The organism is Companilactobacillus alimentarius DSM 20249 (assembly GCF_002849895.1).
Classification (GTDB): Bacteria; Bacillota; Bacilli; order Lactobacillales; family Lactobacillaceae; genus Companilactobacillus; species Companilactobacillus alimentarius.
Map to the genome: position 1 here is coordinate 1,960,833 of NZ_CP018867.1, position 230,686 is coordinate 2,191,518.

Sequence of the window (230,686 nt, forward strand, 5' to 3'; positions counted from 1 at the left end):
GGTATTCTTCTCAGTAATGGACCTGGAGATCCACTTGATCACACTGATATTTTGCCAAATATTGTTGAACTGGAGAAAAAGTATCCCGTCTTTGGTATTTGTATGGGACACCAATTGCTCTGCTTAGCTAACGGCGCTAAAACTTTCAAAATGAAATTCGGTCATCGTGGTTTCAACCATCCGGTTAAGAACCTGGAAACAGGAAAGATTTATTTCACTTCTCAAAATCATGGATATGCAGTTGATCCAGAATCCATCGCCCAGACTGAATTGAAAGTAACTCAAGTTGAATTGAATGATCAAACGGTTGAAGGGGTTGAACATACTAGATATGACGCTTTCTCAGTTCAATTCCATCCTGATGCAATGCCTGGTCCACACGATGCAGATTTTATCTTTGATAAATTTTTGGAAAGATTAAATAAATAGCTGGAGGAGAAATTAATTATGCCAAAGAGAACAGACTTAAAAAAGATTATGATCATTGGTTCTGGCCCAATTATTATTGGACAAGCCGCCGAATTTGATTATTCAGGTACTCAAGCTTGTCTAGCCTTGAAAGAAGAGGGCTATGAAGTTGTTTTGATCAATTCAAATCCAGCCACGATTATGACCGACAAGCACATTGCCGATAAAGTTTATATCGAACCAATCACTTTAGAATTTGTGGAAAAGGTTCTCGTAAAAGAACATCCGGATGCTATTTTACCAACCTTGGGTGGACAAACTGGTTTGAACATGGCGGTTCAACTCCAAGAATCAGGAATTTTGGATCAATTAGATATTGAAATCATTGGAACTAAGTTAGATACGATCAATGAAGCGGAAGATCGTGAAGAGTTCAAGGAATTAATGCAAAAATTACACGAGCCAATTCCAGCTTCACAGACAGCTTATACGTATCAAGATGCCAAGAAATTCACCGATAAAATCGGTTTTCCAGTTATTATAAGACCAGCGTTTACCATGGGTGGAACCGGTGGTGGTGTTGCTCATGATGATGTTGAATTAAAAGAAATCGTTGAACGAGGATTAAAAGTTTCGCCGTCTACAGAATGCTTGATTGAACAAAGCATTGCTGGATTCAAAGAAATTGAGTTTGAAGTAATGCGTGACAGTGATGATAATGCATTAGCCGTTTGCCATATGGAAAATGTTGATCCCGTTGGGATTCATACCGGAGATTCTATTGTCGTATCACCAATTCAAACTTTATCTGACACGGAAGTACAAAAATTACGAGACGTTTCTCTAAAGATTATCCGAGCTCTAAAAATTGAAGGTGGTTGTAACGTTCAACTTGCCATTGATACCAAAACAAGTAATTACTACATTATCGAAGTTAATCCGCGAGTTAGCCGTTCCTCTGCTCTAGCTTCAAAGGCTACGGGTTATTCAATTGCTAAAATTGCCGCCAAAATTGCTGTAGGATTGACATTAGATGAAATTACTAATCCTATTACTGGTAAAACTTTTGCTCAATTTGAACCAGCACTTGATTATGTTGTCTGCAAGATTCCTCGTTGGCCGTTTGATAAATTTTCCAAAGCTGATCGTACAATTGGAACACAGATGAAAGCAACTGGTGAAGTGATGGCGTTAGGTCGTAACTTTGAAGAAGCTTTACAAAAGGCGGTTCGTTCGCTGGATATTGATCAACATGACTTGATTATGGATTCTCTCAAGAATAAGGCAACTGAGGATCTGGAGAAGTATGTTTCTATTCCTAAAGATGATCGACTTTTCTACTTGGCTGAATTGTTACGTCGAGATGTTTCATATGAGAAAATTAACCAATTAACGGCAATCAATCCCTTTTTCTTGGCTAAAATGAAACGAATTATTGATTTTGAAAAAGTTTTAACTAGTGGAACTTTGACTAAAGAGGTTGTTATTGAAGCTAAACGTTTAGGTTACTCCGATAGAACTATTGGTCGATTGAATGACGTACCAGAAGATATTATTCGAACCTTTAGAATTCAAAGTGGAATTTTACCAACTTACAAGACAGTTGATACTTGTGCTGGTGAATTTGAAGCTGAAACACCATACTTCTATAGTACTTATGAAGCTGAAAATGAATCACAAAAAATGTCTGATAAATCTGTTCTAATCCTTGGCTCAGGTCCGATTAGAATTGGTCAGGGAATTGAGTTTGATTATTCAACGGTTCACTGTGTCAATGCTGTGCAACAGATGGGATACAAGGCAATCGTCATTAATAATAATCCGGAAACTGTCTCAACTGATTATTCGATTGCGGATAAGCTCTATTTTGAACCTTTGACATTGGAAGATGTATTGAATGTTTGTGATTTGGAAAAGCCGATTGGAGCAATTGTTCAATTTGGTGGTCAGACTTCAGTGAATTTAGCGGAACCCTTAAAAGAGAATGGTATCAAGATTCTAGGAACTTCAGTTGACGACATTAATCGAGCTGAAGATCGTGATTTGTTTGATCAAATCATTAAAAAATTAGAAATTCCCCAACCAATTGGTGGAACAGCTACATCTGCTAAAGGAGCTTTACAAGTAGCTCAAAAAATTGGCTATCCAGTTTTGATTCGCCCAAGCTATGTCTTAGGTGGGCGTGCGATGGAGATTATCAAATCAGATGAAGAATTGAATAAGTATATGCAAGAAGCTGTTCATGTTTCTAACAATCATCCAGTTTTAATTGATAGTTATTTAACAGGGCGTGAATGTGAAATTGATGCTTTAAGTGACGGGAAGAATGTCTTATTGCCAGGAATTATTGAACACATTGAACGTTCGGGTGTCCATTCTGGAGATTCGATGGCGGTTTATCCTCCTCAAAATATTCCTGATACTGTTCAAGATCAAATTGTCGAATACGCTAAACGTTTGGCAAAAGAGTTGCACTGTATAGGAATTATGAATATTCAATTCGTGATTCATGACAATCAAGCTTACGTGATTGAAGTAAATCCCCGGGCTAGCCGGACAGTGCCTTTCTTAAGCAAAGTTACTGGTATTCAAATGGCTCGAATTGCGACAAAATTAATTTTAGGAGCTGATTTTAACAGTTTAGGATTGGAACCTGGATTGGCACCAGAATCACGATTGATTCACGTTAAAGCACCAACTTTCTCCTTTAACAAATTAAATGATGTTGACAGTGCCTTGGGACCAGAGATGAAATCAACTGGCGAGGTAATGGGCTCAGGAGTTGATTATACAGAAGCTTTGTATAAAGCTTTTGAAGCTACGAATCAACATATTAAAGATGCCGGAAATGTTTTGATTACGGTCAATGATTCTGATAAGAAAGAAGCTTCTGGATTAGCTAAGCGCTTTGAAGAAGTCGGCTTCCAAGTTTTAGCCACTAAAGGGACTGCAGAATACTTCAACAAGCTGGGTATCAGAGCTAAGGTGGTACCAAAAGTTGGTGAGACGGATAAGGATATTATCTACGACATCACTCACAATAAAGTTCAATTGCTGATCAACACGATTGGTGATAAACGTACCCATACGTCTGATGGTTATATCATTAGACAAAATGCCGTCTTAAATTCAGTACCGTTATATACATCATTGGATACGGCGGATGCAATCTTGAGAGTGCTTGAGAAACGTTTTATTGGCGTAAATCCTTTGTAAATCTTATTAGAATAATTGGGCTTTGTGTCCGTATAGAAAGTAACCTAATCCTTTGGAGAAGGTTGCTTTTTTATTTATCGACAAGAACAATTTTACTTTTACCATCGCCTAGTTTTTTGACAAGCAATTGTTGACCAATGCTTTGTTTCATGGATTCAATATGACTGATAACCCCGACCATTCGATTTTGGCCAATATCTTCTAGAGCAGCCATGGCTTCTCCTAAAGTCTCATCATCTAAAGAGCCAAATCCTTCATCTACAAAGAGAGCATCAATCTGGACACCATTGGCGGATGATTGAACAACTTCACTTAATGACAAAGCGATAGATAAAGCAGCAATGAAGGTTTCACCACCGGAAAGAGTATCCGAAGAACGTGTGGAATTAGTTTCTCGATCATAGATGTTAATATCAAGGCCATGATCACGCTGTTTATTAGTGCTCTGAGTTGATAATTCAAAGGAATAGCGATTGTGAGATAGACGATTTAAGAATTTGTTATTGGCATAATCCAAAATTTTTAAGAGATAATTTTGAACGACGTAGGTTTCCAGTTTAAGTTTGTTGTCATTACCATCTTTCCCGTTAACAACATTGTAAAGACTTGTAATAGCAGCTAATTTTTGGGCAAAGTCTCCTTGGTGTTTAATGATTTCTTGAAGTTTCTCCAAATAAGTTTGAGCTTCAGTGAAATCACGATTGGTAGAAGTAGTATTTTCGATAGCTAGAGTACGTTTGGTTTCAGCATCCGATAGAATTTGCTTTAAGTTTTCTAAATCTGGTTGTTGGGTATCTTTTAATTGTTCTTTTATTTTGTTGATATTTATCGTTAAGATTTCTTTTTCTTTTTCGTAGCTAGAAATAGCGTTCTTTAAGTCAACGAGTTTATTTTGAGATAGCTCATTGATCCAATTTTTTAAGATATCTAAGTTGTTGGTTTGTGCAGATTTAGCCTGAATAGCAGTTGTCAATTCAGAATTAAAATTATTTATATCTTTAGAAATTTTATCTAATTGAGATTGAATATCAGTTAGTTTAGTCTGATTGTTATTAAAGCTTAATTCATTTTTATGCAATGTTTCTTGTGAAACTTTTAAGTCATTTTGATAAGCTTCAATAGCTTTATTTAATTCATCTTTTTGAGAGATTAATTCCTGACTAGTAGCGTTAGGGTTACTAATATCTTTGGATTTAGTCTGTAAATCAGTCGAACGTGTCTTAATTTCGGCAGTTAATTGATCTAATTTTGATTGGGCAAGGTTCAAATCAGCTTGTTTTTGAGATTGTTGCTTTTGAAGATCCTTGATCTCACTAGTTAGTTTTTGTGAAACTTGAATTTGATGATCTAACTGATCAACTTGAGTTTGAAAAGCCAGTTTGGCATTTTTAAAATTGAATTCTTGTGGCAAATCAATCATTGAAGTGGTAATAAATTTGCTATATTGCATTGATAAATCGACTTGTGCAGAGACAGCAAGTTGTTGTTTCTGTTCAAAATCATCAGAATTTTCATTAATATTACTTTGTAAATTCTTCAAATCGGTTTCGGCGCTAGCAAAAGCCTTTTGGGAAGCATCCACGGCATCCATTGCTTGGCGCAGTTTCGTCTCGTCAGCTGTAGCCTTATTCTGAGCGTAGGGATGTTTCGTGGAGCCACAAACGGGGCAAGGTTCACCAATGGATAATTCTTGGCGTAATTGAGCAATCATTAGTGATTGACGTGTCTTGATTTTTTCTTGATAATCAGCTTTTTTGGCAGCTAGATCTTGAGTCTTTTCTTTCAAAGCAGAATTAAGCTTATCAAGTTTGGATTGAATTTCAGCGACATCGTTAGCAGAATTATTCCGATTACTTTCTAATTTTGAAAAAGTATCACTAAAATTAGTTTGAGCTTTAATTAGTTGATCCTTTTGAGTGGAGAGATCTTGGTACTTGGACAACTCAGTATTTTTAGAATCAATAGAATTTTTTATAGCTTTTAAATCATTAGCTTTGTCATGAACAGCTTCTGTGGCTACTTTTAATTTTGGTTCTAATTGTGTCAGTGATGTTTTAATACTTTCAATATCTTGAACTTTGGTTATGAGAATACTTAAATTTTGAGCTCGTTTCTTTTTATCTTCAAAATCATCTGCTTGGTCGTTTAGGGTAGCAATTTCTTTTTTGGCCACTGTTAGTTGATCTTTGGATTGTTGTAATTCCTTATCGAGTTCTTGTTTATTTTTCAAATCAAATTGTTGTTCTTGTTGAAGACGATTTAAATCATGAACGGTTTCTTGTAGCGGTTGAGCCCATTCGAGTTGGATTACATGCTTTTTCTTTGTTTCCATATCAGTAGAATGTTCAATGATATGTTTTTGATAATCTTTTTTAGAAGAAGCTAATTGTTCAAATTTGTTTTGGAGCTCCTTGGCAGCTTGATAGTTGTTATCAGCCTTTTTCCAAGCTGTATCAGCATTTTTTTGATTATTTTGAGCCACGGTTAATTTTTCCTGCCGAGCTGCAACATAGCTATTAATAGTTGGTATCAATTGGTCATTTGGAATTTTCTTAAGTTGATCTTGTTCAGTCTCATTCCAAATTGAAGCTTGAATTTGTGCCTTAATATCGTTGTTGAAGTCATCAGCTTTACTTTTAGCTTGGTCATAATGGTCCTTCAATTTAGCAGTAAAGTCGGTAAATAGCTGTGTTCCAAAGATCTTCTTGAGAATCTTTTCTTTATCGTTAGTATTCGACTTGAGAAATTCGGAAAAATCATTTTGCGGTAAGAGAATAATTTTCTTGAATTGCTCAGCGTTTAAATTGAGAATGTCATCAATTGCATAGCCGACATCAACCGGTTTAGTAGCAATGCTATCAATCTCTGATTTATGAACATCTTCAACGACAGATAGATTGGCAGTTGGATTCTTTTTAGTTAAACCCTTTCCACTTTTCTTGGTTAAAAATTGTTCAGGAGTACGTTCAACTTTAAAAATTTTTCCGTTTTGTTCGAAGTAGAAAATTACTTTCGTTGGTTCATCGCCAGTAGCAAATTGACTCCGCATCTCTCTAGCATCACGATCACTCGTGGTTTTGTTAAAGAGAGCGTAGGTCATGGCATCAAAAATAGTGGATTTACCGGCACCTGTGTCACCACCAATTAAGAAAATAGGAGATTCATCTAACTTACGAAAATCAATAATTGAGTGTTGATGTGGTCCAAAACAGTTCATTTCTAGATATAATGGTTTCATTATTTTTTTTGCCTCTCTACTTCGTTAAAGATTGTTTCAACCAATTTTTGTTGGGGAAGAGATAATTTTTTGCCAGTGATGGTATCAAAAAACTGATCAACTGTTTCCTCAGGACTGAGTTGGTTGATATTAGTATTAATATTTTGGTGCAACTGTTCGGCATGATTGATTTGGTAGTCAAGTTCAACAATAGTTCCATAACGTTTTTGCAATTCAGCACGAACGTTAGTCTGAACGTGTTCACTGGGTTCGAAGTCTTTAATCGTAATGGCAAACCAGTCGTGATTGACGGGTTGTTGTTTATAAAAATCAGGATCACAAAGAGTTGACCAATTTTCTTCAAGCACAACAAGGTCAGTCTTTGGGACTAAAGGTTTAAATTCTCGTTTGATACCTTGGTCGTCAAGTGTAACAATATCGACGCCTTTACCTTTATTTTTGATACGAGCTTCTTTGATATTGAATTTAACAGGACTACCAGAATAGCGGATGGTATCATTTGGAGAAGCAAAACGGGTATGAATATGTCCTAACATGACGTAGTCAAAGTCTTCGAACTGATCAGAAGTTAATGTGGCTAAACCACCGACTTTTGAAGTCGTTTCACTGGTTAATTCCAATTCAGATTCTTGATTTGGTGTAACTGCAAAATGAGAAACTAGAAGGTGTCTCTTATTCGGATTGAAACGTTTTTTTATATCGGAAATGACTAATTGCATGGCGGTACCAATTGAGGTGATTTCTTTAATCTTGTCTATATCCATGCCTTGATGTTTGTAGTAAACTCGGGCGTCGAGGGGATCGAAAAAGGGTAATAGGAAAATTTGTGTCGTAGCTGTTTCGACTGGGGTAAAGGCTTCTTTTAACAAAGTGTTCAAATGGAAATTAGTATGTTCCATCCAAGCTCGCCCATAATTTAAACGTTTAGCACTATCGTGATTTCCAGAAATTGCATAAATTGGGATTTTATTATCCAGATTGATTTCTTGAAGCATTTTATCTAAAGCAGTGACAGCCTCAGGATTAGGGACGGCACGGTCATAAATATCGCCAGCAATAACAATGCCGGCAACTTTTTCAGCTTTAGCTATCTGTAAGATTTGCTTAAAAGCATTTTTTTGTTCATCTAAAAGTGAATAGCCGTTTAAAGTTCGACCAATATGCCAGTCGGCCGTGTGTAAAAGTTTCATGTGATGCCTCCGATTGATTTGTTGTAATAAAAGAATAAGTTAAGTATATCATCTAGAACTGATGTTCGTATTGAGCTTTTATAATATTTTTTAAAAAATTGAAATAAAATTATTTTATCCTTAAATCCTTCAGAAAACGCGGAATAAAGCCAATTATTCTATCTAAAAAACCGATATGATAACCATTTTGTTGGCTAACGATATCGGTTTTCTTTAGTGGATATTAAATATTTGTTGTTAAAATTAATCGTTCAAATTGTAACGTAATTTCATATGTTCAGAACCCATTGTGACCATGTCGCCAAGAAGTTTAGTTTGCTTATCAAAAGCAATATCAGCTAATTTTTTATTGGCGGTTTCGAGATATTTTTCAACATCTTTGTGATCAGAAATCTTGCTATCAGTTTCATTTTGGATTTTACGGTAAACGCTCATAGCATCGAGTTCATAATCATTTCTCATATCAACGTATAGATCGTAGTCAGTGTCTCCGAGTAAGGCAGTTGTACAACTTAACCAGTACATATTATTCATATCAAATTTACCAGTGGCATTTTTGTATTGATCAGGAGTGTCGTTGACATTGGCATAAAATGGTACGACCGTATTGAAAGTATTAGCGCCATAAGCTAACCAGTGAATACCAGCAATTTCTGCAGGAACATTGTTTCTAATTTGAAGAATGTGAACATCATGGTTTCGGTTGATACCAATTGGTCTAAAGAGTCTCTTTTCAGCTTCAGTACCGTTGCCATAAACGTCATATTTAGTATTCTCAAAATGAGAACTCAAGACAAACTTGACATCCTCAATAGAAATCTTGCGATTGGCATGACAGATGAATGGTAAATCTTGATTCATAGGATCATCAGTTGTGTCATCAGGACTAAAGAATTTTTGTCCATACCAAGCACGAGGATTATTGTAAACTGTATCTTTAATAGAAGAACTACCAAGAATATGTCTTAGATTATAGTTGTCGAAATCAGGATTGAGATTATTTTGATCAATCAAGGCTTTCAAATCATCTGAACAAAGAGTGTCATCGGAATCAAAATCGAAATTGTCGATATTCATACGGTTTGGTGCAACGACATAGGCATCATCGGGAATACGAACGGCTGCCCAGTGGTGACCTCCAATAGTTTCTAACCACCAAACCTCTTCATTGTCAGAAAAGGCAATCCCATTTGGTTCGTATGTTCCATATTCTTCAAGCAATGCTCCCATACGTTTAACACCGTCACGGGCGCTCTTAATATAAGGGAGGACGACTGTAACAAGATCTTCTTCACCAAGGCCGTTTTCAACGAATGGGTCAAGACCTAAGACACGTGAATTAGTAGTAATAGTTTCAGTTGCTGACATAGCAACATTCTTACTATTAATACCAGCTGCTGGCCAGATTCCGTTTGTTAGAATTGAATTAGGAATTGATGTGTAACGCAATGGCTTTTCAGGTAAGTCAACTTTAACTTTGCTGATAACTGATTGATAAGTCTTAGGTTGATCTTCTGGATTTACAACGACGAAACGTTGTGGGTCCAAGGCTTCGTGACCATCGTCATTTCGGGAAATAATTGTTGAACCATCAATTGAAGCTTTTTTACCAACTAAAATTGATGTACATGAACCTTTAATACGCTTTTCCATAATAATAGCTCCTTATATGAATTATGATAATTCAATTATAACTGCTTTAATGATTTAAACCAATGGTCGTAGAATCATTAGATTTATTGGATTAAATAAAAATAGTCATACTAATCTGCTAGTTTCGATTATTATGACTATTGACAGGTTTACTTAGGCAAATTAATTCCAGAAGCTTTAATTTCGGATAAATATTTTTCTAGGAGAACGTTTTTAACATGAAATTGAGCTCCTGGTTTAGTATAAGTGGCGACTTGGATTACCAAGGTTCCATCAGGTTGATTTGAAAAGCCTACTATATAAGGCTTTTTCGTGATTTGGAGTTTCACTAGGTCTAAATTTTGATTAATATTGTTGATGATTTTCGTGATTTCTTCAAAGGGAGCGTCGCTAGATACTGGAATTTCCATTAACGCCTGCATATTATTACGTGATTTATTGCTGACGATGGTGATGTTGCGATTGGGGATGTAATTAAGGGTTCCGTCGACACTTTGAATCTGAGTGGTTCGGATACCAACATATGTTACCTGTCCTTCGACACTATTGACTTGGATAGTATCCCCAACACTGATCTGTTGTTCCAAAAGAATAAAAAAGCCATTGACCATGTCAGAAACGAATCCTTGCGCACCAAGACCGATTGCCAAACTGAAAATTCCGGCACCTGCAATCAAGGTACCAACGGGAATACCAATAGCTGAGAGAATGGCGTAGATCCAGAAAAACATCAGGACGTATTTAAAAATGTTTAGTACTAAGGTATAAATGGTGTCTAATTTTTTCGGAGAGATACCACGCTTATATTTTCTCAGACCGGTTTTAAAGAGACGACGAATAATTTTTTTACCAATCCAATTGATCAATAATAAAACTATTGTTAACAAAACTAATTGCAAGACGACCGAAGCTATATGTTGTAAAACTGCTTCCCAATCGACTTTTAAAACCATTTTCTTGATTAAATTATTAAAGTTAAACGACGTATTCAAATCATTTGATCCTTTCAATAGATATTGATGAAACTATGATATCACAAAAATGAAGAGCATCTTTTGAGAGGGCAAACAATTGGAATATGAATTAAGTATGGTAAAGTAAGTTTACTTAGTTATTAATAGAGAGGAAATAAAAATGGCATACCCACAATTAGATTTAGAAAATGCAACAGGTAGTGTAGCTACAATAAAAACCAATCATGGTGAGATCAAAGTTCAACTTTTTGATGAGTTGGTCCCTAAGACGGTTAAGAACTTTATCGAATTAGCACAAAAGGGTTACTACAATGGAATTATTTTCCATCGAGTAATTCCTGATTTCATGATTCAAGGTGGAGATCCTACAGGAACGGGTGCTGGTGGTGAAAGTATCTATGGTAAGAATTTCGAAGATGAATTTAGTAACCAACTCTTCAATCTTACTGGAGCCTTGTCAATGGCTAACGCTGGCCCTAATACTAATGGAAGTCAATTTTTCATAGTTTCCAATGAGAACATGCCTAAAAGGATGATTAAGGAAATGTCTAGTGCAGGTTATCCTGAGGAAATCATTGCTGCTTATAAGAATGGTGGAACTCCTTGGCTAGATCATCGTCATACTGTTTTCGGTCAAGTTATCGAGGGCATGGATGTTGTTCAAGAAATTAGTCGTGCTAAACGTGATGGCAATGACAAACCTAAAGACGATATCGTCATGGAAACAGTTGAAATCAGTAAGTAGGAAGTGAATATGGCTGTAGTAATCAAAATTTGTGGTTACTATGGCTATTTTTTTATCTTATATTAAGAAATTAATGAGCCATTTCTTTGTTTATCAAAATCGCTTTCGTTAGACTTAAAACGACTAGTTATAGAAGGGAATAGGGAAATGACAGTAAAAGATTTTTTTGATTTAACAAAGATTTATTCTGCGGTGACCTCGGTTATGCCAACACTGTTGGGGTTTATGTTTGTGGGGGTTTATTATAGGGACTTCAATTTGGGCTTAAGTATCTTGCTATTCATTGCGGTAGTTTTGTTTCATTTGGCAGTTAATGTGCACAATCAGTATGTTGATTACTATAAATATCAAAAGCAACCAGATGTTTTCAAGAATAGTGTTAATAATACTTTGAATCGTCGGCAGATATCGCCACAATTGGCATTTAAAACAATGTCAGCTTTAGCAATTATTTCAGCAATTATTGGCTTATATTTAGTATTTCAAACAGGATTCTTTATTCTGGTTGTAGGATTGATTAGTTTTGCTATAGGGTATCTTTATTCAGGTGGACGTAAATCAATAGCATACAGTCCCTTTGGTGAAGTGGTTTCTGGATTAACAATGGGCTACAACATTACTTTATTAGCTGTCTATGTTAATTTTTATAATGATTTGAATTTTGAATGGAGTTTTATTTGGAAAACGGCATTAGTATCGTTGGTTGCTGTATTTGCAATTAGCAATATAATGCTGGCAAATAACATTTCGGATGCAAGTGAAGACTTAAAAGTCGGTCGAAAGACGTTAGTAGCTTATTTAGGACAAGAGAAATCTAAATTAGTATGGGTCGTTAGTTATTTCGTCGGTTACTTAGCAGTTTTAAGTTCTGTTGTTTTGGGATATCTGCCGTGGTATTGTTTGGCATTTTTAGTGGTGACTTCACCATTGGTAGTTATTAATAGCATCAAGTTTATCAAGAAGCCTAGTAAAGCTTTGACGTTTGTTAATTCAGTTAAGAATGCACAGATTTTATTAGTATCAGTTTTAGTAGGTGGTTTAATTAGTTTTCTATAGTTAATATGAGCATTTCTCAGATAAAATGAGGGATGCTTCTTTTTTATACATAGTGTAAAAGCAATCTATACGTTAAAGTAGAGGTGTTATAATACTAACTGTAAAAGATTATTTAGAAGATTTAATTTGTTAAATAATAGGAAGAAACAGAACTATAGATAATAAATTAGTAAAAAATCAAAAAAAGTAATAAAAAAGACTTGCAACGTCGTAACTGAACGGGTAATATATATCTTGTTGTTGCGACAGTTCAACGGAGTCAACGGTTTGATGATTTATTCATCTCCATTGCTTCTAAATTTTCTTGAGAAAATGCTTGACTTGGTCTTTCATCTTCGATATGATTATTAAGTTGTCTGTTGAGATAACGCCTAACAATTCCTTGATTCATTTCATTGAATTGTTAGTAAAATTATTTTAAAAAGTCCTTGACATCAACTTGTCGGCTTGATAAAATAATTAAGTCGCTGATGAGCGTAAGCGCTTAATCAGCTGGTAGACCTTTGAAAACTGAACAAAGTTTTAACACTAAAATTGTGTAGGTCAACATTTTTGTTGATATACAACGAAGTCAATTCGCTAGTAATATTTTTTATGAGTCACAAACTTTTAATATGAGAGTTTGATCCTGGCTCAGGACGAACGCTGGCGGCATGCCTAATACATGCAAGTCGAACGAACTTTCCTTTTGATTGATGCTTGCATCATGATTTAGATCTAAGTGAGTGGCGGACGGGTGAGTAACACGTGGGTAACCTGCCCAGAAGTGGGGGATAACATTTGGAAACAAGTGCTAATACCGCATAACAACATTAAACACATGTTTTTTGTTTAAAAGATGGTTTTGCTATCTCTTCTGGATGGACCCGCGGCGTATTAGCTAGTTGGTGAGGTAATAGCTCACCAAGGCGATGATACGTAGCCGACCTGAGAGGGTAATCGGCCACATTGGGACTGAGACACGGCCCAAACTCCTACGGGAGGCAGCAGTAGGGAATCTTCCACAATGGACGAAAGTCTGATGGAGCAATGCCACGTGAGTGAAGAAGGTTTTCGGATCGTAAAACTCTGTTGTTGAAGAAGAACATATGTGAGAGTAACTGTTCACGTACTGACGGTATTCAACCAGAAAGCCACGGCTAACTACGTGCCAGCAGCCGCGGTAATACGTAGGTGGCAAGCGTTGTCCGGATTTATTGGGCGTAAAGAGAATGTAGGCGGTTCATTAAGTTTGAAGTGAAAGCCCTCGGCTCAACCGAGGAAGTGCTTCGAAAACTGGTGAACTTGAGTGCAGAAGAGGAAAGTGGAACTCCATGTGTAGCGGTGGAATGCGTAGATATATGGAAGAACACCAGTGGCGAAGGCGGCTTTCTGGTCTGTAACTGACGCTGAGATTCGAAAGCATGGGTAGCAAACAGGATTAGATACCCTGGTAGTCCATGCCGTAAACGATGAGTGCTAAGTGTTGGAGGGTTTCCGCCCTTCAGTGCTGCAGCTAACGCATTAAGCACTCCGCCTGGGGAGTACGATCGCAAGATTGAAACTCAAAGGAATTGACGGGGGCCCGCACAAGCGGTGGAGCATGTGGTTTAATTCGAAGCAACGCGAAGAACCTTACCAGGTCTTGACATACCATGAAAAGCTAAGAGATTAGTCTTTCCCTTCGGGGACATGGATACAGGTGGTGCATGGTTGTCGTCAGCTCGTGTCGTGAGATGTTGGGTTAAGTCCCGCAACGAGCGCAACCCTTATTATCAGTTGCCAGCATTCAGTTGGGCACTCTGGTGAGACTGCCGGTGATAAACCGGAGGAAGGTGGGGACGACGTCAAATCATCATGCCCCTTATGACCTGGGCTACACACGTGCTACAATGGTCGGTACAACGTGTTGCGAACTCGCGAGGGCAAGCAAATCACTTAAAACCGATCTCAGTTCGGATTGCAGGCTGCAACTCGCCTGCATGAAGCTGGAATCGCTAGTAATCGCGGATCAGCATGCCGCGGTGAATACGTTCCCGGGCCTTGTACACACCGCCCGTCACACCATGAGAGTTTGTAACACCCAAAGTCGGTGGGGTAACCCTTCGGGGAACTAGCCGCCTAAGGTGGGACAAATGATTAGGGTGAAGTCGTAACAAGGTAGCCGTAGGAGAACCTGCGGCTGGATCACCTCCTTTCTAAGGATATGGTACTTTGGTACCAACGGAATACACAATCGTTAAAACTTTGTTTAGTTTTGAGAGGTCTACCTGGCGCTTTCGGGCCTATAGCTCAGCTGGTTTAGAGCGCACGCCTGATAAGCGTGAGGTCGATGGTTCAAGTCCATTTAGGCCCATTCTCTGCAAAACTTAATAGTAACATGGGGGTTTAGCTCAGCTGGGAGAGCACCTGCTTTGCAAGCAGGAGGTCATCGGTTCGATCCCGTTAACCTCCATTGACAGAGATGTCATACTCGTACCTTGAAAACTGGATATTAAGAATTAATGAATTAAAGAAACACCGAAAACTGCGCGGCAACTTTTTAGTTGCCAGCTGTAACTTATGTTATGGCAAATGATTTAAATTGCTTTTGTAATTTATTAGGTTAAGTTATAAAGGGCGCACGGTGGATGCCTAGGCACTAGGAGCCGATGAAGGACGTAACTAACGACGATACGCCTCGGGGAGCTGTAAGTAAGCTTTGATCCGGGGATTTCCGAATGGGGGAACCCAAATATCGTAATGGATATTTACTTGTCTGTGAATACATAGCAGTCAAGAGGAATACGCAATGAACTGAAACATCTAAGTAGTTGCAGGAATAGAAAGAAATTCGATTCCCTGAGTAGCGGCGAGCGAAACGGGAATAGCCCAAACTAAAGAGCTTGCTCTTTAGGGTTGTAGGACTGATGTTGTGAGTACAAATAGTTGAGATAGCTGAACAGCTTGGAAAAGCTGGCCAAAGAGAGTGAAAGCCTCGTAAGTGAAATCAATACTTCTCCATTCAGTATCCTGAGTACGGCGGAACACGAGAAACTCCGTCGGAATCCGGGAGGACCATCTCCCAAGGCTAAATACTCCCTAGTGACCGATAGTGAACCAGTACCGTGAGGGAAAGGTGAAAAGAACCCCGGAAGGGGAGTGAAATAGATCCTGAAACCGTGTGCCTACAAGTAGTCAGAGTCCGTTTATGGATGATGGCGTGCCTTTTGTAGAATGAACCGGCGAGTTACGTTAACATGCAAGGTTAAGATGAAAAGTCGGAGCCGGAGCGAAAGCGAGTCTGAATAGGGCGATCTAGTATGTTGATGTAGACCCGAAACCAAGTGACCTATCCATGTCCAGGTTGAAGATGCGGTAAAACGCATTGGAGGACCGAACCCGTGTATGTTGAAAAATGCTGGGATGAGATGTGGATAGCGGTGAAATTCCAAACGAACTTGGAGATAGCTGGTTCTCTCCGAAATAGCTTTAGGGTTAGCCTCGGGGATTAGGATCGTGGAGGTAGAGCACTGTTTGGACTAGGGGCCCGTCTTGGGTTACTGAATTCAGATAAACTCCGAATGCCATTGATCTTTACCCGGGAGTCAGACGATGAGTGATAAGATCCACCGTCGAAAGGGAAACAGCCCAGATCACCAGTTAAGGTCCCAAAATTCATGCTAAGTGGAAAAGGATGTGGAAACGCATAGACAACTAGGATGTTGGCTTAGAAGCAGCCATTCATTCAAAGAGTGCGTAATAGCTCACTAGTCGAGTGATTCTGCGCCGAAAATGTACCGGGGCTAAGCATGATACCGAAACTGTGGATGTATCGTAAGATACGTGGTAGGAGAGCGTTGTAAGAGCATTGAAGCTATACCGTGAGGAGTAGTGGAGTTCTTAGAAGTGAGAATGCCGGTATGAGTAACGAAAGACCAGTGAGAATCTGGTCGGCCGAAAGACTAAGGTTTCCTGGGGAAGGCTCGTCCTCCCAGGGTTAGTCGGGGCCTAAGATGAGACCGAAAGGTGTAATCGATGGATAACAGGTTGATATTCCTGTACTAGTTTATTTTGTTTGAACGATGGAAGGACGCAGGAGGATGATGTGTGCACGCTGATGGATATGCGTGTCCAAGCAGTGAGTCTTGAGTTGAGTCAAATGCTTAACTCTTTAAGGACAAGCTGTGATGGGGAGTGAAATTTTAGTAGCGAAGCACAGTAACTCACACTGCCGAGAAAAGTTCCTAGTTAGAAATAAACTACCCGTACCGCAAACCGACACAGGTAGTCGAGGAGAGTATCCTAAGGTCAGCGAGTGAACTCTCGTTAAGGAACTCGGCAAAATGACCCCGTAACTTCGGGAGAAGGGGTGCTGGTGTAACAGCCAGCCGCAGTGAATAGGCCCAAACAACTGTTTATCAAAAACACAGGTCTATGCTAAATCGTAAGATGACGTATATGGGCTGACGCCTGCCCGGTGCTGGAAGGTTAAGAGGATCAGTTAGCTTTTGCGAAGCTGAGAATTGAAGCCCCAGTAAACGGCGGCCGTAACTATAACGGTCCTAAGGTAGCGAAATTCCTTGTCGGGTAAGTTCCGACCCGCACGAAAGGCGTAATGATTTGGGCACTGTCTCAACGAGAGACTCGGTGAAATTATAATACCCGTGAAGATGCGGGTTACCCGCGACAGGACGGAAAGACCCCATGGAGCTTTACTGTAGCTTGATATTGAGTTTTTGTGTGACATGTACAGGATAGGTAGGAGCCGTTGATATCGGAACGCTAGTTTCGATGGAGGCATTGGTGGGATACTACCCTTGTTATATGAAAACTCTAACCTACGTCGTTTATCGCGACGAGGGACAGTGTCTGGTGGGCAGTTTGACTGGGGCGGTCGCCTCCTAAAATGTAACGGAGGCGCTCAAAGGTTCGCTCAGAATGGTTGGAAATCATTCGTAGAATGTAAAGGCATAAGCGAGCTTGACTGCGAGACTGACAAGTCGAGCAGGGACGAAAGTCGGACTTAGTGATCCGGTGGTACCATATGGAAGGGCCATCGCTCAACGGATAAAAGCTACCCTGGGGATAACAGGCTTATCTCCCCCAAGAGTTCACATCGACGGGGAGGTTTGGCACCTCGATGTCGGCTCATCGCATCCTGGGGCTGTAGTCGGTCCCAAGGGTTGGGCTGTTCGCCCATTAAAGCGGTACGCGAGCTGGGTTCAGAACGTCGTGAGACAGTTCGGTCCCTATCCGTCGCGGGCGTAGGAAATTTGAGAGGAGCTGTCCTTAGTACGAGAGGACCGGGATGGACATACCTCTGGTGTACCAGTTGTGCCGCCAGGCGCATCGCTGGGTAGCTACGTATGGACGGGATAAACGCTGAAAGCATCTAAGTGTGAAGCCCCCCTCGAGATGAGATTTCCCATTCCGTTAAGGAAGTAAGATCCGTTAAAGAATATGACGTAGATAGGCTGCGGGTGGAAGTGTAGCGATACATGGAGCTGAGCAGTACTAATAGATCGAGGACTTAACCGAGAAGAGTTCACAGTTTGAAGTGTTTCATTATTTAATTCATAGTCTTAATATCTAGTTTTGAAGGTACGAGCAAATATAGTGTGGTGGCGATAGCGAGAAGGATACACCTGTTCCCATACCGAACACAGAAGTTAAGCTTCTCCACGCCGAAAGTAGTTGGTGGGAAACTACCCGCGAGGATAGGTAGCTGCCACGCTAATGATAAGAGGTCAACTTAGGTTGATCTCTTTTTTTGTGCTCTCTTTTATTTAAAATTAGACTATATTAGTCTACAAATATAGTCTAATTGATAACATACGAAAAAATTAGTTATATAATAATCAATGTTAAATGAATAAGGGGGAAACATTATGGTAAAGTTTTTACGTAATAATAAAGTTGCTTCAATTATATTAGCTATTATTAGAATTTATCTCGGTATCGAATGGACCCTGACTGGTTGGGAAAAGGTTACTGGCGGTGCTAGTGGTGCTGTTAAGGGATTGCTTAGCAATGCAATTAAAAATCCTGTTAAGGGACCCACCGGTAAAGTCTTGTATCCTTGGTTCAATAGCATGCTCAGTGCTATTTTGCCACATTACAGAGGTATGAGTTACTTAGTTTCTTGGGGTGAATTGCTTGTCGGACTTGGTTTGATTTTTGGCTGTTTAACTACCGCAGCTGTATTCTTTGGACTGATGATGAACTTCTCATACATGTTAGCTGGAGCCATTTCAGTTAATCCTGAATACATTTTCTTGGAATACTTCATTATTATTGCTGGATTTAATGCTAGTAAGATTGGTTTGGATTACTGGGTCATTCCTTGGATCAGAACTCACATTTTTAAACAACATAGCAGTAGAAATTCAATTTGGGATTAATAAACTAACGCCTTTGACTATTAATTTAGTTGGAGGCGTTTTTTGATTAATAGGACTGTAAAAATAACGTATTTTGTGCTTAAATATTCTACTATGAAATAATGTAATGAGAAGGTAGATTAAATGGCAAAGATTAGATGTGTCACCGAAGATGATGCTCAGGCACTATTAGATATTTATGCTCCATATATCACAGAGACCACAATAACTTTTGAAAATGTCATACCATCAGTTGAAAATTTCAAACAGCGTATTCGTGATATTTCAAAAAAATTTCCTTATTTAGTAGCGACTGACGATAATGGCAAAGTTTTGGGATATGCGTATGCCCATTTGTATGGTCCAAGAGCCGCGTTTGCATGGACCGTTGAAGCCAGTATTTATATTGACAAGAATTATGAAGGACACGGGTTAGGCAGCCAGTTATACCACAAGCTGGAAGCCATTTTAACAAAGCAAGGTGTCGTAAATTTGATGGCTTGTGTCACCGAAGAGAATCTCAATAGTATCAGATTTCATGAAAAATTTGGCTATCAAAAAGTTGGGGTTCTGCATAAAACTGGATTTAAATTTAATCGTTGGCTAGACGTTACTTGGATGGAGAAAACTTTAAATAAACGCGAAAAAGAAATGGCACCAATAATTCCTTGGAAAGAATTGGACTAAATATTTGACCTAAAGTTAGCTATAGGTAGTATTATGAATATGCTTACACGGAAGGAGAGTTTTTATGACAAAGTTAACAGATACATTTGATATTTATAATGGTGTGAAAATTCCTAAAGTTGCTTTTGGGACATGGCAGATTCCCGCTTCGGATGCAAAACAGGCTGTTCATGATGCAATTGATATTGGCTATAGACACATTGATACGGCTTTAGCTTATGCTAACGAAAAAGAAGTTGGTGAAGCTGTTAGGGATTCTGGTGTTAAACGTGAGGACTTATTTGTAACATCAAAATTGCCAGGGCAAACTAAGAATTATGATGATACATTGAGAGACTTTGATACAACAATGAAGAATTTGGATATAGATTATTTGGATCTCTATTTAGTTCATGCTCCATGGCCATGGAGTGAAATTGGTTCAAATTATGACAAGCAGAATCAAGATGTTTGGCGTGCTATGGAGAAAATTTACAATTCTGGTCGTGTTAAAGCTATTGGTGTTTCTAACTTTAATGTTCACGATTTGGAAAATGTTTTGAAGACTGCCACAATCAAACCAATGGTTGATCAAATTCAATATTACATTGGATATACGGAGCCTAAGATCACTAAATTTGCTCAAGATCATGACATTTTAGTTGAAGCTTATTCACCTTTAGCTACCGGTGGCTTAGTAAATAATCAAGATATTTTAAAGATTGCTCAAAAGTATAATGTCAGTGTTCCTCAATTGGCTATTCAATTTGTAGTACAAAATGGTGTTTTGCCTTTACCAAAGGCTGTCCATAAGGCACATATTGAAGATAATGCCAAATTAGATTTTGAGATCAGTGCTGAAGATATGAAGACATTGAATGTCATGCCTGATACGGCACCAACTCATTCTCATAATTCTACTCAAGGATAAAAATAGAGTAGATTGCAATATGGTAGGTATTGAACTAAATAGGGCAAGATAATCATAATTTGATTACCTTGCCCTATTTTTTATTAAATAAGTGAAAACAATAACTGTAGATTCAAAATGGTAATTGCTGAGGCTAAAATAATTCCCACGGTAGTTGTCAATTTGCTATTAACGTGATTTCCCATTATTTTTTTATCGTTAGTTAGAAATATCATAGGAAAAAGTGTAAATGGCAATGCAATACTTAAAATTATTTGAGCGTAAACGATAAGATTCTCAAAATCTTGTTCATTGAAGTGGACGATGAAGCCAATAATGAGAATTGGAATTAAAGTAACAAAACGTGTCAGCAATCTTCTTTGCCAAAGCGGTAAGCGGATATTCAAGTAGCCCTCCATGACTATTTGTCCAGATAAAGTACTGGTGATGGAAGAAATCATACCAGTAATTAAAAGTGCAAAAGCGAAGAGCCAACTCATCAAAGGACTAGCCAGTGTTCCAACAATTGCATGGCTTTTAAGGCCGGTGAAGACATCTTGCAAGCTAGCTAATTGATTAGTCATGTGATAAAAAAGAGTTCCTCCTAGGACCAATAAGAGTGCATTGATGATGAATGCAGCAATCAGATGTACATTGGAGTCCCATTTAGCAAACCTTAAAGCCTCATTTACTTGAAGAGGGTCATTATGATCGTAACGTCGACTTTGAGCTAATGATGAGTGTAGGTAAATATTGTGCGGCATGATTGTAGCTCCAACGATACCTAAACTGAGAACTAATTTTCTGTGATTGGTAAATAAATCAGTAGAGGGAATTACTCCAGAGATAATCGAAAATAATTTAGGTTGAGCTCTGAAGACTTCGATTCCAAAAATAATTCCTACGGTTAGAATAGCTGCTAGAACAATGAATTCAATTCTTCTAATGCCAAATCTTAAAAAAATCAGCACAATCAAAACGTCAAAAACAGTTAAAAGAATTCCAAAGACTAAGGGTAAATTAAATAATAATTTCAAAGCGATGGCTGTACCAATCACGCCGGTCAAATCCGTGGCCATCATTGCAATTTCATTTAAAATCCAAAGAAAATAACGAATTGGTTTAGAGACTTTAGTAGCGATGGCTTGGGCTAAATCTAATCTCGCCACAACCCCTAATTTAATTGAAAGTGTCTGCATGAACATTGCAACTAAGATAGAGATGAGTAGAACCGATAATAAATCGTAGCGATATTGACTACCTCCTGACAAAGAAGTTAACCAATTCCCCGGATCCATATAGCCAACAGCTACCAGAGCACCGGGACCACTATAGGCTAAAAACTTTTGTAAGAACGAAGTGTCATATACGCTGGGGACTTTGACGCTTTCGTTGATCTCATCTAAGCTTTTTTTATTTGGCATCTTGAGCCTCTTTTTTCAAAGCCAAGTCCGCTAAAAATTTGCTAAAGTCTAAATTATCATTCATTGGCGGTACTAATTGAAATTTGTCTCCACCGCAAGCTTTGAAAGTTTGATAATTTTGCACATAATCTTCTTCTATAGTTTCAAGACAGTCAGCAACAAATGAAGGAGTGGCGATTAAGATATTTCTGTGACCAATTTCTACGGCCTGCATTAAGGCATTTTTCAAATAGGGCTTTAACCAGGGCAAGGGACCAAATTTAGATTGATAAACGGTTTTAATTTTTTTGGAAGGAATCTTTAAAAGTTTTGAGACCTGTTCAGTAGTGGCGGTGCACTCTTTTTGATAGGGATCACCGTGCTTGACCATTGTCGTAGGAATACTGTGATAGCTGAAAAATAATTCGTCGTAGCTATCTTTGTCCCACATAGCTTGTATTTGCTTAGCCAAAATCTTTTGATAGGTTGTATGATTATAAAAACGGTCAATAACAAGCAAGGGTACTTGTGAACTTTTAGCTTGATCAAGAATCGATTTAGTACTGCTTTGCGTATACTGAGGGAATAACGGAAGCAAAATCACTTTTTGACAACCTGATTTTTGCATTTCTTTTAAAGTTTGAGAAATATCTGGTTGTCCATAGGTCATGGCCATCTTTACATTCCAATTGGGTAAGAGTTCTTGAACTTGATTAGTAATTTTTTGAGTATTAACAATCAATGGAGAACCTTGTGGAGTCCAAGAGTCCTGATAAAATGTCGCTGATCGCCAAGATCTCAATGGTAAAATAATGCCACGTAAAATTGGTTGCCAAAGTGCTTTAGGCATCCCGATAACGTTTTGATCACTTAAAAATTCCAAAAGATAACTTTTGACGTCGGCTGTCTTAGGGGATTTAGGTGAGCCAAGATTAACTTAGTAGTAAACCTTTTTCCATAATAATCGCCTCGATAATATCTATAGTTTAATATTATTCTATTTATGATTAAAAAAATAGACATAAGTTTCTACACCATGATAATATTAAAACACGCTAATGATTCTCATAAGAATTTAAATGAAGAGGTGGAATTATGAATATTAAAGACGACAAATTATTAAAACTATTATCTTCAAAGGTGGAACCAAAGATAAGTATTATTTTGCCGATACATCCAGAAACTCCTCAGATTGAAGAAAATATCCTTACGTACAAGAATCTATTAAAAGATGTTAAAAAAGATTTGGAATTAAATTATCCAAGAAGACAGTGGGAAAACACAGTTGAACAATTAGATAGTTTATTATTAGATCGTCAACTTTTCAGTACATCTAAGCGTGCTCTAATAGTTTTTGCTAATAATGAAACTATGGAAATCTGTGAGATGAATCATAAAGTTTCACCCAAAGCACATGTGGGAACGACATTTTTAGTTCAAGATTTGTTATTGCCGGTTGAGAATATTGATAAACCAGACTACATTGTGAATATTAGTCGTGATCGTATCAATGTATTTGATATTGATAGTTTAAAAGAGATTAAACTTCATCAGATTCATCACAAATTCTCAGATTACTATTCTGATTTTGACGCAGAATCAAATGTGAACTCAGGATCATATGGTGGTAAGAATATCGCCCAATATCATGGACACCGATCAAAACCGGAAGAACAAGAACGGGACCAAGAGATTTATTATCGTTACTTAGATAAGGCCTTCAGTTCATATTATCGAGAGAATGGTGAGACATATCTTTTAACAGGTTTACCAGAGGTGTTAGATGTCTACTTAAATTCTTATGGAAACAGTCCATATATCGGAGGAGTTATTCATAGTTCGATTTTGAATCTCTCACATCAGGAATTAAACGAAAAGATTAATGAATATAAATATTTTGAAGACATTGCAATGATGGAAAAGACTAAACATGAGCTTCACAAAGCTTTGAATCAGGAAAAATTAATTCAAGATTTGAATACGATCGGTTTTGCCTTAGATAATCATGATGTTCGTACATTAGTCTCGGTTAACGATGGAAAATCTTATTCGATTGATCATAATAAAATATTAGTTCAATCAATCTTGAATCAGACTAATTGCCAAGTGATTTATGACGAAGAGGAAAGTGCTCCTAGTATCAATGCAATCGTCTATTGAAAAGACAAAGTAAAAGACTCAGCCTGACGACTATTGATAGTTGTCTGACTGAGCCTTTTTTGTATAAAATTAATCTTTTTTGACAGGTTCATTTTTTCTTAGGATACGAGCAGGATTGCCGACAACAATAACGTTGTCAGGGAAAGAGTGGGTAACAACTGATCCAGCACCAACGATGACGTTGTTTCCGAGAGTTACTCCTGGTAAGATGACAGCACTCCCACCGACCCAGACATCATTTCCAATCGTAATTGGAGCTGTTGTTTCAGCTTCTGTTCGGCGAACAGCTGGGTCCATGGGATGTTTTGGAGTATATAAACCTACTTTAGGTCCAAATTTAACATCGTTACCAATGGTGATCTTACCTTCGTCACAAAGCATTACATCGTGATTGGCGTAGAAGTGATTACCAATTGATAAATTAACACCATAGCTGAAATAAATAGTTGGTTCAACAAAAAATCTGTCGCCAGCATGTTTCAGGAGGCTCTTAATTTTCTTGTTTCTCTCAGTGCTATCAGTAATTAGATTGTATTGCATCAATTTTGTTCTTACATCATTACGTAAGTCAGCTAGTGGTTTTGATTCTAGGTAAAGTTCTCCATTTATCATCTGCTGATACGCAGGGTCTTGTTCAATTTCCATCTTTCAAATCTCTCCTCATAAATCAAATGTATGTTAAGCATAGCATAATTGTCGGAAACACTGAAATAAGAGTGAAAATAGATATATGATTGTAAGTTTTTGAAAATTTCGAATCGAGTCCTTCGTTAAATAAATTTAAATGAGTTAGGATAGACTTGTAATAAAAAAATCGGAGGTAGATGGCATGACAAATGTTCTAATAATAGGTGCAAGTGGCGTTATTGGTCAGAGGGTAACTAAAAAACTTTTGGAAAATACTGATGATTCATTGACGTTAATGGCACGTAACACAAGTTCCGTATCTATTGATGAAAAGCGTGGACGGATTGTTCAAGGTGATGTGATTGATGATAAGCCGTTGAACGCAGCAATGGAGGGCAATAGTATCGTTTTGGTAGCAGCTGATAGCAATTTAGCTTTTTCAGTTCAAAGGATTATTGATGCGATGAAGATAAAAAGTATTAACCGGTTGATCTTCATTACATCAATGGGCCTTTACAACGAAATTCCTGTAACTGACGGGGCTTCGGGCAATTTAACACAAAACGCTTTGTTGCAACCATATCGTGCAGCGGTTGAAATGATTGAGAATTCAGGTTTGAATTATACGATTTTGCGTCCAGTTCAATTCGATGAAGGTCGAGATGTTAGTTATGAGATTAGTTCAAAAGGAGAGACACCTAAGAATAAAGATGTTTCTTATGACAGTACCGTTGACTACATCGTTAAGTTGGTAAATGATGATATGTTGGATTCTAAAGAGAATCTAGCTATTTGCCGTAAGTAGTTTAATGAAATATCCTTAATTTCAAAAATTAGGGATATTTTATTTTTATACTTGCATTAAAGTTGGCTTTAGGATGTAGAATAAAGCTAAAAGGGGTGTAATTATGGCAAAACTAATAATTTATTTTTCACTTTCCAACAATACTAAGAAAGCCGCACAAAAGATTCAAGAATTAACTGGATCTGATATAGTGAGACTGGAACCTGAAACAAAATATCCAGAGAATTATAGTGATTATGCAGCAGTTGCTCAAAAGGAATTTGACGAACAACTACATCCACAAATTAAGACTGAGATCAAAGACTTTGATAAATACGAAACAATTTATCTAGGCTACCCAACTTGGAATGGATTGATTCCGATGATCTTTTCTACATTAGCTGACAAATATGATTTTGCTAATAAGACCATCATTCCATTCACTACTAGTGGAAGTTCCAGTGTTGAAGTCTCCATGCCTTCAGTAAAGAAACTATTTGCTAAGAGTACAGTAACTGATGGTTTCAGATATGACAATAATGATAAACAATTGAAGGAATTCATTGAAAAATTTAATTAAGATTTTGTAATTTTAAAACAATTAAAAAGCCTCTCAAAACTATTTAATAGTTTTGAGAGGCTTTTTGTCGGGATTCTTCAACCGCATAACTGATTATGTGTGTGTAATGTGGGAGAACAGTTAATTGGTTGAGTTGCATTGACTACTTCAATTTAGAGGAAGTCAATGTTAGATTGCTAAAGAACTCATTGTTAGCAGGGCTAAGATCAAAGCCTTTAACACGGTTGTTAACTGGTTGCCATGCGTAGTTGAATTGTTCACCTACAACACCAGCTTGTTCGTTCATATATTCTTGCCATTCTTTGAATGTCTTAGTACGTGTCTTATCATTCCAAGCAGTTGAATCGTTCATCTTATTGATCAATTCAGTATTCTTCTTAGTTACGAAGTGACCCATATTGAATGGAGCAGTATCACCATAAAGTTGTGATTGTGATGGTTCGGATGATAATGACCAAGCACCTAACCAGAAATCAATTGAATTTTGATTTGGTTTTTGTAATGTATCATAGAAACTATTAGGCTCGATTGGTTTACCTGTAGCGTATTTAACATTTAAGCCAACTTTATGCCATTGTTGCAAGTAGTTTTGGTAAGTTGCTTCGGTTGTAGAACTACTGCTCATAGCACCGAAGTGAATAACAAGTTTCTTACCATTTGGATCTGAACGCCATTTGCTACCATTACGTTTCTTGTATCCAGCTTCATTAAGTAACTTATTGGCTTTCTTGATATTTAGTGAGTAACCCTTTGCAGATTTATCATAGTATTTAGTAAATACTGGAGGAATTAGTGTGTTAGCACGCCATTTGATACCATTACCAAACTTCTTAGAAACTTGATCAACATTAACTGCATACATCATAGCTTGACGTAATTTCTTATTAGCCATCTTCTTATTAGAATCGGCGACATTCTTGCCTGTCTTAGTGTCATAATGACCTAAATTAAAGGCAAAGTAGCTGTAACCAAGTGCAGCTTGACCAACATTTGTATAGCCCTTAAGGTTCTTCAAGTTCTTGTAGTTAGTACCACCAAGAGCACCTGCAGTTTCTGGAACAACAGTATCATATTTCTTAGATTGGATAGCTTTATCAATGTTATTCATGGAAACGACGTTGATAGTAATGTGACCAATTTGAGCTTTCTTGCCGTAGTAGTATTTGTTTGGTGACCAACTTGTTGATTCACCTTCAACAACCTTATCCAACTTGTAAGGACCAGTGAAAATAGGATTCTTACGAACTTGTTCTGATGAGGCAAGCTTTGCAATAGGAACATCTTTAATATATTCATATGGCTCTACAGAACCCCAGATATATGAATTTCCAGAGAACTTCATACTTGGTGACATTTGTTTAAAGTGAATAACGACTTTTTTACCATTGTTGCCATCAGGCATTTCGATACCAGAAATAGTATCAGAAGTTCCCTTATGGTATGCAGCCATACCCTCGATATTTTCAAAATCGGAGGAGTATTGGCTACTAGTTGATTTTTTATTACCAAGAACTTCATAAGCATACTCAACATCCTTAGCAATTACAGGAGAGCCATTAGACCATTTGGCATTGTTACGAATAGTGATAGTAGCAGTTTTAGCTTTACGATCTAGTTTTTGATTGGCAAGACCACCATCAATAATTTTGTAGTTTTTATCAACGTTGAATAGTGAACCTGAACCACCTGGAGCAAAGGCTTCAGAATCAGTAGCGTTAGAAGCTAGAATTGGATCAGTAATACCTTGGAATGGTGAATTACTTGACATTGCCAATTTTAATGTACCATTCTTGGTAGCCTTTTTATCAGTTGCAGCTTTGTTCTTATAAGCAGTAGGCAAATTAACGGCACCACTACTTGAATTTGAAGAAGAGCTCTTATTGCTAGAACAACCAGCAAGTGTGACAGCAGCTAAAAATGTGACTGCTGCAGAAAGAATAACTTTATTCTTAGTTTTAACCATATGTATTTCCCCCTTGAAAATAAACCCTATGTTGTTTTCCGATATATCATCGGTAAGTGTAATGAAAGAATGACAAAGTGCTTAATATTTGGTAGGCACCATCCCCTTAAATTTCGTAATTTAATTGGTAAATATAATTTCTAAAATAATCAGTTAAGCTTCGGAACCTTGACGTTGAGAAGCATCGGCAGAACGACGAATTACTTGACCAATATAACTGATTGATAGACAGAGAATGATAATCAATAGAGCTGCTGGTAACCATGTCCACCAGTACTGTGTAATGTTATTAGGATCATTAGCATTAGCAATCAAAGTACCAAGCGAAGGTGTCTGAATAGGAAGACCAAATCCCAAGTAGGAAAGTCCAGTTTCAACACCAATGTTTTCAGCAAATGATAAGGTTGTATCAACGATAATCAATGATGAAATATTAGGCATGATTTCTTTGAAAATAATTTTAAAACTGCCTGTACCAGAGGTCTTTGAAGCAGCGACATAATCTTTTTCAGATTCGGAAAGGGTCCGAGATCGAATCAAACGTGAAGTACCTTCCCAATAAAAGATTGAAAAAATCAATGTCAAAGTAACGGCGTTATAACTTCTGATAATAGTAACCAAAACAATGATCATCATAGTCATTGGCAACATCATCATAAAGTCGTAAACACGTTGCATACCCCAATCAATATATCCGTTGAAGTAACCAGAAATTAATCCCCAGCAGATACCAAAAATTGAAGAAATAATTGTTAAGCCAATGGCAATCCCAATTGAGTTTCTAGCTCCAACAATTAATTGCTGAGCAATAGAGCGTCCACCAGAATCAGCTCCTAATAGGAAACCACTGGTACCAGGACTAGCGTTGTAATTCATAATATCTGTTTGCATTATTTTTGAAGTGTTAATAAATAATGAAGCAATCATAACGAATAAGATGAATGCAACGACAATAAATAGAGCAATCATAGCTGGCTTATCAGCTTTGAATTCATTCCAAACAATCTTTGCTGATGAAGGAGTAGCTTCTTGGTTTGCCTCTTTATTCAGACGTTCAAGGTCAGCCGCTGAAATGTTTGAATGTTTGTTTAAATTTTCTTCCATGATCTAACGGCCCCCTTATTCAATTCTGATTCTAGGATCGACAATACTTAAGATAATATCTGAAAGTAATGTTCCTAGTAGATTTAAAATTCCGTAGATTAGAACTAAAGCAGTGATTACAGTGTAGTCACGGTAACTAATAGAATTGATGAATAGTAATCCCATACCTGGATAGGAGAAAACTGTTTCGGTAAATAGGGAACCATTTAACAATCCAGTGATTGAGTAACCAGCAAATGCGGCAATTGGTAATAATGAATTTCTAAAAATATGATGTTTATAAATATCCTTTTCAGGAACACCTTTTGAACGAGCTGTTCTAACATAATCAGAACGTTTGGCATCGATGACCTCTGAACGTAGATATTGAACGATATTGACAGTTCCAAATAAAGCACCCAGAACACCCGGTAAAAGGATATGGTATAAACGGGATCCTATAGAACCAATACCTGGATTAGCGGTTGAAGAAATGGAACCAGTTGTAGGGAACCAACCTAATACATAACCAAAAATCCAAATACCGATAACTAAGATAACGAAGAAAGGAATACAGTAAGTGACGTATGTGTAAACTCTGATAACACTGTCAGGTAATTTTCCTTCATGTTTAGCAGCGTACATGCCCATTGGTAAAGCAAAACAATAAGTAAGAATAGTTGTAAATAATGCTAACCAGAGGGTATTAACAGCACGACTACCAATTAAACGGGTAACTGGTTCTTGATATTGGTAACTGTTACCTAGATTACCTTGGAATAAATGGACAACCCAGTTCCAATATTGTTGATACCAAGGATCATACAAGCCGTTCATTTCCATCAAATGATGAAGTTGAGCAGGATCAGCTTTAGGATTAATGGAACCAGTAAATGGATCACCGGGCATGGCTTTGGCTAGTAAGAAAACCAAAAGACTTAGAATAATGACTTCAGGAACCATAATTAAGATACGACGGAGAATTGTTTTCCACATTATGCCTTCACCTCTCCTTCTTGTTTGATGATCTGTTTAGCAACATCTTCTGGTAAAGCGACTGAATGTGTGGGACTGATTGGTACTAATGGGAAAGCCTGACCATCTTTGTCGTAATACTTGTCTTGTTGTTCACGATAAATTTCTTCAACGGCTAGTCGATCAGCTCGATGTTGTTTTCTATCGTTAACATTTGTTTCAGGAATTGCGGCTAATAAACGTTTGGTATAAATATGAATGGGATGATTATAAATATCTTCCCGTGTTCCAATTTCAACTAAACGGCCACGGTTCATGATGGCGATGTTGTTACACATATGTCTGACGACACCTAAATCATGAGAGATAAATAGGTAGGAAATGCCGAATTCACGTTGAATTTTTTTCATGAAGTTTAAAACTTGAGCTTGAACTGATAGATCCAAAGCAGAAACGGGTTCGTCAGCAATAATCAATTTAGGATTAGTGGCAACGGCTCTAGCAACTCCGATACGTTGTCTTTGACCACCGGAAAATTGATGGGGATACTTGTACAAAGCGTCGGCATCCAAACCAACAATGTCTAGTAATTGTAAAACTCGAAGCTTTTCTTCACTCTTACTTAAATTTTCAAAATTTCTTAGTGGTTCTGCAATGATATCTTCAATTCTTTTCCGAGGATTCAAACTTGATAATGAATCTTGAAAAATCATTTGAACATCGTGATTGTAATCGAGTTCTTTGCGATTCTTTTTCTTGGTAATATCTTTACCTTGATACATAATAGAACCACTGGTGACCTTTTCTAATCCAACAACGGATTTGCCGGTAGTTGATTTACCTGAACCAGATTCACCAACTAATCCATAAGTTTCACCAGCCTCAATATTGAAACTAATTCCATCGACTGCTTTAACAGAATCGGTGATACGGTTCCAAAATCCAGTACGAATAGGGTAGTGAACTTTTAAATTTTTAATTTCAATTAAACTCATACTTTCACACTCCCCATTTTGTCTGGAAATTCAAAATCCTTGTAACAAGTACAACGAACATCGTGTCCCGGCTCTACTTCGTGCATTTCAGGATTAGCTTCGTGTACGGAAGAATCAACCCAAGGAATTCTAGGTGCAAATCTGTCACCAGTTTGTGGCATCTTTTGTAATGAAGGAACATTTCCTTGAATGACGTATAAATCGTCATTTTGATTATCACGTTGAGGCATTGATCTTAATAGTGAACGTGTATAGGGATGTTTAGGCGTGTTGAAAATCTGTTCAGCACTGCCTTCTTCAACGATTTGACCAGCATACATAACAGCAACTCGGTCAGCTGTTTCAGCAACAACCCCTAAATCGTGGGTGATCAAAATGATACCGGCATGATTTTCTTTTTGGATTTTTCTTAAAACATCCAAGATTTGAGCTTGAATTGTAACATCAAGAGCTGTAGTTGGTTCATCAGCAATAATCAAGTCTGGTTTGCAGGCAATCGCAATTGCGATGATGACACGTTGTCTCATACCACCTGATAATTCATGTGGAAATTGATGAGCAGTTCTTTTAGGATTTTCAATTCCTACTTCGTTAAGCAACTCAATGACGCGATCATGTTTTTGCTTTGCAGTGAAATTAGTATGATAAGTCATTACTTCACTGATTTGGTCTTCAATCCGTTTCAATGGATTCAATGCAGATAATGGATCTTGGAAAATCATTCCGATTTTGGCGCCTCGGAATTTGTTATATCCGGCTTCATTAAGTTTTAATAGGTTAGTACCCTCAAAATCAATTTCACCTGAGATTTTTGTCTCCGATGGATCGTGCAATCCCATAATGGTCGTGGCTAAAGTACTTTTACCACATCCTGACTCGCCGACAATGGCAAGAATCTCATCATGATGAACTTTGAGATTAATGTGAGAAATCGCATCGTAATATTTTCCGTTAATTTTAAAAGCGGTATTAACATCTTTAATATCTAGAAAGTCTGATGTAGATTCCAAATGATCCCCTCCCGATTCTAATAATTCTCTTATTTAAACCCTAAGACGCATTGCGACAGGTGCACCAATGCTGCAAAGAACTTTTTTAATAATTGAGTACGATTATAGTTAATAAAATTCTAATTTACAACCCTATTTATTAAAAAAATATTAAAAAACTTTATAAAACGTTCAGAGAGCCCATTTAAATAATGTCTTAGATTTATGACAAAACTATACAGCCAAATTAGAAAGATTAGAAAAAAGTTAACTTGAAATTGACGATATGTATATTTATGAAAATAAAACTGATTGTTATTATAATAGGGCTTGAAGTTATTAACTTCAGCTCTGAGATTAACGTTATAACGTTGGAAAAATGCTGATCATTCATTTTTAGAGTCTTTTTTTAAATTAGATTAGTATTTGATTTATTTAGCCTAATAAAAAATGGCATCTAATTAGATGCCATTTGTGGAAATGCTTTTATGAAAATGTAACTGTATGTGACAAAACAGGTTAATCAGAATACTTTATAAAAAAATGGTGCTAAGATGATTCCGTAAAAGAAAGGTGATTAAAATGCGTCATCGTAAGAAAAGTAAGAAACCTTTAATTTTAACAATTATATGTGCAATTGTAGTTTTATTGATTTTGTGTGTGGTATTTATTTTCCCATTGAATAACATGTTACGCAGTGTCACGGGAAATGATACTCCAGGAGATAAGGCTGTTAAGTCTGAATTGGTTAAAAGGGTAAAGTCAAAGAAAACAGGTGATTCCACAAAGGATAAAAAAATTGATCGTGCTGCCAGCATTTTGGGTAAGAAAAAAATGTCAGAAATCATGGCGGCAGCTAAGAGTCAAAAAAAGACCGCTAGTCTAATCGAAGATTCTTCATCTTTGACTAGAGCACAGTCTCAAAAGGCAGCACAAGAAATTTTTTCTAATGATGAATATTCAGGCTTAAGAAAAGCGATTAACGACGGAAATTGGTATCAAGCATACCAACAATATCAAAAACTTTCTAATAATGGAGAATTGAATCAGTTGCAACAAGACCTAAATCAGTAAATTCTAGGTATTAAAAGACAATAATGACGATAATCGAATACGGTTATCGTCATTATTGCTCTTAAAAACAGAAGAATTTAATTTGTTTTATTAATATTGAAATACCAAAATAAGGATAATTGTATCCTAAATTTTTATTAAAATTAGGAATTTTCAGTAAATATTGGATTATTATCTTTTTTTCCGTTATCGTCATAAAAAAAAGCCTCTAACGGAATATTATACTTATGATGAATAAGCAAAATTTCCTTTTGTGTGAAACCTAGATCATCGTTTTTTCTACGAATGGTTGAGGTAGATTTGCCAAGCAAATTGGCAATATCGTTTTGACGAATGTTTTTTAATGTGAAATATGCTTTTAAATATTGATTGTTATACATAACAAATTCCTTTTTTTAAGCTTTTTCCTTAATCAAGGACAACATCATAGTAAACTAGAACCTTTATTTTTTCAATAACTTTTTTTGAAAAATTCATATTTTAGGTTAAAATACTCATATATGAAAGGTATAGGTTGTATTTGACATATGATAACAATTGGAAAGTACTTACGTACAAAGAGACTCTTAAATAATTTAACTTTGCAACAAGTTGTTGATCAAGCCCGGTCTAAATATAATTGTTCAACGTCAACTTCAGTATTGAGCGCAGTTGAAACTGAAAAAAATAAGATAATTGATGGTAAACTTCTATTTGTATTATCAGATCTTTACGGGATTGATTTAACCGATCTGCAACAAGTTATTTTCAAAAATCTTTTAAAAAATAATTAAAAAATAATGATTTAAAGTAATTGCCTTAGTTTAATTTCTTATATAAAAAAAATAAATCGTTAATAATAACTATATTAAATAAAAATAATAACGTTATAAATAATGGACTAGAATAAAATATTGATTAAAATCATCCACAAACCGGATGATTTTTTTTTAGAAAATAAGCAATAAGTGAAGCGTTTCACATCTATCGAAAAAAATCCTACAATGTAGAAGAGGATATAATTAAATAAATATTATACAGACATTGAGGGAAAATTATTTTTCGTGAATGGATGGTGAAATATGAAATATTGTGTAGATACTAAGGAAAACGACAATTGGTATATTGGAACTGAAAAGTTCAATCCGCAGGCTATAGATAAATCAGAAACGGTTATGTTTCAAGGAAATGGTTATTTAGGTATTCGGGCGGCACCAGAGGAAAAATCCTTATGTGAAAAGCGTGATATGTTTGTTGCTGGTACTTTTGATGCTTTTAAAGATGAAGTGACCGAATTACCAAATTTGCCTGATATTTTAAATATTCGTGTGAAGATAAATCAACAATTATTCTCTTTGAGTGCTGGAACTATTCAAAACTATCAAAAATATCTTAATTTAAAAGATGGTGAATTAATTCACAAATTCGATTGGCTAATAGCTGATCAAAAAATTAGTTTTAAATTTTCAAGATTTATTTCGATGAGTGATAAGCATCTATTTGTTTCTAAAGTGGAAATAATCTCTAAACAAAACGATGTGAATGTTCAAATAGTCTCAGGAATTGATGGACAAGTTTCTAATAGTGGTACGCAACACTTGGTTGAAGGCGACAAACGTCTCTTCGACGATAAAATTATGCAATTTAAAGAACAAACTCAGCAATCAGGAATTAAATTCATTTTTAATGTTGAACATAAGTCTTATATTGATGAAGTCCTATTAAATAATAAATCCAATATTAAAATGAATCGGAGACAGATTTTTGATAATTATGATGTGGATTTAATGAAGAATCAAAAATTTACTTTTGTTAAGTATGCCAATGTTTACACGAGTATTGATGGAGACACCGAGGAGGACGATATTTCGGATGTGTCGATTCAAGATATGAAGAAGAACTGTCTTTTTAATTATGCGGAATTGCTGAATAAATCAATTCGGGCTTGGAATACTGAGATTTGGCAAAGAAGTTTAGTTGAAATTAAAGCTGACGATAATAAGCCCCAAGTTGCTGTCAACTTTGCTCGCTACCAATTAGCCGCCAATACGCCTCCAGATTCCAGAATGAATATAGGTTCAAAAGGTCTGACTGGTGAAGGATATAAGGGTCATACTTTTTGGGATACTGAAATTTTTATGATGCCATATTTTATTTTTACAATGCCAGAAGTGGCAAGAAATCTCTTAAGGTATAGATATTTAGGATTAGATGGTGCTAGAAAGAAAGCTAAATCTAATGGTTATCAGGGTGCCCAATTTCCATGGGAGTCCGCTTGGCCAACTGATGGGGAAATGACGCCACCATGGGGTTCAGTGGATATCGTTACTGGAAAACCGATGAAGGTCTTATCAGGCTTTTTGGAACAACATGTTACTAGTGACGTTGTGATTGCGGTAATGGAGTATTTGTACGCAACCGAGGATAAGAAGTTTGCAGAAGAAATGGGCTATGAAATCATTTTGGATGCTGCTAAGTTTTGGAATAGTCGCCTGGAATGGAATGATGAGCAGAAATATTTTGAAATCAAGAATGTCATTGGTCCAGATGAATATAAGGAACATGTTAATAACAATGCCTTTACGAATTTTACTGCCTATTGGTGCATTCAAAAGGCAATTTCAATTGTGGGATTGTTGAAAAATAGTGAACCTGAAATTTATGATGAATTGAATTATAAATTAAATCTTGATGATATTTATCAGGATTGGTTAGCTAAGGTTGATTTGATTTACTTGCCAAAGGCTAATGACAATAATGTTATTCCAGAAGATGATACTTATTTACAAAAGCCAGTCATTGCGGTTGATAAATATCAATCTACTGGTGGACATGCCAAAATATTTAAGGATTATGATTTAAAAGAGGTTGATAAGCTACAGGTCACGAAACAAGCTGATGTCTTATTATTAATATATTTGTTTGAAGACATGTTTAATAAAAAGATTGAAAAGGCTAATTGGGATTATTATGAGCCAAAGACGACACATGATTCGTCTCTATCATTAGCTACCCACGCAATCTTGGCGAGTGATTTGCATTTAGAAAAAATCGCATATAAATATTTTGAAAGAGCCTGTGAAGTTGATTTAGGAACTCACTTGGGTAAAGTGACTCAAGGATTGCATATGGGCGCCACTGGTGGAATCTGGAATATGGTTGTTGAAGGATTCGGTGGTCTTAGAGTTTTGGATAGTAAATTGAGAATTGAGCCTAATCTTCCTAAATCTTGGAATAGTTTGCAATATCAGATTAACTGGCACAATAGTTTGGTTAGGGTCTTAATTGATAAGAACAAACTTAAAATCTCGGTTATGGGTGAAGGCATTAAATTTATCAATCATGATAAAATCTATCAGGTTCAGGCTAATTCAAAATTGGAATTGCCTATATCTGATGAGGTCACTGTGGAAAAAGAAAATGATAACAATTAATTATTAAAGAATGCTTCATAATTATTAGATAGAGTCTATTAATTGTGAGGCATTTTTATGTTTAGTTATAAAAATATCACTATCCAAGGAACTTCTATAATAGAATGGTGTTAATAAGGTAGGAGGATAAGTTATGGTAAGAGTAGCGATAATAACAGGAATTTCTTCAGGAATGGGTCGTGCGGCAGCACTATATTTTCAGAAACAAGGCTTTGAAGTTTACGGTGGAGCTCGGCGTGTGGAACGTTTGGTAGATTTAAAGGAGCAGGGAATTCACACTCAGGTTTTGGATGTGACGGATAAAATTTCGGTACGTGCCTTAGTTGATCGTACTATCAGTGAACAAAATCGGATTGATGTTTTGATCAATAATGCTGGTTATGGAGAATTTGGTCCAATTGAAGAGGTACCAGTTGAGAATGCTCAAAAACAATTCAATGTTAACCTGTTTGGAGCTGATCGGATTACACAATTTGTTTTGCCTAAGATGAGACAACAGGGGTTTGGCAGAATCGTTAATATTTCATCAGTAGGTTCCAATATTTATAGTCCACTAGGTGGTTGGTATTACACTACTAAGGCTAGTTTGAATATGTGGAGCGATGTTTTGGATCAAGAGGTTAAACAATTTGGAATTCGTTCGGTAATCGTGCAACCGGGGATGACTAAATCAGAGTGGAGTAAGATTGCTTTTAAAAATGCTAAAAAGAATTTGGAGGATAATTCTCCTTATACTGGTCTGTTAAATAAGACAGAGGATCTATTCTCAAAAATCAATGGTAGTGAAGCTACGTCAGAGGACTTAGCTAAAGTATTTTATCAAGCTGCAACTGATATAAAGCCAAAACGCCGTTATTACCATTCAATCGTGGATCACGGTATAGTTATGGTAGCTCGAACGATGCCTAATACTTATCGTGCTATCTTGTCTAAAGTGATGAAATAGAGGTGGAACAATGGCCTTTTTTGGATTTAAGGATATTGATAAATTGTCTGAAGTGGATATGGCAATTTATCGTTATATTGTAGATCATGATGAGCAGGTACCTTTGATGAGAGTACGCGATATGGCTAAGGGAGCGCATGTATCTAATTCCTCAGTTATGCGATTTATTCATAAAATTGGTTATAATAGCTTTCCTGAATTTAAGGTTTCATTTAAAAATGAAAATCAGGACTTGATGCGTTCACAGCAAAATATTTTGAATATTTTCACACGGGATGCATTCCCACATGATATTGAGAAAACTATTAAACTAGTAGCTCATTTGATGCTGGATGCTGACAACATTGTTTTCTTTGGTATGGGTGGTTCAGGTGCAATTGCAGAATATGGTGCCAGACAAGCGGCTTCATTAGGATTTAATTCATTTGCAGTAAAAGATCCATTCTATCCTCTGATAGCACAGTTACAAAATACTTCTAATAATGTCATCATTACGTTATCAGTTTCGGGGAAGACTAGTGAAATCGTGGAGACATTAAATAATTTCGTTAATAGTCCAGATACTATTTTAATTAGTGTGACTGGCAATATAGAAAGTCCGGTTGCTCGAATAGGAAGATATGCTTTAACATACAATGTTCCAGAAACACGGATTCATAAATATTATGATTTAACCAGTCAAGTCCCTTGCGTATATATTGTTGATGGCTTATTAATGGAGCTACATAATCAGGATATTGAACGACAAAAATAATAAAATTTAGGAACACTATGTATCAAGTATGAAATATCTGTCAAAGGATAGGTACAGCAAGTCAGAACGCTTACAAAGTATTCACATTTTGTAAGCGCTTTTTTATACTGTATACGTAATCAAATAAAGGGGGATTCAATATTATGATGAACAGTTTTAATGCGTTCATGGAAAAACATATTATTCCGTTTGCTACTAAGCTGAATGAACAAAGACACATAGCGGCAATTCGTGATGCTTTCATGTACACATTTCCAATTACAATGGCAGCTTCATTAGTCATTTTGATTAATAATCTTATTTTTTCAAAACAAGGTTTCATTGCCCAAATTTTATTCTTACCGAAATTTTTCCCACATTTAGAAGAGGCTCAAAAGCTTCTTACTTCTGTAACTAATGGAACAATGAATATTCTTTCCATTTTTATTGCTTATCTAGTTGCTAGAAATCTAGCTAAGTATTTTAAAGCCGATGATATGTTGGTCGGGATGACCGGAATTGCTGTCTTTATGATTATGTATTCACCTTCAATTGTAAAAGGCGGTATTACATACTTGCCAACAACTTATCTAGGTGCTCAAGGCTTATTCGTTGCCATGCTTTGTGGTGGTTTAGTTGGTGAATTTCTACCGAGATTAACTAAAATCAAGAAATTACAAATTAAAATGCCAGATATGGTACCACCTGCCGTTGCTCGTTCGTTCAACGGCTTGATTCCAATCGTTTTCGTTATTATGGTTGCCTCAATTTTGAATTACTTTGTTTCACTGATAGCACCAGGCGGAATCAATGATGTTATTTATAAGTCAATTCAAACACCATTAACACATATTGGGGTTAATTTATATGGCGTTATCATTATTGCTATTGTTCAAAATCTATTGTGGCTCGTGGGTATTCACGGTCCAAATACTTTGAATGCTTTGAGATCAATGATTTTTACTGAAGCTGATATGAGTAATCAAACATATATTAACCTTCATGGTGTTGTAGGGGTTCCACATCGTGTTACTTGGGGTATTTTAAATGATGTTTTCGCTAATATGGGTGGTTCTGGTATGACATTAGGTCTTATCATTGCGATTTTCTTAGTATCGAGAAGAAAAGATTACCGTGCCATTGCAAAGCTTGCTTTTGTTCCAGGACTGTTTAATATTAATGAACCATTAATGTTTGGTTTACCAATCGTTTTAAATCCAATCATGGCTATTCCGTTTGTATTAACGCCAGTTGTCAATATTCTAGTTGGATACTTTGTAACTGTAGTATTTAATTGGATACCATCGCCAGCTATAGGGATGACTTGGACGACGCCAGGACCGTTGATGCCGTTCTTAGGTACTGGTGGTAATTTATTAGGATTAGTAATTGGTTTTGTCTGTTTAGGAATCTCGGTAGCAATGTATTTCCCATTTGTTTTAGCTGCTAATAAAATGGCTATTCCTGATGATGAAGATACTAAAAAAGAAGAAAAAGAAAAAATCGAAAAAGGTGCCAATGATGAAGATATCAACGGTACAGTTGAAGCTTAATTATAACGGCTATATAACGAAGGCGTAACGCAATTGAGGAGGATATTTTATGAATTTAAAAGGAAAATCATTTCCAGAGGGATTTTTATGGGGTGGTGCAGTAGCGGCTCATCAATTAGAAGGTGGATATGATCAAGATGGAAAAGGTATCAGTACTGCTGATGTGATGACAATTGGTGCTAATGGTGTTGCCAGAAAGATTACCGATGGAATCGATCCTAATGAATTTTATCCTAATCATGAAGCAATTGATTTCTACCATCGTTATCCAGAAGATATTAAACTGTTTGCAGAAATGGGATTTAAGTGTTTCAGGACGTCTATTGCTTGGACAAGGATTTTTCCCAATGGTGATGAGGATCAACCTAACGAAGCAGGTTTAAAATTTTATGATGATATGTTTGATGAATGCTTAAAATATGGAATACAACCAGTTATAACTTTATCGCATTTCGAGATGCCATATCATTTGGTTAAAGAATATGGCGGTTGGCGCAGTCGTAAGGTAATTGATTTCTTTGTTAAATTTGCAACAGTTGTCTTCAAGTGTTATAAGAATAAAGTTAAATATTGGATGACTTTTAACGAGATTAATAATCAAACTGATTACGAATCAACTCACGCTTTATTCACTGATTCGGGAATTGTTCCTAAGTCAGATGAAAATAATGAAAAATTAATGTATCAAGCGGCTCATTATGAACTAGTAGCTAGCGCTAAAGCAGTAGAGGTTGGACATGAAATCAATCCTGATTTTCAAATTGGCTGTATGATCGCTATGACACCGATTTATCCACTCACATCTAAACCGGAGGATATATTATTTGCTCAGCGGGCAATGCAAACAAGATTTTGGTTTGCTGACGTCCATGTTAATGGCTTTTATCCACAATGGCTGCTGAATCATTTTGAAGAACGTCAATTTGACTTAGATATGACTGAAAATGATTTAAAGGTCTTGAAAAAGGGAACGGTTGATTATATAGGATTCAGTTATTATATGTCATTTGCAGTTAAGGATACTGGTAAATTGGAATATAATGAGAGTCATGATCGCGTGATTAATCCGTATGTAAAAGATAGTGAATGGGGATGGCAAGTTGACCCTGTTGGGTTAAGATATGCCTTAAATTGGTTCAATGATCGTTATCATTTGCCACTCTTTATCGTTGAAAATGGACTTGGTGCTATAGATAAGAAAACAAGTGATAATAAAATTCATGATGATTATCGAATTGATTATATGACTGATCATATCCGTGAAATGAAAAAAGCCGTTTTAAATGATGGCGTAAATTTGATGGGATATACACCTTGGGGTTGTATTGATTTAGTTGCTGCAAGTACGGGACAAATGTCTAAGCGTTATGGAATGATTTACGTTGATAAGAATGACGATGGCACAGGTTCCTTGAATCGTTACAAAAAGGACTCATTCGCTTGGTTTAAAAACGTGATTAAAACCAATGGTGCGGAGATAAATTAGAATGAAAAAATATGTAGGTTTAGATATCGGTGGTACTTCTGTTAAATATGGACTAGTTGATGAAAATGGGGTTGTCTCTAATAAAGATCACTTTGAAACTAATAGTGATGATCAAAAAGCTTTGTTAAATGATTTAACAGCTGCGGTGAAAAAAATTCAAGCAATCGACCAAGATGTTCTAGGAATTGGTGTCAGTATGCCGGGAGTGGTGCAAGCGGATGGTTTCTTGACTACTTCGGGAGCTGTAAAATGTTTTACCGGAATCAATTTAGCACAACTATTGAAAGAAAGAACTGGTCTACCGGCAAAAATAGAAAATGATGCTAACGCTGCGGCGATTGCTGAAAAGTGGATTGGTTCTGCTCAGGGAATTCATAATTATATCGGTTTAGTGTTGGGAACCGGCGTCGGTGGTGCTTTGATTATCAATGATCAGATTTATCGTGGTGCGCATGCTCGTTCTGGTGAGTTTGGTTGGATGATTGTTGAAGATGATGATATTGATGTTGAAATGGGTAGCTTGAACTTTCGTGGTGCGACTGTTATTGGCTTAATCAGGCGTTATAATCAATTCAGTAGACAAAGAGTTGATGACGCAAGAATTATTTTTCAACGTGCTGATGATGGAGAAACTTTGGCTAAAAATGTTTTGAAAAGTTATTATCATAGTTTAGCGAAGGGAATCATCAATTTAGAAGTCTCCTTTGATCCTGAACTTGTTATCATTGGTGGTGGAATCAGTAATAATACTGAATTTTTGAATAATCTCAATAAAACGATTGAGAAAGTAAAAGCTACTCATAATAGTATTAAAGATTTAGATTTACCATTAGTTAAAGCGGCTAAGTTGAAAAATGATGCCGGGATGATTGGTGCCGTCTACCAATTTATTAATGCTTAATTATTTATAATAGAAACTCATTAGTGGAAATTTCCTATAAACTGATGAGTTTTTTTGTTTCGATTCGAAAAATTGCTAGTAAACTGAAGTTGTACAAAAATTTTTGACTAAATGAGGGAAACTTATGGAAAATAATTCGTTATTGTATCCGTATGAGAATCGTTATCGAAATAATACTTTATTGAATGGTTTATGGAAGTTCCAATTTGATCCGAAGAGTGTGGGTGAAAGTGATGATTGGACTACAGGATTGCCAGATCCAATCGAAATGCCAGTACCGGGAAGTTTTGCTGATTTATTTACTGACAATGAAAGCCGCAATTACACAGGTGATTTTTGGTATGAAAAAGAATTCTATATTCCTAATGGTTGGGATGATCAACAACTTCAGTTACGTTTTGGAAGCTTGACACAGAGGGGGATTGTCTACGTTAATGGTCAAAAATTGGCAGAGCATGAAGGTGGATTCTTACCAGTAGTAGTCAATATTGATCAGGCTATCAAGCACGACGGTCTAAATAAACTGGTTGTGAAGCTGAATAATGAACTTAGCGAAACTTCAATACCTTGTGGTACGACGAAAGTTTTAGACAATGGAAAGAAACTGGCAAAACCATACTTTGATTTCTTCAATTATTCAGGAATTCAAAGAAATGTTTGGTTGTTAGGATTACCTCAGGAAACAATTGAGGACTATTCGGTCAAGATTAAAAAATCTGGTTCGAATGCCACAGTTGATTATCAAGTCGAAACTAATGGTTCTAAAAATATCAGAGTACAGTTGTATGACAAGTCCGATGAATTAGTCAGCGAAGCCGTTGGTCCAACTGGTCAATTAGTCGTAAAGAATCCGACTTGGTGGGGTGTTAGGAAACCTTATTTGTACACTATTAAAATTGATTTAATAGATAATAACGAAATAATTGATGAATATAATGAAAAAATTGGTATTAGAACAGTCGAAATTTCTGGAGACCAGATTTTAATAAATGATGAACCCGTCTATCTCAAGGGATTTGGTAAACATGAGGACTTTGATCTCTTAGGCAAAACTTTTAATTGGAGTGTTGCCAAGAGAGATTTCGAATTGATGAAATGGACTAATGCTAATTGTTTTAGAACGAGTCATTATCCATATGCAGAAGAATGGTATCAATTTGCGGACAGAGAAGGATTTTTGATCATTGATGAGGTACCAGCTGTGGGGATGCTACGGTCGATCCAGAATTTCTTAGCCGCTGGAATGGGAGCACAAACTAGCTTCTTTGACAGCCCTACAGTCAATCTTTTGAAGAAGAATCATCTTAAGCAAATTAAAGAGATGATGAAACGAGATAAGAATCACCCGTCGGTATTTGCTTGGAGCTTGTTTAATGAGCCTGAAACTACCAGTGACAGTGCCAAAGAGTATTTTACTGATATTTTCACACAAGCTAGAAAACTAGACCCTCAAAAGCGCCCTCTAACAGGTGCTTTGGAGAAAGATAGTCAACCAGATACTTGCAAGTGTTATCCATTATTAGATTTTATCTGCCTCAATCGTTATTACGGTTGTATATTAGTGGCGGAACCGATATTGACGAGGCCCAGCAATCATTTGAAAAAGAAATGAATGAGTGGTCAAAATTAAACTTGAATGTTCCTATTGTCTTTACAGAATTTGGCGCCGATACATTGCCATCAGAACACAAATTGCCAGCAGCAATGTGGAGCCAGGAATATCAGGAAAAATATTTGCAGATGAATACATCTATCTTTGATAAATTTAGCTTTGTAAGAGGAGAACTAGTTTGGTGTTTCGCCGATTTCCAAACATCCGAAGGTATTATGAGAGTGGATGGCAACAGAAAAGGTGTCTTTACACGTGAACGTGAACCAAAAGATAGTGCATATTTCCTAAAGAAACGTTGGTCAAAAATTTAAATTAATCAAAAAACTCCGAATGGAAGGTAAATGCCTTTCATTCGGAGTTTTCTAATTACAAAATTATATTTTTAGCCCAATGCTTGTTCAGCTTGTTTGGCTTGTACACGTTCACTTATCTTCATAAATGGTAAGTAGAAGGATATTAGCATAGTCATAATTAAACTTGCTAAAGATATAATGGCAGCTGAGATTGGATTGGTATAACCTTTATTCTTAGCGAGACAGAATCCGATAGCGGAAGGGAATATTAAACTGACAATATTCAAGGTGCCATTAGAAATTAAATTTTCCCAAACTTGTAAATTTGTTAAAGCAGTTCTACTAGCTATTTGTAGTATACAGAAGCAATTGTAAAGTCTAAAGCTATTTTAAGAAAATATATTAAAAAATATTCAATCTATTTTAATTTGGGAACTTAACAAATATTGATAAATCCCTGAATGACTTATTACATACAATTTGCTGTTTTAAAGTGGCCTCATGTTGAAAGCCAAGTGCTTTGGCAATCGCTATACTCTTAAAATTAGATGCATCCGCTTGTAAAATTAATTTATGGGTTTCCAAAGTATTGAAAGCAAAACTGGCCATCTTTTTTACAGATTCAGTGATTATGCCATTACCCTGAACGTCACTAGATAACCAATATCCAAATTCGGCAGTACGATTTATTGAATCAATATTATGAATATCAACCATACCTTTCGCATGGTTATTTACAAGAATTGTGAGTTCAAGCAATTTATATTCAGCAATTCTCATTCTAGCATAATTTATGAACTTGATTTCGTCGTCTACTGAATTTGTCAAATGTACCCATGGCATCCATTTAGATAATTCCGTCCTATCATGTTCAATAGCGTTATATAAGTCTTCTGCTTGATTTTCATGTGGTAGAACTAATTGAACGTTCAAATTTTTTAAAGTAAATTCTTCGAATGTATACAAATTTGGTCACCTCATTAAGAATTATGACTAATGAATAATTGCTTTAATCTTAACACATAAGATGTATGCGTTAATTATGAAAGAGGAAATTTTATTTTTTGAGAGATTGTCTATCTAAGAGAATCTTATTTTAACCTTAATTAATCATCAAGACCCCACCACTATCGCAATGCTATAACTTAACTATGCTTTTAAACAGCAAGTAAATAGTGCAATAGAGGTGAACTCTTGGCAACGAAGAAGAAAAAGAAATACTTATATGAAGTCGATTTAATGCGAGTCCTTTTTATCGGTGGTGTGTTATTGAACCATACGACGACCGCATTTAAGAATAATGTTGGCTCGGGTTCGGGTAGTCAGTTATTCATTGAAGCAACTCACTTGATGCTTCATTTTACTAGAATGGGATTCATGTTCATGACGGGTCTTGTTTTGGTACTTAATTATTATAATCGTGATAATCATTGGTTAGGATTTTGGAAGAAAAGATACATCAGTGTTGGGATTCCCTATATTGGTTGGAATGCAATCTTAATGTGGTTTGCTACTATAACGGCTGGTGTAGCCATCAATTGGCCTAGTTACTATAAGAATCTAATAGATGCCATTATTCATGGTAATAAATATTATATGTACTACATTTTGGTAACTTTCCAGTTATATCTAATTTTCCCATTATTGGTATACATGTTTAAGAAATTACCTAATCACCACATTGCCATCTTGGTAACTAGTGCCATTGTCCAATTGCTCTTAGTAATTGGAATCAAATATTGGTTACCAGGTGTTGACCGTGACAGTTGGTGGTACCTATTTAGAGCATATGGTCTAAATGTGTTAGTTTATCAATTTTACTTTATTGCAGGGGCCTTTGTGGCTATTCACTATGATCAAGTTGATAAATTCATTGAAAAAAATCATCGTGTCATTGGCTGGTCAACGTTGGCACTTTCCATTGGGACAGTTCTTTTGTTCTTTGGTAATCAATATATCTTGAAACTAAGTATGAGTGCTACGGAATCAATTCATCAACCACTAATTTTCATTTATGATACTTTCATGATTGCCTTTGTTTTCTGGATAGGGCGACAATATGCGCACGCAAGAAATCATGGCTTGCCAAATTGGATGGATCGAATAGTCAGAAATATGGCCAAAGTTTCCTTTGGAATTTATCTAGTTCAAACGATTCCCATTACATTATTGTATGGAATCCTTAGTACGATGCATTTACCATCAATCGTGATGTTACTACTGTTGCCAGTAGGATATGTCTTTGTTCTAGGCGGAGCCTTCTTGATTTCATGGTTCTGCTACAAGATACCACCATTTGGGGTATTGATTGGACGTCCACAATGGCATCTAACAAAAGGAGTAAAAAAATATGTCAGAAATAACGAATCAGTTAAAAATACAGTTAAAGAATAATAAAAATAAAAAAGTCATTAAAGATGAATCCTTAAATCGTTGGTTTAACGGAGCGGAATTGGGTGATGATGTTCAAGTGTTGAAAAATACACTAATAGACCTCCATATCGGATTGGGTGACGTCGTGTTGGTATGTTTGCCCAATTCAGCCGTTTATCCTATTTTGACACAGGCGTTATGGGAAATTGGAGCGGTAATGCATCCAATCTCAGCCACGACTCCTGAAAAAGAGTTACAACAAGAACTAGTCGAACATGATTATGTGGCTTCAATTGTTGGAGAAAATCTAGTTAATGCGGTATTGGATGATCGAATGGCCATAGTAACGGCGTTACATTTACAGACGTATTCGATTTTACATATTATTCGAGATCGAAATTTGATGGGACACGATGCAGCGGTTCCTGATGAAGACGATTTAGCCTTGATTTTAAATACTTCGGGTACAACTGGCAAACCTAAACGAGTTGGTTTGACGCATAAAATTTTGAAGAACGCCGTAGAACATGATATTGAAAGTCATAAGATGACCTCAAATGATACGACAATGATTGTTATGCCGATGTTTCATATCAATGCACAAGCAATTTCTATTTTGTCGACACGTCTTTCCGGTGGAAAAATTGTTGTCACTGAGAAGTTCAGCGCTTCAAAATTTTGGAACCAGGTACGTGATAATGGAGTAACTTGGGTTTCAGTAGTACCGACAATTGTTAATATATTATTGATTAATCAAAAGTCGTTAGCGGCGTATAGCGATGATATTAAATTACGCTTTGTCAGATGTTCATCGTTTGCATTACCATTAGAAAAATTGACTGAATTTCAAACTAAATTCCATACTCAAATCCTTGAAGGTTATGGATTGACCGAAACGGCTAGTCAGTGTACTATTAATCCTTTTGATAAGCCTAAAGTTGGCTCCGCTGGTAAAGCTTTCAAGACTGATGTTGAAATTATGAACGATGGTAAGATAATCCATCAAGCTAATCAAATTGGAGAGATTGTGGTTCGAGGCGATCATGTTATTAGTAGCTATCTTGATCCACATCCAGACTCATTTAAGGATGGCTGGTTCTTAACAGGTGATCTGGGTTATCTTGATGAAGATAATTATTTATTTGTTAAAGGACGTAAGAAAGATATTATCAATCGCGGTGGTGAGAAAGTTGCACCAGCTCAAGTTGAAAATGTTATTAGTCAACTAAACTTTGTCAAAGAGGTTTCAGTCATTGCTACTCCAGATTCACTTTATGGTGAGGCTGTAACGGCAGTTGTGATAACTCGTGGAGAACGGTCTGAGGAACTTATTCGTCAAAAAATTATGGCACATGCCAAAGCAACTTTGGCTAAATATGAACAACCGACAAGAATCTTCTTTGTCCAAGATTACCCACGGAATGCAACTGGCAAAGTAATTCGAGTAAAATTACGTGAACAAGTTATGTCTTCTTTGGTAGGTAAGCGTGCATGAGTAAAAAGACGAGAAATTTAAAAAAACTTTTAATCAGTATTGTACTAATGCTTTGGGCTGTTGTAGCGTTATATGGATTTAAGCAAACAGATGCTGGTAGCAGTAACTCCAGCGAACAGACCGTTACAATTGGTTATCAAAAGGGTGATCCTTTTGATATAGCTAAGCAACGTGGAGAATTTGTTAAAAAGATGAAAGCAAAAGGATACAAAGTAGTCTTTAAAGAATTCCAAGATGGAAGTTCTCTAATGCAAGCTTTAAAGGCGGGTAGTGTCGATTATGCAAGAACTGGTGATACGCCACCCGTATCAGCTCTTTCAACTGGTACTAAATTAACCTTTGTAGCCGCAGGTTCATCTAAAGCTAAAGGTTCTGGTCTGTTGGTTAAGAAATCTTCAAGTATTTCTTCAATCAAGGATTTGAAAGGTAAGAAAGTTGCTTACACTAAAGGAACTAGTTCGCAATACATGCTCTTAGCTGCTTTAAAGAAAGCGGGAATGAGCGCTGATGATATAACTTGGGTCAATATGGATCAATCAAGTGCCAGCGTAGCCTTTTCAAAAGGAAAGGTAGATGGATGGGCAACTTGGGACCCTTACACAGCTCAAGCAGAAGTTAATCAGAATGCTAAGGTATTAGTTAGTGGTGTTGGAATTACCAATAATCGTGATTATGTACTTTCCACACAAAGCTATGCCAAATCAAATACCAAGGTATCGAAGTACTTGATCAAGTATCTTGAAGAAGATATGAAGTGGGCTAATAATAATCACAGTGAATTGATAGATATGATGAGTAAATCATTGAAAGTATCAAAGAGTGTTGTTAAGAAGATGGTAGAACGTCGAAGTTACGGTATTTATACGATGAACTCTACCTATGCAAAAGAAGAACAAAAGATTGCTGATTTATTCTATGATGAAGGTTTGATAGAAAATAAAGTTACAGTCAGCGATTCAGGTGATTATAAGTAATAAAAGTCATTTTGAATATTAAAAAAAGCAGTGTAGTAGCTAATAAAAATAGCCGCTACACTGCTTTTTTGTCAGTAGATATAGTTAGAATAAATTAATTGAGCAAGAATGACTTTATAATGCTTTCTAGTCATCAGAATCGGAGAAATCAAGCATGGGTAAGGTCATAGCTGGAAAACCACTGGCAGCTGTCATCATAGAAACCATCGGTCTGAGATACGACAAGAGAATGGTAGCAGCGTCAGTCTGAAGTATTTGTAGAGTTTCTGTTTCTGATATATCGTTAGAAACGGTAAACATAGAGGTTATCCGAGCATCAATCTCATATGGTGCTTTTTCATCGTCAGGATTGATAAAAATGTTTAAGTAGACGGGTACCGGTTCATTGAAGTTTATTTCCAATTCAGGTGGCATTTCAACGATAGTTTTGATATCTAATTCTTCAAAATTATCATCTAAATCAAACTCTTCATTTACATTTATCGTAAAAGAAGTAATCGTTGGATCATCAAATTGTAAATACTTATTAATTGTATTCATAATTTTCCCCCGGCATTTTTACCAAGTCTATCATGCTCAGATAAAAAAGACACGAATAAAGAGTAAAGTGCTTCATAATTATTAGACAAGAAATCTAATGATTGTGAAGCATTTTTTTGCATGGTTGAATATGGTTTTTGAAGATAAAAGTAGTTAGCGAAGAAATTAAATATGAAATTATTTATTTTGTTTATATTTTTAACCGCCATATACAACGATAATATAACGATGAGACTTGCTTTATTAACCAAAAGCAACCACCAACTTCTAGTTAAATTAGCTTCGTCAGGATAAAATATTAAGTAATCAAGGGGGATTTTTCGATGAAAATTGGTTTGAAACTACAACAACAGCGAATACTTCACAATATGTCACAAAATGATCTAGCTGAAAAATTACATATTTCCCGACAATCAATTTCTAAATGGGAGAATGGTGGCAGTTTGCCTAGTTTTAGCAATGTGGTGGCAATCAGTGATCTGTTTGAAATTTCTTTAGATGAATTGATTCGAGGAGATGAAGAATTGATGGATAAATTTAAGGATGACGGAAAAATAAGATTAACTCACGTCGAAACTATTATTTTTGGAGGAATTGGTTTAGGAATAGTTTTATTGATTATACTTAAATTATTTAAGATACCCAATGATATTATTGAAGCTGGGGTTCTCTTTGTTGCCTTTGCGGGTGAATTAGGAATACTTATGAATCTTGAGTGGAGGTACGTTAATCGCAGTTTGACAAAAAAAGCCGTGTTTTTTGGAGTTATAGTGATGGCTATGACTGTGATTAATTTGTTACTTAGTATGTGGATAGGTTTTACAGGTTAATATTAGATGCTGTAGTTTAGTCACCTCAACCTATTTTATAAAGGTCGTCAATTGAGAGGACTTGGATGAGCTCCATTATATTTTGTAACTTCATATCTAGTTAGGCGTTATCGTTATCAAATTTTGTGATATGAGCACATCAGAACTTACGTTTTTGAAACAACAAAAAATATCAAAAAAAAGATTCTGAAATATCTATTTTTGATTGATAGATAATTTCAGAATCTTTTTATTAAGCAGTTTGTTTTTGAATTTCTTTTTCTTCGAGGATCTCTCCTAAAACTCGGTCAGCGACAATACCGATTTGACCGGCGTTACGGTTCTTAGGACATGTCTCTTCATAGTAATTAGTTGAATGTTTCATAACGATGATTCGATCGGCCATTCGAGCGGCTTCTTCAACATCATGGGTGACCAAAATAGTGGTTAGGTTCTGTTTTTCACAGACATTAAGAATCAAATCTTGCATTTTTCTTCTAGTTAAAGCATCAAGGGCACCTAAGGGTTCATCTAGTAAGAGGACTTGAGGATCGGTCATTAAAGCTCTAGCTAAGGCTACTCTTTGTTTTTGACCACCAGATAGTTGATTGGGGTAGTGATCTGCATAATCTCCTAATTCAACTAAATCCAATAATTCTTGAGCATGCGCTTTAGTATTTTTATCTTTCGAACCGAATGATAAATTGTCTAAAACGTTCATCCAGGGAAGCAAACGATCTTCTTGGAACATCATTCGCATAATTGAGCGAGAATTGTTGTCCTGCCCAACAGTAATTGAGCCTGCTGTCGGCTTTTCCAGTCCTGCAATCAAACGCAGTAAAGTACTCTTGCCACCACCACTCATTCCGACTAAAGCGATGAATTCACCTTGTTTAATATTGAGCGTTACATCATGTAAAGCGGTTAGATCCTGATACATTTTATTAACATCTTTAATTTCAATCATTGATTTATTATCCATTAAGCGTTGCTCCTTCCAGTATTTTGCCAATCTAGTAGTAAACTTTCAAAACTCTTGGCAACAAGGTCAGAAATTTTACCTAAGATAGCGTAAATAACGATACATAAGACGACAGTTTCCATATCCATGAAATCCTCAGCATTATTAGCCATATATCCGATACCTGAATCAGCAGAGATGGTTTCGGCAACAATCAATGTAGTCCACATAACGCCTAAGGCGTAACGGATACCAACTAAGATTTGTGGTAGTGCTGCTGGGAAAATAATTTTGAAAAACATTTGTTTTTTCGATAATTCATAGGATTTACCCATTTCAATCAAATCAGGATCGACGGAACTTATTCCGTGGAAAGTATTGATATAAACGGGGAACATAGTTCCAATAGCGACTAGAGAAATCTTAGCGGATTCATTAATACCAAGCCAAAGAATAATCAGAGGAATTAGAGCTAAATGGGGAATATTTCGAAACATTTGAATTGATGAATCAAACAATAAGCGGGAAGTTTTTGACATACCGTTGATAAATCCCAAGATAAAGCCAATTCCACCACCTATCAGAAGACCGACGGTTGCTCGATAGAGACTGATACTCAGATTCTTAGGCAATTCACCTGACTGAGTTAGTTTGATACCATCTTGGAACACAGCCCAAGGCGATGGTAAAACAGAACTCGATAACCAACCTAAGGTACTGCTGACTTGCCAAAATAGAATTAAAATAATTGGCAGTAAAAACGGTAAAATCTTCGTTACAGGGAGATGTAACGCCCGTTTCTTTTTACTTAAAGTAAGAGAATTTTGCATCAATTAAGCCTCCTTTAATTGTTGAGTCACTTCTTGAGCTAGAAGTGTACGTTGAATTTTTCCAGTAGCATTTTTTGGTAATTGATTACTAAAAATATATTTAGTTGGACGTTCAACGGGTAATAATTGCTCATTTGCTAATTCATTCAACAATGCTAATTGATGTCGATGATCTTGACTCATTTCGTTAGGAACAATGACGGCGGTAACAGTCTCACCGTAAATTAGATCGGGTGTGCCAATTACAGCCACTTCACGGACAAATTTTAAATTGTGTAAACAATCTTCAACAGCCAGTGGATTAACATTTTCACCACCACGAATTATCATCTCTTTACTACGTCCGGCAATATGCAAGTAATCATTGTCATCTAGTGAGCCAAGATCGCCTGTTAATAACCAACCGTCATGAAAGGCTTCTGGTTGAGGGTCTAAATAATGAGTAATAACGCTGTCTCCTTTGAGGGCAATTTGACCAATTTGATTTTTGGAAACGTCATTAAACTTATTATCAAAAATTTTAATTTTAGTACCTACTACTTTTCCGACAGTTTTTTGAATAGGTTTATCGAGTGGATTCTGAGCAATTTGACTAGCGGCCTCGGTCATTCCATAACTTTCAATCAGTGGAATATCGAAGCGTTGTTTAAATCGAGCATGGATGCTGGGGAGGAGAGGGGCTGAAGCAGTCCGGAGAAATCGCAAGTTAGTGTGAGTTGGTTGTTCATCACGTTGCAATAAAATGGCGATGATGGCTGGTGTCAATGAGACCCAAGTTACCTGTTCACTACTAACTTCCTTCCAGAAAAGGTGGGCACTAAATTTAGGTCGGAATAATATTTGTCCGTGAGATAAACGTGTAGCCAAGTTAGAAATAACCATAGCATTGATATGGAACATTGGCATTAAGATGAAAGTACTATCTTGATCAGTCAATTTTTCGCTATCAACTACATTGAATGCTCCAGCCAAAAGTTGTTTGTGAGTTAAACCAACACGCTTAGGCTTGCCCGTAGTACCAGAAGTATGCATAATTAAAGCAATCTGATCATCTTCTGGTGTTTCTGCTAGATGAGCAATGTGTTTGTTACGAACGAAGATTTGAACTTCGGATTCATGTAACGTCGTCAAACGAGGTTGACTAGTAAAAATATCATTTAAAAATTTCAATTCTTTAATATCAGAATCAAAAATAATAGCTGAATAATGATATTGATCTTCAAGTTCATTGATTTGAATTTCAGTGGCAGCGGGATTCAAGGTTTGAACAATACTACCAATTTCCCAAAGACTTTGAATAACTAAAGAGTAAGTAACTGAATTTGTTAAGCTAACTAAAACGATATCGTTGTGACCGATACCTTTATTTTTCCAATAATTTTTCCAAACATTTTTTTCTAAATTAAGCTCGCTACCGGTGTACCAATGTTGATTTGCGTCTTGCATTAAAGGACGAGTAGCGCCAGCAATTAATTGTTGTTGTAATCTTTCAGTAAGTTCTGACATAAGTAAATCACCATGTCCTTTCGATTGAATAAACATAGTTTACAATCATTGGAGTAAGGTAACTACTGAGGTTTGGTAAGGGTTTAATAAGAATTTCTTAGAAAGTATATTGTTGGAAGTTATACAAATAAAACCCCGAAAGAATTCAACAAGATGAATAAAGTGCAACACAAAAGTTAGACAAAATTGAATATTGTTAAGCTGATAAGGCATGTTCCCTGTATTCGCGGGGAGTCATGCCTTTTGTTTTTCTTGAGATGCGTCGATTGTTAAACCAATCGACGTACTCCTTAGAAAGTTTCCTAAATTCTTTCATATCTTTACAAGGTGGAAATCCATTGAGACATTCTGTTTTGAATAGATGAAAGAAACTTTCGATTGGCGCATTGTCGAGACAATTTCCTTTGCGAGACATGCTCTGTATAAATCCATCTTCAGAAAGCCTATCAGTATAATAATTTAGTTGATAATGCCAGCCTTGATCTGAATGTATCACTGGGTTGCTTCCTTTAGGTATAACTGTCGTTAATTCATTTAATGTATCCATAATTAATTTACTATTGGGACTATTACTTACTTGGAACGCTAGAACTTCTTTGCTTGCCTCGTCGGTAATTGCGGAAACATAAGCCCATTCGTTATCCCTTAAACGAACTTGTGTGACATCTGTATGCAGGACTTTAAAGGGCTCAGTTTCATTAAACTGTTGATGTAAAATGTTGTGTGCGACCTTTCCAACAGTTCCTTTATATGAGGAATACTTTCCATTTTTATGACGATTATAAAGATTTACTTGAACATTTAACTCATTCATCAAGCGACGAGCTACGGCATCTGCTATGTGAATATCTAGTTTAATTAATCCTTCTTGTACGCGACGATAACCGTAGGTTAGGCGTCCACGACATTTTCCACTTTCAGTAATTTTTAATATTTCAGTTTTTATATCTTTGTACTTATCTACATGATTTTTGATATGTTTACGCTCATCATGGTAAGTGGCCTTTTTAAGTCCAATGGCCTTAAGAATATCGCCTATCTTATACCGTTCTGCTTTTGGAAGAGACTCTTGTTCTACCCTGATCTGATCAACTATTTGTGTTTTTTTGCGTCCTTTGAAGTTCCGAACAGGGTCATTGATTTTTTTAAAATATCATTCTCCAACTTTGTGTCATATAATTCTTGATTCTTCTTTGCGAGTTCCTCGCGAAGTTGATCTAATTCATTCTTGTTTATTAAATGACGTAATTTCTTTTTATCATTTTTCACTTTGGATTTTCTGCCTTTCGGATGAGACTTCAAGGCTTCTATGCCATGTTTATTGAATGCCGTTCTCCAGGAACTAATCTGACACTTGTTAACATCAAATCTGGCGGATACTTCAGCTAAAGTTTCATCATGAGTTTGATAGTAGTTTATCACATCAATTTTAAATTCAGCTGAAAAGCTTCGTTTAGTTTTTTTTCGCTTAAGCGAGTCTACGCCGCTTAAGCGATATTTTTGAATCCAGAAACTGACTTGCCGTTTAGGTAAATTATGTTTCTCTGAGAGACTTTGCATGCTGGTTCCACCTTGGAGGTATTCACCAACAACTTCTGCCTTTAATTTTGAACTGTATTTAACCATATAAAAAGCGCTCCATAACTGTTAGATTTCTTGTCTAACAATTATGAAGCACTTTAGAATTCCATCGGGGTCTTACTATTATAATCGGACTATCAATTAGTTTTATCGAATTCGACCTTAAAAATAGAACCTTGTGGTTGATTGTCTAGGACCTTGATTTCAGCGTTATTCAATTTAACCAATTGTGAAACAATCGATAATCCTAAACCACTACCTTTGATTTCAGTTGAGTGGGAGGTATCGACGCGATAAAATCTTTGGAAAATAAGTTGTTTTTGATCGTCGGGAATACCGATACCTTGGTCAGCGACCGATAAATCTATTTTTGAACCATTTTGTTCGAGTGACAGTTTAATTGGGGTGTTGTCTGGTGAATACTTATTTGCATTATCTAACAAAGCTACTATAACTTGTTTTAAAGCTTCGACGTTACCTGAAATATGGAGATCAGGTTGAATGTCTAGGGTCAACTCTTGAGCAATTGTTTTCTTATATTGTTGACCAATGCTGTTGGCAATTTCTGACAAATTGATTTTATCTAAAACTAAATCAGCTCGATCGGCTCGAGATAGGTGAAGTAAGTTTTCAATCAAATGTTGCATTCTTAAAGATTCTTCATCAATATAGCCTAGTGATTCGGGAATAACTTCGGGATGTTTATCGCCGTGACGTTTGATCAAGTTTAAATTGCCACGGACAGCAGCGATTGGAGTTCTTAATTCGTGGGATGCATTTGAAACAAAATCTCTTTCGCGCTGGAGTCGTTTATTTTGGGTATCAAGCAATTCGTTGAAAGCATTACCTAGTTCCTTAATTTCCTGAGGACTGTCAGGAACTGTTAGTTTTGGTTGATCAAAGTCAGGGTCCTTAGTTGTATTACGGGTTTCATTAACTAGAGCAATCGTAGGAGAACTTAATTTGGTAGCTAGTCGTTGGGCCCACCAAGTTCCAAATCCTAAAGTAATAAAAACAATAATACTGATAAGAATTAATAGAAGAATTAAACTATTGATCAAACGAGACAAACTAGTCCAAAGTTGATAGGTCGTGTCATTATCTTTCTTTTGATAAAACAGGAAGAAACCAAATTTTTGAACGTAAACGATATGTTGACCGGGGAAAATACTGATCTTATGTTGATTGATAAATTTCTTAGATGCAGAGGTCGTCATAATTTGCTGCCCACCGCGATCGGATGCAGCCGTAATTGACGACTTTTTAGTTTTGACACGGATGACGGTATTTTGCTTAGTATGACGATTGTTTTGATTGCTCCACTGAATAAACCCTGGAACATCATCAATATTGGAAAAATACAAACTCGTCATTTGACCACGTGCTTCGTGAACCGTTTGTGAATACTGAAAAGCACCTACCACTACCAAGGTCAAAGCACTGATAGCAAGTGTAATAATAATCACTAATTTACGAATCGCATTGTTAATCAAAACTTGATAATTTAAGGATTTTTTTGTTGTCATTCCGTTACGTCCTCAAGTGAATAACCAACGCCTCGAATTGTTTGAATCAGAGGCTTATTTTTTTTGCCATCAATTTTACTACGCAAATAGCCTACGTAGACATCAACTACATTTTGTTGCCCAAGGAAATCTTCACCCCAGACGTTGTCTAGTAACTCATCACGCGTGAAGACTTGGCCGATATGCTGCAAAAAGAATAGCAATAAATCATATTCACGTCTAGTTAATTGAATGTTTTCATCATTTCGAAAAACTTGATGAGATTTAGTGTTGAGTGTTAAATCGGCAATTTGATAAGTTTGTTCAGGTTCAGTCAAGTGCTCTGTCCGTCTTTGGATCACTCTGACTCGAGCTAGTAATTCTTCAATTTCAAAAGGTTTAGTAATGTAGTCGTCAGCACCATTATCTAATCCGGCCACTTTATCTCCCACGTAGTCACGAGCCGTCATGACGATAACTGGAACTTGATCGTGTTTTCTAATTCGACGTAGGACTTCCATGCCATCCAATTTGGGTAACATCCAATCTAAAAGGATTAACAACAGTTCATTTTGATGTTTTTCATAAAGATCTAATGCTTCAACGCCATCGTTAGCAATGATGACATTGAAATCCTCAAATTGAAGTTCTTTCCCTACGTAACTTGAAAGGCTACGTTCATCTTCAACAATTAAAATTGTGTTTTTCATTATTAACAAATCTCCCAAAGATCATTTTCTATAATTATAATAGTATATTCAGCTTAATTCTAACTAAAAACTTTCTAATGCGTAATAATTACTAATTATGTTAAACTACTGATGGATAAGTTAAAAAAGGTGACTCAAATGGAAAAAGCAATTGAAATTCTCAAAGAAAATAACTATAAAGTAACGAAGCAAAGAACTGATTTAATTAATTATTTAAAAAATTTCACAATTTATTATGTTTCTATCAATGATATTGTTGATTATATGCGCTCACTATACCCAGGGATGAGCAACAATACGATTTATCGTAATTTAAAGGAATTCTCCGATATTGGGTTGGTTGAGTATCAGGAAAAAGATAGGACTCTGGTCAAATATCAGTGTGATTTCAAGCACAGACATCACCACCATTTTGTTTGTAAAAATTGCGGGCGTGTCACAGAATTGAAAGCCTGTCCGATTGAATTCTTCACGGATCAATTGCCAGGCTATACAGTTGAGGGACATGCAATAGAGGTCTATGGATTGTGCGCTGACTGTACTAAAAAATTGAAAGAACAAGAATAGAATAGTACCAGAAAAAAATTGATGAAAATTAAAAATCCCACAATAATAAAGTGCAACACAAAAGTTAGACAAAATTGAATATTGTTAAGCTGATAAGGCATGTTCCCTGTATTCGCGGGGAGTCATGCCTTTTGTTTTTCTTGAGATGCGTCGATTGTTAAACCAATCGACGTACTCCTTAGAAAGTTTCCTAAATTCTTTCATATCTTTACAAGGTGGAAATCCATTGAGACATTCTGTTTTGAATAGATGAAAGAAACTTTCGATTGGCGCATTGTCGAGACAATTTCCTTTGCGAGACATGCTCTGTATAAATCCATCTTCAGAAAGCCTATCAGTATAATAATTTAGTTGATAATGCCAGCCTTGATCTGAATGTATCACTGGGTTGCTTCCTTTAGGTATAACTGTCGTTAATTCATTTAATGTATCCATAATTAATTTACTATTGGGACTATTACTTACTTGGAACGCTAGAACTTCTTTGCTTGCCTCGTCGGTAATTGCGGAAACATAAGCCCATTCGTTATCCCTTAAACGAACTTGTGTGACATCTGTATGCAGGACTTTAAAGGGCTCAGTTTCATTAAACTGTTGATGTAAAATGTTGTGTGCGACCTTTCCAACAGTTCCTTTATATGAGGAATACTTTCCATTTTTATGACGATTATAAAGATTTACTTGAACATTTAACTCATTCATCAAGCGACGAGCTACGGCATCTGCTATGTGAATATCTAGTTTAATTAATCCTTCTTGTACGCGACGATAACCGTAGGTTAGGCGTCCACGACATTTTCCACTTTCAGTAATTTTTAATATTTCAGTTTTTATATCTTTGTACTTATCTACATGATTTTTGATACGTTTACGCTCATCATGGTAAGTGGCCTTTTTAAGTCCAATGGCCTTAAGAATATCGCCTATCTTATACCGTTCTGCTTTTGGAAGAGACTCTTGTTCTACCCTGATCTGATCAACTATTTGTGTTTTTTTGCGTCCTTTGAAGTTCCGAACAGGGTCATTGATTTTTTTAAAATATCATTCTCCAACTTTGTGTCATATAATTCTTGATTCTTCTTTGCGAGTTCCTCGCGAAGTTGATCTAATTCATTCTTGTTTATTAAATGACGTAATTTCTTTTTATCATTTTTCACTTTGGATTTTCTGCCTTTCGGATGAGACTTCAAGGCTTCTATGCCATGTTTATTGAATGCCGTTCTCCAGGAACTAATCTGACACTTGTTAACATCAAATCTGGCGGATACTTCAGCTAAAGTTTCATCATGAGTTTGATAGTAGTTTATCACATCAATTTTAAATTCAGCTGAAAAGCTTCGTTTAGTTTTTTTTCGCTTAAGCGAGTCTACGCCGCTTAAGCGATATTTTTGAATCCAGAAACTGACTTGCCGTTTAGGTAAATTATGTTTCTCTGAGAGACTTTGCATGCTGGTTCCACCTTGGAGGTATTCACCAACAACTTCTGCCTTTAATTTTGAACTGTATTTAACCATATAAAAAGCGCTCCATAACTGTTAGATTTCTTGTCTAACAATTATGAAGCACTTTATAACTTGATATTAAGTTATTGTGGGATTTTTGTCTAATTAAGTAATGTTTTTAATGAGTTAATTTCCAATTCTTATATCCTAAACCTAAGAAGTAAGCAATTACTTCAAAAGTAGAGATGAAGAAGGTAACGGGCCAATTAGTTACGAAGGCGAGATACAATCCTAACCAGACCCCAATTAATGATAAGCCGACGGAAACGGCAATCATTTTAGGAACTGAATGAACTAAATATTTAGCGGTAGCTGCTGGAAGAGTTAAGAGTACGAAGACTAACAGTGAACCGACAATTTGTGCACCGATACTGACGCTTAAAGCTAAAGTTACCAGGAAGGTGATTGACAACAAACGAGTTTTTAACCCAGCTGCTTGCGCCCCAATGTGGTCAAAAGAGTCAAATGACAGTGGTTTATAGAAGATTATGAAAATTAAAATAACAAATATTGCTAAAATCATTAATTGGTTGACTTCTTTGGCACTGATCCCGACGATACTACCAAAAAGAATGTTGGTAGCGTAACTACTTGATTCTGATGAGAGGGACAAAAAGAGAATCCCAAGTCCAATAAATAGTGAAGAGATGGCGCTGATTGATGCTTCACGCCGAGATGATTCGCCACTCAAGCTACCAACAGCTATTGAACTGATCAAGGTAAAAAGAATCATACCTGCCAAAGGCGAGATGCCTATTAGGACACCAAATGAGGCTCCGGCGAAACCAATTTCTGATAGCGTGTGAGACAAGAATGACATATTTCTAGAAACGACGAAGACGCCGACTAAGCCAGCGGTTATTGCGATGAAGGTGCTGGTAATAAAGGCTTCACGCATAAATTCATATCCAAACATAAAAATTATCCTTCCATTCCAAACATATCTTTAGAAATATCTTTCACAGCCAGTGGTTCAATTGTTTTATTTTTGAATAAAAGAGCCCGTTTGGTATATTTTTTAGTTAAATCATAATCATGAGTGATAAAAATAACTGTTAAACGATATTTTTGATTGAGTTCTTGAACCAGATCCATCAACTGCATTTTGACTTCAACGTCTAAACTAGCTGTAGATTCATCTAGGATTAAGATTTTAGGTTCATTTAATAGTGCTTGAGCAAGATAAGCTTTTTGTTTCTCACCACCGGAAGCCAATCCTAAAGGACGATCCTTTAAATTAGTTAGACCGGTTTTTTGAAGAATATCTTGAATCAATTCGTTATTGTCTTGACGCTTTTGAGGACTAAAAGTCACTTTCAGGTTCAAGCGAATAAATTGTTCGATACTTAAAGGATAGTCTAAGTCGATGTTTCTAAATTGAGGAACATAGCCAATTGTTTGATGAGCTAACTTGATAGAGCCATGTGTGGGTTTTTCTAGACCCATAATAATTTTGACTAAGGTCGTTTTACCAGATCCGTTGGGACCAACTAGACTGATGAACTCACCGTCGTTGATTTTAAAATTGACGTCTTTGAAAACTAATTGATTTCCAAAACTTTTGGATAAATTGTTTGCTTCAATCATTTTTAATTCTCACTTTGTAAAATTGTATTTAATTCTTTATATTGAGATAACATCCATTGTTTATAAGTCGTATCTTTTGGTAAGGTCTCAGTTACATGTAAAATAGGAATTTTATTTTGCTTAGCCTTAGTGACGAGATTATTAATAACTTTACTGTCAGTTTGCGTGTTCAGTACAAAGAAGGCAACTTTTTTAGCTTTGATACCTTGTTCCATTTGTTGAATGACCTTGGGACTAGGATCAGTGCCATTTTCAATTGCAGCTTCGAACTTTTTATTGCCTACTTTGAAACCAGTGGCTTTTAAAGAGTAGTCAAAGACAGGTTCACTGACATAGACATCTTTGTTTTTCAATTTCTTTGATGTTTCTTTTAGTTTAGTTAATTCCTTTTGGACTGGTTTTAATGAATCAATGTACTTTTGAGCATTCTTTTCAAAATAAGCCTTGTTTTTAGGCTGTTTTTTTCCTAATTCCTTAGCTAAATACTTGGCATATTTTGGCATTGTTTGCGGTTCATACCAAATATGAGGATTGTCGCCGATTTTTTTGTCCATGACATTTTCACCAATTTTGATGAAAGTACTATCATCATCTTGATTTAGTTTATTCATCCATGAGTCATAGCCTAAACCATTAGCAACCGTAATATCGGCACGACTGACTTTTTTTGCGATATCAGTTGTTGGTTCATAGTCATGGGGATCGACATTGGGATTGTCAATAATTGAAGAAACGGTTCCTTTGTTGCCAACGACGGCTTTAGCCACTTCACCATAGAAATCAGTTGTCGTTACGACTTCAAGTTTTGATGAAGACTTAGTTGTTTTTTGAGAACAACCAGATATTATGAAAGTTAATAGTAGTAAACCAAATAGAGCTAGAATGTTTTTCTTGGATAACATAAATTAATCTCCTTAATGATAAATATTACCATTAAATGGTAAAGCAAGTCATCTAAAATGTAAATGATAAATATTACTATTTGGAAAAATAATTTTTTCAGGCCAAACAAATACTCCTAAATAATCAAAAATCGATTATCTAGGAGTATTTACATTAGTGTTATTTGTTTATGATATCAGCTAATTCAATGATTCTACTCTTAATATCATCACGGATATCACGATACTGATTCATAGCTTTATCGTCGCTACCACTAATAAGTTTAGGATCGTTTATTGGCCAGTGTAACCAACGACTGGATTTTGGAATGATGCATTTGTCACGAGCTTCACCACAAAGTGTGATAACAACATTGGCATTTTCCATGAAATCATCGTCAATTACTTTTGAAAATTGATTGGAGATGTCAACATTGTCTTCAGCCATAATTTTGACCGCACGAGAATCCAAACCCTCAGCTCGTACACCGGCACTTTGAATCTTCCAATTTGGTAAATATTTTTTAGCGTAACCTTCGGCTATTTGACTCCTAAAGGAGTTTCCGGAACACAGAAAATAAATACTATTCATTGTCATTATTTTTTATTCCTAATTTAATTTGGCATTCAGGGCACAATCCATAAACTTCCATATGATTACCAGAGATCATGTAACCGGAGATCTCGGCGGTTTTCTTTTCTAAGTTTTTTTCTGTGTCGCTGAAGCCAGGATACGTAACGTCTACAATTCGTCCACAATTAGTACAGATGGCGTGATAGTGGGGTGAACCAAAATAATCATAGTGAGCACTGCCATCGCCATTTTGTAATTCTACTACTAGATGATGGTCAACAAAGGTATTAAGCGTATTATAAATCGTTGAAGCTCCCATATTAGGTAATTCTTTCCCTAAAGCATCACGGATTATTTCCACAGTGGGATGATTATGATGGCTAACTAAATAGGCCAAAATAATATGACGCTGTGGGGTAACTCGTAACTTATGGTCTTTTAAGATTTGTAGTGTTTCTTCCATTACAGCATTACTAGCCATGAGCAATCTTCCTTTCTACATAGGAATCATTACAAAGTAATTATATTACTAAAACTCTCTCATTTACAAGAAAATAAGCCAAAGAGATTGTAACCGTTTTAATATTTGATTTTTATTTACTTTTCAGAAAATCGGGGTTACGATATATTCGTTAACAGATGAGAACCATTCCAATGTATTATACAAATTAAGGAGTGAGCACGATGTCTAAATCAAAAAAGAAACAAAGTTTAGCAGAGAAAATCAACGTTATGCGTGCTAGTGTTATGGGTGCCAATGATGGAATCATTTCGATTGCAGGAATTGTTATTGGTGTTGCTAGTGCTCAAAGTAATAATCATGCTATATTTTTAGCTGGTATCGCTGGTATGTTGGCCGGTACCGTTTCAATGGCTATGGGCGAGTGGGTTTCTGTAAGTACTCAACGTGATAGTGAAAAACGAGCAATTGAGAAAGAGTCAGCCAAGCTTGATGGTCATTACGATGATGAGTTCAGCTTTATTCGGGACAAATATCAAGCTACTGGAATTTCAAAGGAATTAGCTACTCAAGCTACGACAGAAATGTTGGGCGACAATCCTCTGGATGTTGCAGTTCGTGAAAGATACGGCTTCAATCCTAAGGAACAAACAAGTGCAATCGCGGCGGCATTGGCTTCAATGATTTCGTTCCCAACTGGATCAATTTTGCCACTAGTTTCAATTACTTTATTCCCCCAAAACGTTAAAATGCTTGCAACTGTAATTGCGGTTATTATTGCTTTAACTATTACAGGTTACGCAGCTGCTACTTTGGGTGGAGCTAAGCGTGGTAAGGCAGTTATTAGAAATATTGTTTCCGGATTATTAACAATGTTTGTAACGTATATTATCGGATCATTATTTGCACATTAGTAGGGAGGAATAATTATGAAAACTATGACAGTGAAACCTAAAAAACAAAAGAAAACAATGGCTGAACGTTCGAATACTCTCCGTGCTGGTGTGTTGGGTTCAAACGATGGTATTTTAACCGTTGTTGGTGTCTTGTTTTCCGTTGCCGTTGCGACAACTAATACATTTACAATTTTTATTGCTGGTTTGTCAGATTTACTAGCTTGTGCCTTTTCAATGGCATCTGGTGAATATGCTTCAGTTAGTTCTCAAAAAGATACTGAAAGAGCTGCAATTGAAAAAGAACGTGAATTAATTAAAACAAATTTCCAAGATGAATTGGACGTAGTTGCTGCATACTATGTTGATCGTGGAGTTAAACAAGCTACTGCTGATAATATTGCTAAGGAATTGATGTCAAAAGATGCCTTAGGGACAGTGGTTCGTGTTAAATATGATTTACAATTAGGCCATTATATGAGTCCTTGGGATGCAGCATTTTCATCATTAGTTTCCGCAGCTTCAGGTGGAATTTTCCCATTGGTGGCTATGACGTTACTGCCTGCATCAATTAAATGGCCAGGAACGATTTTGGCTGTTACCTTGTCAGTCGCTTTAACCGGGTTCTTAAGTGCTAAGTTAGGCGATGGTTTAGTTAAAACGGCTATTGTTAGAAATGTAATTGTTGGTTTGATAACTATGGCAATTCACTATTCCGTTGGTTTAATGTTATAAAATAAAGTACCCTAATTGAAAATAGCGTCTATTCAGAATTCACAGTGTTGTGAATTTCAAATAGACGCTATTTTATTTTGTCTTCAACATGAGATCTAATGATTTTTGTAATTCAGCTAACTGTTTCTCGCTAGTGCAATTAGAATTACGGCGAATATTTTGTGCCATAACTAATTTCATAGCTTTATCGACGCTAGATTTGACGGCAGAAAGCTGCATTAGGACTTCGTTACAAGGCTTTCCTTCGTCCATCATTCTAAGAACGGCATCGAGTTGACCACGGGAACGTTTTAAACGACTAGTGATTTTTTTACTAGCATCGTCTTCGGGCGTTGTTTGTACCATAATATACCTCCCAAATTAAATTCTTTTGATAATTATACCCATGCGGGTAACGGGTGGCAAATATTTCTTCTTATGGGTGCTGTAATAGTGATAAAACAAAATGGTTGATTATTTTTACCCCTGGGGGTATATTGATTTATATAGAAATAGGGAAGGAGATTGAATGATGGCTAATATTACAGAATTATCGGATAAAACATTCAATGACGAGACTAGTAAGGGACTAGTTATCACAGATTTTAATGCAGACTGGTGTCCCCCATGTAAGATGATGAATCCAATTCTCGAGAAATTATCTTCAACTGATGAATTAGGCGACAAAATCAAGTTTACATCAATGAATGTTGATCATAATCCTGATACACCAAATAACTTTGGTATCCAAGGAATTCCTACGTTTATCGTCAAAAAAGATGGTAACGTTGTTGGACGCATGGTCGGTTATCAACCAGAAGAGAAATTCCGGATGGAATTAGAGAAGTTTATGTAAGAATTGCTTTAATTTAACGGTTCCTTCTAGAATGTTAAACCAATATTCAAGATCCATTTAAAAAATAAGAAAATACTAAAATAACAAACGAATATAAGAAACAATTTGTGGGTAAACCAATAGGCGGGTTTACCTATTTTTTGTGCCAAAAGTCGCTTTAAAATAATATAAAAAATATATTGGCAATAGGTTGATGAATCGGTGGTATATTGGTCTTGGATAGTGATGATAGAGGTGAATATTATGATCAAATTTGGGAAAAAGGTTAACTTGAGACCGGTATTACTTAGTGTACTAGTTGGATTTATTCCAGGGTGTTTTTTCTGGGTATTCTTCAATGGTTGGCTAGGATTTTTCGTCGGATTTTGTTTCTTTGCAGCTATAATTGCTTATTACTATCTCAATTTGTCAAAGGTATTCAATTACTGGCAATTCGATGGTGAAAACATTGAATATAATGATATGACTAATCCTACTAAGAAGTTAATGCTGATCTTGTTCCCTTACTTTGTTAAGATGGATGTTATTAAAGGGGAAGATATAAAAAGTATTAAGTTACTAGGCGATATGAAAAATCAAAAGACACTTCCACCAATGGTTCCTTTCTCCAATACATATAGTATTTTCTATGCTCGGATTTCAATGATGAAAAATCCAATTGGAGTTGAGATTACCATGAAAGATGGCAAACAAAAATATTTAGATATTTCGCGTGATTACACTTATGATAAAGAGAAATCAACGAAGCGGATTAATGATCTTCTTAGCGATTTTACAAATCTGAATAAAGTCCAACATCAGTAATTTTTTCATTTGTCTATTAAAGTTATCGGATTGATCGTTATCCTAACTAAAAACGTGGTATATTGCCATGTGGTAAACGATTTCATAACTTGTTAAAAGGGATGACGGATAATGGATGATGTACCAAGGCAAGTAACACAAATTAGTTGGTTTGAGGGCGAAATTATAACGATTGACTTTGGTCGCTCAGTTGATTTTGACCCCAAACAGTATGAACAGTTGACTAGATTAGGACGATGGATAGATGCGGATGATTTATCTAAATTCTATTTAGTAAAGCGTGTTGATGCTACTTTTCCGGATGATGTAATCAATCAAGTTTTGAGTAGTTTGGATTTGAATGGTTATGAATTAATACATAATAATATCAGTTATGCTTAGAAATTAGAAAAGAGTCAATGCAACAATCATCAGTGGGTGATGGCTACATTGGCTCTTTTTGAAACCTTGTTTTTTATTGAAATGTCAAAAAACGTTCACTCCAAATATTTTCAAAGAATGAGATTGTATCCTCGGCTATCATATAATTGTTGTCAAAGGTAGTCGTCATATCGTGTTCCATGATTAATTTATAACCAAGTCCGTGTGCCATAACAATAGTAGCGTTACAGCAGTATTCAGTCTGAGCTCCACAGATTTCTAATGTATTGACGTGATTTTCTTTTAGAATTTTTTCGAAATCGGTTTTATAGAAAGCGTTAGGATGAGTCTTTTCAACCACAAGGTCATCAGGCTTTCGGTCAAGCCTTTTGGATAATTCCCAGAGATCACTATCACGCACGAGTTGGGAGTCGTTATGCTGAATAAAAATAATGGGTAAATTTGATTGACGATATTTAGCGATCCGTTGATTGATTCGATTAATAAGATCGTTGAAATTATAACTATATTGAAGAGCTTTTTGCATATCGATAACAATTAAAGCTTCGGCTAATTTTGGCATTTTGATCACATCCTCTAAAATAAGTTCAATTTTAAATTAACATTATTATAATTGAGATGAAAGCGATATTATGCCAATATGTCTCTTTTTGAGATTTGTCTTAATAAGTTGATTCGTTTTATAATAAGAAATATTAAAATTTAAGGTAAATAAATGAAAAAATTAAAAGTGTTTTCTATCATAATAGGTATAATTTTTGTAATAGTTTTAATTATTGGGGGAGTCTTTGTTTATCGTACGCAAGAAGCATTGAATTCTTTAAATACTAATAAGACGAGTGTTTCAAAGAAAATAAGCAATGACAAACCTTTTTCCATATTACTATTAGGTGCTGACACGGGTGCTGACGGTCGAGTTGATCGTGGTAATTCTGATACGATGATGTTATTGACTTTGAATCCTCAAAAAAAGAGTACTGTGGCATATTCAATCCCACGTGATTCATTAGCTGAAATGGTCGGTGATAAGGAAAAGAATGTTCAAAAGATCAATGCAGCTTATAATATTGGACTTTCGAAAATGGCTAAGAGCACTGTTGGCAGCCTTTTAGGTGTTCCGGTTAATTATCATGTGGCTATTAATATGGATGCACTGAAGAAAACAGTGGATTTTGTTGGCGGAGTCACGGTAACTAGTGATTTGAAAGTTTCCTTTGATGGTATAACGATTCCTAAAGGGACACATCACTTGAATGGTAAGCAGGCTTTGACATATGCTCGAATGCGGTATCAAGATCCTCGTGGTGACTATGGGCGACAAATTCGTCAGCAACAAGTTTTAAAGGCTGTTGTTAGAAAATTAGAAACTCCTAAATACCTCTCCAAAGTTCCTGAACTAATTAAAACTTTGAATAAGGATATTAGTACAGACCTAACTTCAAAAGAAATTGACGAAATTGTATTGAAGTATCATGGTTCTTCAAAGAATATGGATTTTAATCAGATTCAAGGGAAGACAGCTTGGATCAATCAGAGCTCTTATCAGGTTTTACCTACAAAAACTATGCAAAAGGCCTCAAATAATTTGCGTGATAATTTAGGCTTGAAGCAGAAGACTTTGAATAATACAGAAACGAAATTAAATGCTAAAAATCAAAAGTTTTTTGGCGATGAAGATAATATTAATTTTAATACTTATGGATTAGATAAGACTCACTATACAGATTCAACTTATTGATTCTTTGCGGTGTCTAATAAATTTGAGAATGTAATAGGCCGATACAATAATCATTTAGTGATTATTGTATCGGCCCTTTTGTCGCATTGATTTTACGAGCTATAACGTTATATCGGCAGTAATTGAGCTAGTTTTATAAGGAAAACGTGATTCTGAAATTTCAAATGGTTGACCATCAGCTAGATAGCTCAATTGATTGATCACTAAAACAGGCTCGCCAACTTTTTCAGCAATACCAGTTTCAATATCCTCTTGTGACGCTGCATCTGCACTAACTCTTCGATGTGATCCTTCAATACTTAGATTATCTTTTAAGAGATGACCATAGATAGAGCCCTCAAGAACTTTTTTCGTTAAAGTCGTAATTGAAGTTGGCATGATTGTATGTTCATAAGCAAAAATCACATCATTGACGTAACGTACACGACGAATTACATAGACCGGTTCAGTCGCAGGAATTATCAATTGTTCGGATTCCCTTTTGGTTGGAATTCGTGCTGATAATTCTAATACTTTACTGGTTACTTTTTTACCTTGATTAGTTAGAGTGGCACCTAAAGGTTTATCAATTGGTGAAACTTCGCCAGATTTGCCGTTTTTATCGTCAGAAATATAATCTTTACGAACGTAAGTACCAGAACCACGTTTAGAATAAACCATTCCTTCAACGATCAATAGTTGTAGAGCTTTGTGAACAGTGATACGAGTTGTATTATAGTTTTTTGCAATTTGGTTTTGGTCAGGCATCAATTCTCCAGGTACGTATTTACCCGATTTAATGTCGGCACGGATACCATCAGCAACTTCTTTATATTTGTATGCCATAGTATTAATTCCCCCATAAATCATTCAAGTTAAGTTTATCATTAATAAATAGGTTTTTCCTTATATTTAAAAAAGTATATACTTTTTATATGAAAGTGTTTACAAACTTGTTTTTTATTGTATACTGTAACCGTATTCAAAAATAAATGTGAGGTGGATAAAGCATGACAGATAAATTGCCGAAGAATTTCTTTTGGGGTAATTCAACCTCCAGTATGCAAACCGAAGGTGCTTGGAATATTGGTGGTAAAGGTAAATCCGTTTATGATATAAGACCAGCTACAAAGGATGCTTCAGATTGGCATGATGCGATTGATGAATATCATTGTTATGACGAAGATTTCGACTTGATGGCTAAGCAAGGAATGAATTGCTATAGATTTCAGATTTCTTGGAGTCGAGTAAATCCTTTAGGCGATGGCGAATTCAATGAAGAGGGTATTGAATTCTATAACAAATTAATTGATGCATTATTAGCTAGAAACATCACGCCGATGATTTGCTTATACCATTTCGACATGCCGCTACATTTGGCAGAAGAGTATAACGGATTCTTGTCACGTCATGTTGTGGATGCCTTCGTCCGTTATGGTACAGAAATGGTCAAACGTTTTGGTGATCGCGTTAAGTATTGGGTCACTTTCAATGAACAGAATCTCTATCATATGAGTGAAGCTTTCCGAATTGCTGGTTATTTAAAGGGTGATAAAACAGATGACGAATTGTATCAAATTAGCCATCACGTTATGTTAGCTCACGCTGGCGTTGCTAATTACGTTCATGAGGAAACTGATTGTAAAATTGGGGGGATGTTGGCTTACAGTGAAGTTTATCCAGCCTCACCGAATCCAAAAGATATTTTATATGCGCGTCAAATCAATGAGTTCTTGAATCGTGATTTATTAGATGTTTTCGTCTATGGTCGTTATTCCAATGAAGTTATGACCTATGTTAAGAATCATCATATTGATATGGATTATCAAGCAGATGATGATAAAACTTTGATTAAGGTAACTTCAGATTTCATTGCCTTCAGTTATTATCGTAGCGACACTATTAGTGCAGAACAAGTTCCAGAGGGGACCATTCCTAACTACTACTTGGACCAAGGAGTTAAGAAAAATCCATATTTGGAAATTTCAGAATTTGGTTGGCAAATTGACCCACTAGGCTCTAGAGATATCTTAACGAAAGTCTATAACGAGTATAACGTACCAATGTTTCCTATTGAAAATGGTATTGGTGTTCGTGAGGACTTTGATGGCAGTGAAATTCAAGATGATTACCGTATCAAGTATCACCGTGACCATATTCAAGCAATGAAAGATGCCATTTTTGAAGATGGCGTTGAGGTCTTAGGTTACTTAGGTTGGGGGTTGATCGATATTCCTAGTTCAAGCGGCAATATGGATAAGCGTTACGGAACAGTCTATGTTAACCGAACAAATCATGATTTAAAGGATATGAAACGGATTCCTAAAAAAAGTTATTGGTGGTTGAAACATGTCATCGAAACTAATGGAGGTGATTTGTCAGATTTGAAATAGTTTGAATTGTAAAAACTTTTTTCGGGGGCGAAAGTATGTCATTACAGAATTCAAAAGTAGCTGATAAGTTTGCTACGTTTGCAGCTAAAATGGGTGCCCAAATTCATCTACGTTCTCTACGTGATGCGTTTGCCACTATCATGCCGCTTTATATCCTAGCTGGATTAGCGGTTTTGTTAAATAACACCGTCTTTACTTGGATTTTTAAAGGAAAGACTTTGTTGCAGGTTCAATATTGGGGAACATTATTGAGTAATGCGACATTAAATATTTCAGGTATTCTGATTGCCGCTATGATTGGATATTGTCTAGCTAAAAATAGACGCTTTGATAATCCTATCTCTGCTGCATTAGTATCAATGTCCGCATTGATCACAATGATGCCAAATACAGTTAAATTGATTCCAGATGGAGCTAAGAAAGCAGTTGATATTTCTGCTGTTCTACCATATACAAACTTAGGTACAGGAGCAATGTTTGCCGGTGTTATCGTTGGTTTGCTTGCTACTGAAGCTTTTGTTAGAATTTCTAGAATTAAAAAATTACAAGTTCACTTAGGTGAAAATGTTCCACCAGCTGTTGGTAAATCATTCGATGTTTTGATTCCAACGATCATCGTTTTGTCATGTTCAGCTATTATTTCAGCACTACTTTATAATTTATCAGGAATGAACTTGATCAACCTGATCACAACCTTTATTCAGGAACCATTGCGCCATATCGGTACAGGTATCTGGGGAGTTATCATTCTTTACTCACTAGGTAACTTACTATGGTTGTTCGGTATTCACCAATCAGTTATTTACAGTTCAATCCTAGAACCATTGTTGATTATTAATATTACTCAAAACATTGCCGCATATAATGCTGGTAAAGCTATTCCTAATATTATCAACGTTTCCCAAGTTCAAACATACGGTTTAATGGGTGGTTCAGGATCAACACTTTGTTTACTAGTTGCAACATTCTTAGTCGGACATAGCGCCGTTACAAAGAACGTTTCAAAATTGTCAATTGCTCCTGGTATTTTCAATATCAATGAGCCCGTTATTTTCGGATATCCAATTGTTTATAACGTCGCTTTAGCTATTCCATTTGTACTTGTACCAGTTATGGGATTAGTAATCAGTTACGTTACAACAACATTAGGTTGGATGAATCCTTGTGTTATTCAAGTTCCATGGACGACACCAATTGGATTCAGTGCATTTCTAGCTACCGCCGGTGATTGGCGTGCAGTTGTCATTCAATTGATCACATTTGTCTTGGGCGTTTTGGTTTATATTCCATTCGTCATGATTAATGATAAAGTTCTTAAGAAGGAAAATGATAACGCCGCTGTTGCAGGTGATGTTCAAGAGGCATAGGTTAGAAAAATAATCCTCTCCATTAATTTGGAGGGGATTATTTTGATTAGGGATTTTTTAGTCAAAGAACGTGTATCATATTAGGTAAAAGATGATTATGGAGGAATTAATATGACAGACCGAATTGAATTATCAGCTTGCACTTCCATCATGGTTGGTAAGAAAGCTTCTATGGATGGTGCCACATATATTTCTAGAAATGAGGATCGTCTCAATGCAATTTATCCTAAACGTGTGATTGTACAACCTGCAGTTTCAAATCGCCATGAGACTTATGTTTCAGCTTATAACAAGATGACAATGCCTTATCCAGAAAGTGGTTATCGTTATACGTCGACACCAAGTGTCGATCAAACTACTGGTCCTAATGAAGAAGACGGCTTCAATGAGAAAAATGTTGGAATGAGCGCTACTGAAAGTGTTTATGCTAATGAAAAAGTTTTGGCTTGCGATCCTTATGTGAAAAATGGTCTAGCTGAGGATTCATTGGCAACGTTGGTTTTGCCATATATTGATTCTGCCCGCGAGGGTGTGAAGTATTTGGGTAAACTAGTTGCTGAGTATGGATCAACAGAAGGAAATGGTCTTCAATTCAACGATAAAGATGAAGTTTGGTATATGGAAGTTGTTACCGGACATCAATGGGTTGCGGTTCGTATTCCTGATGATAGTTATGCAGTAGCTGCCAATCAAGTTGCAATCCAAGATATTGATTTTGAAGACTCAGACAATTATATGTGGGCTGATGGAATTCAGAATTTTGTTGAAAAAAATAATTTGAATCCTGATTTTGATCGTTGGGATTTCAGACATATTTTTGGAACAGACACTGAAAAAGATCACCATTACAATACGCCTAGAGTTTGGTTTGCCCAGAGTTTTCTTAATCCCTCCATTGAACAAGATCCAGAATCAGCTGAAATTCCTTTCATTAGAAAACCCGAAAGAAAAATTACAGTAGAGGATATTCAATATATTTTGAAGTCACACTATAATGAAACTAAATATGATCCACTGGGCAGTGGCAATGAACATGACAAAAAGACTTATCGAGCAATTTCATTATCAAGAACAGCCAATTCACATATTTTACAAATGCGAGATTCTGATAAAAATGGAGCTGCTGGAGTAGAGTGGACTGGCTTTGGTATTCCTAGCTTCTGTCCGCAAGTGCCATTCTTTACTAATGCTAAAGAAATTGACGAGTCATACAGTTATACACCTGAGAAGCTGGATTTGAAGAGTGCTTATTGGTTGTACACGACTTTAGCAATGGTAGTAGAAAGCCATTATGCAGAATTTGTGGAACAAAATTTGGATTATCAAAAATCGTTGTCACAATGGGCCAGAGAAAAGATTGCTGAAGTAGATAAAAAAGCCGAGTCCATGACGGGATCAGCTTTGACTGACTATTTAACAGAACAAAACAAACAGATTGCTAAGCATTATAATGATGCGGCAAGAACACACTTAGCAGACTTAGTGACACAAGGTGCTGAGTTAAGTAAATTAACATTTAAAATGGACCCTAATCTTTAAATAAGAGGAAAAACAATGAAAAGACATACCCATTCGGCCTGTACTTCAATCATGGTAGGAAGAAAAGCCTCTATTGACGGATCGAGTTATATTGCTCGAAATGAGGATAACTTTTTTGCCATCTGGCCAAAGAAATTTTATATTCAAAAAGCAATGATTAACGATGGAAAAGTTTATACTTCAGCAAATAATAATTTTTCGTTACCCTTACCAAAGAAAGCCTATCGATACAGTACTTCACCTGATGCCAATCCCGTTGAAGGACTGTATGAAGAGGATGGTATCAATGAGAAAAACGTCGGGATGAGTGCAACTGAAAGCGTCACGGCTAATGAAAAAGTTTTGGCCTATGATCCTTTAGTTGAGGATGGAATTGCTGAAGACTCAATCACAACTGTTGTCTTGCCTTATATTGACTCTGCTCGTGAAGGAGTTGAGCGTTTAGGTGAAATAATTTCCAAATATGGTTCTGCGGAAAGTAACGGGATAGAATTCTTTGATGAAAAAGAAATTTGGTATATGGAAGTGGCTACGGGACATCAATGGGTAGCAATTAGAATTCCTGATGACTGTTATGTTGTAGCTGCCAATCAAATTGGAATTGAAGATATAGACTTTACAGATACCAATAATTATTTATGGTCAGATGGAATTGATGAATTTGTAGAAAAGTATCAGTTGAATCCTGATTTTAATCGTTGGGATTTTAGGCATATCTTTGGAACTAATACGAAAAAAGATCGTCATTACAACACGCCGCGTGTTTGGTATGGTCAAAAAACTTTGAATCCTAGTATTGAACAGGATCCAGAATCTTCTGAGTTACCATTTTTAAGAAAAGCTGAAAAGAAAATTTCAGTGGAGGATATCCAATCAATTTTGTCCTCACATTATAATGAAACACAATTTGATCCATTGGGTAGCGGAAGTGAAGAAGATAAGAAGAGATATCGAGCTATTTCACTTTCGAGAACTGAAAATTCACATATTCTACAATTACGCCATAATAATTCAAAGAATCAGGCAATCGAATGGAAAGCACTGGGAGTTCCTAGCTTTAGCCCATATGTTCCATTCTTTACCAATGCGAATACGATTGATGAATCATATGGCTATGCACCTGAGAAATTAGATTTGAAGAGTGCTTACTGGTTGTATGAAACTTTGAATATGGTTGTCGAGAGTCATTATTCTGATTTTGTGGAGCTCAACCTCGATTATCAAAAAGAACTATCGTCATGGGCTAGAAGACGTATTTTTGAAGTCGATGAGCAAGCTCAAAAATTATCCGGTTCAAAACTAACTGATTATTTAACAGAACAGAATAGACAAATTGCTGAGCATTTTAATAAAGAAACTAAGGTACATTTAGATGATTTAATAACTAAAGGTGCAGAATTATCAAAATTGACTTTTAAGATGGATCCAAATTTGTAGATAAATTTAGGCATAAAATAATAGTACCCTGATAGAATTCCTAAACGAGTTTTATCAGGGTATTATTATTTTATGCTAATTAAACATAGAAAAGAAATCAGATTTATACTACAAAATTAATCTATTTTTTTGCATAACTTATTAATATAACACAATTAAAACGCTTTCTCACTATTTTTTTGCTATATCATGAGCTTTTTTTCCCAAAAGTGACAATTTATGCCCTATAATAGACATTGGGATGTTTTCGTTTAAGGAATCAAATCAATGAAAGGTAGCGAAGGTATGCAGGTATATAAAAATTCTGAAGAATTGATAGACCAAATCAAAGAGAGTTATCATAAATTCATTGATGAATATGAGGGTATAACAGATGATGTTGCCGATGAAAGAATTGAGCAAGTGGATAAAACTCCACGTGAAATGCTCTCATATCAAGTCGGATGGATTAATATGATTTTATCATGGGAAAAAGCTGAGGCCGGTGGTGAAAATATCACAACCCCAACTCCCGGATATAAGTGGGATCAAATGCGTCAGTTATACCATGATTTCAATATTAAATATGGTTCAAATGGTTTAGGCAATGAAGAAGAGGAATTAAGTAGTACTGTTGATGAATTAATTTCTTGGATAGAAAATATGACACATGATGAACTGTTCAAACCAGGTGAGCGTAAGTGGGCTACAACGAAAGCCATGTGGCCAGTCGCAAAGTGGATCAGAATTAACGCTGTGTCACCATTCAATAACTATAGTAGACAAGTTAGAAAATGGAAGAACTTTAATTTAAGAGATAAGAAAACTGTTAATTCATAATTGAATTGATAAACAATTAAGTGTTTTGTAATTATTAGATAATTGTCTGATAGTTATAGAACACTTTTTTTGATGTAAACAAAAAAGTAGATCCAATAACTTTAAATTATTGAATCTACCGTTTTTAATCTGAAACTAAATATACTTTGTCTCATTCTTTACAAACCGAAATCTATTAGGAAATAACCAATTGTTCCAATTATAATTAACATTGTAAAGTTTATAATTGTGAAATACATGAGATATTTTCCTGGATTTTTCTTAAAGAAAAATCGATATTGTTTAAATGCCAACAAGTTAGCTAAAGAACCAACGACCGTTCCTAATCCACCAATATTCGTACCTAAAAAAATGGCGTGAACATATTTTGAGAATTTGGAAACCAAAATTGTTGTTGGAACATTACTAATGAATTGACTAGTGATTATTGAAGTTAAGTAAGTGCTAGTTCTTGTTTGAATAAATTGTTGCAAATTGTTAACAATTGCTGGTTCACGATTGATATTACCAACGGCAATGAAAAAGCACATAAAAATAAGTACGATTGAATAGTCAACTGATTGTAAAATATGTGGATTAATAAAAATTACCAATAATAAAGCAGCAATCAATGAGCCCCACATTGGAATCACAGAAAAAATTCCTAGGAAAATAACAATTGTGACAGCCACAGTTAATGATAAACTAGGTATGTTTAATTCAACAGCAGGTAATTCAGTTAGCTCGATTGGATCCTCTGGAAAAAAACGAGTTGCTAGAAAAACCGCCAAAAATGTAACAATCGTTATCGGAGTAGACATAATAAAGAATTGTTTAATACCTAGGTTAAAGTGTGTCAATAGGAATAAATTGTGGGTATTTCCAAATGGAGTAAACATACTTCCAAGATTAGCAGCCATCGCAATTATAATGACTGGAAAGATTGGATTTACCTTAATATGTTTGGAAAGTTGGTAAAACAGTGGAACTAAGGTTAAAATTGTAACATCATTAGTTAAGAACATAGCTCCAAAAAAAGCTAGTGAGGCTAACATAAATATCATTTGTCGTGTAGTTTTCGCTTTATGCGTCATATACGCGGCGTAATACTTTAGAAAGTCCAAATAGTCATAGATTTGGATTATAATCATCATAGATAACAGTGAAGCAAGTGTCTTCCAATTAATGTCCATCAATTGAGGTGGACTAATGAAGATTGAGGTGAGAATCGCCGCTGCCCCAGCGATCCAAAGCACCCTATCTGAAAATACACGTTTTAATACAGCCATTTACGTTTTCCCCTACAAAAAAGAAGTACCTTATATAGTATAAAGATAAAAGTAACGTTAAAAAAGATAATTATGCAAAAAATGACGAATTATTTTTGAAAAGTTAATTTCTAAAAGATTTAATTTCATAAAAAGCACAATACATCTTAACCTAAGTATACTAAATGTCAATTATGAGGAGTGGTAATATATGCAAATAATTTTATCAATTTTACTATTTATTGTAGGAATTGCTGTCATGGCAATTTCTTTCAAGGCAAAAAGGGAACTAATCTATTACTTACTCTTAATTATTGGTTTAATTTTATTTTTCGTAGGTATACATGTAATCTTTCCTAAGTAATTAGTGCCAAGTAGATTACGGACTGATATAATTTAGTCGTATCAAATAGGGGAGGTAATTTCCATGATTTTAAGGAAAACATCCCTGTTAGTATTAGTTTCAATTATTTTAAGCGTGATTGAAATGACCGTGGATCCAGCCTTTATCCTGGGCCGAGTTTCACTGATATTATCAGGAATATTGATGTTTTTATTGTCATTGCTATTTGTGAGACGTTTGTGGAGATACGCAAACTAAAAATAAACTATGATCAAAAAAGGAATCATATCCAATTATTTGGAAATGATTCCTTTTTTGAAGTGTAATTAAATTAATTAATAATCCCCATCAGCAATCTTCTCAAGAGTAGTTTTTGATGGAATAAAGAACAAATTACCAGTAATAGGGGTACTAAAATCAAGTAAGCGATCACTCTTAGTGAACATATTAGTCAACATACGATTAGTAATAGCAAAATCCTTTGAGTAGCCGATAAAGTAGGTCCCTGTAATATCCTTAGCCGGATCGGAGAATGGGACATTCATTCTGACAATTTTGTGTTCAACTCCACCTTCCTCATCTTTTGAGGCAACATTGTGAGCATTGGGAAGTTTTTCTTCATCAGGTAATTCACGATCGGAAAATTTATGACGACCGATAGCTTTTTCCTGATCTTCAGTCTTTAATTTTTTCCAAGCTTCCATATTATGAATGTATTTTTGAGCAAATGCATAGGAACCATTTTCAAATTCAGGATCTTCTTTGTTATCAATCAAGGTATAGTCCATAGAATCAATTCCGGCCGGGTTCTCGGTTCCGTCGATGAAACCAATAATGGCACGACCTTCAATGTATCTGAAACCGTGAGTTTCATCTTCAACAGTAGTGATTGGTCGTAGAATACCCATGAATTGATCCATTAATTCGTAGCAAACTGCCATTTTCTTAGAACGAACATGGATAAAAATATCACCTGGTGTTGAAACAGCAGTGTATTTAGGTCCCTTGATCTCTTTGAAATTTTCTAATTCTTTTGGTTTTGGAGCGTCGGGAAAGAGATGATCCCAAGCATCTGATCCAAATCCCCACGCAATATGTGCTTGAGCCTCAGGATCACGGATTCTCATACTATTGATAATTGAGTTAGACATGTCAGAAAATTCAGCGATTGCATCTTTTTCCGTCTTTAAATCTTGGCGTTTCAACATTAAAGTAGTAAAGATGACACTTTCGCCGGCATCTTTATAAACGTCTTGAGCTTTTTTAATATCGATTGTCATGAAATTTTCCTCCAGAATTTATAATTACACAGTTAGCTTATCATATTGAAAATGAAAGGGTTATTATTAAAATCCATAAAATAAAATTCTTGATAATGTTAAAAAATTAGAGAATAATAACTTGCGTAAGATCGTTGAAAGGAAGAACAAATATATGTGTACGAGTCTTAGTCTAGAAGCCTTAGATGGTTCAAAATTTTTAGCCAGAACAATGGATTTCGCCTTTGAATTGAATGGTCGTCCAACATTTTTGCCAGAACAATATCAATGGATTTCTTCATATGATAAGAAAGCCTATGTTGCTGATTATGCTATCGTGGGAACTGGTGCCAAGTATGGCAATAACTATATGGTCGCTGATGGATTCAATGAATACGGATTGTCAGCCGCTGAATTGTACTTTGCCAATGCCGCAAAGTATGAGAAAAAGCCAGTTGAAGGGGAAATTAATTTAGTTGCTGAAGAATTTATCCTCTGGGCCTTAGGAAATAATAAATCTATTGAAGATTTGAAAGAGAATCTCAAAAAAGTACATCTGATCGAATCAGATCGTGGTGTAATGCAAGCCAATCAACCATTGCATTGGATTTTCAGTGATGCAACAGGAGCTACCTATATTCTTGAACCAGAAGGTAATGGATTGACCTTACAAGAAGATAAAGTGGGCGTTTTGACTAATACTCCTGATTACAATTGGCATAAGACTAATTTGGCTAATTATTTGGGTGCTCAGACAACCAATTTTGGTGCGAAAAAATTTGGTAATCAAGAAGTTATTCCATTAGGCCAAAATGGAACCTTTAGACTCCCAGGTGGATACACAGCAGTTGATCGCTTCGTCAGAACAGCCTTCATACGTGAAGTGACCGAGACCCCTAAAGATAATCAACAAGCCGTTAACACAATTTTGCATATGCTTGATAGTGTAACCATCCCCAAGGGTGTCAACATCAAAGGCAACGGAGAAGCCAGTTACACACAATATCAGACCGTGCTTGATTTGACTAATCTCGTAATGTATTTTGTGCCATATGACAATAGAACAGTTTATTCAGTCAAAATGACAAATGATTTAATCAAGAATCAAAAAGAACCTAAAGAATTTCCAGTTAAAATGGAACAAGATTTTCAGACCTTGAACTAATTAATAGAAATCACGCAATTTAGAATCCAGTGTAGCAACTATCAAAGTTTGCTTACACTGGATTTTTTAGTTGTTTGATGAGAAAAGATAGTTTATTCTATTTTGGTATGTAATTAATTAAATTAATAAGATATAATCAAATTAAGAGATAGATACCATATTTTTAAATGGTACGACCCAATTAAGAAATGAGGCAAAAAATGGCTGATTTAGTTTATCAAAAAATAGTGACATCTTTAAAAAAAGCAATTAATGCAGGAGAATTTTCAGACATGCGTTTACCCGATGAAAGGTCGCTTGCGGAAAGCTACAGTGTCAGTCGAAGCTCTGTTAAGCGTGCTTTAGGATTGATGGCAGACCAGGGCATAATTTTTAAAAAAAGAGGTTCAGGAACATTCGTCAATCCTTTGTATTTAAAACAGGATTCTTATTTTAATTACAGTGGTAAGAATTTGGGAATTACTGATAGTTTTCAAGCTAATGGACAAAGACCGGGAATCAAAGTCTTGAAATTCGATGTCGTACATCCCAACAAAGATCTTCAGGACAATTTATTTTTGAAACCAACCGAATTTGTTTATTCATTCAAGCGTCTGCGTTTATTGGACGATGTTCCTTTTATGATTGAGACAGGTTATATTCCGATAAAATTGGCTCCAGAATTGTCTGAGCAAATTGCTTCCGAATCTATCTTTAATTATGTAGAGTCTGAGTTAGGAAAAGAAGTCAATAAAACTTATCTGACAATTTCCGCTGAACCATCTGACGAAGAGGGCAAAAACTTGCTGCATCTTAAGCCAATCGAACCGGTTGGTATCATGGAAGGTATTTTCTTCTTGGACGATGGAACTCCGTTTGAGTTCTCAACCATGAAGCTTCACTATAAGTATTTCAAATATAATTCATTTGTGGATGCTAATAAGTAAGTGTTTTCAATAATTGGTGCGACCCAATTATAAAAGTGGTTGACTTTTATTTGAATTTTGGTTATGATTAGAATGTAAAAACGTAAGGAGTGTGCTGGTAATGACTGATTACTCATCAAAAGAATATTTAGACTTAATTGATAAATATTGGCGTGCAGCCAATTATGTTTCTGTTGGACAATTGTATTTAAAAGATAATCCTTTATTAAAACGTGAATTAAAAGCTTCCGATGTTAAGGTTCACCCAATCGGACATTGGGGAACTATCGCTGGTCAAAACTTCATTTATGCACATTTGAATCGTGCTATTAATAAGTATGGTTTGAAGATGTTCTATATCGAAGGCCCAGGACATGGTGGGCAAGTTATGGTTTCAAACTCATACCTAGATGGTAGTTATACTGAGATTTATCCAGAAATTACTCAAGATACAAAGGGTATGCAAAAATTATTTAAACAATTCTCATTCCCAGGTGGTGTTGCATCTCATGCCGCTCCTGAGACACCAGGATCAATGCATGAAGGTGGAGAATTAGGTTATTCTCTATCACATGGTGTTGGTGCAATTCTTGATAATCCTGATGAAATTGCTGCTGTAGTTATTGGTGATGGTGAATCAGAAACTGGTCCTTTGGCTGCTTCATGGTTCTCTAACACATTCATTAACCCAGTTAATGATGGTGCTGTTTTGCCAATTCTTAACCTTAATGGATTCAAGATTTCTAACCCAACAATCTTGTCACGTAAGAGTGATGAAGATCTAACTAAGTACTTTGAAGGTATGGGTTGGGATCCAATGTTCGTTGAAGGTACAGATCCACAAAAGATGCATCCAGAAATGGCTAAGACTATGGATGAAGCTATTGAAAAGATCAAGTCAATTCAAGAAGAGGCTAGAAAACATCCAGCTTCTGAAGCTAAGATGCCTAAGTGGCCTGTTATCATCTTCCGTGCACCTAAGGGCTGGACTGGTCCTAAGACTTGGGATGGCGAACCTATTGAAGGTTCATTCAGAGCTCACCAAATTCCAATTCCTGTTGACCAAAATGACATGGAACACGCTGATAAATTAGTTGAATGGTTGAAGTCATACAAACCTGATGAACTATTTGATGAAAATGGTAAGTTGAGAAGCGACATTGCTGCAATTACACCTAAGGGTCAAAACAGAATGGCCATGAACCCAATCGTTAACGGTGGGGTTGATCCTAAACCATTAGATCTTCCAGATTACAAGAACTATGCTTTGAAGTTTGACAAACCAGGTACAAAGACAGCTCAAGATATGATCGAACTAGGTAAGTACTTAGGCGATGTTATCAAGAAGAACGAAAAGACATTCAGATTATTTGGACCTGATGAAACAATGTCAAACCGTCTTTATGGCGCATTTGATGCTAGTCCTCGTCAATGGATGGAACCAGTTAAAGAACCTAATGATCAATATGAAGCACCAGTTGGTCGTATCATTGATTCACAACTTTCAGAACATCAAGCTGAAGGATTCAACGAAGGTTATACTTTGACAGGTCGTCATGGTATGTTTGCTAGTTACGAAGCTTTCTTGAGAGTTGTCGATTCAATGTTGACACAACACTTCAAGTGGTTGAGAAAAGCTAATGAATTGAAGTGGAGAAACAAGTACCCATCACTCAATGTCATTGCTACATCAACAGCTTTCCAACAAGATCACAATGGTTATACTCACCAAGATCCAGGTATCATTACACACTTGGCTGAAAAGAAACCCGAATATATTCGTGAATACTTCCCAGCTGACACAAACTCATTGCTTGCTGTAATGCCTAAGATCTTAGACGACCAAGAAAAGATCAATTTGTTGGTAACTTCAAAACAACCAAGATTACAATTCTTCTCAATTGAAGAAGGACAAGAATTAGCTGATAAGGGACTTAAGGTAATTGACTGGGCATCAAATGACAATGGCGATCCAGATATCGTGATTGCTTCAGCTGGTACTGAACCAAACCTTGAATCACTTGCTGCTATCAGTATCTTGAGAAAAGAAAAACCAGACATCAAGATCAGATATGTCAACGTCGTTGACCTCTTGAAGTTGAGATCACCAAAGGTAGACCCACGTGGTTTAACTGATGAACAATTCAACGAAATCTTCACAGTTGATAGACCAGTCTTGTTCGCCTTCCATGGCTTTGAAGACATTATCAAGGATATCTTCTTTGATCGTGCAAACCATAATCTATACGTTCATGGTTACCGTGAAAACGGTGATATCACAACACCATTCGATATGCGTGTAGTCAATGAAATGGATAGATTCCACTTGGCTGAAGAAGCTGCCGTTGCTGTTCAAGGTGATGCTGCTAGTGACTTCGCCGATAAGATGGAAAAAGAAGTTGAAAAACATAACAAGTACATCCGTGAGTATGGTGATGATTTGCCAGAAGTAAAGGATTGGACTTGGAGCGACTAGATAATAAAATTCATTTAAGAATAAAACCGTTTGTTAAGACAAGAGAGCAGACTATAAAGTAGTCAGCTTTCGAGCATAAAAATAAGGCAAGGTAATCGTATTTTGATTACCTTGCCTTATTTACTTTAAGTGGAAAATTATGTTTCGTATTTACATAAATAAATATTTTTACCAGATTTTGATTTTGAAGATTTCTTTGATTCCCGATAAGACAAATGTTGGTAAAGCTGGGATGAAGATAACCATTAAATAAACGATAATAGGCAATTGAGCTGTTCCCATAACCGTATTGAAGAATGGAATAGTCGTCACCAGAATTGATGAGACCCCAGCGAATAAAACAGCTGCTAGTAAATGTTTATTTTCGAAAGGATTTCTTCTAAAAATTGTTTTGGAACTTCTAGCATCAAAAACGTGCCACAGTTGTCCAAAGACTAAAGTCAAGAAAGCCACAGTCTGAGCTTGATTGCTCGTAGCGCCCATTCTTGCAGCCCAGATAAACGCCAGATAAACCATCATTCCCATGACAGTTCCCCGAATCAAGACTCTTGACCAAGTATTATTGGCTAAGATTGATTCATTCACATCACGCGGTTTTTCTTTCATAATATCTGATTCAGCGACATCATAACCTAAGGCAAACGATGGAATCGAGTCACTGATCATATTGACCCATAAGACCATCAAGGCACTAAGCGTTGCGGTTTCACCCGGGACTTGCCCAATAGTTTGAGTCAAGAATAAACCGAATAACAGTGATGAAACTTCAGCCACATTAGTAGTCAATTCATGACGCATGAAATTTTTGATATTAGCGTAAATCATTCGACCATTACGAACAGATTTTTCAATAGTCGTAAATTTGTCATCTAGTAAAATTAAATCGGCTGAATCTTTTGTAACCTCAGTACCAGTGATTCCCATAGCAATACCGATGTCGGCCGCTTTTAGAGCAGGAGCATCGTTAACACCATCACCAGTCATAGCTACGATTTGTTTGTGTTTTTGTAATTGACGAATAATTCTTTGCTTGTGCTCTGGAGTAACTCGAGCGTAAATATTAGTTCCAATGACAACATTGAAAAGTTGGTCATCAGTCATCTCTTCAATCTCACTACCCTCAATTACACGAGCATTTTTATCTTTAACGATTCCTAAATCGTAGGCAATCGCTCTAGCTGTTTGCGCATGATCACCAGTAATCATCACGACCTCAATTTTAGCTTCGTTTAATGTTTTGACTGAAGCTTTAACCTCTGGCCTGGGAGGATCAATTATACCGGCTACACCAACAGTGGTTAAATTTTGTTCTAATTCTTCAACACTGCTAGTTTGCGCTTGGTGTTTAGTAATATCACGGTATGCGACAGCAATTGTTCTTAAGGCTTGCTTAGCGTAATCGTCAATGATTTTTTCAAAGTTTTGACTGCGAGAACTTTCAACTAATTTACCATCTAGAAGTAACTGTTGACTATTCTGTAAAAGAACATCAGGAGCGCCTTTAGTATAGAGACGATAACCTTTGTCAGTTTCGACAACGACACTCATCATTTTTCGGTCACTGGTAAATGGGAGCGTTCGTATGATTTTATTTTTCAATAAAAGCGATTCTTTAGTGACACCAGCCTTTTGTCCCAAGACATTTAAGGCGATTTCAGTAGGATTACCAAAGGGCTTGAAGACTCCATCCTCTTCTTTGACACTTGCTTCATTGACTAAGACAGCCCCAATTAGGAAAGCTGAATCAAGATTAACTACTGATGAACTGTCACTGATAATATCCCCTTCTGGCGTATAACCACGACCCTTTACATCATAGGAATTTGTTCCATCGTAAAAGTTAGTTACAGTCATCTGGTTTTGAGTCAGAGTACCAGTTTTATCGGAAGAAATATAAGAGGTACTACCAAGAGTTTCAACACTATTCAGTGATTTGACCAGACCGTTGTTCAGGGCCGTCTTAGTAGCGCCAATAGTCAAGACGATTGATAAAACAATCGGCATGGCGTCGGGAATTGAGGCAACTGCTAAGGAAATCGAGGTTGACAAAACAGAGCTTATTGAAGCAACACTGAGTTCTCCAGCTTTGATAATGCCAACGATAATAGTTAATAAGACAATTCCAGCAGAAACTTTCATTAAACTACTGGTTAGTTTTTTGATAGTAGTTTGGAGTGGGGAGGCTTTTTTGTCAGTGTTTTGTAACATGGAGGCAATATTACCTAATTCGGTGTTGTCACCGATTCCCACGACAATTCCCACACCCTGACCGTTAGAGACAGTTGATCCGGAATAACCCATATTGGAACGGTCAGCTAATTGAGTATCCTTAGAAATAGCAGCCGTATCTTTTGAAATGGCATCTGCTTCACCAGTCAAATGGGATTCAATCACTTGAAGCTCGGAACTTTTGATCCACCGCACATCGGCTTCAACGAAATCTCCCATTTTTACTTTGATAAGATCACCAACGACAATATCTTTGGTCGGGATTGTTTGCCATTCTTCGTTTCTTAAGACAACGGTAGTTCGATCATCCATTTCTTTTAAAGCATCAAGACTTTTCTTGGTGCTCATTTCTTGAAAGAAGACGATTGAGGCATTGATGATTACTAAAATTAAGATGGCAATTGCCTCATAGAGTGCTTCTTTTCCATGCTTTACGTTGTTTTGAAAATTGAAAGCATAGAATGAACTTAAGAGTGACAGAAGGATTGCACCTAAAAGTACAATAACGATTGGCTCCTGAAATCCTTTGAGAAAAATTTTCCAAGCGGGAGTATCCTTTTTCTCATTTAGTTCATTGGTACCGTATAATTTGCGATTTTCTTGGACTTGTTCGTTCGTAAGGCCAACATTTGAATCGACTAATAGCTTATCTAAAACATCGTCAGTTGTTAGTTGATAGAATTTGGTCAGAAAATCAGTCCTTTCTTAATATTTGATAATATCGCCTATATACAATTTATCATAGGATATATATACCATGTCAATTCAGGCGCCTATTGGATTAGATGGAATCTTGTAGATTTCTAATCAAAAATGAAAGTATTGTTGTTCACATATACGTAACAACTGTACAGAAATGCCGACACGGAGGCGTTTGTAATACAAATAAATTTAAAAATAATTGAATAAGTTTCATTCTAATTTAATTTCATTTTCGTTTAAGCAATCTGTCGATATTTTCTAAAGCCTTAGTCGCAGTTGGATTTGATTTTTAATTCTTTCTAAGAAAATGTTGTCAATTATTAGAGCTATTTTTTACGATAGGAAAATGGCTGAAAGTAGCGATCTAACGGCTTGTAAATCACTTTTGACCATGGTATTCTCATCTGTGGACAAAAGGAAATAAACTAAAAAACACTTAAGGGGTGGATGTTATGACAACAAGAAATGTAAAATTTATGAAGGTAGCACTGATGGCGGTAGTAGTCATGTTGTTAATGGTTTTGGTCGCTTTACAAAGCCGATACATCATTCCCGTTGCTGCTTTTGTAGCAATTGTTTTGGCAGTTTATTCAGAAGACAATCTTGCTAAGAAACATACATTTAAATATATAGACTAATTCAAAAGAGTATAGCGCGGGATGCAGTTAAACATTGCTTCTTTCGTTGAAATTGGTAGCGGCAGTGATCGAATTATGATTGCTGTCGCTATTTGTGTTGTGAAATAGTCGTTTTTTGAGAAAAAACTCTAAATTCTTATATTGGTGCTATAATTATTCTAATTAATTAAGGGGGCCGTTTTAATTGAAAATGGGGCAAAAAAATTGGGGTAAATTGATTATTGCTTTAGGCTTGTCACTTTCTATTTTGGGAACTAGTACCACAGTTCATGCTCAAACTAGTGCAGCTTCCTTAGGTGATGAGATGGAATCTTCTACCTCGGAAGTGAAGTATTCAGGAATTGACGGAACTTGTCAGTGGTATATTTCAGATGATGACACGCTTCATATCGAAAGTGGAACGTTACAAGCAGGTTCATTGGGGAAGTCCTTAACTTCAAACGAAAATGAATATCCTAATGTTAAATTCGACAGTATTAAACAAGATATTAAAAAAATTTCGATTGATGGGAACGTTATTTTACCAGCTAATTCTTCTTGGCTATTTACTGGTATAGGTAATAATACTAACGGTATCTCCGGTATAACAGAAATTAAAAATGGCGAAAGATTGAATACTAGTAACGTAACTAATATGAGTCATATGTTTGATGGTTTGGGTAATTTGACTGTTTTAGATGTTTCGACTTGGGATATTTCCCATGTGTCCAATATGAGTTATATGTTTAGTGATACTGGATTGTCGTTGATTGATGTTTCAACTTGGGATACTGGCAATGTTTTAAATATGCGCCATATGTTCAGTGCCGATAATACGACTTCTAATTTACAGCAACTGGATGTTTCCAACTGGAATGTAAGTAATGTTTCTGATATGTCAGCTATGTTTATGAAAGATCAACAATTGAAGGTATTAGATATTTCCAATTGGGACGTTCACAAAGTAATTAAGATGAATGATATGTTCAGTGGAGCCAGTGGACTGAGAAAACTTGATTTCAGTAAATGGCAAAGCAATGCAAAAACAACCGGTTTTTTGACAGGGACTAATCTGAATAGGATAAGATTGTCAGCAAATTTTCATCTTAAGAATTCTGGCTTAGGTCAGGATACAAGTGGGAATACAAACCATAAAGAATGGCTAGTGACGAAGAAAGGCAATAAATCAATCATTAGTAGCAAAAAGTTACTCAAAGGTAAATATTTGAGTTGGGCCATTAATGCAAAGGGCATTGAAATTTTTGATGTGAATATTCCTAATAATTTAAATAAGACTATCTTGAATAAGAACGTTAAAGGTAGCGTAAAAAATGGTATTGCCACTTTAACAATCAAGGTTCCTGAAAGAAATGGTTATAAAGCTAATAAATCACTTTTAACTTTCACAGTTAATGTTGATAAATTACAAGCAAGCAAAGGTAAGTATGTTATTACTTCACCAGAGAAAGTGACATATAAAAAAGTTGCTGCAACTAAGAAAGTTAATCAATTAGTGGCAACAAGACCTCAGAGAAAAGTCACGACGCTCTTTGACAACGATACGAAAGCTTTGAGTAACTCGCTAACTTCTGCTACTAATTGGTTTAGCGATAGGCAAATGAAGTTAAAAGGGGTAACTTATTATCGAGTTGCTACCGATAGATGGGTTAAATCGGGCGATGTCTATACCTATGAACCACAGAGTGCAACCATTAAAACAGGCGATTTGGATCAGGTTGTTATGAATTCTCAAGGTCAGGTTATTAATAATCGTAAATTGGATTCTGAAACTACTTGGAAAACGGATCGTTTGGCTAATATTAATGGGAAAACTTATTATCGAGTCGCCACAAATGAGTTCGTACCAACCAATGATGTAACAATCGTTTGAAATTAGTTTTCATTATTTTGGATTGGATGATGGTTATATTGTTCATTTATTTACAAATTATAAAAAATAACCTCTATTTATTAAGTTTCACCGATTTTAAGAATCGTTTTGAACTTTAAATAGAGGCTATTTTTGTTTTTGAGTTACTTGAAATAATTTAATGCTAGTCAGCATATGGTAATGCGTCGTTATCAACGTCTTGTCGATTTAATAGTAAAATGTTTTCACCTTGTGCTTTGCGACGGTCGATATCCTTTTCTCCCCAAAGACAGAGTTCTTCGAGAATTTTGTTGAGTGATTGGCCGTAATCAGTTAATGAATATTCCACTTTAGGCGGAATTTGATTGTATACTTTACGATTAACGATGCCGTCATCTTCTAATTCACGTAGCTGTTGTGTTAACATTTTTTGCGTAATATTAGGGATAGCGCGTCGTAATTGGCCGGTACGCATGATGCCTAATTTGAGATGGCAGAGGATAATTGGTTTCCATTTTCCACCAATAATTCTCATGGTATTTTCAACGCCAATATTATAAATTGTTTGCCTCATTATGACCTCCATAGTGGTTGTATAGTACCACCATAATTTAGTCGTAGCAATTTTCTAGGTCTAAAGTTGGTGCAGTTCTTTTTTCAAGACGCATTAGAAAACCAATTAAGATGATTCCAACGATTAGCATACCAATTCCTAACCAAGGTGTGTTAACTAATTGATTATGGGCCACTGCTTGTCCATCAAGGGCTGATCCTAAAGTGATTCCGACATTGAATGCTGAAATGTTCAAAGCGGAAGCTAATGGAACTTCGTCAGGGGTATATTTTTCAGCCAATTGAACTATATACAATTGAAGTCCGGGTACGTTCATGAGTGCAAAGAGTCCAAGTAATAAGACAGCCAATAAACCTAAGAAATGCAAATTAATAGTTAGGCGCATTACGATTAAAGCAATTCCTAATCCGATAAACATTTTCAAAAGGGCAAAGAGAGGTTTCTTGTTCGCCCATTTGCCACCAATAGTGTTACCAATAGCTACGGCTATTCCGTAGAAAATTAGGATAATAACAATGGCGCTTTGAGACCAGCCCATATTCTTATTCAAAATTGTCGTCAAATAAGTATAAACTGGGAAAGTTGCCCCATATCCTAAGGCGGTCACTAATAAGATTAAGAGCAATTGAGGTTGTTTCAAGATTTTCCAGATACCCTTGACACTAGTTGGATTTGGCAAAGGCAATTTATTAGGTACTAAGAGCATGTTACTGATCAAACCAATTAATCCTAAAACGATTAGGAAAATAAATGACATCCGCCAATTGAAAGTTTGTCCAATAAAAGTTCCAATTGGAACGCCAGCGATAGTAGCGACCGTTAAGCCAGTAAACATGATGGCAATAGCTGAACCACGTTTATTTGGAGTTACTACATTAGCAGCAATTAATGAAGCGATGGTCATAAAAATTCCATGTGACAGAGCGGTGATGATTCGGCCTGCCAAAAGGATTGTAAAGTTGGGCGCGAAGGTCGCCAATAAATTACCGATGATGAAGCTAATCATAATACCAATCAGTAATTTTTTGCGGTCAAAACGGTTGGTTACTAATGCTAGAATCGGAGCTCCAAAAATGATACCTGTGGCATAAATTGAAACTGTCAGTCCACCTTGTGTCAAAGAGATACCAAAGGTTTTGGTTAAAAGTGGGATGATTCCGACGCTGATAAATTCAGTTGATCCAATGGCAAAGGCACTGATTGCCAATGACAAGAGAATCCAAGTTGATGAGACTTTTTTGTTCATAATTTTTCCTCCTTGATTAATGCATGAGTATCATTATATTGCGTTAGGAGAATTAAACAATTACGTACTTTAAAGTGCAGTAGGGACTAAAAAGTACCTATAAGGATTCTGTAAATAAATTAAAATAGTCTAATAAAATTATTGACAGACTAATTATTGAATGTTTTACTAGAGAATGTAAATTGCAAACGAGGAGAACTTTATTATGAAAATTAATAAACGGTTGTCACAGTTAAATAATCAATTTGCCTTTAGCTTTTTCTTTAGATAGCGTTTGTATTCAGTTGCTGGATACGAACGCGGACGTGTTCGTATCTATTGATTGGCTAAAGCTTTTAAATGTGTCGTTAAAGCCAGCGTAGATACAGGGTTAAATCTAGCTGGAGAAAATATTTGGGCCCAAGTATAAAACCAGTTAGATTCGATCTGAATCTAGTTGGCTTTTTTTATATTCTGGGAGGAAATATTTATGAGAAAAATTCTAATTTCAATCACCGCCATAATGGCAATTTTAGTTTTAACAAGTTGTTCCACCAATTCATCAGTGGACAAGAAAACATTAAATGTAGGAATCCTACAAATTGTGCCCCATGGTTCCTTAGATGCCGCTAGAAAGGGATTCAAAGAGGAATTGAATAAAGAGGTTAAGGAACATGATAAGTCGCTTAAAATCAATTACAACTATCAAAATGCTCAAGGCGATCAAGCAAATCTGAGTTCCATGTCACAACAATTAGTTCAAAAAAAAGACGATTTAATTCTAGGAATAGCCACTCCCGCAGCACAGGCGTTAGCTAAAAAAACTAATTCGACCCCAATTGTTGTGACAGCTGTAACCAACTTGCAGAGCGCAGGATTAGTCAAAGATGATAAAAAGCCACAGACCAATGTCACAGGTACAAAGGATCTAGGTCCAGTCGACAAGCAAATAAAACTGTTGACTACTATGACAAAGAGCCAAAAACCTATTGGAGTTTTATATAATTCATCGGAAGAAAATTCCGTATTACAAGTCAAAATGGTTAAGAAGTATGCGAAGAATCATCATTTGAAATTGAATATCGTTAGTGTAACTAGTACCAATGATGTGGCTAGCGCTGTCTCAGGGATGGCTAAGAAAGTCTCAGGAATCTACTTGCCAACGGATAATTTGATGGCTAGTTCGATGAAGACCATTGGTAAAAAAGCGCGTGAAGCTAAGTTACCAGTCGTAACAGGTTCAATTGAAATGGCGGAAGATGGTGGAACGGCTACATATGGGATCAATTATCACGATTTAGGCAAGCAAACCGCTAAAATGGCTTATCAGATTTTGATTGAAAAAAAGAAGCCTCAAGATATGCCAGTTGAAACTTCACATACTTTAAGACTTTATATCAATAAAACTAATGCTAAAGCTATCGGAATCAACCCCGATAAAATTATGAAACCATAGGAGGAAAATATGCTGATATCTAGTTTAGGACAAGGATTATTATGGGCACCGTTAGCTATTGGTGTTTTTATTACATTTAGAATTTTGGATATTCCTGATTTGACCACTGAAGGAAGTTTTCCCTTTGGCGCTGCTGTGACGGTTAGTTTGATGATCAAAGGCCAATCAGCTATCATAGCCACTTTGGCGGGATTTTTTGCAGGGTGTATTGCCGGATTAGTAACGGGAATATTGGATACGAAATTAAGAATTCCGTCACTTCTAGCAGGAATTTTGACAATGACGGGTCTATATTCCATTAACATCCACATTATGGGCAAATCAAATGTTCCGTTATTGAGTCAAAAAATCTTAACAGAATATTTGCCAGCAGGTTTAGATGTCGACTTACAGACGATTGTTTTAGGGCTGATCGTAATTTTTATCGTCATAACACTACTCTTCGGACTCTTTAAAACCCGTTTAGGATTATCTTTAATGGCTACAGGCAATAACAAGAATATGTCGGCTGCCAACGGAATTAATACCGATGGGATGATTATTTTCGGCTACGTTATCTCCAATGGCTTTATCGCTTTGTCAGGGGCTCTGATAGCGCAGAGTAATGGTTATGCCGATATTGGTATGGGTATTGGCACAATCGTTATTGGACTAGCCTCTGTCTTAGTCGGCGAAATTTTCCTACGTAGTCACAACATTTTGACTAGATTATTAGCCATGATCCTAGGAGCAATTATTTACCGATTATTATTAACTTTTGCGATGGGATTAGGTTTCCCGGCTGATGATCTCAAGATTTTATCGGCAATCATTTTAGTGATCGTAATCTGTGTTCCGATTATTCAGAATCGAATCAGAACTAAACGAGAATTGAAAAAATATTTAATACAAGTGGAGGATCAAACTGATGGAAGTCTTACAACTAAAACATCTACAAAAAGTATTCTTTCCCGGGACTAACAATGAGCGTCACGTTTTAAAAAATATTAATCTCAAAATCAACGATGGTGACTTTATTTCAGTTATCGGCAACAATGGGGCGGGTAAGTCTACATTATTGAATACAATTGCTGGTAATTTGCATGTTGACGCTGGTGAAATTGATTTAGTTGATCATGATGTCACAAAAAAATCAATTGCTTACCGTGCACGTTGGATGTCACGAGTCTTTCAAGATCCTAAAACGGGAACGGCAGGAGATTTAACTGTTTTGCAGAACCTGGTACTTGCCCAGAGTCATACCCAAACAATCAGTTTACATTGGTATCAAAAAAAGACTGATCGAAAATCTTTCAGTCAATTATTAAAAGCTTTAAATATGGGCTTAGAAAATTTTTTAGACACACAAGTAAAATATTTATCCGGAGGTCAACGACAAGCACTGTCACTTTTAATGGCTACTTTGAGTAAACCTAAATTGTTATTATTAGATGAACATACAGCGGCGCTTGATCCGAAAACTAGTCAAGAAGTAATGACAATTACTGAAAAAATCGTTCAGGAACAACATTTGACTACGATGATGATCACACACAAAATGTCTGATGCTTTAAAGTATGGCAATCGCTTAATAATGGTTCAGGACGGTCAGATTAAGCTGGATATTAGTGGGAAGCAAAAGGCAACTTTAAAGAAGGAAGACTTGTTAAAAGCGTTTAAATAATTAAAAATAACCAAGCTAATAAACTTATAACAAAAATTAATTGGAAAGCTGGTACGTCGTAATTAATTTGAATCTTTAATTTATTAAAGTCTGTCGGCGCCACGAACCTAACTGTGCCACGTTTACTAGGTAAAAGGTCTTCGACTGAACCGTTTAAGCGAATCTTGGTAAAACGGTATCTGACATAAGGTAGATCGACTACATCTCCTTTTTTAATATTCGCGAGTTCAAAGTAATTCGTCGAGTTTCTAATACCAGGAATTTGTAGGAATTTTTTACCATTGATGTATCCTAAGTGCTGTTTGATTTCGGGCAAATATTTTTGGACCTTTTTGGGAATATATTGGTCGAGGTAGTTTTCAGGGATATTGTGTCTATTGACCATTTTTTCGGTAATTACCAAATTATCTTGGCTAATAAAAGAATTCACTAACGATTTGTTAAAAGATGAATACCATAAACTACCACTTATTAGTGTCACGGATATGACGGCGATTGTGATGCTGAAATGATTATTTTTAATTAAGATTGATAAGGATTTTGCAGCGATAATTGAACTGAATAAAGTTGCAAAGATTAAATTTCTAAAAGGAAATTGAATTACCCCAATAGGAGTATTCTGTAGGAATTTCCAAGGAAAGAAGCTGCTTGACATAATAAAAGTCAAAATTGCTAAGGTAAAGATGGCTTTAGTCGTGAAATCGAATTTCTTAAAAATAATTATTCCTAATAACAAAGCTAATATCAAAATTAGACCAATATTATATATGTGCCCTTCAAATGAACGACCACTTGTGTTGAGAAAACTAGATGTTATTAATGATAAAAGAGACTTGCCCTTTAATGCTTGTTGACCAGGAATGCCGTAATCTTGTGAAAATTCTTCGATGATGAAAGGAACGGTAAAAATTAGCGTTGCAAGAATCGTAGTCCCAACCGCTTTGCCGAAATCAAGTAGGCGGTTTTTGCTTAATTTTACTTTAGGAGAAAAGATTATCAGAATAAGAACGAATATTAAAAGACACATAAAAGTGGTTAAGATATGTGAAAAAATGATTAGAGACATTCCGATAGCCAAAATTTTCCAGTTTTTATTGTCACCGAAAAATAATTCGTAGAATCCTAGAAAACATAGTGGCAAAAAGATAGTGGCTAAATATTCTCCTATTGCGGCTCGAGAGAAGAAGTCAATTAAACGATAAGTGCTGAAATTATAAACGACTGCAAAAATAACAGCCTGAAAAGTGCTGTTAGAGAATTTCTTCATGACGTAGTGACTTATTAAGAAGGAAACGAAGAAATAAAACATTAATCCTAGATAGTAAGCTTGAATCCAACTGGCAGTCAATAATTTAAAAAAGGAAAAGGGAATTAAGGTAATCCATGGATAAAAAATATATTGACCATAACCTATTTTTCCAAAAAAGGATGTCGAAACTCCGGATTGTAGTAGACCGTGTTTGAAATTGTCTGATAATCCGATGATTCTTAAAAAATGATAATAGGTATCGTCACCATACCAAACAAAGTCTGCTCTAATGGTCCAGTACATTAGAAGGGCTAATATAGCGTATGATATTAAAATATAAAGAGGTTCATATTTCAAGAGCTTCTTTTTCATAAAACATACCTGCTCCAATACGATTGTTTATAATTATATTATATTTAGAAGCAGAAAAAATAACCATTTACTGAGGGGAATCAGTGACTGGTTATTTACGCGTTTAGGTAATCCAAATTTCAGGGAGGAGATATGGATTACTCAGCTTTATATATATTATGAGATTTATCTATTCAATTTTCTATATCTATGAAGATAATTTTTAAGGGGGGATGTAAGTTAGAGATTTTCTATATCCTTTAACCTACAAATTATATGATAGACAGAAAATGTGAAGAAAGTGTGATAACAATATTCTAAAAAAAAGAAGTTTAGAATCAGTTCAAATAAATTTTCTTCAAATCTCTTATCTCCGCAGGAGTTACCTGTAATTCATCTTTGATATAATTATCAATATTACCAGACAATTTGGCGATTTCTTTTTCAGCTGTGGCAAGATATTCGCTGTGTACAGTCATTAGATCACGAACGGAGCTGAGCACATTTTTATCGGTATAACCTTTTTTTTGCAAGTTGGTAATTAAGTCGTCAACAAAATTTTTATTAGCTTTATTAGTCAATAAATAGTCCTGTTTAATTACATCCATTGGTACACCCAGAGCACTCAGTAAGTAAACAGCTCCCATTCCCGTACGATCTTTACCGGCACTACAATGGAATAGTAGGACATCGTCGTCTTGTTCATTAGTTAATAATTCGTCAAAAAATGTTCGATAAGCGTCTTTAGCTTGGTCGCCTGTGATAATATCACGGTAAACATCTTTCATATGGTCAAACCCGTTAGTGGGATCGCCGTCAATTTCTGGAATAAAATTCTTATTTTGAACTTTTGAAGCTTCAGTCTCGTCTTGTTCAAAAACGGGAGCAGCAATATATTCAGCATTAGTAGGTAAGCGGTCGGGCTTTTGAGAAATCTCTTCGTGTGAACGAAAATCAATATCATACTTCAAGCCGTAATTGTTCAAAAAATTTAAATCATTTGTAGTTAAATCGCTTAGTCCAGCTGATCTAAGTACTTTGTGGAATTTAATGGTTTGGCCATCAACAGTTTGATAACCACCAAGTTCACGAAAGTTTACACCTTTTTCAAGGTCTAAAACGCGTTTATTATCATTAGTCATACAGCTACCTCTACATATTTTTTCTATTCATTATTATATCAAAAAGGAAGAGTCATTCTATCATGAAGTTTATTATTGCACCTGGAAAATATAGTAATAATATTAGTTCGACAAAAATCGGACAAGCGATTTATAGCGGAATCTCACGGGCTATGCCAGACGCACAAATAATTACCATGCCTGTCACCGACAGTAAAGATGGAATGCCGGCATTGGTGGAACATACTATTGGTGGACGTTGGAAGAAAGTTTCCTATTTTGATGCTTTTTGGTCTAATCGAATCGGACATTATTTAATAACTAAGGTCGGTAGTCAAGATACCGCTATTATGGATTCAGAGCAAGTCGTAGGAATCGATTTGGCAAAAGAAAAGACCCGCAATGATCTTTTTCATGCGACTAGTTACGGTTTAGGCGAATTTATTATTGATGCAGTAACGGATGGAATTAAAAACATTGTACTCTGTTTAGGAAAGACGGCAGTGGCAGATGGTGGTTTAGGGGCTTTGCAGGCTCTAGGAGCGAAGATCTATGATGAAAATGGAGTATTGGTCCCGGAAGGTGAAAATCCACTTATCAATGCTTTTAGAGTTGATTTGGACGATGTTTATCAATTACTAGGCAGTCGTACCAAAATTACGGTTTTATTAAACTATACGACTTCCAATCGGCTTTCACAGACATTGGATTATTTAAATGAAGCTCAAGAAAGCTTTTTAGAGGATAATTTAGTTTTCGTTACAGAAAAATTAAATCAGAAGTATAATTTAGACATACACCCAATGCCACATTCTGGATCAATTAAGACACTGGCAGGGGCATTTGCAATGATTAATGCAAGTATTTCCAGATCATCTTTTGAATGGGTTGCTAAAGTTACAGGCATGGATGAAACTATCAAGTCTTGTAATATCTTAGTGACTGCAACGGACAGGATCTCTCGTGAGGCTATGCAAGATGATATGTTAAATCATTTGAGTCGAATAGCAGGGTCGCAGAGGATTCCCACATTTGCTTTATGTAATAATTTTGTTGATGATTTTCAAAGCTATGAACAACTTTTTACAGGTATTTTTTCGACTCAGATGACGGAGTATGATGATGAAATGACAATGTTTGAGAATTATGAATCGGTTGCTAATCAGTTGGTAAGGACTCTATTAACTTTCAAATAATTGTGTAAAATATTGTATAATATATATGAATGCATTAATCTTACATTAAGAAGATATTTAATAACTGCATTGGAGGATTGAATTATGGAACAAGATTATAAGAAGATTTTGGTTCCTGTAGATGGATCAAAAGAAGCAGAAATGGCTTTTAAGAAGGCCGTTAAAGTTGCACAAATGAACGGTGGACATCTAGATGTCTTAACAGTCCTAGATACAAAGCAATTTATTGGTTTGCACGGTGGCATGTTGAATGGCGATGTTATTTATCAACTTTCCGAAGATGCTCAAAAGTATCTCAACGAATTGAAAGATAGTGCGATCAAGGATGGTCTCAAAGAAGAGGACATCAATATTCACGTTCGTTTCGGGGAACCTAAGACTGTAATTTCACAAGAATTCGTTAAAGAATATGAAAATGATTTGATTATGATTGGATCAACCGGTATGAATGCTGTTACAAGATTGTTGGTTGGTTCTGTTTCTGAATATGTAACGGGAAATGCTAGAACAGATGTAATCATTGTTAGAACTAATACTGACAATGAAGAATTGGCTAAATAATTAATTTTTAATTGTTACTTTTCATAAGAATCCGATTGGCTAAAACGTAGTGGGTACGTTACTGGGTCAACGGATTTTTTTATTTCGAATTATAATTGGAGGAAATGTATGAGATGTTCATGGGCAGATAGTTCACCAGAAATGCAGGCGTATCACGATAACGAATGGGGCAAACCTAGTCACGATGAACGATATTTTTTTGAGATGTTAACTTTGGAGGGTGCTCAGGCAGGACTTTCCTGGGCGACAATTATTAAACGTCGTAACAGTTATGAAAAAATTTATGATAATTTTGACGTAGACAAAGTGGCAAATTTTGATACAAATAAACGTAATTTGATGTTAGAGGATAAGGGAATTATTCGTAACCGTTTGAAGGTTGATTCCTCGATTGACAACGCTAAAATAATTTCAGAAATGCATCAAAATAATAAACTTTTTTCCGATTATATTTGGAATTTTGTTGATAATAAGCCAATAATTAATCATTATAGTGATATGAGTGAAGTGCCAGCACAAACAAAACTGTCGCAAGATATTAGTAAAGATCTTAAAAAACGTGGTTTTAGGTTTGTTGGACCCACAATCATATATTCGTTTTTACAAGCGGTAGGTGTGATCAATGACCACCTTGATTCCTGTAATTACAAGTAAAAATTAGTATAATGGTATTAAAGACGGAGGATAATTATGAATTCTGAAACTATTAGCAAACTAGCCGAAGGGCTCTATGAAGATAGAAAGAAATTTGAAGATAAGTCACAAAAATTTGATGCACAAAAAGTCTACGATATTTTGGATTCACTAGAAGTTTTGAGAAAGCCAATCAAAGAATACTTTGACATGACCGAAGATAGCTATTACCAAAATGAATCAGATCACAGACTAACTTTACAAAATCCTGATCAAAAATTGAGCCAGTTGCATGACCGTGTTCAAGTTAATCATGTTGATGGTTCTTTAGCTGGACACAATATTAACTTTACTTATAACCACGAGGATCCTTATGCTGGCGGAGAATACAAAGTTAAGACCGATATCAATTTAGTAAGTTTTGCATTTACCGTTATTGGAGCTGTTTACGATAATACCATTGTCGCCGATGTTAGAAATTCTGTATCTAAAGATGCAATCCTTTCAATTGGATTAGCAGCAAGAGCCATTGAGGAATGGCAGAAATAATGAAATTATTATCAGTCAATGATTTATCATTGCAAAATGAGGGCTACTTTGCATTTAAGCATGTAGCTTTTTCTTTATCTCAAAATGAGATAGTCGGCATAAATGGCGATAATGGTAGCGGAAAAACCCAGCTTTTAGAGGCAATCGCGGATAACAAAAGCGTCGATAGCGGAAAAATACAGTATACTCCCGGCGTTAGAATCGGTTATCTGCCTCAAAATGATCCGCAGGTAATTGAACAGACAGTGAGAAAATATCTGGAAGAAGTTAGACGCTTGTCAAAGAAGTTAGCCGTGCGGTCTGATCAGTTAGAAAGTATGGTAACTTATTTGAAATTAGCACCATATTTAGATAGAAGTATCAGTCAACTTTCATTAGGATTACAGCGTAGAGTCGGATTTATAGCAGCCGTGGCAGGACATCCCAACGTCTTGTTGTTAGATGAACCTTTTATTTTTCAACCAAATGAGATAGTTCAAGGCATGGCAAGCATGCTGCAAGACTTAAAGGACAATGGTTCAGGCATAATTATTTCTCAGACAGAATTCTCAAGCGAGATGCAGTTGTTGTTAGATCAAGGCTATCAATTAAAAAATGGAGCTTTGATTAAGTCCGTTCTGCCTAAAAAGACTGATTATTTACTAGTATTTCATATCAATCCTAATTCGATTGCAATTACACATGAAATTACGCCGTATATCGTGAAGAATGCAAATAATCTTTTGGAAATGCGAGTACCAGTGAATTTAAAAGATATCATGGTAGGAAAAATGATTGCCCTCAATTATCAATTTGAGGAGGCTGAAGAGATTGAAAGTTAAAATTCTACTGAAAAGTTATTTACAATTTGTTTTCCAGGATTTCTTATACTTAACAATGCTATTTTCAATAATTATTTTTGGATTAACAGCCGATCAGTTGTTAAGTATTGATTATCATGAGAAATATAGCCTATTATTACTAGGGATGTTTTTTTTATCACTATTTTCAACTATGAACTTGTATCATAATGATAAAAAATATAATCATTATTTAAAACAAAAAGTCGACAGCTATTGGGCAGAAGTTTTAAGCCAATTTTTAACGATCTTAATCTTTAATATAATTGCGGGAATATTGATATTTATTTTTAGCTTGATTCTTGATGGAAATATTTTAATGGACCTATCGGGAATAATTGCTTTGATTTCCGTGGGTATTTTAGGTAGCGCAATTGCAACCCTTTTTAAAACACAATGGTATAGCCACTTCAGCTTAGGCCAGATTGGGACATTGGTGATGGTGTATTTAGCCTTATCCGGAAGCGTGATAGAGATTTTTCATCCATTTGAGATAATCTTTCCACCGCTTTCTAAAATGATTATTTCACTACACAGCAATATAGCCATCACGCAATTATTACCTCTAAGTGGACAGACAATTATTTATTCGTTGATATTGTTTATTGCTAGTTGCTTTATTTATAAAAGGAATAAGAGAAATTAAAAAAACTATTGCAATGTGGTATTATTTTTTGTTTTAATATCTTGATGAAGTAAGGAGTGATTACTTATGAGCAATATTTATTTACGTCAAGCCACACTTGACGATTTGCCAAGAATTATTGATATCATCGATGGCGCTAAGAAAACCTTACGGGACCGTGGCGTTGACCAATGGCAAGTAGGATATCCTGATCAAAATATATTAAAACAGGATATTCAAGAGGATATAAGTTATGTTTTAATACTAGATGGTGAGGTAGTCGGAGTAGCTGCTTTGCAACAAGGTTATGATAAGAATTATCAAGATATGACTTCAGGGTCATGGTCAAAGAATTCTGATGTGACTTACTCGATTATTCACCGAATAGCTGTTGAACCAGGACATCAAGGACAGCATTTATCTGCCTCCTTAATACAGCAGCTGTTGACCATATCGCATTATTTAGGTTATCAGGATGTACGTATTGACACGCATCCAGATAATTTAGTAATGCAGCATGTTATTACAAGTAATGGATTCGTTGAAAAGGGTACCATTACGATGGACGAAGATCATGGTGTTAGAAAAGCTTATCAGATTCTGTTAAAGTAAGCGTCGAAGGATTATTTTTTCTATCTTTGATATATAATTGAGCCATAACAAGACCATCGTGGAGATGGTTTTTTTACTATAATGTTTCTATAAGTATTGGATATTGGAGATCATAAAATTGAAAATCAAAAATATTGCAAGAAAGATGTTGACACCAAAGCCTTCAGAATTTGTATCGGCACAAACTGATATATTTTTAAAACGACTGAAGCCGCGACCCTTTGTTACTGATTACATAAGGGGCGTTTATGACAATAATGTAAAACCTAATGTCACAGATGATACAGTTACTCTGTCAGTCCTGACCGATACGCACGCTAAAGCATTAGCTAGTGCCTCGTATTATGGCATAAATGGTGCTCGTCACATTATTGAAGCTAACAATGTAAGCGACGCTGTTCATCTGGATTTGAATGTTCATCTTGGAGACTTGATCGACGGGAGCGACAAACCAGAGATCAGTCGTGGACTATTGCAATTTGCGGTGGAAAACTATCAAAGAAGTAAAGCACCATACTATATTCTTGAAGGAAATCACGACGAGAATGACAAGTATGATGAACATAGATTCTTTGGCTCCGCCTCATTCCATCGTGATGATTATGACTCTTTAGTAACTAAATATAATTTTGAGCAGCCAGAGATTCATCGTTTGAATCCCGTTTCTAAAGTGGGCTGGTATGATAAAAAAGATATTCGAATTATATTCATTGATACAAGTGACATTCCTTATATACTCAGTAACGGTTCGAAAAAATACGACTTTAAAAAAGTTCGTGGAGTAAGAGAACAACAGTTAGAAGATTTGACCGCTATTTTAGAGAAGACGATCGACAAACATGTGGTCATGATGGGGCATGCTAATATTATTAGTCCCAGTGGTCGCAGTGCGTTGAACTTTAATGGCGATCTTGTTCAAAGATTGTTGGTAGCCTTTAATAATAAAGATTCTGGTCAATTGAAGAATGAATTGACTGGAGATTTTGGCGTGAATTTACGCTATGACTTTTCGTCCACCGGCATTTCTAAAGTAACAACGTACATATGTGGTCATATGCATTATGAAAAAAACTACAAAGTTTCTGAAATTAATCATATAATATTAAATTGTTCGGCTTTGATGGGCAAGAAACATGGATTAACAACAGATTACAATAAAAAATGGGATAGACGTTATAATGAAATCTCGGAGTTAGCAGGTTATTTCATTAATATCGACCCGAACAAATTGCGCTTACAAATTTTCGGTTACGGAGCCGCTACAAGATATGTAAGTTTTGAAATATAAGGGAGAATTTTTATGTGTGGAATTGTCGGATTCGTAGATAAAAATATTACAGACAAGAAACCTGTAATTGAAGCTATGATGGATACGATCAAGCATCGTGGTCCAAATAGTTCTGGTGAACTAGAGGACGGCGATACTGCCCTAGGTTTTCGCCGCTTAAGTATTATTGATATTAGTAGTGGTATGCAACCTATTTATAATGAAGATAGATCAAAAGCTGTTATTTTTAACGGTGAGATTTATAACTATAAAGATGTTAGAAAAGAATTAAAGAAAGCAGGACACATTTTCAGTACAGATACCGATACCGAAGTTCTTCTACATGGTTTTGAAGAATGGGGTATTGAAGGTCTTTTGAAAAAGATTCGTGGAATGTTTGCCTTCGTAATTTATGATTTAAAAACCGGCGATATCACTGGCGCTAGAGATTTCTTCGGTATCAAACCCTTGTACTACTACAACCGTGAAGGTACCTTCATCTTTGGTTCAGAAATTAAGTCGTTCTTGAAGGAACCTAATTTTAAAAAGGAATTAAATAAGTCCGCTTTAAAACCATATTTAACTTTCCAATATTCAGCTTTACACGAGACATTTTTCAAGAATGTCTTCCGTATTCCTGAAGGTCATTACTTTACTTTTAAGAATGGTAAGTTGAGTATCAAGAAGTATTGGGATATGTCCTTTAAGGAAAATAATCTTTCCTTTGAAGAAACTGTTAAACGGATTGATAAATCAATTCGTGATTCAGTCAATGAACATTCAATTAGTGATGTACCAGTTGGCTCATTGTTATCAAGTGGTGTCGATTCAAGCTATGTAACGGCTATTTTAAAGCCACAGCACACGTATTCAATTGATTTTGATACAAGTACCTATGAAGAAGGAACAGCTGCTAAGATGTTGGCTGACAAATTAGGACTTGAAAACACTCGTGGTATCGTTACAAAGGAAGAGGCCGTTAAGTCAATTCCTTTGATCCAATATTACATGGATGAGCCCGACTCTAATCCTTCTTGTATTCCACTTTATTTCCTAACTAAATTAGCAAGTAAAGATGTTACAGTTATTCTTTCCGGTGAAGGAGCCGATGAATTGTTTGCTGGCTATGCCAACTATGGTTTCCATTCACATTCGAAAGTTATTCGTGTAGTAGCTGAAGATTTGAAACATTTGCCAAAGGGCGTTAAGTACAAGTTGGCTCATGGTTTGAAGAAAATGCCTAACTTCCCAGGTCGTTTGCATTTGTATGAATCAACGGCTAAGGCTGAAGAGTTCTTTATTGGACAAGCTAAGATTTTCACCGAAAAAGAAGCCGCTGATCTGGTTAAACCAGAATTTGAGAAGTCTCGTTCTGTCAAAGATATCGTTATGAGAAGCTATCGTAAAGTTAGTGGCTATAGCGATGAGGTTAAGAAGATGCAATATCTTGATCTTCACCAATTCATGTCAAATGATATCTTGTTAAAGGCCGATCGAATGAGTATGGCTAACTCAATGGAATTACGTGTACCATTCCTTGATAAAGAAGTTGCCAAAGTAGCTGCGGGCATTCCTACAAAATATCTTTTGAATAGTAAAGATAGTAAGTATGCTTTGCGTGTCGCTGCTGAGCGTGCTTTGCCTGATGAATGGGCTAAGCGTGAAAAACTTGGCTTCCCAGTGCCAATTCGTGATTGGATTAAGACTAAGGAAGTTTACGATAAGTTCCGTGCACTATTTAGTGCTGACTTTGCTGGTGAATTCTTTGATCAGGATGCCATTTTAAAGATGCTTGATGGCTGTTATAAGGGTGAAAATGATGATCGTCGTAAAGTTTGGACAATCTATACCTTCTTAGTTTGGTATAAAGTCTTCTTTATTGATGACGGTAAGAAACCTGACGTAGATCCTCAAGTAGTTGTTGATTAATAATTAAGTAAATACATACACAAAGACCGCAAATTCATCTTTATGGGTTTGCGGTCTTTACGTTGAATAGGCCATAAAATTAATATTATAATTTAAGAAAATAATAAGCCTGTTTAATTTAATACAAATGACGGACTCGTTGTGCTAAATTGAGTATGGTATAATTTTGTGTGAAATGTGTGTAATTTTAAAAATAGAATTAATATAGTAAGAGGTTGATCCCTATCGAAACTGAATCAGGAAAAAAATTCACACCCATACTTTTGGGTAGTGATATGAATGTTTACGGAATGGCACGTGCTTTCCATGAACTTTATGGGGGCACTGTTAAGGCCTATGCCGAAATACAATTGGCACCGACAAGATATACAAAAATCTTAAACTTAACTCTTCACCCAGGCTTTTCTGAAGACCCTGTTTTTATTGAAAAAATGCGTGAAATTGCTAAAGTTTACCAAGACCATAAAGAACCAGTTATTTTAATTGGTTGTGGGGATGGTTATGCCGAACTAATTAGCAAACATAAAGAAGAGTTATCTAAGACATTCGTATGTCCATACGTCGATTATGATTTATTGAAATCATTAAATAATAAAGAAAGCTTTTATCACGTTGCTGATAAGCATAATCTGCCACATCCATTGACGAAAATCATTACTAAAGATATGTATGAAAATAAGACTGACATGGATGTTCCATTTGAATTCCCAGTGGCTTTGAAGCCAGCTAACAGTGTGGAGTGGTTGGATATTCATTTTGAAGGACGTAAAAAAGCTTTCACAATTCATTCACAAGATGAATATATGACTATCGTTGGTAAGATTTATGATAATGGTTATAAGTCAGATTTGATCCTTCAAGACTTTATTCCAGGTGACGATTCTAATATGCGTGTGCTCAATGCTTATGTTGACCAAGAGCATCACGTCAAAATGATGTGTTTAGGACATCCTATTTTGGAAGACCCAACGCCACAATCAATCGGGAATTATGTGGCTATCATTCCCGAATTTAACCAAGATGTTTATGATCAAGTACAAAAATTCCTTGAAGATATTGAATTCACTGGTTACGCTAATTTTGATATGAAATATGATTCACGTGACAAGACATTTAAGTTCTTCGAAATTAACTTACGTCAAGGAAGAAGTAGTTTCTTTGTGACGCTCAATGGTTATAATCTTGCCAAATATGTGGTGGAAGATTATATTGAGGGTAGCTTAGAAAATGAACCAACTGTTTACGCTAACAAGAACAAAGCACAACACAAGCTTTGGCTAGGTGTGCCGGTCAAAGTCTTTACTAAGTACGCTGCTGATAATGAAGCTACTAAGTATGCTGACGAGTTGATCAAGCAAGATCGAGTTGGTACAACTGTTTTCTATAGCAAAGATAATTCCTTTAGACGTTGGTTGTTATTGACATATATGTTCCACAACTATGTGAAGAGATTCGATCAATACTTCCAAGAGAATAAAGGACGCGACTTCAAATAACTTGAGGGGGTTTTTAGATGGACGAATTAAAGGAATACAAAGTAAGAAAAATTGAGTATTCTAAGATTTTGATCTGTGTAGATTCAGATGATTTTGAGTCATCAAAAAATGCATTTAACTATGCTTGCTCTTTGGCAAAGCATTATGGTGCTGAATTAGGTATCGTTTCGGTACTTGAGACAGGTGACTTAAATATTTTTCAATCGCTAGACCCAGATGTACTAGCACAACGTCGAGAAGAGATTAAGGAACTTCTTGAAGTTTATGGTAAAAAAGCAAAAGACTACGGTGTAGAAAATGTTCACTTGATGGTTACAGAAGGTGGACCTGGCGCAGTCATTGCGGATAAAGTTATTCCTAAGTTTGGACCCGATTTGGTTATTGTGGGTGTGGAAAAGAAGAACCGCAACCGTAATACTATTGGTTCACAAGCTTCTAAGATCGTTAATGGTTCTGATGTTTCAGTCAGTGTCATTAGATAAAAAAAGTATATTTATTTCAATTAATTAAAAGATGTTGATGAAAAATCAGCGTCTTTTTTTGATTCTAAATATGAGATAAAAATGAAAATTATTCTAATAAAAGGTAATTAGTGATATAGTATTCTTTAAAAATATTAGGCGGTGAAGAATTTGTTAATGAATAAAGTTATCGGTGGTGCAGGGGATTTAATCAATGCTAAGCCTGCCGATTATAAGGATAATTTGTATTTAGCTGTCAACGGGGCTTGGCAACAAAAGGCTACTATTCCAGCTGACAAATCTCGGACTGGTGGCTTCACAGACCTTGATGAGGGTGTTGAAAAGACACTTATGAAAGATTTCCACGAGTTTGCTAACGATGAGGACAAAGTGGAAGATGCTAGACTTTTACAAGCAGTGAAATTATATCGCCTAGCCAATAATGTGGAACATTTAAGCAAGTTTCATCAACAACCAATTCTTAAGGATATGCAACGGATTACTGATTTGAAGAGCATTGATGATTTAGGCAAGAATTTAGCCCAATTATCAAAAAATGGTTTTCCATTGCCAATTGATATCAGTATTGAAGCCGATATGAAAGATACATCTAAAAATGTCGTTTATGTTAACGGTGCAGGTTTGATCTTGCCAGACAAGACATATTATGATGAAAAAAATGAATCAGGTAAGCAATTACTTGCTAAATATGCAGATGTTTCAGGACGCTTGTTATCTATGATTGGTTACCAATTGGATGAGGCTAAGGAAATCGTTGAAAAAGCTTTGAAATTTGATAAATCCTTAGTTCCAATCGTAAAGAGTTCCGAAGAATGGGCTGATTATACTAAATCTTATAACCCAATGAAATTTGATGAATTTGTAAATAAATCAAATATTTTAGATTTAAAGAATTTAGTAGTTGATCTAGTCAATGATACGCCAGAAAAAGTTATTATCACCGAACCAAGATATTTAGATAACTTAAACAAATTAGTTAATGCTGATACATTCGAGAATATTAAAGCATGGATGATGGTTAAGTTCTTAACTGGCAATGCCTCAATCCTTGATGAAGAATTCCGTCAAGTTATCGGCGAGTATAATTTAGCTTTAAGCGGTGCTAAAGAATTAAAGAACCGTACGAAGTATGCATATAATTTTGCTGCCGGAATTTTCAGTGAAGTCGTTGGCTTTTATTATGGTCAAAAATACTTTGGTCAAAAAGCCAAAGAAGACGTTCGTAGCATGGTTAAGAAAATGATTTCCATTTACGAACAAAGACTTTCTGAAAATACTTGGTTGAGTGAAGATACTAAGAAGAAAGCCATCGTTAAATTGGATAAGATTGTTATTAAAGTTGGCTATCCAGATAAGATTGATGAAGTTTATAGCAAATTTGAGATCAATGAAAATGATTCCTTGTATGATAACGTATCACGTATTAAAAAGATCATGACCCAAGATCAATTAGATCAATACAAGAAACCAGTTGATAGAACTAAGTGGTTAATGCCAGGACACATGGTCAACGCTTGCTATGATCCATCAAGAAACGATATCACCTTCCCAGCAGCCATTTTGCAAGCACCATTCTATAGCTTGGAACAAACAAGTACCCAAAACTTCGGTGGAATCGGAGCCGTTATCGCCCATGAAATTTCTCATGCCTTCGATAACAACGGTGCTCAGTTTGACGAATATGGAAATATGAACAACTGGTGGACTAAAGAAGATTACGCTAAGTTCAAGAAGTTAACACAAAAGATGATTGACGAATTCGAAGGCATCCCTTATGCCGGACATAAAGTTAACGGAAAATTAGTAGTCAGCGAAAATGTAGCCGACGTCGGTGGATTGAGATGTGCCTTAGAAGCAGCTAAGTCAGAATCAGATTTTGATGACAAAGCATTCTTCATCAATTGGGCTAGAGTTTGGAGAAACAAGTCAACACAACAATTGACAGAAATGTTCCTATCAATCGACGTCCACGCTCCAGCACCATTAAGAGCCAACGTCCAAGCACAAAACATGGACGAATTCTATGACGCCTTTAACGTTACAGAAAAAGACGGCATGTGGTTAGATAAAGATAAGAGAGTTAATATCTGGTAAAGAGGGCGTAGCAGGGGCGATTAACCCACGAGGATTTGCCTAAGGATTGAAATTGCACGCGTTTCTTGCGTGTGATTCCAATCCTGTAGCAAAGCACAGGAAGGTGTTGTCAAAAACGCTTATGTCGCATACTTGGAAAGAAGCGGGCAGAAAAGCCCCAGGCACTAAAAAACTTCTATGCGTATAATATTCTGTAACAAGGCTCTATATGACTTACAAAAATAATCTAAAAAAAAGGAACAGGGAAAATCCCCGTTCCTTTTTTATACATTAAAGCTATTTTAATTATATTAGAGCAAGTGTTATAGTATTCATTAATTTAAATTATGGGGTGAATGAGATTGTTTACAAAGAAGATAATAGGTGGAGCTGGAGATTTAACTAACGGTGCACCAACAGATTACAAAGATAATTTATATTTAGCCGTAAATGGGGCTTGGCAAGAGAAGGCTGAAATACCAGCAGATAAGTCTAGTGCTGGAGCTTCAATGGATTTGGATATGTTAATTGAAAAAGAATTAATGAAAGATTTTAAAAATTTGGCAGCGGATGATCAACAAATCAAAAGCAGTGAGTTTTTACAAGCTATCAAGTTGTACCGTTTAGCTAAAAATGTTGGTTTTCTCAAGGAGTTTCACGAAAAAACAATTCTAAAAGATTTGAAACGACTCGAAGATTTGAAGAATCTAGAAGATTTTAATCAAAATATTGCACAATTAGCCGAGGATAATTTTATTCTACCGACAAATATTTGGATTAGTGCTGACATGAAGAATACCTCTAAAAATGCTGCATATGTTGATGGTGCCGATTTGATTTTGCCCGATAATAATTATTATGCACCAGATAATGAATCAGGTAAGAAATTGCTTGCCAAATATGCAGAAGTTGCTCAAAAACTTTTGACGATGGTTGGCTATAGTTTAGAAAACGCTGAATCAACTGTTGAAAAGGCTTTGAAATTTGATAAAACACTCGTCCCTATCGTTAAGACATCAGAGGAGTGGGCAGAATATTCCAAAATTTATAACCCGATGGATTTCTCAGAATTTGTAACAAAGTCAAAGAATCTAGATTTAAAGAAATTAGTTGTTGATCAAATAAAAACAACGCCCGATAAAGTAATCATAGTTCAACCTAGATTTTTGGAGAATACTGATAAATTAGTAAATGATGATACTTTTGAAAATATGAAAGCTTGGATGATTGTCAGATATTTGGTTTCCAATAGTAAAAATTTGGATGAAACTTTCCGTCAAACTGTGGGTGAATATGATTTAGCTTTCAGCGGCGCTAAAGAGTTACCAACTAGAACTAAATTTGCTTATCATTTGTCTGAAGATACCTATGATGAGGTTATCGGAGTTTACTATGGCAAGAAATATTTTGGTGAAAAAGCTAAAGCTGACGTGCGCCAAATGGTAGTTCGAATGATTGAAATTTATAAACAACGTTTGACTGACAATACATGGTTAAGTCAAGATACAAAGGATAAGGCTATTTTGAAATTGAATAAGATGGTGATTAAAGTAGGCTATCCAGACAAAATTCGAGATATTTCCCAAAAATTAAATGTCGATGAGACTGAGTCCTTATATGATAATTCCGTAAAATTATTGAAAGTTATTCGTCAGGATAATTTAGATAGCTTCAAAAAGCCAGTGGATCGGACTGTTTGGCTAATGCCAGGAGAAGAAGTCAACGCCTGCTATGATCCATCAAGAAATGACATCACATTCCCAGCAGGAATTTTACAAGCGCCATTCTATAGTTTGCAACAAACAAGCAGTGAAAACTTTGGTGGAATCGGCGCAACCTTTGCCCATGAAATTTCCCATGCCTTTGATAATGATGGAGCCAAATTTGATGAGTATGGAAACATGAAGAATTGGTGGACTAAAGAAGATTACGCAAAATTTGAAAAATTGACCCAAAGGATGATAGATCAATTTGACGGCATTCCGTTTTCCGGAGGCAAAGTTAATGGCAAATTAGTTGTCGGAGAAAATATTGCTGACGTTGGTGGACTAAGATGTGCCATAGAAGCAGCCAAAATGGATAAAGATTATAACCCCAAGGAGTTCTTCATCACATGGGCCAAAACATGGTGCTTCAAAGCAACACCAGAATATAATGAAAGATTATTAGCGGTTGATGTTCATGCACCCCAACCATTAAGAGCTAACGTTATGGCACAGGATATAGACGAATTTTACGACGCCTTTAACGTTACACAAAAAGATGGCATGTGGTTAGATGAAGATAAGAGAGTTAATATCTGGTAAAGAGGGCGTAGCGGGGGCGGTTAACCCAGGCGAATTTGCCTAAGGATTGAAATTGCACGCGTTTTTTGCGTGTGATTCCAATCCTGTAGCAAACCGGAATGGGTTGCCCCTACGGAGCCCGTTTAAAGAGCGTGGAAGACAACGGGAGCTTTCGAGCTTGCCTGAGAGCCACAATTATTCGCCGAATTTGCGAATAGTTGCGGTTCTGTAGCAAAGCACAGGAAGGTGTTGTCTGGAACGCGTTTATGCCGCATACTTCGAAAGAAGCAGGCAGGAAAGCCAAAGGCACCAAAGGGCTTCTATGTGTATAGTATTCTGTAGCAAAGCACAGGAAGGTGTTGTCAAAAACTTATGTTGCATACTTTGAAAAAAGTGGAAAAACACCATGCTTCCCATTAGAATACATTGATGATTACAAATTAATACCTTGAATGGCATTTTCATAAGTCCACTCCAGTATTTCATTTACATTTCCTGTTTTATAGAATTCACTAATTAGTTCATTCCATTTTGACCATAAATCTAGTGGTACATTGATAAGTCCTGCGCCATTGTCAATCATGTATTTATTTGCAATCAGGGTAGCAGTACGTTTATTACCATCCCAAAATAGTTGGTTACGCATATTGTGATACATTAATCGCAATGAGATTTCTGTAGCTGATTTTCCACTAGTTAGCAGTGAATCTAAAAACTTTGTTTCTTCATCAACGTCAACATCGTCTGGTCTAAAGAGTTCGTTTGAACCGATATTTACTCCGCCTTGTCCTGTCCTGAATTCTCCAGGGGCGAGTGAGTCATTCTTCGCTACAATAGCATTGATTTGCTTTTCTAGATCGAGGGATATTTCAGAATCATTATTGGTAATGAATTCCCACCCTCTTTTAATTTGAACAATTGTATTGATATCATCAATTGAGACGCCATCTACACCTAAACCATCCATGATTGTTTGCGTTTGAGGAAGGGTGGTGTTGATACCTTCAAAGCGAGCATTTGTGTGAACTAAGTTAGTAAAGTTCATTTTTGCAAAACGCCGATTTTGATCTTTAATTAGATGAAACTTATCTTTTAAAATCATTTTTATCCTCTTTTATCTGAGTTATTATTCTTTATTTTAGATATTAGATTATTGTGAATCAAGATGAAGAGATTGATTCACACTAATCTTTTTTTGTACAAAAAATTAAACGTAATTTCAATAAGAGAAATAAATTCTATAAAAATATTTTCTGCTTTTTACCTTTAAAGCCGTATCCGTTTTCCACTATAATAGAAATATTAAGAAAGGTGAGGGACGTAATGGCATATATCGAAGTGAAGGACGAATCGAAAAAGTATCAAATGGGCGAAACAACGATCATCGCCAATGATAAGTTAACTTTTGATGTTGATAAAGGAAAGTTGACGGTTATTTTAGGACCTAGTGGAGCGGGAAAATCAACCGTTCTAAATATTTTAGGTGGTATGGATACGCCAACTGATGGTCAAATCATTGTTGATGGGACTGATATTGGTAAATTTTCCGAACGAGAATTGACTACTTACCGTCGTAATGACGTTGGATTTATTTTCCAATTTTATAATCTAATTCCTAATTTAACGACTAAAGAAAATGTTGAACTGGCTTCAGCTATCGTTAAGGACGCCTTGGATGCGACTGACACATTAAAAGCTGTTGGTTTGGGGAATCGAATTGACAATTTTCCGTCCCAATTATCCGGTGGTGAACAGCAACGTGTAGCGATTGCTCGTGCCTTAGCTAAGAATCCTAAACTTTTGTTGTGTGACGAACCAACCGGAGCATTGGATTATGAAACTGGTAAGCAAGTTTTGACGTTACTTCAAAATGCCAGTCATAAAGATAACAAAACAGTTATCGTGATTACCCACAATTCTGCCTTAGCTAAGATGGCTGACCGCGTGATTCGGATTCATGATGCCAAGGTTCAATCAATTGAAGATAATCCTAAACCTACACCAGTAAAGGATATTGAGTGGTAATATGAAACCTTTAACAAAAAATATGTTGCGTAGTATCAACCAAGCCAAGGGACGTTTCATTGCGATTATTCTGATCATCATGCTAGGAGTATTAATCTTTGTCGGTGTCAAAGCTACTGGTCCTAGTTTGAATAATTCTTTGAATAAAACGGTTGCGGATAAAAATCTTTCAGACGTGCAAGTTGTTTCAACGACGGGATTTGATAAAAAAGATATTAAATTAGCTGAGAAGGTCAAGGGCGCCAAAGCTGAAACGACGAAGTTCAAGTATGTCATGGGTGGCAAGTCGAAGGTTGCCATTGCTTTGTACGGTTATGACAAGGATTCTAAGCAGAATCAGTTGATTGTGAGAAATGGACGTCTGCCTAAGAATAGTCATGAAATCGTCTTGGATAAAAATGCTCGAAATAAATATGATTATAAGTTGGGCGATACTTTTAAATTTTCCAAGAGTGCTGATTTGAAGCGGCAATCATATAAAATTGTAGGATTTGTCGACTCACCACAATACATTGATAATCAATCTCGTGGGGTGACGAATATTGCTGATGGTCAGGTCAGTCTGTTTGCTTATATACCTAAAAAGCAAATGAATTTGGCAACTGACACTATGTTGAATGTGCGCTTTAATTCTTTGAAGAGCAAAAATACTTTTAGTAAGGATTATAAAAACGCTGTTAATGCGAAAGTTAAAAAGCTCAAAAAAGAGTTCAAAGGTCGAGCAAAGCAGCGGACGAATGAGGTAGCAAGTACTTACTTATCTACTTTGAATCAACAACAAAAACAACTCGATCAATTAAAAGCTGTTAATCCAACTGCGGTCGCCATTCAACAGCAGAAGTTGGATACTGCTAAAGAGAAAATCTTGAAGCAAGCTAAAACTACTTACACTTGGCAAACTAGACAGGATCTGACTGGATTTTCAGCCTACGGCGAAAGTTCTGATCGAATTGCTGCTATTGCTAATGTTTTCCCAGTTTTCTTCTTCCTGATTGCCGCTTTGATAACATTTACGACGATTACACGAATGGTCGAAGAGGCTCGTGGGGAAATTGGAACTTTTAAAGCATTTGGTTATACCAAGTGGGAAATTGCTAAGAATTATTTCTACTATGCATTATCGGCAGGTTTGATTGGAGCAGTTTTGGGTGCAGTCATTGGAACTGAGACTTTGCCACGGATTGTTTTGTCGATGTATAAACAATACATTGCTTTGGATTGGGTAATTAGTTCGACTTGGCAGACGTTATTGATTGCTGTTATTTTCTCTCTTTTGGCGACGGTCGGTGCAGCACTTTTAGTTGTCAGAAGAGAACTAGGGGAAGGCCCAGCTGCTTTGATGCGTCCCAAAGCTCCCAAGTCAGCTAAGAAGATTCTTTTGGAAAGAATCAAACCTCTATGGAATCATTTAAGCTTTAATAGTAAGGTCAGCTATCGAAATCTTTTTCGCTTCAAATCGAGAATGTTTATGACTATTATTGGAATTGCCGGCGGAACTGCTTTGATTTTGACTGGCTTTGGAATTCAAAATTCAATTACTGCCAGTGGTAATCAACAGTATAAAGATATTTTTAGCTATCAAGCGGTTGTAAAGTTAAACGAAAATGCTAATCTTTCAAAAGTTGATAGAATTTTAAATAAGGATAAAAACTATCGTAGTAATACTCGAATTAATTCAACGACAGCCAAATTAAATTACGATAAGAAGCAGGTCAATGATGTTAATGTCTATACGCCAACTTCTGCTAAAGATTTTAAAAAATATGTCCATTTGACAACTAATTTGGATAAAAATAAGGTAGCTTTGACTAAGAAGACAGCTCAATTATTGAATGTGAAGACTGGCGATAAAGTTAAAGTAACATTGACTAGTGGTAAGAAAGTAAATCTCAAAGTTGGAGCAATAACTGAAAATTATGTAGGACATTATTTGTACTTGAGTCCTAAAACTTATCGTCAAAAATTTGGTAAGTTAAAAACTAACACATTATTATTGAGCTTGAAGAATCAAACTAGTGCTCAGCGAAAGCATTTAGCCAATAAGTTATTGGATTCTAAACAAGTTATGGGTACTAGTTACACCTATGATGTCTCTGATACTGTGTCAAAGATGTCAACGCTCTTGCGACCTATCATTTTGATTTTAATTTTGTTATCAGGGATATTGTCATTTGTAGTACTTTATAATTTGACGAATATTAATGTTTCTGAAAGAATTAGAGAACTCTCAACGATCAAAGTCTTAGGTTTCTATAATAATGAAGTAACTATGTATGTTGTGAGAGAAAATATAATTTTAACAATAGTTGGTATTATTCTTGGATATGGAGTCGGTAATTTATTAACGGCCTATATCTTGAATCAAGCCGCGACAGAACAGGTTATCTTCCCATTAACGATTCATTGGATCGGCTATGTTGTAGCAACATTGTTGATGATAATTTTTACAGCAATTGTTATGCTAGTTACACACAGAAAATTGAAACACATCGACATGATCGGTGCATTAAAATCTAATGAATGATTGAGGGTAAAAGTTATGTCTTTAGAAAATGATAAAGTCCTAGTGATTGGTGGAACTTCTGGATTTGGTAAAGAAGTTGCCATCATGGCACAGCACAAGGATGCTGATGTTTATGTCATTGGACGTGATCAAGAACGAGTGAATCAATTACGTTATGAAGAAAATATTCAGGGAAGTTCATTAGACGCACAAGATTCTAATCAATTGAAGCATTTCTTTGAAAAATATGGATCATTTGATCACGTTGTTTCGATGTTAGGCGGAGCAATGAGCGGTGGCTTCCTAGATAGTTCACTAGAAACAATCAGAAAAGCAATTGATGATAAGTTCTTTGCTAATTTGCAGTTAGCTCAAATTGCTAATAAGTATTTGAAGAAAAATGGTTCTATTATATTTACTTCTGGATCTGGCGGTCATCCTTACGATGCTTCCGGTGCTATTGTTGGGAATCAAGCAATCAACACGATGGTAGCTGGTTTAGCGGTTGAAATGGCCCCTGATTTCCGTATTAATGCAGTATCGCCGACTTGGACTCCGACAGGATTATGGCGAGATCTGAATTCAAAACAATTGTCGAAACAAAAGCATAATTTTGCTGAAAATGTGCCATTAGGAAGAGTCGCAACTATTGAAGAGGTAGCTTCCGCCTACATTTATTTGATGGAGAACGATTTTATCACCGGACAAGTTTTAAGAGTTGATGGTGGAGTAGATTTATAGAAGGTGTTATACTTGAAGCCGACTTTAAGTAGAGGTGGAATTATGGCAACAAAACCAATTGCAGAAACTAGGTATCGTATCGGAGACTTTGCTGAAATAGTAGGCTTGAATAGTCCAACTTTGAGATATTATGAAAAAGAAGGATTAATTAACCCACATCGAACGGAAAACGGTATTCGTTACTATACACAACAAGACGTAACATGGGTCAATTTCCTTTTACATTTAAAGAGCACAGGGATGACGATTGAACAATTAAAGCGATATGTTAAACTGCGTGCACAAGGCGATTCAACCATCAATCAACGAATCGAATTGTTAGAAGAAGTACGAAAGAATTTTGAATTGGAATATCAAAGATTGCAAGAAGGTTGGACAATCTTGAATGATAAGTTGGACTGGTACAAAGGAAAAGAAGGCGGTCATATTGAAGACAGCGAGAGTTTTTCCGAGTACCTCCAAAGTTTAAACCATGAATATTTAGAGAGAACGGAACATGAACGGTCAGCTTCTGAGGATTAAGACCATTTTCGGGCAACTAAAATAGTTGGTTGAAAAATTGACTTAACCGGAAGAAGTTGTTCATGAGGAGTTCGTTTGATAAAAGCATGAACGGTCAGCTTCTGAGGATTAAAAAAGTGAGCCTAATAACTTAATTTTTGAGTTATTAAGCTCATTTTTTTATTCTTTTCTCTTGACTTAAAGTTAACTTCAAGTTGTTTAATGTAGTTATCAACTTGAATCGAGGAGGAATTGATTATGGCAAAGAAACAAACTGCTGGTCGTGATATGTTGGGAGATTTTGCTCCACAATTCGCAGCACTAAATGATGACGTATTGTTTGGAGAAGTTTGGAGCAAGGAAAACGAACTTTCTGCTCATGATCGTTCATTGATTACAATTGCAAGTATTATATCTGCTGGAAATCTTGAACAATTGGATGCCCATTTAAAGATTGGTAAGAAAAATGGTATCACTAAAGATGAAATTGTCGCTGAAATTACTCATCTATCATTTTATGCAGGCTGGCCTAAGGCTTGGAGTGCTTTCAATCGTGCAAAAGAAATCTGGAAGGAAGATTAATTAATATGGCAAAAAATGAAGATTTAAAAACAAACGGCGTTTTCCCCGTTGGAGATAAAAATGACGCTTATGCACAATATTTTATTGGTCAAAGTTATTTAAATAGTTTGGTAAGTCCTGAGGATAATATTGATTTTGGTGTTGGTAATGTAACTTTTGAACCTGGTTGTCGTAATGATTGGCACATTCATCACGATGGTTTCCAAATTCTTTTGGTAACTGGTGGCGAAGGCTGGTATCAAGAATGGGGCAAACCTGCTCAATTGTTGAAACAAGGTGACGTAGTCGTTATCAAAGAAGGCGTTAAACATTGGCATGGTGCAACTAAGGACAGCTGGTTCAGCCATGTTGCCATCACTAAAGGAACTTCTGAATGGCTTGAAAAAGTTACTGATGAAGAATATGACAAGTTATAATACAAAACTTAATAACTTTACGATAGTAATGTAAAGAAATAATGAAAAAGAGACTGAAAAGGTCTCTTTTTTTTACACATTTTTTACATTAAATAGATTATATATATACATAAATCTCCCATACTGTAACTAATGAATTATATGGAGGGGTTAGAAATGACTACACTATTAACAAATGTTTGTAAGCAATATGATGATCAGGGGAAGACGGTATTAAAAAATGTTACCGCTAAAATTGAAACGGGAGAATTCTTCGTTATTGTGGGACCATCTGGTTGCGGTAAGAGTACCTTACTAAGAATGATTGCAGGTTTAACACAAATTAGTAATGGTGAAATCAGTATCGACGGACAGATAGTTAATAATTTACCACCAAAAGATCGTAATTTAACGATGGTTTTCCAAAGCTATGCTTTATTTCCGTTCTTGAGTGTTTGGGACAATGTTGCCTTTGGATTAAGGGCTCGAAAGCATGAACAAAGTGAAATTGAAGAACGGGTCAATAATGCCTTGAAAATGGTTAATTTGGAAGATCTAAAAGAAAGAAAGCCACGTGAATTATCTGGTGGACAAAGACAACGTGTAGCTTTAGCTCGAGCAGTTGCTAGTGATGCCAAAATTTGTTTAATGGACGAACCACTATCTAATTTGGACGCTCAATTGAGAATTAAAATGCGTCAAGAAATCTATGCATTGCAAAGAAAATTAGGAATTATTCTGATTTATGTTACCCATGATCAAGTAGAGGCTATGACTATGGCTGATCATATCATGGTTTTACATGATTCTATGGTTCAACAAATTGGTACACCAGCTGAAATTTATAAGGCTCCCGCTAACGAATTTGTGGCCGGTTTCTTTGGAGTTCCACCAATCAATATTCTCTTTGCGACAAAAGTGGGTGATCATTCAATTAAAGTTAATAATAATTTTCAAGTTGAAGTTGAACAAATTGTTACTGAGAAAGAAATGAAGGTAGGAATTAGACCAAACGAGTTAATTGTGGAAAAAGCTGACGAGTTATCTGCTAATGCTACGGTACAAAATATTGAATTTTTAGGTGATGAGAAAATCATTCACGCGACGTTTAATAATGGCGGGAATGTTTCAGCAATTGTACCAGGAATTGCTAAATTCGATATCTTTGAAATGGTTAAAATAACTTCATCTAATAATGTTTTATTATTCAATCAGAATGGTATTAATATTACTGAAAATAAGGGGGATTTGATCAATGCTTAAGACTTCTGCGCCTGATATTATCCCTGCAAAAAAGATTAAAGAGAAGACGAAGACTAAATTCAAATTAACTACTAACGATAAATATTATGATTCAATTTTTGTAGGTCCTTCTTTATTTCTTTTAGGACTGTTCGTATTCTACCCCATGATTAGAACTCTTTATATCAGTCTCTTTTTAACTAATACCTTTGGTAATACGACTCTTTTTGTGGGATTAGAGAATTACGTTAAACTAATTAGTTCACCTGATTTTGTTTCCAGTATGTGGGTCACTTTGGTTTATGTGGTCGGGGTTACTTTCTTCACTATTGCACTTGGACTTTTATTAGCTCGTTTAGCTAGTCAAAAATTACCAGGTATTGCTATTTTTAGAACTCTCTATTCAGTGACAATGGGAGTCTCAGTTTCTGTCGCCGCTATTTTCTGGTTATTTATATTTAATCCGTCCGCAGGATTTTTCACTCTTTTAACTAAATTATTGAATCTTCCTACTATCAATTGGTTAGCTGATCCGACTAATGCAATGTGGGCCATTATTATTACAACCGTTTGGATGCATTTAGGATTTGTCTTCTTAGTTTTCCTTGGTGCTATTGAATCAGTACCAACAACACTTTATGAGGCTGCCGATGTTGAAGGAGTTTCGAAGCATTATCAATTTTTCCATATTACCTTACCAATGATTTCTCCAACATTATTTTTTATCTCTACGATTACGATTATTAGTTCATTTAAGAGTTTTGGTTTAATTGATTTGATAACTAAAGGTGGCCCTACTAACGCTACTAATATGCTAGTTTACCGTATTTATAATGATGCATTCTTTGGTGGCAACTATGCTAAATCAAGTGCGGAGGCAATCATTTTAACGATTATTATTGCTTTCTTTACTTACTTACAATTTAAATTTTTAGAAAAGAAGGTAAATTATTAATGGCTGAAATTGATGAGCAAAAGGTGCTTAAAAATCTTTTTAGTTATTTTCTTTTAATCTTATTAGCAGTAGTCATTTTGACACCATTTTTCATTGGAATTTGGACTAGCTTTTTGCCAACAGCTGATATTCTTAAAGGAAACTATTTTAATACTAATATTTCACTGACAAATTACTTTGATGCGTTTACTAAAACACCAATTTTACGCTATCTAGGCAACACCATTGTAGTAGCGACAATTACCATGTTTGCCCACTTACTATTCTGCTCGATGAGTGCCTATGCCTTTGTCTTTCTAGATTTTAAATATAAGAAGTTTTTCTTTGCACTTTTTATGATTACGATGATGTTACCATCTGAAGCAGCCATTATACCGAATTTTCAAACCGTAAAGGCACTGGGATTGCTGGATCATTATTCGGCAATGATCGTACCATCTTTGACCTCGGCTTTTGGAACTTTCATGTTACGTCAAGCGTTTCTACAAACTCCGAAAGAATTAAAAGAAGCTGCTGATATTGAAGGCTTGAACCACTTGCAGATTTTTTGGAAAGTGGTTTTGCCATACAATCGAATTAGTTTAATCACTTTAGGTGCGTATAGTTTTCTTGGCGCTTGGAATTCATATCTTTGGCCAATTCTAGTTACTTTCAGTAATAATTCCCGTGTAATTCAGAATGGTTTGAAACAGCTGCAATCAGAAGAAACTTTTAATAATTGGGGGATGATTCAAGCCAGTGCCGCCATCATCGTTATTCCAACTATCATTGTTTTATTTATTGGTCAACACTATTTCAAATCAGGGTTAAATGAAGGGGCGGTTAAATAATGTCAAAATATAAAAAGCTTTTCCTGCCTTTAATTTTAGTATTAGGAATTCTTTTCATTATTTTCTTTGGCAGGACAGTTTCAACTAAATCTGCTGCTGTAAAAGATAATCGTACTGAGGTTGTCTTTTGGCACGAAATGGGTGGACCAGCAGAAAAATCATTGATGAAAATTGTTGATGGATTTAATAAATCACAAACTAAATATCGAGTGGTCCCTAAGTATCAAGGATCATACGATGCAGCAATTCAAAAGATTTTACAAACGCATGGGACAAGTACTTCACCTGCAGTATTTCAGGCATTTGATATTTCAGCAGCTCAAATGATGCACAGTAAATTCACTGTACCAGTACAGCATTTTATTGACGAAGATAACTTTGACATCAGTAAGATTTCACCAGTTGCACGCTCATTTTATTCAAACAATAATCAACAACAAGCAATGCCATTTAATACTTCACAGCCGGTTCTATATTATAATGCTAGTTTATTAGAGAAGTATGGCATCAACCCACCACCAACATCGCCTTCATATAGTGATATTACCCGAGTTGCTAAAGAGATCTATGAAAAATCTCATCATCAAGTTAAAGGAATGACAGTACAAATCTATGGTTGGTTATTAGAGCAGGCTATGGCTAATTCTGGCGTAGGTTTAACTAACAATAACGATGGACACACAGGGATTCCAACTAAAGCGACTATTAATAATCCAGCCTCAAAAGAGTTCTTTGAGTGGGTTCGTGAAAATCAAAAAAGTGGCGACTTTATGAATTATGGCTCTGGTGCAATGGCAGGAACTAATCAAACAACCGGTTTCTTGAATGGAAAAATTGGAATGTTCATTCAGTCATCGGCAAGCATAAGTCAATTGAATAAAAAGAATAAGAATAAATTAGGAATTACATACTTCCCACATCCTGATGGTAGGAAAGCTAACGGAGTTGCCATCGGTGGGGCTGCGCTTTGGATCTCTAACGATAAGTCTAAAGATGTTCAAAGAGGTGCTTTTGAATTTATTAAATATACCCTTAAACCAGAAATTCAAGCACAATGGCAAAAGGATACTGGTTACCTTGCTTTGAATAAAGATTCTCAAGAGACCAAGACTCTTAAAGAACTTTATAAGAAGAATCCTGAATCTAAAGTATCAAGTAAGCAATTACAGGAAGCCATTCCCAATAATTTCAATTCTGGTATCTTGATGGAAGGAATGCAAAAGACTCGTCAAATTGAGCAATTTGCCATGGAAAGTATTTATAACGGCGGAGATATTACTCGTGCTTTAAAAGATGCAGATCAGAAGATTGATGATAATTTAACAACGACTAATCGAGCTAATGGTTATCACTAGATACTCAGCATAAGGGATGGTATTTCATGTCTAAGTATAAAAAGTTAATAGTAGCTTTAACCGTTATTATCAGCATCATTTTGGTAGGGATATTTGGAAAAACAATTATTGCACAATCAATTTCAAAGGATAACCGAATCCAAATTGTTTTTTGGCATGAAATGGGTGGTCCTGCTGAAAAGACGCTGATAAAAATGGTCAATGATTTTAATAGTTCACAAGATAAATATCAGGTTGTACCCAAATATCAAGGATCATATGATACAGCCATTCAAAAAATCTTTCAGACACATGGAACCAGCACTTCTCCAGCAGTATTCCAATCTTCAAACATATCAACAGCTCAAGTTTTAAAAAGTGGCTATACAACCCCAGTTCAAAAGTTCGTGAATCGAGATCATTTTGATTTGAATAAAATATCTCCAGTAGCTAGGGCTTTTCATGCTCAGGGTGGCGAGCAGCAAGCAATGCCATTCAATACGTCTCAACCAGTTCTTTATTACAATGCGACACTATTGGAGAAGTATGGTATTACACCACCATCAACGTCGCCTTCCTATAGTGAGATTACTAAAATTTCTGAAGAACTCTATGAAAAATCTCATCATCAAGTTAAAGGAATGACAGTGCAAATTTATGGTTGGCTATTAGAAGAAGCAATTGCCAATAATGGTGGAATGTTCACTAATCAAAATGATGGGCATACGGGTAATCCTACTAAGGTAAGTATTAATAGCCCTGAGGCAATCGCATTCTTTAAGTGGATTCGTAAAAACATCAAAAATGGTGATTTTATGGATTATGGATCCGGTACAATGGCAAGTACTAACCAGACCTCTGGATTCTTGACTAATAAAGTTGGAATGTATATTCAATCATCTGCAAGTATGAGTCAGTTGAACAAGAAGAATAAGAACAAACTTGGAGTTACTTACTTCCCACATGCTGATGGAAAAGCAGCCAACGGAGTTTCCATTGGTGGCGCTGCGCTTTGGATTTCAAACGATAAGCCACAAGAAATTCAACAAGGTGCTTATGAGTTTATTAAGTATACTGTTAAACCAGAGGTACAAGCTCAATGGCAAAAATCAACAGGCTATATGGCTTTAAATAAGAATTCTAAAGATACTAAAATTTTAAAACAATTTTACGCTAAACATTCAGAGGGAAAAATTCCTAGTCAACAATTACAGAATACTATTCCTAATTATGGTAATTCAGGTATTCTACTGGAGGGAATGCAAGGCATTCGAAAGTTAGAAGAAAATGCAATGGAGAAAATTTATCGTGGAGGAGATATTGAAAAAGTACTCCAACAAAATGAAGACGCAATTAACGAAATTATCTATAATCAGAATCGAGCTAACGGATACAAATAATAAAGAATTCTGATGTAGTGATAAAATTCAATTATTAAAATTCAACTTCTTTTGAATAGATATTATACATTGTGATGTATTTAACATGGAATATAAAGGTATTATTATTTTTGATAAATAGAAAATGAATTTTATAAGCAAGGAGACAAATGATGAGATTAATGAGAAATAAAATATTTTCAATTAATTTAATTTTGTTAACTTGTTTAGTATTCTTAAGTGGATGCTCCAATAAAATATTTGTAACGTCAAAAAGTGATACAGGTCAAGCAACTGAGAAAAAGGTTAAATAAATTGACACCGGGAAAGGTTTTTTCGGATGACGCTATTGTTATTCAAGGAACAGTAATTAATCTGGCAGAAATGAAAGATAAACAATTTAGTCCGAGAATTAAAGCTACACTACTAGTGAATAAAGTTGTACTTGGGGATACGTCGCTCAAAGGTAAAAGAATTAAAACTGAATTTGGGGGAGGTATTGCTAAAACAAAGGAAATTTATACGGATATTGAGGGTAATTACTTAAGAAAAGATTACGGATATACTAATCCGCAAACAAGGGTGTTTGTATCTTATTCTAGTTTTCCGATTCCTCAAATTTTCTATTGTCACAAAAATCAAAAAATATTCCGAGAAGAATAAATATCAGGCAAAAATGTACAAACAAAACTATGGGTTAACAACTAGGAACTTTTATATAATTAGAGATCCATATATTTTATTTTGGGTTAAAAAGAAAGGTGAATATTATCCTAATAATCCACAATTAAGGAAAAGTGGAAATAGTCGCATGACTGACTTGAATAAATTTGTAAATAAAAAGACTAATAATAAGTAAAAATATAGACATGAATATCTCTTGTTGTACTTGGTTTTATCACCGTACTGTGTTGAGAAAATTCATGCCTATTATTTTTAATCCTTATTTTTATATCGAAATTTTAAATGAAATAAATTAGGTGGCAAAGCCTGTAAAAATGTGATTCCTAAAATCAACAATGCACCAATTAATTCAGCACCACTGATTTTAGTATTCAAGATGGTTACAGCTAAAATTGTTGCAGTCAAAGGCTCAAAAGCACTCAACATTCCGGTTGTAGATGGGGATAAGTAATTGAGACTTTGCAGATAAAATAGATAAGAAAACATTGTTCCACCTGTAACAATGAAAATAATTGAAATCCATGCTGTCGAAGTCATAGCAGGAACATTTGTCAGATCCGCAAAGGGAGCAAAGACAATCCCACCTAAAAGCATTGACCAGCCGGTGACGATTCGTGCGTCAAATCTTTTTAATAAGCCACGAGGCAGCAATGTGTATGAAGCCTGACTCAATCCCGAGCCGACACCCCAAAAGATTGCTGCTGGTGATAACATTAATTGTCCTAAATGTCCGTGTGTCACTAGAAGAAAAGTTCCTAAAAGAGCTAAAACAATAGAGATTAAGTCAATTCTTCTAGGCAATTCTAATTTGCGTAGTGAAAGGTAAATGATAATGAACAGCGGTCCTAGAAATTGTAAAACAGTGGCAGTAGGAGCATTGCCGTATTTGATAGCCATAAAGTAAGTGTATTGTGCGGGCAACATTCCTAGTAATCCAAACGCTAATAATTGAATGATATATCGCGGCTTTTTTAGGATGGCGAAGAGTTCTTTGGAATCTGAAAAATAGCACCAAATAACTAACATTAATCCTGCAAAGATTAAACGAATCCCTACGATCCAGTGGGTAGGAATGCTTTCTTCTGTAAATAAATATTGCGCGATACTCCCCGAGAATCCCCAAAGAACTGGACCCATAATGGCATAGAAAAACCCCTTTTGCTTATCAGTCATAGATAAATCTCCCCTAAACTAATATTAAGTAATACTCTAACACAAGTTATTTCATAAAAAAGTAGTCGACTTAGTAAAAGAACAAGGTTATTCCTGTATAATTCAAATTAATAGGGAGGGAATCGATGCTAAAAATAGATAATATCAGCAAAAAATTCGATAAGCTACAAGCATTAGACCAAGTATCGTTTAATGTTGAAGATGGTCAAATATTGGGATTGATTGGTCAAAATGGTGCCGGTAAATCAACAACATTTCACAGTATTTTAAACTTTTTACATTATCAGGGAACGATTACTTGGAATGATGAAACAATTAATGAGAAATCCTTTGATGAAATTGGATACCTGCCAGAAGAGCGGAGCTTGATGCCTAAATTGACGATTGAGCAACAAATTATTTACTTGGCTCGTTTAAAAGATAAGTCAGCTAAAGAGATTCGTCCACAAATTGATGATTGGCTGAAGAAGTTTGCCGTTAAAGGGGATAAAAAAGATAAAATTAAGGATTTATCTAAAGGTAACCAACAAAAGGTTCAATTAATCTGTACTCTGATTCATAATCCTAAATTGATTATATTAGATGAACCGTTCAGTGGATTAGATCCAGTTAATTCCGATTTGCTTAAGCAAGCTATTATTACGGCAAAAGAAAATGGAGCAGCTATTATTTTCTCTAGTCATGATATGGAAAACGTAGAAGAAATATGTGATAAATTAGTAATGCTTCGCAATGGAAAAGTCGTTTTGAATGGAACAGTGGAAGAAGTCAGACAAGCTTTTGGTAAAACTAGAGTTTATGTTACGACCGATAAGAAAATTGAAGAATTAGCACAATTGCCACACGTTGTGGCTGCCAAACCATTGGAGAATCGGCGTTTTATTTTATATTTGGACGAAGAGGATTCTGGAAAGATTCTTTTCGATGAATTGACTCATGGAAAATATATTGAAGAGTTCAGTCAACAGCCACCGACTTTAAATGAGATCTTTAGAAGAAAGGCGGGGGAAAAAGATGAATAAATTGTGGATCGTAACTTTCGAAACCTTTTTGAGACAAGTCAAATCGTGGAGTTTTGTAATGCTGGTCTTAGGACCATTCTTGATGTTTGCTCTTACAATAGGAGCCGGCTATGTGGGGGCTTCTGGTGCAGATAATAGTGATAGTATTGCAGTTATTAGTTCGAATAAGCAACTGAAAGATAGTTTTGTTAAGGCTAATAAAGATGACGTTAAAGCCAATATTTCTGATAAGAAAACAGCTATTAAGAAAATGAATAAAGGAAATTTAGCTGGTTATTTAGTTTTAAAAACTGATGCTAAAAAAGTAACAGCCAAGTATTATGGGACGAATTCTTTAGACTCTTCTTTGAAGTCAAAAATTAATAGTTTTTTGTTAACGTCACAACAACAGTTGAATTTTGCTAATGCTAAACTGTCTAAGACGCAGTCGCAGTCACTTCAACAACAACCAAAATTAACAGAAAAAATTCAAAAGAAGACGGGAACAGCTAATTTAGCTAAGATTATTTCATTTTGGATTACAGTCATCATGGTCTATATGATTTTGATTACTTATACAAGTATTACATCACAAGAAATTGCCTCGGAAAAAGGTACTAAAATCATGGAAATTATCTTTTCTAGTACAACGGCAGTTAAGTATTTCCTGGGTAAAATATTTGGAGTTTTGTTAGTCATTTTGACGCAAATCTTGGTCTACTTAGTAGGTGGCTGGGGTGCGTACGTCTTTGCGGAACATTCTTCACTAACGAAGTCGTTTATTAATGATTATCAATCGTTGATTACTTCAGTTTTACATAATTTGTTAAGTGTCAATTTAGTTTATCTATTGTTGGGAGTGGTTATTTATACGATTCTAGCAGCGTTTTGCGGTGCATTAGTTGCTAAAGTCGAGGATGCTTCTAAGGCAGCGCAGCCAGTCATTATGCTGAATTTAGTAGCGTTTTTCATCACATTCCCATTCCAAAACAATGTTGATTCTATTTTTGCCAAAATCTTATCCTATGTACCATTTTTCTCATCATATTTCATGCCTTTACGTTTGATCAATAACAATGCTAGTGGATTAGAAGTAACGATTTCTTTATTGATTCTTCTAGTAAGTATTGTTTTATTGGCGATGTATATTGGGAAAATTTATCAAGGATTGATGTTACAGACAGATGATTCCAGTTTTTGGAAGAGATTCAAACGAGGAATATCATATAGTAAATAAAGTGTAAGATATCAAAATAAAAACGTCAGGTAATCATATTGATTACCTGACGTTTTACTTTTTACTTTAAACAAAAATAATTTTAGAAGAAAGCTCCGTATAATTTAACGGCACAAATTGCACCAAGAATTGGAGCTAGAACTGGCACCCAACTGTATTTCCATTGGGATGAACCTTTTGGATCTAAAGGCAATATTGCATGCAATAGACGTGGACCCAAGTCACGAGCAGGGTTCAAGGCTGGTCCAGTTGGTCCACCAAAGGATACAACCAAACACATAACCAAGAATCCTAATCCGATAAAGTCAGCACGAGGATCGATGTGATCTGATGTCAAAGCAACGGCACCAAAAACCAGAATAAATGTTCCAATAAATTCATTGATAAAACCATTGATACGACTGTTCTCAGCATCGATTGTTGAGAATGTTCCTAAAATACTTTCAACGTTTTCTGTCTTGTTGTAATAAGGTTTGTAGGCCGCTACGATCATCAATTGACCAAAGATAGCTCCTAAAAATTGAGCAATGATATATGGACCAACTTCAGCCCATGGGAATTCACCATTAAAAGCTAAAGCCAAAGTCATCGCTGGATTGATTTGACCACCTGAAATGGGACCAAACATCATGGCTGGTACCATAACACCGATACCATAACCAAATCCAATTAAGATCCACCCACCGTGGAAACCTTTTGTTCCTTTTAATTCAACGTTGGCAACAGAACCATTACCAAGGGCAACCATGATGGCTGTTCCGATAAATTCAGCAACGCAACGTACTAACAACGTATAGTGCATAATAAATACTACCCCTAAATGTAATTAAATTTTCTCACTATGTCTAAGTTACTATCAGCAAAACACGAATATTAAAAATCACTCAAAAATGGGTCAGCTATTCAAGATTCGTTCTAATTTGTCTTTAATGAGTGAATATTTTCCAAATTTCACATTAAAAAATTGCCCCATCAATAAAGGGCAATTTTCACTAACATAAATAGTAAAATAAATCAAATAATGAGCAACGTTTAATATTGTATCATACATTCCGAATATTTTTTGGCAATCCAGTAAAAATTGAGAAGTATTTGCTATATAGTAATAATATAACCTAAATTTAAAAATGAGGTAGAAAGATGAAAGTTCTTAGTTTAGTTAATTTAACCAAAAAGCAAAAAGAGAAAGTTGAATCAATCAGTAATGTTGATCTAAAAATTATTTCTCCAAAGCAAGTTACACCAAAAGATTTAGATGGTGTTGAGGTACTTTATGATTGGTCCAATACATTAAAGGATGCAGTTCTAAAAAGTGATACGTTGAATTGGATCCAAGTAGTTCGTGCAGGAGTTGATGCTTTGCCATTACCCGAATTGAATGATAAAGGGGTTATTTTAACTAATGGTTCAGGTGCTAATGCGATTAATATTGCCGAACAGACCTTGACTTATATGTTGATGTTTGAACGTCGAATGAATTTGACTGCTCGTCATCAAGATGAAAAACTTTGGAAACATGACGAAGGTTATGATGAGGTTTATAACAAGACCGTCATGATTGTTGGAGTTGGCCATATTGGAAGTCTGATTGCCAAATATGCTAAAGCTTTGGGTATGAAAACTATCGGAGTTCGTCACAGCGATAAGCCTGTTGAATACATTGATGAAATGATTCCAATGTCAGAACTTTCGCAAAGAATTAACGAAGTGCATTTTGTGGTTAATTCTTTGCCTGATACTGAAGAGACGATTGGCATGTTTAATCAAGATCTCTTTAATTCTATGTCTAAGAAGGCTTATTACATCAATATTGGTCGTGGTAAAACAACTAATATGGATGATTTAGTTACTGCTTTAGATAATGATGAAATTGCTGGAGCTGGATTGGATGTTACAACACCTGAGCCACTACCAACTAGCAGTCCACTTTGGGATATGTCCAATGTAATCATTACTCCACATGATGCAGGCATGAGCGTACACTATGAGGAACGTGCTTTTGATATTTTCAAACGTAATTTGAAGTCATATGTTGAAAATGGCGAAGTCGTCGAGAATGTCGTTAATTATTCAATGGGGTATTAATAAAAATCTGACTTGAGAAATAAACACGATGTAGATAGAATTAGACTAGATTGACGAAAGGAAAAACGATGTTATCTAGTGACTATTTTATAGGCTTCATGTTAGTTTTCTTGTTTTGGCTACTTTTACTACTTTTGGAAATAATTTTGAACATGAGAAACACGATAATAGAATTATCTTTCTTTTCTGATGAAAAATTGAGTACTTTAGATAAGAAACTCGATCAGCGATTTGGTGCCCACTTTCAGGGTCTGTTTGAAATATTAGAGTTCATAATTATCGGATATATCGTTTACTCGATATTGACAGACTTGAGATTTCAAGGAGTCCAATTGGATCAACATTCGTTGGGTCAGATTATCTTCTTGTCGGTGATTGTTGTCGCAGTCATTGTAGGAGATGTGATTCTGATCACTAAGGATTTACATATTTATAAATTTATCAAACATTCCGTTGCTTTGTCGCAAAAGAATGCCAATTGATTGAAATATTTGCAAGTATCAAAACAGGGAAGCTGGTAATCATAATTGATTACTCGGCTCCCCTGTTTTTTAATAAAAATTTTAGATTAATTCTTCACGTTTTTGTTCGCGTTTACGAAGCCATGGCATTACAAAACCAAGCCCGAATAGAACGATTACCGTGATAAAGTTCAAAAGTAGCTGATGGTTGAAAGCACCAGTACCAAATTTAGCTTCCTGAGGGATGAATCCTAAGGTAGCACAGATAAAGGTAAAGGCTAAACACCAGCCACCAACAATTAAGGCACCAGTTTTATTCTTGATGAAAGTATAATCTGAATGGAATTTATCTTGGTGCAATCTCATAGCGACGAAGGCAAAGAAGACCCAACAAGTTTTATATGGCGAAATAATTCCATTAATGTTTAATAGCCAATTATAAATAGTATTGATATTTGGCAATGTTCCTGTCAGTAACAGTAAGAATAAACTTAAACCGGTTGTCATAGTGTAACTGTGAATAGGACGACCATTTTTATTTTTCTTAGTTAACCATTTAGGCATAAATTTATCCGCCACATCTCCGGCAAAGACTCGACTAGAAGCATCCAATAGAACAGCCAGTTGTGCCATCATAAAGATTGCTTGAACGACGGCGAAGATGTACATCAATAATTTACCGACGCCCAAACTATTTCCTAGAAGTTGGAAGGCGTAGTAAGGACCATTCATCTTGAAGTCATGAGGAATGTTGTGGGCGTTGAAGAACATTGCTAAGGCTAATGTTCCAAAGATTGTTAAGAAACCAGTCATGATAGCTAATAGCCACATAGCTTTAGGAAATTCATGTTTTGGATCACGCATCTGTACAACGTATGGAGCAGCCAATTCAGCACCAGACATGGCAAAAATCAATAGTCCCGTCGTTGAGAAATATTTCAGACTGAAACTAGGTTTAAAAGCACCCCAGTTGAACGGCTGCGTAGCGATATGATGTCCGTGCATAACGGCGTAAGCGGCCAGCATAACGAACAGAAACGACATAATGAACATTGCGCCACCACCGATGAGTGACAGTAATTCTAGTGAATTCTTGATAACATTTTCTAATAAGATGAAAACTAAAATAATAATAAAAGTTAAAATACCAAACCAAAACGTCGACATTCTCTTGTCTAATGTGTTGTTGCCTAAAAACATCCAGCTGAACGAAACGATAACTGAGTTGGAAACGTCAACGATATAAGGGACGCTTTGTACCCAATACATCCATGATGTCCAATAACCTAAGGTATCATTGCTACTGTGCCGTACCCATGACGCAAGTCCTCCGGCTTGGTTATTGAAGGTAAGACTCATTTGACTAGAAATTAAAGCATAAGGAATAACGTAAGAGAAGAGTAGGAAAATCCATGATATGACCACGGAGAGTCCTTGATTTTGAAAAGGATAAAAGATGTTTTCAAAACTAATAATGGTTACGAAGTCGATCAAGGCGATGACCGGCCAACTTAAAAAGTGTTTCTTATTTGGTTCTAATGATTCCAATTTTATTTTCCCCCGAATTGTTTAGAAGTCTTGTTATACTAGGCTTTTTTACGTTAGGGGGCTTTAGTGTAAGTAAAGAACTATTGATTTTCACTTGTTTATAACCTCAATATGTAGATATAATCAATGCCGTAATAATTTTTCGTAAAATGAAAAAAACATACTCAGAAAATTATAGATATTTATACATTATTTGCAATACCTTTTTGTGATTTTCTGAAATAATAGGGGGATACTATGGACTTTCTAAAAATTGCCATCGGTGAAAATGTTAAGCTGAGTCACGCGATTGAATGGCCAGTTGTGCCATTTTCTAAGCAATCTAATCCATCAGAATTGGGCGTTATTGTTTTAAACGACCATGATTTAGCTGATCTAAAACTTGCTAGAAATCTACAAGAAACATCAGGTCTGGGTATCCCTATTATTCAGACTAATTCGGTTGATGATGTGACCGATAAAGTAATAAATGCAATTAAAGCGTACCAAAATAAAATGGTTCCAGGTTTTTTAAATGATTTGATTCAATTTGCTGAGGATAAGCCAATTAGTTTTACAACTCCAGGACATCATAACGGTCAATACTACGAAAAACATCCCGCAGGAGTAGTCTTCAATCGCTTCTTTGGTAAAAACTTAATGTTTGCCGATACGAGCGATACGGTTGATGAATTGGGCGATACGATGACCCATGGTGGAACGCCGCTAACAGCTGAACAGAAGGCAGCACAGACGTATAACGCTGATAAGGTCTACTTTTGTACGAATGGAACGACCAGCTCTAATTCAATCTGTGCGAGTGCTTTATTGTCGAAAGATGATTTAGTTTTGTTCGATCGAAATAATCACAAATCCTTATATAACAGTGCTTTATTAATGAGCGGTGCCAAACCAGTTTATGTTCCAACGGATAGAAATCCCTTAGGGTTGATTGGGGAAATGGATCCTGAGGCTTTAAACGAGGAAAATATTAGACGCGAGATTTCTAAGGTTGATCCTCAAAAGGCTCATGCCAAAAGACCGTTTAGATTAGCTATTTTACAGTTAGAGACTTATGATGGAGTCTTTTATGACGCTAAATGGATTATCGAAAAAATTGGAAAACTCTGCGATTATATTTTATTTGATTGTGCTTGGGGCGGCTTTGAGCAATTTGTTCCTATTATGAAACACCTTTCACCGTTGGAATTGGACTATGGTCCACAAGATCCAGGAATCCTAGTGACCCAATCGCTGCACAAACAACAAGCAGGCTTGGCCCAAACGTCACAGATTTTGAAAAAGGATGCTCACATCAAAGGTCAGAGTCGTTACGTTGATCATAAGCATTTTAATAATGCTTACTTAAAATTTGTGACTTCAAGTTATTCTTATCCAATATATGCATCGCTAACGGTTAATGCTTATTTGACGGCTGGTAAAGGAAACAAGCTTTGGTGGGATAAAATATTACGTTTGGGTATAGAGTGGCGTAAGGAATTATTACAAAAGTCGCAATTATTCCGTCCCTTAGTTCCAGATAACTTTGCCAAATTCAGTACTGATTATTTAGCGACACACAGTGAATGTTGGAATTTAACTAGGAATGATAATTGGCATGGATTTCAAAAGATAGCTGACGGGCAAGCAATGCTTGATCCTTTAAAAATTACCGTTATAACGCCGGGAATTGATATTAAAAAAGCTGAATATCAAAAAGATGGAATACCTGGTCCGGTGGTGGCAGAATTCTTAATGGAAAAACGGATTATTCGTGCTAAAGATGATTTGAATTCACTCTTATTTTTATTAACGCCCGGCGATACGAAAGCAGAATTAGATATTTTATTGCAAGCGTTTTTGGAATTTGAAAAGTTGTATTTGGCGGATGCACCGTTGAATGAAGTGCTGCCTAAGTTAGTAAAACAGTATCCGAAGCGTTATCGAAACTATACATTAAAGCAATTGTGCCAAGAGATGCACCAGTATTATCAAAAGAATCAGACTTTTACTCTACAAAGAGAATTATTTGCTAAAACCGATATGCAAGATTATACGATGGCGCCATCACAGGCAGATCAATTGTTTATGAAGAACCAAAGTGAATTGGTCGATTTAAAGGATGTTGAAGGTCGAATTGCAGCAGAGGGCGCGTTGCCATATCCTCCCGGCGTCTTCATCGTAGCTCCTGGTGAAAAGTGGCAGAAAGTTGATTTGAAATATTTTGAGGACCTAGTAGGAGCGATTGAACGCTTTCCTGGTTTTGTGCCAGAGATTCAAGGTGTATATTGGGATAAGAATGCCGATGGAACCATTTTTGTTCAAGCTGAAGTTTTGAAAAAGTAATTATTGAGGAGTTTATTATGTCATTATTATGGACAGACGATTTACCAGAGGATTTAAAAAATAAAGTGGACAAAGTTGAGAAGTTGATTCAACCGCGGCTAAAAGAGATTGATCAACAAGTTTTATATAACCAACAGCGAGTATTGAATTTATTCAGAAAACATCGTGTTGGCGAAGAGGATTTAGTGCCATCAACTGGGTATGGCTACGATGATATTGGTCGTGATAAAATTGAGGCGATTTATGCTGATTACTTCAAGGCTGATGATGCCTTGGTTCGTCCACAATTTGCATCAGGGACGCATGCTATTTCTATAGCTTTATTTAGTATGTTGCGTCCAGGCAATACGCTTTATTATTTAACGGGAACTCCTTACGATACGATTCAAGAGGTTATTGGACTAGCTGGAAACAAGCGAGGCAATATGAAGGAGTATGGTATTAACTTTAAAACAACGGAATTGTTAGATAATGGTGCTGTTAACTATGATCAAGCTCAAAAGGATTTACAAGACGATTCTATCAAAGTCGTAGCAATTCAACGCTCGCGTGGTTATGCGGTTCGTGATAGCTTTACGGTTGAAAAGATTAGTAAAATGATTGAATTTGTTAAATCAATTAGACCAGATGTTAATATTTTTATTGATAATTGCTATGGCGAGTTCTCTGAAAAAGAGGAACCAACTTTTTATGGGGCTGATCTTATGGCAGGGTCGCTCTATAAGAATGCTGGAGCTGGTCTAGTTAAAAGTGGGGCTTACGTTGTTGGCCGAGAAGACTTAGTTGATGGAGCTGGTTCACGACTGACTGTTCCCGGTGCTGGTAAGGGCGAAGGAGCTACTTGGGGTTATTTGCGTGACTTCTATCAAGGCTTCTTCATGGCCGCACATACGACAGGTGAAGCTTTAAAAGGGATGATATTCACCTCAGCCTTATGCGAGGAAATGGGAATGAATGTTTCTCCAAAATGGGATGCCCCTAGAACGGATATCGTGCAGACGGTATCTTTTGGTAAGCCTGATCCAATGGTAAAATTCTGTGCTGCTATTCAACATTATTCGCCAATGAATTCATTCGTTGATCCAATCCCTAGTCATCAAGATGGTTATGAAGATGATGTGGTTATGGCTTCGGGAAGTTTTGTCGAAGGTTCAACAATCGAATTGTCGTCAGATGGACCAATTAGACCACCATATTCACTTTATATTCAAGGTGGATTATCGTACGCACATGTACAAATTGCGATTACACAAGCAGTTAATGAAACCTTTTATAAGTAAAACAAAAATACCAGAACAACAACTTTTTACGATTGTTGTACTGGTATTTTTTGATTAATCGAGATTTTTTCTTAATCGGATCATGTCCTTTAAAACTAATTTGTTTTCAATAATAGGCTCGTCATAGTTATCAACAAAGAAGTTGGTATCAATGTTAACAACTCGAAAGCCGCATTTTTGATACAAATAGAGCTGTGCAAAACTAGTACTGCCGGTTCCAATTTCAACTGTATGATATTGGTGTTTTTTAGCCCAAGTTAATCCAAAATTAACTAATCGTTCACCGTAGCCTTGGTTTTGGAATCTTTCGTCCACGGCTAAATTAACAATTTCCACTGTTTTTGGTCGCGTGTCGATTAACAAAATGACACCTAACAAATCTTTTCCACAGACTAGTTCGTATTTGTAAGCACGATCTAGATAACTTGCAATAATTTTCTTAGATGGATCGGCTTCTAAAAATAATTGATAGTGTTTTTCTGTGATTTGGGAAATCTTTTTTATTTTACTTTCTAATTTGTCCATCGCCTTGCACCAGATATTTCGTTGTGGTCAATTCGTTGGCACCCATAGGGCCTCGAGCGTGTAATTTTTGTGTACTGATTCCAATTTCAGCACCGAAGCCGAATTGTTGGCCATCGGTAAATCTTGTTGAGGCGTTTGTATAAACTACGGCAGCATCAATTTGTTTCATAAACTTGCGACTGGCTGAATAGTTCTCCGTTATAATGGCTTCACTGTGTTTAGTATTGTATTTGTTGATGTGCTTGATGGCGTCATCCAGTGAATCGACTATCTTAATAGCAATGATGTAGTCGTCATATTCAGTATTCCAATCGTCTTTTGTGGCAGGGACAATATCAGGCACGATAGCACGACAGAGAATATCCCCACGAACCTCGACGCTATTGGCACGCAAAGCGTCATATAGATCGGGTAAAAACTGATTAGCAATATCCTTGTGCAAAACTACTTTTTCAGCGGCATTGCAGACAGAAGGGCGTTGGACTTTTGCATTGATAATAATTTTTAAAGCCTTGTCCAAATCAGCATCCTTGTCAACGAAGATGTGGCAATTACCCGCTCCAGTTTCGATGATTGGCACCTTACTTTTATCGACAACCATCTTGATAAATTTGCCACTGCCACGTGGAATCAAGACGTCAATGTAGTCAGTCAATTCCATCATTTTTTGGGCAGTTTCGTGGCTGACGTCGTCAATCAATTGAACAGCGTTAGAGTTGATACCAACTTCTTTTAAGGCCTGACGAAGGGTCTCTGATAAGGCAATATTAGAGTTGATAGCCTCCTTTCCACCACGTAGGATTACGGCATTGCCAGCTTTGAAACAGAGCCCAGCTGCATCAACTGTAACGTTAGGGCGTGCTTCATAGATCATCCCGATAACACCTAAAGGGACTCGCTCTTGTGTAATATCTAAGCCGGAAACTGTTTCCCAACCGCGATCAATTTTTCCAATGGGATCAGGCAAGTCGACAACTTGACGCAAACTATCAGCCATGTCATTGATACGATCGGGCGTCAATAATAGTCGATCGAGCATAGCTTTTTTCATGCCGTTTTTTTGTGCATTTTCATAATCTTCTTTATTTGCTTCAATAATTTGTTTGGTATTTAAAACTAAACTATTAGCCATTTGTAAAAGGGCAGCATTCTTTACTTTGGAACCTAATTGGCCTAATTCAAAGGCAGCATCTTGGGCTTTTTGACCCATATTATTTAAATCAGTCATTCTATCACTCCTGAAACGCTTTCTATTTTCTAAGTATAGCAGTATTGATCAAAATTAAGACAAAAAAATAACAGATTGGCTATATCTGTTATTTTTCCGTCTAAGTAAAATTAAATTTTTAGTGTCGTTGAATTTGTGTTGCTGTCAACGTATTAATCATTGTATCGCAAATTATGTGGTTGTCAACATAGTTTGCTCTAATTATTAATATTTTTAATAATGTGAGCCATCATTTCCAAGAAGAGGCGTTTCTCTTCGGTACTTAGACCTGCAGTAGCCTTATTTTCCATTTCTAAGCAAATAGCTTGGATCTCAGAGGCTAATTGGCGACCCTTTGGAGTCAAACTTACCAAAGTGATACGTTTATCTTCTTTTGACTTATGCGTTTCGATTAAACCCGATTTGCTCATCCGATTAACTGATTTAGCAATTGTCGAGTGATCAACACATAAAGTTGTCACTAGTTGATTTTGTGAAATATTATTATTCTTTGATAATTCTAACAGAATCATATCCTGACCCGGGTATAATCCTAATGAACGCAATTTCTTAGTAGCGGAATTCTTATAGCTAGCAATAAGTGTAATGATAGCTTTAGCAATCGGGTAGTCGTTCATCTTGAGCCCTCCAATTAAATATTTTTTGAAAAAAGTGTCCCGATAGGGTCGCCAGCTAAAAGATTAAAAATGATTTCCGGATCTTTACCATTCGTTAAAATCATTTGCTGATTGTGTTTTAAAATCAATTCGGCCGCTTTTAATTTCGTAGTCATTCCGCCGGTTCCATATTTTGTACCGTGGCCACCTGCAGCTGCGATAATTTCTGGGTCGATTTGTTTGATAGTGTCAATTAATGTTGCGTCTGAAACCTTTAGCGGATTGGCGGAATAGAAACCATCAATATCTGACAACATAATCAATAAATCAGCGTCGACTAAATTGGTAACAATTGCGGAAAGTTGATCGTTATCGCCAAATTTAGTGTGATGATCTAATTCTGAAACTGTGACAGTATCATTTTCATTCACGATAGGAATTGTATTGTCCATAGAAAGTAATTCTTGAAAACTATTCATAACGTTAGTGTGACTTTCGGGATAATCGATTATATCACGTGTGATCAGAATTTGGGCAACTGACATACCGTATTCGTGGAAGGCTTCGTTATAGATTTGCATCAATTCAGCTTGTCCCACAGCAGCAACGGCTTGTTGTTTGGATATTTTGATGGGACGTTGGTCAATATTAAGAACGCCCATGCCGACGCCAATAGCACCAGATGAGACTAGGACAACGTCTTTGCCATTTTTCTTTAAAGTGCTTAAAACATAAGCCAGCTTTTTAATAACGGGTAAATTGATTTGACTATTTTGGCGAATCAAGGTACTGGTACCGACTTTAATGACGATTCGGTCGGCTGATATTTGTCGCTTATTTTGCATTATTCTTTTCCTCTGAAAATTAATTGGTGAAGTTTGTTGACTAATTAACACTAATATTATTATGCTAAAGCAAGAAGTGAAATAAGAAAAGGGTGTATTTAAATTGTATAAAGTATTAATCGTGCTCCATGAAGGTGACGACTATATTAGAATGAACAAAGTCTACATTGAAAGTATGCCTGTTGCCGGACAATATATCATTCATTCCGACGGATTAGCCTATTATGTTGAAGAAGTAACAACTTTTGTAGGCTATGTCAGCAGTAAGGGAGCTATTGCTATCGTGGTTGTCCATCCCGCTCCTAAGGATTCAGAAGTTAACAGACTCTATGGGATGGATATTGAAAAGGATCTAGATGATCCGGAATATAATAAGAAATAAACGACTCCATTAATTACCAAGTCATTGTGACAATAATCTTCTAGATTCCTTGAGAATTGGAAGATTATTTTTTTTGTATTAGTAAATGAATGTCCAAATTGTATAAAACAAGCTGGATTGGACATTAATAATTAAAAAATGAACCTACATTTTCTTGTATTTTGCGATAAAAATATATTTTTTGTCTATATTTGTAAACTTTTTTTACCAGAATTGGTCTTTACCAACTGTAGCAAGGGATTGAGAGCAAAAAAATAAAGGCCTACCACTAGCCTTTATTTTGCGAGAAATTAAATCAGAGCCTACCACTAACCCTGATTCCTAAGCAGTTGAGAAGGAGTACTACTCTAAAAGGATAACAATGAAATATTGTCAGGTTAATACATCTCGCTTATATAACCAAATTAATTATAAAACGTATATAAAAGTTTTTCTACAATCCAGAAAAAATAATTTGATTAAAAAAACAAAATATTAAAAAGATTCATAAATTAAATACACTATCTTGTCGTATTTGGAAATAGGCATGACAGATTTTTCTAAAAATGTCATAATTTAATATATAGAGAATGCTGATAGTATATAAATGGTTCAGAAAAGTATAATCATTTTATATAAAACTGAAAGCATCTCGGCACTTTTATGTTCCATAATAAGTGACGATAAGAGAGATTATTGCATGTTGAGGATATTTTGTAGAGAAGGGTGGTATGACTTTGAAAGAAGTAAGAGTTTCCAATGTAGAACGAGATAATTTTATTCGTTCGATGGAAGAGTCTGTCGGTTCCTTCAATTTGGGTTGCGAAGGATCATTAATAAACCTAGTATTTAAACATCTTAAGTTGCTTGAATATGATGATAGTTTAGAAGATGAGCTAGGCAAGTTTAGACACGACTTGATTAAGTATGATATTGATACTGGTCATCGTCATAATCGTGATGTCGAAGAGTTACTTTTTAAAATTAAAAATCGTAATTTACCATATATATAAGAATATTAATAATTATTAAAAGAAAAATGGTACCTACAAAGAGTGTGTTTCAAGCTCTTTGTAGGTACTATTTTTGAATGGAGTAGAAGTCTGCAATTTTAGATTGTCTGAGATATGATTTTCATGAGGTGCAAAAAATGTTAAAAATATATTCACGAATTATTCAAGACGTTCCTACGCTAGAAGTAGTTAAGGAAGAATTAACTGATCAAGCTTTACCATTAGTCATTTTTTACCACGGCTGGCGTTCAGCTAAAGAACAAGTTTTGACACAAGCAAGAAAGCTCGCTCGAAAAAATATTCGTGTGCTTTTGCCAGACGCGATCAATCACGGACAAAGGCATGCGGATGTTTCGTCTATCCCATCGTTTACCTTTTGGAATAGTATTCAGGGAAACATTTCCGAATTTTCATTATTGAGGGAATATTACCAAAGAAGAGATCTAATTAAGGACCAAAAAATCGGTGTCGGTGGCTATTCCATGGGTGGGATGACGACTTCGGCACTTTTAACAAGACATCCGGAAATCACCGCTGCCGCAGTCATTATGGGAACCCCTAATCTCAACGCTTATGCCCGCTTAGTTCGTGAAGATGCAGCCAAGAGAAAAATGTATTACCCTAAGGATTTAGAATTATTAACTAGTTGGATTAAATACTATGATCTTAACAGTCAACCAGAAAAGATTGCTCACCGACCAGTCTTATTTTGGCATGGAACCAGTGATCCAAGAATTCCTTACCGTCAATCAAAGGATTTCTTTGATCGAATCCAAGGAGAAGACTACGCTCAACAAGTTGCCTTCATTACTGGATATAAAGCTGGACACTTGGTGGAGCCTCGTTTGATGGATAAAATTGCTAATTTCTTTGAGTACTATTTAGAATGATTGGTTCTTGGAACAGCAAAGAAGAGAATAATAAAATTGATCAATCCTAAAACTACTAGCAAGATAAAAGCATGTTGAGAACCAATAGCGGTAGAAACCTTTGTGGACAATTGTGCGTTATTTTGACTTTGAGCAATAATGGTAGAAACAATGGAGGTACCAGTTGCTCCAGCAAATTGCTGCAAAGTATTGAAGAAGGCATTACCGTCAGCTTGATCTTGGTCAGTTAAGTATTTGAGTCCATCGGTCATGATGTTTCCAAATGACATCCCCATTCCGAACATATAGATAATATAGATCCAAATAATCATCGTATTGGTCAGATTTAGGCTTAAAAAGGTAAAGGCAAGCAGTGAAATGTCAGCTAAAGCGACCCCACTGAGAATAGGAATTCGAGCTCCAACTTCATCCAAAATTTTACCGCCTAGAGGAGCCAGGATTGCGCCCACAACACCGGCAGGAAGAACCGCTAAGCCAGCAATTGTAGCGTTGTCGTTGTTAACTAGTTGAATATAGTTAGGCAAAATGAAAGCGAAGCCTAATGATAAGATTTGGAAAAGAAAGAAGCTTAGTAGATGACCGCTGAAAATTTTATTTTTCAAAACATTGAGGTTCAATAACGGCTCAGAAATTTTTTGTGAACGGATAATGAAGCCTACTAAACCAATGATACCTAGAACAAAGGCTGTTATAACTAGAGGACTCATTTGGCTCATATTACTGAATCCAAAGATTAAACCAGTAAATGTCAAAATTAAAGCTAATAAACCGATAACGTCAAATTTGGATTTTCGAATTTGACTTTTTTGTTGAATATTTTTAATACCAAGGAAAAATGAAATAATCAGAATTGGTAATAGGATAACGAAAATATAACGCCAGCCCCAAGCACTAACGACTAATCCACCAAAGGTAGGACCAATAGCGGGAGCTACAGCAGTGATCAGAGTTCCTAATCCCATCATCAGACCAGTTTTACTTTCGGGAACACTTTCTAAAATGATATTAAACATTAATGGCAAAGCAATTCCAGTTCCTAATCCTTGAATGACTCGACCAAGTAATAATAGTGAAAATATTGGTGCGACAGCGTCGATCAAGACTCCAAAAATGAAGAAGAGATTGGCGTAAATAAAGAGAGTCTTTGTCTTAAAATTATGTTTAAAAAACGAAGATAATGGCACAATGATGGCGACTACTAGTAAATAAATTGTTGTCATCCATTGGACTGTAGAAGTTGTAACATTGAATTCTTTCATCAATGTAGGGAAGGAAATGTTCATTGATGTTTCGACGATTACCCCGCAAAAGGACATTAATCCTGTGGCAATAACCGCCAATAAAACTCGTAATGGTATTTTTTCTTGTTTTTCCATTATTCGACCTCCTTAAAATCTTTTTGAAATTGTAAAAATTTTTTAATGGTTTTGAGTTCGTCTGAACTGAAATTATTTTCGAGAATTTCTTGTTGATGAATCATGTAAGCCTTGATTTCTTTTTCTAATAAACGTGCCTTATCAGTGAGAAAAACTGATTTCTGCCGAGCATCTTTTTTGGCAGGTTGGCGATAAATCAGTTGCTTTTTCTCCATACGTTGTAGCGCGATTGTAGCTGTGGAGCGTTGAATAAAAAATTCATTTTCAATGTCACGTTGATAAAGTTCTTCATCTTGATGATGGCTTAAGAAATCAATGATCGACATCTGAACCCAAGTTGTATCGTATTTTTTGGCGAAAGCGTCGAAACGACGAGAAATTTGATTTGAAGCAATTTTAAGTAAAGTGTTAATATTTGTCCTTGTCATATTTGCCCCCTGTTTAATTAACGTTAGATGGCTAACAATTAATTATGCTACTACGAAAAAAAATAAAAAGCAATAGTAAGTCGTACAGTATAAATTTCTGTATATTAAAACAAATGGACAAGGTAATTATGCTTTGATTACCTTGTCCATTTGTTTTAATGCTCGAAAGTGGGCTATATTATGTCCTACTTTCGTATTAACATTTAAATAATTTTATAATTCAACTGTAAAAGCTTAGTATGAAGAATTTTGCCACTGGTTGTCTTAGGCATTTTGTCGATCAGTCGAAATTCTACTGGAATCTGATAGTCTATCAAATTGTGACGACCAAATTCTTTGAGAGTAGCACTAGATAAGTAAGCATTTTTTTGTAACTCTAAATAGGCGACAGGTACTTGATCATCGCCACCGTTTGGGGAACCGACAATACAAATATCGTTAATTCCATTGATACTGCGATAAGTGTTTTCCACTTCTTTGGGATAAATAATTTTATTGCCACGATAAATCAATTCTTCTTTACGACCCTTGAGATAAAGAAAATTGTCCTCATCCAAATAACCCATATCACCAGTTTTGAAGAAACCATCTTTAGTAAATCGAGAACGGTATAATTGTTGTTTATTCAAGTAACCGATAGCAATTGTAGGTGATTTCACTTCAATAGAGCCAATATTATCTTGATTGATTTCAGCAATCCTGATTTGTTCGGTGAAGAATGGTTGACCACAGGAACCAGCTTTATTTTCGGCGTCGTTAAAACTTAAAGCAGCAATATTGGAAGTGGTTTCGGTCATACCATAGGATTGCAAGACCGGTATTCCTAACATATTGCAACGTAACAGTGTCCAGTTGTCGACTAGACCATAACCTAAAAAGACGCATCTAAATTTAGAATTATAGTTTTGTCCCTGAGGCAGCGCATTGAGTAGTTCGCGTAACATTGAAGGTGTTAACGAAATAATCGTAGCACGTTCGTTGATCAAAGCCTTGTTCAACTGTTCGACATTGAAACCATCAATAAGATAGACGGCAATGCCGTAGATTAGAGAGCGCATGATAATAGAGAATCCGGGTGTATTAAAAATAGGAACGGTCAAGATCCAGATATCTTCCTGATTGACTCCTAGATTCAAAGAGGTTCCCATAGCTGAGAAAAAATAATTGCCATAAGTCAGCATAACGCCAATATCATTGTTATCATTATGATTAGGGGTGTAAAGAATTGAGGCCACCTGATTGTTATCAAATTCCGTGATTGGATGATAGTCTGAACTTTTGTTGAGACTTAAAATATCGGAAATCATGGTTTGATTCCAAGCAACTTTTTTTATTTCGGCAGTTGGGGCAGAATCGCTGATAAGAATCGTCTTAGGCTTGCAGTCATTTATTTGATAATCTAAGGAATCAAAGGATAGTTCAGTATCGAGCATGATTATCCGAGCTCCTAGCTGTTGAAGTGCTAGAATGGCAACGTAGCCATTAAAACAATTATCGGAAAATAAGGCGATGGGATCATTTTTACGAATGCCGCTAGTGAACAATTTGCTGGCAAATAGTTGGACGCATGAATTGAGTTCTTGAAAGGTAAAATCGGCATGCTCTAAGATTAAAGCCACTTTGTTAGGATCTAATTTTGCACGTTTGATTAACCAATTTTCCAAAATATGGCCTCTTTTCCTTTAGTAATTTGATATTATTAAAATTGCTATGACTTGATTGTAGAACACTTGCATAATAAAATTCTAAGTAATTATGAAAAAAATTGAGGTACAAAATGAGTTTGCTAAAAGATATGGGTATCGAAGTAGTTGAACAGGGAAAACATAAAGTGGTTTTACAGATGGAAATCAGTGAAGATCATTTAGAGATGGAATCAAAAAAAGCCGGTAGTATTGCCGCAATGTTATCAGAAACAGCCGCCAGTATTGGAGGTAACTTAAATATTGAGGGCGATGGGACTGCAGCCATTTTGAGTGTGTCCTTGCATAACTTAAATTCGTTGAAATTAGGTCGAATTGTTGTCGAAGCCATCTCAATTAGAAATGGTAGCAATATTCAAACTTGGCAAGCCACTATCCATTATGATAACAGTGCGATCACTAACAGCTTAAGTACAATAACGTTAAAAAAAATCCAGATCTAATGACGATAGATTCTGGAATTTATGATTTCAAAGAAAGCTAGTGCAATTAAGCTTAATCCGAATAATTGATAAATAAAAATAATTGTTTTAGAAGGGTTCAAAATAAATACAATTCCTGCCAGCATTAACAAAGCTGAATAGAGATAATCTAGGTAGGGTTTTATTTGAACTCTTTTTGTCATCTCATGGGAATCCCGAAACTGGTTGATGCCGTTAACCAATAAAATAATACCTAAGACAGGTGGAACCAAACTTACAAAGAATTTTGCGAATAGAAGCACTCCTAAGGCTAAAAAGAGTGCACCAATTCCTAAACCGATAGCGATATTATTTTCGCCAGTACTTTTACGAATACTCAAACCATCAATTATGGATAGAATCCCATAAATAGCGATATAACTTGAAACAATATAAATAATAATATTGAAACTTTTTATAGGAGCAATGACGATTAGTATTCCTGCCGCTAATAAAAAGAAAAAGCGTAACCAGCGATAAAGCTGGAACTGTTTGACCATATTTATAAATCCCCCTGCAAACATCTAAGTACATAATAACAGAAAATCACGAAAATAGAATTAGTCATAATATATTATTCACAAACTTGTTTATCGAAATATAAGCGAGCCGATATGGCAACTGTGAGCAAATCACTTTTATTGTGAAAACGATGTGGTACGGTATAAGTAAATAGATACAAGGGGGAACCATCATGAGTGTTCGTGCATCTGATAAAATGATTGAAGTATTAGAAAAATGGGGCGTCAATAATATTTATGGACTGCCCGGGGATTCCGTTGATACGACAATCGATGCTCTTTACCGTGCTCAAGATAAAATAAAATTTACACATGTCTTGCATGAAGAGGTAGCCGCTTTAGCAGCTTCAGCTCATGCTAAATTAACTGGGAAATTAGGCGTTTGTTTGTCGATTGGTGGTCCTGGCGCAATTCATCTACTTAATGGATTGTACGATGCCAAAATGGATCACGCACCAGTTTTGGCAATTTTAGGACAAGTCCAATCCAAACTTTTGAATACTGATTTCTTCCAAGAAGTTGACACGCATGTGTTGTTCGATGATGTTGCCGTCTACAATAAAATCATTATGGACCCACAATCTTTGCCAAGAATCGCTGATGAAGCTATCAGAACCGCTATTGCCAAGAAAGGTGTAGCTGTTTTAACGATTCCTGATGATATACCAGCCCATATGATCAAAGATAATTTCACACCGAGCGTTGATAAATTTAAGTTAGATGATTACAAGGTTGACGATGACAAAATCAAAGCGGCTTTGGAAATGATGAAGATTCACTCCAACCCAATTGTTTTGGCTGGCGTCGGAATCAAAAATGCTAAAGCTGAAACAAAAGAATTCATTGAAAAATACAAGTTGCCGATTATTTTAACCATGCCAGCTAAGGGCTTGGTTGATGATGATCATCCATATAATTTGGGACAATTAGGTAAATTAGGAACTAAACCCGCTTTTGAAATGATGCAAAAAGCTGATTTGGTAATAATGCTTGGAACTGATTATCCTTACGCACCATATCTGAATAAAAAAGTTGACGCCATTCAAGTAGATATCAACGCCGATAGAATAGGCAAGCGTCGCCATATTAATTTAGCTATTCAAGGCGATACTAAAGAGGTTTTGAGTCGCTTGAATGCCTTGGGAGAACCCGTCAAAGAACGTCATTTCTTAGATTTAGCCGTTTCTAAGATGGGACAATGGCGTAGTTGGATGCATGATGTTTATACCAAAAAACACGAGGGCGTCTTGCCTTCATTGATGTTCCATAACATTAGTAAGAGTGCTCCAAGTGATACTGTTTGGTCAATTGATGTTGGAACTTCAACAGCCTTTGGTGCTAGATTTTTGACTGCTAAATCATCCCAGATGTATACAATTTCAGCTTGGCTAGGAACAATGGGTTGTGCTTTGCCAGGAGCAATTGCCGCAAAAATGGATATGCCCGATCGGCCAGTGTATGCTATTGCTGGAGATGGTGCTTTTTCCATGGTTATGCAGGATTTTGCCACAGCGGTAAGATACAATCTTCCAATGTTGTTTGTAGTTTTGAATAATAAACTATTAGCCTTTATTGAGTACGAACAACAGTCAGCAGGTCAACAAAATTATGGTATCAGTTTACCAAGTATTGATTTCGCTAAATTTGCTGAAGCTTGTGGTGGTATTGGCGAGAGAATAACCACTGATAAGGAATTCAGTGAAGCAATTGAGAAGTATCGTAATCCTGAAAAACCAGTTTTGTTGGATGTAGCCGTTAACGATGAAGCCCCACTTCCAGGAAAGATTATGATGGACGAAGCTCATGGCTATGCTAAATTTGGCTTAGGTCACGTTATTGACAAGAAGAGTCTTCCAGAATTACCACCAATGAAAGAGATCTTACGTTCATTCTTATAAAAGTTAAATGTGAAAATACCTGTGTTAGTTGATAAATTTCAATTAATACGGGTATTTTATTATCTTCAAGGTGAATCATAAAGTTTTATCTTAAACAAATTTTAATAATTGGATTGATTCAATAAAATGGTTAATCACGCGATAATATCGGGATTGCTTATGCTTATACCAGTTTTAAAAATTATAAAAATCTTGCAAGTAAATTAAAAAACTATTAAAATAGTTAATATTTCAATTTCGAAATAGAGTTGTAATTAATTAGAGTATCAATCCCGACAGAAATATTGATATTTTCTAATTATTGAGGAGTATGTGTATGAGTAACTTTTTTAAGCGATTGACTTTAAAGGAAGATCCAAGTATTTATGAGGATAAAGACTCACATTTAGCTAGAGTCTTAACAGTAAAAGACTTTTTAGCCCTGGGTGTTGGGACAATTGTCTCGACTTCAATTTTTACTTTGCCAGGGGTAGTTGCGGCACAACACACTGGTCCATCAGTGGTGTTCTCGTTTATTATTGCTGCAATCGTAGCCGGCTTAGTGGCATTCGCCTATGCGGAAATGGCGGCAGCAATGCCTTTTGCAGGTTCAGCGTATTCGTGGATCAATGTGATGTTTGGTGAGTTCTTCGGCTGGGTAGCTGGTTGGGCCTTGTTGGCCGAATACTTTATTGCCTTGGCGTTTGTCGGTTCAGGATTATCGGCTAATTTTCGAGGCTTAATGGCACCTTTAGGGGTTCATTTTCCCAATGCTATTGCTAATACTTTGGGAAGTAATGGTGGAGTTTTAGATCTAGTAGCTGTAGTTGTGATTGCAGCGGTAGCTTGGTTGCTTTCTCACGGTGTCAGTGGTGCTGCTAAGGTAGAAAATGTTTTAGTTGTCTTAAAAGTTTTGGCAATTTTAGCTTTTATTGTAGTTGGCTTGACAGCTATTCACGTAAAGAATTATTTCCCATTTGTTCCTAAATATCATCTTAATAGTGATGGAACAGCCTTTGGTGGTTGGCAAGGGATTTATGCTGGTGTTTCAATGATCTTTTTGTCATATATTGGTTTTGATTCAATTGCAGCCAATTCAGCTGAAGCTAAGAATCCCGGTAAAACAATGCCACGGGGAATCCTAGGTTCACTGTTGATTGCTGTGACTTTGTTTATTGCCGTAGCTTTAGTTTTAGTAGGAATGTTTAATTATTCTTCCTATACGAATAATGCGGAACCAGTTGGCTGGGCACTTCGTCAAGCAGGACATCCAGTTGTTGCAAGTGTGATTCAGGCAATTGCGGTTATCGGGATGTTCACAGCTTTGATTGGAATGATGTTGGCAGGTTCTAGATTGATTTATTCATTTGGACGTGACGGAATGCTGCCTAAGTGGCTCGGTAAATTAAATGATAAGAATTTGCCTAATAATGCACTTTTAGTTCTTTCCATCGTGGGAATCATTTTAGGAGCAGTTTGTCCCTTTTCCTTTTTAGCTCAATTGATTTCAGCAGGAACCTTGATTGCCTTTATGTTTGTTTCTTTAGGAATTTATCCGTTAAGAAAACGTGAAGGAAAGGACATCCAAGATCCTGATTTCAAGGTGCCATTTTATCCAGTTTTACCAGCGTTAGGATTTTTAGGATCATTGGTAGTTTTCTGGGGCTTGGATATTCAAGCTAAACTGTATGCTGGCGGTTGGTTCGCCATTGGATTAATCATTTATTTTGCTTATGGAATTAGACATTCAACCCTCGGAAAGAAGTCCAAAAAGAAAAAATAATGCCAATTGCAACAATAATAAAAAATAATGATCATTTATTGTGTCACTTTTCCAGAATAGAACTATAATGAACTCGTAACTAAGGAGGTTGTTGAATTATGGCAGAAGTAGATCCATCAAAGATGGCTGATGCAGCCATTGCAAAAGAACCAGAAGTATTAAACCTAAAGATGAGCGAGGCTTTCGACTGGAGTGACGATAAGACAGTTGTCCGTGATGCTATTTGGGATTATTTCATGGAAAACAACAATCACGACACAGTTAAAACCGAAGAAGCTGAAAAGCCATTCTTGGACATGAAGGATGCCGACGTTCGTGACTGGGCCGAAAAGAACCTTAAGAAGTAGAACTGATCTTTAAATTTAACTTGTTTCAACATTCCTTTAGAGTACGAGAAGCGTTCTCTAAAGGATTTTTTTGTGCAAAAAAAGGGTGAATCTAGAAGACAATTGTCTTTTAGATTCACCCTTTGAAAATTATTTAAGAATACGTTGATACCCGAAGACATGATCCTTCCAGTAAGGAGCGTTTTGTTGATTCATTAGGTCATTGAACCAGACCAATTTAACAAATGGCACATGCTGAGTTAATTCCACTTTACCATTGTAATAGTCAGGATTGCTGACACGCTCTAGGTTTGCATGATAGTTGGTATACATCATTGATAGATAGATGGTCCCACAAACAATGATAGTTATCAGCATAACAATATCTATTACTGGTTTAGGAATCATCAATTTATCTAAGGCTGTTAGAACAAATCTCATACTAATGAGATACATAAGGACATACGATAAGAAATAACCACGACTATTTACTGGTGAGGAGACGAATAATAATTGTCCGGCAATTACACCACTCAATAAGTAGTAGAGCCAGAGTTTATAATCCTGCTTGAAGAAGATGAAGATACAGTAACCGATAAAGATTATAAATCCGATACTGACTAAACTTTCGGGTACGGCAATATTTGCAGCAACCGTTTTATATCCGTACATTGGGTTCAAATGAAAATTTTTATGGAAGAAATTAGTTATTAAAATGTAGTAGATTAAAAAGATTATTGAAAGGATAGAAATTATTAGTTTATTTTCCATTCTAACGTTACTTCTTAAAGCCAGTACAAAGATAGCTAATAGGATTGCGACTATCAAAATTAGGTTAAACGTAATCAGCCAGAAATGAGTAACCTTGGAATACGTGTCCCAAATTGTATTTAAATCGTATGAAGTATGACGATACGTGCTAATATCACGATAGCCTTTGTGGATGAACATAGTAAACGCTGAGACAATACTTCCAACTAAATAGGCTATGTGATAGCCCTTTAAATCTTTTTTGAAGTAGAAATAAATAATGACTGCTAAACCAAGAAATACTTGGGAAATGGTCCAAACTTCACTAAACCAGCCAGCAGCTAGAGCTAAAATGAATACTGGTATTATCATAAATTTGTTTAGTTTCTTTGAAGTTCCATGATCAACGATAACGATGTAAATCAAGCTGAGAACGATTGGCGGAACGTAATTTACAAAGCCTGCATTCCAAGTTAAGACGTTATTGATAAAAGCATCTTGTAAGGTAAAGATAAACAAAAAGGATAAAAGCAAACTAGAAATAGTTTTGCGAGATAGGTACCAAAGACACCATAGTAACAACGTCCAAAAAACTGTGTAGACAATCATTGCCACCGATAATTTGTGCATCGTTATTATTTCAAGAAGATTGCCTAGGTAACGTCCGTTACTGCTACCTCCGTAAATATTTTGTGGTCCGTAAAAGAAATGATGCAGTAAGTAATTACCATTTTCTCCGTACCAGAAATAATCATCTCCTGAAGGAATCATTAGAAAACGAAAACAGGCAAAGTATACAAATGAAGCTAGGAACATTAGCTTTATAAAAATATTTCTCATTATTTTAGGATTAAGCATTTTTATTTCCAATCATTTTAGTTGTCCATCAGGAATTTAGAAAAATCGGAATAATATTTCTTGATGGTAAATTTTTGATATTCTTTTAAGTCTCGGTATTTGAGCTTCAATACCATTGAATTAGTAATAATGTATTTATCTGAAAGAATGTGTGGTTTGATGCGATAGATTAGAGCATACTCGTGATTTCCCTTCATTCGGTAGACATCAATGGAAACAGTTTGATAGTTACCCCAATCAAAAGGGCCATCGCGCTTATCTACGGCACTTTGAGCCATCTTAATGAATTGCTTTTTTTGGTACTTATTAAGCCGATGTGTGTCATTGTTTTCCAAGGTTATCTGATTACCTGAAAAGTAAAAAAGTGGTGCAGAATAGTAACTACGATGTACTTGCGGAACAATAAAAGCCGCTAAAAGCAATATAAGGCAGACGAGTAGAATCAGCTTATCAAAAAACTGATTTTTTTTGACTTAACTATGTTTTTTCCCCTCCCTATATAGAGTTTAGTACATTAAATGTACAAATGACTGAGCTTACTTTAGAAATCGTTCTTCAATTTGATTTTCCTCAGACAATAAATTTTTTATTCTGAGACGTGTTTCTACTAGTTCGTCATTTAATTTATCGCGGTAGTACTGTTGGACTAATTGTTTCATAGAATCTATTTGATAATTTGTACCATCCCAATTGAGTGAACCGTCTTTTATGAATTTTTTGGCCACTTCATCAAAATCCTTTTGAGGCCATTTAGTATTTTTAGAATAAGTCGAACGATTTTCAAGTTCGTGCAAGACGTCCATGGCTTGACCTTCAAAAGATAAAACTTGTTCAACGTAGATTTTTTGAAAGTAGGGATTAGTAATTCGATCTATTTCTTCAAGATTAGTTTCATAATCTACCCCCTTAGAAGTGAAGATTTGAAATAGTCCTGGATAGGTTTCCTTGAAAATACGATCCTCAACACTGGTCTCATCGTCTCTTAAAACATGATCTTTTAATTTAGTGATATGGCGGACAATAACATCATCAGGATGGAAGTTCCCATTGGTTACACCAATCAATTTGTTAAAAGTAACATTTGATTTGTAACCATAATTATTGATGACCTTAAGAACTTTATTTTCCAGTACATCTTTAAGGTCGCCATAGTAGAGATAGTTGTCACTAGTATTCAGTACAGTTGAAATACGATCCATAGTTGCCTTTTTAGGTAAGCCACGGCCTTTTTCCCACTCATTGATAGTCTGACACCAATAATGTCAGCTAATTCCTGCATACTTAGACGTTTGCTCTTGCGCAATTTCATTAAGCGGATGCCAAAATCGGTTTTCGAAATGTTCATTTGAATTATACATCACCCATCATTTTGATTTTGGTTATAATTGAGGTACAACTAATGTACAAAAAGCTAATAAAGTGTTATATAATATAATATACAATTAGTTGGGTATTCAATATGTCAATTTTAGTTGGTTTGATTAAGAAAAAACATTTCATAGTCAGATAGGACCATGAAATGTTTCTTCCGTTACTTATTTTAATAAGGACTAATTGATATTAGTTGCAAAATTTGGTTCGTAAGTTGCGGAATAGGCGAATCCATTATATGAATTGTTACTATCTGAGTAATCGACGAATGTTCCTCGTTCTAGTCGAATCCATTCATTAGATGAAACTCGAACGAAGAATTGACCGTTAATGTTTTGAACGGATCTATCAACTTTCCAAGAGGATCCTTTAGTTAATGTTCTTGTCATGGAATTGGATGAAGTGTCATATAGTTGGACATCTTTATTCAATGTGACATTGGCTGGACCATTGAAAAATATATCTGTGCTACCATAGTAGCCACCGTCTGTAACCCACTCGTTAGTAGCAACACGATAGTATACGTAATTGTGCATTGTCTTAGTTCGATCAGCACGCCATGAAGAGCCAGCTGGAAGAATTCTACCAGTGTCATTGCCATTATCGTCTAAGATAGTTGAGGCATTATAAAGTTTTATAACGGTGTTGACTGGATGAGCTGTTCCAGTGGTTCCAGGATTACTTGGCTTATCAACTGCATGAGTTCCGTTGACATGTACACTAGAAACTGGGATGTATTCGTTGGTTCCGACTAAGTAATAGTAAGTATCGCCGATCATAACTGATGGTCCCAACTGCCATGAAGATCCAACAGGAAGTGTTAAGCCAAATGAGCTACCTGCTGAATTAATAACATGAGCAGTGGATATTACGGTACCAACTTTTTTAGTTGTTGAATTTGTTGTACTTTGATTTGTTGTAGCTGAATTAATTGGATTCAGTCTAATTGAATCGGCAGGTACATATTCATATGTGGAAACCTTATAATAAGTATTTCCGTTAATGAAGTACAGGTTGTTTAGTTTCCAAGAAGAGCCGGCAGAAAGAATTCTTCCACTTGGTTCGCCGTATTGATTAATTACCTTTACAGCATATTTAAGAGTACCAGTTTGTGAAGCTGCAGTGTCTTTGATAAGAAATGGAAGAGCTTTTGGAACGCCATCGGTAACGGTGATGTTTTGCAAACTTACGTACTCATTTGAACCGATTTCGTAATACTTTTGATTGTTGATCGTGATTTCTTTGCCTAGTTTCCAAGATGATTTTCCTGAAAGAAATAGGCTAGTTTTATTTCCATTACCGTCAAAGGCATAAGTGCCACCGTAATCAACTGTACCAACAGGGTTGTTGATGGTGTCGCCGCTCATAACAATTGGGTCGGCTTGGACAGTTGTTTGACCGGAAATAGTTCCTAGAACTGTTGGTGCAAGTAATACTGCTAAAGTTGAAGCTAGAGCGATTCTTTTCTTATTCATTTTTAAATCTCCTATGATTTTAATAAATGTATTATTCATCAGTCACTTAGGAATAACTTAAAATTTGATATTTATATAAAAAGGCTACGGATTAACGTAGCCAGGTACGCAATTACCATTAAGTTGATGTCATAATATTAACGTTTAGTTATTTGAGGGAATAACTGACTTAATAAACTACCGCATTTATTAAGAGTTGTATATCAATGACTATTACATAATTCATGGATAAAACCTAAAAATTACATTATCTGATTCCACCCGAAAACAATATTTTAAGAATGTAATTTGGTTTTTGAAATGAGGACAACTATGTATAAAATCAGACTTAAAAAAGTAATCACGTACCTTTTAATATTAATCCTAATATAGAATATTGGCAATATCTTTATGATTATTATCAAGTTTTAGCCATCTAAGAAATTTTAGAATAGTTTAGATTAAGAGGTGATGTCTATGGCTAAACGCTTTGAATTTATTCGTAGTAAACGTAACGATATGGGATTAACCATAGAACAATTGGCGCAAAAAGCACATGTGTCTCCAGATTTGATATCGCGCTTGGAACGAGGGAATAGAAACGATATTTCTCTTTCACGTTTAGAAAGTATTTTAAAAGTATTGGATTTGAAACTAGGCGATATCTTTGATCAAACAGAGCTTGATACATATGGCAATCAGTTCAGAAGGGCTTTTTATTTATTAAGTAGTAAAAAGAAAGAACGATATGCAAAAGTTTTTTTGGAGATCATGGAATTAGAAAATTAATTAAGTTTGTTTTAGAACTTGAAACTGTGTAGATGGGACTAGCCGCGTGCTAGGCCTTTTTTAGTACGATGGATACCATTGAGAATTATCCCCACCATCAGGAGCTGAGACCGTACTATATTTTGCGAGAAGCTTACCATTGACATCATAGAAATCACCATTTGGTTTAACAACCGTGACTATGGGATTGTCTAAATGATCTAAGTAAACGTGGTAGCCATCAGCCTTAGCTTCAACAATAAATGACCCAGGGGCAGCGCCACCGTTAGCATGTGCTACTAAACTTTGTGCTTGTTGAGCGGTTTTAATAATTACTGAATCGTTAGTGTTCGTAGCTTGTTGTTGAGTGTTGTTTGCTGTGTTTTGATTCTGAGCTTGATTAGTACCCTGATTTTGAGATTGACTAGCCGTTTGATTTGATTGACTATCATTGCTGTCGCTTGACTGAGTGGCTTGGTTATCAGTCGAAGTATTAGCTTGTTGAGTCTGTTGAGAATTATCACTTTGAGAGTCAGTAGAGGAAGTTACTTTTTTTGTTGAGTGGTTATTCTTTTTAGAACTCTTTTTCTTGGAGTCGCTTTTTTTAGCTTTTTTGCTCGACTCCGTTTTGACGGCTGTATCCTTAGAACCTTTGGAATCTTGACTACTATTGGAACAGGCACTGAGTGTTAAGACTGATGTTGCCAACAAAATGCTACTCAGCAGTTTAATAGTATTGTGTTTCATTTGTATTAAATCTCCCTAATGTTGAAATTTGTAAAGCAAATATTTAAAAACAGTTTCATGAATCACCACCTTAGCCCACATAACTATATATTTTAAAGCTGACACAGAGCATTAGCAATAAATGAATTAAAATTGCAGAATTTTTGCCGTTATGTAAATCTAATAAAAAGTCCCTTGGCTTTGTTAAGCCTTATTCAGAGACCAGATGGGATTATATTATGTTTTGGGCTGTAAAGATGGATGGAAAAAATTATTTAACATTACTTCTTCTCCTTATATTACAAATATTACATCTCTGTAACATTTCTGTAACATCATTGTATCATTAAAGAAATATTTGGCAATACTATTTTTGAGAAAACGGAATCAAAGATTGAAAAAGCCTTTGATTTCGCTGATTTGGAGACAAAAAAAGACCTCCATTTTTTTGGAGGTCATCTATATCAGGGAGGTAATTATATTAGTTTGTTTATTTATTATGTCTCAATCTGGTAAATCATAATTCTTGTCTACCAATTACAATATTAACCGATAAATGTGAAGAAAATATGAAATATTCAAATATTAATACAATTATCCTCGCTATTGTGTAACGGATGTTGCAAATTCGGGTTCATTTGTCACATTGTTTTCGGCATCATTTTGATTTAAATGAATATTAGAACTTTGTGCCCATTCGTTAGTTGAAACTTGATAGAAGGTATGACCGTATTTATTTTGAACCATTTGACCAATCTTCCAGTTAGTGCCATTTTGCAACTGACGATCTGAGAAAGAATCCATTGAAGTATCATACAAATCGGCAGGACCATCAACGACAGTACCAACTAGTGGCTGTTGTTGAGTTTGCGTATCAGTTGTCGCTGTATTATTCGTTGTAGTTGCAGATGTACTTTGAGTAGCATTTACTGGCTCAGTAACTTGAATATTCAAGTCGTTAGCAGCGACCCACTCGTTAGTAGCAACTTGCAAATAAACGTTGCCATTAATATTAATTGAAGCACCTAATTTCCAAGAAGTACCAGCTGGTAATGTGACACCAGTAATTGCCTGACCTTGACTGTTAACCACAGCAGAAGCCCACTTTGTCGTTCCAATCTTTGTTGCATTGACATCAATTTGGTTGCTTGTATCAGAACTAAGATTAGTTACTTGATGGTTGGCATTGCTGATATCAATACTGTCAGCAGCAATCCATTCATTAGTAGCAACTTGATAATAAGTGATGCCATTAATTTGAGTTGAAGGACCAAGTTTCCAAGAGCTGAAGTTGGGAAGGTAAGTACTTGTAATAGTCTGACCTTGGTTATTCACTAGAATACCGCTGCCACGACGAACAGTACCAACTAACCCGCTTTGTTGTGTAGTTTCTGCCGCACTTACGTCTTGAGGCGACAAATTAGACAGAACAGTTGGGGCAATCAATAGAGCAAGTGCTGAGCCGATTAAAGCTTTATTCCTTTTCATCATTAAACCTCCTCGTCTTACTTTGCGGTTCACATTAAACCTATAACTCAAAGAGATTTTAATCAATAAGTCTTAAGAACAGTTAACAGAAACGTTACAAATTCTTTAGAATTTCAGCAAATAAGTAAGATTATTTTACAAATAAATGAATTTATGAACTAAAAAAACCTTCGCTAACCAAATTTGATTAGTGGAGGTTTTTACTTTTTTAGTTATTGAATTTTACCGTCAGATTGACGAACAGTGGAACGACCATCTTTAGCGGCGTTTTTGATAGCACGAACAATATCATTGTCACTCCAAGCGTCAACGTTCTTGACACCGTCGCTAGTTAATTGTTGTCTAGCTTTAGCAATGTCATCGTCAGTGATCGTCTTGCCATCGACTTCTTTCTTTTCGACGTCGAAGTCACCATTGGCGGCAGGATTATTGCTTTGATCACTTGAAGAAGAGTCAGAATTATTATTACTATCAGTTGTTGCTGAACTGTCACTACTATTGGTATCAGTTGTACTGTTATCAGTACTATTAGACTCATTATTATCAGTAGTAGAAGAACTATCCGTATCACTAGGCAATGAATCTAACAATGATTTAGCTTGAGTATAAAGGTCAGAATAGTATTTTCCCTTAATACCCTTGAAGTTGGTTACCTGTTCTAATAATACCTTGGCTTGACCATTAGCATTATTTTTGCTTAATTGTTTGGCATTTTTAATATCAGCCTTGAAATTACTGCGATTGAGCTGAATATCCTTAATTTGTGCTAAAAGCGTTTTGGCACGTGAGACCATCTTTTTATTACCGTTGTCTTGTTTCTTAACAGTCTTCAAAGCTGATTTAGCAGCATTGAATTCTCGATGGTTCATCAATTTCTTAGCCTTGATTAAGTTTTGAGCCTGAATCTTAGAATCATGAGCTTTGTCAGTCTTTTTAGCTTTGCTTGCAGAAGTGAAGTGATCAACAGCCTTTGAATACTTCTTGTCAGTTACGGCATCATTCCCCTTAGTCATTTCCGTCTTATAAGTAGCATTACTGTTGTCAGTACTTGTAGACTTTGACGAAGAGCTGTTGTTACTGCAGCCAGCTAGCAATAGAGCCACCCCAGTCGTTGCTAGTAATAAAGCTTTTTTCATGTTTAAAATCCTCCATATAAGTGCTGGTAGCATTATAACATGTTCAAAAAATTTACGAGAAATATTTCCGTTTTGGATACTTTCAAACGTTACTATTTGTGTAAGTTACTTGAAGCCGGCTGATAAGTTCTTACAAAATAAAATTAAGAGGTAATCATAATGTGGAAGAAAACATCTATTATCGTAACAATGGCTAATGATAATTATCCAAATGGCAAGCGAGCAAAAACTTTTAATAATATAGTAGAAAAACCAACTGAAGAACAAATTGCACTGTTCACTCAAGGACTTCTAATGCTATCTGACGGCGATTTACTTTATGGAACAGAAGTAATCAAACACAACACACTAGACGTTAAATAAAAGGGGATAAATTATGAAAAGATTACAATTGAAATTTAAGACAGCAGATGGTCATAATAAGAACTTAGTTTTGGACTATGTTAAAACGGACTTAGATCCAGCAACCGTAAAAAGCGCCATGGAAAAAATCAGTGCCAGTAAATTATTTGAAAAAAGTACTGTGCAACTTTATCAAGAAGTATCTAGTGCCAAATATGTTGAACGGATTGAAAGCCAAGTATTCGAAGCCCTTTCAACTACTGATAAAAATTATTAAAATATTTAAGGTATAAACCTTGAGCCTGCGTCTTATTTAGAATAGAATAAGAGTAGGCTCTTTTGGGTTATTGAAATTTGTGATGTCAATACTTAAAACATTAAATGCATAATATTTAGTCATTTTCTCTTGAAAAATGTTGAATTGAGTGCTTTTCTGCAATAAATGTTACAAAACTGTGATATTTAATACAGAAGTGTTACAAAAGTAGGGACTTTTTAAATTTCAGTTGATTCACAAGCCGTTGTTTCATATAATGGTTGTCAGTGGGATAGCCCCACGACAATTAAAATAATAAATTCTTGTAGTCCAGGGGAGGATTAACATTGAAAAAATCTATTAAATACGCAGGAATCGCTGCTGCTACACTTCTAGCTGTTGCACCAGTTGCTGCTCCTGTTGTTTCAAGTGCTTCAGAAACTACTGTACAAGCTGCAGATGCAAGTTATACAAATAACACAGATGCAAATGCTTGGTTAGGCCAATTTGCTGATAAAACATTTGCTACTGGTGCTGATATTCCAACAACTAGCTTAACAACTGGTAATAACCTATCATTGTCAGCCGCAACATTTGCTGGTGATCCATTGATTGCTAGTTCAAAGGTAAGTAATCCAGTAGAAAGCAACTCATTTGCTGGTGCAACTGATACAAAGATTACTTCAGTACAAGCATATGCTATTGATGAAAACGGTAATGTTGCAAGTAATGCAATGTCAACTTCAGATATCAATACAAGATTGTCAAACCAATTAGGTGGCGGTGTTCAAATTCAGTTTGGATACTCATACAAGACATCATCTGATGCAGCTGCTGTAACAGGTACAAAGACAATCAACTTTAAGTATGCTAAGGCTGCCGCTACAACATCAGTTACAAAAGCTGCTGCTACATACACAACACCAATCAGTGTTGAAGCTGGTTCAAAGGCTGCCAATACACAATTACAAAGTTCATTAAATCTTTCATTGAAAGACCAAAATGCTAAGGAATTAGTTGGTAATACTGATGAAGTTGCATCAGTAACACCAACTGCTAACTACTTTAAAACACTTAAGGGTGCTGAAAATTCAACAAACACAACTGGCGATGCTGTATTAACAGATGGTTTATTTAAAGCTAATACTACATATTACCAACGTGTTACTCTTACATCAACAAAGAGTAGTGCTTTAGATAATTACTTGACAGCACAAGAATCAAACGCTGATGGTTCATATACTATTAATGGTGTTTCATATGCAAACACAAATAATGGTTATATTGCTGCAGGTGACACAAACAATGGTGCTTCAGTGACATTTGTTCGTGAAATCAATGTTGGCTCTACAGAAGCCGCAGGTTGGACAACTTCAGATATTGATGGAGTAGTTACAACAAAGAGTGACAACTCATTCTATACTTTGAAGAATGATGATAATGTTACTGTTTCAAACCGTGGTTTGGGCGCAAACACAGCATGGTTGACAGACAAGGTTCGTACAAATGCTAACGGTGACAAACAATACCGTGTTGCTACTGGCGAATGGATCGACGCTAACAACGTAACATATGCTAAGAAGGGTGAAAACACAGGTCTTCAAAACATTAAGACTGTTTCTGGCGTTGCTACTTTGACAAAATCAAAGGGCTATGTTATGACATTGTTCGGTGACAATGGCGAAGCTCGTAACTTGAGTCTTGCTTCACCATCAGCATGGAGAGTTGACAGAACAGCTACTGATGCTAATGGAAATACATACTACCGTGTTGCTACTAACCAATGGTTACAAGCCGGTGAAGGTGTTTCATACAAGTAATTTCTAATTACTGAAATCAAAGGACTCGCGTAAGCGAGTCTTTTTTTTTGCTTTTTTTAGAATATGAAATTTAAAAATCAAAAAAGAGACCATTAACTTCATGGTCTCTACCGCTTTGATATATTTAAATTATGAATTTTTGTTTTAAAAATTTAATCTTTAAAAATCTTATTAATTCCACCCTACAAAACATTTAATGATTTGATTTTCAAAACAATCTTCTATTTAAACATAAAATATTATTAATATTATAGAAAACTTTCAATTCTTATGGAGGTGATTAAGAAAAATAACCATGTAAGGGAGCATGACCATATTATTCTTGCGAAAAGATAATCATTTTCTATAGATTTATCTTAGTATATAAGATTATATTTTAGTGTGGTTTGTCATAAAGTATGCGATTCTTATCATAATCAAATATTTAATAAGTGTTTTTTAGATGAAAATAATTTAGTCTAGATTATACTCTTTCAAATAATATCCATTGGTAATGATTCTATAGAATAAATAATTCTAAAGTTTCTCTCAATTAACCTTGATAAGGTAGAAAAGACAACTCCCTTTACGTTATTATGAAAAGTGAATAATAACGTAAAGGGAGTTTTTATATTGAAGATCTTAAAGAAAATAAGTATCTTTTTAGCAGTTTGTCTCTTAGTTCTTAGTTCATTTTCATTTATTGGAATTAAGAAGGTCTCGGCTGCCGATACTGACAGTAATAGTCAAGTGCAGTATACGATTGGAACAACTAAGAATGTTCCCTCTGCAATTGCTGCTATGGGTAAGAATTTAAATAGTTATAGTAAGAGTAATTTAAGTGCCGATGTGAAAGCCTATGACTCAACTAAGGATTTGAATAATGCGATTGAATCTGGAACTGTCAATGCAGCTGTAACTGATTTGGTTAATTATGCTGCTTTGTCAAAGAAACACTCCAATTGGAAGATTGCAGGAACAATGCCTGGTTATTATGGACTTGTTGCTAATAAGAAATATAAGAGCGTTAAGAAATTAAAACATAAAACAATTGCTGTAGATAAGAGCAATTATTCAAGATTTTATTTGAAGAAAGCTCTAAAGAAAAATAAATTGAAGTTATCCAATGTAAAATTAAAACAAATTGATTCTGAGGCCGATCGTGTCAGTGCCTTAAAGGATGGCAGTGTAGATGCTGCTGTTTTACAAGATCCATCTATCAGTGAAGCTAAGGCTAATGGTGACAAGGTTGTCAACAAAGATAAGATTAAAGCTGATAACGGTAATGTTTTAATTATTAATAATGATTATGCCAAAAAGAATGCATCAAATACTAATATTCTTTGTACCGTTATTAATGAACAGATTAGAACTATTAACAAGAGTGATTCATATATGTTAACTAATAATTCATTCTCAGAATACGATGTCAGTGGTAAGGCTGTACAAAAGTTGAACGCTATGACTGTTAGTTTTAAGAAAATGCATCGAGTAAAGAAATCTGATTTTAAGAAAGCCTTTAAGTATGCTAAGCAACAAAAGCTCTACAAGGGCAAGATTAGCTATAATAAATCAACGATTTCAGTTAAAGGTATTAAGTAATTCAAAAAAAGTTCATCAAAAGGCGATGGACTTTTTTTGTACCCAAAATTAATGGTAAAATATTCCTATTATCAATTGATTTGAGGAAAGACTATTGAAGAACAAGAGATTAATATATGTGGATACGATTAGAGTTTTTGCCATGTTATTAGTGGTCTTAGCGCATTCCTGTGCTGACGACTTAATAAATCGACAAGCAACTTTAAAATGGGGTATGGTCAATTCCTTGGTGACAATCACTGAGGTTGCTGTGCCACTATTCTTTATGATTAGTGGTGCAATGATTTTGAATAGTTCTAAGACATATAATTTAAAATATTTATTTGCGCATCGCTTAGTGAGAGTGGTTGTCCCATTTCTGGCATGGTCTGTGATTTCGGCTTATCTAGCTCGAGTTATGACTGGTCCAGTTGACATGAGAGACTTCACTAATACCCTGTTGATGATGTATCATAAACCAGTTTTGATAGCTTATTGGTTCATGTATCCTTTGATTGCTCTGTATCTTTTATCCCCATTTTTAAAAGCAATTGCGGACAAAATTGATGATAAAATGCTAATCTATCTATTAATTCTTTGGGTTGTAATTGACATTGCTTTACCAACTTTAACAACTAATACTCCCAAGAATATCGGTGTCTATTTCAATTCTTTTGGCTTAGGTCGAGTTGTTGTATCAAAAGATGTAGGTTACTTCTTTATTGGATATCGAATATCTAAAATTGATAGACATAATTTGAAACTAAGTATGAATATTTGGGCGATGGTCTTGTTAATGGCAGTCAATATTTTAATTAGTTTTGTCAGTTTGAATAAGAATTTTCAATTCTTAAATGTTATTTCGAGCATTAACGTTCCAATTATTGCGGCATTGATCTATATGTTGTTTAAGCGTTATGAGCCCAAATATACCAAAGGTTTTTCCCGAGTAATCGAAGTAATAGCGCCGTTAACGTATGGTGTTTATCTAGTGCACGGATTGGCGATTCAATTGGTTAACAAATATTACATCAATGCAAATTTCCTATACGTATGGGTATTAGCAACTTTATTATCGATCGTAATAATTTTGATTCTAAGCAAGATACCAATAGTGAATAGAATTTTGACATGAGGATACCAAAAAAAGTTAAATTGACCCGTATTGCGGGTCTTTTTTTTATCTGATAATGTATAATATAACTAACATGAAGTTAAAAGGTGGTATTACAATGCTTGAAAAAGTAAATGGAATTGTTAAAGTAACGCAAGATGATCGTTACGTAGTCTTCTTGTTTGATAATTTTGAGGTCAATCGCAAGATGCTTCAAGATAAATATGTCAAAGGTCAAACCGCTTGGTATACTGATGCCAAAGGAACTGGCGACGATGGCAAGTCTTTTTATCGCATTGCAGAAGATGGTGAATGGATCGAAGCCGAATACGTCGATTTCATTCCAACCGAAGACTAATGTTACCAGAGATTTAAATAGTAAAAAAAGTTTAAAAATATCCAAATTTCTTAAGGTTTTATTGTTTGTCTTCCGATTAAATAGTAGTCTAGGCGTAAATAGACAGGAATTTGGGAGGAGACAAATTATGAATAAAAAATGGGTTGCTTCGACTGCTCTGGCTAGTTTCTTAGCAGCTGTCGGTGTGTCTTCAAATGCTTCTCCAGTGAAGGCTGCAGTCTCTGATGATGAGGATCATCAAGCTGATAATCAGGATGAGAAAACATCTGATACTAAGGATACGACGGTAGCCAGTGTAATGGATCAAAATGGGGCTCCCTTAGATGATAAGGTAGCCGATGCAATTGAGAGTAACGCTCAGACTGAGAATCGGAGTATTCTACCAGCCAATGCTGTGAAAGCTATTACTGAGGCTGCAACGACTAGTGGTGTAACGAAGGCTCAACAACAAGCCTTTTTGAACAAGGTTGCCCCAATGGCTCAACAGGCAGCTTCAAAATATAACTTGTATACATCGGTTATGTTGGCTCAAGCAATTTTGGAAAGTAGCTGGGGAACTTCTACTTTATCTTCACAATACAATAATTATTTTGGAATAAAAGGTAGCTATCAGGGCAGTTATGTTTCAATGCCTACGACAGAGTGGAGTGCGGATAAGGGTTATTACACAATTTATGATAACTTTAGAAAATACCCATCTCCATATGAATCATTCGCCGACAATGGTGATAAATTAAGAAATGGTATTCAAGGCGATAGTACTTTTTATAGAGGAACTTGGCGTGAGAATACATCGTCTTATAAAGATGCTACAGCTTGGCTGCAAGGACGTTACGCAACTGCACCAACTTATGCATCGGTACTAAATAATATAATTGAGAGCTCTAATTTGACACAATATGATGGAAAAGCCAGTACAAATGGTACTGGAAATGAAAATGAAATTAACGGAACTCAGACACAAATGAGTGACGTAGCTACTGTTACAAATAAAAATGCGGCAACAATTTATATCAATGCTGATCCCAATAAGGTTGTGGCTAATCGTTCATTGGCCTATAACACTGATTGGAAAGTAACCTCAAAAGTGGTTACTAGCGATGGAACAACTTACTATCAAGTTGCGACGAATGAATTCGTCAAAGCTAGTGACGTTCAATTAGCTTCTGAGAAAACTAATCCACCAGTTGCTATAGCTGATACGGCAATTGTCATCAACGCTAAGGGTTCAGTTGTTTATCGTCTGCCTAATTTAAGTACAGCAACTAATCGAATTCTGCCTTATCAGTCAGCTTGGATTACAACGAAGTATGTAGTCGACAACTCTGGCAACAAATTCTACTTTGTCGGCAATGATTGTTATGTTAAAGCTAGCGATGTGACTCTTAAGTCAGAACAATCAGATGGCGATTATACTCAGGATAAAGTAGAAGCTTATCCAGACATCGTTAAGATCGTCGCTAATCCGGGTGCTAAAGTCTATGATTCAAAACATGATCTGTTAGCTGTCAGTTTATCGAATGGAACTGATTGGAAGATAGATCAAAAGGCGACACATTCTGATGGTTCAATCTGGTATCGTGTGGCAACTAATCAGTGGGTCAGTGCTAATGATGTCCAAGTTAAGGGATCTAACTATGTAACCAGTGTTGAAGGAATGGCGAAGATTAACTATATTCCAGGATACGGGGTTAACGTCTACAATAGTCCTGCTGCGAATAACAAGTTCACAGGAACTCGTTTGGCTGATGGAACTACTTGGAGAGTAACTTCAAAACAGATTGTTGATGGTCAAACTTGGTACAAAGTTAATGCTGGTTGGGTAAATGGTAAGTACTGTATTTTCACAACCGATTAAAAATTTTTAAATAAAAATAGCTTCACAAATGAAACGTCTTCTGTCCCAAGGGATAGAGGACGTTTTTTGCTTTTAAAAATTACGAAAAAAAGTCCCAAAAGCTATATCTTAAAATGGTAGATTACTGTTATATTCTTAGCATACCCGTGAATGATGGGTAAATTAGGAACTTGGAGGAATTAATATGATAGTGCCTATGGAAATAAGCAAAATCGTATTATTAGAAAGTAATTTACAACCTTTTCACAGTGTCGAAAAGTTCGCAGTTGATAACCAGATTATTGCACTTTTCGACGTTTCCAAGAATAATGTAGAAGGTAATTCAATTGTGTTTCATGAGAAATATGGCATTTTCACTGACGCCAGAAGCACCAAGCAAATAATGAATGAGCTTTACGAAGTTAACGGTTGGGGCTTTGCCATGGCTAAATTTTTAATGAATTACTTTGGAATTACCCATCACACACCGTTTATTAACAATTGTTTTGCCTATATGCCGATGACTGGGGCTAGTCGTCGCAATACTGATTGGATTGCGATTCATTTTATTGAGCTCTATCAGATTGAAACCAAAAGGATTCTTTTCATCACTAAGCAGGGAAATAAGATCTGGTTAGAATTTCCTCGTGGCGATTTTGAAAAGAGAATTCATGACGTCTGTCTCTTGATTCAGGCCTCAATCAAGGTTTTCGAAGTCTTTCTCAAACAAGGCGGTTGTCAATTGCACTATCCTCCAGAACAACTTTTTTTAATATATAGTAAGTGTCGTTGTAAAGCCTATAATAAATTACGGTTACTAGAAGATCTAGAAATGGTTTGTCGTCTCATCATAAAATTTCTTTTGGATAATCAAGGGATAGAGTCTTTGGGTAAAGAAGAGACTGAGAAATTCTATCTTCAAAATTTAGAAAGAACTAAAAAACTTTATTAGTTGCCAAAATCAAAAAAGAACACCTTTTATAGGGTGTTCTTTTTAAAATACCTTGAAAAATCCGCAAGGTTAGTCAGTTTTGGCAACTAAAAATTTGATTGGAAATTAGTTATTCTAGTCCTACCACAAGCGCTTGTGAGTAAAACTAGGAGTGACTCACAATGGAATTACAATCAGGATTTGAAAATGCTATGTTGAACCAACAATTGATCCATGGTGTATTGAAACGAGTTCATATTTATCCGACTCGATTTGATTATGATGATTATTTTCAAGAGGCAACGATTATTTATGCTCAAACTTATGTGGATTATTGTCGGCGTGATGGGGATTTAGGAAGAATTAAGCCTTATATTTTTCAAAAATTGGTGTGGCGGTTGACTGATATGTTGCGTCAGGAGAAGAAATATCATGATTTCCATTCTTTAGAAGAATTCGATTTTCAACGGGTACCTGAAAATGAAAGTTCGGCGATGCTTGATTTCATTGACTGGCAAAAATTAACTCTTTTAGAGAGAGAAATGTTGCAGGAACATTTCATTCAGAACCGACCACTCTCGATATTGGCTAAGTGTAAGAATACCTCGACACGTAATTTGAGGTACCGCCGTGATAGGCTTTTGAAAAAATTACGAGAAATGGAACAACAGTGAACTTTACTATCTGTTTACAGATTCGTTACTTTTGTCAAAAAAGGCTCAAAGGTTGTTATAATTCATGGGTTAAGGAAATTAACCGTGGGAAGGGAATTATATATTATGGTCTCAAAAAAAATTATTACGAGCATCGCTACATCAGCTGCTCTTGCTAGTGTAGGGTTTGCGACTGTTGGACAAGTGGTTCCACAATTTGGCAACCAAGTTCAAACTGCCCAAGCTGCTACTTCAGCAATTAACGATTACATTAATAACAACAACATTCAACCAGTATCAATTCAATATCGTACTGGTACATTCAGTAGATATTTTGGTTATGAAAATGGTGTGGGTAAACCAGAAGGGGTCGTTATTCACGAAACTGCTACACCTGGTGCTACAGCTGAAAATGAAGTAACTTATTTCAATAGAGAATGGCCTACAATTCAGACATATGTCCATGCTTTTGTTGATGATAAGGAAATATTAAATATCCATAGTGCCGATTATGGTGTTTGGGGAGCTGGTCAAACAGCTAATAGTAAGTATATCCAAGTTGAATTGTGTGAAGTTAACACAACTGACCAATTTGCTAGATCTGTGGCTAACCAAGCTTACTATACAGCCTTTAGATTAGTTCAATATGGATTGCCATTTACACCAGGTAAGACAGTCGTATCACATGATCAAGTTTCTAGAATGTATGGTGAAACATCACATACTGATCCAGTTGGCTACTTTGCTAAATGGGGCTACAGCATGGATCAATTCTACGATCTAGTTGGCAAGTATTACAATCAATTGAAGACAAATGGTTCAACTACTAATAATGGTAGTGAAAACAATAATAGTAATACTAATTCAAATAACACTAACGGAATTATTCGTGTTAAGGCTACTGATTGGTCATATGTTATCTTGTATAAGTTGAATAATGACGGAACAATGAGTAAGATTTCTAACCGTGCATTGTCTAACGGATCCGATTGGCAAACTGATCAAACTAAAGATATTAATGGTGTGAAATATTATCGTGTTGCTACCAACGAATGGGTACCACAAGATAAAGTTTCACAAATTATTAAGCCTTTAGCATAATCTTATTAATAATAAAATATTATAAAAGACACGCTGTCAAGCGGGTCTTTTTTTGCTATCATTATTCAATAATAGGGGATAGTCTAAAAGTTGTATAATTGTCTTCGGAAAGGCATTGAATAAACAATATGATCAAAAAAATTTTAATGGTTCTCGGTATTTTGTGTCTCTTTCTTACAGCTTCAGGATGTAAGGCTAAGGAAACTGAGAAGTTAGTTTCCAGTAACAAGACTTGGTATCTGTATCAGGACCAAGGAGAAAATGATACTGTTTCAATAAAATTTTTAAAAAATCAGCGTGCAGAAGTCAAAGATGTATCTAACATCAATGGCAAAGTCGGAATCAATCGCTTCAACAGTCAGTTCAATAATCCACAGTATGTTTTGAATCGAGACGGTCGCACGATTACCTTCAAGACGGCCAAGAAGTATCTGACTTTGAAAATTTTGAAGACTTATCATGAAAACGTTTATGGCAAACATATGAAGGGCTATTCCGTTGAGTCAGGCGGTGAAACTTACAAATTAGCTTATATAACTAAATTTGATAAGCCTACAACTAATGTTACTGAGCAAGCTAAATCTCAGACAATTGCTGCTAATCAATTACCCGATCATATTGTCGATGTGACTACGAATGCTAAGCCGTTAACGAGCAATAATTCGATGATAGGTAATTATAATTTTTCAACAATTATCGACTATCGAAGAACAGATGGCAATTTAACGATTAATCAAAATGGCACTTATCAGATGACCTTGACGGAACACTCCGCGCAGAGACTAGCCGAAGAAACTGATAGTAAAGTCGTGATGAAGACTGTAGTAGAAAGTGGTCAAGTGCAGAATTTATATGGCAAAGTATATCTCACTGCGAAGAATCTTTTGACGATTGATTACTACTATCACGGTCAGAATACAGATAAGCTTTTGCCACAAAGCGTTAATTTGAAAGTTGATTCTAAATCGACTGGCAATCAGATCAATCGTTCAAAGATTCGAATTGAAGAAGATAATAAACAACTCTACCTCTATTCCAGCGATTATACGGTTCGAGTCCAAGATGGGCAGACGAATAAGAATGCTAATCTCTTAACTGAATCAAATACCGAGCAAACTAGTTTAAGAGATGCCATCAGTCAAACCAAGTCCTATTATGAGAACTATAAGGAAAATCCATTGACATCAAATGCTGATTTAATGCAGTTGGTGGGTGCGATTTCCGATAATAATGATAAAAAAGTTGGCAAGATAAAGGTAAATTTTGGTGCTAAGTATGGGACCAATCTACAGCCATCTGATTATCAGGGAATTAGTGTCAATGGAAGTAAGCAACCACTGATGCAATACATGTTTTTGGTTTCACCGGCGGCTTATTCACAAAATGGACCAGCTGTAACGACTACTAAGGGCAAGTTTTTAATTTATGGTTCATTGGATAACAAACTATTTCTTTTGAAACAGCCAGATAAGGATTCAACTACCGTAACTTGGACTTTAGTAAAGGACTTTTCTTTAACAGTGCCGAAATTAAAATTCAGCTTAGATTAAGCTTGGGGGAAAAATGAACTTATTATTAATGCTAATCGTAACTGCTATTGAAATAATTATTATTTACAACATGAGATATGCTTACAGTCGCTTACCAATTTTTGCTATTGGCGTATCGGTAATAACAATTACGCTTTTCTATGCTATTTCTACAATTACCTTAGATAAATATGTCAGAGCCTATACATTCAATTTTGCGACAATTGACTTGATCCTTTTGGTTATCATGTTGGGTTACATGTATCAATTGAAGTACGACTTGAAAAATTTACCAGCGGCTAAACAACCTGATTACCTAGTTGTTTTGGGAAATAAGTGTATGAGTCAGCATATAACTCCTATTTTGATTGAGCGATTGAACAAAGCAATTAGTTTATATAAGAGATTTGATAAGAAACCAAAGATTATCGTCACTGGAGGCAAAAGTTCTGTAACCTTGGATGTTACAGAAGCCGAATTGATGAAAAAGTACTTATTGTCCCAAGGAATTGCAGAAAATGTTATCTTAATAGAAGATGAAGCGATCAATACAGTTCAAAATTTGGAATATTCAGCAATTGAAATTCATCAGGATTGGCAAAAAAATACTCGTCCAAGGGTTATCATAGTAACAAGTGACTACCATATTCCTAGAACTAAATGGCATGCTAAAAAATTAGGATTAAAAGTTCAGTTAGCATCAGCGAAAACTCTTACGTTGCTAAAACGACCAGCCATGTTCAGAGAATTTACGGCAATCATCTGGTATCATCGTTATTCATTGTTGACTTTATTAGGGATGGATTTCGTTTTTTCGTTAAGTATGTGTATGTGAGGAGTTTTATATGAGTTTGTATGATAAGTTCGTCGATAACAAACGTTTAAGAAGATTCACTTTATTAGTTTTAGTTATCGTTTTAATTTATTTGTTCCGTGGGATGATGAGTTTATTTCTTTTAACCTTTACCTTTACTTTTCTATCGGTTCAATTAGTTCGTTTAGTCCAAAGGAAATTTCCAAGAGTGAGGCCAATTTGGGTTATCACGCCAGTTTATCTGATTATCATCGCACTATTGGTATTCGTGATTGCCAATTATGTACCACAATTGATTAGTCAAACAGCTAAGATGTTTTCTTCTTTGCAGAAATTTTATGAAAGTAAGGAAGTTCGCTCGAATCCATATTTGAATGTGATTTATAATTATTTGCAACAAATCAATTTAGATAGTCAGATCAAAGGTGCTATTACGCAGGTAGTTAACTACATTAGTAGTGTTGGGGCCGTCGGATTCAACATTGTCATCTCATTTCTATTGAGTTTCTTCTATTCTAGTCAAGTTGAACAGATGAATTCATTTGGAAGACAATTTTTGGATAGCAAGTATGGATGGGTGTTTTCTGACTTGAAATACTATGGACAAAAATTTGTGAATACTTTTGGGGTCGTTTTAGAAGCACAGTTGATGATTGCCATCGTCAATACAGCTTTGACAACTATCACGTTGTTGTTCATGCAGATGCCGGGGATCATTGCCTTAGCTGTAATGGTCTTTATCTTGTCATTGATTCCAGTAGCCGGAGTGATAATTTCTATGATTCCATTGAGTTTCGTAGCTTACACGGTTGGCGGTATCCGTTATGTTATTTATATTGTCGTGATGATTATCATAATCCATCTGATCGAAACTTACTTCTTGAACCCCCAATTTATGTCGAGTATGACGCATTTACCAATTTTCTTTACCTTTGTAGTTTTGATTGTCTCAGAGGAATTGATTGGAACTTGGGGTCTGATTATTGGTATACCAATCTTCGTTTTCTTCTTAGATATTTTGGGAGTACATTCAATTACTAAGAATACCAAAAAGAAGAGAATAAAATTAAAGAAATCGTTATAATTGAGTTTAATTAGAACTTGTCATATATAATGAGAGTAACTAACTGACGTAGATAGGAGATTAGGTTATGTCATTTTTTGATAGAAAAAAGAAAGACAGCGATGATAATTATTCTAATCAGAATAATTCTTCTTATCAAAATCCGCAACCGGATCAAAGCAATTTCGATCCCAATCAAAATCAATTCAATAATGATCCGAATATGGGGACGCAATTTGCACCAAATAATCAAAATTTTAACAATAATGCTAATAATGGAACAAACTATTATTTTGACCAACAACAGCCAGTTCAAACACAATCTGGTAATGACGATTGGCAATTTACCGAGCAAAGTTTGCAAGATACTTTAAATCAAAGTGCTGATTTGAAGTCGCAATTGCGCAGTCAATTATTGTCAGATCGGAGTTACTGCAATCATATTTTGCGCACTGTTGGTAGCGATCAAGTCGATGAAAGAAAGCAAGCAACGGAACGCATTAATGAGGTCAATAAGTCTTTGAAAGAGTGGTTCAACACTGACGAAATGGCCAATGAAATCTACATGGACCCCAACAACGATTACTTTTTCTTTGTCGACGACTTGATGGCTAATCCTGACAAGGATACCAGCGCAATGTGGCAACAGCTCACGACAACGATGTCTGATAGAGGATTGTTGATCAATGCCATTTCTGTTACCTATAACGACCAGATTGATTCTACTTGGATGAATTATCAAGACGCTGGTTTCGTCGATGGCAATGCCTACTTGTTGAATATGTACAACGAATTGCAAGGACGTAACTTAAATGTTCCAATCACGCCAGCCGAAATCCCATTTGATGCTGATTATCGTGTCCAACACGTCAGCAATAAGGTTGATAAGATTTTGGATTCAAGTGATAAGTTGGTTATGGAAGTCTCAAGAAACAGCAACCATCAGTTACAGATTATCCGTCATTACAAAGATGACCAAGTTTTGAGTCGAGATATCTTTGATGTGAACGGGGTCATTTCTGCAACACAATTTTATGATCATCGCGATCCTGATAAAGTTGTCCGCGAAAACTTCTACCGTCAAGATGGAACATTAGTCTTAATTAAGAGTTATACCGGGGATGAGCCATATATTCAGCTCTTTAGCGAGGGTAACGTACTTATCAGTACATTTGACAATGATGAAGATTTAATCGTTTGGTGGCTTAAGAATCAAGCTCTCAGACAAAATAATGCGACAGTCTTTGTTTCAATTAATTCTGAGTATTACAAGAAACTATTGGGACTTCGGAGCAGTGGCATTGAAATCATCCCTATTGTTATGAAACAGAGTGAAAATGCTGAGCGGATATCTGATTTGATTGAAGGAACTGACAAGGTTACAGCAGTCATGGCTGGTAGTGATCAAGTGAATACTTACTTGAATAAAAACGCTAAGGCAAAATTAGATATTACAACTTTAAAAGAACTCGAAACACCAATTTATAAAGAGTGAAATAGATAATAAAATTTATTTGAAGAGATTGATGCCAAAAATTGCTATTTTAGGGTAATTTGGGTGTCACTCTCTTTTTTTTATTGCCAATATCGTGTAAAATGTACTTTGTTAATGAAATGAAAAGAGGATCATATAAATGGCAAAATTAGTTTTCATTCGTCACGGACAAAGTGAATGGAATTTATCAAACCAATTTACTGGCTGGGTTGACGTTGACCTAAGCGATGAAGGTGTAAAGCAAGCTCAAAACGCTGGTAAACTTCTTAAAGAATCAGGTATTCAATTTGATCAAGCATATACATCAGTATTGACACGTGCTATCAAGACATTGCACTATGCTCTTGAAGGCTGTGACCAACTATGGATTCCTGAAACAAAGACATGGAGACTTAACGAACGTCACTACGGTGCACTTCAAGGTCTAAACAAGAAAGAAACAGCCGAAAAATACGGTGATGAACAAGTTCATATCTGGAGACGTTCATACGATACATTACCTCCATTGTTGAAAGCTACTGATGAAGGTTCAGCTGCTAACGATCGTCGTTACGCAAACCTTGACCCAAGAATTATTCCTGGTGGTGAAAACCTTAAGGTTACTTTGGAACGTGTAATTCCATTCTGGGAAGATGAAATCGCTCCTAAGTTGTTAGATGGCAAGAACGTTATCATCGCTGCCCATGGTAACTCACTACGTGCACTTACAAAGTACATTGAAAACATCTCTGATGCTGATATCATGAATGTTGAAATGGCTACTGGCGAACCAGTTGTTTATGACTTGGACAAAGATCTTAAAGTTGTAAGTAAAGAAAAGCTTAACTAATTTTTGATTAGTTATAAAAATACGACCGCACACTTTTGTGTATGGTCGTATTTTTTTTAGCTTTTAAGCGGAAAAGCTACTTTTATTTGACTAAACTATCACTAACTGAATCTTGTTTAGTGCCTAATATCAATACAATAAGAGCGAGTGGGGGATTCACCGACTTCAATTCTAACCAATTCGGCATCTAGTTTTTCCAGTACAGGAGTTAAACGATTGAATAACCAGACAGTCACGTTTTCAGTTGTAGGATTGACCTTTTTGAAGTAAGGTAATTTGTTTAAGAATTTACCTGAAAAAGTATTAAAGATTGATTTCATTTCATCTTCAATATCGTTGAAAACAATCATGTGGTCGCCTTTACTATGGATTTCACAGATTATTTCCCAGGTGTGATTATGTTGTTTACCTTCGCCATCTTTCCAACGCATGGCATGACTGGCATTAACGTAATATTTAATTTTATAGGTATGATAATATTTATTCATTTTTATGTTCCTCATTTTTGTTACGTTTAAAATCATTTTTAATAATATTGAGAATTTGTTTCTTTTCTGTAGAAAAAGGCTTAGAATTCCATCCAGATTTGGTCGTCATACTGTTAATAATTCCAATTAGTCTAATTCCCGAACAGATGAAATTGTAAAAAGGAAAGGTGATAGCTACCCACCATTGTTTGCGATAAAACTTTTTTTCAGAAGGAAATTGTCGTAATAATTCTAGTACGCAGATGTAATTGAGTAATTCAACGAAGATATAAAGTAAATAGATAATAAGGTATGACATTCCCATCATGACTGGCGAATAACGGAAAAAGAGAAGTACCAAACTAGCGCATAACCAGATCATTCTAGGAAAAAGAAAGGTATGGTCAATTAATAAGCGTCTGACCATAAAGTTTTTGAAGAATTCTTTCATCTCCAATTGCTGCGAGTATTCGTGAATGACCTCGACTTCGCCACGTTGCCAACGTTGTCGCTGCAAATATAATTCGGACAAATTGTTAATTGGTTCGATGAAGAAAAAAGCATTGGCGCACAATCCGACTTTTTGCTTCATGCGTTGTCTGATTTGAAATGTCATATCCGTATCTTCACCGATAGTGTCGATATCATAGAGAAAGGATTTCATCACAGCTTCTTTTCTAAAAGCTGAGAAGGCACCAGACATGGTAAATAATTGATTATTATTAGATTCAATCATGCGACCTGATAAAAATGCTTGAGCATATTCAAAATATTCGTTATACCGTAACAGTGATCCATGTTTTTTTAGCAAATCTTTTTGGGGTAGGATACTTCCAGTCAAAGCAGCGACGTCGTAATCATTTTCAAATTGTAAAACCATATTCATTAAAGCATTTTTTTCCAGGACACCATCACTGTCAATATTGATAATATAAGTTCCAATTGCACCGTAGAGTGCCGCATTTAAAGCTTCAGCCTTGCCTTTTTCAGTGTGGATCAATCGTAAGTTCATATCGGAGAAAATATTTTGTGCATGAGCAAAGACTTGAAAACTATCATCGGTACTTTGATTATCAGCGAGAACTACTTGAATCAACTCTTTAGGATAAGTTGAATCGTGGATTGATTTGATACAGTTAAAAAGCGTTTTTTCAGAATTATGAACTGGAATTAAAACCGATATCATCGGCATTTTAGCAGGCATTGTCATATTTTTAGGATGCATATTTTGAATTAGAATCCGAAAACTTGAGACTACGGACGGGATTATTTCAACCACAATGGGAATCAAAGCCCAAGTGAGCCAAAATCCCATTTTAAAAATTGTTAAATTTAACCAATAACTTATGATTGAGACCTCCTTTTAAAATGAGACCTGAAATTTTGATATAAACTATGTGATATTTGTGAATAAGTGAAAACATTATAATATAATATGATAACTAATATATAAAAGATAACACGACCAACAATAGAGTGTGCCAAATAGAATATTTGTCCACCACCGAAGTGAACCATGGTAATGATAATTGCTAATCGTAAAACGTTGCTTAAATATATCCAAAGTATTCCAAAAATACCGAAGAAAGCTTTTTCATAGCGATTAAAAATGGGGAAGAACACGACAATGCTAATAAACGCCATGGTTTCTATTACTCCTGAGCATTCATAATCAATTGTCATCGTAAGTGGATTGGTAGGGTTGTTGATACTGATCAAACCGTAATGATTCATAACGGAACTCATGCCGGTCAGATTTCCAAACCAACGTACGCCGTTTATGACTGAATGTGTAAAAAACCAGACCCAATAGGGGTTACTGAAACCAATCAAAATAAAAAAGAGCCCCGCAGTTCCCACTATGAATAAAAAGGCGGGAACGTGAGCTCTTTTTAAAACTGAAACTAAGTATAACCAAAGCACTATTCCGATAATTAAGTAAATACTCATGATAATCTCCGTTTCTTTAGGTTTAGTATGACGCTACCAAGTGCAATCACGAAGCCAGCGCTTGCTAAAAGAATAGGTCCAGTACTGCCGCCGGAGGCTTGAACTGATCCAGTCCATAAATTGGCATTTTCTAATTTAATATTTTGTCCTTCAGTGTTAGAAACATTGTGTAAATCTTTGAAGGGAATCTTAGCTTCAAAGCGATAACTCGTTCCCTTTACTGAACTCCCATCACCCAATTTTTGATTGATACTTTGGCGATTAACATAAGTGAGATCATTTAAATTCTTATTGGATCCATCAGCTCCATAGACGTTTGTTGGGACGGATTTACTCTCATTTAAACTCAAATTGACAGTTTGATTATTATTAAAACTGACGTAAAAAACCTTTCCACCAACGGATAAAGTGTATCCGGAAGGTTGGAAATTAGTATAGCCTCCAGATAATTTAGGATTCATCGAGACATACATGTAAATATTTTTACTATCAGTTAAAAGGGAGACGTATTTGATGTTGTCATTGTCGCCCTTTATTTTCATAGGGTGCTTATCTTTGTCGGACCAGTCATCGAATTTGCCATCAATGCTGATTCCTAGGTCACCAGATTCATTGTTATTATTACCTTGAGCTTGGACGTTATGAGAACTAAATGTTAAGAAGGTACAGGCGGTTATAAGGAAGATCATTAATTTGTTTTTCATTATTGCATTCCCCCCATACATGAAGTTTGATACCTATTAATTTAATTATAATTCTATATGATTGCTATCACAAATTATTTCCAAATAAAAAACGACTTAAGTTGTTTGAGTGATATTTCAAAATTAAAGGTTAGTAAAATTAAAAATGCAGGCAGAAATTGAATTAAATAACGACTGCGACCACCTTCAAAAATTAGTAAGAAAATGAATCCACCGATGATTGAAAGACGCATTGCTTGAGTAATCTTACGATTATCTTTCCAAGCAAAGAAAATACCACCTAGCCAAATACACCACCAAATCTGAGTTAAGAAACGAAAGTCGCCCACATTATTACCGTACAGGTAGAAGAAGTTTTGTACTTTACCTTTGAATCCATGCTTAGCAGGCGAGTGCTTCATGGGTACAAAGTCGCCATCCCTTAGCCAAGCAAAAGTACCGTCAGAAGTATTGTTTCCTTGTTTCTTTACTAAAAAAGCTAAATAACCGACAGGTCCCATCTTATGTAATCTTTTGTGGATTGATTTTACAGAATAATTGATTCGGTCTTTCTTATGAATTAGAGTGACCATTTTAAAAGAGTCTTTAGCATTATAGCCCCCACTATTAGATAAGCCCATATTAATGAAATGGATCATTGGCTTAGCACGGAAACTATTGACCTGAATATATGTTTGATTTTTAATAATTTTATTAATCTGATAATAGCTAGTACTAAGACTACCTGCAAAAGCAAATGCTAATATCAATAGCCAAAGCCAATTTTTATGTTCTGTTTTTAACAATTGATTAATTTCGATAATTACGATGGCAATGGCGGGGATGATGGCTGAAGGTTTAATAAAGTAGGCAGCGCTGACACAAATCCCTAATATTATTACCAAAAATATTTTTATAAATTTATTCCAGTCCGTATATGCAATCGCACAGTAACAGAAGATATAAATAGCAACAAATTGTATTACCCAAGTATCAGTATAAGGGACGATAATAGCGGGAAAAGCGATCAACCAAAGAGAATGAATATACATTCCTAAGGCCAATTTTGATTTATCAATAATAGAAATACTTAAAAGATTGAATAGTGCTGATAAATCTACCAAGACCATCGTTATAAATTGAAAAAAGGTCCAAGATGTTGTATGAAATATATTTTTGAAGAAAAGTTGGAAGAGAAGAAGTCCCAAATTATTAGGATTGACACTAAAGTACCCGATTATTTCAATATTTTTAGGCATCGTCATTCCTTGATGAACGCCACTGACGTCGAAGCCAATTCCTGAATGGACTAACAGGATAAAACAAATTTGAGTAATCACGGCAATTACTAAGCAAAGAGCAGAAGTGATCTTACTTTTATCTATAAAAATGAGATGAACGAATTTTCTGGATTTAGGACTTAGATAAAGAACTAAACCAATTAGAGCAAATATGAATAAAATTATCGTTGTAAACCCGGTTGTTCCAATTTTGGTAACCTTATTATCTCCTAAGATTAAATTGGAGGACGTTAATGCAAAGATAAAGGTCATAGTGAATAGTAAGTAGAATAGCCATTTTATGAACTGATTGTTAAATGTAAATAATTTTTGCAAAGGAATACCTCGTAACTTCCGACTTAATATAAGTATAAAGCAAATTAGATTATTTAATAAAGTTATTATTTTAGTACTGACTAAATTTTGTGTACAATAGAAGTATTGAGAGGGGGCATTATCTATGGCGATGAAACCCCAAAAGATTGTTAAAATATTACGACAACATGGTTTTGTAAAGAAGTCACAGAATGGATCGCATTTGAAGATGTATAATCCCGTAACGAATGTAACGCTGCCAGTTCCGATTCATCATGATAAGGAATTAGAACATGGTATCGAAAGTAAAATTTTAAAACAAGCGGGAATCAAAGTTACCGATATATGAAATAAGGTTATGTAATGTTTTTTCTTGTAAGGGAAAATTAATCATTACATAGCCTTATTTTTTGATTTGAGGTTGATAGTGATTTAAGGATTAGCCTAAAATAAAAGGTATATTTTTTAGCGAGGTTTAATTATGAAAAGTGAGCACAATATTTTAACGCTCTTTGCGACGAGCTTCATGTCGTTCATGCAATTGCTAGACGCTAGTATTGTCAATGTGGCAATTCCTAGTTTAACAAAAGATTTAAACGTACCGATGAATCGGGCTGAATGGATTGTGTCGGTCTACTTGATTATGATCTGTATGTTGTTACTATTCTGGGGAAGAATGGCGGATCAAATTGGGTATATTAAAATTTTTCAAATGGGAACAATATTTTTCACGATTGGTTCTTTGATCTGTGCCTTGAGTCCGTCTTTATCAATTCTATTATTCGGGCGAATCGTTCAAGGTATCGGTGCCAGTATGAGCATGGCGACTAATATTGGGATTATTGCAATGATTTTTCCCATGAGTCAACGTGGTCGAGCCTATGGTATCAACAGTATCATCGCACAACTAGGTAATATCTCAGGACCTGGTCTGGGTGGATTGATCCTTGGGGTTTTGTCGTGGCATTGGATATTTATTATTAATATTCCTATTGGAATTATTGTTTATATTTATGGAAGATTCATGTTTCCAAAGGAACATCGTCGGGTTAAGACCATTTCTTATGATTGGACAGGCTTAATCACTTATTCGATAGCTATCGCCACATTTTTTGTGGGGATATTTATGGGACAGGATGTCGGCTTTTTGAATAAAGTGGTTCTATTAACTTTCGCTGTCAGTGTGGTCTTTTGGTTATTATTCTTCTATGTGGAAGAACATATCAAATCGCCATTAATAGATTTGAAAATTTTCAAGATTCCACGTTTAACGTTGAGTCTAGTCAGTGCATTGATTGTCTTTTCAGTTGGTTATTATGCCAACGTTATAATGCCGTTTTATCTAACAGATTTTCGTTCGTTAAGCACCTCTTTAACAGGACTTATCATGATGGCGATTCCTTTTGCTAATGTTATCGCCGCACCGATTGCTGGTTATTTTACGGATAAATATAACGCCGCTAGTGTGTCGATATTTAATCTCTTTATTTATGCAATTCCAATTATTTTCCTGATTTGGGTTTCTGGGAATGATAATTTAATTCTATTTACGTTTATGTTGCTCTTCTTGGGTATCGGAAATGGTGGTTTCCAAAATAATCCGATGATTATGGGGTATGCACCACAAAAATATCAAGGAATTGCTGGTAGTTTAGCGGCATTATTTAGGAATCTCGGTATGGGGATCGGTGTCAGTATAGCGACAACTAGTTTGTACTACGGAATGAGTGTCAAAGCTGGAAAGAATATCGCCGATTATCCAAGTAAACATCCCAATTGGTTTTTGAGTGGAATGCACTTTGCCTATATGACAGCACTGGTTTTGTTATTGATCGCAATAGTTTTGGTCTATATGATTCATCGAATTGATAAAAAGGAAAATAATTAATCGTTACTTTTGTTGTTTCCATAAATTTTCTAGTATAATAAAGTGAATTGGATAAAATGCCGATTATTAAAATTGAGGAAGGCGGTATCGAATGGAAACAATTTACAAATTTCAAGAGACTGAAATGAATGGTGGCATAATTAACTTTAGAGATTATCAAGGTAAAGTTCTATTGGTAGTCAATACGGCTAGTAAATGTGGATTGGCGCCGCAATTGGAAGCAATTGAAGCGTTATACAATAAGTATCATAATCAAGATTTCGAAGTCTTAGGATTACCGTCTAATCAATTTCACCAAGAATTGGGCAGCGATGAGGAAACAAGTGATTTTTGTCAGATGCATTACGGCGTTACGTTCCCTATGACGAGGAAAGTGGTCGTCAATGGATTGGACGAAGATCCACTGTTTACGTATTTAAAAGACCAATCTGGTAATGGTCGTATTAAATGGAACTTCACTAAGTTTCTAATTGGTAAAGATGGTAAATTGATTAAGCGTTTTGCCCCCGTTACAAAGCCAGAAAAAATGGAAAATTATATAATTGATGCAGTAAAAAAGTAGACCCTAGGGTCTACTTTTTTTTGTAAAATCGAGCATGTATTTCATTGCTTCGTCTAAAGTTTTCAGATGATGTTGTTGACGAATCTCTTCCAATTTTTGTTGCGATTGGGTACTTAACTTTGAAACGGAAACTTTGTTTTCATTATTAGCCATAAAATAACCTTCCATTAAAAACAGTATTATAATGGAATATTCTAGATGACTGTAAGCGTATGAGCAAATATATTGTTTTACGTAGTATCTTAATAAATTGTAGAACTAACTTTGAAATGCTAGGCTTTACATAATGTAGATGTGATTTAGTTGATAATTTAGTTAATTTCATTTATCAAATGTTAACTAAAGAAAACGGGGTGAAGTTATGTTTTTAGCAATTAAGGAAATAATGCATAACAAAATGAGATATCTTTTGGTTGTTTTCACAGTTTTTCTGATCAGTTATATGGTATTTTTCTTAACCAGTTTAGCCGTGGGTCTAGCTCGGGGGAATAAAACGGCAATTGAGCAGTGGAACGCTGAATCAGTCGTGGTTTCTAGTTACTCGAATAAGAGTTTGACAGTCTCTAATATTGCTCAACCACAATATCAAGGTAAGTTGAGTAAGGATGTTGTACCTTTGGGCCAAATGACGGTAGTTAGTAAGCTTAAGGGATCTGATAAGAAAATTAATACTAATATTTTTGGTGTTAATTGGAAGAGTTTCATCAGTCCTAAGTTAATCTCTGGAAGAATGCCTAAAAACGATCGGGAAGTTATTGCCGATTCGAAACTGGAAAATGACAAAATCAAGTTAAATTCTAAGATTAAGATTAATGGTAGTGAAGATTTTTATAAAGTGGTCGGTTTAACTCAAGATAATAGTTTCTTTACGGTTCCGATTATCTTTACGAATCTAGATACCTTCAGGACTTTGAAGTATGGGTCTGCTGATACGAAAAATATTAGTGCTCTAGTTATTCGTGATAAGACAAAGATTAAAAAATCTGGATTATCACAAATAACTATTCCTGATTTAATCAATCATATTCCAGGATATACAGCCCAGATTAATGTCTTTGCCTTTATGATTGGAGCAATGATCATTATTACGTTCCTGATTATTGGGATTTTCATGTATATTATTACAATTCAAAAAATCAGTCTGTATGGCGTGATGCGAGCACAAGGTATTCGGACGATTCGGATTGTTGCAGCACTGTTTTATCAAATCTTTATTCTTACAGTTATTGGTTCTGGTTTAGCATTGTTAGCTATTGCAGCAACTCAATTAATCTTACCGAAGACGGTACCATTTTATAGTAATTGGCCAGCTTATGGTCTCTTGACTGGTGCAATTGTCATTATGGCATTGCTAGGTGGGACGTTATCAATGCGCAAAGTTCTAAAAATTGATCCATTATCAGCTATCGAAGGAGGTTAGTCTAATGAGTTTATTAGAAGTAAAAGATGTTGTGAAGCAATATGGATCTGGTCACACTTTAGTTGAAGCGTTACACGAGACTAATTTCACTTTAAATAAGGGTGAATTTTCGGCCATTATCGGACCTTCTGGATCGGGTAAAACGACTCTGTTAACTATTTTAGGGTTGTTACAGACACCAACTTCCGGAGAGATTTGGATTGATGGCAGTAACGTGACAGAATTGAATTCCAAAGAGAAAACTGATTTAAGATTTAATAAATTTGGCTTCATTCTTCAAGCGTCTAATTTGATTCCCTTTTTGACGGTTCGAGAACAATTCAAGCTTGTTGACAAGTTTACTCATAAGTCAAAGAAGAAAATGAGTCCAGATGAATTGTTAGAAATGCTGGATTTACAAGAAGTTGCTAATAATTATCCTAGTAACTTGTCTGGTGGTGAAAGGCAACGGGCTGCCATTGCTAGGTCGTTATATAATAACCCAGACATTATTTTGGCGGATGAACCGACTGCCAGTTTGGATACGAAACGTGCTGAGCAAGTGGTGGAATTGCTAGCTAAAATTGCCCATAAATCAGATCAGGGCGTTATCATGATTACACATGACACGAGACTTTTAAAAGCCACTGACCGAGTCTTCGTAATGCGTGATGGCACTTTAGAAGAAGATAAATAAGATTAAGGCAAACGTGATAAGTGATTTTACTTATTGTGTTTGTCTATTTTTATTTGACGAATATTAACGATGACAATCGATATTTCATTAAAACTGACACGTCCTTTTTGAGGTTCAATCTTTTGCAGATATCCTTTAAGATGTTCGTAATAACCTGATTCGTCATTGAAGTAATTGACATCGACTTTGACAGGATTATTTTGCAAATAATGTAACTGGTGCATAATCTTTCTTTCATCGTCTGCGGTGCTATATTTTTTGCGTGTGTAATCTTTAGTCTTTTCTTTGATCAAGCTATTAAAGCCATCTAAAGCACTAAAGGGAGCAAATTGAGCGGCCCGATCAATCTGAGCCATAGGTAAGTGACGTTTAGATACGTGATAAGGCAAGTTCATAATGTCTTGGTACTTTGAAGTATCATTGAAAATTTGTTGTTCGATTAGCTTTTTCTCATCCATTAGGCGTGGTGTCCCCCAATCTGATTATTTCGTTCAATCGTCGTTGATCCCTTTACTAAATCCGACGCTTTTAAAACAACATTGCGACTGCCAAATTTTTTCTGTAGCTCTAAAATGGTTTCTTGAATTTTGCGGTCACGCTTACGTTTAGTCTGTGAATTATGCTCTTGAATAATTTCTTGATGAGTATCGGAAAATAAATCGGTTTGTTTAAAGGCAATTTGCTTCTGAGAATCTTTTTCATCAATTAAATTATTAGCTGTTAAAGTGACTCTACGAAGCAATAATTTATCGTTAGTGGTACTCTCATACAATTGCCTAAAAATATTGCGTAATTCATTCGATGAAGAGGTGAAGGATTCCATTTTCAAGTGGGAATGGTCGGGCTTGGGCGTTTTGCGACCATAATAATCCGTAACTAGTTGTCCATTAAAACTGTTGTCGAGTTGGAGACTTTTAATATCGTAATTAACGATTAAACCGACACGATTGGTAACTAGTTTCTTTTGAACTAAGTCGAGCGCCAGATTGTCGCTCATGCCACGAACTATTTTTAACCCGTCAGCGTAAGAAGTAGGTTTTGTCAAAACTTGACTGGAATAGATGCCGTGGTTGTCGGAATGGTAATTTTTGATATCATTTAAAGTCGTTGTTTCGTGTCCCCAGGCATGATCAATCAATAATTCAGCATTTTTGCCAAATTCATGATAGAGGATTTCTTCGTTTAATTTATCAGATAAGGTCCCTAAGGAACATCGAGCAATATCTCCCATGGTGTTTAAACCTAATTTTTCCAGACGTTTTGAATATCCATGACCTATACGCCAAAAATCAGTTAAGGGTTGATGGGCCCAGAGTAATTTTCGATACTGGAATTCGTTCATTTGAGCAATTCTTACGCCATCGCGGTCACCGGGAATGTGTTTGGCTACGATATCCATCGCTACTTTGGCTAGATAAAGATTGGTTCCAATACCGGCAGTGGCGGTAATACCAGTCTCCGCTTGAATTTGTTGAATGATAGTTTTAGCCAAAGCGTGGGCGGAAATGTCGTGTTGATTTAAATAGTCGGTAACGTCCATTAAGACCTCATCAATTGAGTAAACGTGAATATTTTTTGCGGCGATAAACCTTAAATAGATTCCATAAATTTCTGCACTTTTCTTCATGTAGAAATTCATGCGAGGTTTAACAACTTTGTAACCAATTTTTAGAGTGGGAGAATTTAATAGATGTTGTCGATCAATTGAAGCATATTTTGTTAAACGATGATGTGGAGCTTTAATCATCTTCTCGCGGTTTAATTTGTAGACCATTTGTTCCACCTGAAACAATCTGGGACGTCCGGGCACACCGAACTTTTTCAGTGCAGGAGAAACGGCTAAACAGATAGTTTTATCAGTCCGTGAATTGTCGGCAACAACTAAATTATCTTTGAGTGGATTCAATTTGTGGGCGATGCATTCGACTGAGGCGTAAAATGATTTCAAATCAATTGCCATATATGTTCTGTCTTGTGACATGAAATTTCTCCTAACTATGCAAACGTATGTTCTTCATATTATACCATTACAATTTGTACGTTTAAATGATTAAGTCTATAATTGGAAAGTAGAGAATTGTTTTCAGTAAATATCATATTTGCATGCTCAAAAAGGTAAGACATTGCACATTTGTGTAGGTCTTATTTTTTGTTGAACTAGGGGAAAGAAGTAAGGATATGAGTAGAAATAGAAAAATTTTAGTTACTTTTGCATTAGTTTTATCGAATATGATGGCTGGTCTGGATGCGACAATTATTAATACTGCTTTGCCAGCAATTATTAGTGATTTGCATGGTATTCAATACATGGGCTGGATCGTAGCCATATTTTTGTTAGGGATGGCCGTTTCAACACCGTTATGGAGTAAATTTGGTGAAAAGCGTGGAAACAAAGTGGCCTATATTACGGCGACGATAGTCTTCATGATTGGAGCTTTGTTCCAAGGACTGGCTCCAAATATTATTTGGTTCATTACTGCTAGAAGTGTGATGGGAATTGGGGCTGGTGGAATGAACACTATTCCATTTATTATTTATTCCCAGATTTTCAAGAATATTAAGCGTCGGTCACAGGTTATTGGGATTGCCTCAGCTGGATTCAGTGGGACTTCCATTATTGGGCCACTGATTGGCGGCTGGATTGTTGATACGTTCAGTTGGCATTGGGTCTTCTACATTAACTTGCCTTTAGCGTTGCTGTCGATTCTAATTATTGCTTTCTTTTTCAAGATTAAAGAGACGCTCAATCATGCTAAGGTCGACTATCGTGGCGCCATATTGATGGTCTTAGGTTTGTCTTCAATCCTTGTAGGAATTCAGCTCTTAGGAGTTTCTTCTATTTTTATGACTCTATTGTTTATCGTTATTGGAGCGGTGTTGATCTTTTGGATGTCTCGAGTTGAAAGTAGAGTAGACGATCCAATTGTTCCTAATCGTTTGTTCAAAAATGAGAAGTTAGTAATTGATTTAATTTTATTTGCATTATTGTGGGGCTCATTTGTTGCTTTCAATATCTATATTCCTATGTGGGCTCAAGGTATCATGGGGTTGAGTGCTTTAATTGGAGGAATGACACAGATTCCAGGAGCCATTTCTAACTTTATTGGTTCTGAATTAGAGCCACTGATTCAAAGAAAATTGAGTCGTTATGACATTATTGGTATCGGAACAGTTGCCTTTTTGATTTCTTTCTTAGGGTTGTTCTTAGCCAAGCAAACCGCTAGCTATACCTTTCTTTTGATCATGGGAGTCTTCGAAGGGTTTGGTGTCGGTATTTACTTTAATGCGTTGTTGATTGCCGTGCAATTTGATGTCGATACTCGGGATGTTCCAATCTCGACGTCGTTTGCTTATTTAGTAAGAATCCTCAGTCAAACCTTTATGTCTTCTATTTATGGGGTTATTTTAAATATTGCTTTGATGAACGGTGTTAAACATAGTAACGGTAATATAACGATGGCTATGATGAATAAATTGAGTAATGCGGCTGATGCCAAGTATTTGCCTGAAAATCTTATTCCAGAAATGAGACGAATCTTCTTTCAGGGGATACACAGCATTATGTTGACAGCCATGATTTTAATTATTTTGGTTATTGTGATTTTACTTTACTTATTTAGAAGGGAACATCTTGCTAAGGTTCAATTACAAAATAAAGCTTAAATAAATTAGTAGTGGTCCCCAATTGTCGCAGATACATCATTTGTTTAAAATGAAGTCGACTAAGGGGGAAGTAAATTGACTGTACGTACATTGTCGAAAGAAAAAATTATTTTGGCTGCAATAAAAATAATAAATACTCAAGAAACATTGACCTTCACTAAATTAAGTAGACTCTTAGGGACGCGTGCTCAAGCAATTTATAATTACTATCCCGATGTGACAGCTTTAAAAGTTGCCATTGCTGACCATTTCTATGATCGATTGACTCAGAGATTACAAGCTGATTTAATGGGCCTTTCAGGTAAAGAGGCCTTAAAAGCTTTTGCTCACGTCAGTGTCCAGTTTTCATTAAGTCATTTCTTGGTAACGCAACAGATTTTGAGTATTCCAACAAAGAAAACTCATGACAAAGATTTAGATAGCAGATTTTTAGTAGTTGATCACATTTTGAATGATTTATTAGAGCCTTTAATAAAAGATTCAAAATATCAATTAATTATTTCAAGAATGTTGAAAAATTTAATTGTTGGTGAAATTATTCATGTGGGAAATGATCGCTTTAGCAATCAGAAAATATTGTCGCGTGATAGCTTTGATAAAATGTTAGATATAACTCTGTTTTCCCTGTAAAATACACTTCTTAGTGTATGTAATCTTGCATGTATAACGTATTTTTAGTGTCATACCATCTTTGATATTTTAATGATGTTAGAAAAAAACATTTCTGTAAGGGGACTAAAAATGCGTAGTAAATTAAATTACAATATGTTGCATCCAACATATAAAGCTCTGTATGACATTGTTGGGGAAGAAGATCTGATCAAAATATATAACTTATTTCGAGGTACTCAATTACAGTTGCCGATGAAAATGTACGATCGTGTGGCTTTGAAAAAGGCTATCCGAGAAGGACAATTGAATGGGATGACTAATCAGGAGATTTCGTTGGAATTTGGTTATTCGCCTCGTTGGATTAAGAGCGTTCGTGAGGGTAAAGATAAAAATTTGAATTAAAAAAGCAGGTCTGGATATTTTCTTGGAAAATACTTAGATCTGCTTTTAGTTTTGATAAATTGATTTTAAGCCTTCAATGTCGCCACGGGATAGGGAAGATTCACCTTGATCAACGGGGTACATGACGGAGTGTCTATCTGAGCTGTGCGCTAGCCCCAAGGCATGACCAAGTTCATGAACAGCCACAGAGTCCTTAACGGCAAGATTAGGATAGGTCAGATTGAGTCCTGCTTGACCACTGTTTATTGCATAGTGGTTGATGACTAATGAGGATGGACCACCATTACCCAATTCAACAGTATTCGAAGTAATATCTTGAATTTTTTTATGATAGATAAAGAAAGTAATACTATTCTTATTTGGTTGCTTTTCTCCCGGTATCAAACGGACGACACCTGTGTCGTTATAGGTATTAACTGCTTTGGTGAATGAATTTCTAACTGATTGAGGAACATTTTTTTTGAAGTGGAAATAGTAGGTATTAGAAATCGTAACGTTTTTCAGTGGATCTTCGATAGGAGTAGCAGTTTTACTGACCTGTTTTTGATTGCTGCTTTTAGTTTTACCACTTAATTTATTATCGAGTGATGCTTTCAGTGAGTATAAAAATGGTTGAACCTTAACAGTAGTCTCCTTTATTTGGCTATGTAAGTTAGGGATAACTTTCGGATTCTTAGTAACAATAAGTACGATTGAGGTTAAGATTAGCAGCCATATCCATGATTTGCGTTTCACTATTATAATTCTCCTTAAAAATTGCTAGATATGTCTCAATAATAGTAGATGTTTGTAACTTAGAAGTCTAATTATTGGATTAATAAATGGATCTTGATATTATACCTCATGGTGCGGAAAGCTGAGAATAAATTTTAAGGATAGATTTATGGCACAATATAATGTGTTCGATTTAAAATTAAATATTTATTCGAATAAATATTGACAGACTATAACGTAGCTATTATAATGTAAGCGTAATCAAATAATGGAATTATATTAAAAAGGACTGAGCGTTATGAATAATCAAGTATTGATTTCACTAGCGGCCCCTGTTGATGGGAAGTTTATGAAACTTTCACAAGTTAAAGACCCTGTTTTTTCAGAAGGACTGATGGGGCAAGGATTTGCTATCGAGCCTACTGATGGTAAAGTCGTATCTCCAGTTGATGGAACAGTGACACTTGTTTCAGAAACTAAGCATGCTTTTGGGATAAAAACTCCTGATGGAGCAGATGTATTGGTTCATTTAGGAATTGATACCGTTGACCTTAAAGGAGAACCTTTTACCGTCTTAATTAAGCAAGGTGACCGAGTCAAAATGGGTCAAGATGTTGTTAAGATGGATTTAAAGGAAATTACGGATGCTGGAAAACAAAAAACCGTCATTTTAGCAATCACTAATAGTAAAGATATTTTACAGCAATTGATGACAAAAGAATTTGATCAGAATATCACAGCGGGATCGACTGTTGCGGTTGCCTCGATTAAGAAATTGATTGATAAGAAACCTCAAAAAGTCGGCTCAGGTAAATATGATCAACTTGCAGCAGATATTGTAGAAAATGTCGGTGGAACTGAGAATATTAACAGTTTGATTCACTGTATAACTAGATTACGTTTTTATTTGAAAGACGATTCTAAGGCAAACGATAATGCGATTGAAAATCTTGATGGCGTTATTAGTGTCGCTAAAGCTGGCGGACAGTATCAAGTTGTGATTGGCCAAGCCGTTACGGATGTTTATGACGCCGTTATAGCACAAATTGGTCCTGAATTTACCAACGATAATGCCACAGCTGAAGCTGTTAAAAAGACGACTGAAGAAGCTAATCAAAAAAACGATCCGTGGTCTGTTATTAAACGTGGTATCAGCAATTTCATTGGCGTTTTAACTGCCTCAATGATTCCTATTATTGGTATTTTAGCTGGTTCCGGTATTTTAAAGGGTATCTTAGCCGCTTTGACAGGATTCAAAGTATTATCTACCACGAGTGGAACTTATGTTATTTTGAATTCGATTGGCGATGCAACATTTTACTTCTTGCCAATTATCTTAGGGTTTACTGCAGCTAAGAAATTAGGCTCTGACCCGATTGTTTTAGGAATTGTTGGTGGAATTATTATTTATCCTAGTATCGTTACATTAGCCAGCAAAGCTTCAACAGCTAGCACTAGTTTCTTAGGGATTCCGACGACATTAGTTTCATATACATCATCAGTTTTCCCAATTATCGTTGCTGCATGGTTGGGTAAATGTGTTGAAAAATTCTTAAAAAAGGTAATACCGCTATACGTTAGAAGTGTGTTCGTACCAATTTTAGAAGCTTTGATTTTAAGTTTAGTAATTATTATTGGCGTTGGTCCAATTATTACCGTTTTAAGTAAGGGACTATCAGATGGATTAGTTTCTATCTATAGTTTCAGTCCGACACTTTCAGGCTTTGTACTTGGGGGCGTTTATCAAGCGATGGTTATCTTTGGCTTGCATTGGGGACTTATTCCTATCGTTATCAATGATATTGCGACGAATGGACATAGCTACATCAATTCGATTCTTTCAATCACCATGGTTGCCCAAGGTGGTGCCGTATTAGCAGTCTTTTTGAAGACAAAGAATAAGAAGTTGAAAGAAGTTTCTCTAGCAGCCGCCATTTCAGCCTTTTGTGGCGTAACTGAACCTGCACTGTACGGTGTAAATTTGAAGTATAAGCGAATCTTTATTGTTGCAAGTATTTCCAGTGCCATCGGTGGTGCTTTGACAGGATTCTTGAAAGTTAACAACTACGCTTTGTCAGGAGCATTGATTGGTTTTCCAGCCTTTATTACTCCAGGAGTAGGAATTGGCAGTAATTTCTATGGCTATTTAATTTCACATTATGGTACACTTTTAATCTCAGTACTTTTAGTTTATCTCTTTGGATTCACCGACAAAATGTTGGCCAAAAAATCCGATCCGATGAATATCAATCTAAACATGGCTTAAGAAGCCTAAGGAGATATGAAGAAAAATGGAAACTAAGGATTATAATCTCACTATCTCTGATCACGAGTTCAAAGTTAAAGGATATTGGCTAGATCAAGTCGATGATTTTGGGCAAAACGTTGATTATCCAGTAGTAATTATTTGTCCAGGAGGTGGATTTACCTTCCACTCCGAGCGAGAAGAAGAACCCATAGCTTTAAGATTCAATTCATACGGAATGCATGCAGTCGTATTGGAATACCAATTGATAGAAGATCGTCCGGTTTATCCAAGTGCTTTGCAAGAATTGGCTAAAACAATAGACTGGATCACTAAACAACCTGCGTCACGCCACGTTGATAAGAGTAAAATTATCTTGGTTGGCTTCTCAGCCGGAGGACACATCGTGGCAACTTATAACGGCGTTGCAACTAATGAACTGTTACGTAAGAAGTATGGATTAGAACAATATAACGGACAACATGCCGCAGTAATCTTAGGCTATCCAGTCATTGATATGACTATAAAAGGCAGCTTTCCTGATGATGATAAGGCGTTACACCAAATCACAGAAGATAAATCCTTGTGGAAAGCTCAAGATTTGTTAAATGAAAATTCCAAACCAGCCTTTGTCTGGCAAACACAGACCGATGAACTAGTTAAAGTCGTTAATACGATTAAATATGTTGACCGAATGAACGAGTTGAATATCCCAGTTGAATATCATCTCTTCGGTTCAGGAATTCATGGCTTAGCACTTGGAACTTATGTTACGCAAAAACCAGGAAAGAAGAAGTATCTTAATTCTTGGACTGCTAAGTGGATAGAATTAGCCTTGAATTGGTTGCAAATGATGAAATTTTTAGGATAAATTTAGTTTAAAAAATAGCAGCATCTATACCATAAGTACGCAATCGTTTTTAAACATTACGTGCAAAATGGAGGATAGATGTTGCTTTTATTTTTTAAATATGCAAGGATTTATCAATAATATCAATAACTTTATTTAATTCTTTGCCTGTACATTTACCAATCATTTTACCTGTTCGAGCTTTAATATCAATTGATCTGATATGTTGGCAAAGAGCTAAACCGTGGATTCCATTGCTTTTTTTAGTAGAATTTATTTCAACAGTCAATCCAAAGCTTTTAAATTGAGAGGTAATTGGTACAACCAATACTTCACCTGTCAACTTGTAGAAGTCGGGTATTGATACAACAATGACGGGCCTTTTTCGACCTTGTTCATGACCGATAACAGGATCAAGGTTGACCATAAAAATGCTTCCCTGAGCAATATCTTCTTTGGTCATTAGAATTTCTCCGATCCGACTGACTGTCCCCAATCTAATTCATTGTTTTCAGGTTTTTTCTCATTTTGTAAATACCCAAACTCGTCCATTAAACGAGAACTAGAGTTATCTTTTTTTATAATAAGGGAGTGATTTTTGACTTCAAGAGTTAACTTTTGATTCTTATAGTCGTTTATTCCCATGTCTTTTAAAATATTCTTAGGAATTATTAGTCCTTGAGAATTGCCAATAGGTTTTATATTGATTGCTCTTTTTTGATCCATAATATAATCTCCTTTATATCATTATGTTATAACGTAGGTTATAACTAAACAAACTAATTGCTCTTAAAATATTACGTGGAAAGACAAAAAGAAGACCTCAGATGAGATCTTCTTTTTATTTATCCCATATATTGGCTGAATATAATGGGAAGTATTTTTATAAACCAAACGATTGTATTAAGTCTATTAGTAACACGTTTGATAAAGGGGTATTTATCTTTGCTATGCTGTTACAATCGTAAGTTTAATTACCGTGATGTAACGATACATATCTACAATCACCCCGAATAATAATCATTCCACAAATTATCATCGTCAGGCTTAACGATTTGTATCGCTTTCTTGGTACAGTTATAGAGTAATGTGTGGGATTGGTCCCATGTCAAGAATAATTTTGAAAAAATTAATCTGCATCGACCCAACGAGGATTTTGACTCTCGAATGGAAGATCAGCACTGTTTAATTGATTATAGAGATAGATAAATCCGTTGTGCATTTGATTTCTAAAGCAGAGATCAATCGTTGGAAAATCCATCAAACGTGCAATTTCACCATTATCGCTCCCGATTACCAAACATTCTTCTGGGACTTTGACGCCGTTCTTTTTTAATGTGGCGATAAATTCCGCTGCGACATAATCCGTGAAGGCCATCATAACCTGAGGATGGTTTTTATCCTGAAGCCATCTCATAGCCGCAAACTCGCCAACGCCATTTTGTCCATGATAAAACTGGTAGCTTTGCTTACTGTCAGGGTGCTTTTGGATGAAATTTTTGATGGCTCTGACTCGAGCTTGGGTGTTACCGTTTCGATATTCGGATAAGACATGTCCAATGTGCTTGTATCCTTGTTTATCGAGGTGCTCTAAAATCCGATAGTAGATAGGATAGTGGTCGATAAAATTGGAATAGATATGGGGGTGCTTGACACGCTGCCATGTAGCGATGGGTCCAAATTTGGCGTATGAACCAATCGTATCCCACGAATTGATTCGTAGCGCTATGAAAACGGCGTCGAGTGTTTTAGTAGTCAAAAGATTGAGTGTATGAATTTCATTTTCGGACGTCTTAGTAAAGTAGAGATTGACGTTATAACCATATTGAGAAGCAATTTGTGTAAATGAATTTACCAATTCTCCTACTAGTGGGTAGTAGTCGTTAACTAAGAAACCGATGTTTTTCGTGTGTTTGCTGCGGAGATTTTTGGCTACTTGATTGGGGATGTAATTCATCTCATGCATGGCGTCGAGAATGATCTTTCGCTTTTGGGAGCTAACGTAGCCATTTCCACTGACGACACGAGAAATAGTTGATTTGGAAATACCTGTCTTCTTTGCTAAATCATAAATTGTGGTCATTAAGAGTTACCTTTCCGTATCTATAAAGTTGATCTAATTGATTTCCGTACATTCTTAAGTTAATTGTAATATGAAAACGTTTACTCTGCTAGAGCGGTTGTTTTATTATTTTTCGTTGTTATACTTAACCATGTTAACCATAAGGAAGGTGAGTATTTATCGTTAGTTGACAGCAGTAATATTTCGGCTATTCGAGAGGATAGTAGCAATGAATTCATAAGAAATCAAAGCGAAGGGAAATATTACTCATGAAGTCTAAAAGGGTTCTCGGATCCGTTTTTTTAACCATTGCTTCAATTATTTGGGGAGCAATGTTCGTAGTTGTAAAAATTATCGTTAATGAGGTACATCCAATTCAATTAGTTTGGTTGGAGTACTTGATTGCGTTGGTATTCTTAATTGGATACTCAATAATGAAAAAGGAAAAATGGCATATCAATTGGTCTGATTTGAAATTAGTCTTTTGGATTGGAATCATTGGTAATACTATTTCACTAGTTGCCCAGGAAATGGGTACAGGGTTGTCTAATGCCCAAACTGCTTCAGTGATTACATCAACTATTCCAGCATTTATGATCATCTTCGGTTGGTTGATCCTGAAAGAGAAGTTGAATAAAATTAAAATCCTCTCCGTCGTCATTGCCATCTTAGGTGTTGTAATGATTGTCGGTTTAAAGATGTCTGGAACCAATGTTATCTTAGGAGTATTGCTCCTAGTACTTGATTCTATTGCTTGGGCCTTGATGTCGGTCTTGGTCAAAAAGGTAAAAACGTACAGTTCTTTACAAATTACTATTATGTCAACAGTAGTAGCAGTTGTTGCTCTGACACCATTTATTTTAAGTGATATGTCATCACTTACAAGCATTAATTTTGCCGACCCAACGATTATTCTAAGTTTACTTTACATCGGTGCTGTTTCAACCGCCGTTGCTTATGTAATGTGGAATCGTGGTCTTCAAATAGTTAGTGCTGGTTCATCTGGAGTGTTCTACTTGATTCAGCCAATCGTTGGTTCATTTTTAGGTTGGTTATTGTTGGGAGAACAAATCTCTGTTGGATTCGTCATTGGTTCATTTATGATTTTAGCCAGTGTCTGGATCTCAGTTAAGTTCGATGGATCATCAGCAAATGAGACTCGTTTGAAGAGGACTCGTCCTGCTTCAGTAAAATTGAATAATAATTAATAAGATAAATCCAAATTGGATTTATCTTTTTTTATGTTTTAAGGATTATTTAAGAATGAAAATGCTATAATCTTTTACAAAAATAAGATTTCAAGATAATTTATTTAATTATATTTTATTGTTCCAGAGACCGTATAAAAGGACTAAGCATTATGAATTCTAACAAAATAGTGGGTTCAATTCTTTTAGGAATTGCCGCCAGCATTTGGGGTGGCACATTCGTTGCAGTGAAATTGGTAGTTGGAGAGATTCATCCCCTCCAATTAGTCTGGCTAAGGTATTTAGTCGCGTTGATCTTTTTAGTCGGTTTCTCATTGATCAAGAGAGAAAAATGGCACATCAAAAGAAAAGATTGGAAATGGTTTATTCTGTCCGGATTGACCGGTTATGCACTTTCCATAGTAGCCCAAGAGACAGGGACCTGGTTTTCCAGCGCCCAAACAGGGGCGGTTGTGACCTCTTCAACGCCAACTTTTATGGTAATTTTTGCATGGTTAATATTAAAGGAAAAATTAGATCGTGTTAAAGTCGTTTCATTGGTGATGGCAACTCTAGGTGTCGTGATGATAGTCGGAATCCACTTGAGTGGCAAGCATATTTTGATTGGCGTCTTATTCTTGATACTGGCCGCTTTGAGTTGGTCGTTTATGTCCGTGATGATAAAGTTATTGTCCGATTATTCAGCTTTACAAATAACGATAATTTCAACGGTAGTTGCAATGTTTTGCTTAACACCATTCGTGATGGGAAATATTGCCTCCTTATCCAATGTCAATTTCTTCAATCCAAAGATAATAATCTGCTTGCTCTACGTTGGAGCGTTGTCCACTGCCATGGCGTTTGTCATGTGGAACAAGGGTTTAACGATGGTCAGTCCCAGTGTATCGGGATTAATCTACTTGTTGCAACCGATTGTAGGGACGCTTTTAGGTTGGCTGATTTTAGGCGAAGGTCTCACTTGGGGTTTTGCCGCAGGGACTATTTTGATTCTGATGAGTGTCTGGGTCTCAATTAGGTTTGCTAAATAAAAAGGTCAGTGTGATAACTAAGAAAATAGTTGTCGCACTGATCTTTTTTCATGAAAACATTAATTCTTTTCAAGCTGTTGTTTTAAAGCCACGCCAGTTCTTGATGCAGAATCTTTCAAACTGTCTTTAGGAATACCTTCAAAACAGATTTTTCCACCATACTTTCCAGCGTCTGGTCCCATATCTATCAACCAATCGGCTTGACTGATTAACTTCAAATTGTGTTCAATCAAAATCAAAGTATTGCCGTTATCGACTAAGCTTTCGAATAAATCAATTAAGCGTTTAGTGTCATTTAGATGTAGACCAGTTGTGGGTTCGTCCAAGAAGTAGATACTTCCGGTATGGTCTAATTCCATAGCTAATTTAACTCGTTGAACTTCGCCACCTGATAGAGTCGTCATTGATTGACTCAAATTTAAATATCCTAGGCCAACTTTGTTTAACAAACTGACTTTTTGATAAATCGCCGGGACGTCTTGGAAAAAATCCAGGGTGTCATTGATAGAGAGATTGAGTACCTCAGAAATATCCTTGTCGTGATATTTATATTGCAAAGCTTCTTGACTGTAACGTTTTCCGTGACACAATTCACAGACTTGAACGACTGGGTCCATGAAGGCCATCTCGGTAATTGTCACACCTTTGCCTTTGCACCTAGGACAAGCGCCCTTACCGTTATAACTGAACAGTTGGGTTGAAACGCCGTTATTAGCTTTACTGAATAATTTTCGAAGGGGATTTAAAATGTTCAAATAAGTTGCGGGGGTCGAACGGATGTTGGTGCCGACTGAATCTTGACTCAGATCAATGTAGTCTTGGTCGGCTACTAACTGTTTTACAGCATCCACTAAAGTACTTTTCCCTGAGCCAGCGGGACCGGAAACGACTGTCATTACTCCCTGAGGAATTTTAGTACTGACATCTTTTAAATTGTGTGCCGTAATGTGATTGACTTCTAAGAAGGACTTAGGCTGACGAGCTGTTCTAAAGGATACAGGTTCACGCAACATTTTTCCCGTGATCGTATCTGACTTCAGTAACTCAGGATAGGTGCCAGTGAAAGTTACTTGTCCACCACCTTTACCAGCCTTAGGACCGATTTCTACTACATAGTCAGCCGAAGAAATTATTGCTGGATTGTGATCCACTAAGACGACTGTGTTGCCGTGATCTTTAAGCTTGTTCAGCGACTTAGTGATCAATTGAATGTCGTGGAGATGAAGTCCGACGCTAGGTTCATCTAAGACGTAAACTAGATCAGAAAGCGAGCTAGTTAGGTATTTAGCAATTTTAATTCGTTGTGCTTCACCGCCTGATAAGGTATCAGTTCCGCGTCCTAAGGAAAGATAGCCTAAACCGATATCAACTAATGCTTGAATCTTGCTGCGAAGCTCACGGACCATTGTTTTGGCCATAGGGTCGGAAATGCTGTCTAAGAAGTTCAATACATTAACTAGATCCATCTCACTAACTTGTGCAATATTTTTACCCTCAATTTTTCCCTTGAGAGCTTCTTTGTTGAGACGATCTCCGTGACATACGGGACAAACTTTTCGAGTAACGATTTTTGATAATTCCGCTTGATGATGTCTACCGGAGGCACTGTGGATAACCGAACGTAACATTCTTGGAATCAAGCCTTCATAAAGAGCGGTTCGAGCCCATTGCTTCGGTGGGTTCTTAAGCTTTTGACGGGGAGCGTTCATCAACAGCTCATATTCTTCTTTTGAATAATCTTTGATTTTCTTATCTAAATCAAATAATCCACTGTTACCATATTCCTTCCAACGCCAAGTTCCTGGTTGAAAACCACTAAAGGTCATTGCTCCTTCATTAAGGGATTTATTAGGATCAATTAATTTACTGCCATCAACATCGTCAACAAAGCCTAAACCTTGGCAATTGGGGCACATTCCTTGTGGCAAGTTGAAAGAGAACCATTCGGAATAGCCGACCCACGGTTTACCGATTCGTGAAAACATCAGACGTAAAACTGAGTATATACCAGTGTAAGTGGCCAAAGTCGACCGAGAATTACGACCAATCGGCTTTTGCTCAACTACGATGGCGACAGGTAAGTGCTCGATACTGTCGAATTCCGGCTGTCCATATTTTGGTAAATATTGTTGGGTAAAACTGGGAAAAGTTTCGTTCAGTTCCCGACGAGAGACCGCAGCCATCGTATCGAAAACTAGAGAAGATTTACCAGAACCCGACAGACCAGCGAAGACAGTTGTTCTGTGCTTGGGAATATCCAAGTCGATATTTTTCAGATTGTTCTCACGAGCACCATGAATGCTGATAGCTCCATCTGCAAATAAATCAGTCATATATAAAATCTCCTTATTAGAATTAAGCGTCAACAATCCCATTTAATCATGGGGAGAAAATATCTTCAAGCAAGTCGTGTTGGTGACACTAGTGTGATTATTGCTGTATAAAAAATGTGATGAAGAATTTGTTTAGTCCTTTCGCAAATTTGTTAAGAATTCCGTCCTCCGTAACCAATTTGATTTTGGCTGGAACAATGTGGGCACGACTTGAAACTACCACAAGGTACGCGGTATTTCCAAGCTCGGCCTTTACCTAAGCAATAAATTGCTAAGGTAAATTTCACATTTGAGCCAAATCGAATTGGTTACTCCGGACTGGATAACAGTTTTATAGTATATTTCGTTCTAACAATAAAAAAACAGTATCTATTCCATAAGTACGTAACTAAATTTTACGTATAAAATCGGGAAAAGACGCTGTTTTTTTTACTTTTTAATTAATTGAGATAAATTTTACCAAGCTTGATCGGCAGGTCCAACGGTAAACTCGTTGACAGTCGTATCTTCTGGTGTATCAATGGCGAAAGCTACGACGTTAGCAACTTTATCCGCTGAAAGTTCAGTTTGCGCTCTAACTTCGGCTTCACCTTGAGCAACTTTCTTATCAGGAATATGACTGGTCAAATTGGAATGAACGGCTGCTGGATAGATGACTGAGGTACGAATGTGTTCATTATTTTGTGCACATTCCATTCTCAAGACCTCCATCAAATCTTTAACGCCCCACTTAGTAGCACCATAAACAGCTCCACCTGGGTAAGCTTTTATGCCAGCGACTGATGATGTGGCAATGATTTGACCTGAATGTTGTTTACGAAATTCTGGTAAGATGGCAGCGATTCCGTAGAGAACTCCCTTCAAATTGACGTCAATCATCAAGTCCCAATCCTCAACTCTAAGTTCTGATAGTGGAGAATTTGGCATAACGCCAGCGTTTAGATAGATGACATCCACATGTCCAAATTTGTCTTTAGCAAAATCAACAAGTTTTTGACTATCCTCACGTTTGGTTACATCAGTTTTTTGATAAACAGCTTGACCACCAGCTTCTGTTATTTCATTAGCAATTTTACTTAATTTATCAGTATTTCTAGCTCCTAAAACAACTTTGGCACCATCATGAGCCAATTTCTTAGCGGTGGCTTCACCAATTCCAGAAGATGCACCAGTAATAATAACAACTTTATCTTTAATCATAAAAAAACCCTCCAATTTGCTTTCAAAACAATTGTAAGGGCTTTTTTAAAAATAGTTAAATACTTATATTCTATCGAATACGATAACTTTTACTTATATTATGAAGATACTTATTCCGCTTTATGAATATCACCTAAAATATCGCATTGGGAAAAGTCAAAATCCATGTAATCCTGATTTTTAACTGGTAGGTGTTGTTCCAAAGTGTCGAACTGTTGAATCTCCACGTCACCAGAAACGGTACCTAATGACAATAGATGTCCGCCAAAGTCATGTTTATCACTTATAAAATGATGATGAAAACCAGCAACTGCAGCACCATCAAAAACGGTAGGAGAGAAGTAACTCAAAACAGTTCCGCTGACTTCTTGACGATCAAAGACACTTTGAGCTTCAGCTGTTTTAGCTAGTGTGTCATAAGGCTTGTGTGATTTCTTCACAGCTCTAGTTTTTACATCTTTAAAAGTTCCATGAACTTTAATGGAGAAGAAGGTATTAATGCTTGTTTGAGCAAGAATTCTTTTCTCGAGTTCTTTTTGACTGATATTTTCAACAGATAGCAATTTGTGATAATTGCCATAATGAATATTAGCGAAAGGTAAGGTGAAGTCGCCTTTGACGATATTGACAGAACCTGTACTGTCAACTTGATAAGGCGTACCGTCTAAGATAATCAATTCGCCATCGAGTCCTTCGCCTGTACCGATACCAGTATCACCATGCGTTAATAATTCTTTCATCGTGATCGTACCATCTAATAATCCAGGAACTAGTAAAGCAAGTGTTCCGTGTTGATAGAGGACATTTGTGTTTGACATAGAATCCTTCTTTCTGAGATTAGTTCAAGACATCGTCAACTAACTTGGATGACAATTTAATGTTATCAGAATAGTCAACTGGGATGTGTAAAATAACCGGACCCTCTGTGTTAAAAGCTTTTGTTAGCATTGGTTCAAGATCTTCGGTTTTTTCGACACGCATACCAGTTGCACCGAAACTTTCAGCGTACTTAACAAAGTCGACATGACCTAATTTAACACCAGCGTCATGACCGTATTTAGCGATCTCTTGGAAACGAACCATATCATAGTAACCGTCGTCCCAGATCAATTGGACAATGTTTAAGTGAAGACGAACTGCCGTCTCTAGTTCTTGACCAGAAAAGAGGAAGCCACCATCGCCAGCAACCGAAACAACTGGTTGTTCTGGACGTTCCAAAGCTGCGGCAATAGCCCAAGGAAGCGCAACGCCTAACGTCTGCATACCGTTACTGAATAAGAGATGTCTAGGCTTGTAACTTCTGAAATGACGAGCCATCCAAATGTAAAGACTACCAACATCGACCGTTACAGTCGTATCGTCGTTTACTTGATTTTGCAAAGCATGAATAATAGCTAAAGGATGGATACCATTTTTGTCAGAATGATTGGCAGGGATGGCATCTTTTTTCGTGAATTTCTCCTGTTGATCAGCTAGATGTTCGTGCATTTCTTTACCCAAGTCAATATCGTCAGGCAATTGTTCACTAATTGAATTCAAAGTTTTAGCAATATCAGCGTTAACTAATAAGTCAGGTTGATAATCATTAGTGATTTCAGGCTTAACCGCGTCAATATTGATAATTTCACCAGTTCGATCGATATTCCAATTACGAGCTTCATATTCAATTGGATCGTAGCCAACTGCAATGATTAAATCACTTTCTTTAAGCATCGTATCACCAATTTGGTTACGGAAAAGGCCGACACGTCCGTAATAATTCTTTTCCAAATCACGCGAGATTACTCCAGCACCCTGGAAAGTCTCGACAACGGGAATTGAGAATTTGCGTAGGAAAGTATGAATTGCTTCTGTGACATCATTAGTTGAGGAACGCATTCCAGCCAAGATAACAGGTAATTTAGCGTGTTCGATCTTTTCAACGATTTTGTCGATAATAGCTTTGTCCATCCCGCCTTGATGAATCTTGTGCAATGGTTTGATAACAGGGCGGTCGACGTCGTCATTGAGGACATCTTGTGGAATAGAAATGAAAGTTGCACCTGCTTTAGCAGTAATAGAATTTTGGTAAGCGTTTGCAAAAGACTCCGACAAATTGTTGGCATCTTGGACTTCCACACTATCCTTAGTAGCAGCACTCAATAACTCTTTACTTGAGATACTTTGGTGCGTTAGTCTAGCTATATCGTTTCTAGGGACTTGACCACTGATTGCGACCACTGGATCACCTTCGGCCGTGGCTGTAATTAAAGGAGTGGCTAAGTTAGAGACGCCAGGACCAGAAGTAGTAGCTACGATACCAGGTTTACCAGTCAAACGACCAATACCTGCGGCGATAAAGGCGGCGTTTTGTTCGTGGCGTGTAATTATTAATTTTGGTGTTTTAGGATCATCACTGTGTTCGAGGGATTCGAAGAGTCGGTCGACTTTGGCGCCAGGCAGTCCGAAGACATACTTAACGCCTTGATTTATCATAGTTTGGATCAATGCCTGAGCACCAGTTTGGTTTGTCATTGTATCTAACCTCTTTTTCGTGTAGATTTGTTCTATAATTATTTATAAGTAAAAAGTAAAGCATTCATGTTGATTTGTCAACACGTAAATCTTTTCATGGAGTGAAAGTAAATGAAAAACATTGGCTATTTAGCACAAGATATTTCGATCTTACATCGACAATATTATAAGGATACGAGGGAGAAGTTCAATGAAATCAGCCTTAATCCGACAGCAGCCTGTATTCTGCTAGCTGTAAGCGACTATGAAAACATCAGTCAGAACCAAGTGGCTCGTTCTTTAGTAATTGACAAGGGGTTGGCAACTCGTGAGATCAATAAAATGGATAAATTAAATTATCTCAGTAAAGCTGATGGAGCAGGGAAAACTAAGATCTTGAATCTGACAACTGAGGGTAAAAAAATCGTTGAAAGAGTCCAAAAGATTCGCAGTCAATGGTGGGAAGATCGTTTTGCCAAAGCGGGTATTCAAAAAGATAGCCCACTAGTTTCTTCCATAGAGTCAGTCGTCTCAACAATCGTTGATCCAATTGAAAATTAAAAAAGAAGTTTAATCGTATCGTTGCAAGATCGATTAGACTTCTTTTTTGTATTGGTGATTAAACATTAGAAAGGACAAGGCTTCAACGCTCTTTTTTGTTTCAAAAGGTTACAGTATAACGCCACGCTTAGGTATTGTTATGAAGGACGAAATTCCATACCAGTTAAAATACAGAACTATATGTGACATTATATGTCGCTCTTTCCACCAAAACGACAAATAATGTCACCCCCTAATTATATGATAAGGATAATTATAAATGAAAAAGTGGGTGCTACTAATGGAAGAAATGGAAGAAAAAATTGATTCCAGTTTATTGAATGAATCTTATCAAAATTTGGCAGAGATTGTTGGCGTGGAGAACATGTTGAAAATTCGGTACAACTATTGTGGAATGCAACTGTAATTGCCGATGCGTCTATATGATAGTAAGAAACTCCAGAAAAAATTGCAGTCAATGGATATAAAACCAGAGCAAATTCCCGAATTATCACGTAAATATGGTTATTCGCCTCGTTGGATCAGAAAAGCAAGCAAATAAAAAAAGCGTTTGACAACGCGTGATTTTAAAATCATGCATACTCAAACGCTTTTTTGCGTCTCTTTGACAGTCTCGATACGAATCATCTTAGTAATATTTTTCGGCAAAATCTGTTTGAGATTGTTGCGTTGATTCAAGATGACCATCGAGTGATCATAATCATTGATATTAAGAATCTTAATCTCATCAGATAGCTTAATATCAATATTGCTGAGAATCTTAAAGAGGTAGTCATCCTCAGTGAAATTGGTGATTTTAAAAGTAGTGTCAGAAATATTTTGATTCGACAGTAGTGAGTTCTTGGAAAATTCAGGAATAGCATTATTAATTGGAATGATGTTACCGTGTGGGCAAGTCTGAGGATACTCTAGATAAGTGTTTAATCGATCAATTAGTAATAAATCGGGTGCTTCACTCAAAATCGTAGCCTTATCATAGATGTCACTTAATGGGATATTTAATTTTTCATAGAGCCAAGTCTCCAGTAGTCGGTGTTGCTGAATCAATGGGACAACGGCATTTAACCCCTTTTTTGTTAACTTGCTGCCGTAATACTTAGTATATTTAACCAAGCCTAATTTTGATAGATGCTGAGTTCGGTCGGAGATTGAGGCCTTGCTTACATTAGCTTTAACGGCTAGGTCAATGTTATTGACGTTTTGGAAACTTCCGCCTAATTCAAAGATTAGTCTTAAAAAGTTAAGATCGTTCAAGATTGTTCACCACTTTTTTTATTAATAAGGTACTGAGATCTTACTTTCTACGATTCTTAAAAATTACGTCATCTAATAGTAGAGAGTTAGTAAAAATTCTTGAATACATTCCCACTAAGACCTCCGAAGTTAACCAGTTATTGGTTAAGAACTCTTCGTTATTGACTTCGTCGATTACTTCTTGATGTGTTTCTTTACGCATAATATCCCTCCATGGATAGTAATGGGAGTAATTTATTTAGCTGTGCCTAATAATAACAATTATATATTATTACAAATGGCAGTATAGCGACCAAGTGGTATAAATTGCTTATTTTCACAACTATAATCCCGTCGTTAACATTTTTAATATAACATAATTATTTTATCTAAAATAGTTAAGTTGGGGTTAATTTAAATATGATATATCACATAGTATAGCCTTGAAAACTAGTATAGCGGGAAAGTAATCGCTTTCTAAATTTTTCGATAAAAATATAACAAATGTACTTTTTTATTAGGTAACCTTAAAAAATAGTTTACATCCGTTTAAAATGAGGTAGAATGGTTTTTGGAAAGGCAAGTTGTTACTTGTCTGGGAGAAAAATAAATTGGAGGACAAAACCAATGTCAAAGCAAAATAACACATTTGAACGTGTTTTAGTTGGTGTCGATGATTCTGATGATGCTCAATTGGCATTTAGATATGCAATGCATCGTTGTATCAAAGACAATTCAACTTTGATTATCACTTCCATATTGGAAAGTGGCGATATGAATGTTTATCAAGCCCTAACAAAGGATTATGTTCACGGCGAACGTAATGAACTTGAAGAACATATGAAAGAATATCGTAAAGTTGCATTGGACGCCGGAGTTAATAAAGTTGAACTTATGATAGGAGAAGGCGATCCTGGCGAGAGCATCGTTAAAGATGTTATTCCAGCTTCAAACGCTGACCTATTAGTAATAGGTTCAATCTCAAAAAAAGGAATCAGAAAGTATTTTGGTTCTCAAGCCGCATATATGGCTAAGTATTCACCTATTTCAGTGATGATTATTCGCTAATATATAGAGAAATTATAATTTAAGGGGAGATTAATAATGGCTGAAAAGCATAAATTAATCGAGTACGCAAATGGTCCTTCTCTTCAAGAGATCAACGGAACAGTTGACGTACCAAAAGGTAAAGGTTTCTTCAAAACGTTGTTCGCCTATTCAGGTCCAGGGGCTTTAGTTGCTGTTGGTTACATGGATCCAGGTAACTGGTCCACATCAATCACTGGTGGACAAAATTTCCAATATCTACTAATGTCAGTTATTCTTATGTCTAGTTTAATTGCCATGTTATTACAATATATGGCCGCTAAACTAGGCATCGTGAGTAAGATGGATCTAGCGCAAGCAATCCGTGCTAGAACAAGTAGATCATTAGGTATTGTTTTATGGATTTTAACTGAGTTAGCCATTATGGCGACTGATATTGCCGAAGTTATCGGTGGTGCTATCGCTTTGTACTTACTATTTAATATTCCATTAGTAATTGCCGTATTTATCACTGTTGGTGATGTTTTGGTATTACTATTATTGACAAAGATTGGTTTCAGAAAAATTGAAGCTATCGTTGTATGTTTAATTCTTGTTATTTTATTCGTTTTCGTATATCAAGTAGCTCTATCAAATCCTGATTGGGGTGGCGTTTTCGCTGGATTGATCCCAACAGGTAAGACATTCGCAACTGGTCCAAAGATTGGTGGTCAAACACCATTGAATGGTGCCTTAGGTATCATTGGTGCCACAGTTATGCCTCATAACTTGTACCTTCACTCAGCTATTTCTCAAACAAGAAAAGTTGACCATGCTGATGAAGCTTCAGTTGCACAAAACGTTCGTTTCTCAGCTTGGGACTCAAATATCCAATTAACAGCCGCATTCTTCGTTAATGCTTTGCTATTGATCATGGGTGTTGCCGTCTTCAAGAGTGGTGCCGTAGAGGATCCTTCATTCTTCGGTTTGTACAAGGCTCTATCAGATACTTCAACTTTGAGTAATGGTGTTTTGATTGCCGTTGCTAAGTCAGGTATCCTTTCAACGTTATTTGCCGTTGCACTTTTGGCTTCAGGTCAAAACTCAACTATTACCGGTACTTTAACTGGACAAGTTATCATGGAAGGTTTCGTTCACATGAGAATGCCTCTTTGGTTACGTCGTTTGGTTACACGTTTGATTTCAGTTATCCCAGTTTTAATCTGTGTTATGTTAACAAGTGGTAAGAGTGCTATTGATGAGCACGAAGCTTTGAATACTTTAATGAATAATTCACAAGTCTTCTTGGCCTTCGCCTTACCATTCTCAATGTTGCCATTACTATTAATGACTGATAGTGCAACAGAAATGGGTAACAAATTTAAGAATGCCGCATGGATCAAAATCTTCGGCTGGTTGTCAGTTATTGCTTTGACATTCTTGAACCTATATGGTTTGCCAGATCAAATCAAAGCCTTCTATGGCGATGGCATCACATCTGCACAATCATTACAAGCAAACATCATTGCTTACGTATTGATTGCAGCCGTATTGGCATTGTTAGTATGGACAGTTTTCGATATGCATAAGGGTAATGAAAGACTTAAGACCGTATTGGCTAAGGAAGACGTTACATCAACATACGAACATTTGGCTAAGATCTCAGCTTCAGTATCATCAGAAGAAGATTTCGATAAACAAGCCACAGCAGAAAGAAATTCAGAACAAAGATAAGTTTGAAAACAATACGTTTCAAGATGAAATAGTTAACGTAGCAAACTATTTTATTGATATCACACTTCACAATTGATACAAAACCAAAAAATGGAAAACCTTCGGGTTTTCCATTTTTTTATATCAAGATTCCATCACAGTGGTCAATCTCATGTTGAATGATCTGGGCTATAAAGTCACTGAACTCTTGAATATGTTCATGAAAGTCAGTATCCAGATATTTAACCGTAATTTCTTTAAAGCGAGTAGTTTGCCTTTGACCTTCTAAAGATAAACAACCTTCAAAAGTAACGTAAGAATTCTTCTTACTTATAATAGTAGGATTAATCATCACTACTGCCATCATACCCAAAGAAAAGATAATTATTTTTTTATTTTGACCAATCATATTAGCCGCCATACCAACACAGTTTTTAGAATTGGCCTTCAAAGTATCTTGTAAGTCTTGAACAATTGGTAAATCATTTTTAGTTGCCAGTTGGGCTTTTTGTTTTAGAAAGTTTTGGTCATGATTGATAGGTCGTATCATAAGTTATCCCTCGATGTAGTTGAATTAAGTACTGTGAATATATTGTACACTATATGAGACTCAGACCAAGCTCAGACCAAGCTCAGACCAAGCCCAGACCAAGCCCAGACCAAGCTCAGACCAAGCTCAGACCAAGCCCAGACCAAGCCCAGACCAAGCTCAGACCAAGCTCAGACCAAGCCCAGACCAAGCCCAGACCAAGCTCAGACCAAGTCTAATGCGATGATAAATAAGCTTGTGATTTTTAAAATATTAGTGCTTTTGATAAGGATAAACTAGATATACATAGTATTTAAAAATTAAAATGCTATGTAGACAAGGCATATCTTAATGAAAGTATTAACTTGCATATTTTACTGATGCGTAACAGAATATTATTAAGATATTCATTAATTCCCAAGGAGAATGATTTATGTCAAATGAAATTAACAAGGATTTACTTGAGGAAATTAAAAATGGAATTGAATCAGATAGAATAGAATTTAAAGAAGCCCAAGGAAAAGACGGGATGGGTAGTATACCTAAAAGTGTTTATGAGACAGTTTGCTCATTTTCCAATTCCTATGGGGGTAATATATATTTAGGAGTTGGAGATAATGGGGAGATTTTAGGTATAGAAAAGAAAAGATTGAATCAGATGAAAAAAGATTTTGTTACGTCTATCCAATCTTCTAATAAAATAAATCCTCCGTTGTATTTGAGCGTTAATGAATTAAAAATACAAAATAAATATATTTTGCATATATATGTTCCTGATAGTTCACAAGTTCATAGATTGAATCAAAGAGTGATTTTTGATAGGAATGAGGATGCTGATATCGGTGTGACTAATAATACAAATCTTGTTCAGAAAATTTATAATAGAAAACAATCTGATTATACCGAAAATAAGATCTATCCATTTATAGAAACTTCAGATTTCAATAGTGATCTAATAGATAAAGTAAGGGAAAATTTGGTAAATAACACTACCAGAGAGAATATTCTTGAACATAAGAGTGATTTTGAAGTTCTAAAAAGTCTATCTATGTATAAGAAAGATTATACAACAGGGAAAAGTGGCTTTACAGCAGCTAGTGTTCTTTTATTTGGTAGTGATGAATTAATAAAATCTATTTTTCCGTATTTCTATATTGATGTCCTAGTTAGAGTGAAAAACGTTGAAAGGTATGATGACAGATTAAGAATTCAAACTAACCTAATAGATAGTTATAGTAAAGTTATGGAATTCTTTTCAAAATATATAAGTGAACCCTTTTATTTGGAGGATGATATAAGGATTAATTTACGTGAAATACTTTTGAGAGAGGTATTAGTAAATTTATTGGTTCATAGGGAGTATTCAAACCCATTTGTTTCAACAATAGAAATAAGAAATAATGAAATTATTTTATATAATGCTAATAAACCTGTGCATCCTGGAATGATTATAAGCGGTGATATCCTCCCTTTTTCAAAAAATCCCAATATTGCTAGAGTATTTCATGTATTAGGTTTAGTCGATGAAATAGGTTCAGGATTAAAAAAAGTTTTTAAATATGCTCCCATCTTATTTGGTTCAATTCCGATTATTGAAAATAAAGAGTTTTTCAAGGTCATAATGCCAATTACTTCAAAAGGATTAAGTAATCTAAGCATCTCAAAAGAATATAATGGAAGTACTAATAATATTGATGAATTTGATCTGAATAGTGAGGAAACTGAAATACTCAAAGTACTAACCCGTCCTATGAGTGCTAGGGAATTAGTGAAATTTAGTAGAAGACCAAGTACAGATAGTTTTCGTAGAAATGTTCTTCTGCCATTATTAAACAAAAATTTAATTGAGCGAACGATTCCAAATAAACCAAGCAGTCCTAAACAGAAATATAGAAGGAAGGAATAAAAATGAATCTACTATTTGCCATTGATGACCGCGTCGTCGATCAACTCTTGACCACCTTGTATTCCATCAAATGCAACACAACTGCCAAGAGCTTCTCCGTCTATGTGATCCAAGATAAGAAATTGACCCACACCCAACGGATAATTAATTTTTGTAAGAAACTCAAAATGACCTATCACGCAATCATTGTTTCCAATACTCATTTTGATAAAGCTCCAGTGACTGACCGCTATCCTAAAACTATTTATTATCGCTTATTAGCCTACGAATACCTGCCTAAAAACCTCCAGCGCGTTCTTTATTTAGATACTGATGTTTTAGTGATTAACGATTTGAAACACCTCTACAACATGGATTTTGACGGCTACTGGTACGCTGCCGCCAGTCACGTAGCACTAGATGTGACCGACTCCCTTAACAAAATCCGTTTAGGAAATTATGATACCAACGGCTACTTCAATTCAGGAGTTATCTTGATGAACCTGCCAGCTGAAAGAGAATATGTCAAAGCAGAAGATATTTATGGTTATATCAGAATCAAGAATCTAGCACTCTTCTTGCCAGATCAGGATATTTTAAATGGATTGTACGGGCAACACATTAAGAAGATACCAGACGAAGTCTACAACTACGATGCCCGAATGAATCCACTATATTATGCGAAAAGCAATGGGCAGTGGGATATTGATTGGGTGATTGACCACACCGCCATTCTCCATTTCTGTGGAAGAGACAAGCCTTGGAAGGCCGACTATAAAGAGAGATACTCGGGATTATATAAACACTATGCTCACCTTGCTAAAAATCTTCATTAATTTGTTTAAAAGGGGTCTTCAAAATCACTGCGTGTGATTTTTGAGACCCTTTTTGTTATGGAAACCACAATTCAGTCCGGAATAAAAAACTCGATTGGGCTCAGATGTGAAATTATTCTTAGCAATTTATTGCTTAAAATAAGGCCGAGCTTGGAAATGCCGCGTACTTTGCGGTAGTTTCAAGTCGTGCCCACATCGTTCCAGCCCATATCGAGTTTTTTGTGGAGGACGGCATATTTAACTATCAAGCACATAGAGCAAAGTTTATCAAATGCATATTAAAGTAATATCACATTGATATAAAAGTGATATAATAAAACCATGGCAGATAAAATGATTGCATTAAGACTAGACAAAGATTTGTACGACCGAATTGCAGAAGATGCGGCACGTGAAAATCGCAGCGTCAACAATTATATTGTCACCAAGTTGAGCGAAGCTGTACCGACAAATAACCTCGAGCAGCGCCAAATTGTAGGATCTATCGTCAGAGGGGATAAGATCAATATGGCAAACGACTTGATCGAAGTTAAGGGTATTTACTATCGCTATGACCTTTTGGCAAATGATTCCGTTGATACAAAAGTGAATTATCAGGTTATTAAGGCTAATGGCAATATCTTGACGATTCAGAAATTAAAATAAGAAAAGTAGGCGGGGAATATTGTTTGGATTTAAAGTAGTACGACAAAATCATGTGGGATTGATTGAAACTTTAGGGAAGTATCGACGTGAAGTAGACGCTGGATTGAGCTTTTACGTTCCGATGTTCCAAAAAGTTAGAATAGTTGATTTAGCAATGATTCCATTGTCATTGAAAGGATATTCGGTCATTACCAAGGATAATGCTGAAGTTCAAACAAACGTTACTTTAAATTACCACGTCACTGACGCCAGAAAGTTCGAATACGAGAATAGTAATTCCGTTGAATCAATGGTGCAATTGGTACGTGGACACTTACATGATATTATCGGTAAAATTGACTTGAACGAAGCATTAGGTTCAACTTCAAAGATCAATGCAGATTTGGCAAACGCTATTGGGGATTTAACTAATACTTATGGAATCAAAGTCGATCGAGTTAATATTGATGAACTGAAACCATCAGCCTCAATCACCGAATCAATGGAAAAACAAATTAGAGCTGATCGTGAAAAGACTGCCGCAATTGCCAAAGCTAACGGTGAAGCTAGAAGTATTGAGATTGAAACTAAAGCTAGAAACGATGCCACTGTTTCAACTGCTAAAGCTCAGGCTGAAGCAACGATTGCTCGAGCTGACGCCAAGGCTTATGAAATCAAGAAGTTAAATGATATGTTAGCCTCAGCTGACAGTAAATACTTCACAGATCAACAGATTCAAGCCTTCGCCGATTTGGCTAATTCGGCTGCTAATACTGTTGTGATGAGCAAAGAAGATATTGGTAAGTATTCTGAGATACCAGTTACAGCACAAGTTATGAATCAAATAAGTAATAAATAAAAAACATTATTAAAAATAACGAAAATTAAATTATGTAAAATGTTGATAATTTCCTTGTTAGGAATTAATATATAACTATAAGATCAAGTCTAGGTAGCCCACGGGCCCTAGGCTATTTTTTTTCGGAGGGTTATCTCGCTATGAATGAAGGCAAAGCTTTTAAATCTTATAGACAGCAGATAAAAATATTGAGAAATCGTGGAATGTATATTCCGTTTGGAAATGATGCTTCCAAAGTAATTAAAGTTCTTGAACGAGAGAATTATTATAATGTCATAAATGGGTATAAGGATATTTTTTTAGAACGTGATCAAGTATCGATGAGAATTATTAAACCAGAGGTATTTAAAAAGGGAACAACCTTTGATCAAGTGTCATCGTTATATTATTTTGACCGTGAATTACGTAATCTTTGTCTTAAGTACATGTTAAAAATCGAAAGTTCTTTAAAATCAATAATTTCATATCGTTTTAGTGAAAAGTTTAAAGGGCAGATGAATCCATATTTTAATCTTAATAATTACAATACTGATTCGAAAATGACATTAAGAGTTGCAAAGAATATTGCTACATTGTCTAATACGATTTCTTATAAGAGTAAAGATGAATCGATAAATCATTATTTAAGGGAGTATGGAACCGTTCCTCTTTGGGTATTGATGAATGTATTAACCTTGGGAAATGTTAATTATTTTTATACTTGTCTTGATGACGGATTAAAAAATAGCATAGCACGTGATTTTAGTAAGTATTTTAATTCCGATGGATTAAAGAAGGAAAAAGTTAATATTCATTTAAAAATACAAGATATAGAAGGTATACTTAAAATCACTAATGATTTCAGAAACGTTTGTGCACATGAGGAAATACTATATAATCATATTTTAAAAAAGAGACCACAATTAAGAACTGTAGAGCAATATCTTGGTATAAATTTATCACAAAGAGAGTCAAATCTTTATGTTTTATTAACGATGATGAGGTTTTATTTAAGTAAAGAGGATTGTAAAGACCTACTTAAAAATATTGAAGTGATATTTAAAAAATTTAACAAAAGGATACGTACAGAGTCTGTAAATTTTAATATGGTATTAATGATAATGGGGTTTGATAGGGACAATCCGATTTTATTCGGAACTGATTTAATGTTTAATTAATAAGCAAGTAATTTAAGGGGAATATCGGATGACTTGCATAATATATTTTAGTGGGAATCATAATTCATAGAATTATGATTTTTTTTTAGATATGCTCGAAGAAAATACTAAATTATGAGAAAATAAAATCCTTGACTATATGTCTATATCGACATATACTGTTAATTGTCGATAACGACATAAGGAGATGCTTAATTATGACAAAAACATTTAAAACTTTAGAAGACTTTTTAGGAACACACTTTATTTATACATATGACAACGGTTGGGAATACGAATGGTACGCTAAAAACGACCACACCGTTGACTACCGAATTCACGGCGGCATGGTTGGTGGCCGTTGGGTAACCGATCAAGAAGCTAACATCGTTATGTTAACAGAGGGTATCTACAAGATTTCTTGGACAGAACCAACTGGAACAGACGTTGCACTTGATTTCATGCCTAACGAAAAGAAACTTCACGGAACAATCTTCTTCCCAAAGTGGGTTGAGGAACATCCAGAAATAACTGTCACATATCAAAATGAGCATATTGATTTAATGGAAGAGTCACGTGAAAAATACGAAACTTATCCAAAACTAGTTGTTCCAGAATTTGCCAACATCACTTACATGGGCGACGCTGGTCAAAATAACGAAGATGTTATTAGTGAAGCACCATACAAAGAAATGCCTGATGATATCAGAAATGGTAAATATTTCGACGAAAACTACAAACGAATCAATAAATAGTATTAAAATGGTATACGAATGTTTCGTATATCATTTTTTTTTGGAGGAATTTATGCCTAAAAGACGGATACTGCCATACGTTTTGCTTGGATTGATCAATAATAAGGGTGAATTGTCAGGATATCAGATCAGTCAGGAATTTAAAAACGAAGTCGGGGATTTTTGGCACGCCTCACATAGCCAAATCTATCCCGAACTAGCGCGGATGAAAGATGATGGTTGGGTCAAAGATAAGGACGATGGAAAATCGACTTACTATTTGATTACCGACCTTGGTCATCAAGTTTTGCGAAGCTGGATGGAAGAGCCATTGCAGGATAATGAAGAATTGTTTTCGTTGAAACTGTATTTTGTACGTGATGGGAATGACCCACTACTAAAAATTTTGTTAAAGCAGGAGTTACAACTTAATCAGGAAAAGTATGCTCATTTGCAGGATCGCTTGCAAGAGGTCTTTTATAATGAGACAGAAATCAAAAATAATTTTGGACACTATTTGATTTTGACTCGAGCTATCGAACGAGAAAAGAATCATATTGAATGGTTGAAAAATAAGTTATAAAAGTGGTTTAAAAAGATACTGACGGTAATCAAGAAATTGATTGTTGTCAGTATTTTTTATTAATAGGCTAATTAACTAAATATAATAGGAAGAAACGTGACTAGTAATATTGGTTAATTTAGTGCAATGACTTTTTACAGTACTTTATGCATGTAACTTGTAGTGCCTCATGTATTTTTATAGTGCTTTGATTTTTGCTATTTTATAAGGTGATAGAGTTATGGGAGGATAGTGCTTTGGAAAAGGAAAATATTCAATATGATTTACTACATCCAACTTATCAAACGATTTACGATTTGGTAGGTGAAGAGGGATTAATGAAGTTTTATCATGAGTTTCGCGGGACCCAAGTATCCTCACCAATGAAACTTTATGATAATAAGAAATTGGGAAAATATTTGGGGACTCTTAATGGTAAGTCAGCCAATGCTAAAAAATTATCACAAGATTATGGATTTTCACAACGTTGGATTAGAAAAGCCATCTCAAAGGGAACAGATAATAAGTAATGATAAATATTTCTAGTTTTGTCTACCGAATGTATATAGGATTTTTTGGTCAAAAAGTTAAAATGAAATTCAACATAATTATAGTTAATTGATTTTAAATAGGAGTAAACGTTACCAAAAGATTAAATATTTTAAGATTCATTGTGGCAAATAAAAATATGGTCTATACTTTTTTATACATTAAAGTGCTTCATAATTGTTAGACAAGAAATCTAACAGTTATGGAGCGCTTTTTATATGGTTAAATACAGTTCAAAATTAAAGGCAGAGGTTGTTGGTGAATACCTCCAAGGTAGAACCAGCATGCAAAGTCTCTCAGAGAAACATAATTTACCTAAACGGCAAGTCAGTTTCTGGATTCAAAAATATCGCTTAAGCGGCGTAGACTCGCTTAAGCGAAAAAAAACTAAACGGAGCTTTTCAGCTGAATTTAAAATTGATGTGATAAACTACTATCAAACTCATGATGAAACTTTAGCTGAAGTATCCGCCAGATTTGATGTTAACAAGTGTCAGATTAGTTCCTGGAGAACGGCATTCAATAAACATGGCATAGAAGCCTTGAAGTCTCATCCGAAAGGCAGAAAATCCAAAGTGAAAAATGATAAAAAGAAATTACGTCATTTAATAAACAAGAATGAATTAGATCAACTTCGCGAGGAACTCGCAAAGAAGAATCAAGAATTATATGACACAAAGTTGGAGAATGATATTTTAAAAAAATCAATGACCCTGTTCGGAACTTCAAAGGACGCAAAAAAACACAAATAGTTGATCAGATCAGGGTAGAACAAGAGTCTCTTCCAAAAGCAGAACGGTATAAGATAGGCGATATTCTTAAGGCCATTGGACTTAAAAAGGCCACTTACCATGATGAGCGTAAACATATCAAAAATCATGTAGATAAGTACAAAGATATAAAAACTGAAATATTAAAAATTACTGAAAGTGGAAAATGTCGTGGACGCCTAACCTACGGTTATCGTCGCGTACAAGAAGGATTAATTAAACTAGATATTCACATAGCAGATGCCGTAGCTCGTCGCTTGATGAATGAGTTAAATGTTCAAGTAAATCTTTATAATCGTCATAAAAATGGAAAGTATTCCTCATATAAAGGAACTGTTGGAAAGGTCGCACACAACATTTTACATCAACAGTTTAATGAAACTGAGCCCTTTAAAGTCCTGCATACAGATGTCACACAAGTTCGTTTAAGGGATAACGAATGGGCTTATGTTTCCGCAATTACCGACGAGGCAAGCAAAGAAGTTCTAGCGTTCCAAGTAAGTAATAGTCCCAATAGTAAATTAATTATGGATACATTAAATGAATTAACGACAGTTATACCTAAAGGAAGCAACCCAGTGATACATTCAGATCAAGGCTGGCATTATCAACTAAATTATTATACTGATAGGCTTTCTGAAGATGGATTTATACAGAGCATGTCTCGCAAAGGAAATTGTCTCGACAATGCGCCAATCGAAAGTTTCTTTCATCTATTCAAAACAGAATGTCTCAATGGATTTCCACCTTGTAAAGATATGAAAGAATTTAGGAAACTTTCTAAGGAGTACATCGATTGGTTTAACAATCGACGCATCTCAAGAAAAACAAAAGGCATGACTCCCCGCGAATACAGGGAACATGCCTTATCAGCTTAACAATATTCAATTTTGTCTAACTTTTGTGTTGCACTTTAATTAGAACGGATTTTTGGTTTTGTTTTAAAAACGGTTTTGTTTTAGAAACACCAAATTAATTATAAGGTATTTTTGTCGAGAATCTTACCAGATTTTAGATCTTCAATCTCAGAAACAACAAAACTCTTCTTTTCAAGACGTTTGATGATTTCCTTTAAGGTATCAACACTAGTGCCTGATGGAAGCGTAAAGAGTGTTCTTCGTACGACTTCATTTGATTTTGCATCTAAAGTCATACAAGCGGCAACAGAAACATATTTAGCAAAGATTTTTGACATCTTCTCTAGATCGCCACGATCGCCAGAAGAACTAACAGTTAGGACATAACTACTGATATCAAGGTTCCAGGCGTCAGATAACATACTGAGCAATCTTGAGTGAGTCAAGATTCCATAGAATAAGTTATTTTCGTCCAAAACAGCGATATAAGGCAAATCTTTGATATTAAAGAATACCTTAAAGAATGGTGAATCCACGCTGATAGTTTTAGTAGCATTCTTCATAAGTGTTGTTACAGGTAAACTCATATCACCGCCACGTGACTTATGACGATAGATGTGCATCTTGTAAATGTTACCCCTAAATATCTGTCCGCTTTCATCCAAAATTGGCACACAACGGAAACCAGAGTCTTCTAGGACCTTTAAAGCTTCCTCAAGAGTAACTGTTTCTTTAACTGTGGTCAGCTTGTCCTTTTTAAGTACAAGTGATTTAACTAACATATATATTCACATCCTATCCAACTATAATTGAATTAATAATACAGTAATTTAGAACAAAAAAAAAGCTGAAACAAATTTTTCATTTGTTTCAGTCTTTTTTAAGCATGAATCAAAGATTATTGACGACCTTCGATACCTGTAGCTTCAAAACCATCTTTAAGAATCTTTTCAAGTTCTGCAGCTGACTTCTTCATTTGTGCTGATTCTTCATCATTCAATGGAACTTCGATGATTTGTTTTAGACCCTTACGGTTAACGATAGCAGGTGAACCGATGTAGATGTCTGAAACGCCATATTGGCCAGTCATCATATTTGATAATGGAAGAACAGTGTTTTCATCGTTTAGCAATGCCTTTGAAATTCTTGCAAGAGCAGTACCGATACCATAGAATGTAGCACCCTTAGTATTGATAATGTCGTAAGCTGCGTTAACAACCTTCTTGTAAATCTTGTCAAGAGTATCTTTAGTGATTTCTGGATGTGACTTCATCCATTCAGCCATTGTAACGCCACCGATTGTTAGATGTGACCATGCAGCGAATTCTGAATCACCGTGTTCACCCATGATGTAACCATGAACTGAACGAGGGTCAAGATCTAATTCTTCACCAACGAATTTTTGTAATCTAGCAGTATCAAGTGATGTACCTGAACCAATTACACGTTCCTTAGGGAAGCCTGAAAGTTTCCATGTAGCGTATGTCAAGATATCAACTGGGTTAGCAGCAACTAAGAAGATACCATTGAATCCTGATTCAACGATTGGGTCAACAATTGTCTTCAAGATGTTCAAGTTCTTGTTAACTAGGTCAAGTCTTGTTTCGCCTGGTTTTTGTGGAGCACCAGCAGTGATAACAACAAGATCTGCATCCTTAGCATCTGAATATTCACCGGCGTGAATGTTCTTTGGGAATGAGAATGGAATTGCATCTGCAAGGTCCATTGCGTCACCCTTAATCTTGTCTTTTGCGATATCACAGATAACTAGTTCTTGTGCAATACCTTGAAGTGTCATTGCGTAGGCAAATGTTGAACCTACAGCACCGTCACCAACTAGAAGTACTTTTTGATGGTTCTTTTCGTTTGTTGGAGTTGTCATTATAAAATATCATCCCTTCGAAAATAATATGTTCCTGACCCATTATACAAATAATTAAGGCAAATAAACAAGCCGATAGTGAAAAAAGTGAAAAAATAGTATTTTTAACATGATATAATATAAGTTCGAAATGAGGTATATTAAATATGAAACTAATTGTTGGCTTAGGAAATCCAGGTAAAAAATACGATCGAACAAAGCATAATATGGGCTTTATGACTATTGATAAATTAATGGACGAATACGGTCAAACACAAATGAAAAAAGATTTTGAAGCAGAATACTGCAAATTCAAAGTAGCTGGCGAAACAGTTTTTCTCGTGAAACCATTAACATTCATGAACGATTCAGGACGTGCAGTTAACTTTTTAATGGGCTATTACCAAATTAAACCGGAAGAACTAATGGTGATTCAAGATGATTTGGATATGGCTATTGGTAAAGTTAGATTAAGAACAAAGGGTTCTGCTGGTGGTCACAATGGTATTAAGAGTATAATCTCAGCTGTGGGAACTAAAGATTTCAGTCGAATTAAGATTGGTATACAACACCCCGATAAGCAGTCAGTAGTCAATTGGGTGTTGACGCCTTTCAATAAAGATCAGGAACCATTAGCTTTGTCAGGTATTGATAAAGCTGTAAAGATCGTTAAAGATTGGGTCGATGGTAAAACAAATGATCAATTGATGAATAAATATAATTAGAAATTAAAGGGGGCAAAAATTGGATTTAATAAATTTCATTACCAATAAATTGAACTTAGGGGAATTTATTAGTCAAGTTAAGCCTGAAACAAATAATTTATTGACAGGTTTAACGGGATCAACAATTTCCCTTTTTGCATTGGAAACCCTAAGGGAAACCAATAAAAAAATCTTAATTGTTGAAAATACTAATTTTCATGCCAATAAGTTGTACGACGATTTAAATTTGTTGGATAGCGATGCAGTCCATATTTTTCCAGTTGAAGAGTCGATTTCAACGGAATTAGCTACGAGTTCGCCAGATGAACTAAGTCAACGTTTGGATACTTTGAGTTTCTTAGCTAGTGATGAATCTGGAATTGTGGTCACTTCGGTGGCTGGAATGGAATATGAATTGTCGGCTAAAGAATTATTTCAAGCGGCACAATTAAAAATTGCCGTCAATGAAGAATATGATTTGGAAGATTTGAATCAACAATTCGTTCAAATGGGATATGTTAAAGATAAGTTAGTTGCTAAACCTGGGGATTTCGCTATCCGTGGGGATATTGTCGATATCTATCCTTTGAATGTGGATAATCCTGTGCGAATTGACTTCTTTGGAAATCAAGTTGAAAAGATTAAGTTTTTTGATACAGAAACTCAACGAAGTGTTGAAGAATTAAAAGAAATTAAAATTTTGCCAGCTAGTGATCGAGTTGTGACTGATGAACAAGTTCATGCGGGTTTGCAAAAATTGCAAAAGAGTTACGAACGACAAGTAAAGTCTGTTGAAGATAAAGATATTAAAGAAAACTTGCAAGTTAATTTCGGTCAAATAATTGAAGAATTGTCAGAAGGGATTCGTCCAGAAAATATTGGTCGGATAGCTGATTATATCTTTGACCGTCCCAGCAGTCTCTTGAACTATCTGGATAAATCAGACCTGTTGATTTTTGACGAGTATAATCGTTTGGTCGAACAATCAAATGACAGTCAAGCAGAGAATCAATCTTGGTTAGCTAGTCAATTGGAATTTGGGAAAGCTTTACCAGAACAGAAGATTCGCCAAAACTTTTCCGATTTGATAAAGACTAGTCAATTGGCTCAAATCTACTTGTCAGCTTTTCAACAAGGGATGGGTCACATTCGCTTGAATCAATTGCAAAATGTTCCTGTCAGAACAATGCAGCAATTTTTCAGTCAAATGCCTTTATTAAAGTCCGAAGTAGAACGTTGGCAAAAACAAGATTATACAGTTTTGTTGGCTATCAGTAACGAAAAACGGATTAAAGCTATAAGCAATACCTTGACCGATTTCGGTATTAAAGCTACATTGACGACTAAAGAAAAAGTCGTTGAGAATCAGACCCAAATTATGAACGCCAGTTTGAGTTCTGGTTTTGAAATGCCAGAAGAAAAACTGGCTGTTATTACTGAAAAGGAATTATTCAATAAACAACCCAAGAAGCGTCGTTATCAAACATTAGCTAACGCTGAACGATTAAAGAGTTACAACGAGTTAAAGCCGGGCGATTATGTCGTTCATGTCAATCACGGTATCGGTAAATTTATCGGTATGCAGACGATGGAAGTTGACGGTAAACATCAAGACTATATTACGATCGAATATCGAGACGATGGTCGTTTATTTATTCCAGTTACACAATTGGATATGGTGCAAAAGTACGTTTCTGCCGAAGGTAAGTCACCTCGAATCAACAAGTTGGGTGGCAACGAATGGCAAAAGACTAAAAGAAAAGTTCAGTCAAATATTGAAGATATTGCTGACGATTTGATTGATCTATATGCCAAACGTGAAGCCGAAAAGGGCTTTGCTTTTCCTAAAGACGATTCAATGCAAGATGACTTTGACAATGCCTTTCCATATCCTGAGACACCAGACCAATTACGGTCAGTGGACGAAATCAAGCGTGATATGGAAAAACCTCATCCAATGGATCGACTTTTAGTTGGAGATGTTGGGTTTGGTAAGACTGAAGTTGCCTTAAGAGCAGCCTTTAAAGCTGTTGAAGCAGGTAAACAGGTCGTTTTCTTAGTGCCAACCACACTTCTAGCACAACAGCATTACGAAACAATGAAGGAACGTTTTGATGGCTTCCCCGTGGAAATTGGGATGTTGTCACGATTCCAGACGCGTAAGCAGAGTAAAGAAATCATTGAGAAATTAGAAGAGGGGTCAATTGATATTGTGGTGGGAACGCATCGTTTGTTGTCTAAAGATGTTAAATTCCATGATATTGGCCTACTAATTATTGATGAGGAACAGCGATTCGGTGTTAAGCACAAAGAAAAGATTAAGCAGTTAAAGAATAATGTGGACGTCTTAACGCTGACGGCTACCCCAATTCCTCGTACTTTAAATATGTCGATGTTAGGTGTACGTGATTTATCTTTAATTGAAACGGCTCCAAGCAATCGTTATCCAGTCCAAACTTATGTTATGGAACAAAATTACCAAGTTATTGCTGGTGCAATCAAGCGTGAAATGGCTCGTGGTGGGCAAGTCTTCTATTTGCATAATCGGGTTGAAGACATGGATCAAGTAGCTAATCAAATTCAGGCTTTGGTCCCTGACGCTAGAATTGCGACTGCTCATGGTCGGATGAATGAGACGCAAATGGAAGGTGTCATCTCGGATTACTTAGCAGGTGAATACGATGTTTTGGTAACGACGACAATCATTGAAACCGGTGTCGATATGCCTAATACCAATACCTTAGTAGTGGAAAATGCTGATCGTTATGGCTTGTCGCAACTTTATCAAATTAGAGGACGTGTCGGCAGATCCAATCGTGTTGCATATGCGTACTTGATGTATCGCCCTAATAAGGTATTGACTGAGGTCGGCGAACAACGTTTGGAAGCTGTTAAGAACTTTACGGAATTAGGTTCAGGCTTTAAGATTGCTATGCGTGATTTGTCAATCAGAGGTGCAGGTAATTTATTGGGTAAGCAACAACATGGATTCATCGACTCAGTTGGTTTCGATCTCTATACCCAAATGTTAAATGATGCAGTTGCTAAAAAACGTGGTCATACTAAGGCTGAAAAGACTAACTCTGAACTTAATTTGGCTTTGGAAGCTTACTTGCCAGAAGATTACATCAGCGATCAACGTCAAAAAGTTGAGTTATATAAACGAATTCGTCAGATTGATTCCTTGGAGAATTATCAAGAAGTTAAATCAGAATTATTGGATCGCTTCGGAGAATATCCCCAAGAGGTCGCTAATTTGTTAGATGTTAGTTTATTGAAGAATTCGTTCGATGAATCTTTGGTAAAGAGTGTCATTATGCGAAATAATAAGATAACAATTAAGTTTTCACAAAAAGCCGGTGACTATTTAACCGGTGATTTAGTCTTTAAATTCTTGAGTAATACGACCATGAAAGCTAAAGTCAACAATAAAAATGGTGAATTTATGATTATTTTAGATGCTGACAGCGTCAAAAAAGATGATTGGTTCGACCAGTTAAAAGTATTTGCTCAAAAAATGGCTAAAGGTTTCGACAAATTAAAGAAAGAAAAAATTAAAAACTAATATGCAAAAAGAAGTGTCACGAGCGATTAAGGGGACATGGATCTTGACGGTTGCCTCATTATTTTCTGAATTATTGAGTGCAATCTATCGGATTCCGTTACAAAATATTGTAGGTGATCGGGGATATTTCATCTATCAACAAGTTTATCCAATCTATGGTATTTTTTCCGTGTTGGCACTATCAGGATTACCGGTCGTGCTTTCAAAGACCTTTGCTCAGCAAAAGAATATTTCTTCTAAGAATCATTTGCTGAAAAAAACTTTTGTTGGTTTGCTGATATCCTGTGTTGTCGTTACGGGGTTATTGTGGATGTCTTCAAGATACTTGGCATTTTTAATGGGAGACCCCAGGCTTTATTTGGAAGTAAGAGCTGTTTCTTTAACATTTTTATTAGTTCCATTTGAAGCTAGTTTGAGAGGCTATTTTCAAAGTGATCTGTTGATGACACCTAGTGCCATTTCTCAAGTTTCGGAACAATTTTTAAGAATTGTTGTTATTATTGTCAGTGCCTTAATGTTTGGACATGGATTAATTGATGTTTATAACATGGGAACTTTGGCTAATTCGGGTGCCTTTATTGGTGGAATTTTAGCTGTAATGATTTTACTAGGTACTTTTGTGAAATATCGCAAACGAATGCTGCAAGATGACAAGCGTGATAACACGATAAGATTAGAGCACGGATTGGCTTTAGAAATCGTTTTGATTGTATTTTTTACAGGGATCACGATTTTTTATCAATTCATTGATTCATTTTCGATGTTGCGACTATTGATGCATTTTGGAATGTCACTAGATCAAGCCGAAATTCAAAAGGGAATTTTTGATCGAGGACAACCCTTATTGCAGCTAGGAATAGTTATTTCCTTGTCATTTGTTTCAACCATCATGCCCCAATTAAGGGAAAAGAACCGTTTAAAACAAAATAAGAAGACAATCTCTAAGATGGTTCGAGTTTGTCTGTGGTTATCGGTAGCAGAGACTGCTGGTTTAATTGCTCTGATGCCCCAGATCAATACGATGTTGTTTACTAATACAAGTGGCTCATTAACTTTGAGCATCTATATGTTGTCAATCGTAATAGTTTCTTTTATTAATTTATTAGTAGCAGTTACTAGTGGCGATGATGAGAAGAATATCCATAAGTTGGTACTTTTTTTGATGTCACTGGTAGTTAAAGTGGCTTTAAATATTATTTTAGTACCAAAATTTGGCATTGCTGGAGCTGCCTTGGCTACGGTGTTTAGTGAGTGCGTGATTTTGTTTGGAATTTTGATTATTTATAATTTTAATCGGGATTTCTTATCTCTAGATAAGGCTTTCATCATTAATTTGTTAAAAGCTGGCGTAGTAATGGCAATTATTGTTAAAATTATAGTTGAGTTATTGTCAATTGGTTTTACTACGACAAGAATCAATAGTGTTTTGTTGAATGTAGTAGCAATTCCAATTGGAGCGTTTGTTTATTTGAAATTATCCAAGCATTGGAAAATGTTGACTAAACAAGAATGGGAAATATTACCCATGGGAAAATATCTTACTAAGATTATGAGAATAGAGGATTAAAAATGAGATTAGATAAGTATTTAAAAGTTACGAGAATTATTAAGAGAAGAACCGTCGCTAAAGAATTTGCTGATAACGGTCGTGCCACAATCAATGGACACGTTGCTAAATCTTCAAGTGAAGTTTCTATTGGCGATGTAATTGAATTGCACTTTGGTGAAAAAACAATGAAAGTTAAAGTTCTTAACATCAAAGAAACAACTAAGAAGAATGATTCCGCCGACATGTATGAGGAAGTTTAAATTAAATAATTAGAATTGGATTAAAATTGCTGATTTTATTATTCAAATAGTTGCTTAAACTTGTTATACTCAAAGTAATCATTTCTAGGGGAGTAGTGGTATGGAAGTACATAAACTAAATTCAAATGTTTCCGTTTTAAAGCCTAAACAGTCGCAAACACCTCCGTCACCCAAGCCTAATAATTACGTCAAGAAAGTTCATCGTCGACGTATCGCAGTGATCGGAATTGTTTTTGCAATTATCATGGTTGTATTTGGCGTTCAAATTTTTAATGCGCATCGAACATATGCCAACACAATGGAACAAATTGAAGTTAGTAAAACGAAGCTGAATAAGCAAAAGTCACTGCAGAGTGATTTAAAACTTGAAGTAAGTCAGCTTCATGATACGAGTTACTTGGAAAAGTATATTCGCGAAAAGTACATGTATAGCAAACCGGGCGAACAAGTATATAATTTGCCCAACGATGTTAAAACCACTACGATTCAAAAATAGGGAAAGGAATTTTTTTTAATTAGATGACAGTCGAAGTAGGAGCTAAAACAGAAGGTAAGGTTACTGGAATTACAAACTTTGGGGCATTCGTTGACCTAGGAGAAGGACAAAGCGGAATGGTACATATCAGTGAAATCGCTGATGGTTACGTTAAGGATATTCACGATGTACTTAGTGTTGGAGATACCGTAAAGGTTTTAGTTCTTAATGAAAGAAATCATAAAATTGCACTTTCGATCAAGCAGGCTTCTGATAAACCAAAGCCTAAGTATCATGCACATCATTCTCATGAAAGAAACGAACATAAATCTCACAAACCCGAAAGCTTTGACGATATGATGTCAGGCTTCATGAAGGAAAGTGAAGAGCGATTGAGTACGATTAAGAAAAATACTGAAGGAAAACGTGGCGGCCGTGGTGGTCGTCGTAGCTAATTTTAAAAAGAATAAAAACTCACCACAAAACAGTTAGCTTAACTGTAAGAAGTGGGACATGATGTTCGACTTTTGAGCATTCAAGCAAATATCCGTGGTAATCGTTGTTGTGGTTATCACGGATATTAATTTTAAGACGGTAATTATGTTTTGTTAGTTAAGTTTGATTAAGGAAGATCAATGGAGTTAGATAATAAAGTTTTAAATACAGTGAAAAAAGTTTTGAAAAAATATAATGCGAGAAGAGTTCTAGTGGCCGTTTCCGGTGGCGTCGATTCGATGGTATTGTTAAATATCATTGGGCAATTGTTGCCAAAGACTGAATTTGGAGTGGTCAATGTAGATCATGATCTTCGCCCAGAAAGTGCTGATGAAGTGGCTTTTGTCCAAGACTTTTGCGCCAAGAATGAATATCAATTCTTTACGACTAAGTGGATGAATAAACCACAAGATAATGTAGGGATGGAGGCTTCTGCTCGTCAATTTCGCTATGGTTTCTTTAAAGAAATTATGCAATCTAATAATTTTGACACTTTATTGACAGCTCATCATGCCAACGATTTAGCTGAAAATATTTTGATGAAGCTAATTCGTTCAGGTAACGCCTATGAAGTCGTTAGTTTAAAGCAGCAACGTCCATTTGCCAATGGTCAAATCGTACGTCCGTTATTAGATTTTGCTAAGTCTGATATTACTGTTTTAGCTGATATCCATGATATTCATCATGTTCAAGATCAAACTAATTTTAGTAATATAACCTTGCGCAATCGATTGCGAAACAATATTTTCCCAGAGTTACAAAAAGAAAACGGGCAAATGTTAACGCACTTCAATTTCTTTGAACGGCAATTGATTGCCTTATTAGATCTTGCCAAAAGTAAATTCAAAGAAATAGAAGAAGCTATGCAGGTTTCAAATGTTGACCAGCAAGTTATCGGTTTAATTAATCCCGTTCGGATACTAGATTATGATCAGCAAAATTTGTTTTGGGGCAACTTTTTTACTAAACAACATTTTGAAATTGCTATTAGTAATCGACAGATTGATGAAATCGTGGGAATCGTTTCAGGGAATGAAGCCAATGCTTCAATCGATTTAGCTGATTCTTGGCAATTTATTCGTAGTTACGATAAATTTGTGATAAAGAAATCACAGCCAATGGAACGAAGTGCGGTTTCAGTTACATTAGGACAAGAAATCAATTTTATTCAAAAGAAATTTACTTTGACGGCTAATAATACAGACTTTAGTTTAACAACCGATTGGATTCCGAAAACAATTACTTTAAGAACGCGTCGTGATGGTGATAAATTATTGATAGCTGATGGACAACATCAGAAGTTGAGCAAGAGATTTATAAACAAAAAGATACCTGAATATAAACGAGATAATTATTTAGTTTTATTATTTGATAATCAGATAGTTTGGGTTGAAAAAATTTACAATATGAGTGATTATTTAAAAAAAGGTAATAATCACTACAAAATAAAACTTGATTGAGGTAAGAGAATGAATTCAGATATTGAAAAAGTTTTGGTCTCTGAAAAAGAAATTGACAAAACTATTCAACGTTTAGGAAAAGAACTAACAAAAGAGTATCAGGACAAGAATCCACTATTTGTCTGTGTTTTACGTGGTGCAGCAATGTTTATGATGGATTTAGTTAAAAGTCTAGATTTTAAAATGGAATATGACTTTATGGATGTTTCAAGTTATGGCGGGGAAAATACTGTCACAACTGGTGATGTTCGAATAATTAAAGATCTAGATACTTCTGTACGTGGTCGTGATGTCGTTATTGTTGAAGACATCATTGATACTGGGTACACTTTGGATCGTTTGGTGGAATTATTTGAATCACGACATGCAAACTCAATTAAGTTAGTTTCGTTCTTGGACAAACCGGCTCGACGCGTTAAGCACGTTGATGTTGACTATATTGGTGTTCAAATACCAGACGAGTTTGTTGTTGGTTATGGGATGGATTATGATGAACATTATCGTAATTTACCTTATGTTGGTATATTAAAACCAGACATATATAGTACAAAATAATTAAGATAGAGTTACAATTATTATTGTGTTACTGTTCGCCAATGTTACAATATGTAACGTCTAAGTAATTTAGGAGGAAATGTATGAAAAATAATCGAAATAGGTTAATTAATAATAGCCTGTTTTACATCTTGCTCTTTGTTGTTTTGGTTCTTGCAGCAAGTTGGTTTGCTGGTGGTCAGTCCTCAGACCAAACAAAGACATTAAGCCAAGACCAATTCATCACACAATTAAAGCAAGGCAAAGTGAAGAATTTCAAATTAGAACCTATTGGGGGAGCTTATCAAGTAACTGGTGAATACAAGAAAGCTCAAAAAGCTAAAACTACACGTTCAGTGTCACTATTTAGCCGTGCTCAATCAAGTACTTCTAGTGAAGTAACTTCATTTAGCTCAACTGTTTTGCCTAACAATGATACGTTAAAGAGAATAAATAACGCCGCTATGGCTGAGGGAGTTAAGACTACTGCTGCTCCCAAGTCACAATCAGGTCAATGGATCTCATTAATCTTAACGGTTATTGTTCCCTTTGCATTGTTCTTCTTTATAATCTTTGCAATGATGGGCCGTGGAGGCCAAGGTGGTGGCGCAAATCGTGTCATGAACTTTGGTAAATCCAAGGTCAAACCAGAGGATCCTAAGAAAAATAAAGTTAGATTCTCTGATGTTGCTGGTGCTGAAGAAGAGAAACAAGAACTTGTTGAAGTTGTTGAATTCTTAAAAGATCCTAGGAAATATGTTTCCTTAGGTGCCAGAATACCGGCAGGTGTCTTACTTGAGGGTCCTCCCGGGACTGGTAAAACTTTACTAGCTAAGGCTGTTGCTGGTGAAGCTAAGGTTCCATTTTATTCTATCTCTGGTTCAGATTTCGTTGAAATGTTCGTTGGTGTTGGTGCATCACGTGTTCGTGACTTGTTCGAAAATGCAAAAAAAGATGCTCCATCAATCATCTTTATTGATGAAATTGATGCCGTTGGACGTCAACGTGGTTCTGGTACCGGTGGCGGTGGTAACGATGAACGTGAACAAACTCTTAACCAGTTATTGATTGAATTGGATGGATTTACTGGTAATGAGGGTGTCATCGTTATGGCTGCTACTAACCGTTCTGATGTGCTTGATCCGGCTTTACTACGTCCAGGTCGTTTTGACAGAAAGATTCTTGTCGGTCGTCCAGATGTTAAGGGTCGTGAAGCAATCTTGAAAGTTCATGCTAGAAATAAACCATTTACAGATGATGTTGACTTACATGCTATTGCTCAACAAACTCCAGGCTTTGCTGGTGCTGATCTAGAAAACTTGCTTAACGAAGCTGCCTTGGTTGCTGCTCGTCGTGGCAAGCAAAAGATTGATTCAACAGATCTTGATGAAGCTGAAGATCGTGTTATTGCTGGTCCTGCTAAGAAGAATCGTGTTATTCCACAAGAAGAACGTCACACGGTTGCTTATCACGAAGCTGGACATGCTCTGATTGGTTTAGTTTTAAGTGATTCTCGTGTCGTTAGAAAAGTTACGATTGTTCCTCGTGGTCGTGCTGGTGGTTATGCCATCATGCTTCCTAAGGATGATCAAAACCTTGCAACTAAGAAAGAATTGAATGAACAAATTACTGGTTTGCTTGGTGGACGTACAGCAGAAGAAATTATCGTTGGACAACCTTCATCCGGTGCCTCGAATGACTTTGAGCAGGCTACTCAAATTGCTCGTACTATGGTTACTGAATATGGTATGACTGATCGTTTAGGAACAGTTCAACTTGAAAAGAATGGTCAACCATTTAGTGGCGGTAATTATCGTCAATTACCTTCTTATTCAGAAGATACAGCTAAATTAATTGATCAAGAAGTTAAACGAATTATTGATGAAGATCACGAACGTGCCCGAGAAATTATTGAGACACATCGTAAACAGCATAAGATTATTGCTGAGGCTCTATTGAAGTACGAAACACTTGATGAAAAGGAAATCTTGAGCTTGTACAATACAGGTAAGATGCCTGCCAATGATGCAAACCAAGAATTTCCAAGTGAAAGTGCTGCAACCTTTGAACAAGCAAAAAAGGCTGCTGAAGCAAAGGATGCTGAAAAGCAAAAGACAGAAGGAACATCGAATGATGATTCTGAGAATAAGTCTGACAAGTCAAATGATGAGAATCTTGATGAGACAGTTTATCCTTCAGAAAAAGACGCAACTAAGACATCTGATGAAAATAGTACGACTGACGAAACTAAGTCAGAAGATACTACTTCGACACCAGATGAAAACAAGTCGTCAAATCAATCTGATGATTCATCTGATAACAAAGATAATAATGATTAATAAAAAAGAGCGACTCGTATGAGTCGCTTTTTTGAACGGAGGAACTATGAGCGATAATTTAACCAAAGCAGTTTCTAAAGATGGAAAGTTTAGAGTCTATGTTGTTAACGCAACTCAAACAGTTCAAGAAGCTCAAAAAAGACATGATACTTGGAGAAACTCCAGTGCTGCTCTAGGTAGGACAATGATTGGATCAATTTTAGTTGCCACATCGACTCTAAAAGAAGATGAGCTTCTAACGACTCGTATTCAAGGTGGTGGTCCCGTTGGTGCCATCGTAGTTGATGCGGATGCTAAAGGAAATACCAAGGGATATATTACTAATCCTCATGTTAGTTTGAAAGCTCGTGAAGATGGGCACATTGATGTTAAGTCAGCTGTCGGTGATAAGGGTACTTTGAGTATCACTAAGGATTTGCATTTAAAAGAACCGTTTACCGGTGAGGTTCCTTTGGTATCTGGTGAGATTGGAATGGATTTCGCCTACTATATGGCTAAGTCTGAGCAAATTCCGTCAGCTATCGGTGTTTCAGTTTTTGTGGAACCAAATGAACAAGTTGGTGCTGCCGGAGGTTTTCTGGTTCAAACAATGCCAGGAGCAACTGATAAAGATATTAGTAAAATTGAGGCTAATTTAAAAATTGTTCCGAACTTGTCGACACTTCTAAACGAAGGTTTAACCAATGAAGAAATTTTGGACAAGATTATGAACGGCTTGGACATGAAAGTGCTTGATAATATGCCAGTTCAATTTAAGTGCGATTGTTCTAAAGAAAGATTCTCTAAATCGTTAGGAACATTAGCAACTAAAGATCTTCAATCCATGATTGATGAAAATCATGGAGCCGAGGCAGTTTGTAAGTTCTGTAACAATAAATATGAATTTAGTGAAGCCGATTTGAAAAAAATCATTGCCGAAAAAAACTAGCTACATTTGCCATATGAATGAATAGTTTGTTATTATTGCAAGTTGTAATAGAAAAACAGAGGTAGAATGATGGAATGGAAAATCGGCAATGTGACAATTCCTAATCAGATTGTTGTAGCCCCAATGGCTGGTATTACTAATTCAGCTTTTAGAGTTACTGCTCGTGAGTTTGGGGCTGGATTAGTTGTCTGCGAGATGATCAGTGATCAAGGCATTAAATACCATAATGAGAAAACATTAGGTATGATGTTTGTCGATCCTAAAGAACATCCAGTAAGCATTCAGATCTTCGGCGGTTCAATCGAATCGTTAGTTCAAGCTGCAAAATATGTTGATACAAATACTGGTGCTGATATTATTGATATTAATATGGGTTGTCCAGTAAAAAAGGTAACTAAGACTGGTGCCGGTTCTTATTGGTTAAGAGACCCTGATCAATTATATAAGGCAGTTAAATCTGTTAGTTCGGCGATAAAAAAGCCGCTAACTGTAAAAATGAGGACTGGCTGGGATGATGATCATATCTTAGCTGTTGAGAATGCTCTAGCCGCCCAAGAAGGTGGAGCTTGCGCAATTGCGATGCATGGTCGCACTAAGGCTCAGATGTATAAAGGACATGCTAACTGGGATATTTTACATGAAGTGGCCCAAAATGTTTCGATTCCTTTTGTGGGAAATGGTGACATAAAAACGCCTCAGGACGCTAAAATGATGATTGAAGATGTTGGCGCTGATGCAGCAATGGTTGGTCGAGCTGTTCTAGGTAATTTGTGGCGTTTGAATGCGATGAATCATTATTTAGAAACTGGAGAATTGCTTCCTGAACCAAGTGTTGCAGAAAAAATTAATATAGCTAAACTTCAACTCCAACGTCTGGTAGACTTAAAAGGTGAGCATGTTGGTGTTCCAGAATTTCGTCAACAGGCAGCATATTATCTAAGGGGAATTCCCCACGCTGTCAGGACACGTGCTAAAGTGATGGAAGAAGATACATTATCTGAAGTGTTTGACACATTAGATCAATTTGTTGAAAGTTACGAAAAACGAGAAGCGAGATCTTCAAAAATTTCGTAGACAGGGGGAAAAATTTTGAGTAACGAAAATAAGAAAAAGCAACCAACAAAAGAAGATATAAAGAAGAAGAGAGTCATGAATGATCAACTAAGGGTCAGACGTGAAAAGCTTCAAGAACTTTATGATGAAGGTGTCGATCCATTCGGCTCCAGATTTGAAAGAACGGCTCTAGCCCAAGAAATTCATGACAAGTATGGTGACGAGAACAAAGAAGTCCTTGAAGAACAGGATTTACCAGTCGTTATTGCTGGCCGTATGATGTCTAAACGTGGTAAAGGTAAAGTTGGTTTTGCCGATATCCGTGATAGA

General features: G+C 35.9%; 217 protein-coding genes, 2 tRNA genes, 3 rRNA genes and 1 pseudogene (2 of these 223 only partly in view). 143 read left to right on the forward strand and 80 right to left on the reverse strand.

What is annotated here, in order from left to right; genetic code table 11:
- On the forward strand, positions 1-429 hold the 3' portion of the coding sequence (locus tag LA20249_RS09360) for a carbamoyl phosphate synthase small subunit (RefSeq protein ID WP_057738444.1). Its footprint begins 630 nt before the window's first position; the window shows 429 of its 1,059 coding nt (coding positions 631-1,059); the start codon falls outside the window, past its left edge; its stop codon occupies positions 427-429.
- A gap of 18 nt (positions 430-447) precedes the next feature.
- Positions 448-3,624, forward strand: a complete 3,177-nt coding sequence (carB, locus tag LA20249_RS09365; protein WP_057738443.1) for a carbamoyl-phosphate synthase large subunit — start codon at positions 448-450, stop codon at positions 3,622-3,624.
- Positions 3,625-3,694: 70 nt separating this feature from the next.
- Here carB and LA20249_RS09370 read toward each other — a convergent pair whose 3' ends face one another.
- The 4 genes from LA20249_RS09370 to LA20249_RS09385 all read right to left on the reverse strand — a co-directional run bounded on the left by LA20249_RS09370 (position 3,695) and on the right by LA20249_RS09385 (position 10,697).
- Positions 3,695-6,862 carry an SbcC/MukB-like Walker B domain-containing protein gene (locus LA20249_RS09370; protein WP_057738441.1) on the reverse strand — a complete coding sequence of 1,056 codons (3,168 nt, stop codon included), beginning with the start codon at positions 6,860-6,862 and terminating at the stop codon, positions 3,695-3,697.
- Positions 6,862-8,052, reverse strand: coding sequence for a metallophosphoesterase family protein (locus LA20249_RS09375; RefSeq protein ID WP_057738439.1), 1,191 nt, complete (start codon positions 8,050-8,052; stop codon positions 6,862-6,864). Before LA20249_RS09375 ends, LA20249_RS09370 begins: the two co-directional genes overlap by 1 nt.
- A 243-nt stretch (positions 8,053-8,295) precedes the next feature.
- Positions 8,296-9,705 carry a C69 family dipeptidase gene (locus tag LA20249_RS09380; protein WP_057738437.1) on the reverse strand — a complete coding sequence of 470 codons (1,410 nt, stop codon included), beginning with the start codon at positions 9,703-9,705 and terminating at the stop codon, positions 8,296-8,298.
- Positions 9,706-9,854: 149 nt separating this feature from the next.
- Complete coding sequence (locus tag LA20249_RS09385; RefSeq protein ID WP_057738436.1) at positions 9,855-10,697, reverse strand: mechanosensitive ion channel family protein; 843 nt, start codon at positions 10,695-10,697, stop codon at positions 9,855-9,857.
- Between the two features lie 142 nt (positions 10,698-10,839).
- On the opposite strand from LA20249_RS09385, the gene LA20249_RS09390 reads away from it, so the two are divergent.
- From LA20249_RS09390 to LA20249_RS09435, 10 genes are all read left to right on the forward strand, one after another.
- On the forward strand, positions 10,840-11,424 hold the full coding sequence (locus tag LA20249_RS09390) for a peptidylprolyl isomerase (RefSeq protein ID WP_057738435.1): 585 nt from the start codon (positions 10,840-10,842) through the stop codon (positions 11,422-11,424).
- 147 nt (positions 11,425-11,571) lie between these two features.
- Positions 11,572-12,480 carry a prenyltransferase gene (locus LA20249_RS09395; RefSeq protein ID WP_057738434.1) on the forward strand — a complete coding sequence of 303 codons (909 nt, stop codon included), beginning with the start codon at positions 11,572-11,574 and terminating at the stop codon, positions 12,478-12,480.
- A 610-nt stretch (positions 12,481-13,090) separates the two neighbouring features.
- Positions 13,091-14,657 (forward strand): 16S ribosomal RNA (locus tag LA20249_RS09400).
- A gap of 83 nt (positions 14,658-14,740) precedes the next feature.
- Positions 14,741-14,815 (forward strand) — tRNA-Ile (locus tag LA20249_RS09405).
- A 26-nt stretch (positions 14,816-14,841) separates the two neighbouring features.
- Positions 14,842-14,914 (forward strand) — tRNA-Ala (locus tag LA20249_RS09410).
- Positions 14,915-15,062: 148 nt separating this feature from the next.
- Positions 15,063-17,979: ribosomal RNA gene (locus LA20249_RS09415) — 23S ribosomal RNA — on the forward strand.
- A 79-nt stretch (positions 17,980-18,058) separates the two neighbouring features.
- Positions 18,059-18,175 (forward strand): 5S ribosomal RNA (gene rrf, locus LA20249_RS09420).
- Together the 16S, 23S and 5S rRNA genes with 2 tRNA genes alongside form the textbook arrangement of a ribosomal RNA operon.
- A 154-nt stretch (positions 18,176-18,329) precedes the next feature.
- A complete protein-coding gene (locus LA20249_RS09425) occupies positions 18,330-18,842 on the forward strand; it encodes a DoxX family protein (RefSeq protein ID WP_057738995.1) in 513 nt (170 codons plus the stop codon).
- Between the two features lie 123 nt (positions 18,843-18,965).
- Entirely contained in the window at positions 18,966-19,508 is a 543-nt protein-coding gene (locus tag LA20249_RS09430) for a GNAT family N-acetyltransferase (RefSeq protein ID WP_057738994.1), read from the forward strand.
- 64 nt (positions 19,509-19,572) lie between these two features.
- Positions 19,573-20,418, forward strand: a complete 846-nt coding sequence (locus LA20249_RS09435) for an aldo/keto reductase (RefSeq protein ID WP_057738993.1) — start codon at positions 19,573-19,575, stop codon at positions 20,416-20,418.
- A gap of 83 nt (positions 20,419-20,501) precedes the next feature.
- Here LA20249_RS09435 and LA20249_RS09440 read toward each other — a convergent pair whose 3' ends face one another.
- Entirely contained in the window at positions 20,502-21,821 is a 1,320-nt protein-coding gene (locus tag LA20249_RS09440) for an Nramp family divalent metal transporter (RefSeq protein WP_057738992.1), read from the reverse strand.
- Positions 21,811-22,759: pseudogene (gene hemH / locus LA20249_RS09445) on the reverse strand (ferrochelatase). The gene LA20249_RS09440 and the pseudogene hemH overlap by 11 nt, the downstream one beginning before the upstream one ends.
- 136 nt (positions 22,760-22,895) lie before the next feature.
- Here hemH and LA20249_RS09450 point away from each other — a divergent pair.
- On the forward strand, positions 22,896-23,960 hold the full coding sequence (locus LA20249_RS09450) for a baeRF8 domain-containing protein (RefSeq protein ID WP_057738991.1): 1,065 nt from the start codon (positions 22,896-22,898) through the stop codon (positions 23,958-23,960).
- A 69-nt stretch (positions 23,961-24,029) separates the two neighbouring features.
- On the opposite strand, the gene LA20249_RS09455 is transcribed toward LA20249_RS09450, so the two are convergent.
- On the reverse strand, positions 24,030-24,605 hold the full coding sequence (locus LA20249_RS09455; RefSeq protein WP_057738990.1) for a sugar O-acetyltransferase: 576 nt from the start codon (positions 24,603-24,605) through the stop codon (positions 24,030-24,032).
- Between the two features lie 184 nt (positions 24,606-24,789).
- On the opposite strand from LA20249_RS09455, the gene LA20249_RS09460 reads away from it, so the two are divergent.
- Both LA20249_RS09460 and LA20249_RS09465 read left to right on the forward strand, forming a co-directional pair.
- Positions 24,790-25,392, forward strand: coding sequence for an NAD(P)H-binding protein (locus LA20249_RS09460; protein WP_057738989.1), 603 nt, complete (start codon positions 24,790-24,792; stop codon positions 25,390-25,392).
- A gap of 103 nt (positions 25,393-25,495) precedes the next feature.
- Entirely contained in the window at positions 25,496-25,951 is a 456-nt protein-coding gene (locus tag LA20249_RS09465) for a flavodoxin (RefSeq protein ID WP_057738988.1), read from the forward strand.
- 142 nt (positions 25,952-26,093) lie between these two features.
- Here LA20249_RS09465 and LA20249_RS09470 read toward each other — a convergent pair whose 3' ends face one another.
- The 5 genes from LA20249_RS09470 to LA20249_RS09490 form a co-directional block, all read right to left on the reverse strand.
- Positions 26,094-27,914, reverse strand: a complete 1,821-nt coding sequence (locus LA20249_RS09470) for an oligopeptide ABC transporter substrate-binding protein (protein ID WP_057738987.1) — start codon at positions 27,912-27,914, stop codon at positions 26,094-26,096.
- Between the two features lie 153 nt (positions 27,915-28,067).
- The gene (locus LA20249_RS09475) at positions 28,068-29,018 is read right to left on the reverse strand and encodes an ABC transporter permease (RefSeq protein WP_057738986.1); all 951 of its coding nucleotides are present in this window, start codon (positions 29,016-29,018) and stop codon (positions 28,068-28,070) included.
- Positions 29,019-29,033: 15 nt separating this feature from the next.
- Entirely contained in the window at positions 29,034-29,993 is a 960-nt protein-coding gene (locus LA20249_RS09480) for an ABC transporter permease (protein WP_057738985.1), read from the reverse strand.
- Positions 29,993-30,967: an ABC transporter ATP-binding protein gene (locus tag LA20249_RS09485; RefSeq protein ID WP_057738984.1), complete on the reverse strand. Its 975-nt coding sequence runs from the start codon at positions 30,965-30,967 to the stop codon at positions 29,993-29,995. Before LA20249_RS09485 ends, LA20249_RS09480 begins: the two co-directional genes overlap by 1 nt.
- On the reverse strand, positions 30,964-31,977 hold the full coding sequence (locus tag LA20249_RS09490) for an ABC transporter ATP-binding protein (protein WP_057738983.1): 1,014 nt from the start codon (positions 31,975-31,977) through the stop codon (positions 30,964-30,966). The genes LA20249_RS09485 and LA20249_RS09490 overlap by 4 nt, the downstream gene beginning before the upstream one ends.
- A gap of 561 nt (positions 31,978-32,538) precedes the next feature.
- On the opposite strand from LA20249_RS09490, the gene LA20249_RS09495 reads away from it, so the two are divergent.
- A complete protein-coding gene (locus tag LA20249_RS09495) occupies positions 32,539-33,030 on the forward strand; it encodes a hypothetical protein (RefSeq protein ID WP_057738982.1) in 492 nt (163 codons plus the stop codon).
- A gap of 143 nt (positions 33,031-33,173) precedes the next feature.
- Here LA20249_RS09495 and LA20249_RS09500 read toward each other — a convergent pair whose 3' ends face one another.
- On the reverse strand, positions 33,174-33,410 hold the full coding sequence (locus tag LA20249_RS09500; RefSeq protein WP_057738981.1) for a helix-turn-helix domain-containing protein: 237 nt from the start codon (positions 33,408-33,410) through the stop codon (positions 33,174-33,176).
- A 147-nt stretch (positions 33,411-33,557) separates the two neighbouring features.
- Between LA20249_RS09500 and LA20249_RS09505 the strand changes: the two genes are divergently transcribed.
- The 9 genes from LA20249_RS09505 (at position 33,558) to LA20249_RS11950 (ending at position 43,985) form a co-directional block, all read left to right on the forward strand.
- Positions 33,558-33,803: a RodZ family helix-turn-helix domain-containing protein gene (locus tag LA20249_RS09505; RefSeq protein ID WP_057738980.1), complete on the forward strand. Its 246-nt coding sequence runs from the start codon at positions 33,558-33,560 to the stop codon at positions 33,801-33,803.
- A 288-nt stretch (positions 33,804-34,091) separates the two neighbouring features.
- Positions 34,092-36,443 carry a glycoside hydrolase family 65 protein gene (locus tag LA20249_RS09510; RefSeq protein WP_057738979.1) on the forward strand — a complete coding sequence of 784 codons (2,352 nt, stop codon included), beginning with the start codon at positions 34,092-34,094 and terminating at the stop codon, positions 36,441-36,443.
- Positions 36,444-36,576: 133 nt separating this feature from the next.
- Positions 36,577-37,389 (forward strand): SDR family NAD(P)-dependent oxidoreductase, encoded by an 813-nt coding sequence (locus LA20249_RS09515; protein WP_057738978.1) that lies wholly within the window; start codon positions 36,577-36,579, stop codon positions 37,387-37,389.
- A 10-nt stretch (positions 37,390-37,399) separates the two neighbouring features.
- Entirely contained in the window at positions 37,400-38,143 is a 744-nt protein-coding gene (locus LA20249_RS09520; protein ID WP_057738977.1) for a MurR/RpiR family transcriptional regulator, read from the forward strand.
- 146 nt (positions 38,144-38,289) lie between these two features.
- The gene (locus LA20249_RS09525; RefSeq protein ID WP_083477926.1) at positions 38,290-39,675 is read left to right on the forward strand and encodes a PTS sugar transporter subunit IIC; all 1,386 of its coding nucleotides are present in this window, start codon (positions 38,290-38,292) and stop codon (positions 39,673-39,675) included.
- Positions 39,676-39,724: 49 nt separating this feature from the next.
- Positions 39,725-41,161 carry a 6-phospho-beta-glucosidase gene (locus LA20249_RS09530; protein WP_057738976.1) on the forward strand — a complete coding sequence of 479 codons (1,437 nt, stop codon included), beginning with the start codon at positions 39,725-39,727 and terminating at the stop codon, positions 41,159-41,161.
- A 1-nt stretch (position 41,162) separates the two neighbouring features.
- A complete protein-coding gene (locus tag LA20249_RS09535) occupies positions 41,163-42,062 on the forward strand; it encodes an ROK family protein (RefSeq protein ID WP_057738975.1) in 900 nt (299 codons plus the stop codon).
- Positions 42,063-42,186: 124 nt separating this feature from the next.
- Positions 42,187-43,674 carry a glycoside hydrolase family 2 TIM barrel-domain containing protein gene (locus LA20249_RS09540; protein ID WP_250645057.1) on the forward strand — a complete coding sequence of 496 codons (1,488 nt, stop codon included), beginning with the start codon at positions 42,187-42,189 and terminating at the stop codon, positions 43,672-43,674.
- Positions 43,671-43,985, forward strand: a complete 315-nt coding sequence (locus LA20249_RS11950) for a glycoside hydrolase family 2 TIM barrel-domain containing protein (RefSeq protein WP_250645058.1) — start codon at positions 43,671-43,673, stop codon at positions 43,983-43,985. Before LA20249_RS09540 ends, LA20249_RS11950 begins: the two co-directional genes overlap by 4 nt.
- Before the next feature lie 405 nt (positions 43,986-44,390).
- On the opposite strand, the gene LA20249_RS09545 is transcribed toward LA20249_RS11950, so the two are convergent.
- Complete coding sequence (locus LA20249_RS09545) at positions 44,391-44,933, reverse strand: GNAT family N-acetyltransferase (RefSeq protein ID WP_057738974.1); 543 nt, start codon at positions 44,931-44,933, stop codon at positions 44,391-44,393.
- Between the two features lie 228 nt (positions 44,934-45,161).
- Between LA20249_RS09545 and LA20249_RS09550 the strand changes: the two genes are divergently transcribed.
- The 3 genes from LA20249_RS09550 to LA20249_RS09560 are packed head-to-tail and all read left to right on the forward strand — an operon-like array spanning position 45,162 to position 48,809.
- Complete coding sequence (locus LA20249_RS09550; protein WP_057738973.1) at positions 45,162-46,361, forward strand: acyltransferase; 1,200 nt, start codon at positions 45,162-45,164, stop codon at positions 46,359-46,361.
- Positions 46,318-47,835 carry an AMP-binding protein gene (locus tag LA20249_RS09555; protein WP_057738972.1) on the forward strand — a complete coding sequence of 506 codons (1,518 nt, stop codon included), beginning with the start codon at positions 46,318-46,320 and terminating at the stop codon, positions 47,833-47,835. The genes LA20249_RS09550 and LA20249_RS09555 overlap by 44 nt, the downstream gene beginning before the upstream one ends.
- Positions 47,832-48,809, forward strand: coding sequence for an aliphatic sulfonate ABC transporter substrate-binding protein (locus LA20249_RS09560; protein WP_057738971.1), 978 nt, complete (start codon positions 47,832-47,834; stop codon positions 48,807-48,809). Before LA20249_RS09555 ends, LA20249_RS09560 begins: the two co-directional genes overlap by 4 nt.
- 126 nt (positions 48,810-48,935) lie before the next feature.
- On the opposite strand, the gene LA20249_RS09565 is transcribed toward LA20249_RS09560, so the two are convergent.
- Both LA20249_RS09565 and LA20249_RS09570 read right to left on the reverse strand, forming a co-directional pair.
- Positions 48,936-49,349: a protein-export chaperone SecB gene (locus LA20249_RS09565; protein ID WP_057738970.1), complete on the reverse strand. Its 414-nt coding sequence runs from the start codon at positions 49,347-49,349 to the stop codon at positions 48,936-48,938.
- Positions 49,346-49,600 (reverse strand): hypothetical protein, encoded by a 255-nt coding sequence (locus tag LA20249_RS09570; RefSeq protein WP_057738969.1) that lies wholly within the window; start codon positions 49,598-49,600, stop codon positions 49,346-49,348. The genes LA20249_RS09565 and LA20249_RS09570 overlap by 4 nt, the downstream gene beginning before the upstream one ends.
- A gap of 72 nt (positions 49,601-49,672) precedes the next feature.
- On the opposite strand from LA20249_RS09570, the gene LA20249_RS09575 reads away from it, so the two are divergent.
- Positions 49,673-50,179, forward strand: coding sequence for a helix-turn-helix domain-containing protein (locus LA20249_RS09575; protein ID WP_057738968.1), 507 nt, complete (start codon positions 49,673-49,675; stop codon positions 50,177-50,179).
- A gap of 232 nt (positions 50,180-50,411) precedes the next feature.
- Here LA20249_RS09575 and LA20249_RS09580 read toward each other — a convergent pair whose 3' ends face one another.
- The 7 genes from LA20249_RS09580 to LA20249_RS09610 form a co-directional block, all read right to left on the reverse strand.
- On the reverse strand, positions 50,412-51,140 hold the full coding sequence (locus tag LA20249_RS09580; protein WP_057738967.1) for an ABC transporter ATP-binding protein: 729 nt from the start codon (positions 51,138-51,140) through the stop codon (positions 50,412-50,414).
- The gene (locus LA20249_RS09585; RefSeq protein ID WP_057738966.1) at positions 51,140-51,949 is read right to left on the reverse strand and encodes an ABC transporter permease subunit; all 810 of its coding nucleotides are present in this window, start codon (positions 51,947-51,949) and stop codon (positions 51,140-51,142) included. Before LA20249_RS09585 ends, LA20249_RS09580 begins: the two co-directional genes overlap by 1 nt.
- Positions 51,950-51,952: 3 nt before the next feature.
- Positions 51,953-53,455, reverse strand: a complete 1,503-nt coding sequence (locus LA20249_RS09590; protein WP_057738965.1) for an AMP-binding protein — start codon at positions 53,453-53,455, stop codon at positions 51,953-51,955.
- A gap of 196 nt (positions 53,456-53,651) precedes the next feature.
- Positions 53,652-54,596 carry an IS3 family transposase gene (locus LA20249_RS09595; protein ID WP_335583114.1) on the reverse strand — a complete coding sequence of 315 codons (945 nt, stop codon included), beginning with the start codon at positions 54,594-54,596 and terminating at the stop codon, positions 53,652-53,654.
- Positions 54,548-55,081 (reverse strand): helix-turn-helix domain-containing protein, encoded by a 534-nt coding sequence (locus LA20249_RS09600; RefSeq protein ID WP_101836880.1) that lies wholly within the window; start codon positions 55,079-55,081, stop codon positions 54,548-54,550. The genes LA20249_RS09595 and LA20249_RS09600 overlap by 49 nt, the downstream gene beginning before the upstream one ends.
- A 92-nt stretch (positions 55,082-55,173) precedes the next feature.
- Positions 55,174-56,562 carry a HAMP domain-containing sensor histidine kinase gene (locus tag LA20249_RS09605; RefSeq protein ID WP_057739023.1) on the reverse strand — a complete coding sequence of 463 codons (1,389 nt, stop codon included), beginning with the start codon at positions 56,560-56,562 and terminating at the stop codon, positions 55,174-55,176.
- On the reverse strand, positions 56,559-57,251 hold the full coding sequence (locus LA20249_RS09610; protein WP_057739022.1) for a response regulator transcription factor: 693 nt from the start codon (positions 57,249-57,251) through the stop codon (positions 56,559-56,561). The genes LA20249_RS09605 and LA20249_RS09610 overlap by 4 nt, the downstream gene beginning before the upstream one ends.
- Positions 57,252-57,389: 138 nt before the next feature.
- Between LA20249_RS09610 and LA20249_RS09615 the strand changes: the two genes are divergently transcribed.
- Entirely contained in the window at positions 57,390-57,818 is a 429-nt protein-coding gene (locus LA20249_RS09615) for a Fur family transcriptional regulator (protein WP_057739021.1), read from the forward strand.
- An 84-nt stretch (positions 57,819-57,902) separates the two neighbouring features.
- On the opposite strand, the gene LA20249_RS09620 is transcribed toward LA20249_RS09615, so the two are convergent.
- From LA20249_RS09620 to LA20249_RS09650, 7 genes are all read right to left on the reverse strand, one after another.
- Complete coding sequence (locus LA20249_RS09620) at positions 57,903-58,847, reverse strand: IS3 family transposase (RefSeq protein WP_307724104.1); 945 nt, start codon at positions 58,845-58,847, stop codon at positions 57,903-57,905.
- On the reverse strand, positions 58,799-59,332 hold the full coding sequence (locus LA20249_RS09625; RefSeq protein ID WP_101836880.1) for a helix-turn-helix domain-containing protein: 534 nt from the start codon (positions 59,330-59,332) through the stop codon (positions 58,799-58,801). Before LA20249_RS09625 ends, LA20249_RS09620 begins: the two co-directional genes overlap by 49 nt.
- Before the next feature lie 106 nt (positions 59,333-59,438).
- Positions 59,439-60,242 carry a metal ABC transporter permease gene (locus LA20249_RS09630; RefSeq protein WP_186809212.1) on the reverse strand — a complete coding sequence of 268 codons (804 nt, stop codon included), beginning with the start codon at positions 60,240-60,242 and terminating at the stop codon, positions 59,439-59,441.
- Positions 60,242-60,907, reverse strand: coding sequence for a metal ABC transporter ATP-binding protein (locus LA20249_RS09635; RefSeq protein WP_057737792.1), 666 nt, complete (start codon positions 60,905-60,907; stop codon positions 60,242-60,244). Before LA20249_RS09635 ends, LA20249_RS09630 begins: the two co-directional genes overlap by 1 nt.
- A gap of 2 nt (positions 60,908-60,909) precedes the next feature.
- Positions 60,910-61,809 carry a metal ABC transporter solute-binding protein gene (locus tag LA20249_RS09640; protein WP_057737790.1) on the reverse strand — a complete coding sequence of 300 codons (900 nt, stop codon included), beginning with the start codon at positions 61,807-61,809 and terminating at the stop codon, positions 60,910-60,912.
- A gap of 160 nt (positions 61,810-61,969) precedes the next feature.
- Positions 61,970-62,380: an arsenate reductase/protein-tyrosine-phosphatase family protein gene (locus LA20249_RS09645; RefSeq protein ID WP_057737804.1), complete on the reverse strand. Its 411-nt coding sequence runs from the start codon at positions 62,378-62,380 to the stop codon at positions 61,970-61,972.
- Positions 62,373-62,843, reverse strand: coding sequence for a Fur family transcriptional regulator (locus LA20249_RS09650; RefSeq protein WP_057737788.1), 471 nt, complete (start codon positions 62,841-62,843; stop codon positions 62,373-62,375). Before LA20249_RS09650 ends, LA20249_RS09645 begins: the two co-directional genes overlap by 8 nt.
- A gap of 203 nt (positions 62,844-63,046) precedes the next feature.
- Here LA20249_RS09650 and LA20249_RS09655 point away from each other — a divergent pair, with 203 nt between their 5' ends.
- The gene (locus LA20249_RS09655) at positions 63,047-63,736 is read left to right on the forward strand and encodes a VIT1/CCC1 transporter family protein (protein ID WP_057737786.1); all 690 of its coding nucleotides are present in this window, start codon (positions 63,047-63,049) and stop codon (positions 63,734-63,736) included.
- 15 nt (positions 63,737-63,751) lie between these two features.
- Positions 63,752-64,450, forward strand: coding sequence for a VIT1/CCC1 transporter family protein (locus tag LA20249_RS09660; RefSeq protein WP_083477886.1), 699 nt, complete (start codon positions 63,752-63,754; stop codon positions 64,448-64,450).
- Between the two features lie 72 nt (positions 64,451-64,522).
- Here LA20249_RS09660 and LA20249_RS09665 read toward each other — a convergent pair whose 3' ends face one another.
- A complete protein-coding gene (locus LA20249_RS09665; RefSeq protein WP_057737781.1) occupies positions 64,523-64,795 on the reverse strand; it encodes a metal-sensing transcriptional repressor in 273 nt (90 codons plus the stop codon).
- A gap of 166 nt (positions 64,796-64,961) precedes the next feature.
- On the opposite strand from LA20249_RS09665, the gene LA20249_RS09670 reads away from it, so the two are divergent.
- The 3 genes from LA20249_RS09670 to LA20249_RS09680 all read left to right on the forward strand — a co-directional run bounded on the left by LA20249_RS09670 (position 64,962) and on the right by LA20249_RS09680 (position 66,470).
- Positions 64,962-65,285: a thioredoxin family protein gene (locus tag LA20249_RS09670; RefSeq protein WP_083477885.1), complete on the forward strand. Its 324-nt coding sequence runs from the start codon at positions 64,962-64,964 to the stop codon at positions 65,283-65,285.
- 243 nt (positions 65,286-65,528) lie between these two features.
- Positions 65,529-66,089, forward strand: coding sequence for a hypothetical protein (locus LA20249_RS09675; protein WP_057737777.1), 561 nt, complete (start codon positions 65,529-65,531; stop codon positions 66,087-66,089).
- Between the two features lie 111 nt (positions 66,090-66,200).
- Positions 66,201-66,470: a hypothetical protein gene (locus tag LA20249_RS09680; protein WP_057737775.1), complete on the forward strand. Its 270-nt coding sequence runs from the start codon at positions 66,201-66,203 to the stop codon at positions 66,468-66,470.
- Between the two features lie 73 nt (positions 66,471-66,543).
- On the opposite strand, the gene LA20249_RS09685 is transcribed toward LA20249_RS09680, so the two are convergent.
- Positions 66,544-67,032 (reverse strand): cysteine hydrolase family protein, encoded by a 489-nt coding sequence (locus tag LA20249_RS09685; RefSeq protein WP_057737773.1) that lies wholly within the window; start codon positions 67,030-67,032, stop codon positions 66,544-66,546.
- Between the two features lie 153 nt (positions 67,033-67,185).
- Between LA20249_RS09685 and LA20249_RS09690 the strand changes: the two genes are divergently transcribed.
- Positions 67,186-68,208 carry an LCP family protein gene (locus LA20249_RS09690; protein WP_057737771.1) on the forward strand — a complete coding sequence of 341 codons (1,023 nt, stop codon included), beginning with the start codon at positions 67,186-67,188 and terminating at the stop codon, positions 68,206-68,208.
- 99 nt (positions 68,209-68,307) lie between these two features.
- Here the strand turns inward: LA20249_RS09690 and LA20249_RS09695 are convergent, their stop codons facing one another.
- Positions 68,308-69,033 carry a GntR family transcriptional regulator gene (locus LA20249_RS09695; protein WP_057737769.1) on the reverse strand — a complete coding sequence of 242 codons (726 nt, stop codon included), beginning with the start codon at positions 69,031-69,033 and terminating at the stop codon, positions 68,308-68,310.
- 164 nt (positions 69,034-69,197) lie between these two features.
- On the opposite strand from LA20249_RS09695, the gene LA20249_RS09700 reads away from it, so the two are divergent.
- The 5 genes from LA20249_RS09700 to LA20249_RS09720 all read left to right on the forward strand — a co-directional run bounded on the left by LA20249_RS09700 (position 69,198) and on the right by LA20249_RS09720 (position 75,742).
- Positions 69,198-70,580: a glycoside hydrolase family 1 protein gene (locus LA20249_RS09700; RefSeq protein WP_057737768.1), complete on the forward strand. Its 1,383-nt coding sequence runs from the start codon at positions 69,198-69,200 to the stop codon at positions 70,578-70,580.
- Between the two features lie 35 nt (positions 70,581-70,615).
- Entirely contained in the window at positions 70,616-71,947 is a 1,332-nt protein-coding gene (locus LA20249_RS09705; protein ID WP_057737765.1) for a PTS sugar transporter subunit IIC, read from the forward strand.
- 111 nt (positions 71,948-72,058) lie between these two features.
- Positions 72,059-73,486 carry a C69 family dipeptidase gene (locus LA20249_RS09710; RefSeq protein WP_057737763.1) on the forward strand — a complete coding sequence of 476 codons (1,428 nt, stop codon included), beginning with the start codon at positions 72,059-72,061 and terminating at the stop codon, positions 73,484-73,486.
- A gap of 15 nt (positions 73,487-73,501) precedes the next feature.
- A complete protein-coding gene (locus tag LA20249_RS09715; RefSeq protein WP_057737761.1) occupies positions 73,502-74,923 on the forward strand; it encodes a C69 family dipeptidase in 1,422 nt (473 codons plus the stop codon).
- Between the two features lie 267 nt (positions 74,924-75,190).
- A complete protein-coding gene (locus LA20249_RS09720) occupies positions 75,191-75,742 on the forward strand; it encodes a ClbS/DfsB family four-helix bundle protein (RefSeq protein ID WP_083477884.1) in 552 nt (183 codons plus the stop codon).
- Between the two features lie 158 nt (positions 75,743-75,900).
- Here LA20249_RS09720 and LA20249_RS09725 read toward each other — a convergent pair whose 3' ends face one another.
- Entirely contained in the window at positions 75,901-77,010 is a 1,110-nt protein-coding gene (locus LA20249_RS09725; RefSeq protein WP_057737759.1) for an SLC13 family permease, read from the reverse strand.
- A gap of 190 nt (positions 77,011-77,200) precedes the next feature.
- Here LA20249_RS09725 and LA20249_RS11685 point away from each other — a divergent pair, with 190 nt between their 5' ends.
- A complete protein-coding gene (locus tag LA20249_RS11685; RefSeq protein ID WP_157054430.1) occupies positions 77,201-77,353 on the forward strand; it encodes a DUF6095 family protein in 153 nt (50 codons plus the stop codon).
- A gap of 63 nt (positions 77,354-77,416) precedes the next feature.
- A complete protein-coding gene (locus LA20249_RS11690; RefSeq protein ID WP_157054429.1) occupies positions 77,417-77,590 on the forward strand; it encodes a hypothetical protein in 174 nt (57 codons plus the stop codon).
- Positions 77,591-77,667: 77 nt separating this feature from the next.
- Here LA20249_RS11690 and LA20249_RS09730 read toward each other — a convergent pair whose 3' ends face one another.
- Positions 77,668-78,612 (reverse strand): Dyp-type peroxidase, encoded by a 945-nt coding sequence (locus LA20249_RS09730; protein WP_057737757.1) that lies wholly within the window; start codon positions 78,610-78,612, stop codon positions 77,668-77,670.
- A gap of 154 nt (positions 78,613-78,766) precedes the next feature.
- Here LA20249_RS09730 and LA20249_RS09735 point away from each other — a divergent pair, with 154 nt between their 5' ends.
- The 3 genes from LA20249_RS09735 (at position 78,767) to LA20249_RS09745 (ending at position 83,137) form a co-directional block, all read left to right on the forward strand.
- Positions 78,767-79,756 carry a choloylglycine hydrolase family protein gene (locus LA20249_RS09735; protein WP_057737755.1) on the forward strand — a complete coding sequence of 330 codons (990 nt, stop codon included), beginning with the start codon at positions 78,767-78,769 and terminating at the stop codon, positions 79,754-79,756.
- 200 nt (positions 79,757-79,956) lie between these two features.
- The gene (locus tag LA20249_RS09740) at positions 79,957-80,682 is read left to right on the forward strand and encodes a GntR family transcriptional regulator (RefSeq protein WP_057737753.1); all 726 of its coding nucleotides are present in this window, start codon (positions 79,957-79,959) and stop codon (positions 80,680-80,682) included.
- 100 nt (positions 80,683-80,782) lie between these two features.
- Positions 80,783-83,137 (forward strand): phosphoketolase family protein, encoded by a 2,355-nt coding sequence (locus tag LA20249_RS09745; RefSeq protein ID WP_057737751.1) that lies wholly within the window; start codon positions 80,783-80,785, stop codon positions 83,135-83,137.
- Between the two features lie 168 nt (positions 83,138-83,305).
- Here LA20249_RS09745 and LA20249_RS09750 read toward each other — a convergent pair whose 3' ends face one another.
- Positions 83,306-86,056 carry a cation-translocating P-type ATPase gene (locus LA20249_RS09750; protein ID WP_057737749.1) on the reverse strand — a complete coding sequence of 917 codons (2,751 nt, stop codon included), beginning with the start codon at positions 86,054-86,056 and terminating at the stop codon, positions 83,306-83,308.
- Between the two features lie 464 nt (positions 86,057-86,520).
- Here LA20249_RS09750 and LA20249_RS09755 point away from each other — a divergent pair, with 464 nt between their 5' ends.
- Positions 86,521-86,706 carry a hypothetical protein gene (locus LA20249_RS09755; RefSeq protein ID WP_057737747.1) on the forward strand — a complete coding sequence of 62 codons (186 nt, stop codon included), beginning with the start codon at positions 86,521-86,523 and terminating at the stop codon, positions 86,704-86,706.
- Positions 86,707-86,896: 190 nt separating this feature from the next.
- Positions 86,897-88,576, forward strand: coding sequence for a DUF285 domain-containing protein (locus LA20249_RS09760; protein WP_235806737.1), 1,680 nt, complete (start codon positions 86,897-86,899; stop codon positions 88,574-88,576).
- 163 nt (positions 88,577-88,739) lie between these two features.
- Here the strand turns inward: LA20249_RS09760 and LA20249_RS09765 are convergent, their stop codons facing one another.
- Both LA20249_RS09765 and LA20249_RS09770 read right to left on the reverse strand, forming a co-directional pair.
- Positions 88,740-89,129, reverse strand: a complete 390-nt coding sequence (locus LA20249_RS09765; protein ID WP_057737743.1) for a winged helix-turn-helix transcriptional regulator — start codon at positions 89,127-89,129, stop codon at positions 88,740-88,742.
- 37 nt (positions 89,130-89,166) lie between these two features.
- Positions 89,167-90,375, reverse strand: a complete 1,209-nt coding sequence (locus LA20249_RS09770; protein WP_057737741.1) for an MFS transporter — start codon at positions 90,373-90,375, stop codon at positions 89,167-89,169.
- A gap of 469 nt (positions 90,376-90,844) precedes the next feature.
- Here LA20249_RS09770 and LA20249_RS09775 point away from each other — a divergent pair, with 469 nt between their 5' ends.
- The 3 genes from LA20249_RS09775 to LA20249_RS09785 are packed head-to-tail and all read left to right on the forward strand — an operon-like array spanning position 90,845 to position 93,473.
- Positions 90,845-91,810, forward strand: a complete 966-nt coding sequence (locus LA20249_RS09775) for an ABC transporter substrate-binding protein (RefSeq protein WP_057737739.1) — start codon at positions 90,845-90,847, stop codon at positions 91,808-91,810.
- Between the two features lie 9 nt (positions 91,811-91,819).
- Positions 91,820-92,770 (forward strand): ABC transporter permease, encoded by a 951-nt coding sequence (locus LA20249_RS09780; RefSeq protein WP_057737737.1) that lies wholly within the window; start codon positions 91,820-91,822, stop codon positions 92,768-92,770.
- The gene (locus LA20249_RS09785) at positions 92,718-93,473 is read left to right on the forward strand and encodes an ABC transporter ATP-binding protein (protein ID WP_057737735.1); all 756 of its coding nucleotides are present in this window, start codon (positions 92,718-92,720) and stop codon (positions 93,471-93,473) included. The genes LA20249_RS09780 and LA20249_RS09785 overlap by 53 nt, the downstream gene beginning before the upstream one ends.
- On the opposite strand, the gene LA20249_RS09790 is transcribed toward LA20249_RS09785, so the two are convergent.
- Together LA20249_RS09790 and LA20249_RS09795 are read right to left on the reverse strand one after the other, a co-directional pair.
- A complete protein-coding gene (locus LA20249_RS09790; protein WP_057737733.1) occupies positions 93,466-95,094 on the reverse strand; it encodes a hypothetical protein in 1,629 nt (542 codons plus the stop codon). The genes LA20249_RS09785 and LA20249_RS09790 overlap by 8 nt on opposite strands.
- A gap of 317 nt (positions 95,095-95,411) precedes the next feature.
- The gene (locus LA20249_RS09795; protein ID WP_057737730.1) at positions 95,412-96,215 is read right to left on the reverse strand and encodes a tyrosine-protein phosphatase; all 804 of its coding nucleotides are present in this window, start codon (positions 96,213-96,215) and stop codon (positions 95,412-95,414) included.
- Positions 96,216-96,277: 62 nt separating this feature from the next.
- On the opposite strand from LA20249_RS09795, the gene LA20249_RS09800 reads away from it, so the two are divergent.
- The 13 genes from LA20249_RS09800 to LA20249_RS09860 all read left to right on the forward strand — a co-directional run bounded on the left by LA20249_RS09800 (position 96,278) and on the right by LA20249_RS09860 (position 110,762).
- The gene (locus LA20249_RS09800; RefSeq protein ID WP_057737728.1) at positions 96,278-97,390 is read left to right on the forward strand and encodes a glycerate kinase; all 1,113 of its coding nucleotides are present in this window, start codon (positions 96,278-96,280) and stop codon (positions 97,388-97,390) included.
- 84 nt (positions 97,391-97,474) lie between these two features.
- The gene (locus tag LA20249_RS09805; protein ID WP_057737725.1) at positions 97,475-97,951 is read left to right on the forward strand and encodes a universal stress protein; all 477 of its coding nucleotides are present in this window, start codon (positions 97,475-97,477) and stop codon (positions 97,949-97,951) included.
- A 108-nt stretch (positions 97,952-98,059) separates the two neighbouring features.
- Entirely contained in the window at positions 98,060-98,605 is a 546-nt protein-coding gene (locus LA20249_RS09810; RefSeq protein ID WP_057737723.1) for a DNA-3-methyladenine glycosylase I, read from the forward strand.
- 36 nt (positions 98,606-98,641) lie between these two features.
- Positions 98,642-99,133, forward strand: a complete 492-nt coding sequence (locus LA20249_RS09815) for a hypothetical protein (RefSeq protein ID WP_057737721.1) — start codon at positions 98,642-98,644, stop codon at positions 99,131-99,133.
- Positions 99,121-99,954 (forward strand): ATP-binding cassette domain-containing protein, encoded by an 834-nt coding sequence (locus tag LA20249_RS09820; protein WP_057737719.1) that lies wholly within the window; start codon positions 99,121-99,123, stop codon positions 99,952-99,954. The genes LA20249_RS09815 and LA20249_RS09820 overlap by 13 nt, the downstream gene beginning before the upstream one ends.
- Positions 99,944-100,618, forward strand: a complete 675-nt coding sequence (locus LA20249_RS09825) for a hypothetical protein (protein ID WP_057737717.1) — start codon at positions 99,944-99,946, stop codon at positions 100,616-100,618. The genes LA20249_RS09820 and LA20249_RS09825 overlap by 11 nt, the downstream gene beginning before the upstream one ends.
- Before the next feature lie 66 nt (positions 100,619-100,684).
- Positions 100,685-101,209 (forward strand): GNAT family N-acetyltransferase, encoded by a 525-nt coding sequence (locus LA20249_RS09830; protein WP_057737715.1) that lies wholly within the window; start codon positions 100,685-100,687, stop codon positions 101,207-101,209.
- 145 nt (positions 101,210-101,354) lie between these two features.
- Positions 101,355-102,497, forward strand: coding sequence for a metallophosphoesterase family protein (locus LA20249_RS09835; protein WP_371861848.1), 1,143 nt, complete (start codon positions 101,355-101,357; stop codon positions 102,495-102,497).
- Positions 102,498-102,509: 12 nt separating this feature from the next.
- On the forward strand, positions 102,510-104,405 hold the full coding sequence (gene asnB, locus LA20249_RS09840; RefSeq protein WP_057737711.1) for an asparagine synthase (glutamine-hydrolyzing): 1,896 nt from the start codon (positions 102,510-102,512) through the stop codon (positions 104,403-104,405).
- A gap of 275 nt (positions 104,406-104,680) precedes the next feature.
- On the forward strand, positions 104,681-105,901 hold the full coding sequence (locus LA20249_RS09845) for a carboxylate--amine ligase (RefSeq protein WP_057737800.1): 1,221 nt from the start codon (positions 104,681-104,683) through the stop codon (positions 105,899-105,901).
- 17 nt (positions 105,902-105,918) lie between these two features.
- A complete protein-coding gene (locus tag LA20249_RS09850) occupies positions 105,919-106,383 on the forward strand; it encodes a universal stress protein (protein ID WP_057737709.1) in 465 nt (154 codons plus the stop codon).
- Between the two features lie 156 nt (positions 106,384-106,539).
- Positions 106,540-108,477: a M13 family metallopeptidase gene (locus tag LA20249_RS09855; RefSeq protein ID WP_083477883.1), complete on the forward strand. Its 1,938-nt coding sequence runs from the start codon at positions 106,540-106,542 to the stop codon at positions 108,475-108,477.
- 335 nt (positions 108,478-108,812) lie between these two features.
- On the forward strand, positions 108,813-110,762 hold the full coding sequence (locus tag LA20249_RS09860) for a M13 family metallopeptidase (RefSeq protein ID WP_057737705.1): 1,950 nt from the start codon (positions 108,813-108,815) through the stop codon (positions 110,760-110,762).
- Between the two features lie 412 nt (positions 110,763-111,174).
- Here the strand turns inward: LA20249_RS09860 and LA20249_RS09865 are convergent, their stop codons facing one another.
- The gene (locus LA20249_RS09865; RefSeq protein ID WP_057737703.1) at positions 111,175-111,843 is read right to left on the reverse strand and encodes a Fic family protein; all 669 of its coding nucleotides are present in this window, start codon (positions 111,841-111,843) and stop codon (positions 111,175-111,177) included.
- A gap of 221 nt (positions 111,844-112,064) precedes the next feature.
- Here LA20249_RS09865 and LA20249_RS09870 point away from each other — a divergent pair, with 221 nt between their 5' ends.
- From LA20249_RS09870 to LA20249_RS09925, 12 genes are all read left to right on the forward strand, one after another.
- Complete coding sequence (locus LA20249_RS09870) at positions 112,065-112,766, forward strand: ABC transporter ATP-binding protein (RefSeq protein ID WP_057737701.1); 702 nt, start codon at positions 112,065-112,067, stop codon at positions 112,764-112,766.
- A gap of 1 nt (position 112,767) precedes the next feature.
- On the forward strand, positions 112,768-115,290 hold the full coding sequence (locus LA20249_RS09875; RefSeq protein ID WP_057737699.1) for an ABC transporter permease: 2,523 nt from the start codon (positions 112,768-112,770) through the stop codon (positions 115,288-115,290).
- A gap of 15 nt (positions 115,291-115,305) precedes the next feature.
- Positions 115,306-116,010 carry an SDR family oxidoreductase gene (locus LA20249_RS09880; RefSeq protein WP_057737697.1) on the forward strand — a complete coding sequence of 235 codons (705 nt, stop codon included), beginning with the start codon at positions 115,306-115,308 and terminating at the stop codon, positions 116,008-116,010.
- Between the two features lie 42 nt (positions 116,011-116,052).
- Positions 116,053-116,532 carry a MerR family transcriptional regulator gene (locus tag LA20249_RS09885; protein ID WP_057737798.1) on the forward strand — a complete coding sequence of 160 codons (480 nt, stop codon included), beginning with the start codon at positions 116,053-116,055 and terminating at the stop codon, positions 116,530-116,532.
- Between the two features lie 237 nt (positions 116,533-116,769).
- Complete coding sequence (locus LA20249_RS09890) at positions 116,770-117,093, forward strand: carboxymuconolactone decarboxylase family protein (protein WP_057737695.1); 324 nt, start codon at positions 116,770-116,772, stop codon at positions 117,091-117,093.
- Positions 117,094-117,098: 5 nt separating this feature from the next.
- On the forward strand, positions 117,099-117,509 hold the full coding sequence (locus tag LA20249_RS09895; protein WP_057737693.1) for a cupin domain-containing protein: 411 nt from the start codon (positions 117,099-117,101) through the stop codon (positions 117,507-117,509).
- A gap of 156 nt (positions 117,510-117,665) precedes the next feature.
- Positions 117,666-118,751, forward strand: coding sequence for an ABC transporter ATP-binding protein (locus LA20249_RS09900; protein WP_057737691.1), 1,086 nt, complete (start codon positions 117,666-117,668; stop codon positions 118,749-118,751).
- Positions 118,744-119,685: a carbohydrate ABC transporter permease gene (locus LA20249_RS09905; RefSeq protein ID WP_057737689.1), complete on the forward strand. Its 942-nt coding sequence runs from the start codon at positions 118,744-118,746 to the stop codon at positions 119,683-119,685. The genes LA20249_RS09900 and LA20249_RS09905 overlap by 8 nt, the downstream gene beginning before the upstream one ends.
- Positions 119,685-120,515, forward strand: coding sequence for a carbohydrate ABC transporter permease (locus LA20249_RS09910; RefSeq protein ID WP_057737687.1), 831 nt, complete (start codon positions 119,685-119,687; stop codon positions 120,513-120,515). Before LA20249_RS09905 ends, LA20249_RS09910 begins: the two co-directional genes overlap by 1 nt.
- A complete protein-coding gene (locus LA20249_RS09915; RefSeq protein WP_057737685.1) occupies positions 120,515-121,870 on the forward strand; it encodes an ABC transporter substrate-binding protein in 1,356 nt (451 codons plus the stop codon). Before LA20249_RS09910 ends, LA20249_RS09915 begins: the two co-directional genes overlap by 1 nt.
- 26 nt (positions 121,871-121,896) lie before the next feature.
- Complete coding sequence (locus tag LA20249_RS09920; protein WP_057737683.1) at positions 121,897-123,249, forward strand: ABC transporter substrate-binding protein; 1,353 nt, start codon at positions 121,897-121,899, stop codon at positions 123,247-123,249.
- A 294-nt stretch (positions 123,250-123,543) separates the two neighbouring features.
- The gene (locus LA20249_RS09925) at positions 123,544-123,891 is read left to right on the forward strand and encodes a hypothetical protein (protein WP_057737681.1); all 348 of its coding nucleotides are present in this window, start codon (positions 123,544-123,546) and stop codon (positions 123,889-123,891) included.
- Between the two features lie 273 nt (positions 123,892-124,164).
- Here the strand turns inward: LA20249_RS09925 and LA20249_RS09935 are convergent, their stop codons facing one another.
- Complete coding sequence (locus LA20249_RS09935) at positions 124,165-125,085, reverse strand: DMT family transporter (RefSeq protein ID WP_057737679.1); 921 nt, start codon at positions 125,083-125,085, stop codon at positions 124,165-124,167.
- Between the two features lie 125 nt (positions 125,086-125,210).
- Here LA20249_RS09935 and LA20249_RS09940 point away from each other — a divergent pair, with 125 nt between their 5' ends.
- Together LA20249_RS09940 and LA20249_RS09945 are read left to right on the forward strand one after the other, a co-directional pair.
- Positions 125,211-126,107, forward strand: coding sequence for an ABC transporter ATP-binding protein (locus LA20249_RS09940; RefSeq protein WP_057737678.1), 897 nt, complete (start codon positions 125,211-125,213; stop codon positions 126,105-126,107).
- Positions 126,100-127,323 (forward strand): ABC transporter permease, encoded by a 1,224-nt coding sequence (locus tag LA20249_RS09945; RefSeq protein WP_057737675.1) that lies wholly within the window; start codon positions 126,100-126,102, stop codon positions 127,321-127,323. The genes LA20249_RS09940 and LA20249_RS09945 overlap by 8 nt, the downstream gene beginning before the upstream one ends.
- Positions 127,324-127,405: 82 nt before the next feature.
- Here LA20249_RS09945 and LA20249_RS09950 read toward each other — a convergent pair whose 3' ends face one another.
- Positions 127,406-128,125 carry an MIP/aquaporin family protein gene (locus LA20249_RS09950; RefSeq protein ID WP_057737673.1) on the reverse strand — a complete coding sequence of 240 codons (720 nt, stop codon included), beginning with the start codon at positions 128,123-128,125 and terminating at the stop codon, positions 127,406-127,408.
- Between the two features lie 338 nt (positions 128,126-128,463).
- Here LA20249_RS09950 and LA20249_RS09955 point away from each other — a divergent pair, with 338 nt between their 5' ends.
- Positions 128,464-129,408, forward strand: coding sequence for a D-2-hydroxyacid dehydrogenase (locus tag LA20249_RS09955; RefSeq protein ID WP_057737671.1), 945 nt, complete (start codon positions 128,464-128,466; stop codon positions 129,406-129,408).
- A 50-nt stretch (positions 129,409-129,458) separates the two neighbouring features.
- Entirely contained in the window at positions 129,459-129,890 is a 432-nt protein-coding gene (locus tag LA20249_RS09960) for a hypothetical protein (RefSeq protein ID WP_146983814.1), read from the forward strand.
- Positions 129,891-129,971: 81 nt separating this feature from the next.
- Here LA20249_RS09960 and LA20249_RS09965 read toward each other — a convergent pair whose 3' ends face one another.
- Positions 129,972-131,417, reverse strand: a complete 1,446-nt coding sequence (locus LA20249_RS09965; RefSeq protein WP_235806733.1) for an APC family permease — start codon at positions 131,415-131,417, stop codon at positions 129,972-129,974.
- Positions 131,418-131,654: 237 nt separating this feature from the next.
- Between LA20249_RS09965 and LA20249_RS09970 the strand changes: the two genes are divergently transcribed.
- Positions 131,655-133,742: a putative ornithine decarboxylase gene (locus LA20249_RS09970; protein WP_057737665.1), complete on the forward strand. Its 2,088-nt coding sequence runs from the start codon at positions 131,655-131,657 to the stop codon at positions 133,740-133,742.
- A 17-nt stretch (positions 133,743-133,759) separates the two neighbouring features.
- A complete protein-coding gene (locus tag LA20249_RS09975; protein WP_057737663.1) occupies positions 133,760-135,022 on the forward strand; it encodes a methionine gamma-lyase family protein in 1,263 nt (420 codons plus the stop codon).
- Positions 135,023-135,076: 54 nt separating this feature from the next.
- Here the strand turns inward: LA20249_RS09975 and LA20249_RS09980 are convergent, their stop codons facing one another.
- From LA20249_RS09980 to proB, 4 genes are all read right to left on the reverse strand, one after another.
- Entirely contained in the window at positions 135,077-135,547 is a 471-nt protein-coding gene (locus tag LA20249_RS09980) for a GNAT family N-acetyltransferase (protein WP_057737661.1), read from the reverse strand.
- A complete protein-coding gene (locus LA20249_RS09985; RefSeq protein ID WP_057737659.1) occupies positions 135,528-136,775 on the reverse strand; it encodes a glutamate-5-semialdehyde dehydrogenase in 1,248 nt (415 codons plus the stop codon). Before LA20249_RS09985 ends, LA20249_RS09980 begins: the two co-directional genes overlap by 20 nt.
- Before the next feature lie 197 nt (positions 136,776-136,972).
- The gene (locus LA20249_RS09990; RefSeq protein ID WP_057737657.1) at positions 136,973-137,392 is read right to left on the reverse strand and encodes a MarR family winged helix-turn-helix transcriptional regulator; all 420 of its coding nucleotides are present in this window, start codon (positions 137,390-137,392) and stop codon (positions 136,973-136,975) included.
- Between the two features lie 14 nt (positions 137,393-137,406).
- Positions 137,407-138,216, reverse strand: a complete 810-nt coding sequence (proB, locus tag LA20249_RS09995) for a glutamate 5-kinase (protein ID WP_057737655.1) — start codon at positions 138,214-138,216, stop codon at positions 137,407-137,409.
- Between the two features lie 103 nt (positions 138,217-138,319).
- Between proB and LA20249_RS10000 the strand changes: the two genes are divergently transcribed.
- The 3 genes from LA20249_RS10000 (at position 138,320) to LA20249_RS10010 (ending at position 140,480) form a co-directional block, all read left to right on the forward strand.
- A complete protein-coding gene (locus tag LA20249_RS10000; RefSeq protein ID WP_057737654.1) occupies positions 138,320-138,598 on the forward strand; it encodes a hypothetical protein in 279 nt (92 codons plus the stop codon).
- 716 nt (positions 138,599-139,314) lie between these two features.
- Positions 139,315-139,590, forward strand: coding sequence for a hypothetical protein (locus tag LA20249_RS10005; RefSeq protein ID WP_146983815.1), 276 nt, complete (start codon positions 139,315-139,317; stop codon positions 139,588-139,590).
- Between the two features lie 137 nt (positions 139,591-139,727).
- Positions 139,728-140,480 (forward strand): alpha/beta fold hydrolase, encoded by a 753-nt coding sequence (locus LA20249_RS10010; protein WP_057737649.1) that lies wholly within the window; start codon positions 139,728-139,730, stop codon positions 140,478-140,480.
- Here LA20249_RS10010 and LA20249_RS10015 read toward each other — a convergent pair.
- From LA20249_RS10015 to LA20249_RS10025, 3 genes are all read right to left on the reverse strand, one after another.
- Positions 140,468-141,859, reverse strand: a complete 1,392-nt coding sequence (locus tag LA20249_RS10015; protein ID WP_057737647.1) for a DHA2 family efflux MFS transporter permease subunit — start codon at positions 141,857-141,859, stop codon at positions 140,468-140,470. The genes LA20249_RS10010 and LA20249_RS10015 overlap by 13 nt on opposite strands.
- Positions 141,856-142,284: a MarR family winged helix-turn-helix transcriptional regulator gene (locus tag LA20249_RS10020; RefSeq protein WP_057737645.1), complete on the reverse strand. Its 429-nt coding sequence runs from the start codon at positions 142,282-142,284 to the stop codon at positions 141,856-141,858. Before LA20249_RS10020 ends, LA20249_RS10015 begins: the two co-directional genes overlap by 4 nt.
- 203 nt (positions 142,285-142,487) lie before the next feature.
- Positions 142,488-143,948, reverse strand: a complete 1,461-nt coding sequence (locus LA20249_RS10025) for an AMP-binding protein (protein ID WP_057737643.1) — start codon at positions 143,946-143,948, stop codon at positions 142,488-142,490.
- A gap of 113 nt (positions 143,949-144,061) precedes the next feature.
- Here LA20249_RS10025 and LA20249_RS10030 point away from each other — a divergent pair, with 113 nt between their 5' ends.
- Entirely contained in the window at positions 144,062-144,430 is a 369-nt protein-coding gene (locus LA20249_RS10030; protein WP_057737641.1) for a PaaI family thioesterase, read from the forward strand.
- Here LA20249_RS10030 and LA20249_RS10035 read toward each other — a convergent pair.
- Positions 144,427-144,948 carry a DUF308 domain-containing protein gene (locus tag LA20249_RS10035; protein ID WP_057737639.1) on the reverse strand — a complete coding sequence of 174 codons (522 nt, stop codon included), beginning with the start codon at positions 144,946-144,948 and terminating at the stop codon, positions 144,427-144,429. The two genes, LA20249_RS10030 and LA20249_RS10035, sit on opposite strands and share 4 nt — an antisense overlap.
- A gap of 194 nt (positions 144,949-145,142) precedes the next feature.
- Between LA20249_RS10035 and LA20249_RS10040 the strand changes: the two genes are divergently transcribed.
- The 3 genes from LA20249_RS10040 (at position 145,143) to LA20249_RS10050 (ending at position 148,976) form a co-directional block, all read left to right on the forward strand.
- Positions 145,143-146,867 (forward strand): pyruvate oxidase, encoded by a 1,725-nt coding sequence (locus LA20249_RS10040; RefSeq protein WP_057737637.1) that lies wholly within the window; start codon positions 145,143-145,145, stop codon positions 146,865-146,867.
- 316 nt (positions 146,868-147,183) lie between these two features.
- Complete coding sequence (locus tag LA20249_RS10045) at positions 147,184-148,629, forward strand: APC family permease (RefSeq protein WP_057737635.1); 1,446 nt, start codon at positions 147,184-147,186, stop codon at positions 148,627-148,629.
- Between the two features lie 98 nt (positions 148,630-148,727).
- On the forward strand, positions 148,728-148,976 hold the full coding sequence (locus LA20249_RS10050; protein WP_101836900.1) for a P8 family protein: 249 nt from the start codon (positions 148,728-148,730) through the stop codon (positions 148,974-148,976).
- A gap of 129 nt (positions 148,977-149,105) precedes the next feature.
- Here the strand turns inward: LA20249_RS10050 and LA20249_RS10055 are convergent, their stop codons facing one another.
- The 4 genes from LA20249_RS10055 to LA20249_RS10070 all read right to left on the reverse strand — a co-directional run bounded on the left by LA20249_RS10055 (position 149,106) and on the right by LA20249_RS10070 (position 153,409).
- Positions 149,106-150,563 (reverse strand): DUF6056 family protein, encoded by a 1,458-nt coding sequence (locus LA20249_RS10055; protein ID WP_057737632.1) that lies wholly within the window; start codon positions 150,561-150,563, stop codon positions 149,106-149,108.
- A 17-nt stretch (positions 150,564-150,580) separates the two neighbouring features.
- Entirely contained in the window at positions 150,581-150,898 is a 318-nt protein-coding gene (locus LA20249_RS10060; RefSeq protein ID WP_057737630.1) for a hypothetical protein, read from the reverse strand.
- A gap of 201 nt (positions 150,899-151,099) precedes the next feature.
- A complete protein-coding gene (locus tag LA20249_RS10065; protein WP_057737628.1) occupies positions 151,100-151,762 on the reverse strand; it encodes a hypothetical protein in 663 nt (220 codons plus the stop codon).
- Positions 151,763-152,113: 351 nt separating this feature from the next.
- Positions 152,114-153,409 carry an SLAP domain-containing protein gene (locus tag LA20249_RS10070; protein ID WP_057737626.1) on the reverse strand — a complete coding sequence of 432 codons (1,296 nt, stop codon included), beginning with the start codon at positions 153,407-153,409 and terminating at the stop codon, positions 152,114-152,116.
- A gap of 456 nt (positions 153,410-153,865) precedes the next feature.
- On the opposite strand from LA20249_RS10070, the gene LA20249_RS10075 reads away from it, so the two are divergent.
- Positions 153,866-154,177 carry a helix-turn-helix domain-containing protein gene (locus tag LA20249_RS10075; RefSeq protein WP_057737624.1) on the forward strand — a complete coding sequence of 104 codons (312 nt, stop codon included), beginning with the start codon at positions 153,866-153,868 and terminating at the stop codon, positions 154,175-154,177.
- A 60-nt stretch (positions 154,178-154,237) separates the two neighbouring features.
- On the opposite strand, the gene LA20249_RS10080 is transcribed toward LA20249_RS10075, so the two are convergent.
- The 3 genes from LA20249_RS10080 to LA20249_RS10090 form a co-directional block, all read right to left on the reverse strand.
- Complete coding sequence (locus LA20249_RS10080; RefSeq protein WP_057737622.1) at positions 154,238-154,903, reverse strand: hypothetical protein; 666 nt, start codon at positions 154,901-154,903, stop codon at positions 154,238-154,240.
- Between the two features lie 582 nt (positions 154,904-155,485).
- A complete protein-coding gene (locus LA20249_RS10085; RefSeq protein WP_057737620.1) occupies positions 155,486-156,370 on the reverse strand; it encodes an SLAP domain-containing protein in 885 nt (294 codons plus the stop codon).
- Positions 156,371-156,582: 212 nt separating this feature from the next.
- Positions 156,583-157,506 (reverse strand): hypothetical protein, encoded by a 924-nt coding sequence (locus LA20249_RS10090; protein WP_057737618.1) that lies wholly within the window; start codon positions 157,504-157,506, stop codon positions 156,583-156,585.
- 159 nt (positions 157,507-157,665) lie between these two features.
- Here LA20249_RS10090 and LA20249_RS10095 point away from each other — a divergent pair, with 159 nt between their 5' ends.
- From LA20249_RS10095 to LA20249_RS10165, 15 genes are all read left to right on the forward strand, one after another.
- On the forward strand, positions 157,666-157,869 hold the full coding sequence (locus tag LA20249_RS10095) for a DUF1659 domain-containing protein (RefSeq protein WP_057737616.1): 204 nt from the start codon (positions 157,666-157,668) through the stop codon (positions 157,867-157,869).
- 13 nt (positions 157,870-157,882) lie between these two features.
- Positions 157,883-158,125 (forward strand): DUF2922 domain-containing protein, encoded by a 243-nt coding sequence (locus tag LA20249_RS10100; protein ID WP_057737614.1) that lies wholly within the window; start codon positions 157,883-157,885, stop codon positions 158,123-158,125.
- A 326-nt stretch (positions 158,126-158,451) separates the two neighbouring features.
- Positions 158,452-159,924 (forward strand): hypothetical protein, encoded by a 1,473-nt coding sequence (locus tag LA20249_RS10105; protein WP_057737612.1) that lies wholly within the window; start codon positions 158,452-158,454, stop codon positions 159,922-159,924.
- 612 nt (positions 159,925-160,536) lie between these two features.
- The gene (locus LA20249_RS10110) at positions 160,537-161,505 is read left to right on the forward strand and encodes an ABC transporter substrate-binding protein (RefSeq protein ID WP_057737610.1); all 969 of its coding nucleotides are present in this window, start codon (positions 160,537-160,539) and stop codon (positions 161,503-161,505) included.
- A 94-nt stretch (positions 161,506-161,599) separates the two neighbouring features.
- A complete protein-coding gene (locus LA20249_RS10115) occupies positions 161,600-162,619 on the forward strand; it encodes an acyltransferase (protein ID WP_146983819.1) in 1,020 nt (339 codons plus the stop codon).
- 97 nt (positions 162,620-162,716) lie between these two features.
- On the forward strand, positions 162,717-162,956 hold the full coding sequence (locus LA20249_RS10120) for a hypothetical protein (protein ID WP_057737606.1): 240 nt from the start codon (positions 162,717-162,719) through the stop codon (positions 162,954-162,956).
- Positions 162,957-163,083: 127 nt separating this feature from the next.
- The gene (locus LA20249_RS12000) at positions 163,084-164,814 is read left to right on the forward strand and encodes a glucosaminidase domain-containing protein (RefSeq protein ID WP_057737604.1); all 1,731 of its coding nucleotides are present in this window, start codon (positions 163,084-163,086) and stop codon (positions 164,812-164,814) included.
- A 184-nt stretch (positions 164,815-164,998) separates the two neighbouring features.
- Positions 164,999-165,745, forward strand: coding sequence for a hypothetical protein (locus LA20249_RS10130; RefSeq protein ID WP_057737601.1), 747 nt, complete (start codon positions 164,999-165,001; stop codon positions 165,743-165,745).
- A 161-nt stretch (positions 165,746-165,906) separates the two neighbouring features.
- Positions 165,907-166,398, forward strand: coding sequence for a sigma-70 RNA polymerase sigma factor region 4 domain-containing protein (locus tag LA20249_RS10135; protein WP_057737599.1), 492 nt, complete (start codon positions 165,907-165,909; stop codon positions 166,396-166,398).
- A 105-nt stretch (positions 166,399-166,503) separates the two neighbouring features.
- On the forward strand, positions 166,504-167,478 hold the full coding sequence (locus tag LA20249_RS10140; RefSeq protein ID WP_057737597.1) for a peptidoglycan recognition protein family protein: 975 nt from the start codon (positions 166,504-166,506) through the stop codon (positions 167,476-167,478).
- Between the two features lie 128 nt (positions 167,479-167,606).
- Positions 167,607-169,028, forward strand: coding sequence for a hypothetical protein (locus LA20249_RS10145; protein WP_057737595.1), 1,422 nt, complete (start codon positions 167,607-167,609; stop codon positions 169,026-169,028).
- A gap of 13 nt (positions 169,029-169,041) precedes the next feature.
- Entirely contained in the window at positions 169,042-169,842 is an 801-nt protein-coding gene (locus tag LA20249_RS10150) for a YdcF family protein (RefSeq protein WP_057737593.1), read from the forward strand.
- Positions 169,843-169,852: 10 nt separating this feature from the next.
- Entirely contained in the window at positions 169,853-170,905 is a 1,053-nt protein-coding gene (locus LA20249_RS10155; protein WP_057737591.1) for an AI-2E family transporter, read from the forward strand.
- Positions 170,906-170,972: 67 nt separating this feature from the next.
- The gene (locus LA20249_RS10160; RefSeq protein WP_057737589.1) at positions 170,973-172,379 is read left to right on the forward strand and encodes a hypothetical protein; all 1,407 of its coding nucleotides are present in this window, start codon (positions 170,973-170,975) and stop codon (positions 172,377-172,379) included.
- Between the two features lie 139 nt (positions 172,380-172,518).
- Positions 172,519-173,208 (forward strand): 2,3-diphosphoglycerate-dependent phosphoglycerate mutase, encoded by a 690-nt coding sequence (locus LA20249_RS10165; protein WP_057737587.1) that lies wholly within the window; start codon positions 172,519-172,521, stop codon positions 173,206-173,208.
- A gap of 116 nt (positions 173,209-173,324) precedes the next feature.
- Here the strand turns inward: LA20249_RS10165 and LA20249_RS10170 are convergent, their stop codons facing one another.
- The 5 genes from LA20249_RS10170 to LA20249_RS10190 all read right to left on the reverse strand — a co-directional run bounded on the left by LA20249_RS10170 (position 173,325) and on the right by LA20249_RS10190 (position 177,924).
- Positions 173,325-173,696, reverse strand: a complete 372-nt coding sequence (locus tag LA20249_RS10170) for a 6-carboxytetrahydropterin synthase (protein ID WP_057737584.1) — start codon at positions 173,694-173,696, stop codon at positions 173,325-173,327.
- Entirely contained in the window at positions 173,689-175,023 is a 1,335-nt protein-coding gene (locus LA20249_RS10175; RefSeq protein ID WP_057737582.1) for a TIGR03111 family XrtG-associated glycosyltransferase, read from the reverse strand. Before LA20249_RS10175 ends, LA20249_RS10170 begins: the two co-directional genes overlap by 8 nt.
- The gene (gene xrtG, locus LA20249_RS10180; RefSeq protein WP_057737580.1) at positions 175,020-175,625 is read right to left on the reverse strand and encodes an exosortase family protein XrtG; all 606 of its coding nucleotides are present in this window, start codon (positions 175,623-175,625) and stop codon (positions 175,020-175,022) included. The genes LA20249_RS10175 and xrtG overlap by 4 nt, the downstream gene beginning before the upstream one ends.
- Positions 175,622-176,329, reverse strand: coding sequence for a Firmicu-CTERM sorting domain-containing protein (locus LA20249_RS10185; protein ID WP_057737578.1), 708 nt, complete (start codon positions 176,327-176,329; stop codon positions 175,622-175,624). Before LA20249_RS10185 ends, xrtG begins: the two co-directional genes overlap by 4 nt.
- Positions 176,330-176,403: 74 nt before the next feature.
- Positions 176,404-177,924 carry a TIGR03766 family XrtG-associated glycosyltransferase gene (locus LA20249_RS10190; RefSeq protein ID WP_057737576.1) on the reverse strand — a complete coding sequence of 507 codons (1,521 nt, stop codon included), beginning with the start codon at positions 177,922-177,924 and terminating at the stop codon, positions 176,404-176,406.
- A 124-nt stretch (positions 177,925-178,048) separates the two neighbouring features.
- On the opposite strand from LA20249_RS10190, the gene LA20249_RS10195 reads away from it, so the two are divergent.
- The 3 genes from LA20249_RS10195 (at position 178,049) to LA20249_RS10205 (ending at position 180,353) form a co-directional block, all read left to right on the forward strand.
- The gene (locus LA20249_RS10195; protein WP_057737574.1) at positions 178,049-178,252 is read left to right on the forward strand and encodes a type II toxin-antitoxin system HicA family toxin; all 204 of its coding nucleotides are present in this window, start codon (positions 178,049-178,051) and stop codon (positions 178,250-178,252) included.
- A 132-nt stretch (positions 178,253-178,384) separates the two neighbouring features.
- Positions 178,385-179,791 (forward strand): MFS transporter, encoded by a 1,407-nt coding sequence (locus LA20249_RS10200; protein WP_057737572.1) that lies wholly within the window; start codon positions 178,385-178,387, stop codon positions 179,789-179,791.
- Positions 179,792-179,882: 91 nt separating this feature from the next.
- Positions 179,883-180,353, forward strand: coding sequence for a glutathione peroxidase (locus tag LA20249_RS10205; protein ID WP_057737570.1), 471 nt, complete (start codon positions 179,883-179,885; stop codon positions 180,351-180,353).
- 3 nt (positions 180,354-180,356) lie between these two features.
- Here the strand turns inward: LA20249_RS10205 and LA20249_RS11695 are convergent, their stop codons facing one another.
- Entirely contained in the window at positions 180,357-180,506 is a 150-nt protein-coding gene (locus LA20249_RS11695; protein WP_157054428.1) for a hypothetical protein, read from the reverse strand.
- Between the two features lie 208 nt (positions 180,507-180,714).
- On the opposite strand from LA20249_RS11695, the gene LA20249_RS10210 reads away from it, so the two are divergent.
- Positions 180,715-181,773, forward strand: coding sequence for an FtsX-like permease family protein (locus tag LA20249_RS10210; RefSeq protein WP_057737567.1), 1,059 nt, complete (start codon positions 180,715-180,717; stop codon positions 181,771-181,773).
- Positions 181,774-181,777: 4 nt separating this feature from the next.
- Positions 181,778-182,449, forward strand: coding sequence for an ABC transporter ATP-binding protein (locus LA20249_RS10215; protein WP_057737565.1), 672 nt, complete (start codon positions 181,778-181,780; stop codon positions 182,447-182,449).
- A gap of 26 nt (positions 182,450-182,475) precedes the next feature.
- Here LA20249_RS10215 and LA20249_RS10220 read toward each other — a convergent pair whose 3' ends face one another.
- Positions 182,476-182,907, reverse strand: coding sequence for a hypothetical protein (locus tag LA20249_RS10220; RefSeq protein ID WP_057737563.1), 432 nt, complete (start codon positions 182,905-182,907; stop codon positions 182,476-182,478).
- Positions 182,907-184,430: a Y-family DNA polymerase gene (locus LA20249_RS10225; RefSeq protein ID WP_057737561.1), complete on the reverse strand. Its 1,524-nt coding sequence runs from the start codon at positions 184,428-184,430 to the stop codon at positions 182,907-182,909. The genes LA20249_RS10220 and LA20249_RS10225 overlap by 1 nt, the downstream gene beginning before the upstream one ends.
- A gap of 197 nt (positions 184,431-184,627) precedes the next feature.
- Between LA20249_RS10225 and LA20249_RS10230 the strand changes: the two genes are divergently transcribed.
- The 3 genes from LA20249_RS10230 (at position 184,628) to LA20249_RS10240 (ending at position 187,126) form a co-directional block, all read left to right on the forward strand.
- A complete protein-coding gene (locus tag LA20249_RS10230) occupies positions 184,628-186,112 on the forward strand; it encodes an MFS transporter (RefSeq protein WP_057737559.1) in 1,485 nt (494 codons plus the stop codon).
- 75 nt (positions 186,113-186,187) lie between these two features.
- Positions 186,188-186,742: a TetR/AcrR family transcriptional regulator gene (locus tag LA20249_RS10235; protein ID WP_057737557.1), complete on the forward strand. Its 555-nt coding sequence runs from the start codon at positions 186,188-186,190 to the stop codon at positions 186,740-186,742.
- A gap of 111 nt (positions 186,743-186,853) precedes the next feature.
- Positions 186,854-187,126 (forward strand): hypothetical protein, encoded by a 273-nt coding sequence (locus tag LA20249_RS10240; RefSeq protein WP_057737555.1) that lies wholly within the window; start codon positions 186,854-186,856, stop codon positions 187,124-187,126.
- Between the two features lie 45 nt (positions 187,127-187,171).
- Here LA20249_RS10240 and LA20249_RS10245 read toward each other — a convergent pair whose 3' ends face one another.
- Positions 187,172-187,861, reverse strand: a complete 690-nt coding sequence (locus LA20249_RS10245; protein WP_057737553.1) for a M57 family metalloprotease — start codon at positions 187,859-187,861, stop codon at positions 187,172-187,174.
- Positions 187,862-188,138: 277 nt separating this feature from the next.
- Between LA20249_RS10245 and LA20249_RS10250 the strand changes: the two genes are divergently transcribed.
- Together LA20249_RS10250 and LA20249_RS10255 are read left to right on the forward strand one after the other, a co-directional pair.
- Positions 188,139-190,106 (forward strand): PTS sugar transporter subunit IIABC, encoded by a 1,968-nt coding sequence (locus LA20249_RS10250; RefSeq protein ID WP_057737551.1) that lies wholly within the window; start codon positions 188,139-188,141, stop codon positions 190,104-190,106.
- Positions 190,107-190,131: 25 nt separating this feature from the next.
- Positions 190,132-190,956, forward strand: coding sequence for an alpha/beta hydrolase (locus LA20249_RS10255; protein ID WP_057737549.1), 825 nt, complete (start codon positions 190,132-190,134; stop codon positions 190,954-190,956).
- Between the two features lie 94 nt (positions 190,957-191,050).
- On the opposite strand, the gene LA20249_RS10260 is transcribed toward LA20249_RS10255, so the two are convergent.
- From LA20249_RS10260 to LA20249_RS10270, 3 genes are all read right to left on the reverse strand, one after another.
- Positions 191,051-191,398, reverse strand: a complete 348-nt coding sequence (locus LA20249_RS10260) for a type II toxin-antitoxin system PemK/MazF family toxin (protein WP_057737547.1) — start codon at positions 191,396-191,398, stop codon at positions 191,051-191,053.
- A complete protein-coding gene (locus LA20249_RS10265; protein WP_057737545.1) occupies positions 191,398-191,661 on the reverse strand; it encodes an AbrB/MazE/SpoVT family DNA-binding domain-containing protein in 264 nt (87 codons plus the stop codon). The genes LA20249_RS10260 and LA20249_RS10265 overlap by 1 nt, the downstream gene beginning before the upstream one ends.
- A gap of 403 nt (positions 191,662-192,064) precedes the next feature.
- Entirely contained in the window at positions 192,065-193,018 is a 954-nt protein-coding gene (locus LA20249_RS10270) for a LacI family DNA-binding transcriptional regulator (protein ID WP_057737543.1), read from the reverse strand.
- Between the two features lie 248 nt (positions 193,019-193,266).
- Between LA20249_RS10270 and LA20249_RS10275 the strand changes: the two genes are divergently transcribed.
- Both LA20249_RS10275 and LA20249_RS10280 read left to right on the forward strand, forming a co-directional pair.
- Complete coding sequence (locus LA20249_RS10275; protein ID WP_057737541.1) at positions 193,267-194,205, forward strand: DMT family transporter; 939 nt, start codon at positions 193,267-193,269, stop codon at positions 194,203-194,205.
- Positions 194,206-194,357: 152 nt separating this feature from the next.
- Positions 194,358-195,233 carry a DMT family transporter gene (locus tag LA20249_RS10280; protein ID WP_057737539.1) on the forward strand — a complete coding sequence of 292 codons (876 nt, stop codon included), beginning with the start codon at positions 194,358-194,360 and terminating at the stop codon, positions 195,231-195,233.
- A 59-nt stretch (positions 195,234-195,292) separates the two neighbouring features.
- On the opposite strand, the gene LA20249_RS10285 is transcribed toward LA20249_RS10280, so the two are convergent.
- The 4 genes from LA20249_RS10285 to alsS all read right to left on the reverse strand — a co-directional run bounded on the left by LA20249_RS10285 (position 195,293) and on the right by alsS (position 201,280).
- Positions 195,293-197,566 carry an ATP-binding cassette domain-containing protein gene (locus LA20249_RS10285; protein ID WP_057737538.1) on the reverse strand — a complete coding sequence of 758 codons (2,274 nt, stop codon included), beginning with the start codon at positions 197,564-197,566 and terminating at the stop codon, positions 195,293-195,295.
- 456 nt (positions 197,567-198,022) lie between these two features.
- Positions 198,023-198,766, reverse strand: coding sequence for an SDR family oxidoreductase (locus tag LA20249_RS10290; protein WP_057737536.1), 744 nt, complete (start codon positions 198,764-198,766; stop codon positions 198,023-198,025).
- Positions 198,767-198,876: 110 nt separating this feature from the next.
- Complete coding sequence (budA, locus tag LA20249_RS10295) at positions 198,877-199,584, reverse strand: acetolactate decarboxylase (protein ID WP_057737534.1); 708 nt, start codon at positions 199,582-199,584, stop codon at positions 198,877-198,879.
- Positions 199,585-199,603: 19 nt separating this feature from the next.
- The gene (alsS, locus tag LA20249_RS10300; RefSeq protein ID WP_057737532.1) at positions 199,604-201,280 is read right to left on the reverse strand and encodes an acetolactate synthase AlsS; all 1,677 of its coding nucleotides are present in this window, start codon (positions 201,278-201,280) and stop codon (positions 199,604-199,606) included.
- Between the two features lie 111 nt (positions 201,281-201,391).
- On the opposite strand from alsS, the gene LA20249_RS10305 reads away from it, so the two are divergent.
- Together LA20249_RS10305 and LA20249_RS11700 are read left to right on the forward strand one after the other, a co-directional pair.
- Complete coding sequence (locus tag LA20249_RS10305) at positions 201,392-201,820, forward strand: MarR family winged helix-turn-helix transcriptional regulator (protein WP_057737530.1); 429 nt, start codon at positions 201,392-201,394, stop codon at positions 201,818-201,820.
- A gap of 259 nt (positions 201,821-202,079) precedes the next feature.
- Positions 202,080-202,226, forward strand: a complete 147-nt coding sequence (locus LA20249_RS11700; RefSeq protein WP_157054427.1) for a hypothetical protein — start codon at positions 202,080-202,082, stop codon at positions 202,224-202,226.
- 176 nt (positions 202,227-202,402) lie between these two features.
- Here LA20249_RS11700 and LA20249_RS10310 read toward each other — a convergent pair whose 3' ends face one another.
- Both LA20249_RS10310 and LA20249_RS11705 read right to left on the reverse strand, forming a co-directional pair.
- A complete protein-coding gene (locus LA20249_RS10310) occupies positions 202,403-203,074 on the reverse strand; it encodes a metal-dependent transcriptional regulator (protein WP_057737528.1) in 672 nt (223 codons plus the stop codon).
- 40 nt (positions 203,075-203,114) lie between these two features.
- Positions 203,115-203,276 (reverse strand): hypothetical protein, encoded by a 162-nt coding sequence (locus LA20249_RS11705; protein WP_157054426.1) that lies wholly within the window; start codon positions 203,274-203,276, stop codon positions 203,115-203,117.
- 404 nt (positions 203,277-203,680) lie between these two features.
- Here LA20249_RS11705 and LA20249_RS10315 point away from each other — a divergent pair, with 404 nt between their 5' ends.
- The gene (locus LA20249_RS10315) at positions 203,681-204,121 is read left to right on the forward strand and encodes a universal stress protein (protein WP_057737526.1); all 441 of its coding nucleotides are present in this window, start codon (positions 203,681-203,683) and stop codon (positions 204,119-204,121) included.
- A 36-nt stretch (positions 204,122-204,157) separates the two neighbouring features.
- Positions 204,158-205,813, forward strand: a complete 1,656-nt coding sequence (locus LA20249_RS10320) for an Nramp family divalent metal transporter (protein ID WP_057737524.1) — start codon at positions 204,158-204,160, stop codon at positions 205,811-205,813.
- Positions 205,814-205,931: 118 nt separating this feature from the next.
- On the opposite strand, the gene LA20249_RS10325 is transcribed toward LA20249_RS10320, so the two are convergent.
- Complete coding sequence (locus LA20249_RS10325) at positions 205,932-206,342, reverse strand: peptide deformylase (RefSeq protein ID WP_057737522.1); 411 nt, start codon at positions 206,340-206,342, stop codon at positions 205,932-205,934.
- 412 nt (positions 206,343-206,754) lie between these two features.
- Here LA20249_RS10325 and LA20249_RS10330 point away from each other — a divergent pair, with 412 nt between their 5' ends.
- The 10 genes from LA20249_RS10330 to LA20249_RS10375 all read left to right on the forward strand — a co-directional run bounded on the left by LA20249_RS10330 (position 206,755) and on the right by LA20249_RS10375 (position 215,154).
- Positions 206,755-208,227: an RNA-binding domain-containing protein gene (locus tag LA20249_RS10330; RefSeq protein ID WP_057737520.1), complete on the forward strand. Its 1,473-nt coding sequence runs from the start codon at positions 206,755-206,757 to the stop codon at positions 208,225-208,227.
- Between the two features lie 2 nt (positions 208,228-208,229).
- On the forward strand, positions 208,230-209,042 hold the full coding sequence (locus LA20249_RS10335) for a glycosyltransferase family 8 protein (RefSeq protein WP_057737518.1): 813 nt from the start codon (positions 208,230-208,232) through the stop codon (positions 209,040-209,042).
- A gap of 321 nt (positions 209,043-209,363) precedes the next feature.
- Positions 209,364-209,687: a hypothetical protein gene (locus LA20249_RS10340; RefSeq protein WP_057737516.1), complete on the forward strand. Its 324-nt coding sequence runs from the start codon at positions 209,364-209,366 to the stop codon at positions 209,685-209,687.
- 16 nt (positions 209,688-209,703) lie between these two features.
- Positions 209,704-210,525 carry an SPFH domain-containing protein gene (locus LA20249_RS10345; protein WP_186809213.1) on the forward strand — a complete coding sequence of 274 codons (822 nt, stop codon included), beginning with the start codon at positions 209,704-209,706 and terminating at the stop codon, positions 210,523-210,525.
- Between the two features lie 140 nt (positions 210,526-210,665).
- On the forward strand, positions 210,666-211,682 hold the full coding sequence (locus tag LA20249_RS10350; RefSeq protein ID WP_057737512.1) for an Abi family protein: 1,017 nt from the start codon (positions 210,666-210,668) through the stop codon (positions 211,680-211,682).
- A 197-nt stretch (positions 211,683-211,879) separates the two neighbouring features.
- Complete coding sequence (locus tag LA20249_RS10355) at positions 211,880-212,416, forward strand: phenolic acid decarboxylase (RefSeq protein ID WP_057737510.1); 537 nt, start codon at positions 211,880-211,882, stop codon at positions 212,414-212,416.
- Between the two features lie 52 nt (positions 212,417-212,468).
- Positions 212,469-212,978 carry a PadR family transcriptional regulator gene (locus tag LA20249_RS10360; RefSeq protein WP_057737508.1) on the forward strand — a complete coding sequence of 170 codons (510 nt, stop codon included), beginning with the start codon at positions 212,469-212,471 and terminating at the stop codon, positions 212,976-212,978.
- A 236-nt stretch (positions 212,979-213,214) separates the two neighbouring features.
- Positions 213,215-213,487, forward strand: a complete 273-nt coding sequence (locus tag LA20249_RS10365; protein WP_057737506.1) for a hypothetical protein — start codon at positions 213,215-213,217, stop codon at positions 213,485-213,487.
- Between the two features lie 237 nt (positions 213,488-213,724).
- Entirely contained in the window at positions 213,725-214,258 is a 534-nt protein-coding gene (locus tag LA20249_RS10370) for a helix-turn-helix domain-containing protein (RefSeq protein ID WP_101836851.1), read from the forward strand.
- A gap of 8 nt (positions 214,259-214,266) precedes the next feature.
- The gene (locus LA20249_RS10375) at positions 214,267-215,154 is read left to right on the forward strand and encodes an IS3 family transposase (protein WP_335583118.1); all 888 of its coding nucleotides are present in this window, start codon (positions 214,267-214,269) and stop codon (positions 215,152-215,154) included.
- A gap of 98 nt (positions 215,155-215,252) precedes the next feature.
- On the opposite strand, the gene cbpA is transcribed toward LA20249_RS10375, so the two are convergent.
- Both cbpA and LA20249_RS10385 read right to left on the reverse strand, forming a co-directional pair.
- Positions 215,253-215,915: a cyclic di-AMP binding protein CbpA gene (gene cbpA, locus LA20249_RS10380; protein ID WP_057738695.1), complete on the reverse strand. Its 663-nt coding sequence runs from the start codon at positions 215,913-215,915 to the stop codon at positions 215,253-215,255.
- 116 nt (positions 215,916-216,031) lie between these two features.
- On the reverse strand, positions 216,032-217,015 hold the full coding sequence (locus LA20249_RS10385) for an L-lactate dehydrogenase (RefSeq protein WP_057738697.1): 984 nt from the start codon (positions 217,013-217,015) through the stop codon (positions 216,032-216,034).
- Between the two features lie 146 nt (positions 217,016-217,161).
- Here LA20249_RS10385 and pth point away from each other — a divergent pair, with 146 nt between their 5' ends.
- The 12 genes from pth to lysS form a co-directional block, all read left to right on the forward strand.
- A complete protein-coding gene (gene pth, locus LA20249_RS10390) occupies positions 217,162-217,719 on the forward strand; it encodes an aminoacyl-tRNA hydrolase (protein ID WP_057738700.1) in 558 nt (185 codons plus the stop codon).
- Between the two features lie 19 nt (positions 217,720-217,738).
- On the forward strand, positions 217,739-221,263 hold the full coding sequence (mfd, locus tag LA20249_RS10395) for a transcription-repair coupling factor (protein ID WP_057738702.1): 3,525 nt from the start codon (positions 217,739-217,741) through the stop codon (positions 221,261-221,263).
- 1 nt (position 221,264) lies between these two features.
- Positions 221,265-222,830, forward strand: coding sequence for a putative polysaccharide biosynthesis protein (locus LA20249_RS10400; protein WP_083477915.1), 1,566 nt, complete (start codon positions 221,265-221,267; stop codon positions 222,828-222,830).
- Between the two features lie 2 nt (positions 222,831-222,832).
- Entirely contained in the window at positions 222,833-223,072 is a 240-nt protein-coding gene (locus LA20249_RS10405; protein ID WP_057738706.1) for an RNA-binding S4 domain-containing protein, read from the forward strand.
- Positions 223,073-223,172: 100 nt separating this feature from the next.
- Positions 223,173-223,568, forward strand: a complete 396-nt coding sequence (locus LA20249_RS10410) for an FtsB family cell division protein (protein ID WP_057738708.1) — start codon at positions 223,173-223,175, stop codon at positions 223,566-223,568.
- 23 nt (positions 223,569-223,591) lie between these two features.
- Positions 223,592-224,002 carry a S1 domain-containing RNA-binding protein gene (locus LA20249_RS10415; RefSeq protein ID WP_057738710.1) on the forward strand — a complete coding sequence of 137 codons (411 nt, stop codon included), beginning with the start codon at positions 223,592-223,594 and terminating at the stop codon, positions 224,000-224,002.
- 180 nt (positions 224,003-224,182) lie between these two features.
- Positions 224,183-225,502 (forward strand): tRNA lysidine(34) synthetase TilS, encoded by a 1,320-nt coding sequence (tilS, locus tag LA20249_RS10420; protein ID WP_057738712.1) that lies wholly within the window; start codon positions 224,183-224,185, stop codon positions 225,500-225,502.
- 9 nt (positions 225,503-225,511) lie between these two features.
- A complete protein-coding gene (gene hpt / locus LA20249_RS10425; RefSeq protein WP_057738714.1) occupies positions 225,512-226,057 on the forward strand; it encodes a hypoxanthine phosphoribosyltransferase in 546 nt (181 codons plus the stop codon).
- Between the two features lie 83 nt (positions 226,058-226,140).
- Positions 226,141-228,375 (forward strand): ATP-dependent zinc metalloprotease FtsH, encoded by a 2,235-nt coding sequence (gene ftsH / locus LA20249_RS10430; RefSeq protein ID WP_057738716.1) that lies wholly within the window; start codon positions 226,141-226,143, stop codon positions 228,373-228,375.
- 46 nt (positions 228,376-228,421) lie between these two features.
- Positions 228,422-229,303 carry an Hsp33 family molecular chaperone HslO gene (hslO, locus tag LA20249_RS10435; protein WP_057738718.1) on the forward strand — a complete coding sequence of 294 codons (882 nt, stop codon included), beginning with the start codon at positions 228,422-228,424 and terminating at the stop codon, positions 229,301-229,303.
- A 69-nt stretch (positions 229,304-229,372) separates the two neighbouring features.
- Positions 229,373-230,377, forward strand: a complete 1,005-nt coding sequence (gene dusB / locus LA20249_RS10440) for a tRNA dihydrouridine synthase DusB (protein WP_057738720.1) — start codon at positions 229,373-229,375, stop codon at positions 230,375-230,377.
- Between the two features lie 75 nt (positions 230,378-230,452).
- Positions 230,453-230,686 carry the beginning of a lysine--tRNA ligase gene (lysS, locus tag LA20249_RS10445; RefSeq protein ID WP_057738827.1) on the forward strand. The gene runs 1,257 nt beyond the window's last position, so the window shows 234 of its 1,491 coding nt (coding positions 1-234); its start codon is at positions 230,453-230,455; its stop codon lies off the right edge, out of view.

What these genes read in the sequence shown, in the direction of transcription:
- LA20249_RS09795 (WP_057737730.1), bottom strand. Translation starts at nt 96,215, where the DNA reads ATGACTAATGATAATAAACGCGTTTTAGACCTTGAAAAAGGTGTAAAC.
- LA20249_RS10145 (WP_057737595.1), top strand. Translation starts at nt 167,607, where the DNA reads ATGATCAAAAAAATTTTAATGGTTCTCGGTATTTTGTGTCTCTTTCTT.
- LA20249_RS09830 (WP_057737715.1), top strand. Translation starts at nt 100,685, where the DNA reads ATGAGCAATATTTATTTACGTCAAGCCACACTTGACGATTTGCCAAGA.
- LA20249_RS09655 (WP_057737786.1), top strand. Translation starts at nt 63,047, where the DNA reads ATGTCTAAATCAAAAAAGAAACAAAGTTTAGCAGAGAAAATCAACGTT.
- LA20249_RS09580 (WP_057738967.1), bottom strand. Translation starts at nt 51,140, where the DNA reads ATGGATAATAAATCAATGATTGAAATTAAAGATGTTAATAAAATGTAT.
- LA20249_RS09590 (WP_057738965.1), bottom strand. Translation starts at nt 53,455, where the DNA reads ATGTCAGAACTTACTGAAAGATTACAACAACAATTAATTGCTGGCGCT.
- LA20249_RS10070 (WP_057737626.1), bottom strand. Translation starts at nt 153,409, where the DNA reads ATGAATAAGAAAAGAATCGCTCTAGCTTCAACTTTAGCAGTATTACTT.
- LA20249_RS09500 (WP_057738981.1), bottom strand. Translation starts at nt 33,410, where the DNA reads ATGTATAACAATCAATATTTAAAAGCATATTTCACATTAAAAAACATT.
- LA20249_RS11705 (WP_157054426.1), bottom strand. Translation starts at nt 203,276, where the DNA reads ATGCGTAAAGAAACACATCAAGAAGTAATCGACGAAGTCAATAACGAA.
- LA20249_RS09905 (WP_057737689.1), top strand. Translation starts at nt 118,744, where the DNA reads ATGCTTAAGACTTCTGCGCCTGATATTATCCCTGCAAAAAAGATTAAA.
- LA20249_RS09665 (WP_057737781.1), bottom strand. Translation starts at nt 64,795, where the DNA reads ATGGTACAAACAACGCCCGAAGACGATGCTAGTAAAAAAATCACTAGT.
- LA20249_RS10030 (WP_057737641.1), top strand. Translation starts at nt 144,062, where the DNA reads ATGAGTTTGCTAAAAGATATGGGTATCGAAGTAGTTGAACAGGGAAAA.
- LA20249_RS10120 (WP_057737606.1), top strand. Translation starts at nt 162,717, where the DNA reads ATGCTTGAAAAAGTAAATGGAATTGTTAAAGTAACGCAAGATGATCGT.
- LA20249_RS09990 (WP_057737657.1), bottom strand. Translation starts at nt 137,392, where the DNA reads ATGAACGACTACCCGATTGCTAAAGCTATCATTACACTTATTGCTAGC.
- LA20249_RS09645 (WP_057737804.1), bottom strand. Translation starts at nt 62,380, where the DNA reads ATGAATAGTATTTATTTTCTGTGTTCCGGAAACTCCTTTAGGAGTCAA.
- LA20249_RS09950 (WP_057737673.1), bottom strand. Translation starts at nt 128,125, where the DNA reads ATGCACTATACGTTGTTAGTACGTTGCGTTGCTGAATTTATCGGAACA.
- LA20249_RS10225 (WP_057737561.1), bottom strand. Translation starts at nt 184,430, where the DNA reads ATGTCACAAGACAGAACATATATGGCAATTGATTTGAAATCATTTTAC.
- LA20249_RS09880 (WP_057737697.1), top strand. Translation starts at nt 115,306, where the DNA reads ATGTCTTTAGAAAATGATAAAGTCCTAGTGATTGGTGGAACTTCTGGA.
- LA20249_RS10270 (WP_057737543.1), bottom strand. Translation starts at nt 193,018, where the DNA reads ATGACCACAATTTATGATTTAGCAAAGAAGACAGGTATTTCCAAATCA.
- LA20249_RS09430 (WP_057738994.1), top strand. Translation starts at nt 18,966, where the DNA reads ATGGCAAAGATTAGATGTGTCACCGAAGATGATGCTCAGGCACTATTA.
- LA20249_RS10290 (WP_057737536.1), bottom strand. Translation starts at nt 198,766, where the DNA reads ATGATTAAAGATAAAGTTGTTATTATTACTGGTGCATCTTCTGGAATT.
- LA20249_RS10275 (WP_057737541.1), top strand. Translation starts at nt 193,267, where the DNA reads ATGAAGTCTAAAAGGGTTCTCGGATCCGTTTTTTTAACCATTGCTTCA.
- LA20249_RS10065 (WP_057737628.1), bottom strand. Translation starts at nt 151,762, where the DNA reads ATGGATCGTATTTCAACTGTACTGAATACTAGTGACAACTATCTCTAC.
- LA20249_RS09875 (WP_057737699.1), top strand. Translation starts at nt 112,768, where the DNA reads ATGAAACCTTTAACAAAAAATATGTTGCGTAGTATCAACCAAGCCAAG.
- LA20249_RS10100 (WP_057737614.1), top strand. Translation starts at nt 157,883, where the DNA reads ATGAAAAGATTACAATTGAAATTTAAGACAGCAGATGGTCATAATAAG.
- LA20249_RS10205 (WP_057737570.1), top strand. Translation starts at nt 179,883, where the DNA reads ATGGAAACAATTTACAAATTTCAAGAGACTGAAATGAATGGTGGCATA.
- LA20249_RS09770 (WP_057737741.1), bottom strand. Translation starts at nt 90,375, where the DNA reads ATGAACAAAAAAGTCTCATCAACTTGGATTCTCTTGTCATTGGCAATC.
- LA20249_RS09515 (WP_057738978.1), top strand. Translation starts at nt 36,577, where the DNA reads ATGGTAAGAGTAGCGATAATAACAGGAATTTCTTCAGGAATGGGTCGT.
- LA20249_RS10370 (WP_101836851.1), top strand. Translation starts at nt 213,725, where the DNA reads ATGGTTAAATACAGTTCAAAATTAAAGGCAGAGGTTGTTGGTGAATAC.
- LA20249_RS10385 (WP_057738697.1), bottom strand. Translation starts at nt 217,015, where the DNA reads ATGACAACTCCAACAAACGAAAAGAACCATCAAAAAGTACTTCTAGTT.
- LA20249_RS09945 (WP_057737675.1), top strand. Translation starts at nt 126,100, where the DNA reads ATGAATAAATTGTGGATCGTAACTTTCGAAACCTTTTTGAGACAAGTC.
- LA20249_RS09910 (WP_057737687.1), top strand. Translation starts at nt 119,685, where the DNA reads ATGGCTGAAATTGATGAGCAAAAGGTGCTTAAAAATCTTTTTAGTTAT.
- LA20249_RS10075 (WP_057737624.1), top strand. Translation starts at nt 153,866, where the DNA reads ATGGCTAAACGCTTTGAATTTATTCGTAGTAAACGTAACGATATGGGA.
- LA20249_RS10405 (WP_057738706.1), top strand. Translation starts at nt 222,833, where the DNA reads ATGAGATTAGATAAGTATTTAAAAGTTACGAGAATTATTAAGAGAAGA.
- LA20249_RS09710 (WP_057737763.1), top strand. Translation starts at nt 72,059, where the DNA reads ATGACAGACCGAATTGAATTATCAGCTTGCACTTCCATCATGGTTGGT.
- hpt (WP_057738714.1), top strand. Translation starts at nt 225,512, where the DNA reads ATGAATTCAGATATTGAAAAAGTTTTGGTCTCTGAAAAAGAAATTGAC.
- tilS (WP_057738712.1), top strand. Translation starts at nt 224,183, where the DNA reads ATGGAGTTAGATAATAAAGTTTTAAATACAGTGAAAAAAGTTTTGAAA.
- xrtG (WP_057737580.1), bottom strand. Translation starts at nt 175,625, where the DNA reads ATGAGTATTTACTTAATTATCGGAATAGTGCTTTGGTTATACTTAGTT.
- LA20249_RS09765 (WP_057737743.1), bottom strand. Translation starts at nt 89,129, where the DNA reads ATGAGGCAAACAATTTATAATATTGGCGTTGAAAATACCATGAGAATT.
- LA20249_RS10040 (WP_057737637.1), top strand. Translation starts at nt 145,143, where the DNA reads ATGAGTGTTCGTGCATCTGATAAAATGATTGAAGTATTAGAAAAATGG.
- LA20249_RS10050 (WP_101836900.1), top strand. Translation starts at nt 148,728, where the DNA reads ATGGCAGAAGTAGATCCATCAAAGATGGCTGATGCAGCCATTGCAAAA.
- LA20249_RS11690 (WP_157054429.1), top strand. Translation starts at nt 77,417, where the DNA reads ATGATTTTAAGGAAAACATCCCTGTTAGTATTAGTTTCAATTATTTTA.
- LA20249_RS10355 (WP_057737510.1), top strand. Translation starts at nt 211,880, where the DNA reads ATGACAAAAACATTTAAAACTTTAGAAGACTTTTTAGGAACACACTTT.
- LA20249_RS10250 (WP_057737551.1), top strand. Translation starts at nt 188,139, where the DNA reads ATGAATAATCAAGTATTGATTTCACTAGCGGCCCCTGTTGATGGGAAG.
- LA20249_RS09970 (WP_057737665.1), top strand. Translation starts at nt 131,655, where the DNA reads ATGGACTTTCTAAAAATTGCCATCGGTGAAAATGTTAAGCTGAGTCAC.
- budA (WP_057737534.1), bottom strand. Translation starts at nt 199,584, where the DNA reads ATGTCAAACACAAATGTCCTCTATCAACACGGAACACTTGCTTTACTA.
- LA20249_RS09505 (WP_057738980.1), top strand. Translation starts at nt 33,558, where the DNA reads ATGATAACAATTGGAAAGTACTTACGTACAAAGAGACTCTTAAATAAT.
- LA20249_RS09390 (WP_057738435.1), top strand. Translation starts at nt 10,840, where the DNA reads ATGGCATACCCACAATTAGATTTAGAAAATGCAACAGGTAGTGTAGCT.
- LA20249_RS09650 (WP_057737788.1), bottom strand. Translation starts at nt 62,843, where the DNA reads ATGGCTAGTAATGCTGTAATGGAAGAAACACTACAAATCTTAAAAGAC.
- LA20249_RS09890 (WP_057737695.1), top strand. Translation starts at nt 116,770, where the DNA reads ATGGCAAAGAAACAAACTGCTGGTCGTGATATGTTGGGAGATTTTGCT.
- LA20249_RS09685 (WP_057737773.1), bottom strand. Translation starts at nt 67,032, where the DNA reads ATGCCAAAATTAGCCGAAGCTTTAATTGTTATCGATATGCAAAAAGCT.
- LA20249_RS09790 (WP_057737733.1), bottom strand. Translation starts at nt 95,094, where the DNA reads ATGAAAAAGAAGCTCTTGAAATATGAACCTCTTTATATTTTAATATCA.
- LA20249_RS10080 (WP_057737622.1), bottom strand. Translation starts at nt 154,903, where the DNA reads ATGAAACACAATACTATTAAACTGCTGAGTAGCATTTTGTTGGCAACA.
- LA20249_RS09370 (WP_057738441.1), bottom strand. Translation starts at nt 6,862, where the DNA reads ATGAAACCATTATATCTAGAAATGAACTGTTTTGGACCACATCAACAC.
- LA20249_RS10155 (WP_057737591.1), top strand. Translation starts at nt 169,853, where the DNA reads ATGAGTTTGTATGATAAGTTCGTCGATAACAAACGTTTAAGAAGATTC.
- LA20249_RS09440 (WP_057738992.1), bottom strand. Translation starts at nt 21,821, where the DNA reads ATGCCAAATAAAAAAAGCTTAGATGAGATCAACGAAAGCGTCAAAGTC.
- LA20249_RS09575 (WP_057738968.1), top strand. Translation starts at nt 49,673, where the DNA reads ATGAAAATTGGTTTGAAACTACAACAACAGCGAATACTTCACAATATG.
- LA20249_RS10315 (WP_057737526.1), top strand. Translation starts at nt 203,681, where the DNA reads ATGTCAAAGCAAAATAACACATTTGAACGTGTTTTAGTTGGTGTCGAT.
- LA20249_RS09900 (WP_057737691.1), top strand. Translation starts at nt 117,666, where the DNA reads ATGACTACACTATTAACAAATGTTTGTAAGCAATATGATGATCAGGGG.
- LA20249_RS09730 (WP_057737757.1), bottom strand. Translation starts at nt 78,612, where the DNA reads ATGACAATCGATATTAAAAAAGCTCAAGACGTTTATAAAGATGCCGGC.
- LA20249_RS10130 (WP_057737601.1), top strand. Translation starts at nt 164,999, where the DNA reads ATGATAGTGCCTATGGAAATAAGCAAAATCGTATTATTAGAAAGTAAT.
- LA20249_RS09760 (WP_235806737.1), top strand. Translation starts at nt 86,897, where the DNA reads ATGGGGCAAAAAAATTGGGGTAAATTGATTATTGCTTTAGGCTTGTCA.
- LA20249_RS09375 (WP_057738439.1), bottom strand. Translation starts at nt 8,052, where the DNA reads ATGAAACTTTTACACACGGCCGACTGGCATATTGGTCGAACTTTAAAC.
- LA20249_RS09680 (WP_057737775.1), top strand. Translation starts at nt 66,201, where the DNA reads ATGGATGATGTACCAAGGCAAGTAACACAAATTAGTTGGTTTGAGGGC.
- LA20249_RS09425 (WP_057738995.1), top strand. Translation starts at nt 18,330, where the DNA reads ATGGTAAAGTTTTTACGTAATAATAAAGTTGCTTCAATTATATTAGCT.
- LA20249_RS09800 (WP_057737728.1), top strand. Translation starts at nt 96,278, where the DNA reads ATGAAGTTTATTATTGCACCTGGAAAATATAGTAATAATATTAGTTCG.
- LA20249_RS09865 (WP_057737703.1), bottom strand. Translation starts at nt 111,843, where the DNA reads ATGATTTTAAAAGATAAGTTTCATCTAATTAAAGATCAAAATCGGCGT.
- alsS (WP_057737532.1), bottom strand. Translation starts at nt 201,280, where the DNA reads ATGACAAACCAAACTGGTGCTCAGGCATTGATCCAAACTATGATAAAT.
- LA20249_RS09985 (WP_057737659.1), bottom strand. Translation starts at nt 136,775, where the DNA reads ATGACTGATTTAAATAATATGGGTCAAAAAGCCCAAGATGCTGCCTTT.
- LA20249_RS09815 (WP_057737721.1), top strand. Translation starts at nt 98,642, where the DNA reads ATGAATTCTGAAACTATTAGCAAACTAGCCGAAGGGCTCTATGAAGAT.
- LA20249_RS09785 (WP_057737735.1), top strand. Translation starts at nt 92,718, where the DNA reads ATGGAAGTCTTACAACTAAAACATCTACAAAAAGTATTCTTTCCCGGG.
- LA20249_RS10215 (WP_057737565.1), top strand. Translation starts at nt 181,778, where the DNA reads ATGAGTTTATTAGAAGTAAAAGATGTTGTGAAGCAATATGGATCTGGT.
- LA20249_RS10415 (WP_057738710.1), top strand. Translation starts at nt 223,592, where the DNA reads ATGACAGTCGAAGTAGGAGCTAAAACAGAAGGTAAGGTTACTGGAATT.
- LA20249_RS09920 (WP_057737683.1), top strand. Translation starts at nt 121,897, where the DNA reads ATGTCTAAGTATAAAAAGTTAATAGTAGCTTTAACCGTTATTATCAGC.
- LA20249_RS09670 (WP_083477885.1), top strand. Translation starts at nt 64,962, where the DNA reads ATGGCTAATATTACAGAATTATCGGATAAAACATTCAATGACGAGACT.
- LA20249_RS10320 (WP_057737524.1), top strand. Translation starts at nt 204,158, where the DNA reads ATGGCTGAAAAGCATAAATTAATCGAGTACGCAAATGGTCCTTCTCTT.
- LA20249_RS09605 (WP_057739023.1), bottom strand. Translation starts at nt 56,562, where the DNA reads ATGACAACAAAAAAATCCTTAAATTATCAAGTTTTGATTAACAATGCG.
- LA20249_RS09520 (WP_057738977.1), top strand. Translation starts at nt 37,400, where the DNA reads ATGGCCTTTTTTGGATTTAAGGATATTGATAAATTGTCTGAAGTGGAT.
- LA20249_RS10045 (WP_057737635.1), top strand. Translation starts at nt 147,184, where the DNA reads ATGAGTAACTTTTTTAAGCGATTGACTTTAAAGGAAGATCCAAGTATT.
- LA20249_RS10200 (WP_057737572.1), top strand. Translation starts at nt 178,385, where the DNA reads ATGAAAAGTGAGCACAATATTTTAACGCTCTTTGCGACGAGCTTCATG.
- LA20249_RS09870 (WP_057737701.1), top strand. Translation starts at nt 112,065, where the DNA reads ATGGCATATATCGAAGTGAAGGACGAATCGAAAAAGTATCAAATGGGC.
- LA20249_RS09860 (WP_057737705.1), top strand. Translation starts at nt 108,813, where the DNA reads ATGAGATTGTTTACAAAGAAGATAATAGGTGGAGCTGGAGATTTAACT.
- LA20249_RS09635 (WP_057737792.1), bottom strand. Translation starts at nt 60,907, where the DNA reads ATGATTGAAGCAAACAATTTATCCAAAAGTTTTGGAAATCAATTAGTT.
- LA20249_RS09395 (WP_057738434.1), top strand. Translation starts at nt 11,572, where the DNA reads ATGACAGTAAAAGATTTTTTTGATTTAACAAAGATTTATTCTGCGGTG.
- LA20249_RS09745 (WP_057737751.1), top strand. Translation starts at nt 80,783, where the DNA reads ATGACTGATTACTCATCAAAAGAATATTTAGACTTAATTGATAAATAT.
- LA20249_RS10360 (WP_057737508.1), top strand. Translation starts at nt 212,469, where the DNA reads ATGCCTAAAAGACGGATACTGCCATACGTTTTGCTTGGATTGATCAAT.
- LA20249_RS09485 (WP_057738984.1), bottom strand. Translation starts at nt 30,967, where the DNA reads ATGAGTTTAATTGAAATTAAAAATTTAAAAGTTCACTACCCTATTCGT.
- LA20249_RS09845 (WP_057737800.1), top strand. Translation starts at nt 104,681, where the DNA reads ATGAATGTTTACGGAATGGCACGTGCTTTCCATGAACTTTATGGGGGC.
- LA20249_RS09565 (WP_057738970.1), bottom strand. Translation starts at nt 49,349, where the DNA reads ATGAATACAATTAATAAGTATTTACAATTTGATGATCCAACGATTACT.
- LA20249_RS10160 (WP_057737589.1), top strand. Translation starts at nt 170,973, where the DNA reads ATGTCATTTTTTGATAGAAAAAAGAAAGACAGCGATGATAATTATTCT.
- LA20249_RS09850 (WP_057737709.1), top strand. Translation starts at nt 105,919, where the DNA reads ATGGACGAATTAAAGGAATACAAAGTAAGAAAAATTGAGTATTCTAAG.
- LA20249_RS10335 (WP_057737518.1), top strand. Translation starts at nt 208,230, where the DNA reads ATGAATCTACTATTTGCCATTGATGACCGCGTCGTCGATCAACTCTTG.
- LA20249_RS11950 (WP_250645058.1), top strand. Translation starts at nt 43,671, where the DNA reads ATGAATGAGTGGTCAAAATTAAACTTGAATGTTCCTATTGTCTTTACA.
- LA20249_RS10035 (WP_057737639.1), bottom strand. Translation starts at nt 144,948, where the DNA reads ATGGTCAAACAGTTCCAGCTTTATCGCTGGTTACGCTTTTTCTTTTTA.
- LA20249_RS09695 (WP_057737769.1), bottom strand. Translation starts at nt 69,033, where the DNA reads ATGGCATACAAATATAAAGAAGTTGCTGATGGTATCCGTGCCGACATT.
- LA20249_RS12000 (WP_057737604.1), top strand. Translation starts at nt 163,084, where the DNA reads ATGAATAAAAAATGGGTTGCTTCGACTGCTCTGGCTAGTTTCTTAGCA.
- LA20249_RS10140 (WP_057737597.1), top strand. Translation starts at nt 166,504, where the DNA reads ATGGTCTCAAAAAAAATTATTACGAGCATCGCTACATCAGCTGCTCTT.
- LA20249_RS09465 (WP_057738988.1), top strand. Translation starts at nt 25,496, where the DNA reads ATGGCAAAACTAATAATTTATTTTTCACTTTCCAACAATACTAAGAAA.
- LA20249_RS09435 (WP_057738993.1), top strand. Translation starts at nt 19,573, where the DNA reads ATGACAAAGTTAACAGATACATTTGATATTTATAATGGTGTGAAAATT.
- LA20249_RS10210 (WP_057737567.1), top strand. Translation starts at nt 180,715, where the DNA reads ATGTTTTTAGCAATTAAGGAAATAATGCATAACAAAATGAGATATCTT.
- LA20249_RS10055 (WP_057737632.1), bottom strand. Translation starts at nt 150,563, where the DNA reads ATGCTTAATCCTAAAATAATGAGAAATATTTTTATAAAGCTAATGTTC.
- LA20249_RS10410 (WP_057738708.1), top strand. Translation starts at nt 223,173, where the DNA reads ATGGAAGTACATAAACTAAATTCAAATGTTTCCGTTTTAAAGCCTAAA.
- LA20249_RS10265 (WP_057737545.1), bottom strand. Translation starts at nt 191,661, where the DNA reads ATGGATCAAAAAAGAGCAATCAATATAAAACCTATTGGCAATTCTCAA.
- LA20249_RS09915 (WP_057737685.1), top strand. Translation starts at nt 120,515, where the DNA reads ATGTCAAAATATAAAAAGCTTTTCCTGCCTTTAATTTTAGTATTAGGA.
- LA20249_RS10230 (WP_057737559.1), top strand. Translation starts at nt 184,628, where the DNA reads ATGAGTAGAAATAGAAAAATTTTAGTTACTTTTGCATTAGTTTTATCG.
- LA20249_RS09555 (WP_057738972.1), top strand. Translation starts at nt 46,318, where the DNA reads ATGTCAGAAATAACGAATCAGTTAAAAATACAGTTAAAGAATAATAAA.
- LA20249_RS09885 (WP_057737798.1), top strand. Translation starts at nt 116,053, where the DNA reads ATGGCAACAAAACCAATTGCAGAAACTAGGTATCGTATCGGAGACTTT.
- LA20249_RS09625 (WP_101836880.1), bottom strand. Translation starts at nt 59,332, where the DNA reads ATGGTTAAATACAGTTCAAAATTAAAGGCAGAAGTTGTTGGTGAATAC.
- LA20249_RS09720 (WP_083477884.1), top strand. Translation starts at nt 75,191, where the DNA reads ATGAAAGGTAGCGAAGGTATGCAGGTATATAAAAATTCTGAAGAATTG.
- LA20249_RS09525 (WP_083477926.1), top strand. Translation starts at nt 38,290, where the DNA reads ATGAACAGTTTTAATGCGTTCATGGAAAAACATATTATTCCGTTTGCT.
- LA20249_RS09715 (WP_057737761.1), top strand. Translation starts at nt 73,502, where the DNA reads ATGAAAAGACATACCCATTCGGCCTGTACTTCAATCATGGTAGGAAGA.
- hslO (WP_057738718.1), top strand. Translation starts at nt 228,422, where the DNA reads ATGAGCGATAATTTAACCAAAGCAGTTTCTAAAGATGGAAAGTTTAGA.
- LA20249_RS09510 (WP_057738979.1), top strand. Translation starts at nt 34,092, where the DNA reads ATGAAATATTGTGTAGATACTAAGGAAAACGACAATTGGTATATTGGA.
- LA20249_RS09495 (WP_057738982.1), top strand. Translation starts at nt 32,539, where the DNA reads ATGCGTCATCGTAAGAAAAGTAAGAAACCTTTAATTTTAACAATTATA.
- LA20249_RS10090 (WP_057737618.1), bottom strand. Translation starts at nt 157,506, where the DNA reads ATGAAAAAAGCTTTATTACTAGCAACGACTGGGGTGGCTCTATTGCTA.
- LA20249_RS10325 (WP_057737522.1), bottom strand. Translation starts at nt 206,342, where the DNA reads ATGATACGACCTATCAATCATGACCAAAACTTTCTAAAACAAAAAGCC.
- LA20249_RS09640 (WP_057737790.1), bottom strand. Translation starts at nt 61,809, where the DNA reads ATGTTATCCAAGAAAAACATTCTAGCTCTATTTGGTTTACTACTATTA.
- LA20249_RS09540 (WP_250645057.1), top strand. Translation starts at nt 42,187, where the DNA reads ATGGAAAATAATTCGTTATTGTATCCGTATGAGAATCGTTATCGAAAT.
- LA20249_RS09480 (WP_057738985.1), bottom strand. Translation starts at nt 29,993, where the DNA reads ATGTGGAAAACAATTCTCCGTCGTATCTTAATTATGGTTCCTGAAGTC.
- LA20249_RS10255 (WP_057737549.1), top strand. Translation starts at nt 190,132, where the DNA reads ATGGAAACTAAGGATTATAATCTCACTATCTCTGATCACGAGTTCAAA.
- LA20249_RS10085 (WP_057737620.1), bottom strand. Translation starts at nt 156,370, where the DNA reads ATGAAAAGGAATAAAGCTTTAATCGGCTCAGCACTTGCTCTATTGATT.
- LA20249_RS09810 (WP_057737723.1), top strand. Translation starts at nt 98,060, where the DNA reads ATGAGATGTTCATGGGCAGATAGTTCACCAGAAATGCAGGCGTATCAC.
- LA20249_RS09690 (WP_057737771.1), top strand. Translation starts at nt 67,186, where the DNA reads ATGAAAAAATTAAAAGTGTTTTCTATCATAATAGGTATAATTTTTGTA.
- LA20249_RS11700 (WP_157054427.1), top strand. Translation starts at nt 202,080, where the DNA reads ATGAAAAAGTGGGTGCTACTAATGGAAGAAATGGAAGAAAAAATTGAT.
- LA20249_RS09895 (WP_057737693.1), top strand. Translation starts at nt 117,099, where the DNA reads ATGGCAAAAAATGAAGATTTAAAAACAAACGGCGTTTTCCCCGTTGGA.
- LA20249_RS09470 (WP_057738987.1), bottom strand. Translation starts at nt 27,914, where the DNA reads ATGGTTAAAACTAAGAATAAAGTTATTCTTTCTGCAGCAGTCACATTT.
- LA20249_RS09755 (WP_057737747.1), top strand. Translation starts at nt 86,521, where the DNA reads ATGACAACAAGAAATGTAAAATTTATGAAGGTAGCACTGATGGCGGTA.
- LA20249_RS09775 (WP_057737739.1), top strand. Translation starts at nt 90,845, where the DNA reads ATGAGAAAAATTCTAATTTCAATCACCGCCATAATGGCAATTTTAGTT.
- LA20249_RS09935 (WP_057737679.1), bottom strand. Translation starts at nt 125,085, where the DNA reads ATGACTGATAAGCAAAAGGGGTTTTTCTATGCCATTATGGGTCCAGTT.
- LA20249_RS10350 (WP_057737512.1), top strand. Translation starts at nt 210,666, where the DNA reads ATGAATGAAGGCAAAGCTTTTAAATCTTATAGACAGCAGATAAAAATA.
- LA20249_RS09610 (WP_057739022.1), bottom strand. Translation starts at nt 57,251, where the DNA reads ATGAAAAACACAATTTTAATTGTTGAAGATGAACGTAGCCTTTCAAGT.
- pth (WP_057738700.1), top strand. Translation starts at nt 217,162, where the DNA reads ATGAAACTAATTGTTGGCTTAGGAAATCCAGGTAAAAAATACGATCGA.
- LA20249_RS10305 (WP_057737530.1), top strand. Translation starts at nt 201,392, where the DNA reads ATGAAAAACATTGGCTATTTAGCACAAGATATTTCGATCTTACATCGA.
- LA20249_RS10095 (WP_057737616.1), top strand. Translation starts at nt 157,666, where the DNA reads ATGTGGAAGAAAACATCTATTATCGTAACAATGGCTAATGATAATTAT.
- proB (WP_057737655.1), bottom strand. Translation starts at nt 138,216, where the DNA reads ATGCAAAATAAGCGACAAATATCAGCCGACCGAATCGTCATTAAAGTC.
- asnB (WP_057737711.1), top strand. Translation starts at nt 102,510, where the DNA reads ATGTGTGGAATTGTCGGATTCGTAGATAAAAATATTACAGACAAGAAA.
- LA20249_RS09700 (WP_057737768.1), top strand. Translation starts at nt 69,198, where the DNA reads ATGACAGATAAATTGCCGAAGAATTTCTTTTGGGGTAATTCAACCTCC.
- LA20249_RS09475 (WP_057738986.1), bottom strand. Translation starts at nt 29,018, where the DNA reads ATGGAAGAAAATTTAAACAAACATTCAAACATTTCAGCGGCTGACCTT.
- LA20249_RS10285 (WP_057737538.1), bottom strand. Translation starts at nt 197,566, where the DNA reads ATGACTGATTTATTTGCAGATGGAGCTATCAGCATTCATGGTGCTCGT.
- LA20249_RS09805 (WP_057737725.1), top strand. Translation starts at nt 97,475, where the DNA reads ATGGAACAAGATTATAAGAAGATTTTGGTTCCTGTAGATGGATCAAAA.
- LA20249_RS09735 (WP_057737755.1), top strand. Translation starts at nt 78,767, where the DNA reads ATGTGTACGAGTCTTAGTCTAGAAGCCTTAGATGGTTCAAAATTTTTA.
- LA20249_RS10135 (WP_057737599.1), top strand. Translation starts at nt 165,907, where the DNA reads ATGGAATTACAATCAGGATTTGAAAATGCTATGTTGAACCAACAATTG.
- LA20249_RS09460 (WP_057738989.1), top strand. Translation starts at nt 24,790, where the DNA reads ATGACAAATGTTCTAATAATAGGTGCAAGTGGCGTTATTGGTCAGAGG.
- LA20249_RS11685 (WP_157054430.1), top strand. Translation starts at nt 77,201, where the DNA reads ATGCAAATAATTTTATCAATTTTACTATTTATTGTAGGAATTGCTGTC.
- LA20249_RS10195 (WP_057737574.1), top strand. Translation starts at nt 178,049, where the DNA reads ATGGCGATGAAACCCCAAAAGATTGTTAAAATATTACGACAACATGGT.
- carB (WP_057738443.1), top strand. Translation starts at nt 448, where the DNA reads ATGCCAAAGAGAACAGACTTAAAAAAGATTATGATCATTGGTTCTGGC.
- LA20249_RS09675 (WP_057737777.1), top strand. Translation starts at nt 65,529, where the DNA reads ATGATCAAATTTGGGAAAAAGGTTAACTTGAGACCGGTATTACTTAGT.
- LA20249_RS10260 (WP_057737547.1), bottom strand. Translation starts at nt 191,398, where the DNA reads ATGACCAAAGAAGATATTGCTCAGGGAAGCATTTTTATGGTCAACCTT.
- LA20249_RS09975 (WP_057737663.1), top strand. Translation starts at nt 133,760, where the DNA reads ATGTCATTATTATGGACAGACGATTTACCAGAGGATTTAAAAAATAAA.
- LA20249_RS09705 (WP_057737765.1), top strand. Translation starts at nt 70,616, where the DNA reads ATGTCATTACAGAATTCAAAAGTAGCTGATAAGTTTGCTACGTTTGCA.
- LA20249_RS09380 (WP_057738437.1), bottom strand. Translation starts at nt 9,705, where the DNA reads ATGGAAAAGCGTATTAAAGGTTCATGTACATCAATTTTAGTTGGTAAA.
- LA20249_RS10185 (WP_057737578.1), bottom strand. Translation starts at nt 176,329, where the DNA reads ATGAAAAACAAATTAATGATCTTCCTTATAACCGCCTGTACCTTCTTA.
- LA20249_RS09535 (WP_057738975.1), top strand. Translation starts at nt 41,163, where the DNA reads ATGAAAAAATATGTAGGTTTAGATATCGGTGGTACTTCTGTTAAATAT.
- LA20249_RS10150 (WP_057737593.1), top strand. Translation starts at nt 169,042, where the DNA reads ATGAACTTATTATTAATGCTAATCGTAACTGCTATTGAAATAATTATT.
- LA20249_RS09780 (WP_057737737.1), top strand. Translation starts at nt 91,820, where the DNA reads ATGCTGATATCTAGTTTAGGACAAGGATTATTATGGGCACCGTTAGCT.
- LA20249_RS10240 (WP_057737555.1), top strand. Translation starts at nt 186,854, where the DNA reads ATGCGTAGTAAATTAAATTACAATATGTTGCATCCAACATATAAAGCT.
- LA20249_RS10340 (WP_057737516.1), top strand. Translation starts at nt 209,364, where the DNA reads ATGGCAGATAAAATGATTGCATTAAGACTAGACAAAGATTTGTACGAC.
- LA20249_RS09955 (WP_057737671.1), top strand. Translation starts at nt 128,464, where the DNA reads ATGAAAGTTCTTAGTTTAGTTAATTTAACCAAAAAGCAAAAAGAGAAA.
- LA20249_RS09530 (WP_057738976.1), top strand. Translation starts at nt 39,725, where the DNA reads ATGAATTTAAAAGGAAAATCATTTCCAGAGGGATTTTTATGGGGTGGT.
- LA20249_RS09980 (WP_057737661.1), bottom strand. Translation starts at nt 135,547, where the DNA reads ATGGACAAATTAGAAAGTAAAATAAAAAAGATTTCCCAAATCACAGAA.
- LA20249_RS11695 (WP_157054428.1), bottom strand. Translation starts at nt 180,506, where the DNA reads ATGGCTAATAATGAAAACAAAGTTTCCGTTTCAAAGTTAAGTACCCAA.
- LA20249_RS09585 (WP_057738966.1), bottom strand. Translation starts at nt 51,949, where the DNA reads ATGCAAAATTCTCTTACTTTAAGTAAAAAGAAACGGGCGTTACATCTC.
- LA20249_RS09660 (WP_083477886.1), top strand. Translation starts at nt 63,752, where the DNA reads ATGAAAACTATGACAGTGAAACCTAAAAAACAAAAGAAAACAATGGCT.
- ftsH (WP_057738716.1), top strand. Translation starts at nt 226,141, where the DNA reads ATGAAAAATAATCGAAATAGGTTAATTAATAATAGCCTGTTTTACATC.
- LA20249_RS10400 (WP_083477915.1), top strand. Translation starts at nt 221,265, where the DNA reads ATGCAAAAAGAAGTGTCACGAGCGATTAAGGGGACATGGATCTTGACG.
- cbpA (WP_057738695.1), bottom strand. Translation starts at nt 215,915, where the DNA reads ATGTTAGTTAAATCACTTGTACTTAAAAAGGACAAGCTGACCACAGTT.
- LA20249_RS09740 (WP_057737753.1), top strand. Translation starts at nt 79,957, where the DNA reads ATGGCTGATTTAGTTTATCAAAAAATAGTGACATCTTTAAAAAAAGCA.
- LA20249_RS09455 (WP_057738990.1), bottom strand. Translation starts at nt 24,605, where the DNA reads ATGGAAATTGAACAAGACCCTGCGTATCAGCAGATGATAAATGGAGAA.
- LA20249_RS09940 (WP_057737678.1), top strand. Translation starts at nt 125,211, where the DNA reads ATGCTAAAAATAGATAATATCAGCAAAAAATTCGATAAGCTACAAGCA.
- LA20249_RS09615 (WP_057739021.1), top strand. Translation starts at nt 57,390, where the DNA reads ATGGAAAAAGCAATTGAAATTCTCAAAGAAAATAACTATAAAGTAACG.
- LA20249_RS10220 (WP_057737563.1), bottom strand. Translation starts at nt 182,907, where the DNA reads ATGGATGAGAAAAAGCTAATCGAACAACAAATTTTCAATGATACTTCA.
- LA20249_RS10165 (WP_057737587.1), top strand. Translation starts at nt 172,519, where the DNA reads ATGGCAAAATTAGTTTTCATTCGTCACGGACAAAGTGAATGGAATTTA.
- LA20249_RS09560 (WP_057738971.1), top strand. Translation starts at nt 47,832, where the DNA reads ATGAGTAAAAAGACGAGAAATTTAAAAAAACTTTTAATCAGTATTGTA.
- dusB (WP_057738720.1), top strand. Translation starts at nt 229,373, where the DNA reads ATGGAATGGAAAATCGGCAATGTGACAATTCCTAATCAGATTGTTGTA.
- LA20249_RS10020 (WP_057737645.1), bottom strand. Translation starts at nt 142,284, where the DNA reads ATGACAAGGACAAATATTAACACTTTACTTAAAATTGCTTCAAATCAA.
- LA20249_RS10280 (WP_057737539.1), top strand. Translation starts at nt 194,358, where the DNA reads ATGAATTCTAACAAAATAGTGGGTTCAATTCTTTTAGGAATTGCCGCC.
- LA20249_RS09450 (WP_057738991.1), top strand. Translation starts at nt 22,896, where the DNA reads ATGAATATTAAAGACGACAAATTATTAAAACTATTATCTTCAAAGGTG.
- LA20249_RS10170 (WP_057737584.1), bottom strand. Translation starts at nt 173,696, where the DNA reads ATGAATAAATATTATCATACCTATAAAATTAAATATTACGTTAATGCC.
- LA20249_RS09600 (WP_101836880.1), bottom strand. Translation starts at nt 55,081, where the DNA reads ATGGTTAAATACAGTTCAAAATTAAAGGCAGAAGTTGTTGGTGAATAC.
- LA20249_RS10010 (WP_057737649.1), top strand. Translation starts at nt 139,728, where the DNA reads ATGTTAAAAATATATTCACGAATTATTCAAGACGTTCCTACGCTAGAA.
- LA20249_RS09725 (WP_057737759.1), bottom strand. Translation starts at nt 77,010, where the DNA reads ATGGCTGTATTAAAACGTGTATTTTCAGATAGGGTGCTTTGGATCGCT.
- LA20249_RS09820 (WP_057737719.1), top strand. Translation starts at nt 99,121, where the DNA reads ATGGCAGAAATAATGAAATTATTATCAGTCAATGATTTATCATTGCAA.
- LA20249_RS10330 (WP_057737520.1), top strand. Translation starts at nt 206,755, where the DNA reads ATGTCAAATGAAATTAACAAGGATTTACTTGAGGAAATTAAAAATGGA.
- LA20249_RS09855 (WP_083477883.1), top strand. Translation starts at nt 106,540, where the DNA reads ATGAATAAAGTTATCGGTGGTGCAGGGGATTTAATCAATGCTAAGCCT.
- LA20249_RS09835 (WP_371861848.1), top strand. Translation starts at nt 101,355, where the DNA reads ATGTTGACACCAAAGCCTTCAGAATTTGTATCGGCACAAACTGATATA.